This window comes from Streptomyces sp. NPDC005706 (genome assembly GCF_040631045.1).
In the GTDB taxonomy this organism is placed as follows: domain Bacteria; phylum Actinomycetota; class Actinomycetes; order Streptomycetales; family Streptomycetaceae; genus Streptomyces.
In genome coordinates, this window is sequence record NZ_JBEXYS010000009.1 from 56,257 (window position 1) to 225,995 (window position 169,739).

148 protein-coding genes, 1 tRNA gene and 2 pseudogenes (1 of these 151 running past the window's edge) are annotated in these 169,739 nt (G+C 71.9%); 94 read left to right on the plus strand and 57 right to left on the minus strand.

Annotated elements, in window-relative coordinates:
• The 11 genes from mraY to ABZ478_RS17685 form a co-directional block, all read left to right on the plus strand.
• On the plus strand, window positions 1–313 hold the end of the coding sequence (gene mraY / locus ABZ478_RS17635) for a phospho-N-acetylmuramoyl-pentapeptide-transferase (protein ID WP_359550165.1). It extends 761 nt beyond the left edge of the window; only the last 313 of its 1,074 coding nucleotides appear in the window; its start codon lies off the left edge, out of view; the stop codon is at window positions 311–313.
• Window positions 295–1,728: a UDP-N-acetylmuramoyl-L-alanine--D-glutamate ligase gene (gene murD / locus ABZ478_RS17640; RefSeq protein WP_359550166.1), complete on the plus strand. Its 1,434-nt coding sequence runs from the start codon at window positions 295–297 to the stop codon at window positions 1,726–1,728. Before mraY ends, murD begins: the two co-directional genes overlap by 19 nt.
• 67 nt (window positions 1,729–1,795) lie before the next feature.
• Window positions 1,796–3,157, plus strand: a complete 1,362-nt coding sequence (ftsW, locus tag ABZ478_RS17645) for a putative lipid II flippase FtsW (RefSeq protein ID WP_359550169.1) — start codon at window positions 1,796–1,798, stop codon at window positions 3,155–3,157.
• Window positions 3,158–3,163: 6 nt separating this feature from the next.
• Window positions 3,164–4,252 carry an undecaprenyldiphospho-muramoylpentapeptide beta-N-acetylglucosaminyltransferase gene (murG, locus tag ABZ478_RS17650; RefSeq protein WP_358931054.1) on the plus strand — a complete coding sequence of 363 codons (1,089 nt, stop codon included), beginning with the start codon at window positions 3,164–3,166 and terminating at the stop codon, window positions 4,250–4,252.
• 26 nt (window positions 4,253–4,278) lie between these two features.
• Window positions 4,279–5,073, plus strand: coding sequence for an FtsQ-type POTRA domain-containing protein (locus tag ABZ478_RS17655; protein ID WP_359550172.1), 795 nt, complete (start codon window positions 4,279–4,281; stop codon window positions 5,071–5,073).
• Between the two features lie 279 nt (window positions 5,074–5,352).
• Complete coding sequence (ftsZ, locus tag ABZ478_RS17660) at window positions 5,353–6,564, plus strand: cell division protein FtsZ (protein WP_351670518.1); 1,212 nt, start codon at window positions 5,353–5,355, stop codon at window positions 6,562–6,564.
• Window positions 6,561–7,289, plus strand: a complete 729-nt coding sequence (gene pgeF, locus ABZ478_RS17665; RefSeq protein WP_359550175.1) for a peptidoglycan editing factor PgeF — start codon at window positions 6,561–6,563, stop codon at window positions 7,287–7,289. Before ftsZ ends, pgeF begins: the two co-directional genes overlap by 4 nt.
• A gap of 6 nt (window positions 7,290–7,295) precedes the next feature.
• A complete protein-coding gene (locus tag ABZ478_RS17670) occupies window positions 7,296–8,015 on the plus strand; it encodes a YggS family pyridoxal phosphate-dependent enzyme (RefSeq protein WP_359550177.1) in 720 nt (239 codons plus the stop codon).
• A 127-nt stretch (window positions 8,016–8,142) separates the two neighbouring features.
• A complete protein-coding gene (gene sepF, locus ABZ478_RS17675) occupies window positions 8,143–8,784 on the plus strand; it encodes a cell division protein SepF (RefSeq protein WP_351670509.1) in 642 nt (213 codons plus the stop codon).
• A 50-nt stretch (window positions 8,785–8,834) separates the two neighbouring features.
• Window positions 8,835–9,122, plus strand: a complete 288-nt coding sequence (locus tag ABZ478_RS17680; protein WP_143636437.1) for a YggT family protein — start codon at window positions 8,835–8,837, stop codon at window positions 9,120–9,122.
• Window positions 9,123–9,177: 55 nt separating this feature from the next.
• Window positions 9,178–10,383 carry a DivIVA domain-containing protein gene (locus ABZ478_RS17685; RefSeq protein ID WP_359550179.1) on the plus strand — a complete coding sequence of 402 codons (1,206 nt, stop codon included), beginning with the start codon at window positions 9,178–9,180 and terminating at the stop codon, window positions 10,381–10,383.
• Window positions 10,384–10,672: 289 nt separating this feature from the next.
• Here the strand turns inward: ABZ478_RS17685 and ileS are convergent, their stop codons facing one another.
• Window positions 10,673–13,816, minus strand: coding sequence for an isoleucine--tRNA ligase (ileS, locus tag ABZ478_RS17690; RefSeq protein ID WP_359550180.1), 3,144 nt, complete (start codon window positions 13,814–13,816; stop codon window positions 10,673–10,675).
• A 943-nt stretch (window positions 13,817–14,759) separates the two neighbouring features.
• Between ileS and ABZ478_RS17695 the strand changes: the two genes are divergently transcribed.
• From ABZ478_RS17695 to ABZ478_RS17715, 5 genes are all read left to right on the plus strand, one after another.
• Window positions 14,760–16,178, plus strand: coding sequence for a TraR/DksA family transcriptional regulator (locus ABZ478_RS17695; protein WP_359550183.1), 1,419 nt, complete (start codon window positions 14,760–14,762; stop codon window positions 16,176–16,178).
• 67 nt (window positions 16,179–16,245) lie between these two features.
• Entirely contained in the window at window positions 16,246–16,881 is a 636-nt protein-coding gene (lspA, locus tag ABZ478_RS17700; protein WP_358931072.1) for a signal peptidase II, read from the plus strand.
• A gap of 73 nt (window positions 16,882–16,954) precedes the next feature.
• Window positions 16,955–17,899 carry an RluA family pseudouridine synthase gene (locus ABZ478_RS17705; protein WP_359550186.1) on the plus strand — a complete coding sequence of 315 codons (945 nt, stop codon included), beginning with the start codon at window positions 16,955–16,957 and terminating at the stop codon, window positions 17,897–17,899.
• Window positions 17,896–18,363 (plus strand): GNAT family N-acetyltransferase, encoded by a 468-nt coding sequence (locus ABZ478_RS17710; RefSeq protein ID WP_359550188.1) that lies wholly within the window; start codon window positions 17,896–17,898, stop codon window positions 18,361–18,363. The genes ABZ478_RS17705 and ABZ478_RS17710 overlap by 4 nt, the downstream gene beginning before the upstream one ends.
• Before the next feature lie 81 nt (window positions 18,364–18,444).
• Window positions 18,445–20,031, plus strand: a complete 1,587-nt coding sequence (locus ABZ478_RS17715; protein ID WP_359550190.1) for a Na+/H+ antiporter — start codon at window positions 18,445–18,447, stop codon at window positions 20,029–20,031.
• 127 nt (window positions 20,032–20,158) lie between these two features.
• Here ABZ478_RS17715 and ABZ478_RS17720 read toward each other — a convergent pair whose 3' ends face one another.
• A complete protein-coding gene (locus tag ABZ478_RS17720; RefSeq protein ID WP_359550193.1) occupies window positions 20,159–21,265 on the minus strand; it encodes a mechanosensitive ion channel domain-containing protein in 1,107 nt (368 codons plus the stop codon).
• A 105-nt stretch (window positions 21,266–21,370) separates the two neighbouring features.
• Here ABZ478_RS17720 and ABZ478_RS17725 point away from each other — a divergent pair, with 105 nt between their 5' ends.
• Window positions 21,371–21,940, plus strand: a complete 570-nt coding sequence (locus ABZ478_RS17725) for a dienelactone hydrolase family protein (protein ID WP_358931084.1) — start codon at window positions 21,371–21,373, stop codon at window positions 21,938–21,940.
• 19 nt (window positions 21,941–21,959) lie between these two features.
• On the opposite strand, the gene ABZ478_RS17730 is transcribed toward ABZ478_RS17725, so the two are convergent.
• The 4 genes from ABZ478_RS17730 to ABZ478_RS17745 form a co-directional block, all read right to left on the minus strand.
• Window positions 21,960–23,630 carry an alkaline phosphatase D family protein gene (locus tag ABZ478_RS17730; RefSeq protein WP_359550196.1) on the minus strand — a complete coding sequence of 557 codons (1,671 nt, stop codon included), beginning with the start codon at window positions 23,628–23,630 and terminating at the stop codon, window positions 21,960–21,962.
• Window positions 23,631–23,722: 92 nt separating this feature from the next.
• Window positions 23,723–24,541 (minus strand): thioredoxin domain-containing protein, encoded by an 819-nt coding sequence (locus tag ABZ478_RS17735; protein ID WP_359550198.1) that lies wholly within the window; start codon window positions 24,539–24,541, stop codon window positions 23,723–23,725.
• Between the two features lie 80 nt (window positions 24,542–24,621).
• Entirely contained in the window at window positions 24,622–25,314 is a 693-nt protein-coding gene (locus ABZ478_RS17740) for a hypothetical protein (RefSeq protein WP_359550489.1), read from the minus strand.
• A 67-nt stretch (window positions 25,315–25,381) separates the two neighbouring features.
• Window positions 25,382–26,707 (minus strand): DUF2252 domain-containing protein, encoded by a 1,326-nt coding sequence (locus tag ABZ478_RS17745; RefSeq protein ID WP_359550200.1) that lies wholly within the window; start codon window positions 26,705–26,707, stop codon window positions 25,382–25,384.
• A gap of 223 nt (window positions 26,708–26,930) precedes the next feature.
• On the opposite strand from ABZ478_RS17745, the gene dnaE reads away from it, so the two are divergent.
• The gene (dnaE, locus tag ABZ478_RS17750) at window positions 26,931–30,470 is read left to right on the plus strand and encodes a DNA polymerase III subunit alpha (RefSeq protein ID WP_359550202.1); all 3,540 of its coding nucleotides are present in this window, start codon (window positions 26,931–26,933) and stop codon (window positions 30,468–30,470) included.
• Window positions 30,471–30,571: 101 nt separating this feature from the next.
• Here dnaE and ABZ478_RS17755 read toward each other — a convergent pair whose 3' ends face one another.
• Window positions 30,572–30,751: a hypothetical protein gene (locus ABZ478_RS17755; protein WP_359550203.1), complete on the minus strand. Its 180-nt coding sequence runs from the start codon at window positions 30,749–30,751 to the stop codon at window positions 30,572–30,574.
• A 225-nt stretch (window positions 30,752–30,976) separates the two neighbouring features.
• Here ABZ478_RS17755 and ABZ478_RS17760 point away from each other — a divergent pair, with 225 nt between their 5' ends.
• The 4 genes from ABZ478_RS17760 (at window position 30,977) to ABZ478_RS17775 (ending at window position 34,820) form a co-directional block, all read left to right on the plus strand.
• The gene (locus tag ABZ478_RS17760) at window positions 30,977–32,194 is read left to right on the plus strand and encodes an NYN domain-containing protein (RefSeq protein WP_359550205.1); all 1,218 of its coding nucleotides are present in this window, start codon (window positions 30,977–30,979) and stop codon (window positions 32,192–32,194) included.
• Between the two features lie 59 nt (window positions 32,195–32,253).
• Window positions 32,254–33,267, plus strand: coding sequence for an ABC transporter ATP-binding protein (locus tag ABZ478_RS17765; protein WP_359550208.1), 1,014 nt, complete (start codon window positions 32,254–32,256; stop codon window positions 33,265–33,267).
• 64 nt (window positions 33,268–33,331) lie between these two features.
• Complete coding sequence (locus ABZ478_RS17770) at window positions 33,332–34,153, plus strand: ABC transporter permease (RefSeq protein ID WP_359550211.1); 822 nt, start codon at window positions 33,332–33,334, stop codon at window positions 34,151–34,153.
• 34 nt (window positions 34,154–34,187) lie between these two features.
• A complete protein-coding gene (locus ABZ478_RS17775) occupies window positions 34,188–34,820 on the plus strand; it encodes an AAA family ATPase (protein ID WP_359550213.1) in 633 nt (210 codons plus the stop codon).
• A gap of 167 nt (window positions 34,821–34,987) precedes the next feature.
• On the opposite strand, the gene ybaK is transcribed toward ABZ478_RS17775, so the two are convergent.
• From ybaK to ABZ478_RS17795, 4 genes are all read right to left on the minus strand, one after another.
• Entirely contained in the window at window positions 34,988–35,488 is a 501-nt protein-coding gene (ybaK, locus tag ABZ478_RS17780; RefSeq protein WP_359550215.1) for a Cys-tRNA(Pro) deacylase, read from the minus strand.
• 28 nt (window positions 35,489–35,516) lie between these two features.
• Window positions 35,517–36,254: an LON peptidase substrate-binding domain-containing protein gene (locus ABZ478_RS17785; protein WP_359550216.1), complete on the minus strand. Its 738-nt coding sequence runs from the start codon at window positions 36,252–36,254 to the stop codon at window positions 35,517–35,519.
• Window positions 36,255–36,265: 11 nt separating this feature from the next.
• Window positions 36,266–37,318, minus strand: coding sequence for a hypothetical protein (locus ABZ478_RS17790; RefSeq protein WP_359550218.1), 1,053 nt, complete (start codon window positions 37,316–37,318; stop codon window positions 36,266–36,268).
• A gap of 172 nt (window positions 37,319–37,490) precedes the next feature.
• Entirely contained in the window at window positions 37,491–39,068 is a 1,578-nt protein-coding gene (locus ABZ478_RS17795; protein WP_359550220.1) for an oxidoreductase, read from the minus strand.
• Window positions 39,069–39,246: 178 nt separating this feature from the next.
• Here ABZ478_RS17795 and hisD point away from each other — a divergent pair, with 178 nt between their 5' ends.
• The 10 genes from hisD (at window position 39,247) to ABZ478_RS17845 (ending at window position 46,951) form a co-directional block, all read left to right on the plus strand.
• On the plus strand, window positions 39,247–40,572 hold the full coding sequence (gene hisD, locus ABZ478_RS17800; RefSeq protein ID WP_359550223.1) for a histidinol dehydrogenase: 1,326 nt from the start codon (window positions 39,247–39,249) through the stop codon (window positions 40,570–40,572).
• Window positions 40,569–41,675 carry a histidinol-phosphate transaminase gene (locus ABZ478_RS17805; protein WP_359550225.1) on the plus strand — a complete coding sequence of 369 codons (1,107 nt, stop codon included), beginning with the start codon at window positions 40,569–40,571 and terminating at the stop codon, window positions 41,673–41,675. The genes hisD and ABZ478_RS17805 overlap by 4 nt, the downstream gene beginning before the upstream one ends.
• Window positions 41,672–42,265 carry an imidazoleglycerol-phosphate dehydratase HisB gene (gene hisB / locus ABZ478_RS17810; protein ID WP_356147650.1) on the plus strand — a complete coding sequence of 198 codons (594 nt, stop codon included), beginning with the start codon at window positions 41,672–41,674 and terminating at the stop codon, window positions 42,263–42,265. Before ABZ478_RS17805 ends, hisB begins: the two co-directional genes overlap by 4 nt.
• A 4-nt stretch (window positions 42,266–42,269) precedes the next feature.
• Window positions 42,270–42,434 (plus strand): hypothetical protein, encoded by a 165-nt coding sequence (locus tag ABZ478_RS17815; protein ID WP_199210187.1) that lies wholly within the window; start codon window positions 42,270–42,272, stop codon window positions 42,432–42,434.
• A complete protein-coding gene (gene hisH, locus ABZ478_RS17820; RefSeq protein WP_359550228.1) occupies window positions 42,431–43,069 on the plus strand; it encodes an imidazole glycerol phosphate synthase subunit HisH in 639 nt (212 codons plus the stop codon). The genes ABZ478_RS17815 and hisH overlap by 4 nt, the downstream gene beginning before the upstream one ends.
• A 3-nt stretch (window positions 43,070–43,072) precedes the next feature.
• Complete coding sequence (gene priA / locus ABZ478_RS17825) at window positions 43,073–43,798, plus strand: bifunctional 1-(5-phosphoribosyl)-5-((5-phosphoribosylamino)methylideneamino)imidazole-4-carboxamide isomerase/phosphoribosylanthranilate isomerase PriA (protein ID WP_359550230.1); 726 nt, start codon at window positions 43,073–43,075, stop codon at window positions 43,796–43,798.
• Complete coding sequence (locus tag ABZ478_RS17830; RefSeq protein ID WP_359550233.1) at window positions 43,795–44,199, plus strand: RidA family protein; 405 nt, start codon at window positions 43,795–43,797, stop codon at window positions 44,197–44,199. The genes priA and ABZ478_RS17830 overlap by 4 nt, the downstream gene beginning before the upstream one ends.
• Window positions 44,196–44,951 carry an imidazole glycerol phosphate synthase subunit HisF gene (hisF, locus tag ABZ478_RS17835; protein ID WP_358931124.1) on the plus strand — a complete coding sequence of 252 codons (756 nt, stop codon included), beginning with the start codon at window positions 44,196–44,198 and terminating at the stop codon, window positions 44,949–44,951. Before ABZ478_RS17830 ends, hisF begins: the two co-directional genes overlap by 4 nt.
• Before the next feature lie 144 nt (window positions 44,952–45,095).
• Complete coding sequence (locus tag ABZ478_RS17840; protein ID WP_359550236.1) at window positions 45,096–45,683, plus strand: helix-turn-helix domain-containing protein; 588 nt, start codon at window positions 45,096–45,098, stop codon at window positions 45,681–45,683.
• A gap of 14 nt (window positions 45,684–45,697) precedes the next feature.
• The gene (locus ABZ478_RS17845) at window positions 45,698–46,951 is read left to right on the plus strand and encodes an MFS transporter (RefSeq protein WP_359550237.1); all 1,254 of its coding nucleotides are present in this window, start codon (window positions 45,698–45,700) and stop codon (window positions 46,949–46,951) included.
• A gap of 3 nt (window positions 46,952–46,954) precedes the next feature.
• Here ABZ478_RS17845 and ABZ478_RS17850 read toward each other — a convergent pair whose 3' ends face one another.
• Together ABZ478_RS17850 and ABZ478_RS17855 are read right to left on the minus strand one after the other, a co-directional pair.
• Window positions 46,955–47,353, minus strand: a complete 399-nt coding sequence (locus ABZ478_RS17850; RefSeq protein WP_359550239.1) for a VOC family protein — start codon at window positions 47,351–47,353, stop codon at window positions 46,955–46,957.
• Between the two features lie 68 nt (window positions 47,354–47,421).
• Window positions 47,422–48,057, minus strand: a complete 636-nt coding sequence (locus ABZ478_RS17855) for a TIGR03085 family metal-binding protein (RefSeq protein WP_359550242.1) — start codon at window positions 48,055–48,057, stop codon at window positions 47,422–47,424.
• Window positions 48,058–48,187: 130 nt separating this feature from the next.
• On the opposite strand from ABZ478_RS17855, the gene hisI reads away from it, so the two are divergent.
• The 11 genes from hisI (at window position 48,188) to lgt (ending at window position 57,197) form a co-directional block, all read left to right on the plus strand.
• Window positions 48,188–48,592 carry a phosphoribosyl-AMP cyclohydrolase gene (gene hisI, locus ABZ478_RS17860; protein ID WP_359550245.1) on the plus strand — a complete coding sequence of 135 codons (405 nt, stop codon included), beginning with the start codon at window positions 48,188–48,190 and terminating at the stop codon, window positions 48,590–48,592.
• Window positions 48,593–48,603: 11 nt separating this feature from the next.
• A complete protein-coding gene (locus tag ABZ478_RS17865) occupies window positions 48,604–50,133 on the plus strand; it encodes an anthranilate synthase component I (protein ID WP_359550248.1) in 1,530 nt (509 codons plus the stop codon).
• The gene (locus ABZ478_RS17870) at window positions 50,133–50,771 is read left to right on the plus strand and encodes a TIGR02234 family membrane protein (protein ID WP_359550251.1); all 639 of its coding nucleotides are present in this window, start codon (window positions 50,133–50,135) and stop codon (window positions 50,769–50,771) included. Before ABZ478_RS17865 ends, ABZ478_RS17870 begins: the two co-directional genes overlap by 1 nt.
• A 166-nt stretch (window positions 50,772–50,937) precedes the next feature.
• Window positions 50,938–51,195, plus strand: a complete 258-nt coding sequence (locus ABZ478_RS17875; protein ID WP_359550254.1) for an HGxxPAAW family protein — start codon at window positions 50,938–50,940, stop codon at window positions 51,193–51,195.
• Between the two features lie 97 nt (window positions 51,196–51,292).
• Window positions 51,293–51,730 carry a DUF2752 domain-containing protein gene (locus ABZ478_RS17880; protein ID WP_359550256.1) on the plus strand — a complete coding sequence of 146 codons (438 nt, stop codon included), beginning with the start codon at window positions 51,293–51,295 and terminating at the stop codon, window positions 51,728–51,730.
• A 133-nt stretch (window positions 51,731–51,863) separates the two neighbouring features.
• Complete coding sequence (gene trpC, locus ABZ478_RS17885) at window positions 51,864–52,673, plus strand: indole-3-glycerol phosphate synthase TrpC (RefSeq protein ID WP_359550259.1); 810 nt, start codon at window positions 51,864–51,866, stop codon at window positions 52,671–52,673.
• A gap of 21 nt (window positions 52,674–52,694) precedes the next feature.
• A complete protein-coding gene (locus tag ABZ478_RS17890) occupies window positions 52,695–52,889 on the plus strand; it encodes a hypothetical protein (RefSeq protein ID WP_359550261.1) in 195 nt (64 codons plus the stop codon).
• A 196-nt stretch (window positions 52,890–53,085) separates the two neighbouring features.
• Entirely contained in the window at window positions 53,086–54,369 is a 1,284-nt protein-coding gene (gene trpB, locus ABZ478_RS17895; protein WP_359550263.1) for a tryptophan synthase subunit beta, read from the plus strand.
• Entirely contained in the window at window positions 54,366–55,184 is an 819-nt protein-coding gene (gene trpA, locus ABZ478_RS17900; protein WP_359550266.1) for a tryptophan synthase subunit alpha, read from the plus strand. Before trpB ends, trpA begins: the two co-directional genes overlap by 4 nt.
• Before the next feature lie 107 nt (window positions 55,185–55,291).
• Window positions 55,292–56,071 (plus strand): thioredoxin domain-containing protein, encoded by a 780-nt coding sequence (locus ABZ478_RS17905; protein ID WP_359550269.1) that lies wholly within the window; start codon window positions 55,292–55,294, stop codon window positions 56,069–56,071.
• Window positions 56,072–56,153: 82 nt separating this feature from the next.
• Window positions 56,154–57,197, plus strand: a complete 1,044-nt coding sequence (gene lgt / locus ABZ478_RS17910; protein WP_359550272.1) for a prolipoprotein diacylglyceryl transferase — start codon at window positions 56,154–56,156, stop codon at window positions 57,195–57,197.
• Between the two features lie 92 nt (window positions 57,198–57,289).
• Here lgt and ABZ478_RS17915 read toward each other — a convergent pair whose 3' ends face one another.
• The 7 genes from ABZ478_RS17915 to ABZ478_RS17945 form a co-directional block, all read right to left on the minus strand.
• Window positions 57,290–58,102, minus strand: coding sequence for a CoA ester lyase (locus ABZ478_RS17915; RefSeq protein WP_359550275.1), 813 nt, complete (start codon window positions 58,100–58,102; stop codon window positions 57,290–57,292).
• Entirely contained in the window at window positions 58,099–59,319 is a 1,221-nt protein-coding gene (locus ABZ478_RS17920) for a CoA transferase (RefSeq protein WP_359550278.1), read from the minus strand. The genes ABZ478_RS17915 and ABZ478_RS17920 overlap by 4 nt, the downstream gene beginning before the upstream one ends.
• Window positions 59,316–60,209, minus strand: coding sequence for a ribokinase (gene rbsK, locus ABZ478_RS17925; protein ID WP_359550280.1), 894 nt, complete (start codon window positions 60,207–60,209; stop codon window positions 59,316–59,318). Before rbsK ends, ABZ478_RS17920 begins: the two co-directional genes overlap by 4 nt.
• On the minus strand, window positions 60,206–61,567 hold the full coding sequence (locus ABZ478_RS17930) for an ADP-ribosylglycohydrolase family protein (RefSeq protein WP_359550282.1): 1,362 nt from the start codon (window positions 61,565–61,567) through the stop codon (window positions 60,206–60,208). The genes rbsK and ABZ478_RS17930 overlap by 4 nt, the downstream gene beginning before the upstream one ends.
• On the minus strand, window positions 61,555–62,748 hold the full coding sequence (locus ABZ478_RS17935; RefSeq protein WP_359550284.1) for an ADP-ribosylglycohydrolase family protein: 1,194 nt from the start codon (window positions 62,746–62,748) through the stop codon (window positions 61,555–61,557). The genes ABZ478_RS17930 and ABZ478_RS17935 overlap by 13 nt, the downstream gene beginning before the upstream one ends.
• A 7-nt stretch (window positions 62,749–62,755) precedes the next feature.
• Window positions 62,756–63,862: an ADP-ribosylglycohydrolase family protein gene (locus tag ABZ478_RS17940; RefSeq protein ID WP_359550286.1), complete on the minus strand. Its 1,107-nt coding sequence runs from the start codon at window positions 63,860–63,862 to the stop codon at window positions 62,756–62,758.
• Window positions 63,863–64,088: 226 nt separating this feature from the next.
• Window positions 64,089–65,354 (minus strand): ADP-ribosylglycohydrolase family protein, encoded by a 1,266-nt coding sequence (locus ABZ478_RS17945; protein ID WP_359550289.1) that lies wholly within the window; start codon window positions 65,352–65,354, stop codon window positions 64,089–64,091.
• Between the two features lie 296 nt (window positions 65,355–65,650).
• Between ABZ478_RS17945 and ABZ478_RS17950 the strand changes: the two genes are divergently transcribed.
• From ABZ478_RS17950 to ABZ478_RS17960, 3 genes are all read left to right on the plus strand, one after another.
• Window positions 65,651–66,382: a VIT1/CCC1 transporter family protein gene (locus ABZ478_RS17950; RefSeq protein WP_359550292.1), complete on the plus strand. Its 732-nt coding sequence runs from the start codon at window positions 65,651–65,653 to the stop codon at window positions 66,380–66,382.
• A gap of 485 nt (window positions 66,383–66,867) precedes the next feature.
• Window positions 66,868–71,382, plus strand: coding sequence for a glutamate synthase large subunit (gene gltB / locus ABZ478_RS17955; protein WP_359550295.1), 4,515 nt, complete (start codon window positions 66,868–66,870; stop codon window positions 71,380–71,382).
• Window positions 71,375–72,838 (plus strand): glutamate synthase subunit beta, encoded by a 1,464-nt coding sequence (locus ABZ478_RS17960; RefSeq protein WP_359550297.1) that lies wholly within the window; start codon window positions 71,375–71,377, stop codon window positions 72,836–72,838. The genes gltB and ABZ478_RS17960 overlap by 8 nt, the downstream gene beginning before the upstream one ends.
• 116 nt (window positions 72,839–72,954) lie before the next feature.
• Here ABZ478_RS17960 and ABZ478_RS17965 read toward each other — a convergent pair whose 3' ends face one another.
• Both ABZ478_RS17965 and ABZ478_RS17970 read right to left on the minus strand, forming a co-directional pair.
• On the minus strand, window positions 72,955–73,863 hold the full coding sequence (locus ABZ478_RS17965; protein WP_359550300.1) for a chitosanase: 909 nt from the start codon (window positions 73,861–73,863) through the stop codon (window positions 72,955–72,957).
• 43 nt (window positions 73,864–73,906) lie between these two features.
• Window positions 73,907–74,800: a rhomboid family intramembrane serine protease gene (locus ABZ478_RS17970; RefSeq protein ID WP_359550303.1), complete on the minus strand. Its 894-nt coding sequence runs from the start codon at window positions 74,798–74,800 to the stop codon at window positions 73,907–73,909.
• A 155-nt stretch (window positions 74,801–74,955) separates the two neighbouring features.
• On the opposite strand from ABZ478_RS17970, the gene ABZ478_RS17975 reads away from it, so the two are divergent.
• Window positions 74,956–75,678 carry a VWA domain-containing protein gene (locus ABZ478_RS17975; RefSeq protein ID WP_359550306.1) on the plus strand — a complete coding sequence of 241 codons (723 nt, stop codon included), beginning with the start codon at window positions 74,956–74,958 and terminating at the stop codon, window positions 75,676–75,678.
• A 34-nt stretch (window positions 75,679–75,712) separates the two neighbouring features.
• Here the strand turns inward: ABZ478_RS17975 and ABZ478_RS17980 are convergent, their stop codons facing one another.
• On the minus strand, window positions 75,713–76,603 hold the full coding sequence (locus tag ABZ478_RS17980; RefSeq protein WP_359550307.1) for a hypothetical protein: 891 nt from the start codon (window positions 76,601–76,603) through the stop codon (window positions 75,713–75,715).
• Between the two features lie 143 nt (window positions 76,604–76,746).
• Here ABZ478_RS17980 and ABZ478_RS17985 point away from each other — a divergent pair, with 143 nt between their 5' ends.
• Together ABZ478_RS17985 and pepN are read left to right on the plus strand one after the other, a co-directional pair.
• Window positions 76,747–77,097, plus strand: coding sequence for a chorismate mutase (locus tag ABZ478_RS17985; RefSeq protein WP_359550310.1), 351 nt, complete (start codon window positions 76,747–76,749; stop codon window positions 77,095–77,097).
• Window positions 77,098–77,223: 126 nt separating this feature from the next.
• Window positions 77,224–79,704 carry an aminopeptidase N gene (pepN, locus tag ABZ478_RS17990; RefSeq protein ID WP_359550312.1) on the plus strand — a complete coding sequence of 827 codons (2,481 nt, stop codon included), beginning with the start codon at window positions 77,224–77,226 and terminating at the stop codon, window positions 79,702–79,704.
• A 79-nt stretch (window positions 79,705–79,783) separates the two neighbouring features.
• On the opposite strand, the gene ABZ478_RS17995 is transcribed toward pepN, so the two are convergent.
• A complete protein-coding gene (locus tag ABZ478_RS17995) occupies window positions 79,784–80,332 on the minus strand; it encodes a GNAT family N-acetyltransferase (RefSeq protein WP_359550315.1) in 549 nt (182 codons plus the stop codon).
• Between the two features lie 157 nt (window positions 80,333–80,489).
• Between ABZ478_RS17995 and ABZ478_RS18000 the strand changes: the two genes are divergently transcribed.
• Both ABZ478_RS18000 and ABZ478_RS18005 read left to right on the plus strand, forming a co-directional pair.
• Window positions 80,490–81,851 (plus strand): aminotransferase class V-fold PLP-dependent enzyme, encoded by a 1,362-nt coding sequence (locus ABZ478_RS18000; protein WP_359550318.1) that lies wholly within the window; start codon window positions 80,490–80,492, stop codon window positions 81,849–81,851.
• Window positions 81,848–83,242 (plus strand): SidA/IucD/PvdA family monooxygenase, encoded by a 1,395-nt coding sequence (locus ABZ478_RS18005; RefSeq protein ID WP_359550321.1) that lies wholly within the window; start codon window positions 81,848–81,850, stop codon window positions 83,240–83,242. Before ABZ478_RS18000 ends, ABZ478_RS18005 begins: the two co-directional genes overlap by 4 nt.
• Before the next feature lie 71 nt (window positions 83,243–83,313).
• On the opposite strand, the gene ABZ478_RS18010 is transcribed toward ABZ478_RS18005, so the two are convergent.
• The gene (locus ABZ478_RS18010) at window positions 83,314–85,119 is read right to left on the minus strand and encodes a 5'-nucleotidase C-terminal domain-containing protein (protein ID WP_359550323.1); all 1,806 of its coding nucleotides are present in this window, start codon (window positions 85,117–85,119) and stop codon (window positions 83,314–83,316) included.
• Window positions 85,120–85,269: 150 nt separating this feature from the next.
• Here ABZ478_RS18010 and ABZ478_RS18015 point away from each other — a divergent pair, with 150 nt between their 5' ends.
• Window positions 85,270–85,965: an SIMPL domain-containing protein gene (locus tag ABZ478_RS18015; protein WP_359550326.1), complete on the plus strand. Its 696-nt coding sequence runs from the start codon at window positions 85,270–85,272 to the stop codon at window positions 85,963–85,965.
• A 147-nt stretch (window positions 85,966–86,112) separates the two neighbouring features.
• A complete protein-coding gene (gene pyk, locus ABZ478_RS18020; RefSeq protein WP_359550329.1) occupies window positions 86,113–87,549 on the plus strand; it encodes a pyruvate kinase in 1,437 nt (478 codons plus the stop codon).
• A gap of 7 nt (window positions 87,550–87,556) precedes the next feature.
• Here the strand turns inward: pyk and ABZ478_RS18025 are convergent, their stop codons facing one another.
• Window positions 87,557–88,336 (minus strand): helix-turn-helix domain-containing protein, encoded by a 780-nt coding sequence (locus ABZ478_RS18025; protein ID WP_359550332.1) that lies wholly within the window; start codon window positions 88,334–88,336, stop codon window positions 87,557–87,559.
• An 81-nt stretch (window positions 88,337–88,417) separates the two neighbouring features.
• A tRNA-Leu gene (locus ABZ478_RS18030) sits at window positions 88,418–88,500 on the minus strand.
• A 100-nt stretch (window positions 88,501–88,600) separates the two neighbouring features.
• Here ABZ478_RS18030 and ABZ478_RS18035 point away from each other — a divergent pair.
• Window positions 88,601–89,260 (plus strand): response regulator, encoded by a 660-nt coding sequence (locus tag ABZ478_RS18035; protein ID WP_358931206.1) that lies wholly within the window; start codon window positions 88,601–88,603, stop codon window positions 89,258–89,260.
• A 79-nt stretch (window positions 89,261–89,339) separates the two neighbouring features.
• Here the strand turns inward: ABZ478_RS18035 and ABZ478_RS18040 are convergent, their stop codons facing one another.
• The 7 genes from ABZ478_RS18040 to ABZ478_RS18070 form a co-directional block, all read right to left on the minus strand.
• Complete coding sequence (locus ABZ478_RS18040) at window positions 89,340–90,056, minus strand: ABC transporter ATP-binding protein (protein WP_359550335.1); 717 nt, start codon at window positions 90,054–90,056, stop codon at window positions 89,340–89,342.
• Window positions 90,053–91,057 (minus strand): ABC transporter ATP-binding protein, encoded by a 1,005-nt coding sequence (locus ABZ478_RS18045; protein WP_359550336.1) that lies wholly within the window; start codon window positions 91,055–91,057, stop codon window positions 90,053–90,055. Before ABZ478_RS18045 ends, ABZ478_RS18040 begins: the two co-directional genes overlap by 4 nt.
• A gap of 6 nt (window positions 91,058–91,063) precedes the next feature.
• Entirely contained in the window at window positions 91,064–92,845 is a 1,782-nt protein-coding gene (locus ABZ478_RS18050; RefSeq protein WP_359550492.1) for a branched-chain amino acid ABC transporter permease, read from the minus strand.
• 5 nt (window positions 92,846–92,850) lie between these two features.
• The gene (locus tag ABZ478_RS18055) at window positions 92,851–93,780 is read right to left on the minus strand and encodes a branched-chain amino acid ABC transporter permease (RefSeq protein ID WP_199210157.1); all 930 of its coding nucleotides are present in this window, start codon (window positions 93,778–93,780) and stop codon (window positions 92,851–92,853) included.
• A 110-nt stretch (window positions 93,781–93,890) separates the two neighbouring features.
• Window positions 93,891–95,099 carry a branched-chain amino acid ABC transporter substrate-binding protein gene (locus ABZ478_RS18060; RefSeq protein WP_359550495.1) on the minus strand — a complete coding sequence of 403 codons (1,209 nt, stop codon included), beginning with the start codon at window positions 95,097–95,099 and terminating at the stop codon, window positions 93,891–93,893.
• 734 nt (window positions 95,100–95,833) lie between these two features.
• Window positions 95,834–96,325 (minus strand): hotdog fold thioesterase, encoded by a 492-nt coding sequence (locus ABZ478_RS18065; protein WP_359550339.1) that lies wholly within the window; start codon window positions 96,323–96,325, stop codon window positions 95,834–95,836.
• Window positions 96,326–96,372: 47 nt separating this feature from the next.
• Entirely contained in the window at window positions 96,373–98,727 is a 2,355-nt protein-coding gene (locus tag ABZ478_RS18070; RefSeq protein WP_359550341.1) for an FdhF/YdeP family oxidoreductase, read from the minus strand.
• A gap of 235 nt (window positions 98,728–98,962) precedes the next feature.
• Here ABZ478_RS18070 and polA point away from each other — a divergent pair, with 235 nt between their 5' ends.
• Entirely contained in the window at window positions 98,963–101,686 is a 2,724-nt protein-coding gene (polA, locus tag ABZ478_RS18075; RefSeq protein ID WP_359550343.1) for a DNA polymerase I, read from the plus strand.
• Between the two features lie 230 nt (window positions 101,687–101,916).
• Window positions 101,917–102,327 (plus strand): hypothetical protein, encoded by a 411-nt coding sequence (locus ABZ478_RS18080; RefSeq protein WP_359550345.1) that lies wholly within the window; start codon window positions 101,917–101,919, stop codon window positions 102,325–102,327.
• Here the strand turns inward: ABZ478_RS18080 and ABZ478_RS18085 are convergent.
• A pseudogene (locus tag ABZ478_RS18085) lies at window positions 102,242–103,102 on the minus strand (DUF4184 family protein). The gene ABZ478_RS18080 and the pseudogene ABZ478_RS18085 overlap by 86 nt on opposite strands.
• 321 nt (window positions 103,103–103,423) lie before the next feature.
• On the opposite strand from ABZ478_RS18085, the gene ABZ478_RS18090 reads away from it, so the two are divergent.
• Window positions 103,424–105,157 (plus strand): lytic transglycosylase domain-containing protein, encoded by a 1,734-nt coding sequence (locus ABZ478_RS18090; RefSeq protein WP_359550348.1) that lies wholly within the window; start codon window positions 103,424–103,426, stop codon window positions 105,155–105,157.
• A 110-nt stretch (window positions 105,158–105,267) separates the two neighbouring features.
• On the opposite strand, the gene hrpB is transcribed toward ABZ478_RS18090, so the two are convergent.
• Window positions 105,268–107,799 carry an ATP-dependent helicase HrpB gene (hrpB, locus tag ABZ478_RS18095; protein WP_359550351.1) on the minus strand — a complete coding sequence of 844 codons (2,532 nt, stop codon included), beginning with the start codon at window positions 107,797–107,799 and terminating at the stop codon, window positions 105,268–105,270.
• A gap of 118 nt (window positions 107,800–107,917) precedes the next feature.
• Entirely contained in the window at window positions 107,918–108,745 is an 828-nt protein-coding gene (locus ABZ478_RS18100; protein WP_359550498.1) for a class I SAM-dependent methyltransferase, read from the minus strand.
• A 359-nt stretch (window positions 108,746–109,104) separates the two neighbouring features.
• Between ABZ478_RS18100 and rpsA the strand changes: the two genes are divergently transcribed.
• The 4 genes from rpsA to ABZ478_RS18120 all read left to right on the plus strand — a co-directional run bounded on the left by rpsA (window position 109,105) and on the right by ABZ478_RS18120 (window position 112,977).
• Window positions 109,105–110,598: a 30S ribosomal protein S1 gene (gene rpsA, locus ABZ478_RS18105; RefSeq protein ID WP_359550354.1), complete on the plus strand. Its 1,494-nt coding sequence runs from the start codon at window positions 109,105–109,107 to the stop codon at window positions 110,596–110,598.
• Between the two features lie 293 nt (window positions 110,599–110,891).
• Entirely contained in the window at window positions 110,892–111,830 is a 939-nt protein-coding gene (locus ABZ478_RS18110; protein WP_359550355.1) for a PAC2 family protein, read from the plus strand.
• A gap of 69 nt (window positions 111,831–111,899) precedes the next feature.
• Window positions 111,900–112,547 (plus strand): dephospho-CoA kinase, encoded by a 648-nt coding sequence (gene coaE / locus ABZ478_RS18115; protein ID WP_359550357.1) that lies wholly within the window; start codon window positions 111,900–111,902, stop codon window positions 112,545–112,547.
• A gap of 49 nt (window positions 112,548–112,596) precedes the next feature.
• Window positions 112,597–112,977 (plus strand): tetratricopeptide repeat protein, encoded by a 381-nt coding sequence (locus ABZ478_RS18120; protein WP_358931235.1) that lies wholly within the window; start codon window positions 112,597–112,599, stop codon window positions 112,975–112,977.
• Between the two features lie 25 nt (window positions 112,978–113,002).
• Here ABZ478_RS18120 and ABZ478_RS18125 read toward each other — a convergent pair whose 3' ends face one another.
• Window positions 113,003–113,293: a DUF6343 family protein gene (locus ABZ478_RS18125; protein ID WP_359550360.1), complete on the minus strand. Its 291-nt coding sequence runs from the start codon at window positions 113,291–113,293 to the stop codon at window positions 113,003–113,005.
• A gap of 63 nt (window positions 113,294–113,356) precedes the next feature.
• Here ABZ478_RS18125 and ABZ478_RS18130 point away from each other — a divergent pair, with 63 nt between their 5' ends.
• From ABZ478_RS18130 to ABZ478_RS18140, 3 genes are all read left to right on the plus strand, one after another.
• The gene (locus tag ABZ478_RS18130; RefSeq protein WP_359550362.1) at window positions 113,357–114,265 is read left to right on the plus strand and encodes an acyltransferase domain-containing protein; all 909 of its coding nucleotides are present in this window, start codon (window positions 113,357–113,359) and stop codon (window positions 114,263–114,265) included.
• A 75-nt stretch (window positions 114,266–114,340) separates the two neighbouring features.
• A complete protein-coding gene (locus ABZ478_RS18135; protein WP_359550365.1) occupies window positions 114,341–115,030 on the plus strand; it encodes a class I SAM-dependent methyltransferase in 690 nt (229 codons plus the stop codon).
• A gap of 66 nt (window positions 115,031–115,096) precedes the next feature.
• On the plus strand, window positions 115,097–115,540 hold the full coding sequence (locus tag ABZ478_RS18140; RefSeq protein ID WP_359550368.1) for a DoxX family protein: 444 nt from the start codon (window positions 115,097–115,099) through the stop codon (window positions 115,538–115,540).
• Window positions 115,541–115,600: 60 nt separating this feature from the next.
• Here the strand turns inward: ABZ478_RS18140 and ABZ478_RS18145 are convergent, their stop codons facing one another.
• Window positions 115,601–116,311, minus strand: coding sequence for an RNA-binding S4 domain-containing protein (locus ABZ478_RS18145; RefSeq protein WP_359550369.1), 711 nt, complete (start codon window positions 116,309–116,311; stop codon window positions 115,601–115,603).
• A 218-nt stretch (window positions 116,312–116,529) separates the two neighbouring features.
• Here ABZ478_RS18145 and ABZ478_RS18150 point away from each other — a divergent pair, with 218 nt between their 5' ends.
• Entirely contained in the window at window positions 116,530–117,225 is a 696-nt protein-coding gene (locus ABZ478_RS18150) for a uracil-DNA glycosylase (protein WP_359550371.1), read from the plus strand.
• 173 nt (window positions 117,226–117,398) lie between these two features.
• On the opposite strand, the gene ABZ478_RS18155 is transcribed toward ABZ478_RS18150, so the two are convergent.
• Entirely contained in the window at window positions 117,399–117,866 is a 468-nt protein-coding gene (locus ABZ478_RS18155) for a GNAT family N-acetyltransferase (RefSeq protein ID WP_359550374.1), read from the minus strand.
• A complete protein-coding gene (locus ABZ478_RS18160) occupies window positions 117,863–118,279 on the minus strand; it encodes a RidA family protein (protein WP_359550376.1) in 417 nt (138 codons plus the stop codon). The genes ABZ478_RS18155 and ABZ478_RS18160 overlap by 4 nt, the downstream gene beginning before the upstream one ends.
• Window positions 118,280–118,655: 376 nt before the next feature.
• On the opposite strand from ABZ478_RS18160, the gene ABZ478_RS18165 reads away from it, so the two are divergent.
• The 3 genes from ABZ478_RS18165 to ABZ478_RS18175 all read left to right on the plus strand — a co-directional run bounded on the left by ABZ478_RS18165 (window position 118,656) and on the right by ABZ478_RS18175 (window position 121,867).
• Window positions 118,656–120,518, plus strand: a complete 1,863-nt coding sequence (locus ABZ478_RS18165) for an FUSC family protein (protein WP_359550378.1) — start codon at window positions 118,656–118,658, stop codon at window positions 120,516–120,518.
• Window positions 120,519–120,800: 282 nt separating this feature from the next.
• Window positions 120,801–121,445 carry a DUF899 domain-containing protein gene (locus ABZ478_RS18170; RefSeq protein ID WP_359550381.1) on the plus strand — a complete coding sequence of 215 codons (645 nt, stop codon included), beginning with the start codon at window positions 120,801–120,803 and terminating at the stop codon, window positions 121,443–121,445.
• 245 nt (window positions 121,446–121,690) lie between these two features.
• Window positions 121,691–121,867 (plus strand): hypothetical protein, encoded by a 177-nt coding sequence (locus ABZ478_RS18175; protein WP_359550384.1) that lies wholly within the window; start codon window positions 121,691–121,693, stop codon window positions 121,865–121,867.
• Between the two features lie 6 nt (window positions 121,868–121,873).
• Here the strand turns inward: ABZ478_RS18175 and ABZ478_RS18180 are convergent, their stop codons facing one another.
• The 3 genes from ABZ478_RS18180 to ABZ478_RS18190 all read right to left on the minus strand — a co-directional run bounded on the left by ABZ478_RS18180 (window position 121,874) and on the right by ABZ478_RS18190 (window position 125,259).
• Entirely contained in the window at window positions 121,874–123,817 is a 1,944-nt protein-coding gene (locus tag ABZ478_RS18180) for an ABC transporter ATP-binding protein (RefSeq protein ID WP_359550387.1), read from the minus strand.
• A gap of 339 nt (window positions 123,818–124,156) precedes the next feature.
• A complete protein-coding gene (locus tag ABZ478_RS18185; RefSeq protein WP_359550390.1) occupies window positions 124,157–124,585 on the minus strand; it encodes a hypothetical protein in 429 nt (142 codons plus the stop codon).
• Window positions 124,582–125,259, minus strand: coding sequence for an ATP-binding protein (locus tag ABZ478_RS18190; protein WP_359550393.1), 678 nt, complete (start codon window positions 125,257–125,259; stop codon window positions 124,582–124,584). Before ABZ478_RS18190 ends, ABZ478_RS18185 begins: the two co-directional genes overlap by 4 nt.
• 216 nt (window positions 125,260–125,475) lie before the next feature.
• Between ABZ478_RS18190 and ABZ478_RS18195 the strand changes: the two genes are divergently transcribed.
• From ABZ478_RS18195 to ABZ478_RS18205, 3 genes are all read left to right on the plus strand, one after another.
• Window positions 125,476–126,336, plus strand: a complete 861-nt coding sequence (locus ABZ478_RS18195; RefSeq protein ID WP_359550396.1) for a helix-turn-helix transcriptional regulator — start codon at window positions 125,476–125,478, stop codon at window positions 126,334–126,336.
• Entirely contained in the window at window positions 126,337–126,591 is a 255-nt protein-coding gene (locus ABZ478_RS18200) for a DUF397 domain-containing protein (RefSeq protein ID WP_359550399.1), read from the plus strand.
• A gap of 88 nt (window positions 126,592–126,679) precedes the next feature.
• Window positions 126,680–127,489: an SAM-dependent methyltransferase gene (locus ABZ478_RS18205; protein WP_359550402.1), complete on the plus strand. Its 810-nt coding sequence runs from the start codon at window positions 126,680–126,682 to the stop codon at window positions 127,487–127,489.
• An 87-nt stretch (window positions 127,490–127,576) separates the two neighbouring features.
• Here ABZ478_RS18205 and ABZ478_RS18210 read toward each other — a convergent pair whose 3' ends face one another.
• Together ABZ478_RS18210 and ABZ478_RS18215 are read right to left on the minus strand one after the other, a co-directional pair.
• Window positions 127,577–129,064 (minus strand): glutamate synthase subunit beta, encoded by a 1,488-nt coding sequence (locus tag ABZ478_RS18210; RefSeq protein WP_359550404.1) that lies wholly within the window; start codon window positions 129,062–129,064, stop codon window positions 127,577–127,579.
• Between the two features lie 203 nt (window positions 129,065–129,267).
• Window positions 129,268–129,960, minus strand: coding sequence for a DUF2293 domain-containing protein (locus tag ABZ478_RS18215; RefSeq protein WP_359550407.1), 693 nt, complete (start codon window positions 129,958–129,960; stop codon window positions 129,268–129,270).
• A 68-nt stretch (window positions 129,961–130,028) separates the two neighbouring features.
• Here ABZ478_RS18215 and ABZ478_RS18220 point away from each other — a divergent pair, with 68 nt between their 5' ends.
• Window positions 130,029–130,661, plus strand: a complete 633-nt coding sequence (locus ABZ478_RS18220; protein ID WP_359550410.1) for a uridine kinase — start codon at window positions 130,029–130,031, stop codon at window positions 130,659–130,661.
• Between the two features lie 50 nt (window positions 130,662–130,711).
• Here ABZ478_RS18220 and corA read toward each other — a convergent pair whose 3' ends face one another.
• Window positions 130,712–131,839 (minus strand): magnesium/cobalt transporter CorA, encoded by a 1,128-nt coding sequence (gene corA, locus ABZ478_RS18225; RefSeq protein ID WP_359550411.1) that lies wholly within the window; start codon window positions 131,837–131,839, stop codon window positions 130,712–130,714.
• Between the two features lie 175 nt (window positions 131,840–132,014).
• On the opposite strand from corA, the gene ABZ478_RS18230 reads away from it, so the two are divergent.
• Window positions 132,015–132,809 (plus strand): methyltransferase domain-containing protein, encoded by a 795-nt coding sequence (locus ABZ478_RS18230; protein WP_359550414.1) that lies wholly within the window; start codon window positions 132,015–132,017, stop codon window positions 132,807–132,809.
• A gap of 149 nt (window positions 132,810–132,958) precedes the next feature.
• Here ABZ478_RS18230 and ABZ478_RS18235 read toward each other — a convergent pair whose 3' ends face one another.
• Together ABZ478_RS18235 and ABZ478_RS18240 are read right to left on the minus strand one after the other, a co-directional pair.
• Window positions 132,959–133,909, minus strand: coding sequence for a PfkB family carbohydrate kinase (locus ABZ478_RS18235; RefSeq protein ID WP_359550416.1), 951 nt, complete (start codon window positions 133,907–133,909; stop codon window positions 132,959–132,961).
• Window positions 133,894–134,802 (minus strand): pseudouridine-5'-phosphate glycosidase, encoded by a 909-nt coding sequence (locus tag ABZ478_RS18240; protein ID WP_359550419.1) that lies wholly within the window; start codon window positions 134,800–134,802, stop codon window positions 133,894–133,896. Before ABZ478_RS18240 ends, ABZ478_RS18235 begins: the two co-directional genes overlap by 16 nt.
• Window positions 134,803–134,901: 99 nt before the next feature.
• Here ABZ478_RS18240 and ABZ478_RS18245 point away from each other — a divergent pair, with 99 nt between their 5' ends.
• On the plus strand, window positions 134,902–135,330 hold the full coding sequence (locus tag ABZ478_RS18245) for a VOC family protein (RefSeq protein ID WP_359550422.1): 429 nt from the start codon (window positions 134,902–134,904) through the stop codon (window positions 135,328–135,330).
• Between the two features lie 14 nt (window positions 135,331–135,344).
• On the opposite strand, the gene ABZ478_RS18250 is transcribed toward ABZ478_RS18245, so the two are convergent.
• Window positions 135,345–135,899, minus strand: coding sequence for a methylated-DNA--[protein]-cysteine S-methyltransferase (locus tag ABZ478_RS18250; RefSeq protein WP_359550425.1), 555 nt, complete (start codon window positions 135,897–135,899; stop codon window positions 135,345–135,347).
• 52 nt (window positions 135,900–135,951) lie between these two features.
• Window positions 135,952–136,821: a glycerophosphodiester phosphodiesterase family protein gene (locus ABZ478_RS18255; protein WP_359550428.1), complete on the minus strand. Its 870-nt coding sequence runs from the start codon at window positions 136,819–136,821 to the stop codon at window positions 135,952–135,954.
• Window positions 136,822–137,102: 281 nt separating this feature from the next.
• Between ABZ478_RS18255 and ABZ478_RS18260 the strand changes: the two genes are divergently transcribed.
• The 6 genes from ABZ478_RS18260 (at window position 137,103) to ABZ478_RS18285 (ending at window position 145,338) form a co-directional block, all read left to right on the plus strand.
• The gene (locus tag ABZ478_RS18260) at window positions 137,103–137,981 is read left to right on the plus strand and encodes an MHYT domain-containing protein (RefSeq protein ID WP_359550431.1); all 879 of its coding nucleotides are present in this window, start codon (window positions 137,103–137,105) and stop codon (window positions 137,979–137,981) included.
• Between the two features lie 40 nt (window positions 137,982–138,021).
• Window positions 138,022–140,178, plus strand: a complete 2,157-nt coding sequence (gene uvrB / locus ABZ478_RS18265; RefSeq protein ID WP_359550434.1) for an excinuclease ABC subunit UvrB — start codon at window positions 138,022–138,024, stop codon at window positions 140,176–140,178.
• A 181-nt stretch (window positions 140,179–140,359) separates the two neighbouring features.
• Window positions 140,360–140,938 carry a TerD family protein gene (locus ABZ478_RS18270; protein WP_359550437.1) on the plus strand — a complete coding sequence of 193 codons (579 nt, stop codon included), beginning with the start codon at window positions 140,360–140,362 and terminating at the stop codon, window positions 140,936–140,938.
• A gap of 53 nt (window positions 140,939–140,991) precedes the next feature.
• Window positions 140,992–142,872 (plus strand): TerD family protein, encoded by a 1,881-nt coding sequence (locus ABZ478_RS18275; RefSeq protein ID WP_359550440.1) that lies wholly within the window; start codon window positions 140,992–140,994, stop codon window positions 142,870–142,872.
• A 221-nt stretch (window positions 142,873–143,093) separates the two neighbouring features.
• Window positions 143,094–144,098 (plus strand): TerC/Alx family metal homeostasis membrane protein, encoded by a 1,005-nt coding sequence (locus tag ABZ478_RS18280; protein ID WP_359550442.1) that lies wholly within the window; start codon window positions 143,094–143,096, stop codon window positions 144,096–144,098.
• A gap of 139 nt (window positions 144,099–144,237) precedes the next feature.
• On the plus strand, window positions 144,238–145,338 hold the full coding sequence (locus tag ABZ478_RS18285; RefSeq protein WP_359550445.1) for an ionic transporter y4hA: 1,101 nt from the start codon (window positions 144,238–144,240) through the stop codon (window positions 145,336–145,338).
• Window positions 145,339–145,364: 26 nt separating this feature from the next.
• Here ABZ478_RS18285 and ABZ478_RS18290 read toward each other — a convergent pair whose 3' ends face one another.
• A complete protein-coding gene (locus tag ABZ478_RS18290; protein WP_359550449.1) occupies window positions 145,365–146,636 on the minus strand; it encodes an MFS transporter in 1,272 nt (423 codons plus the stop codon).
• A gap of 223 nt (window positions 146,637–146,859) precedes the next feature.
• On the opposite strand from ABZ478_RS18290, the gene aroQ reads away from it, so the two are divergent.
• Complete coding sequence (aroQ, locus tag ABZ478_RS18295; protein WP_359550452.1) at window positions 146,860–147,333, plus strand: type II 3-dehydroquinate dehydratase; 474 nt, start codon at window positions 146,860–146,862, stop codon at window positions 147,331–147,333.
• A gap of 286 nt (window positions 147,334–147,619) precedes the next feature.
• On the opposite strand, the gene ABZ478_RS18300 is transcribed toward aroQ, so the two are convergent.
• Together ABZ478_RS18300 and ABZ478_RS18305 are read right to left on the minus strand one after the other, a co-directional pair.
• Window positions 147,620–148,276, minus strand: a complete 657-nt coding sequence (locus ABZ478_RS18300; protein ID WP_358939682.1) for an MBL fold metallo-hydrolase — start codon at window positions 148,274–148,276, stop codon at window positions 147,620–147,622.
• A gap of 45 nt (window positions 148,277–148,321) precedes the next feature.
• On the minus strand, window positions 148,322–149,008 hold the full coding sequence (locus ABZ478_RS18305) for a maleylpyruvate isomerase family mycothiol-dependent enzyme (protein ID WP_359550454.1): 687 nt from the start codon (window positions 149,006–149,008) through the stop codon (window positions 148,322–148,324).
• A 225-nt stretch (window positions 149,009–149,233) separates the two neighbouring features.
• Between ABZ478_RS18305 and uvrA the strand changes: the two genes are divergently transcribed.
• Window positions 149,234–152,278 (plus strand): excinuclease ABC subunit UvrA, encoded by a 3,045-nt coding sequence (uvrA, locus tag ABZ478_RS18310; RefSeq protein ID WP_359550456.1) that lies wholly within the window; start codon window positions 149,234–149,236, stop codon window positions 152,276–152,278.
• A 90-nt stretch (window positions 152,279–152,368) separates the two neighbouring features.
• On the opposite strand, the gene ABZ478_RS18315 is transcribed toward uvrA, so the two are convergent.
• Together ABZ478_RS18315 and ABZ478_RS18320 are read right to left on the minus strand one after the other, a co-directional pair.
• Complete coding sequence (locus ABZ478_RS18315) at window positions 152,369–153,280, minus strand: carbohydrate kinase (protein WP_359550459.1); 912 nt, start codon at window positions 153,278–153,280, stop codon at window positions 152,369–152,371.
• Window positions 153,277–154,401: a LacI family DNA-binding transcriptional regulator gene (locus ABZ478_RS18320; protein ID WP_359550462.1), complete on the minus strand. Its 1,125-nt coding sequence runs from the start codon at window positions 154,399–154,401 to the stop codon at window positions 153,277–153,279. The genes ABZ478_RS18315 and ABZ478_RS18320 overlap by 4 nt, the downstream gene beginning before the upstream one ends.
• A gap of 276 nt (window positions 154,402–154,677) precedes the next feature.
• Between ABZ478_RS18320 and ABZ478_RS18325 the strand changes: the two genes are divergently transcribed.
• The gene (locus ABZ478_RS18325) at window positions 154,678–155,103 is read left to right on the plus strand and encodes a Rieske (2Fe-2S) protein (protein ID WP_359550465.1); all 426 of its coding nucleotides are present in this window, start codon (window positions 154,678–154,680) and stop codon (window positions 155,101–155,103) included.
• A 21-nt stretch (window positions 155,104–155,124) separates the two neighbouring features.
• Here ABZ478_RS18325 and ABZ478_RS18330 read toward each other — a convergent pair whose 3' ends face one another.
• Window positions 155,125–156,072 carry a hypothetical protein gene (locus tag ABZ478_RS18330; protein WP_359550467.1) on the minus strand — a complete coding sequence of 316 codons (948 nt, stop codon included), beginning with the start codon at window positions 156,070–156,072 and terminating at the stop codon, window positions 155,125–155,127.
• A 326-nt stretch (window positions 156,073–156,398) separates the two neighbouring features.
• Here ABZ478_RS18330 and uvrC point away from each other — a divergent pair, with 326 nt between their 5' ends.
• The 11 genes and pseudogenes from uvrC to ABZ478_RS18385 all read left to right on the plus strand — a co-directional run.
• On the plus strand, window positions 156,399–158,678 hold the full coding sequence (uvrC, locus tag ABZ478_RS18335) for an excinuclease ABC subunit UvrC (protein WP_359550469.1): 2,280 nt from the start codon (window positions 156,399–156,401) through the stop codon (window positions 158,676–158,678).
• The gene (gene rapZ, locus ABZ478_RS18340; protein WP_359550471.1) at window positions 158,675–159,676 is read left to right on the plus strand and encodes an RNase adapter RapZ; all 1,002 of its coding nucleotides are present in this window, start codon (window positions 158,675–158,677) and stop codon (window positions 159,674–159,676) included. Before uvrC ends, rapZ begins: the two co-directional genes overlap by 4 nt.
• Window positions 159,673–160,767 carry a uridine diphosphate-N-acetylglucosamine-binding protein YvcK gene (gene yvcK / locus ABZ478_RS18345; protein WP_359550474.1) on the plus strand — a complete coding sequence of 365 codons (1,095 nt, stop codon included), beginning with the start codon at window positions 159,673–159,675 and terminating at the stop codon, window positions 160,765–160,767. The genes rapZ and yvcK overlap by 4 nt, the downstream gene beginning before the upstream one ends.
• Entirely contained in the window at window positions 160,758–161,747 is a 990-nt protein-coding gene (gene whiA, locus ABZ478_RS18350) for a DNA-binding protein WhiA (RefSeq protein WP_358939662.1), read from the plus strand. Before yvcK ends, whiA begins: the two co-directional genes overlap by 10 nt.
• Window positions 161,748–161,898: 151 nt before the next feature.
• Window positions 161,899–164,853, plus strand: coding sequence for a M14 family zinc carboxypeptidase (locus ABZ478_RS18355; RefSeq protein WP_359550476.1), 2,955 nt, complete (start codon window positions 161,899–161,901; stop codon window positions 164,851–164,853).
• A gap of 296 nt (window positions 164,854–165,149) precedes the next feature.
• Window positions 165,150–166,160, plus strand: a complete 1,011-nt coding sequence (gene gap / locus ABZ478_RS18360; RefSeq protein WP_358939658.1) for a type I glyceraldehyde-3-phosphate dehydrogenase — start codon at window positions 165,150–165,152, stop codon at window positions 166,158–166,160.
• A 144-nt stretch (window positions 166,161–166,304) separates the two neighbouring features.
• A complete protein-coding gene (locus ABZ478_RS18365; protein WP_359550478.1) occupies window positions 166,305–167,516 on the plus strand; it encodes a phosphoglycerate kinase in 1,212 nt (403 codons plus the stop codon).
• A gap of 5 nt (window positions 167,517–167,521) precedes the next feature.
• Window positions 167,522–168,298, plus strand: coding sequence for a triose-phosphate isomerase (gene tpiA / locus ABZ478_RS18370; protein WP_359550480.1), 777 nt, complete (start codon window positions 167,522–167,524; stop codon window positions 168,296–168,298).
• Between the two features lie 113 nt (window positions 168,299–168,411).
• On the plus strand, window positions 168,412–168,642 hold the full coding sequence (gene secG / locus ABZ478_RS18375; protein ID WP_359550500.1) for a preprotein translocase subunit SecG: 231 nt from the start codon (window positions 168,412–168,414) through the stop codon (window positions 168,640–168,642).
• Between the two features lie 211 nt (window positions 168,643–168,853).
• Window positions 168,854–169,189, plus strand: coding sequence for an RNA polymerase-binding protein RbpA (locus ABZ478_RS18380; RefSeq protein WP_003957010.1), 336 nt, complete (start codon window positions 168,854–168,856; stop codon window positions 169,187–169,189).
• 246 nt (window positions 169,190–169,435) lie between these two features.
• A pseudogene (locus ABZ478_RS18385) lies at window positions 169,436–169,739 on the plus strand (glucose-6-phosphate isomerase); the annotation flags it as partial.

Below are 169,739 nucleotides of genomic sequence, written 5' to 3' on the forward strand. Positions count from 1 at the left end.
GATCTTCATGGGGGACACCGGTTCGCTCGCCCTCGGCGGTGTCCTCACCGGCCTGGCCATCCTCTCCCGCACCGAGCTGCTGGTGGCCATCATGGGCGGCCTGTTCGTCCTCATCACCATGTCGGTCGTCATCCAGGTCGGCTCCTTCCGGCTCACCGGGAAGCGCGTCTTCCGGATGGCGCCACTTCAGCACCACTTCGAACTCAAGGGCTGGTCCGAGGTCCTGGTGGTGGTCCGCTTCTGGATCATCCAAGGCATCTGTGTGATCGTCGGACTGGGCCTCTTCTACGCGGGATGGGCAGCGGACAAGTGACCTCCTCGGTGCCTTCTGAATTCCAGGGCAAGCGCGTCACCGTCGCCGGGCTCGGCGTCTCCGGCGTCCCGGCGGCCAAGGTGCTGCACGCGCGCGGTGCGATCGTCACGGTCGTCAACGACGGCGACGACGCACGCGCGCGTGAGCAGGCCGCGGAGCTGGAGGCGCTCGGCGTCACCGTGCGCCTCGGCGACGGCGCCACCCTGCCGGAAGGCACCGAGCTGATCGTCACCGCGCCCGGCTGGAAGCCGGACAAGCCGCTGTTCGTCGCCGCCGGGAAGGCCGGAGTGCCGGTCTGGGGCGACGTGGAGCTGGCCTGGCGCCTCAGGGGGCCCGGCGCGGCACCCTGGCTGGCCGTGACGGGCACCAACGGCAAGACCACGACCGTGCAGATGCTCGCCTCCATCCTGGCGGCCGCGGGCCTGCGCACCGCCGCCGTGGGCAACATCGGCGTCTCCCTGCTGGACGCGGTCCTCGGCGAGGAGGAGTACGACGTCCTCGCCGTGGAGCTCTCCAGCTACCAGCTCCACTGGGCGCCCTCGCTGCGCGCCCACTCCGCCGCCGTCCTCAACCTGGCTCCGGACCACCTCGACTGGCACGGCTCCATGGAGGCCTACGCGGCCGACAAGGGCCGTATCTACGAGGGCAACCGGATCGCCTGCGTCTACAACGTGGCCGACAAGCTCACCGAGGACCTGGTGCGCGAGGCGGACGTCGAGGAGGGCTGCCGGGCCGTCGGCTTCACCCTCGGTACCCCCGGTCCCTCCCAACTCGGCGTCGTGGAAGGCATCCTGGTCGACCGCGCCTTCGTGGAGAACCGGCAGAAGAACGCGCAGGAGCTGGCCGAGGTCTCCGACGTCAACCCGCCGGCCCCGCACAACATCGCCAACGCCCTTGCCGCGGCCGCCCTCGCGCGCGCGTACGGCGTGCCCGCCACCGCCGTACGCGACGGTCTGCGGGCCTTCCGCCCGGACGCCCACCGCATCGCGCACGTCGCGGACATCGACGGGGTGGCGTACGTGGACGACTCCAAGGCCACGAACACCCACGCCACGGAAGCCTCGTTGGCGTCATATGAGTCGATCGTATGGATTGCGGGCGGTCTGGCGAAGGGTGCCACCTTCGACGAGCTGGTCGCCAAGTCGGCGAAGCGGCTGCGCGGGGCCGTCCTGATCGGCGCCGATCGTGCCCTGATCCGAGAGGCCCTGGCGCGACACGCCCCGGAAGTACCCGTCGTCGACCTCGAACGGACCGACACTGGGGCGATGCTCCAGGCGGTGACGGAGGCGAAGCGGCTGGCCAGGACCGGCGACACCGTGCTGCTGGCCCCGGCCTGCGCCTCCATGGACATGTTCACCAACTACAACCAGCGCGGCGACGCGTTCGCGGCCGCGGTCCGCGAGCTCGGCGCCTGACCCGGCCGCCCGCCGGGCGGATCTTGGGAGGGACGCGTGGGACGGTCGACGTTCAGTGGAGGCGCCCATGCCCGGTAGCCGTACCGGCCGCCCGCCCGTACAGCGGGCGTCCCGGCGCCCCGCGCTCCCCGGACCACCGCGCGAGAACGCCGTGCAGCGGCTCTGCACGCGCGCGCGGAAGGCCTGGGACCGGCCGCTGACCGCGTACTACGTGATCCTCGGCGGCAGCCTCCTTATCACCGTGCTGGGCCTGGTGATGGTCTACTCGGCCTCCCAGATCACCGCGCTGCAGCTGTCGCTGCCGGGCTCGTACTTCTTCCGCAAGCAGTTCCTCGCCGCGGCCATCGGCGGCGTGCTGATGTTCGTCGCCTCCCGCATGCCGGTGAAGCTGCACCGGGCACTGGCCTACCCGATTCTGGCCGGCGCCGTCTTCCTGATGGTCCTGGTGCAGGTGCCCGGGATAGGGATGGCGGTCAACGGCAACCAGAACTGGATCTCCCTCGGCGGTTCCTTCCAGATCCAGCCCAGCGAGTTCGGCAAGCTCGCCCTGGTGCTGTGGGGCGCCGACCTGATCGCGCGCAAGCAGGAACGCAAGCTGCTGACCCAGTGGAAGCACATGCTGGTGCCGCTGGTGCCGGCCTCCTTCATGCTGCTGGGCCTGATCATGCTCGGCGGCGACATGGGAACCGCGATCATTCTCACAGCGATCCTGTTCGGCCTGCTGTGGCTGGCGGGGGCGCCGACCCGGCTGTTCGCCGGAGTGCTCTCGGTCGCCGGCCTGATCGGTGTCGTGCTCATCAAGACCAGCCCCAACCGGATGGCCCGGCTGGCCTGCATCGGCGCCACCGAGCCCAAGTCGGGAGTGGCCGACTGCTGGCAGGCCGTGCACGGGATCTACGCCCTCGCCTCCGGCGGACTGTTCGGCTCCGGGCTCGGCGCGAGTGTGGAGAAATGGGGACAACTGCCCGAAGCGCACACCGACTTCATCTTCGCCGTCACCGGCGAGGAACTGGGTCTGGCGGGGACGCTGTCGGTGCTCGCCCTGTTCGCGGCTCTAGGCTATGCGGGTATCCGCGTGGCCGGACGCACGGAGGACCCCTTCGTGAGGTACGCCGCGGGAGGCGTGACCACGTGGATCACCGCTCAGGCGGTGATCAACATCGGTGCGGTGCTCGGCCTGCTGCCGATCGCCGGCGTGCCCCTCCCGCTGTTCTCCTACGGAGGGTCCGCCCTGCTGCCGACCATGTTCGCCATCGGGTTGCTGATCGCCTTCGCGCGCGAGGACCCCGCTGCGCGGGCGGCGCTTGCGATGCGGCAACCTCGCTTTGGTAGAAAGCGGGCAGGAGGCTCCGGTGCCGAGCGGGGGCCTCGGAGATGGAACACGATGCGACGGCGCGCCTCGGTGGCGCGCTCGTCCGGAGAGCGGTGAATTTCGGTGCATGTCGTACTCGCCGGCGGAGGTACCGCGGGCCACATCGAGCCCGCGCTCGCCCTCGCGGACGCCCTGCGCAGGCAGGACCCGACCGTGGGGATCACGGCCCTGGGCACGGAGCGAGGCCTGGAGACCAGGCTCGTCCCGGAGCGCGGCTACGAGCTGGCGCTGATCCCGGCGGTGCCGCTGCCCCGTAAGCCCACTCCCGAGCTGATCACCGTCCCGGGCCGGCTGCGCGGCACGATCAAGGCCGCCGAGCAGATCCTCGAGCGCACCAAGGCGGACGCCGTGGTCGGCTTCGGAGGCTATGTCGCCCTGCCCGCCTATCTGGCCGCCAAGCGCCTCGGTGTGCCCATCGTGATCCACGAGGCCAACGCCCGCCCGGGCCTGGCCAACAAGATCGGCTCCCGGTACGCCGCCCGGGTCGCCGTCTCCACCCCGGACAGCAAGCTGCGCGACGCCCGCTACATCGGCATCCCGCTGCGCCGCACCATCGCCACCCTGGACCGGGCCGCGGTCCGTCCGGAGGCGCGCGCCCGCTTCGGTCTGGACCCGAACCTGCCCACCCTGCTCGTCTCGGGCGGCTCCCAGGGTGCCCGGCGCCTCAACGAGGTGGTCCAGCAGGTCGCGCCGTGGCTGCAGCAGGCCGGCATCCAGATCCTGCACGCGGTCGGCCCGAAGAACGAACTGCCGCAGGTGCAGCAGATGCCGGGAATGCCGCCCTACATCCCGGTAAGTTACCTGGACCGGATGGACCTCGCGTACGCCGCGGCCGACTTGATGCTCTGCCGCGCGGGCGCGATGACCGTCGCCGAACTCTCCGCCGTCGGACTCCCGGCCGCCTACGTCCCGCTGCCCATCGGCAACGGCGAACAGCGGCTGAACGCCCAGCCGGTGGTGAAGGCGGGCGGCGGCCTCCTCGTCGACGACGCGGAACTCACCCCCGAGTGGGTGCAGCAGAACGTCCTGCCCGTGCTCGGGGACCCGCACCGGCTGTACGAGATGTCGCGCGCGGCAAGCGAGTTCGGCCGTCGCGACGCCGACGAGCTGCTCGTCGGCATGGTGTACGAGGCGATCGCCTCACGCCGATAGGACCATATGACGAAGGGGTAGTGAGGGTGGCCGGATCGACTACCGCCGAGCGCGGAGAACGCCAGCAGGAGTCGTCCGGCCCGCCGCCCGCGCGACGGCTGAGGCGGGCACGCCTTCGTATGATCGTCATCCTTGCCGTCGCCCTGGTGCTCCTCGGAGCGGGCTCCACCTGGGTGTTGTACGGCTCCTCGTGGCTGCGCGTGCGGCACGTCTCGGTCACCGGCACGCGGATGCTGACCCCCGCCGATGTGCGGGAGGTCGCCTCCGTGCCGGTCGGGGCACCGCTGGTCTCCGTCGACACGGACGCCGTCGAAGCGCGGCTCCGGCGGAAACTGCCCCGGATCGACACCGTTTCGGTCGTTCGCGCCTGGCCCCGTGGAATCGGCCTCAAGGTGACCGAGCGGACTCCGGTACTACTTGTCCGCAAAGCCGGGAACTTCGTCGAAGTCGACGACGAAGGCGTCCGTTTCGCCACCGTTTCGCAGGCACCGAAAGGCGTTCCGCTACTGGAATTGACCGCGTCCCGGTCGGATCCGGCCGCCGCGAGCTTCCGGCGCTTCGGCACCGACCGTCTGGTGCGCGAGGCGGTGGGGGTGGCCGGCTCCCTCCCGGCCGCCGTCGCGCGGGACGCCCGGACCGTCCAAGTCCGTTCCTACGACGACATCTCGGTGGAACTGGCCGACGGCCGCACGGTCGCCTGGGGCAGCGGTGAGAACGGTCGCGCCAAGGCACGGGCCCTCACAGCACTCATGAAAGCAGCTCACGGCGCCCGGCACTTCGACGTGAGCGTGCCCACCGCGCCTGCGTCATCGGGGAGTTGACGGGTATCAGCGCAGGCCAGCACCCTGGTTGGGCACTGCTACGGCTGATCACATAGGGTGAAAAGAAAAACGGGAGGTTCGGCGTGTTCGTTGAACGGGCGCCACTTGTCGACTTAGTGTCCTGTTCAGAAGACTTCAAGGAACAGACACACTGGTAACCCTAAACTTCAGGGTTAGGGTTCGGGTCGGCGCTACGGACCGTCCCATTCGGCATCCGTCGTCCCGGTGCGGGGAACCGCCCGGCGGCGACAACGTAATTCGAGGCGAGAGGCCTTCGACGTGGCAGCACCGCAGAACTACCTCGCAGTCATCAAGGTCATCGGTGTCGGCGGCGGTGGTGTCAATGCCATCAACCGGATGATCGAGGTCGGTCTCAAGGGCGTCGAGTTCATCGCCATCAACACCGACGCGCAGGCGCTGTTGATGAGCGACGCCGACGTGAAGCTCGACGTCGGCCGCGAACTCACCCGCGGACTCGGCGCCGGAGCCAACCCGGCCGTCGGCCGCAAGGCCGCCGAGGACCACCGCGAGGAGATCGAGGAGGTCCTCAAGGGGGCCGACATGGTCTTCGTGACGGCCGGTGAAGGCGGCGGCACCGGCACCGGCGGCGCGCCCGTCGTGGCCAACATCGCGCGCTCGCTCGGCGCCCTCACCATCGGCGTGGTCACGCGCCCGTTCACCTTCGAGGGACGGCGCCGCGCGAACCAGGCCGAGGACGGCATCGCCGAACTGCGCGAAGAGGTCGACACCCTCATCGTCATCCCCAACGACCGGCTGCTGTCCATCTCGGACCGGCAGGTCTCGGTCCTGGACGCCTTCAAGTCGGCCGACCAGGTCCTGCTCTCCGGTGTGCAGGGCATCACCGACCTCATCACCACGCCCGGCCTGATCAACCTGGACTTCGCCGACGTCAAGTCGGTCATGTCCGAGGCCGGTTCCGCCCTGATGGGCATCGGTTCGGCCCGCGGCGACGACCGCGCGGTGGCCGCGGCCGAGATGGCGATCTCCTCGCCGCTGCTGGAGGCGTCCATCGACGGCGCCCGCGGCGTGCTGCTCTCCATCTCCGGTGGCTCCGACCTCGGTCTGTTCGAGATCAACGAGGCCGCCCAGCTGGTCAGTGAGGCCGCCCACCCCGAGGCCAACATCATCTTCGGTGCGGTCATCGACGACGCCCTCGGCGACGAGGTGCGGGTCACCGTGATCGCGGCCGGCTTCGACGGCGGTCAGCCGCCGGCCCGCCGGGACAACGTCCTCGGCTCCGCCTCCGCCTCCGGCTCGTCCGCGCCCCGCCGCGAGGAGCCCGCTCCGGCGCGGCAGCCGGAGAGCCGCCCGTCCTTCGGCTCCCTCGGCAGCGTGACGCCGAAGGAGGAGCCGGAGCCGGCGCCCGAGCCGGTGGCCGAGATCCCGGTCACCCCGTCGGTCCCGCCCGCGCCGCGCACCTACGCGGACAGCGCGGCCGAGGAACTGGACGTCCCGGACTTCCTGAAGTGATAGGACAGCGCGAGAGCGTGAGCGGCGCGCACTTCGCCTTCACCGACCGGTGGGGCGGGGTGAGCGCCGCTCCGTATGAGGAGCTCAACCTCGGCGGCGCGGTCGGCGACGACCCCGGATCGGTCCGGGCGAACCGGGAGCTGGCGGCGGAGTCGCTGGGGTTCGGCGCCGACACGGTCGTCTGGATGAACCAGGTGCACGGGGCCGACGTGGCCGTCGTGGACGCGCCCTGGGGCGAGCTTCCCGTGCCGGAGGTCGACGCGATCGTCACCGCACGCCGGGGGCTCGCGCTCGCGGTCCTCACCGCCGACTGCGTACCGGTGCTGCTGGCCGACCCGGTCGCCGGGGTCGTGGCCGCCGCCCACGCGGGCCGGCCGGGAATGATCAAGGGGGTCGTCCCCGCCGCCGTACGGGCCATGGTCGAACTGGGCGCCGAGGCGGAGCGGATCACCGCCCGCACCGGACCCGCCGTCTGCGGCCGGTGCTACGAGGTGCCGGAGACGATGCGCGCCGAGGTGGCCGCGGTCGAGCCGGCGGCGCACGCCGCAACCGGCTGGGGCACTCCGGCGGTGGACGTGAGCGCCGGAGTGCACGCCCAGCTGGAGCGGCTCGGGGTGCGCGACCGCGCGCAGTCCCCGGTGTGCACCCTGGAGTCGGGCGACCACTACTCGTACCGCCGCGACCGCACCACCGGGCGGCTCGCGGGCTATGTCTGGCTGGACTGATGGGGCATGACGGACCGTAAGACCGAACTCGCCGCGAACCTGGCGAACGTGGAGCAGCGCATCACCGCCGCGTGTGCGGCGGCCGGGCGCGAGCGGGAGGAGGTGACCCTGATCGTGGTCACCAAGACCTACCCGGCGAGCGATGTGCGCATCCTGTCGGAACTCGGTGTGCGCCACGTCGCCGAGAACCGTGACCAGGACGCGGCGCCGAAGGCGGCCGCCTGTGCGGATCTGCCGCTGAAATGGCATTTCGTCGGCCAGTTGCAGACCAACAAGGTCCGTTCCGTGGTTGGTTATGCCGATTTCGTGCAGTCCATCGACCGAGCCCGGCTCGTCACCGCACTGTCGAAGGAGGCGGGGCGCGCCGGGCGCGAGGTGGGATGCCTCATCCAGGTCGCGCTGGACGCGGGGGAGAGCGGCCGGGGCGAGCGCGGTGGTGTGGCGCCGGACGGGATCGAGGAGTTGGCCGGCCTCGTGGCCGGGTCGCCGGGACTGCGGCTCGACGGTCTGATGACCGTCGCACCGCTCACCGGGGAGTACGCGGGACGCGAACAGGCGTCGTTCGAGCGGCTCATGGATTTGTCGACTGACCTGCGCCGGGCTCATCCTGCTGCAACCATGGTGTCGGCAGGGATGAGTGCGGACCTCGAGCAGGCAGTGGCGGCCGGAGCGACACATGTGCGCGTCGGCACTGCGGTACTCGGAGTCCGCCCCAGGCTCGGGTAACGTCGCCAGGAAGTCGGACCACAGCAGAAAATATGGTCAATGTCCGCGAAAGCGGGCACAACGACCACGTGGATCGCGGGCACTTGGCAGTCGCAGTCGATCCACCACAGAGCGGAGGACTCAGAGAATGGCCGGCGCGATGCGCAAGATGGCGGTCTACCTCGGCCTCGTGGAGGACGATGGGTACGACGGCCGCGGATTCGACCCCGACGACGACTTCGAGCCCGAGCTGGACCCGGAACTCGACCGGGACCACCGACGGCATGAGGTGTCACACCAGTCACACGGTGCGCATCAGTCCCAAAGGGACGAAGAGGTGCGAATCGTGCAACCGCCCGCGCCGCGCGAGCCGGTGGCCCGTTCGACTTCGCTCGCCGCGGAATCCGGGCGCCCGGCGCGAATCGCGCCCGTGGCATCCATCACACAAGAACGCCAGTCCCTGGAGAAGAACGCACCGGTGATCATGCCCAAGGTCGTGTCCGAGCGGGAGCCTTACCGGATCACCACGCTGCACCCGCGGACGTACAACGAAGCCCGTACCATCGGGGAACACTTCCGTGAGGGCACCCCGGTGATCATGAATCTGACTGAGATGGATGACACAGACGCGAAGCGACTTGTCGACTTTGCGGCCGGTTTGGTGTTTGGTCTTCACGGCAGCATCGAGCGGGTGACGCAGAAGGTGTTCCTGTTGTCTCCTGCTAACGTCGATGTCACGGCGGAGGACAAGGCCCGCATCGCAGAGGGCGGGTTCTTCAACCAGAGCTGAGACGTACCACCGGGAAAAGCACGGAAACAGGGGAGAGGGAAAGTCAGGCCATGAGCGTGTTCGCGCAGGTGATCTACATCGCGCTGATGGTGTTCCTCGTCGTGCTCATCTTCCGGCTGGTCATGGACTATGTCTTCCAGTTCGCCCGCTCGTGGCAACCCGGCAAGGCGATGGTGGTCGTCCTGGAGGCCACCTACACTGTCACCGATCCACCGCTGAAGCTTCTGCGGCGGTTCATTCCGCCGCTGCGTCTCGGGGGCGTGGCGCTCGACCTGTCCTTCTTCGTACTGATGATCATCGTCTGGATCCTCATCTCCGTCGCACAGAGATTTGTGTGATGAGGATGGACGATACGGTCTTGCCGACTGCCGATGACTACGTTGAGGTGAAGAGATGCCGTTGACCCCCGAGGACGTGCGGAACAAGCAGTTCACGACCGTCCGCCTCCGAGAAGGCTATGACGAGGACGAGGTCGATGCCTTCCTCGACGAGGTCGAAGCCGAACTGACGCGCCTGCTCCGCGAGAACGAGGACCTGCGCGCCAAACTGGCCGCGGCCACGCGCGCTGCTGCCCAGAACCAGCAGAACATGCGCAAGCCCCCGGAGCAGGACCAGCAGCAGGGCGGCATGCCTCAGCAGGGCGGAATGCCTCAGCAGGGCGGGATGCCCCAGCAGGGCGGCATGCCTCAGCAGGGGATGCGAGGTCCCGGCGCTCCGGTGCCCGCCGGCATATCGGGCCCGCCGCAGCAGCAGATGGGTGGCCCCATGGGTGGTCCGCCCCAGCTGCCGAGCGGCGCCCCGCAGCTGCCCGCCGGTCCCGGCGGTCAGGGCGGCCCGCAGGGTCCCGGCTCGATGGGCCAGGGTCCGATGGGTCAGGGTCCGATGGGCCAGGGTCCGATGGGCCAGGGCCCCATGGGCGGTCAGCCGCCCATGCAGCAGCAGATGGGTGGCCCGATGGGCGGCCCCATGGGCGGTCCGATGGGCGGCCCCGGTCAGGGCCCCGGTGGCGACAGCGCCGCCCGAGTCCTCTCACTGGCCCAGCAGACCGCCGACCAGGCGATCGCCGAGGCCCGTTCCGAGGCCAACAAGATCGTCGGCGAGGCCCGCAGCCGCGCCGAGGGTCTGGAGCGTGACGCCCGTGCCAAGGCCGACGCGCTGGAGCGGGACGCGCAGGAGAAGCACCGCGTCGCGATGGGCTCCCTGGAGTCCGCCCGCGCCACGCTGGAGCGCAAGGTCGAGGACCTGCGCGGCTTCGAGCGCGAGTACCGCACGCGTCTGAAGTCGTACCTCGAGTCCCAGCTGCGTCAGCTGGAGACCCAGGCCGACGACTCCCTGGCGCCGCCGCGCACTCCGGCCACCGCCTCGCTTCCGCCGTCCCCGGCGCCCTCCATGGCCCCGGCCGGCGCGAGTGCTCCGTCCTACGGAGGCAACCAGGGAATGGGTGGTCCCGCGCCGTCCGCCCCGTCCTACGGCGGTCAGCAGCAGATGACCCCCGCGATGACCCAGCCCATGGCTCCGGTCCGTCCGCAGGGTCCGTCCCCGATGGGCCAGGCGCCCTCGCCGATGCGCGGGTTCCTGATCGACGAGGACGACAACTGACGGGCCGCGGCCAGTAGTACGACAACGGCGTCGGCAGCGTTCAGGGCGGGCCCTCCGGACTTCGGTCCGGAGGGCCCGCCCTTTTTACGCGTGTTGACGCCCCTCGGCGGGTATCGAGAGCCGGCCTTTCCGCCCGCCGCCCCGTTCCGTCCCGTCCCGCTCTTTCGTGCCGCCCGTCCGGGCCGCCCCTTTGTCCCGGCCATCCGTGCCGCCCATCCGTCCCTGCCTTCCGGAACGCCGAAGGCCCGGCCCCCCAGCGGGGGACCGGGCCGTCGTACTCTTCCGGCGACTACGCCTTGCGGAGCCGGAACGTGAGGGACAGGCCCTCGTCCGTGAACGGCTCGCCGTAGCCGGCGTCGGCCTCGCCCTGGGCGAAGTCGGTCGCCAGGACCTCCTCGGCGATCAGGCCGGCGTGCTCCGAGAGGGCCGCGACGACCGCCGGGTCCGTGGAGGTCCAGCGCAGCGCGATGCGGTCGGCGACGTCCAGGCCGCTGTTCTTGCGGGCCTCCTGGATCAGCCGGATCGCGTCACGGGCGAGGCCCGCCTGCCGCAGCTCCTCCGTGATCTCCAGGTCCAGCGCCACCGTGGCACCGGAGTCGGAGGCCACCGACCAGCCCTCACGCGGGGTCTCCGTGATGATCACCTCGTCGGGGGCCAGCGTGACCGTCTCCCCGTCGACCTCCACCGACGCCGTGCCCGCGCGCAGGGCGAGGGAGAGCGCGGCCGCGTCCGCGTTCGCGATCGCCTTGGCCACGTCCTGCACCCGCTTGCCGAACCGCTTGCCCAGAGCACGGAAGTTGGCCTTGGCCGTCGTGTCGACCAGCGAACCGCCGACCTCGGAGAGGGACGCCAGCGAGGAGACGTTCAGCTCCTCCGTGATCTGCGCGTGCAGCTCGCGGTCCAGGGCCTCGAAGCCGGTGGCGGCGATCAGCGCCCGGGACAGCGGCTGGCGGGTCTTGACGCCCGACTCCGCGCGCGTGGCACGGCCGAGCTCCACCAGGCGGCGGACCAGGACCATCTGCCTGGACAGCTCCGGGTCGATCGCCGACAGGTCCGCCTCGGGCCAGGTCGCCAGGTGGACCGACTCGGGGGCGCCCGGGCTCACCGGCACCACCAGGTCCTGCCACACCCGCTCGGTGATGAACGGGGTGATCGGCGCCATCAGCTTCGTGACCGTCTCCAGCACTTCGTGCAGCGTGCGCAGCGCCGCCTTGTCGCCCTGCCAGAAGCGGCGGCGGGAACGGCGGACGTACCAGTTCGACAGGTCGTCCACGAACGCGGACAGCAGCTTGCCGGCGCGCTGGGTGTCGTACGCCTCCAGGGACTGCGTCACCTGGTCGGTGAGCGCGTGCAGTTCGGACAGCAGCCAGCGGTCCAGCAGCGGACGCTCGGCCGGGGCCGGGTCGGCGGCGGACGGCGCCCACTCGGACGTGCGGGCGTACAGGGCCTGGAAGGCGACCGTGTTCCAGTACGTCAGCAGCGTCTTGCGGACGACCTCCTGGATGGTGCCGTGGCCGACGCGGCGGGCCGCCCACGGGGAGCCGCCGGCCGCCATGAACCAGCGCACCGCGTCCGCGCCGTGCTGGTCCATGAGCGGGATCGGCTGCAGGATGTTGCCCAGGTGCTTGGACATCTTGCGGCCGTCCTCGGCGAGGATGTGGCCCAGGCAGACGACGTTCTCGTACGACGACTTGTCGAACACCAGCGTGCCGACGGCCATCAGCGTGTAGAACCAGCCGCGGGTCTGGTCGATGGCCTCGCAGATGAACTGCGCCGGGTAGCGGGCCTCGAACAGCTCCTTGTTCTTGTACGGGTAGCCCCACTGCGCGAACGGCATCGAACCCGAGTCGTACCAGGCGTCGATGACCTCCGGCACGCGCGTGGCCGTCAGGCCGCAGTCCTCGTGCCGGCAGACGAAGGTGACGTCGTCGATGTAGGGCCGGTGCGGGTCGAGGTTCGACTGGTCGGTGCCGGTCAGCTCGGACAGCTCCGCGCGCGAGCCGACACAGGTGAGGTGGCCCTCCTCGCAGCGCCAGATGGGCAGCGGGGTGCCCCAGTAGCGGTTGCGGGACAGCGCCCAGTCGATGTTGTTGTTCAGCCAGTCGCCGTACCGGCCGTGCTTGACCGTGTCCGGGAACCAGTTCGTCTTCTCGTTCTCCTGGAGCAGACGGTCCTTGATCGCGGTGGTGCGGATGTACCAGGACGGCTGCGCGTAGTACAGCAGCGCGGTGTGGCAGCGCCAGCAGTGCGGGTAGCTGTGCTCGTACGGCAGGTGCCGGAAGAGCAGGCCACGCTCCTTGAGGTCCTCGGTGAGCTTCTCGTCGGCCTTCTTGAAAAAGACGCCGCCGACGAGCGGGACGTCCTCCTCGAAGGTGCCGTCCGGGCGCACCGGGTTGACCACGGGCAGGCCGTAGGAGCGGCAGACCTTGAGGTCGTCCTCACCGAACGCGGGGGACTGGTGGACCAGACCCGTACCGTCCTCGGTGGTCACGTACTCGGCGTTCACCACGTAGTGCGCCGGCTCCGGGAACTCGACCAGCTCGAAGGGGCGCCGGTAGGTCCAGCGCTCCATCTCGGCGCCGGTGAAGGACTGCCCGGTGGTCTCCCAGCCCTCGCCGAGCGCCTTGCCGACGAGCGGCTCGGCGACGACGATCCTCTCCTGGCCGTCGGTGGCGACGACGTAGGTGACCTCGGGGTGCGCGGCGACCGCGGTGTTGGACACCAGGGTCCAGGGGGTCGTCGTCCACACCAGGAGCGCGGCCTCGCCGGCCAGCGGCCCGGAGGTGAGCGGGAAGCGGACGTACACGGACGGGTCCACGACCGTCTCGTAGCCCTGCGCCAGCTCGTGGTCGGACAGGCCGGTGCCGCAGCGCGGGCACCAGGGGGCGACCCGGTGATCCTGGACCAGCAGGCCCTTGTCGAAGATCTCCTTCAGCGACCACCAGACGGACTCGATGTACTCGGGGTCCATCGTGCGGTACGGGTCCTGGAGGTCGGCCCAGTAGCCCATGCGGGTCGTGAGCTCTTCGAAGGCGTCCGTGTGCCGGGTCACCGACTCGCGGCACCTGGCGTTGAACTCGGCGATGCCGTACGCCTCGATGTCCTGCTTGCCGGAGAAGCCGAGCTCCTTCTCGACGGCCAGCTCCACGGGGAGGCCGTGGCAGTCCCAGCCGGCCTTGCGGGCCACGTGGTAGCCGCGCATGGTGCGGAAGCGCGGGAAGACGTCCTTGAAGACGCGGGCCTCGATGTGGTGGGCGCCGGGCATGCCGTTCGCGGTGGGCGGGCCCTCGTAGAACACCCACTCGGGGCGTCCCTCGGACTGCTCCAGGCTCTTGGCGAAGATCTTCTGCTCGCGCCAGAAGTCGAGCACGGCGTGCTCAAGCGCGGGCAGGTCGACCTGGGCGGGCACCTGGCGGTACGTCGGCGCTGTCATCTGCGAGCATCCTCCAACGGACTTGCTGCCTTCCGTCGGAGGGACGAGAGCTCTTTCCTGTCCACGCCGTGTGCGGCGCGCTCCCGCGGTACCACCCTCCTTGGCTCTCCGCCGCGCCGTCCGCGCCGGTGAGCCCCCTCATTGGGGTCGCGAAGCCGGTTCTACTCGCCGTGGCGGCTGCCACGGCTTTCTTCCGGCGGCTCCGGGGTGATCTTCACGTCGCGCTCGCCCCCGGGCTCACACCGTCCCCGGGTCGCTCTGCGCTGCGTACGCCGCTACTCGTCCCCATCCATGCTTCTCGCTCCGCCCAGTGTACGGCGCCGCGCGGACAGCGGCCGACCGCTTTTCCCGCGCGCGTGAGGAGGCGGGGAGGGAGCGGGCGCGATGACCCGAATGGCGAGGGGGGAGGCGCTCGCGCCGTGGCGCGCTCCGCTTCGCGGATTACCCGGCGGGGAGCGGGGCACAACGGTTGCAGGTCCGCTGCTCGGGGGATGCGGGCGGGCGAATCGGGCGGTGTGCCCCGTTGCCGCGGGACTCAAGTCGATTTATCGTCCCAGCACGATTCGCGAGCAAGATCACGGCATGTGAAGGGGCCGCGGCCATGGTGGCGAAGAAGCCCGCCGTACAGCAGCAGGCGTCCGGCCGCTCCAGTGGCGCGGCCGCCTCCGGCGGCGAGGCCGGGGGAGCCGGCGGCAGAAAGACCACGCGCGCGGATGCCGTCCCGGCCGGGCGGGCGAGGCCGGTGAGGACGGCCCGGGCAACGGCGGCCGACGCGAAGAGGCACCACGCGGCGGCGTCCGCCGGGACGCCCACGTCCACGGGGACGGGAAGCGGCCCGGCGCGTGCCGGTGGCGGCACGAGGGCCGGTGCCTCCACCGGGAAACGGGCGTCGGCCGGGAAGGCTCCGGCAGAGGAGACGTCGGCTGGGAGGGCTTCCGCCGAGGTGACGCCGGCCGGGAAGGGGACGGAGAAGGCGCCGGCCGTTAAGGGGACGGAGAAGGCGTCGGCCGGGAAGGCGGCCGCGAGGGCCGCGGCCGGCCAGGGCACGGCCGCCGAGGACGGCGCCACGAAGACGGCGGTCCAGGAGACGGCGGTCAGGAAGACGGCGGTCAGGAAGACGGTGGCGAGGACAGGCGCCGCCGAGGAGGGTGCCCCCACGGAGAGGGTGGCCAAGCAAGCGGACTCCGCGGAAAAGGCCGCCAAGAAGGGGGCCGCCGGGAACGGGGCCGCCACGAAGGCCAAGGCCAGGAAACCGGCCGGCGCCGCCGAGCAGGCGGCCGGCAAGGAGGCGGCCGCGGACAAGGCGGACGCGAAGAAGACGAGCGCGAAGAAGGCGGACGCGAAGAAGACGGCCGCCGGGAGCACGAGCGTGAAGCAGCCGGCCAGGGCGGCGGCGGCCAGGGCGGCGGCCGAGCAGACGGTCGGCGGGAAGCCGGCCCACAAGCGTGCGGCGGCCAGGGAAACGGCTGCGAAGGGGAGGGGGACGAAGGACGTGACCGGTGAGGAGACGACCGGGACGGGCGCGGCCGTCGGGAAACCGGCCCGGAAGCACACGGCGGCCACAGGGAAGGCTTCGAAGGGGACGGCCGGTGAGGATGCGGCCGTGAAGAAGACGGCCGCCGGGAAAGTGGTCGCCGGGAAAGTGGTCGGAAAGGGCGCGGGAGGGAAGGGATCTGCCGTCGAGGGCACGGCCGGGAAGGACACGGCCGCCGTGAAGACGGGTGCCGGGAAGGCGGCCGCGCACGCGGCGGCCGGAAAGGCGGGCGGAGAGGAGGCCGTCACCGAGCGGACGGCCACCGAGGGCCCCTCCTCGGAGGCGGCCGGCAAGAGCACGGCCAAGAAGGCGGGCGCGGCGCGGGCCGCGAAGCAGACGGGAGCCACGACAGTGGTTGCGAAGAAGACTCCTGGCACGGCCGCGGCGAAGCAGAGCGCCGTTCCCAAGGCGCGGCTCGCCGCGGCGGAGCCCGGCGATCTGGCGGTACGCCCCGGCGAGGACCCCTGGACCCCCGAGGAGGTCGCCGAGGCCCGCGCCGAGCTGTCGTCCGAGGTGGACCGGCTGCGCACCGAGATCAGCTCGTCCGAGACCAACCTCGTCGGTCTGATGCGGGACTCCGGTGACGGCGCCGGCGACGACCAGGCCGACACCGGCACCAAGAACATCACGCGCGAGCACGAGATGGCGCTGGCCGCCAACGCGCGGGAGATGCTGACCCAGAACGAGCACGCCCTGGAACGGCTGGACGCGGGCACCTACGGACTGTGCGAGAACTGCGGCAATCCCATCGGCAAGGCGCGTATGCAGGCGTTCCCGAGGGCCACCCTGTGCGTGGAGTGCAAGCAGAAACAGGAACGCCGCTCCTGAGCGCCGGGGCCGGCCGGGGCGTGACGTACTCTCGTCCTCAGTCAGGCACCTAGGTTGAGGGACTCACGTGGCAGAGGCGGAGCGCATCATCGGTACGCCGGACACCCCGGACGACAGCGGCGAGCGGACGGCGGCGGCCGAAGCACCCGCCGGGTCCGGCGCGTCCGGTACGCCCGGGACCGGCGAGCAGACGGCGCCGGCGCGGCAGCGGAGCGGACGCGGACGCCGGATCGCCGTGCTGTTCGCGGTGGCCGTGTTCGCGTACGCCCTCGACCTCATCAGCAAGATGCTGGTGGTGGCGAAGCTGGAGCACCACGCGCCGGTCCAGGTGGTCGGGGACTGGCTGGAGCTGCACGCCATCCGCAACCCGGGCGCGGCCTTCGGCTTCGGAGCCGCCTTCACGATCATCTTCACGCTGATCGCGGCCGCGGTGATCGTGGTGATCGTCCGCCTCGCCCGCAAGCTCTACAGCCTGCCCTGGGCGATCGCGCTCGGCCTGCTGCTCGGTGGTGCGCTCGGCAACCTCACCGACCGCATCTTCCGGGCGCCCGGCGTCTTCCAGGGCGAGGTGGTGGACTTCATCGCGCCCAAGGGCTTCGCGGTGTTCAACCTGGCCGACTCGGCGATCGTGTGCGGCGGCATCCTGATCGTGCTGCTGTCGTTCCGCGGTCTGGACCCGGACGGCACCGTCCACAAGGACTGACCCCGGGTCCTGCCCGGGACCGTTGTCCACAGGCTAGTTCGGGGCCGGCCGAGCCGTCCGGCATACTCGACGGGTGAGCACGATTCCCGAGATCCGTACCCTGCCCGTGCCCGACGGCCTGGAGGGCGAGCGCGTCGACGCCGCCATCTCCCGCATGTTCGGCTTCTCCCGTACGAAGGCGGCGGAACTCGCCGCGGCCGGCAAGGTGCAGGTCGACGGCACGGTGGTCGGCAAGTCCGAGCGGGTGCGCGGCGGCGCCTGGCTCGAGGTCGAGATGCCGCAGGCCCCGGCGCCCGTGCAGGTGGTCGCCGAGCCTGTCGAGGGTATGGAGATCGTGCACGACGACGACGACGTGGTCGTGATCGTCAAGCCGGTCGGCGTGGCCGCGCACCCCTCGCCGGGCTGGAACGGCCCGACCGTCATCGGCGGCCTCGCCGCCGCCGGCTACCGGATCTCCACCTCCGGCGCCGCCGAGCGCCAGGGCATCGTGCACCGCCTGGACGTGGGCACGTCCGGCCTGATGGTGGTCGCCAAGTCGGAGCGGGCGTACACCTCGCTCAAGCGCCAGTTCAAGGAGCGCACGGTCGACAAGCGCTACCACACCCTGGTCCAGGGCCACCCGGACCCGACGAGCGGCACCATCGACGCGCCCATCGGCCGCCACCCCAACCACGACTACAAGTGGGCGGTGACGGCCGACGGCAAGGCCTCCGTGACGCACTACGACCTCATCGAGGCGTTCCGCGCCGCCTCCCTGCTCGACGTGAAGCTGGAGACCGGCCGCACCCACCAGATCCGCGTCCACATGTCCGCCCACCGCCACCCCTGCGTCGGCGACCTCACCTACGGCGCCGACCCGACGCTCGCCAAGCGGCTGCGCCTGACCCGCCAGTGGCTGCACGCCGTGCGGCTCGGCTTCGAGCACCCCGGCGACGGGCAGTGGGTGGAGTTCGGCTGCGACTACCCCGAGGACCTGCGGCAGGCCCTCGACCAGGTCCGCGAGGAGACGTACGCGTGAGCGCGCCGTACACCGTCCGCGTCGCCGAGGACCCCGCCGACCGGGAGGCCTGCTTCGCGGTGCGCAAGGAGGTGTTCGTCGTCGAGCAGGGCGTCGCCCAGGACATCGAGTACGACGCCTACGACGCTGTCGCGGTCCATGTGCTCGCCGCCCGCGAGGACGGCGTGCCGCTCGGCACCGGACGCCTGCTGTACGGCGAGGCCGCCGCCGCGAAGACCGGCGGGGACGCCACGGTCGGCTCCCTCGGCCGGCTCGCCGTCGCCCGTCCGGCGCGCGGTCTCGGCGTCGGCGCGGCCCTGGTGCGGGCCGTCGAGGAGGCGGCACGCGCGCGTGGCCTGGCCGCGGTGGACCTGCACGCGCAGACCCACGCCCTGGGTTTCTATGAGCGTCTCGGGTACGAGGCGTACGGCCCGGAGTTCCCGGACGCCGGGATCCCGCACCGGGCCATGCGGCGCGTCCTGTAGACCCGCCGGTACGGCCGGGGCGCGAGCGTCGTGGCAGGCTGGAGACCTGCCGTGTGATCGTCGACTCCCGGAGCGCTTGCCGTGGATCAGTTGGCCCTGTTGTTCGTGGTGCTGCTCGGGGCCCTGCTGAGCGTTCCCGTCGGGAACCGGTTCGGGGTGCCGGCGCCGGTGCTGATGACCCTGCTCGGCGGCGTCCTCGCGGTGGCCGACTTCGTGCCCAACGTGGAGTTCCCGCCCGAGCTGATCCTGCCCGCGCTGCTGCCGCCGCTGCTCTACGCCGCCGTACGACGCACCTCCTGGCGGCAGTTCACGGCGAACAAGCGGCCGATCTTCCTGCTGGCCGTCGCCCTGGTCTTCGTGACGACGTTCTGCGTGGCCGCGGTCGCCCACACCATCGTGCCCGGGCTGCCCGTCGCCGCCGCCGTGGTGCTGGGCGCGCTGATCGCCCCGCCGGATCCGGTCGCCGCCACCGCCGTCGCCGGGCAGCTCGGACTTCCGCGCCGCCTGGTGTCGATCCTGGAGGGCGAGGGGCTCTTCAACGACGTGACGGCCATCGTGCTTTACCACGTGGCCGTCGCCGCCGCCGTGAGCGGGGAGTTCTCCGCGTGGGACGCCGGGCTCGATCTGGTCCTGTCCGCCGTGGTCGCGGTCGCCGTCGGGCTGGCGCTGGGCTGGTTCGCGAACAAGCTGATGGACTGGCTCGGCGACCCCACGCTGCAGATCGGGCTCACCCTGCTGGTGCCCTTCGCCTCCTACGTGCTCGCCGAGGAACTGCACGGGTCCGGGGTGCTCGCCGTGCTCACCACCGCGCTCTTCCTCTCCGAGTACGCCACCGACGCCGACGACGTGCTGACCCGGCTGGCCGGGCACACCTTCTGGGACATCATCGACACGCTCGTCACCGGCGTCGCCTTCGGGCTGATCGGGCTCGAGCTGCACAACGCCATCCGGACGGCGTCCGGGCGGTGGGGCGAACTCCTCGGCTGGGCGGCGGCGATCGCGGGCGTGGTGGTGGTCGTACGGCTGCTGTGGCTGCTGCCCGCCACCTGGCTCACCAAGCGGCTGCACGCCCGGCGGGACATCGAGGAGGAGATCCCCATGAGCTGGCGGGAGACCGTCGTCATGTGGTGGTCCGGGATGCGCGGGGTGGCCTCGGTGGCGCTGGTGCTGGCCATCCCGCTCGAGACCGACGCCGGCAAGCCGTTCCCCGACCGGGACGAGCTCGTGTTCATCGCCTTCGGGGTCATCATCGTCACGCTGGTGCTGCAGGGCCTGACGCTGCCGTGGCTGGTGCGGCGGCTGGGGGTGCGGGCCGACTCCGAGCGGGAGTCGGAGTTCGAGAAGGAGCTGGCGGTGCGGGCCGCCGGGGCCGCGAAGCGCAGGCTGCGGGAGATCGAGCAGGTGGAGGAGCTGCCCGAGGAGCTCTCGGAGCAGATGCTGCGGCGGGCCTTCGACATCGGCATCCGGATCAGCCCGGACATGGGGGAGGAGGAACGCCGGGAGGCGCAGCACCAGCGGGCGCGGCGGCTGAAGCGGGTGCGGCGGATCCAGGGCGAGATGCTGAGCGCCGCGCGGCACGAGGTGCTGGCGGCGCGCAGCGAGCCGGGCGCCGATCCGGAGATCGTGGACCGGGTGCTGCGCCACCTCGACGTGCGCAGCCTGCGCTGACACCGGTGGGGGCCGGCCCCCCGACGATGTGGCCGGCACCCTCGTGCTGACGGGCGCCGGCCACCTCAACGCGCGGAGCATCCAGGCCGGCGGCGGTGCCGTGCGCGGGCGCCGGCCGGGCGCCCGGTCAGCCCCGGCCGGTGCGCGGGAACTCGTATGCCTTGCGGAGCGTCGCGCGGTCGGGCGACGGAATGCGGTTCGGGGCGAGGACCGCCTCGGAGGTGTTGACCCGGGGAAGCGCGTAGGGGTGCTCCGCCGACAGCCAGGTGATCATCTCCTCGCGCACTGCGACCCGCACCGTCCAGATGTCGTCCGCGTCCTTGGCGGTCACCAGGGCGCGCACCTGGATGGTGTTCGGTGTGGAGTCGGTCACCACCAGGTTGTAGGCGCGGCCGTCCCAGGCCGGGCACTGGCGCAGGATGTCGCGGAGCTTCTCGCGCATCGCCTCGATCGGGGCGCTGTGGTCCAGGTGCCAGTAGACGATGCCCGTCATCTGCGGGGTGCCCCGCGACCAGTTCTCGAACGGGTTGGACGTGAAGTACGACACCGGCATCGTGATCCGCCGCTCGTCCCAGGTCCGTACCGTCAGGAAGGTGAGGGTGATCTCCTCGACCGTGCCCCACTCCTCGTTCACGACGACCGTGTCGCCGATGCGCACCATGTCACCGAAGGCGATCTGCAGCCCCGCGAACAGGTTGGACAGGGTCGACTGGGCGGCGACACCGGCGACGATGCCGAGGATGCCGGCGGAGGCCAGCAGCGAGGCACCGGCCGCGCGCATCGCCGGGAACGTCAGCAGCATCGAGGCGGCGGCCACCACGATGACGATCGCCGAGACCACCCGCATGATCAGCTCCACCTGGGTGCGCACCCGGCGCACCCGGGCCACGTCCCGGTGGGCGCGTGCGTACCGGCTGTACGAGGTCTCGACGATCGCCGCCGCGATCCGGATCACCAGCCAGGCGGCGGACCCGATGAGGACCAGCGTCAGCGTCCGGCCGATGCCGGCATGATGCTGCTCCAGCAGTTCGGCCTGGTCGTAGGAGCCTCTGAGCATGGCGGCGCAGAGGACCAGTTGGTAGGGGATGCGGCCACGCCGCAGCAGCTCCCACAGCGGGGTGTCGGAATTTCGGGCGTCGGCCTTGCGCAGCAGCAGGTCCGTCACCCAGCCGATGGCCAGGGTGAGCGCGACGGAACTGCCGATCACGATCAGAGGGCGGAGTACGTTCTCCATGCCTCCGCTCCTAACCGGTGGTCGGCAGGCATGAACATGTGAGTTCGCCGCGCATCTGGGTACGGCGGTTCCGGCCTCGTCCGGCCCGGCTGGCACCATGGCCTCATGAACATCATGCTCTTTCACTCGACCTACGGGCTCAGGCCGGCGGTGCGCGAGGCCGCCGACCGGCTGCGCGCGGCGGGCCACGAGGTGTGGACGCCCGACCTCTTCGAGGGGCGCACGTTCGGGACGGTCGAGGAGGGCATGGAGTTCAACGAGCGGATCGGCAAGGAGGAGCTGCTGAAGCGGGCCGTGCTGGCGGCGGCGCCCTACTCCGAGCGCGGTCTCGTGTACGCCGGGTTCTCGCTCGGCGCTTCCGTGGCCCAGACGCTGGCCCTCGGCGACGAGCGGGCCCGGGGCCTGCTGCTCCTGCACGGCACGTCGGACATCGCCCCGAACGCGCACGTGGACGAGCTGCCGGTGCAGCTGCACGTGGCCGAGCCGGACCCGTTCGAGACCGACGACTGGCTGAGCGCCTGGTACCTGCAGATGGGCAGGGCGGGCGCGGACGTGGAGGTCTACCGGTACGCCGGAGCCGGTCACGTCTACACCGACCCCGGCCTGCCGGACTACGACGAGGAGGCCGCCGAGGCCACCTGGCGGGTGGCGCTCGGCTTCCTCGACAGTCTGTAGCCGCGCCCGGAGCGGACGGCTACACCGGGTCGTAGGTGCGCTCGACCTTCTGCGTGCCGCTGCGGGTGCGGTACGAACGCACCCAGGCGGAGGTCGCGTTCGCGTCGGTGCGGTCGGACAGGACGTAGTAGTCCATCTGCGCGCGGTCGGCGGTGATGTCCAGCACGCCGTAGCCGTGCCGGTCGGTGTCCACCCAGTGGACGTGCCGGTTGGCGGCCCTGATGACCGGCGACGCGACGGCCGAGACGGTGCCCTCGGGCACCTTCACGATGTCGTCGAGGTTGTCGGAGGTGACCGACGTGACCACGAACTCGGTGGCCGCCGACGCCGACAGCGGGTAGGTGCCCGCGTCCACCGGAACGTCGTTGGCCCACGCCATGTGGATGTCACCGGTCAGGAAGACGGTGTTGCCGATGGCGTTTGAGCGCAGATGGGCGAGGAGTTCGCGCCGGTCGTCGGTGTAGCCGTCCCACTGGTCGGTGTTGACGGCGATGCCCTCCTGCGGCAGGCCCAGCAGCTTGGCGAGCGGCTTGAGCAGGTCCGCGGAGAGGGAGCCGACGGCGAACGGCGAGATCATCACGGAGTTGCCGACCAGCCGCCACTTGGTGTCGGAGGCCCTCAGGCCCGCCTTGAGCCAGTCGAGCTGCGCGCGGCCGGTGAGCGTACGGTCCGGGTCGTCCACCGAGCCGCTGGCCGTGGAGGCCTGCTGGGAGCGGAAGGAGCGCAGGTCCAGCAGGGAGAGGTCGGCGAGCTTGCCGAAACGCAGCCGCCGGTAGGTGGTGCCCGCGATGGCGGGGCGGACCGGCATCCACTCGAAGTAGGCCTGCTTGGCCGCGGCCTGACGGGCCGACCAGGCGCCCTCGGCGCCCTCGGTGTGGTTCACCGCGCCGCCCGACCAGGCGTTGTCGGCGAACTCGTGGTCGTCCCAGATCGCGATGACCGGCGCCTTCACGTGCAGGGCCTGCAGGTCGGGGTCGGTCTTGTACTTGGCGTGCCGGATCCGGTAGTCGGCGAGGGTGAGGATCTCGTTCGCCGGCGCGTGCGGCCGTACGACCTTGCCCCGGGCCGCGTACTCACCGGACTTGTACTCGTAGATGTAGTCGCCCAGGTGGAGCCAGGCGTCCAGGTCGCCGCGGGCCGCGAGGTGGCGGTAGGCGGCGAAGTAGCCGGCCTCCCAGTTGGCGCAGGAGACCACGCCGAAGCGCAGGGAGGACACGGCGGCGTCCGCGGCCGGCGCGGTGCGGGTGCGCGCCACCGGGGAGTCGGTGCCGCCGGCGGAGAAGCGGAACCAGTAGTCGGTGGCCGGAGCCAGGCCGCGGATGTCGGCCTTGACGGTGTGGTCGGTCGCGGCCCTCGCGGTGGTCGAGCCCTTGGCGACGACGTCGGTGAGCGCCTTGTCCCGGGCGACGACCCAGCCGACCTCGGTGTCCGGGCCGAGCCCGGAACCGGGTATCGCCTCGGGCACCGGAGTCACCCGGGTCCACAGCAGGATGCCGTCGGGCAGCGGGTCGCCGGAGGCGACGCCGTGCAGGAATGCGGGGGCCTGGTCGGCCGCGCGAGCCGGAAGGGTGGCGGCGAGCGGGCCGGCCAGCACAGCCGTCGCCGCCGCGGCCTTGACGACCGTACGGCGGCGGGGCGAAAGGGAGTTGAGGCCTTGGTGTGCCTCGGATGATCTGTATCGACTGGTCACGACCGATCAGGTTACTGATCGGTATGCGCGAGAGCGGGCGAACTCCGAAAGTTCGCCCGCTCTTCACACGGTGCTCCGGTTCTGACCGGAGGTCAGCCCTTGAGAGCCGCGTCCAGCACCCGGTTGTAGTCGGCCACCGTCATGGGCGGGTTGCCCTGGCTGTCGGCGGTGAGCTTCTTGCCGTCCATGACGAAGCTCGGCGTGCCGGACACGCCGTCCTTGTTGTCGTCGAAGGTCTTGGACATCGCCATCGCCCAGGCGTCGTACGTGCCCTTCTTGACCGCGTTCTCGAACTTGGCGTTGTTCTTGAGCGCGGGAACGGTGTCGGCGACCTTGACGAGGTAGTCGTCGCTCTTGAACTTGTCCGTCTGCTCGTCCGGGTGGAACTTCGCCGAGTAGAGCGCGCTCTTGTACTCGAGGAACGCCTCCGGGCTGACGTCGAGCGCGGCGCCGAGCGCGCTCAGCGCGTTCTTGGAGCCCACGGCGTTGTCACGGTCGATGAACGTGGCACCGACGAACTGGATCTTGTACTTGCCGCCGTCGATGTCCTTCTTCACCGTCGAGCCGACCGTCTGCTCGAACTGGGCGCACACCGGGCAGCGCGGGTCCTCGTAGACCTTCAGGGTCTTCTTGGCGGTGTCCTTGCCGATGACGACCGTGGTGCCCTTGGTGCCCGTGGTGTTGGCCGGGGTGACGACGCTGGAGGCGTCCTTCAGCCCGTCCCAGTAACCCGGCTTGTTGGCCTGGACCACGGCGTAGCCGATGCCGCCCGCCGCCGCCAGCACGGCCACGACCGAGCCGGCCACGATGATCTGCCGCCTGGCCTTGTCGCGCTTTGCCTGCCGCTCGCGCTCCTGGCGCAGCCGCTCCCGGGCCGCCGTCTTCGCCGACTGGCTGTTCCGCTTGCTCATAGTGTTGATCTCCATGTGGGACGCGCACACGTCGTACGCGGGATACGTGTGGGGGACTGGTCGTGCTCAGCGGTCGCCGCTCAGACGAGGGCGAGGGCGCGGGAGCGCGGCGGTCCACGCCGTCCCAGGGAGTGCACCAGGAGCCGGTCGCGGGCGACGGCCGGCCAGGGAGCCGGGCGCGGCTGCCGGCGGACAGGCAGGAGCCGCACGGTGCCCGCTGCCGCCGCCAGCAGCAGCGGCCGGAAGGAGGTGGCCGTGACCGCGCCCAGCAGCTGGGTCAGGGCCCGCTCGCCCCGGCGCAGCCAGGCGGCGGCCAGCAGCCCCACGCCGAGGTGCGCGGCGAGCAGCAGCCAGGCGGCGGCCGGGCCGGCGTCCGCGAGCGGGACCACGGCACCACGGCCGGGCGCTCCGGTCACCTGGGCCAGCGGCGAGCCCACGCTGCCGCCCCGGCACAGCACGTCGAAGCCGAACGCGTGCAGGGGACCCGCGACCGGGCCGCCCGCCCTGCCGTAACAGGACTGCTGGCCGGTGGTGAACACCGTGTCGGCGGCCAGCTCCAGCGGGACCAGCAGGGCCGCGATCCGGCCGAAGCCACGCTCGCGGCCCGCCAGCGCGTACGCGGTGACGAACACTCCGGTGGCGACCGCGGTCACGGTCGCCACCGGCAGCGGGGCCCTGGACAGCAGAACGTGCGACGCGGTGCTGAGCGTCACGACCACTGCCGTGAACAGCGCCGCGCGTACGGCTCTGAGCTGGGTCCCGGAGATGTCCATGGTGACTACAGAGTCTGTCACGCGCGCCGGTAAGGGACTCCTAAAGGAAGCCTGTGAGTCCCGAAGGTCACAGCCCCGGGATCCGGCCGTTGCGGAACAGGTCGAGGAAGATCTGGTGGTCGGCACGCGCGCGTGCGCCGTAGCCGTGCGCGAAGTCCACCAGGAGCGGCGCGAAGCCCTCCTCGTCGGCCGCGAGGGCCGCGTCGATGGCCCGCTCGGTCGAGAACGGCACCAGCGACTCGCCGGAGGTGTCGTCCGCCGCCGCGTGCATCGTGGCCGTGGCCCGGCCCAGGTCGGCGACGACGGCCGCGATCTCCTCCGGGTCGTCGATGTCGCCCCAGTCCAGGTCGACCGCGTACGGCGAGACCTCGGCGACCAGCTGGCCCGCGCCGTCCAGCTCGGTCCAGCCCAGCCACGGGTCGGCGTGCGCCTGCAGCGCGCGCTGGGAGATCACCGTGCGGTGCCCCTCGTGCCGGAAGTACTCCGCGATCGCCGGGTCCGTGATGTGCCGGGAGACCGCCGGGGTCTGGGCCTGCTTGATGTAGATCACGACATCGTTCTCGAGGGCGTCGCTGTGCCCCTCCAGCAGGATGTTGTACGACGGCAGGCCCGCCGAACCGATGCCGATGCCCCGGCGGCCCACGACGTCCTTCACCCGGTAGGAGTCCGGGCGGGCCAGCGAGGTCTCCGGAAGCGTCTCCAGGTAGCCGTCGAAGGCGGCCAGCACCTTGTACCGGGTGGCGGCGTCGAGCTCGATGGAGCCGCCGCCGGGCGCGAACCGGCGCTCGAAGTCGCGGATCTCCGTCATCGACTCCAGCAGCCCGAAGCGGGTGAGCGAGCGGGCGTCACGCAGCGCGTCCAGCAGCGGGCCCTGCGCGGTGTCCAGTGTGAACGGCGGCACCTCGTCGCTCTTGGCGCCCGTGGCCAGGGCGTGGATGCGCTCCCGGTAGGCCTCGGCGTAGATCGTCACCAGCTCGGTGATCTGCTCGTCGCTGAGCGCCTTCGCGTAGCCGACCAGCGCGATGGAGGCGGAGAAGCGCTTCAGGTCCCAGGTGAACGGTCCGACGTAGGCCTCGTCGAAGTCGTTGACGTTGAAGACCAGGCGCCCGTTGGAGTCCATGTAGGTGCCGAAGTTCTCCGCGTGCAGATCGCCGTGGATCCACACGCGCGAGGTGCGGTCGTCGAGGTACGGGCCGCCGCGCTTCTCGGCGTCGAGGTCGTGGCAGAAGAGGCACGCCGTGCCCCGGTAGAACGCGAAGGCCGAGGCCGCCATCTTCCGGAACTTCACCCGGAACGCGGCCGGGTCGGCGGCCAGGAGCCGGCCGAAGGCGGTGTCGAAGACGGCGAGGATCTCCTCGCCGCGCTGCTCGTCGTTGAGCTCGGGGACCGACATCGCGGAGTGCCTCCTGGTGCGGGACGGTGGTGCGTGGATGTGCGTGCGGGGAGCGACAGCGTCTCCGCCGTCTTCAACGGGCGACGCCACGCGGGAGTGCCCGGTTCCCGCACGAAGGTACGTGGGGGATGCCCCGCGTGTGTCAGTGCCCGGGCATAGACTTCGACGCTGACCCCAGACTGTCCGCCAGCCCGTCGCCGAAGTTTCCGTTGGAGGCCATACCGTGTCAAAGCCGCCCTTCACGCACCTGCACGTCCACACCCAGTACTCGCTGCTGGACGGTGCCGCGCGGCTCAAGGACATGTTCGACGCCTGCAACGAGATGGGCATGACGCACATCGCCATGTCCGACCACGGCAACCTGCACGGGGCGTACGACTTCTTCCATTCCGCGAAGAAGGCCGGAATCACCCCGATCATCGGCATCGAGGCGTATGTCGCGCCCGAGTCCCGGCGCAACAAGCGCAAGATCCAGTGGGGCCAGCCGCACCAGAAGCGGGACGACGTCTCGGGTTCCGGCGGCTACACCCACAAGACGATCTGGGCGGCGAACTCGACGGGCCTGCACAACCTCTTCCGGCTCTCCTCGGACGCGTACGCGGAGGGCTGGCTCCAGAAGTGGCCCCGGATGGACAAGGAGACGATCTCCCAGTGGTCCGAGGGGCTGATCGCCTCCACCGGCTGTCCCTCCGGCGAGCTGCAGACCCGCCTGCGCCTCGGCCAGTTCGACGAGGCCCTGAAGGCGGCCGCCGACTACCAGGACATCTTCGGCAAGGACCGCTACTTCCTGGAGCTGATGGACCACGGCATCGAGATCGAGCACCGGGTCCGCGACGGCCTCCTGGAGATCGGCAAGAAGCTCGGCATCCCCCCGCTGGTCACCAACGACTCGCACTACACCTACGCGCACGAGGCGACCGCCCACGACGCGCTGCTGTGCATCCAGACCGGCAAGAACCTCTCCGACCCGGACCGCTTCAAGTTCGACGGCACCGGCTACTACCTGAAGTCCACGGACGAGATGTACGCCATCGACTCCTCGGACGCCTGGCAGGAGGGCTGCCGCAACACCCTGCTGGTCGCCGAGCAGATCGACACCACCGGCATGTTCGAGGCGAAGAACCTCATGCCGAAGTTCGACATCCCGGACGGCTACACCGAGGTCACCTGGTTCAAGGAGGAGGTCCGCCGCGGCATGGAGCGGCGCTTCCCAGGCGGCATCCCGGAGGACCGCCAGAAGCAGGTCGAGTACGAGATGGACGTCATCATCCAGATGGGGTTCCCGGGCTACTTCCTCGTCGTCGCCGACTTCATCATGTGGGCGAAGAAGAACGGCATCGCGGTCGGTCCCGGGCGTGGCTCCGCGGCCGGCTCGATCGTCGCCTACGCCATGGGCATCACCGACCTCGACCCGATCCCGCACGGCCTGATCTTCGAGCGGTTCCTCAACCCCGAGCGCGTCTCCATGCCCGACGTCGACATCGACTTCGACGAGCGCAGGCGCGTCGAGGTGATCCGGTACGTGACCGAGAAGTACGGCGCCGACAAGGTGGCCATGATCGGCACCTACGGCAAGATCAAGGCGAAGAACGCCATCAAGGACTCCGCGCGCGTGCTGGGCTACCCGTACGCCATGGGCGACCGGCTCACCAAGGCCATGCCCGCCGACGTCCTCGGCAAGGGCATCGACCTCGACGGCATCACCAATCCGTCGCACCCGCGCTACAACGAGGCGGGCGAGATCCGCTCGATGTACGAGAACGAGCCGGACGTCAAGAAGGTCATCGACACCGCCAAGGGCGTCGAGGGCCTGGTCCGGCAGATGGGCGTGCACGCGGCGGGCGTGATCATGTCCAGCGAGCCCATCGTCGACCACGCGCCCATCTGGGTGCGGCACACCGACGGCGTGACCATCACGCAGTGGGACTACCCGCAGTGCGAGTCGCTCGGCCTGCTGAAGATGGACTTCCTCGGCCTGCGCAACCTGACGATCATGGACGACGCCGTCAAGATGGTGAAGTCCAACAAGGGGATCGACCTCGACCTGCTGGCACTGCCGCTCGACGATCCGAAGACCTTCGAACTCCTCCAGCGCGGCGAGACCCTCGGCGTCTTCCAGTTCGACGGCGGCCCCATGCGCTCCCTGCTGCGCCTGATGAAGCCCGACAACTTCGAGGACATCTCCGCCGTCTCCGCGCTCTACCGGCCCGGCCCGATGGGCATGGACTCGCACACCAACTACGCGCTCCGCAAGAACGGGCTCCAGGAGATCACCCCGATCCACAAGGAGCTCGCGGAGCCGCTCGAAGAGGTCCTGGCCGTCACCTACGGCCTGATCGTCTACCAGGAGCAGGTGCAGAAGGCCGCCCAGATCATCGCCGGGTACTCGCTCGGCGAGGCCGACATCCTCCGCCGAGTGATGGGCAAGAAGAAGCCCGACGAACTGGCGAAGAACTTCACCATCTTCCAGGCCGGCGCCAAGAAGAACGGCTACAGCGACGAGGCGATCCAGGCGCTGTGGGACGTGCTGGTCCCGTTCGCCGGCTACGCCTTCAACAAGGCGCACTCCGCCGCGTACGGCCTGGTCTCGTACTGGACCGCCTACCTGAAGGCGAACCACCCCGCCGAGTACATGGCCGGACTGCTCACCTCGGTCAAGGACGACAAGGACAAGTCGGCCGTCTACCTCAACGAGTGCCGGCGCATGGGCATCAAGGTGCTCCCGCCGAACGTGAACGAGTCGGTGCACAACTTCGCCGCCCAGGGCGACGACGTGATCCTCTTCGGCCTCGAAGCCGTGCGCAACGTCGGCACGAACGTGGTGGAATCGATCATCAAGAGCCGCAAGGCCAAGGGGAAGTACGCCTCGTTCCCCGACTACCTCGACAAGGTCGAGGCGGTCGCGTGCAACAAGCGCACCACGGAGTCGCTGATCAAGGCGGGCGCGTTCGACACCCTGGGGCACACCCGCAAGGGCCTCACCGCGCACTTCGAGCCGATGATCGACAATGTGGTCGCGGTCAAGCGCAAGGAGGCCGAGGGCCAGTTCGACCTCTTCGGCGGCATGGGCGAGGAGGCCGGCGACGAGCCCGGCTTCGGACTCGACGTGCAGTTCACCGAGGACGAGTGGGACAAGACCTATCTGCTCGCCCAGGAGCGGGAGATGCTCGGTCTGTACGTCTCCGACCACCCGCTCTTCGGCCTGGAGCACGTGCTGTCCGACAAGGCCGACGCGGGCATCTCCCAGCTCACCGGCGGTGAGCACGCCGACGGCGCGGTCGTCACCATCGGCGGCATCATCTCCGGCCTGCAGCGCAAGATGACCAAGCAGGGCAACGCCTGGGCGATCGCCACGGTGGAGGACCTCGCGGGTTCCATCGAGTGCATGTTCTTCCCGGCCACCTACCAGCTCGTGTCGACCCAACTGGTCGAGGACGCCGTGGTGTTCGTCAAGGGCCGTCTCGACAAGCGCGAGGACGTGCCCCGGCTCGTCGCCATGGAGCTGATGGTCCCGGACCTGTCCAACGCGGGCACCAACGCCCCGGTGATCCTCACCATCCCGGCCACCAGGGTCACCCCGCCCATGGTCAGCCGGCTCGGCGAGATCCTCAGCCACCACAAGGGCGACAGCGAGGTCCGGATCAAACTCCAGGGCCCGCGCAAGACCACGGTGCTGCGCCTGGACCGGCACCGGGTCAAGCCCGATCCCGCGCTCTTCGGCGACCTGAAGGTGCTGCTCGGCCCGTCCTGCCTGGCCGGCTGAGCCGCGGCGCCGGGCATCCGGGCCGGAATCCCGCGCGAATGACGAAGGGGCGCACCCTCACCGGGTGCGCCCCTCCTGTGTGCCTGGGCTTCAAATGCCCTTTAGTTGTGGCCGAAGCTCTTCTGCTTCTTACGGGAAACCTCGGAGGGGCTGCCCGCGACGCCCGCCATGGAGGACTCGGGTTCCTCCGCCGCCGGGCGCTGAGCGCGTTCCGCTGTGTGCTCGGCCTGCGAAGCGCGGTTCTGCGGGCCACCCTGCTTGCGGTTCTTGTTCTTGGCCATGGTGATCTGCCTCCTGAGGGGGATCTAGGGGCCAGGGCCGGGATCAGATTCACATACGCTGACATCAGTCGCATGTCGGATAATTACCGTGTGTGACAGGGAAGGTGGGCGAGCGGGCTCGCTGAACGCCACGCCGAAGATCGAGTTCCGGCCGTTAACGCCCGTCCGTTCGGGCAGACTCGAAGGAAGTCCGAAGCAAAACCTCCCGGGAAGAGGGTGAGTCGCGTGGACCGTTGCATCGTCCTGGTGGACGCCGGGTATCTGCTGGGTGCCGCCGCCAGCCTCCTCGCCGGTGAGCCCTCGCGGTCCCGGATCACCGTCGATCACCCCGCGCTGATCCAGGCCCTGCGCGAACGTGCCGAGTCGGATACCGAACGCCCGCTGCTGCGCATCTACTGGTTCGACGGCGCCCCCGACCGGGTCCCCCAGCCTGAGCACCGCCGGCTGCGCGTGATGCCCCGGGTCACCGTCCGGCTGGGCGCGCTCACCCGCAGCGACGGACGCTGGGCACAGAAGGGCGTGGACGCCGCCATGCACGCCGAGCTGACCGAGCTGGCACGCAACCGCGCCTGTTCCGACATCGTCCTGGTCACCGGCGACGGCGACCTGCTGCCCGGCATGATGGCCGCCAAGGAGCACGGCGTCGCCGTCCACCTCTGGGCCGTCCAGGCCGCCGACGGCGACTACAACCAGTCCGAGGACCTGGTCGCCGAGGCCGACGAGCGGCGGGTGCTGGACCGGGCCTGGATCACCCAGGCGGTCCGTGCCAAGGAGCTGACCGGCGTCTGCGCCCCGCCGCCCGCGCCCCGCCCCGAGATCGCCGCGATCCTCTCCGCGCCGCTGCCGGACTCCGCGCTCACCGCGGGCGCCGAACGTCCCGCCGAGGAGGGCGCCCACGCGTCGGCCGCCGCCGAGCACAGCCCCCAGGGCCGGGCGGCCGCTTCCAAGGGAGTGCCCACCCCCAAGGACCTCGCCGCGCTGCGCGCACCCGGCGCACAGGCCGTGCAGCACCCGACGACCGCGACCCTGCGATGGTCCTCCGACAAGGGGTGGGTGGACCGGCCGGGAGCGGTCGCCGAGCCGCCCGAGGTAGCCTCCATGCCGACCCTCGCCCAGCTCACCACCGCCGAGCAGCGGTGGGCCGACCGGGAGGAGGACATCACCACCGTCGGCGGCGATCCGTACGAGGTCGGCCAGGTCTTCGCCCGCCGCTGGATCTCCCGGCTCGGCGACCCGAACCACGTACAGCGGCTGTCCACGATGTACCCGCGCATCCCGCACCGCATCGACGGCGAGCTGCTGCGCTACGCCGCGCGCTTCGGCCTGCTCGCCCACAAGGACGACCAGATCGACGAACACGACCGTTACGCCATCCGGGCGGGCTTCTGGCGCGAGGTCGACGTCCCGGCGGCCGCCGAACAGCACGCGCCCGCCGCGGACTGAACCCCGGTGGCCGCCCCCGAGGACGAGTCAAGGCCCCCGACCCCGTAGTCTCGTCACTTGTGAGTACGCGCGCGGCACAGGCACTTCGGTACGACGAGGTCGTACGCGTGCGCGGGCTCACCAAGACCTATCCCCCCGTGAAGGGGCGGCGCGGGGCGCCGGGCACGCCCGAGGTGCGGGCCACCGACGGGGTGGAGCTCGAGGTGCGGCGCGGCGAGATCTTCGGGCTGCTCGGGCCGAACGGCGCCGGCAAGTCCACCCTCGTGCGCCAGCTCACCGGGCTGCTGCGGCCGGACGCGGGCAGCGTCGGGATCCTCGGCCACGACATCGTCAGGCACCCCCGGCTGGCCGCCCGGATCCTCGCCTACCTGGGGCAGGAGTCCTCCGCCCTGGACGAGCTGACCGTGGAGCTCGCCGCCGAGACCACCGGACGCCTGCGCGGCCTGGACGTACGGCGGGCACGGGCAGAGCGGGACGCCGTGCTCGAGGAGCTCGGCCTCACGCCGATCGCCGGCCGCACGCTGAAGAAGCTGTCCGGCGGCCAGCGGCGGCTCGCCTGCTTCGCCGCCGCCCTCGTCGGGGAACGGCCGCTGCTCGTCCTCGACGAGCCGACCACCGGCATGGACCCGGTGGCCCGGCGCGCGGTGTGGGCGGCCGTGGACCGGCGGCGGGCCGAGCGCGGCACGACCGTGCTGCTGGTCACCCACAACGTCATCGAGGCGGAGACCGTGCTCGACCGGGTCGCCGTCCTGGACCAGGGCCGGGTCATCGCCTGCGACACCCCCGCGGGGCTGAAGGAACGGGTATCCGGCGAGGTCCGGGTGGAGCTGGTGTGGCGGGAGCGGGCGCCGCTGGACGTGCCCGAGGTCGCCGGCTTGCGCGAGCGGGCCACGGAGTCCGGCCGGCGCTGGACGCTCCGGCTCGCGCCCGAGGAGGCCCGGGCCGCGGTCGCCACGGTGACCGGCGGCGCCGCCTTCGCCGCCCTGGACGACTTCACGCTCGCCACACCCAGCCTGGAGGACGTGTACCTCTCGCTGGGCGGGGCGGCCCGGCAGGGGCTGGTGAAGGCGTGAGCGCGCGGGCCGCGGAATGCGTACGGGTGTGCGCCAGGGCCGTAGGGAAGAGGAGCAGCGCGTCGTGAGTGTCGTACCCGCCGAGGTTCTGCCCGGCGGCGCCCGGGCCGTTCCGGGGGCGGCCCCGGGCGCGGCCGAGCTCGGTCCGCCCGCACGGCTGTGGCCGTCGCTGGTGGCCGTCTACCGGGCGCAGCTCTCCCGGGCCCGGGTGGCCCGTATCCCGCTGCTGTTCGTGGCGACCTTCCAGTCCGTCGGCATCGCCGTGATGATGCGGGGCGTCGTGGACAGCGGCACCGAGGCCCAGTCCGTGGTGGCCGGGTCCTCGGTACTGGTCGTCGCGTACGTGGCGCTGAACCTGCTGTCGCAGTACTTCGGGCAGCTGCGGGCCAGCGGCGGACTCGACCACTACGCCACGCTGCCGGTGCCGCCGGCGGCGGTGGTGCTGGGCGCGGCGGGGGCGTACGCCTCCTTCACCGTGCCGGGGACGCTGGTGACCGCCGTCTTCGGCTGCGTGCTCTTCGGGCTGCCGCTGTCCAATCTGTGGATCCTGCTCGCCGTGATCCCGCTCGCCGGGGCCGCGCTCGCCGGGCTCGGCGCCGCCTGCGGCCTGCTCGCGCCGCGGCCCGAGCTGGCCACGCTGCTCGGCCAGCTCGGCATGTCCGCGGCCCTGCTGCTGGGCGTGCTGCCGGCCGACCGGATGCCGGAGATCATCCGTCTCGCCCGGGACCTGCTGCCCTCGACCTACGGGGTGGAGGCATACGCGCGGACCTTCGGGGCACACCCCGACTGGGCCGTCGTCCTGGTTGACCTGGGGGTGTGCGCGGGTGTCGGAGTGGTCTCGCTGGCCGCGGCGACCTGGGCGTACCGCAGGGCGGCCGTCCGGTGACGCGGCTCACGGCACGACCTGGCACGATGTCAGGGTGACCGCACCGCTGACTCCGCCTCCGCCGCCGCACGACGACTCCGCGCACCAGGTCCGGCAGACCCCGCCTGCCGGGGCTCCGTTCGCGGGCATGTACGAACAGGACGGCCCCGGTATGAAGACCGAAGTGCGGGAGGCCGCGGTGGTCGCCGTGGCGGTGACCCTGGGCGGGGTGCTGCTCGGACTGCTGTGGTGGTGGCTGGCGCCGCACGTGCCGCTGATCGCCGACCAGGTCGACAAGAGCTGGGTGGTCTACATCAAGGACACCGAGGGCGAGCAGGCGGTCGGCGTGGACGGCACCTTCACGCTGCTGGGGCTGGCCTTCGGGCTGGTCAGCGCGGTCGTGGTGTTCCTGTGGCGCCGGCGTGGCGGCGTGCCGCTCGTGGTGGCGCTGGGCCTCGGCGGACTGCTGGGGTCCCTGCTGGCCTGGCGGCTCGGTGTCTGGCTGGGGCCCGAGTCCGATGTCATAGCCCACGCCAGGGCGGTGGGCAAGGGCGTGACCTTCTCGGCCCCGCTGAGGCTCGGGGCGAAGGGCGCGCTGCTGGCCTGGCCCCTGGCCGCGCTGCTGGTCCACCTGGGGCTCATGGCACTGTTCGGCCCCCGGGACCCGGAGGAGCCGTACCCGGCGTGAGTTCCCCCGTGGCCCCGTCCCGACGTGACCAGCGGGGTCCCTGTGGAGCTTCCGCCGAGCTTCGGCCGGCCAGGTGTGGCCGGAGCGCCGTGGAGCCGGGTCCGGCCTGACGGGCCGGAGTCCCGTGAGCCGTACCCCGGACCGGCGTACCGGCGCCACCCGGCCGTTCAGTCCCGGCCGATGGGTGCCAGCACGGCTTCCGTGAGCGCGGCCAGGGCCGTCGGCGCGAGCTCGACCTCCAGGCCTCTGCGGCCCGCCGAGACGCAGATGGTGTCGTGGGCTCCGGCCGAGTCGTCCAGGACCGTGCGGAGCCTCTTGCGCTGGCCCAGCGGGGAGATGCCGCCCCGGACGTAGCCGGTGGTGCGCTCGGCGAGGGCCGGGTCCGCCATGGCCGCCCGTTTGCCGCCCACCGCCGCCGCCAGTGCCTTCAGGTTCAGCGTGCCGGAGACCGGGACCACCGCCACCGTGAGCGCGCCGTCGACGTCGGCCACCAGGGTCTTGAAGACCCGGTCCGGGGAGACGCCCATCGCCTCCGCCGCCTCCTCGCCGTAGGAGGGGTGGGCGGGGTCGTGGTCGTAGGCGTGGACGGTGTGGTCCACGCCCGCCGCGGTCAGCGCCACGGTCGCGGGCGTGCCGCCGGACTGCTGCTTCTTGGACTTCTTCGCCATCGGGGTGCCGGGCCTCGGTTCGGTTCGCTCAGTTCATGCTGGTCGGCGTCCGCGTCAGCTCGAACGCGGGCAGGGACGGCAGACTACGGATGATCGCCGCCTCCGAGCGAAGGAGTTTCAGCTCGTCCCTGAGGCGGGAGGCGGTGTCCGGGGCCTGGAGCAGCCGCTGCTTCGTCGGCGTGTCCAGCACCATGGCGGCGGCGACCAGGTAGGAGACCACCGAGGGGTCGTCGGGAAGCTCCGTGCCCGCCAGCGAGCGCTCACGGGCGCCCGCCAGGCGCTTCTGGTACTGGCGGAACGAGCGCAGGACACCCTCGGCCAGCGCGCCCGCCTCGTCGCCGGGCTCCTCCGTGAGCTCCTCCAGCTCCGCCGTCAGGAACGGGCCCGACGCCTCCACGGACAGCAGCCGCACCCGGGTCGTGCCGGTCGCCAGCACCTCGAACGTGCCGTTGTCGCGCTCCCGGATGGTCGCCGCGTCCGCCACACAGCCCACGCCGTGGAACGACTTCAGGGGGTCCGGGCCGAAACCGGCGGCCGGGCCCCGCTCGAGCTGCGCCGTCGGATCCGGCATGCCTGGAGCGCTCGGTGCCACCTCGTGGCCGTCGCGGATCGTCACCGCGGCGAACCGGCGCGGCTCGTCCTCGGGGGTCTTCAACAGTTCGCGCATCATGGCGCGATACCGCTCCTCGAAGATGTTCAGGGGCAGCACGAGCCCCGGGAACAGAACCGAGTTCAGCGGGAACAGGGGCAGACGGACGGTGGTCACGGCGACCCAGCCTAATGGTCGGTGGCAAAGGCTCGGCCGCGGTGCTCGTTCAGAGGCCGCGGCGGCGTCCTCACCAGCCCGGACAGGAAGGCGGGCGTGCTGGGCCCGAGGAGCCCCTCACGCAGCCGCAGGAACTGGCCGAGCGGGTCGTCGGAGAACCGGTCCCAGGGGAACGAGGTGGCGTACGGACCGATCAAACCGAGCTGGGCGCGCGCGTCCTCCCACCGGCCCAGCCGGACGAGCAGGTACAGCAGTTTGTTGCGCATCTGGGCGGGCCCCGGGGTGGCCCCCGGGAACCGGGCGGAGAGCGACACCGCCCGGTCGGCGGCCGCGTCCAGCCGCTCGCGCGGCACCTCGGGTCCGCAGTCGTCGGTCAGATAGCCGAACGCCGCCCGGGCCGGCAGCGCCTGCACCAGCGAGCCGGCCGGGGCGTCCTGCGCGGCGAGGTCGGCGAAGTCGAAGCACTCGCGGTGCGAGCCGTGCCAGAAGGTCGCCAGATACCGCAGGGCGGCCACGTGGCAGCCGTAGTGGTGCGGGGCGCGCCGGATCGCCGCCTCCCACAGCTCCTCGAAGTAGCGGTGGCCGGCCCGGGAGCCGCGCGCGTGGTCGAGGGCGATCCGCCAGGGCACCGGGTCGCGGTCGTCGGCGCGGGCGGCGGCCGTGATCAGCGGGCTCACCTCGCGCAGCAGCTCGGCGCGGGCCGGTGAGGGCCAGGCGCGGTCCACCGCGAGCTGGGCCCCGACCAGAGCGACGTCGGGGTCGCCGGGGGCGGCCGTACGCCAGGCCTCGAACCACTCGGGCCGGGAGCGGGCGAAGGCCGCGAGCCGCCGCGTGTAGCGGTCGCGGTCCTCCCACTGGCCGGCCGCGCGCGTGGTGGCGAGCAGGGCGGAGGCGGCGCCGTACTCGCCCCGGCCGGCCGCGACCAGCGCGGGCGAGAGGCGGTCGTCGGGCGCGTCGAGTACGGCCTCGAAGCCGCCCTGGGGCGGGGCGGCGAGGTACGAGGCGCGTCGTGTCGTCCGGGTGGGGCGGAGGAACGCCGGCAGCAGAGCCATGGTGTCGACCATTGAAAGTCCGCAGGTCGGGGGAGCGCCAGAGGGTCCGGCCAAGTCATGAAAGGTTGTACGACATAAGGTCAAGGACGGGCAAAGGGTGACGGTTCAACTATTGTAATGTACCTGTCCGTGAGCCGTGAGCCGTGAGCCGTGAGCCGTGAGCCGCAGCTCGCGACGGGAGCCGTCAGCTCCGCCGCAGCAGCCGGGTCGCCCCCGCCGCCACGGTGGTCGCGAGTATCCAGCCCATGATGATCATCACCGCGGCCAGCCACTGCCAGCCGCCGCGCAGCTGCCACTGGCCGACCTGGCCCAGGTCGATCACCGGCAGCAGCAGGTCCAGCGTGAACAGCGCGGGGCTCCAGGACGGATGCTCGCCGGAGTCCACCGGCGGATGCCCGGCGTGTGCGAAGGCGAGCGTGCCCGCCGCCCACAGCACCGCCATCCACACCGCCGCCCGCCCCGGCCGGTAGCCGTAGGCCACGGCCCAGTCCTGGACGAAGCCCCAGACCTTGCCCGCCGGCGGCAGCGTCTCGCGGCGCCGGCGCTGCTTGGCGAGCAGCACCTCGCGCGCGTCCTCGTCCTCTCCGGCCGCGCGCAGCACCGAGGCCAGCCGCTCGTACGGCTCCGGGTTGTACTCCGCGGTCGCCGCCGCCACCCAGTCGAGCCGCCGGGTCAGCGGGAACGGGCCGCGCGGGACCAGGCTCTCGTAGGTGAAGCCGCCCATGTGCAGGCTGCCCGGGCCCGGCCAGCTCCCCGCGCGGTCCACCAGGTTGACGACCCGCGCGCCGGACAGCTTCACCTGCCCGCGCTGCGGCCGGTCGCCCAGGAAACGCAGCTCCGGCGTCTGCACCCGGCGCAGCGACAGATCCTGGTCGTCGGTGAGGACGAACCGGGCCCGCTCCAGGTCCACGGCGTCCCCGAACCGGCCGTCGTCCAGCCGCACCCCGCCCTGGCACTCGAAGCGCTGGATCCGCGTTCCGCGCGCGGGAGTGGTCCCGCTCAGCAGCGGATTGCCCACGCCCGCCGGGGTCAGGTACAAGGTGCGCTCCACCGTCAGCTGGGGGGCGTTCAGGGCGAGACGCGCGTACGGATTGGCCAGTTTCGCCCCCCGCAGGCTCAGCGAGCCCCCGACCTGGGCGCCGCGCAGGCTCAGCTCGCCGTGCGACTCCAGCAGCTCCGCCTGCAGGTCCTGGCCGACGCTCATGCCGTCGGCGGCGATCGAGCGGCCGCTGCGGTCCCGGTGGGCGACCGCCTGGTTCAGCAGCAGGTCCGTCCCGATGTGCGCGTCGGTCAGCCGCACCCCGCTCTGGAAGCGGCAGCGCGGCAGGTGCAGGTCGCCCTCGGTGGTGACCCGGGCCGCCTCCAGCCGGGGCAGCGCGCAGTTCACCAGGCGCACGGTCGTGAAGCGGGCCTCGGGAAGCAGGACCTGGTCGTCGAAGCGGCAGCCGCGCATCTCCACGTACGGCGTGACCGTGCCGCCCGCCAGCTCCAGCGTGCCGGTGATCCGCACACCGGCCAGCTTCAGCGCGGACACCCGCCCCGCGAGCGCGGGCGGCCCGTCCAGCAGCAGCCAGCAGACGATGCGCGCCCTGACGCTCCGCTCCGGGCCCCAGGGATGCCCGCCGTGCGGATCGTCCACCACCGCGTCGCCGCTGCTCAGGTCGTACGCACTGCCGTTGCGGAAGGCCTGCCACATACCGGCCTCGGCCGCGGTCAGGCCCTCCGGCAGATCTCCGGCGTCGCTGCCGGCCCCGTCGGTCACCGCTCTTTCCCTCTTCCCCGCCACTCACAAGTCGTCCGCCTCGTACACCCGTTCATGCCCGCTGAGTGACGCCCGGCACACTAGACGTGAAGGTGATCTTCCGCGTTCCGGCCAGGTTCTGTATCAGCCATTGATACGCGCGGACGGCTGCGGACGCGGGTCTGAGAGAATTGAGTACGTGATCTCCCGAATCGATCTGCGCGGCGACGCCCTCCCCGAGGGCCCCGCCCTGCGCGACCTGCTGCCCCGAGCCGACTTCGACGTTCAGGCCGCCCTGGAGAAGGTGCGTCCGATCTGCGAGGCCGTGCATCATCGTGGCGACGCGGCGCTGATCGACTTCGCCGAGAAGTTCGACGGAGTACGGCTGGAATCCGTCCGCGTCCCGGCCCGGGCGCTGACCGAGGCGCTCGAGGCCCTCGACCCGGCCGTGCGCGCCGCCCTGGAGGAGTCCATCCGCCGGGCCCGCCTGGTCCACCGCGAACAGCGCCGTACGGCGCACACCACCCAGGTCGTGCCGGGCGGCTCCGTGACCGAGAAGTGGGTGCCGGTCGAGCGCGTCGGGCTGTACGCGCCCGGCGGCCGGTCCGTCTACCCCTCGTCCGTGATCATGAACGTGGTCCCGGCCCAGGAGGCCGGAGTCGAGTCGATCGCGCTCGCCTCCCCGGCGCAGGCGGAGTTCGGCGGACTGCCGCACCCGACGATCCTCGCCGCGTGCGCGCTGCTCGGCGTGGACGAGGTCTACGCGGCCGGTGGCGCCACCGCCGTCGCGATGTTCGCGTACGGCACCGAGTCCTGCGCGCCCGCCAACATGGTCACCGGCCCCGGCAACATCTGGGTGGCCGCGGCCAAGCGCTACTTCACCGGGAAGATCGGCATCGACACCGAGGCCGGTCCCACCGAGATCGCGATCCTCGCCGACGACACCGCCGACCCGGCGCACGTCGCCTCGGACCTGATCAGCCAGGCCGAGCACGACCCGCTCGCGGCGGCCGTGCTGGTCACCGACTCCACCGAGCTGGCCGACGCGGTGGAGAAGGAGCTGGAGCCGCAGGTGGCGGCCACCAAGCACATCGAGGACCGCATCCGCCCGGCCCTGGCCGGCAAGCAGTCCGCGATCGTCCTCGTGGACGGCGTCGAGGAGGGCCTGCGGGTGGTCGACGCGTACGGCGCCGAGCACCTGGAGATCCAGACCGCCGACGCCACCGCGGTCGCCGACCGGGTGAAGAACGCCGGCGCGATCTTCATCGGCCCCTGGGCGCCCGTATCGCTCGGCGACTACGCGGCCGGGTCCAACCACGTCCTGCCCACCGGCGGCTGCGCCTGCCACTCCTCCGGCCTGTCCGTCCAGTCCTTCCTGCGCGGCATCCACATCGTCGACTACACGCGGGACGCGCTGGCGGAGGTCGCGCACCACGTGGTCACGCTGGCGGAGGCGGAGGACCTGCCCGCGCACGGCGCGGCGATCAAGGCGAGGTTCGGCTGGAAGGTACCGACGAGCAAGTGACCGGCATCGACGATCTGCCCGTACGGGACGAGCTGCGCGGCAAGTCCCCCTACGGCGCGCCCCAGTTGGACGTACCCGTACGGCTGAACACCAATGAGAACCCCTACCCGCTGCCCGAGCCGCTGGTCGAGCGGATCGTGGAGCGGGTCCGGGAGGCCGCCCGCGACCTGAACCGCTACCCCGACCGGGACGCGGTCCAGCTCCGCACCGAGCTGGCCAAGTACCTGACGAACACCGGCAAGCACCCGCTCGGCATCGAGAACGTCTGGGCGGCCAACGGCTCCAACGAGGTCATCCAGCAACTGCTGCAGACCTTCGGCGGACCGGGCCGCACGGCCATGGGCTTCGAGCCGTCGTACTCGATGCACGCGCTCATCGCGCGCGGCACGGGCACCGGCTGGATCTCCGGGCCCCGCGGCGAGGACTTCGGGATCGACCTCGCCGCCGCCCGGCGCGCCATCGCCGAGCACCGGCCCGACGTCGTCTTCGTCACCACCCCCAACAACCCCACCGGCAACGCCGTGCCGCCCGAGACGGTCCTCGGGCTGTACGAGGCGGCCCAGGCGGCCAAGCCGTCCATGGTGGTCGTGGACGAGGCCTACATCGAGTTCAGCCACGGCGAGTCGCTGCTGCCGCTGCTGGCGGGCCGGCCCCACCTGGTCGTCTCGCGCACCATGTCGAAGGCGTTCGGCGCGGCCGGACTGCGCCTCGGCTACCTCGCCGCCGACCCGGCGGTCGTGGACGCCGTACAGCTCGTCCGGCTGCCGTACCACCTCTCGGCGATCACCCAGGCGACCGCCCTGGCCGCCCTGGAGCACACCGACACCCTGCTGGGCTACGTCGAGCAGCTCAAGTCCGAGCGGGACCGGCTGGTCGCCGAGCTGCGCACGATCGGCTTCGAGGTGATCGAGTCCGACGCGAACTTCGTGCAGTTCGGCCGGTTCGACAGCGCCCACGAGGCCTGGCGGCGGATCCTCGACCGGGGCGTACTGGTCCGGGACAACGGCGTACCGGGGTGGCTGCGGGTGTCCGCCGGCACCCCGGAGGAGAACGACGCGTTTCTCGACGCGGTCCGTGAGTTGAAGAAGGAGCCCCAGTCATGAGCCGCGTCGGACGCGTGGAGCGCACCACCAAGGAGACCTCGGTACTGGTCGAGATCGACCTCGACGGCACCGGCAGGACCGACATCGCCACGGGCGTCGGCTTCTACGACCACATGCTCGACCAGCTCGGCCGGCACGGTCTGTTCGACCTGACCGTGAAGACCGACGGCGACCTGCACATCGACTCCCACCACACCATCGAGGACACCGCCCTCGCGCTCGGCGCCGCCTTCAGGCAGGCGCTCGGCGACAAGGTGGGCATCTACCGCTTCGGCAACTGCACGGTCCCGCTGGACGAGTCCCTCGCCCAGGTCACCGTCGACCTCTCCGGCCGCCCCTACCTCGTGCACACCGAGCCCGAGAACATGGCGCCGATGATCGGCGAGTACGACACCACGATGACCCGGCACATCCTGGAGTCCTTCGTCGCCCAGGCGCAGATCGCCCTGCACGTGCACGTGCCCTACGGCCGCAACGCGCACCACATCGTGGAGTGCCAGTTCAAGGCGCTCGCCCGGGCGCTCCGCTACGCCTCCGAGCGCGACCCGCGCGCGGCCGGCATCCTCCCGTCGACGAAGGGCGCGCTGTAACCCCATGACCGGTCTGTCCACCGTCCTGATCGTCGTCGGCCTCTTCCTGGTCGGCGGCATCATCTCCTTCGCCAAGCAGAAGATGCCCACCAGCCTCATCGTGCTGCTCTCGATCGGCGCCGCGATGTGCCTGGTCGCCGGCGTCATGCGGCTGGAGGTCTGGAATTGAGCGCCAAGAAGGTCGTCGTCTTCGACTACGGCTTCGGCAACGTCCGCTCCGCCGAGCGGGCCCTCGCGCGCGTGGGGGCCGACGTCGAGATCACCCGCGACTTCGACAAGGCCATGAACGCCGACGGCCTGCTGGTGCCGGGCGTCGGCGCGTTCGCCGCCTGCATGCAGGGCCTGCGCGCGGCCCGCGGTGACTGGGTCGTCGACCGCCGGCTGTCCGGCGGCCGGCCGGTGATGGGCATCTGCGTCGGCATGCAGATCCTCTTCGCGCGCGGCATCGAGCACGGCGTGGAGGCCGAGGGCCTCGACGAGTGGCCCGGCACGGTCGCGCCGCTCGAGGCCGACGTCGTGCCCCACATGGGCTGGAACACCGTGGACGCCCCGGAGGACTCCGAGCTGTTCGCCGGCCTCGACAAGGACGCCCGCTTCTACTTCGTGCACTCCTACGCCGTCCACGACTGGGCGCTGGAGACGAACAACCCGCTGATCGCGGCCCCCAGGGTCACCTGGTCCACGCACGGCCGGCCCTTCGTCGCGGCCGTGGAGAACGGCGCCCTGTGGGCCACCCAGTTCCACCCCGAGAAGTCCGGCGACGCCGGTGCCCAGCTCCTCACCAACTGGATCGGAACCCTGTAGACCATGGCCAAGCTCGAACTCCTCCCCGCCGTCGACGTCCGCGACGGCCAGGCCGTACGCCTCGTGCACGGCGAGTCCGGGACCGAGACCTCCTACGGCTCCCCGCTGGAGGCCGCCCTCGCCTGGCAGCGCTCCGGCGCCGAGTGGCTGCACCTGGTCGACCTCGACGCCGCCTTCGGCACCGGCGACAACCGCGACCTGATCGCCGAGGTCGCCAGGGCGATGGACATCAAGGTGGAGCTGTCCGGCGGCATCCGCGACGACGACACGCTCGCCGCGGCCCTCGCCACCGGCTGCACCCGCGTCAACCTCGGCACGGCCGCGCTGGAGACCCCGGAGTGGGTCGCCAAGGTCATCGCCGAGCACGGCGACAAGATCGCGGTCGGTCTGGACGTGCGCGGCACGACCCTGCGCGGCCGCGGCTGGACCCGGGACGGCGGCGACCTCTACGAGACGCTGGCGCGCCTCGACAAGGAGGGCTGCGCCCGCTACGTCGTCACCGACATCGCCAAGGACGGCACCCTGCAGGGCCCCAACCTGGAGCTGCTGAGGAACGTCTGCGCCGCCACCGACCGGCCGGTCGTGGCCTCCGGCGGCGTGTCGTCCCTGGACGACCTCCGGGCCATCGCCGAGCTGGTACCCCTCGGTGTCGAGGGCTCCATCGTCGGGAAGGCCCTGTACGCGAAGGCGTTCACCCTGGAAGAGGCACTGGAGGCAGTGGCGTCATGACATCCGAGACCGTGCGGCGCGTGCAGAGCGGAAGTCCCTGGGAAGAGAGTTTCGGGTTCGCGCGCGCGGTCGCGGCGGGTGACCGGGTGCTGGTGGCCGGCACGACGTCCTTCAAGGGCACCGTGCTGTACGGGGAGGGCGACCCCTACGAACAGGCCAAGGTGGCCTTCACCAGCGCCCTCGAGGCGATCGGTGAGTTCGGCCTCGACGCCGGGTCCGTGCTGCGCACCCGGATGTACCTGACCCATGTGCGGGACGTGGACGCGGCGGGCCGCGCCCACAAGGAGATCTTCGACTCCGTCCGCCCGGCCTCGACCCTGCTGGTCGTGGAGGGCTTCGTCGACCCGCGCATCCTGGTCGAAGTGGAACTAGAGGCATTCAGAGGAGCCGTGACCTCATGACCCTGGCGGTCCGAGTCATCCCCTGCCTGGACGTGGACAACGGCCGGGTCGTCAAGGGCGTCAACTTCCAGAACCTGCGCGACGCGGGTGACCCCGTCGAGATGGCCAAGGTGTACGACGCCGAGGGCGCCGACGAGCTGACGTTCCTGGACATCACCGCGTCCTCCGGCGACCGGGAGACCACCTACGACGTGGTGCGCCGCACCGCCGAGCAGGTGTTCATCCCGCTGACCGTCGGCGGCGGTGTCCGCACCGCCGAGGACGTGGACCGGCTGCTGCGGGCCGGCGCGGACAAGGTGGGCGTGAACACCGCGGCCATCGCCCGGCCCGAGCTGATCCGGGAGATCGCCGAGCGGTTCGGCCGGCAGGTCCTGGTGCTGTCGGTGGACGCGCGCCGCACCGAGGGCGGCGCCTTCGAGGTGACGACGCACGGCGGCCGCAGGGGCACCGGCATCGACGCCGTCGAGTGGGCCCACCGCGCGGCCGAGCTGGGCGCGGGGGAGATCCTGCTCAACTCCATGGACGCGGACGGCACCAAGGACGGCTACGACCTGGAGATGATCGCGGCCGTCCGCAAGCACGTCACCGTCCCGGTGATCGCCTCCGGCGGCGCCGGGCGGCTGACGGACTTCCCGCCGGCCGTCGACGCGGGCGCGGACGCGGTTCTCGCCGCCTCCGTCTTCCACTTCGGGGACCTGCGCATCGGCGAGGTCAAGCAGACCCTGCGGGAGGCGGGCCACCCCGTGCGGTGACGCCTTCCCGAGCCCTCGGCCCCGGCCGCCCGACAAGGCGGCCGGGGCCTTCTCATGACCGGGCCCCCTCGATGAGGAAGATACGAAAGGAAAGTTGCGCAACATTCATTGCGCAACTTTTCTTTCGCATCTAGAGTCGGAGACATGACAGCCAAGGGGAGCCGTCCCATCACGGACGTGGGCACGCTGAAGGCGCTGGCGCACCCGCTGCGGATGAAGCTGTACCGAGCCCTGTGTGTGGCCGACAAGGCGACCGCCTCGCACCTCGCCGACCAGGTCGACGAGGCCGTCTCGCTGGTCAGCTACCACCTGCGCAAGCTCGCCGAGCACGGCCTCATCGAGGAGGCCCGGCCGCAGAGCGCGGACGGGCGGGAACGCTGGTGGCAGCCCTCCTCCGAGGGCCTGAGCATCCGTGACAAGGACTTCCGGGACGCCCCCGAGACCGCGGCCGCGCACCTGGCGGCGACCCGGCTCTTCCACGACCAGCGCACCGACCTCTACCGCCGCTACCTCGACGAACGGCCGACGTGGAGCGCCGAGTGGAACACGGCGGCGGGCGACAGCGAGTCCCTGCTCCGCCTCACCGCCCCCGAACTGCGCGCACTGCAGGACGAACTGCTCGCGCTGATCCGCAGGTACGACGAGTCGGGCCGGTCCGCCGAAGCCGACGGCGAGACCGAAGGGCGCGAGCACGTCGCGCTGCACGTGTACGGATTCCCGTTCCGCGTCTGAGAAGGGCCCCCGCCGTGACCGACACCCTCATACCCCCGGCCTCCGTCACCGAGGACCGCCCCGCCCACCGCGACCCCAACGTGCTGCGCTGGCTCGGCGCCTACACCGCCTCCATGCTCGGCGACAGCGTCTACTACATCGCCCTGTCCTGGGCCGCCGTCCAGGCCGGCACCCCCGCGCAGGCCGGTGTCGTCATGTCCGTCAGCGCGCTGCCGAGGGCCGTGCTGATGCTCGGCGGGGGAGTGCTCGCCGACCGGCTCGGCCCGCGCCGCGTCGTCATCGGCAGCGACGCCGTGCGCTGCGCGGCCGTCCTCGCGGTGGCCGCCCTGCTGTTCCTCACCGGCCCCGGACTGTGGCCGCTCGCCCTGCTGGCCCTGCTCTTCGGCACCGTCGACGCCGTGTTCATGCCCGCCGTCGGCGCCCTCCCGGCCCGGATCACCGGCAGGGGACAGCTCGCCCGCGTACAGGGCATGCGCGGCCTCGCCATCCGCTGCGCGGGCGTGGCCGGCGCCCCGCTCGGCGGACTCGGCGTGGCCCTGGGCGGCGCCTCGGCGGCCTTCGCCCTCGCCGGACTGCTGATCGCCGTCTCCGTACCGCTGCTGATCTCCGTGCGCCTGCGCCCCCTGCCCGGCGACGACACCCCCGCCCCCGCGCGCACCACCGCCTGGGCCGACCTGGTGGCCGGCCTGCGCTACATCCGCGGCCACCGCGTCCTCGCCCCGCTCATGCTCGCCATCGCCCTCGGCGACTTCGGCTTCGTCGGCCCGCTCAACGTCGGCCTGACCCTGCTCGCCGACCGGCGCGGCTGGGGCGCCGCCGGCATGGGCTGGGTGCTCGCCGGATTCGGCGCCGGGGCGGGCGCCGCCTCACTGCTGCTCGCCGTCCGCGGCCGGGTCCCGCGCGCCGGGCTGGTCGCCGCCTGGGCGATCCTCGCCGGCTCGGTCGCCATCGGCACCCTGGCCTACGTGCCCCAGCTCGTCGGGGCCGTCGGCGTCGCCCTGCTGATCGGGCTGCTCGCCGGGCTCAGCGGGGTGCTGTGCGGGGCCATGCTGCAGACGTTGACCGACCCCGCCTACCTCGGCCGGGTCACCGCCGTCGCCAGTGTGGTCAGCCTGGGCCTGGCCCCGCTGAGCATGCCGTTCGCGGCCGCCGCCATCGGGGCCTTCGGTCTCGGCCCGGTGTTCGTGACCAGCGCCGCCGTGTGCGGGCTCGGCGGAGTGGTCGCCCTGTGCGTCTCCGGGCTGCGCCGCGCGGAACTCCCCCGCTGACGCTCACACCCGCCGCTGGGTGAGCTGCACCAGGTTGCCGACCGAGTCGTCGAGCACCGCCGCGAGCACCGGGCCCTGCACCTGCGGCGGATGCGGGAACCGCACACCCAGCCCGCGCAGCCGCTCGTACTCCGCCGGCAGGTCGTCCACGGAGAACACGATGCACGGGATCCCCGCCTCGTACAGCGCCGTGCGGTACGGCTCCGCGATCGGGCCCTGCCCGGGCTCCAGCAGCAACTGGAGATCCGGCTGGGCCCCCTCGCGCGCCCCCACCGTGACGAACGGCGTGCCGCCGCCCGGATCCATGTGCAGCCGGGTCTCGAACCCCAGGACCTCCGTGTAGAAGGCGTGCGCCCTCGCCACGTCGTCCACGAACACACTGGTCATCGCGACCTTGATCATGCGGCGCCTCCCGGATGCCCGGTCTCGGAAATCCCGGTCTCGGATGCCCCGTCGCGGACGGCCCGGGTTCAGAAGCCCAGTTGCTTCGACTCGTGCAGGGTGGCGATCGCGTTCTCGTCGCCGTCCAGCTCCACCTTCGCCTCGTTCTGCCGGCCGAAGGCGAACATCAGCAGTTCCGAAGGCTCACCCGTCACCGTCACCACCGGAGTGCCCCGGTGCGCCACCGACGTCTGGCCGTCCGGGCGGCGCAGCACCAGACCGGTCGGCACCCCCCGGCCCAGCAGCCGGGCGGTGCGCTCCAGACGCGACCACAGCGCGTCCTGGAACACCGCGTCCAGCTCGCGCGGGCCCCAGTCCGGCTGGGCCCGGCGGACGTCCTCGGTGTGCACGTAGAACTCGACCGTGTTGGCGGCCTCGTCGATCTGCTTGAGCTGGAACGGGGAGAAGCGCGGCGGACCGGTCCTGATGAGCTGGATCAGCTCCTCGTACGGCTTCGCCGCGTACTCCGCCAGCACCTTCTCCAGACGGGAGGCCAGCGGCTTGATCAGCGCGCCCCCCGCCGCGTCCGGGCGGCGCTCGCGCACCACCACGTGCGCGGCCAGGTCACGGGTCCGCCAGCCCTCGCAGAGGGTCGGGGCGTCCGGTCCGACGGTTTCCAAGAGGTCGGCGAGCAGGAGCCGTTCACGCTTGGCGAAGGTCGACATGGAGTCAGCCTACGACTCCGTAACCGGTCCGCCCACCCGTCCCCCCGCCACCCGGGCCCGTCTCAGCCGCCGCCCGCCGACTGCCCATCCCCTGGACAGAAACCCGGAACCGTCCCGCCCACGCGGCACAATGGCACCCATGACCAGCACTCTCGACCCCGAGATCGCCGCGCGCCTGAAGCGCAGCGCCGACGGACTCCTCCCGGCCATCGCCCAGCAGTACGACACCGGCGAGGTGCTCATGCTCGGCTGGATGGACGACGAGGCGCTGCACCGCACGCTGACCACCGGCCGCTGCACCTACTGGTCGCGCAGCCGCCAGGAGTACTGGGTCAAGGGAGACACCTCCGGCCACGTCCAGCGGGTCAAGTCGGTCGCCCTGGACTGCGACGCCGACACCGTGCTGGTCAAGGTCGACCAGGTCGGCGCCGCCTGCCACACCGGCGCCCGCACCTGCTTCGACGAGGACGTCCTGCTCCAGGACGACCCCGGCGCGAGCGCCCGGCGGGCCCGCCCGGCCACCGCTGATCAGTAAGGTCTGCCGCCATGGACCTCGAGACCTTCCGCAAGCTCGCCACCGACCGGCGTGTCATCCCGGTCACCCGCAAGCTCCTCGCCGACGGCGACACCCCGGTCGCGCTCTACCGCAAACTCGCCGCCGAACGCCCCGGCACTTTCCTGCTGGAGTCCGCGGAGAACGGGCGCTCCTGGTCCCGGTACTCCTTCGTCGGCGTGCGGTCCGCCGCCACCCTCACCACCCGTGACGGCCAGGCGCACTGGCTCGGCACCCCGCCCGTCGGCGTCCCCGCCGAAGGTGACCCGCTCGCCGCCCTGCGCGCCACCGTCCAGACCCTGCACACCCCGCGCCAGGAGGGCATGCCGCCCTTCACCGGCGGCATGGTCGGCTACCTCGGCTACGACATCGTCCGCCGCCTGGAGAAGATCGGCCCCGGCGAGCGCGACGACCTCGGGCTGCCCGAGCTGACCATGCTCCTCACCAGCGACCTCGCCGTCATGGACCACTGGGAGGGCTCGGTCCTGCTGATCGCCAACGCGATCAACCACAACGACCTCGAGACCGGCGTGGACGAGGCGTACGCCGACGCCGTGGCCCGCCTCGACGCCATGGAGGCCGACCTCGGCCGCGCGGTCGCCCAGCCCCCGGCCGTGCTGCCGCCTTCCGAGCTGCCCGAGTACACCGCCCGCTGGGGCGGCCCCGACTTCAGGCGGGCCGTCGAGGACGTCAAGGAGCGCATCCGCGCGGGCGAGGCCTTCCAGGTCGTGCCCTCGCAGCGCTTCGAGACCCCGTGCACGGCGAGCGCGCTGGACGTCTACCGGGTCCTGCGGGCCACCAACCCCTCGCCGTACATGTACCTGTTCCGCTTCGACGGGTTCGACGTCGTCGGCTCGTCCCCCGAGGCGCTGGTCAAGGTCGAGGACGGGCGCGCGATGGTCCACCCCATCGCCGGCACCCGGCACCGCGGCGCCACCCCGCAGGAGGACCAGGCCCTCGCCGACGAGCTGCTCGCCGACCCCAAGGAACGCGCCGAGCACCTGATGCTGGTCGACCTCGGCCGCAACGACCTCGGCCGGGTCTGCGAGCCCGGCTCGGTGGAGGTCGTCGACTTCATGTCCATCGAGCGCTACTCGCACGTCATGCACATCGTCTCCACCGTCACCGGCCGGGTCGCCGAGGGCCGTACCGCCTTCGACGTACTGACCGCCTGCTTCCCGGCGGGCACCCTCTCCGGCGCCCCCAAACCCCGCGCCATGCAGATCATCGACGAGCTCGAACCGTCCCGGCGCGGCCTCTACGGCGGCTGCGTCGGCTATCTCGACTTCGCCGGCGACTCCGACACCGCGATCGCCATCCGCACGGCTCTGCTCCGCGACGGCACCGCCCACGTCCAGGCCGGGGCCGGCATCGTCGCCGACTCCGACCCGGCCGCCGAGGACCAGGAGTGCCGCAACAAGGCCGCCGCGGTGCTGCGGGCGGTGCACACGGCCAACCGGCTGGGCGGCTGGAACGCCCCTGCCGAACCCCGGGTGACGCTTCACCCGGGGTCCAGGCGATAGTGGAGTACGTGACTGCCGTACCTCACCCCCGTTCCGAAGCCGCCGCACCCAGCCGGTCCGGCCGGCGGAGCCTCGCCGTGGCCCTGTTGTGCGGCGCGCTCGGCGCGGCCGTGACCCTGCTCGCGACCCGGCAGCGCTGGTCGGAGGGGACCGCCACGGTGGCCGGCGGCGCCTTCCCGCTGACCGCCAGGGGCAGCGACGTCACGGGCGTCCCCGCGGCCCTCGCCATAGTGGGCCTGGCCGCGCTCGTCGCCGTCTTCGCCGTCCGCCGGGCCGGCCGCGTCGCCGTCGCCGCGCTGCTCGCGCTCAGCGGCGCCGGCATCGTCGCCGCCGCGTTCGCCGGGGCCTCCGACAGCTCCGCGCTGGACGAGGAGGCCGCCCGGACCACCGGCGACACCTCGGCCGCGGTCACCGCCCTCTCGCACACCGGCTGGCCCTACGTCGCCGCCGCCGGTGGCGTCCTGATCCTGCTCGCCGGCCTGCTCGCGCTGCGCTACGGCGCCCTGTGGCCCGCCATGTCCGGCCGCTACGAGCGCGGCTCGGACCGCCCGCGCCGCAAGGCCCGGCCGGCCGACCCGGAGCGCCCCGAGGAGATCTGGAAGGCCCTGGACCGCGGCGAGGATCCCACCGGCGCCTGAGGGCCGCCCCCGCGCCCCGCCGGATGTGGCGAACCAGACGCCACCCCCGCGTCCGGCACGCGCGTGCGTACGGGACAATGGACGAAGAGCGCCCGGCTCGGACGGTGACGCGCTCGGAACCGTACGGACACGTACTTCGACACGTACAAGCAACGAGGAGCAAGTCATGGCGGGCAGCAGCCACGGTCACACCCCGGCCGCCTGGACCGGCGTCACCATCGCCTTCATCGGTTTCTGCGTCGCGGGTGCCTTCATGGTGATGGCCCAGCCGGTCGGCTTCTGGGCGGGCATGGTGATCGTGCTCCTCGGCGGCGTCGTCGGTGTCGCCATGCGCGCCATGGGCCTCGGCCAGCAGAAGCGCGCCCAGGGCGCCTCGCACAGCGGCCACGTCCCGGCCCGGGAGCCGGCCGGCGTCGAGGGCTGAGCCCCACCGCAGCGCATCCCGCGAGGGGCGGCCCCACCACATCCGGTGGGGCCGCCCCTCGCGCGCGTGCCGCGGGCGTGCGGGGCAGAATGCCGACGTGAACCCCGACAGCGGCACCGCCCCGCGCACCACCCCCACCACCCCCTGGAACCGGCTAGCCGTCCCGGCCGGTGTCCTCGCGGCCGTCGCCGGGGCCTTCGCGTACGTCGGCACCGTCGACCCCAACGAACCCGGCCACTACCCGGTGTGCCCGCTCTACGGCCTGACCGGCCTGTACTGCCCCGGCTGCGGCGGACTGCGCAGCGCCCATGCCTTCGTCCACGGCGACCTCCTCACCGCCCTGCACGACAACGCGGCGGGGGTGGCCGCCTACCTGGGCTTCGCGGTGCTGTGGACCGTCTGGGTGGTGCGCGCGGTACGCGGCCGGGCGGTGCGGTTCGAACCGGGAGGTGCCCTGATGTGGTCCGTCGGCGCGCTGCTGCTGGTGTTCACGGTTGTCCGGAACCTGCCGTTCGGCGGCTGGCTGCATCCGTGATCGAACGGTGAACGTCCAGGTGATGGGACCGGCGTCCACCGGATGCGAGGCCTCGGCCGTCCTCCGGATACCATCGCAGTGACCGCAGGTTTCGGAACCTGAAGGAACGACCGTCTGAAAGGGGGCCGCTCGCGTGAGTGTGCTCGACGAGATCATCGACGGAGTCCGTGCCGACCTCGCGGAGCGGCAGGCGCGCGTCAGCCTCGACGAGCTCAAGGAGCGCGCGGCGAAGGCCCGCCCCGCCAAGGACGGCGTGGCCGCGCTCAAGGGCGACGGCGTCAAGGTCATCTGTGAGGTCAAGCGCTCCAGCCCCTCCAAGGGCGCGCTGGCCGCGATCGCCGACCCGGCCGGGCTCGCGGCGGACTACGAGGCGGGCGGCGCCGCCGTCATCTCGGTCCTCACCGAACAGCGCCGTTTCGGCGGCTCGCTGGCCGACCTGGAGGCGGTCCGCGCGCGCGTGGACATCCCCGTCCTGCGCAAGGACTTCATCGTCACGTCGTACCAGCTCTGGGAGGCCCGCGCGTACGGCGCCGACCTCGCGCTGCTGATCGTCGCCGCCCTGGACCAGTCGGCCCTGGAGTCGCTGATCGAGCGCGCCGTCTCCATCGGCCTCACCCCGCTCGTCGAGGTGCACGACGAGGACGAGGTCGAGCGGGCGGTGGACGCGGGTGCCCGGATCATCGGCGTCAACGCGCGCAACCTGAAGACCCTGCGGGTCGACCGCGGCACGTTCGAGCGGGTCGCCCCGGAGATCCCCGACCACCTCGTCAAGGTCGCCGAGTCCGGAGTGCGCGGGCCGCACGACCTGATCGCCTACGCCAACGCCGGCGCCGACGCGGTGCTGGTCGGCGAGTCCCTGGTCACCGGGCGCGACCCGAAGGCCGCCGTGTCCGACCTGGTCGCCGCCGGCGAACACCCCGCGCTCCGGCACGGGCGGGGCTGACCTCCGGCTAAGCTGGCCCCGATGACGCTTCCGATCACCCCGCCGACGCGGGACACCTATGCCCGCCTCGCCCGCGGCTGCCGGCCCCGAGGCTGCCGTGCCCCCGCGCGACGGGTGCACGGGCGGCGGGTCCGCTATGTGATCGGTGACGAGCCCGGTCAGGTGAACGGCATGCGATGGCGTCACTCCGCGTGCGCGTCACCCGCGGTGAGCTGAGCCCGTCTCCTTGTGAACGCCGGTCCACCCGCGACCAGGTCTCTCCCGGCCGCCCAGGGGCCCCGCCCCCGGACCCCCGGTCCTCACCCACCCACCACCCGACCCGGGTGCTGTGGGAGACACCGCTGAGGGCAGCGCACGCGTACTCGTACCCCAAGTCCAGCCACCCGGGGCACCGCCCCTGCGAGGTATCCGTATGCCCAGCGAGTTCTTCATTCCCGATCCCACCGGCCAGGTGCCCAGCGCCGAGGGCTACTTCGGGGCGTTCGGCGGCAAGTTCATCCCGGAGGCGCTCGTCGCCGCCGTGGACGAGGTCGCCGTCGAGTACGACAAGGCCAAGTCCGACCCCGAGTTCGCCCGTGAGCTCGACGACCTGCTGGTGAACTACACCGGCCGGCCCAGCGCGCTGACCGAGGTGCCGCGGTTCGCCGAACACGCCGGTGGTGCCCGTGTCTTCCTCAAGCGGGAGGACCTGAACCACACCGGCTCCCACAAGATCAACAACGTGCTCGGGCAGGCCCTGCTCACCAAGCGCATGGGCAAGACCCGCGTCATCGCCGAGACCGGCGCCGGCCAGCACGGTGTCGCCACCGCCACCGCCTGCGCCCTCTTCGGCCTCGACTGCACCATCTACATGGGCGAGGTCGACACCCAGCGGCAGGCCCTCAACGTCGCCCGCATGCGCATGCTCGGCGCCGAGGTCGTGGCCGTGAAGTCCGGCAGCCGCACCCTGAAGGACGCCATCAACGAGGCGTTCCGGGACTGGGTCGCCAACGTCGACCGCACCCACTACCTGTTCGGCACCGTGGCCGGCCCGCACCCCTTCCCGGCCATGGTCCGGGACTTCCACCGGGTCATCGGCGTGGAGGCGCGGCGGCAGCTCCTGGAGCGCGCCGGGCGGCTGCCCGACGCCGCGGTCGCCTGCGTCGGCGGCGGCTCCAACGCCATCGGCCTCTTCCACGCCTTCATCCCCGACGAGGGCGTCCGGCTCATCGGCTGCGAGCCCGCCGGACACGGCATCGAGACCGGCGAGCACGCGGCCACCCTCACCGCCGGCGAGCCCGGCATCCTGCACGGCTCCAGGTCGTACGTCCTCCAGGACGACGAGGGCCAGATCACCGAGCCGTACTCCATCTCGGCCGGTCTGGACTACCCGGGCATCGGCCCCGAGCACTCCTACCTCAAGGACTCCGGCCGCGGCGAGTACCGCGCGGTCACCGACGACGCGGCCATGCAGGCCCTGCGCCTGCTGTCGCGCACCGAGGGCATCATCCCGGCCATCGAGAGCGCCCACGCCCTCGCCGGCGCCCTGGAGGTCGGCAGGGAGCTGGGCCCGGACGGGCTGATCGTGGTCAACCTGTCCGGCCGCGGCGACAAGGACATGGACACCGCGGCGCGCTACTTCGGCCTCTACGACACCGACGCCGAGGTGGCCGCCAACGAAGCCGACACCGCCGAGATCGAGGGGGACGCCAAGTGAGCGGCAATATCCGGCTGTTGACGGACACCCTCGCCGCCGCGAAGGCGGAGGGCCGGTCCGCGCTCATCGCCTACCTCCCGGCCGGGTTCCCGACCGTGGACGGCGGCATCGAGGCGATCAGGGCCGCGTTCGACGGCGGCGCGGACGTCGTGGAGGTGGGCCTGCCGCACAGCGACCCCGTCCTCGACGGCCCCGTCATCCAGACCGCCGACGACATCGCCCTGCGCGGCGGGGTCAGGATCGCCGACGTCATGCGCACGGTCAGGGAGGCCCACGAGGCCACCGGCAAGCCCGTGCTCGTGATGACGTACTGGAACCCCATCGACCGCTACGGCGTCGAGCGCTTCACCGCCGAGCTGGCCGAGGCGGGCGGCGCGGGCTGCATCCTGCCCGACCTGCCGGTCCAGGAGTCGGCCCTGTGGCGGGAGCACGCCGAGAAGCACGGCCTCGCCACCGTCTTCGTCGTCGCCCCCAGCAGCAAGGACGAGCGGCTGGCGCGGATCACCGAGGCGGGCAGCGGCTTCGTCTACGCGGCCTCGCTGATGGGCGTCACCGGCACCCGCGCGTCCGTCGGCGCGCAGGCGCAGAACCTGGTGGAGCGCACCCGGGCCACGGGCACCGGACTGCCGGTGTGCGTGGGGCTCGGCGTCTCCGACGCGGCCCAGGCCGCCGAGGTCGCCGGGTTCGCCGACGGAGTCATCGTCGGCTCGGCGTTCGTCAAGCGGATGCTGGACGCCCCCGACCACGCCGCCGGCCTCGCGGCGGTGCGCGAGCTCGCCGGTGATCTGGCCAAGGGCGTGCGCGGGCAGGCATAAGCGCCCATAGGTGGCGTCAGTCGTTCACAACGGAAGAATCGGTCACTCGAACGAGTGGACCTCGGGTCGGGGAGGCGCGCTGCGCCTCCCCGGTTCGTTCTGGGGGTGTGAGCGAGAAGAACCGTGACGGAAAGCGCACCGCCCGTGAGCGGATTGCGGCCGAGCGTGAGAAGCAGAGGACCGCGGACCGGCGTCGGCGCACGCTGATCGTGGGAGCGAGCGTCGTCTGCGTCCTGGGACTCGCGGCGGTGATCGGCGTGATCGCCGCCAACTCGGGCAAGGGCAAGAAGAGCAGCACCGCGTCGGGCCCGGTCGTGGTGCCCTCGGGCGCGCGGGGCCAGGACAGCCTCGCGATCCCGGTCGGCAAGGACGGCGCCAAGTCGACGCTCACCGTCTGGGAGGACTTCCGCTGCCCGGCCTGCATGTCCTTCGAGGCGCGGTACCGGCCGACGCTGCACGAGCTGACCGACGCGGGCAAGCTGAGAGTCGACTACCACCTGGTCCGGCTGATCGACGGCAACCTCCGCGGCACCGGTTCCCTGCGCGCGGCGAACGCCGCGGCCTGTGCCCAGGACGCCGGGAAGTTCCGTGACTACCACGACGTGCTGTACTCGAACCAGCCCCAGGAGACGGACGACGCGTTCGGGAACAACGGCAAGCTGATCCAGCTCGCCGGAAAGGTCAGCGGTCTCGACACCCCGGCGTTCCGCAAGTGCGTCAACAACGGCACCCACGACGGCTGGGTGAACAAGTCCCACCAGGCGTTCGAGGCCGGCCGCTACGGCAGCACGCCCACCGTCCTGCTGGACGGCAAGAACATCTACCAGGACCAGACGATGACCCCGGAGAAGCTGAAGCAGATGGTGGAACAGAAGAACCAGGGGTAAGCGTTTCTCACGTCCCCGTTATGGAGCCGTAGCCCGTCCGCTTGCCGTCCGCCCGGCCCGGCACGGTAGCGTCGACCCTGCCATGGAACTTGCCTACATCCCCAGCCCGTCGCACGGGGTGCGTTATCTCGGCCCCATCCCCCTGCGCGGCTACGCCTTCTGCATCATCATCGGCGTCTTCATCGCCGTCTGGCTCGGCAACAAGCGCTGGGTCGCCCGGGGCGGGCGGTCCGGCACGGTCGCCGACATCGCCGTATGGGCCGTGCCCTTCGGCCTGGTCGGCGGCCGCCTCTACCACGTGATCACGGACTACGAGCTGTACTTCAGCGAGGGCCGTGACTGGGTGGACGCCTTCAAGGTGTGGGAAGGCGGCCTGGGCATCTGGGGCGCGATCGCACTGGGCGCGCTCGGGGCGTGGATCGGCGCGCGGCGCCGGGGCATCCCGATGCCCGCCTACGCCGACGCCGTCGCACCCGGCATCGCCCTCGCGCAGGCCATGGGCCGCTGGGGCAACTGGTTCAACCAGGAACTGTACGGACGCGAGACGCACGTTCCCTGGGCGCTGCACATCACCTCCTCAGAGGGCGGCCGGGTGCCGGGTTACTACCACCCGACCTTCCTCTACGAGTCCCTGTGGTGCATCGGCGTCGCCGTCCTGGTCATCTGGGCCGACCGCCGCTTCAGGATGGGCCACGGCCGGGCCTTCGCCCTGTACGTCGCCGCGTACTGCGTGGGCCGCGCCTGGATCGAGTACATGCGCGTCGACGACGCCCACCACATCCTGGGACTGCGCCTCAACGACTGGACCGCGCTGATCGTGTTCCTGCTGGCGGTCACCTACATCGTGGTGTCGGCCAGGAAGCGGCCCGGGCGGGAAGCCGTGGTCGAGCCGGGCGTCTCGGACGGCGGGACCGTCGACCCCGAGGCCGCGGCCGAGGACAAGGCCACCGAGGACAAGGCCGCCGAGGACAAGGCCGGGAACGGCACCGTGGGCGAGGCGGCGGACGAGACGGGCGGCGGGACCGGGAGCAAGACCGAGGACCGGACCGGGGACGAGCCCGGGGACCTCGCCGGGCCGGACGCCGTGGCGGCGAAGGACGAGGCGGAGTCGGCGAAGAAGGGCTGACGGCCGCGGACATCGCACCGAAGGGCGCTTTCGGATCTCCGGAGCGCCCTTCGGCGTGTCCGACCGCGTGTGCCGCCGGACCGGGCGCGCTGTCACTCCCGGCGCGCCAGCGACAGCGTCCGCCGCGCGGCGGCCACCACCGCCGCGTCGACGAAGCGGCCGTCGGGCAGCGCCTGGGCGCCCTGGTCCGTCGCCGCCGCCTTGATGATCGTCTCCGCGTGCTCCAGCTCCGCCGGGGTCGGGAGGTAGGCCCGCTCGATCACCGGGAGCTGCCGCGGGTGGATCGCCGCGCGGCCCAGGAAGCCCAGGGCCCGGCCCCGGGCGCAGGAGGCGGCGAGGCCGTCCAGGTCGCGGATGTCGGGATGGACGGACTGGGGCGGCGGGGGGAGCCCGGCGGCCCGGGCGGCGACCACGACCCGGGAACGCGGCCAGTCGAGGCCCGTGTCGGCCCGTACACCCAGGTCGGCCCGTAGATCGGCCTCGCCGAGCGAGATGCCCCGCAGCGACGGGTGGGCGGCGGCGATGGCGTAGGCGTGCTCGATGGCGAGGGCCGACTCCAGCAGGGCGTACAGAGGGCGGGCGGTGGTCACGGCGGCCTGTCTGACCTGCCCGGCGCAGCTCACCTTCGGCAGCCGCAGCCCGGTCACGCCCGGCAGCGTGGCCAGGGCCGCGAGATCCGCGGCGGCCCAGGGGCCGTCCAGGGCGTTGACCCGGACGTGGACCGGGACCCGCTGCGGCTCGGCCAGCCGTTCGGCCGTGGCCGCCCGGGCGTACTCCTTGCGGTCGGGGGCGACCGCGTCCTCCAGGTCGATCACCACCACGTCGGCGCCCCGGGCCAGCGCCTTGGTCACGACGTGCGGGCGGTCGCCGGGGGCGTACAGCCAGGTCAGCGGGAACGGCGTCACAGGGCGCCCTCCTCGCGCAGGGCGCGCAGCTCCTCCGGGCCGAGGCCCAGCTCGGTGAGGACCGCGTCGGTGTCGGCGCCGTGCGGCCGGCCGGCCCAGCGGATCGCCCCGGGCGTGCCGGACAGCCGGAAGAGGACGTTCTGCATGCGCAGCGGGCCCAGCTCCGGATCCTCGACGGTGGTGACGGTGTCCAGGGCCTGGTACTGGGGGTCGGCCAGGACGTCCCGCACGTCCTGCACCGGGGCCACCGCCGCCTCCGCCTTCTCGAAGGCCGCGAGCACCTCGGCGCGGCCGCGGGCCGCGATCCAGCTCCCGACCGCCTCGTCCAGCACGTCGGCGTGCGCGGCCCGCCGCGCACCCGTGGCGAACCACGGCTCCTCGGTCAGCTCCGGGCGGCCCACCAGCCGCATCACCCGTTCCGCCACCGACTGCGCGGACGTGGAGACGGCGACCCAGGCGCCGTCGGCGGTGCGGTAGGTGTTGCGCGGGGCGTTGTTCGCGGACCGGTTGCCGGTGCGCTCCTGGACGTAGCCGAGCTGGTCGTACCAGGTGGGCTGCGGACCGAGGACCGCGAGGATCGGCTCGATGATCGCCATGTCCACGACCTGGCCCTGGCCGGTGCGGTCCCGGCCCGCCAGCGCCGTCAGCACCGCGTAGGCCGTGGCCAGTGCCGCGACCGAGTCGGCGAGACCGAAGGGCGGCAGCGTCGGCGGCGCGTCCGGTTCGCCGGTGAGCGCGGCGAAGCCGCTCATCGCCTCGGCGAGCGTGCCGAAGCCGGGGCGGTGCGCGTACGGGCCGAACTGGCCGAAGGCCGTGACCCGGGTGAGGACCAGCCGTGGATTGGCGGCGGACAGCTCCGGCCAGCCCAGGTCCCACTTCTCCAGGGTGCCGGGGCGGAAGTTCTCGATCACCACGTCGGCGGTGGCCGCAAGCCGCAGCAGGGTCGCGCGGCCACCGGGCCGGGACAGGTCGAGGGTGATCGCGCGCTTGTTGCGCCCGAGCACCTTCCACCACAGGCCGACACCGTGCTTCGCCGGGCCGTGGCCCCGGGACGGGTCGGGCCGCCCCGGATGCTCCACCTTGATCACATCGGCGCCGAAGTCGCCGAGCAGGGTGGCGGCCATGGGGCCGGCGAAGAGGGTGGCCAGGTCCAGGACCCGCAGGCCGTCGAGGGGCCGGGGGTGTTCGGGGCGCGTGTTCTCGGGGTGTGTGCTCATGCGTTGTACTGGGCCTCGATCTCCGGGCGGTACGGCATCGACGCCGACGCGCCTTCCCGCTGCACGGAAAGGGCCGCCGCGGCCGCCGCCCAGGACAGCGCCTCACGCACCGGTTTCTCCTCGGCGAGGGCCACCGCGAGCGCTCCCACGAAGGTGTCGCCCGCCCCGGTGGAGTCCACCGCCTTGACCTGCGGCGCCGGCACCACCAGCGGCTCGGTGCCCCGGGCCAGGTACAGGCAGCCGGTCGCGCCCAGTGTGACGACGACCTCGGGGATCAGCTCCATCAGGGCGGCGGCCGCCGCGCGGGGGTCGGTGCGGCCGGTGAGGGTGACGGCCTCGTACTCGTTGGCGACCAGCAGGTCGGTGGCCTCCAGCAGATCGGGGGGCAGCGGCTGGGCGGGGGAGGGGGTGAGCACCGTACGGACCCCGTGCCGTCGCGCCGCCTCCGCCCCCGAGACCACTGCGGCCAGCGGGATCTCCAGTTGCAGCAGCAGGGCGTCGGCGGAGGCGATGACACCCTCGTCGCCGGCGGCGAGGTGGTCGACGGTGCCGTTCGCGCCGGGGATGACGACGATGGAGTTGCCGCCCTCGTCGTCCACCACGATGTGCGCGGTGCCGGACGGGCCCTCCACCGTGCGCAGGAAGTCGGTGTCCGCGCCCGAGTGTTCGAGGGTGTCGCGCAGGCGGACACCGAAGGCGTCGTTGCCGACCGCGCCGATCATCGAGACCGTGGCTCCGGCCCGGGCCGCGGCGATGGCCTGGTTGGCGCCCTTGCCGCCGGGGACGGTGCGGAAGTCCCGGCCCGTCACGGTCTCGCCGCGCTGCGGGGCCTTGGTGACATAGGTGACGAGGTCCATGTTCGTGCTGCCGAGGACGGCGATGTGGGTCATGGGCGGGTCGCCTCCAGGTGCGTGAGTCGGGCGAGGGTGTCGAAGCCGGTGCCGTCGAAGTCGGCGACGGTGGTGGCGAGCCGGTTCTTCAGCGGGGCCCGCCAGCGGTCGGGGAGCGCCTCCGGGGTGCCGGCCAGGAGACCGGCGACGCTGCCGGCGGCCGCCCCGTTGGAGTCCGTGTCCCAGCCGCCGGAGACCGCACGGCAGACGGAGCCGGCGAAGTCGCCGCCCGCGTGAGCGAGGGCGGCGACGGTCAGAGCGGTGTTGGGGATGGCGTGGACCCAGTGGTGGGTGGCCGCGTAGGTGGCGTGCAGTTCGTCCACGACGTCGTCGAAGTCCTCGTGCCGCGCGGCCAGTCGCAGGGCGTGGTCGATGGCCCCCGCCAGCCGTGAGCGGTCCGGGACCACCGTGCGGCCGGTGCGCAGGCAGGCGTGCACGTCCCTTTCCCCGCCGGCCGCGGCGGCGAGCGTGGCGGCGGTGAACATCGCCGCGTACACGCCGTTGGCGGTGTGGGTGAGGAGCGCGTCGCGGTGGGCCTGTCCGGCGGCGGCCGCGGGGTCGCCGGGATTGGTCCAGCCGTGGACGTCGGCGCGGATCAGGGCGCCGATCCACTCGCGGAACGGGTTGCGGTGGCGGGCGGTGTGCGGGGGTTCGATACCGCAGAGCAGGTTGCGGAAGGCGAGGCGCTCGGCGGTGAAGGCGCGGCCCGGCGGGAGTTCGTCCAGCCAGAGCGCCGCGACATCGGCGGTGCTGAAGCCCCGGCCGTGGCGGCGGAGCAGGAGGAGGCCGAGCAGCGGGTAGTTGAGGTCGTCGTCCTCGGGCATGCCGTCGATGTTCTCGGCGAGGGAGGTGGGGGCCGAGCGGCGGTTCCAGGGGTACTGGGCGAGGAGGTCCCCGGGAACGCCCCGGGCCGTGAACCAGGTGGCCAGGGGCCAGTTGCCGGTGGCCCTCGCGAGGGCCCGGATGCCGTCGAGGGGGAGTTTCTCGACGGGCTTGCCGAGGAGGCAGCCGGCGGCCCGGCCCAGCCAGGCCGCTTCCAGGGCGAGGGGTGTGGTCTCCCCGCGGGGCCGCGCGGCGGGCCAGTCGGGGCAGGCGGCCCTGATGCCGGCCAGGTCCGTCGGCTCGTCCTCGGCCAGCCTGCTCGGCAGGTCGGCCAGCTCGTCCAGCAGGTCCTCGGCGAGGAGGCGCAGATAGCGCGAGGCCCGCTGCGGTGAGGCCCCCGCCCGCTCCGGGGCCGCCGGGCCGCCGGCCGCCCGCCACCGCGCCTCGATCCGCGCCGGCTCCCGGCCGTCCAGGCGGGCCTGGACGAGTTCGTGGCCCAGCAGGTCCTCGGGCTGCACCCAGGTCAGTCGGAGCACGAGGTGCCTCCCAGCGCCGCGAACGCCCGCTCGTGCGCCCGCCTGCGGTCCACGTCCCGCCGGAAGATCTCGCGCGTGACCCCGGCGAGCGTGCGGGCCGGCTCCCACAGGTCCAGCCGGCTCGCCTCCGCCACCGTCTTCGCCCAGTCCTCCGGGACCGGCGACCCCAGGGCGCCCGCCAGCGCGCCGGCCATCGTGGCGATCGAGTCGCAGTCGCGTCCGTAGTTGACCGAGCCCAGCACCGCGTGGCGGTAGTCCCCGCCGGCGACCAGCAGCATGCCCAGGGCCACCGGGAGTTCCTCGATCGAGTGCAGCCGGGAGGGGCGCCGGGCGCCGAGGGAGGGGGAGCGGTAGTCGGGGCCGACCGTGTCGTACGGGGCCACCGCCGCCCGCAGCGGGACCAGCGCCGACTCGAAGTCCCGGTGACCGCGCGCCACTTCGCAGACCTTCTCGATCGCCGCGCGCGTGCCGTCCTTCGCCAGGCCCAGGCAGGCGGTCACCACGGAGTCCGAAGTGGCGTCCGGCGAGGCGGCGGCGGCGACCGCGGCGGCGAAGACCCCGGCGGCCTCGCGGCCGTACGACGACTGGTGCGCGCCCGCGACGTCCAGCGCCTCGGCGTACGCGGCGGCCGGGTCGGCCGCGTTGACCAGGCCGACGGGCGCCATGTACATCGCCGCGCCACAGTTGACGATGTTGCCGACGCCCGCCTCCCGCGGGTCCACGTGGCCGTACGCCAGCCGGGCCACCAGCCACTTCTCGGCGAGGAAGAGGCGGTGCAGCGGCACCGTCTCGGTCTCCAGCTCCGGGATCCAGCGCGGGTTCGCCATCAGGTCCGGCACCAGGTGGTCGGCGACCGCGTACGCGTCGAGGTGGTCCCTGACCCGGGCGTAGACCCGGACCAGCGCGTGGGTCATCAGGGTGTCGTCGGTGACGTGGCCGTCGCCCTTGTGGTACGGGGCGATGGGACGGGCGGTGCGCCAGTCCGCGCCGTGCCAGGGGCCGACGATGCCGTGGACGCGGCCGCCGTGACGGTCGGTGATCTGGTCGGGGGAGTAGCCCTCGACGGGGCCGCCGAGCGCGTCGCCGACGGCGGCTCCGACCAGGGCCCCGGTGATCCGCTCGTCGAGACCGCTCAGCCGCACCGGACCCGGGCCGCTGCTTTCTTCTCCTTTGGGCGTCATGCCCGAATCATCCTCCTGGTCGGGCTCGGTGCGCGGCTTCCAGGAGCCCGGCGAGTTCCACCAGGTCGGTGCCGGTCAGGCGGGGCAGGGCGCAGCCGGACAGGGTGCGGCACGCCTCCCGCCAGGCGGCCGGGACGGCCGCGCCGCCGCCCAGGGCTCCGGTGAGCGCGCCCGTGAGGGCCGGCGCGGAGTCGGCGACCCGGGACAGGCAGGCGGCGGTGGGGACGGCCTCGGCGATACGGCCGCGGGCGGCGGTGGCGAGGGCGAGCGCGACGGGGACGGTCTCGGCGGCGGCGATGCCATAGCTGTAGACGTGGTCGACGATCTGGTGCTCGAGGAGCGGGACGAGGGCGAAGGCGCCGTCGCTGTCCCGGGCCAGGGCGAGGGCGTGCCGGGCGTTGCGGCCGATCTCCGTCCCCTCGGGGAGCTCGGCGAGCGCGGCCGCGACACAGGCGTCCGTGTCCGCTCCGGCGAGGGCGAGCGCCAGGGCCGCCGCCATCGCGCGGGCGCCGTGCACACCGTCGCCGTCCTGGGTGTAGCGGGCGTCGAACTCGGCCAGACCGGCCGCGCGTTCGGGGTCTCCGGGATGGGCCACGGCTAGCACGCAGGCCGCGTCGTCGAAGTAGTGCGGGTTGTCGTGGCCGGTGGCGGGCGGGCGCAGTCCGGTGGCGAGGTTGCCGAGGCCGGCGCGGACGGAGATGCGGGCGCGCAGCGGGAGCACGGCGGACTCGATCTCGGGGGCGCGTTCCGCCGCCGCGGCGACCTCGGCGGCGACGGCGGTCCAGGTGAGGTCGATGGCGGCCCGCATCCGGCGCTCCCGGCCGAGGTCGCCGAGCACGTCGTCGTCACCGGCCCGCAGGACGGCCTCGGCGGCGAACGCCGCCCACTCGGCGTCGTCGGAGGGGCCGAGGCGGAGGGGCTCCGGGGGCTGGTTGAGGGCGATCGGCACGGGCAGGGTGGTGGTGGCGTTCTGCTCGGCGAAGGTGTCCAGCTCGCGGGTGAGGCGGCGGGTCCACTCGGGCATACGGGCGGCCCGGTGCCGCGCGGCGGGCCAGCCGGCGGCGTCCCCGGCGGCGAGCCCCAGCAGCAGCCCTTCGACACGGCGCCCGGTCATGCCCGGCCCTCGCCGTCCTGCTGCCCGGAGTTCCCGGCTCCCACCAGCGGACTCCGCCCCCGGCTCCCAGGCTGCGCGCCGCCCGGGAGCGCCGCGGGCGGCTCACCGGCCCGGCAGGCGGGGGGCGACGCGGCCGGCACGGGTTCCGCCGCCCCGCCCGACGACGCGTCCTCGCTCACGCCCTCACCGACGACCACCTCCCGAGCACCTCGGCTCGCCGCCGCTTCTACGGCCGCCGTCGCGGTGTCCGCGGCCCGCGCCTTCTGCGGTACGGCCACGCGCGTGGCCGCCGTACTGTCGCCGTGGGGCCGCCGGTGTCAGGGCGGGCGGCCGTTCGCACGGCCGTCGTGGTGTCCTCCGCCGGCTGTGCCGGGCCCGCCGGGAGGGGGGCGGCCGTGGTGTCACCGGCGCCCTGTGCCGCGGCCACCCGCACCACCTCCCGGACCCCCTTCGGCAGGAAGCCCGGCAGGACCACCCCCGCTCCCCACTTGCCGCCCTCCTCGGGGACCAGCAGCTCCGCCACGTCCAGGACGTGGTGGCCCGCCATGGAGGGCAGGCAGCGGCCGCGGGCCGGGCCGATCGCGGCGGCCCAGTCGGCCGGGATCGCGCAGACGCCCTGGGTGGCGCCGGAGAGGGCGCCCGCCACCGCCGCCGTCGTGTCCGCGTCGCGGCCCATGTTGACCGCCGTGAGGACCGCCGCGCGGAAGTCGCCGTCGGCCGCCGCGTACGCGCCGAAGGCGAGGGCGACCGCCTCGGGCGCCAGGTCGGTCCAGGGGTAGCCGCCGATGACCACCGCCGAGCGCACCGCCCGTTCGCCGCGGTGGGCCACCGTCACCGCGCGGCGCAGGGAACGGGCGGTCCAGGAGTCCTCGGGGACGACGGCGAGCGCCGAGGCGATCACCACCGCGGGCGTGGCCCCCGCCATCGCGGCCGCCACGCCCGCCGCGACCGCCTGGCCGCCGTAGATGCCCTCGCCGTCATGACTGACCGAGCCGTCGATCGCCACCAGCCGGGCCGCCTCGCCGGGACGCCCGGCGGCGAAGACGCCGAAGGGCGCCGCGCGCATCGCGAGGCCGTCGCTCCAGGCGTGCCGGTGCTGGGCGGAGATGGGCGCGGCCAGACCGCGGCGGAGGTTCTCCAGCGTGCCGCGCTCACTGAAGCCCGCGCCCCGGAACGGTCCCTCGGCCCGGTCGGCGATCCACTCGTGCCAGGCGCTCTCCACGTGGGCCGGGGTGAGCGCCGAGCCGTGCCGGGCCAGCAGCAGGCCCGAGAAGATGGCGTACTCCGTGTCGTCCGTGCCGCACGGCCGCTCGCTGACGTACCCGGTGATCCGGCCCCAGCGGGCGCGGATCTCGGAGGGCTTCAGGTTCTCCGCCGGCGCCCCGAGCGCGTCGCCGACGGCCAGGCCGAGCAGCGCGCCGCGGGCCCGCTCGCGTGGTCCCGGGGCGTCCCCGGGCGCCGGGGACGGGGGAGTGCAGGCGATCGACGCCATGGGCGGCCTCTCCTTCCGCAGGGCCACGGGCCGTCCGCGGGGACTCGGCCCCCTTCGCGGATGCCCTTTGCGGATGTCTCCCACGGTGACGCCGCGCGCGAGCCTGGGACGCCTCCCTGTCACCCGCTCGGCATCTGAGCGCCCATGATCACTTATGAGCGTTTTTCGGAGAAGCCGCAGGTAAGCCCAGCCTTTCCTTGCTGGCGCCCTGGAAATTACCGGCGTACCTTCAGTGTTGTCGAAAAGTAGAACTCATCCAAAGTTAGCTTTGGCTAAGCTTCCTGGGGGACCCCGCGATGGCCATCATCGAGACCGAGGCGGCGCTGCACGAGGCGCACCGCGACAACCACACGCACCGCGACGTCAACGGCGGCTGGCTGCGCCCCGCCGTCTTCGGTGCGATGGACGGCCTGGTCTCCAACCTGGCCCTGCTGACCGGCGTCGCGGGCGGCTCCGTCGGCCACCAGACAATCGTCATCACCGGCCTCGCGGGCCTCGCCGCCGGCGCCTTCTCCATGGCGGCCGGCGAGTACACCTCCGTCGCCTCCCAGCGTGAGCTGGTCGAGGCCGAGCTCGACGTCGAGCGGCGCGAGCTGCGCAAGCACCCGCAGGACGAGGAGGACGAGCTTGCGGCACTCTACGTGGCCCGCGGCGTCGAGCCCCAGCTGGCCAGGGAGGTCGCCCGGCAGCTCTCCCGGGACCCCGAGCAGGCCCTGGAGATCCATGCCCGCGAGGAACTGGGCATCGACCCCGGGGATCTGCCGTCGCCGCTGGTCGCCGCGGTCTCGTCCTTCGGTTCGTTCGCGCTGGGCGCCCTGCTCCCCGTCCTGCCGTACCTGCTCGGCGCGACCGTGCTCTGGCCCGCCGTGCTCCTCGCCCTCGCCGGACTGTTCGCCTGCGGCGCGGTCGTGGCCCGGGTGACCGCGCGCAGCTGGTGGTACAGCGGCCTGCGGCAGCTCGCGCTGGGCGGCGCGGCCGCCGGTGTGACGTACGCCCTGGGCAGCCTGTTCGGAACGGCCGTAGGATGACCCGACTGGAACTTATGCGATGGGCCGTATAAGTAGCCGTTACTCGCTGGTTTCGAACGCTTAACCAACGGGCATGAGCCGTAAGCGCTGGGGGCAATGACGCCTGCGGCGCACCCGCGGGACGAGTGAAGACGCTCGCTCCGCCCTCCCAGGGCCGATGGACGTCGATCTGACCGATCTTGTCCCGTCCGGTCCCCACACACTTCCGCCGCCCGTGCGCGGCACCCGCCGTGACCCCGCGGCACCCTCGTCGCAACCTGCGGCGTCCGCATGTTGGAACGGAGTATCCGGTTCCCGGGAACCAGCCCATCATGTAATCTGCACGAAATTTCGCACTCCGCAGAGGGCCAACGTCGTCCCTCGGCACCAGCACATGCCACATGACGACGACGGGAGAGCCGATGCGTACGCCGCGCCAGCCGTCCCAGCATTCCGCGAATGGCCAGAACTGGTCCTTCATGGATGCTCGCCCTGCTGCGCAGGGTATGTACGACCCCCGCAACGAGCGCGACGCCTGTGGCGTCGGTTTCGTGGCCACCCTCACCGGCGAGGCGAGCCACGCGCTGGTCGAGCAGGCGCTGACTGTTCTGCGCAACCTCGAACACCGTGGCGCCACCGGCTCCGAGCCCGACTCCGGCGACGGCGCGGGCATCCTCTCCCAGGTCCCCGACGCCTTCTTCCGTGAGGTGGCCGGTTTCGACCTTCCCGCGGCCGGCTCCTACGCGGTAGGCATCGCCTTCCTGCCGGAGGACGGCACAGAGGACGTCGTCTCACGGATCGAGACGATCGCTGCCGACGAGGGCCTGACCGTCCTCGGCTGGCGCGAGGTCCCGGTCGCCCCCGAACTGCTCGGCGCCACCGCCCGGTCCACCATGCCGGTCTTCCGCCAGCTCTTCGTCACCGCCGGCACCGCCGAGGGCATCGCGCTCGACCGCACGGCCTTCGTGCTGCGCAAGCGCGCCGAGCGGGAGGCCGGTGTCTACTTCCCGTCCCTCTCCGCCCGCACCATCGTCTACAAGGGCATGCTGACCACCGGCCAGCTCGAGCCCTTCTTCCCGGACCTGTCCGACCGCCGCTTCGCCTCCGCGATCGCGCTCGTGCACTCCCGGTTCTCCACCAACACCTTCCCGTCGTGGCCGCTCGCGCACCCCTACCGGTTCGTCGCGCACAACGGTGAGATCAACACCGTCAAGGGCAACCGCAACTGGATGCGCGCCCGCGAGTCCCAGCTCTTCTCCGACCTGTTCGGCGGGGACGACAAGGCCATCGAGCGCATCTTCCCGGTGTGCACCCCCGACGCCTCCGACTCGGCCTCCTTCGACGAGGTGCTGGAGCTGCTGCACCTCGGCGGCCGCTCGCTGCCGCACTCCGTGCTGATGATGATCCCGGAGGCGTGGGAGAACCACGACTCCATGGACCCGGCCCGGCGCGCCTTCTACCAGTTCCACTCCACGATGATGGAGCCCTGGGACGGCCCCGCCTGCGTCACCTTCACCGACGGCACCCAGGTCGGTGCCGTGCTCGACCGCAACGGCCTGCGCCCCGGCCGCTACTGGGTCACCGACGACGGCCTCGTCGTCCTCGGCTCCGAGGTCGGCGTCCTCGACATCGACCCGGCCAGGGTCGTCCGCAAGGGCCGCCTGCAGCCCGGCCGCATGTTCCTCGTGGACACCGCCGAGCACCGCATCGTCGAGGACGACGAGATCAAGGCCACCCTCGCGGCCGAGAAGCCGTACGCGGAGTGGCTGGAGGCCGGCGAGATCGAGCTGCGCGACCTGCCCGAGCGCGAGCACATCGTGCACACCCACGCCTCGGTCACCCGCCGCCAGCAGACCTTCGGCTACACCGAGGAGGAGCTGCGCGTCCTCGTCGCCCCGATGGCCCGCAGCGCCGCCGAGCCGATCGGCTCGATGGGCACCGACAGCCCGATCGCGGCCCTGTCCGAGCGCCCCCGGCTGCTCTTCGACTACTTCACCCAGCTCTTCGCGCAGGTCACCAACCCGCCGCTGGACGCCATCCGCGAGGAACTGGTCACCTCCCTGCGCAGCTCGCTGGGCCCGGAGGGCAACCTGCTGGAGCCCACGGCCGCCTCCTGCCGCTCGGTGACCCTGCCCTTCCCGGTCATCGACAACGACGAGCTCGCCAAGCTCATCCACATCAACGCCGACGGCGACATGCCCGGCTTCAAGGCCGCGACCCTCTCCGGCCTGTACCGGGTCTCCGGCGGCGGCGACTCGCTCGCCGCGCGCATCGAGGAGATCTGCGCCGAGGCCGACGCCGCCATCGGCAACGGCGCCCGGCTGATCGTCCTGTCGGACCGGCACTCCGACGCCGAGCACGCGCCGATCCCCTCGCTGCTGCTCACCGCGGCCGTCCACCACCACCTCATCCGCACCAAGCAGCGCACCCACGTGGGCCTGCTGGTCGAGGCCGGTGACGTCCGCGAGGTCCACCACGTCGCCCTGCTCATCGGCTACGGCGCCGCCGCCGTCAACCCGTACCTGGCGATGGAGTCGGTCGAGGACCTGGTCCGCGCGGGCACCTTCCTGTCGGACATCGAGGCCGAGCAGGCCATCCGCAACCTGATCTACGCCCTCGGCAAGGGCGTGCTGAAGGTCATGTCCAAGATGGGTATCTCCACCGTCGCCTCCTACCGCGGCGCCCAGGTCTTCGAGGCCGTCGGCCTCGACGACGCCTTCGTCGAGAAGTACTTCAACGGCACCGCCACCAAGATCGGCGGCGTCGGCATCGACGTCATCGCCAAGGAGGTCGCCGCCCGCCACGCCAAGGCCTACCCGGCCTCCGGCATTGCTCCCGCGCACCGTGCGCTGGACATCGGCGGCGAGTACCAGTGGCGTCGCGAGGGCGAGCCGCACCTGTTCGACCCGGAGACGGTCTTCCGCCTGCAGCACTCCACCCGCAGCGGCAGCTACGACATCTTCAAGAAGTACACGGACCGGGTGAACGAGCAGTCCGAGCGTCTGATGACGCTGCGTGGCCTGTTCGGCTTCACCTCCGGCCGGACCCCGATCTCCATCGACGAGGTCGAGCCGGCGAGCGAGATCGTCAAGCGCTTCTCCACCGGCGCCATGTCGTACGGCTCCATCTCCAAGGAGGCGCACGAGACCCTCGCCATCGCCATGAACCAGCTGGGCGGCAAGTCCAACACCGGTGAGGGCGGCGAGGACCCGGACCGTCTGTACGACCCGGCGCGCCGCTCGGCGATCAAGCAGGTCGCCTCCGGCCGCTTCGGCGTGACCTCCGAGTACCTGGTCAACGCCGACGACATCCAGATCAAGATGGCCCAGGGCGCCAAGCCCGGCGAGGGCGGCCAGCTGCCCGGCCACAAGGTCTACCCGTGGGTCGCCAAGACGCGTCACTCGACGCCGGGCGTGGGCCTCATCTCCCCGCCGCCGCACCACGACATCTACTCCATCGAGGACCTGGCCCAGCTGATCCACGACCTGAAGAACGCGAATCCGCAGGCGCGGATCCACGTGAAGCTGGTCTCCGAGGTCGGCGTCGGCACGGTCGCCGCGGGTGTCTCCAAGGCGCACGCGGACGTGGTGCTGATCTCCGGCCACGACGGCGGCACCGGCGCATCCCCGCTGACCTCGCTGAAGCACGCGGGCGGCCCCTGGGAACTCGGCCTCGCCGAGACCCAGCAGACCCTGCTGCTCAACGGCCTGCGCGACCGCATCGTCGTGCAGACCGACGGCCAGCTCAAGACCGGCCGCGACGTGGTCATCGCCGCGCTGCTCGGCGCCGAGGAGTTCGGTTTCGCGACCGCGCCGCTCGTCGTCTCCGGCTGCGTCATGATGCGCGTCTGCCACCTGGACACCTGCCCGGTCGGCATCGCCACCCAGAACCCGGTGCTGCGCGACCGCTTCGCCGGCAAGGCCGAGTACATCGTGAACTTCTTCCGGTTCATCGCCGAGGAGGTCCGCGAGATCCTCGCCGAGCTGGGCTTCCGCTCCATCGAGGAGGCCGTCGGCCACGCCGAGGCGCTCGACGTCACCCGCGCCGTCGACCACTGGAAGGCGCAGGGCCTGGACCTGGAGCCGCTGTTCCACGTGCCGGACCTGCCCGAGGGCGCCGTCCGCCACCAGATCGTCGGCCAGGACCACGGCCTGGAGAAGGCCCTGGACAACGAGCTGATCAAGCTCGCCGCCGACGCGCTCGCCGCCTCGGACGCCACCGAGGCACAGCCGGTGCGCGCCCAGGTCGCCATCCGCAACATCAACCGCACGGTCGGCACCATGCTCGGCCACGAGGTGACGAAGAAGTTCGGCGGCGCGGGCCTGCCCGAGGACACCGTCGACATCACCTTCACCGGCTCCGCCGGCCAGTCCTTCGGCGCGTTCCTGCCGCGCGGTGTCACGCTCCGCCTGGAGGGCGACGCCAACGACTACGTCGGCAAGGGCCTGTCCGGCGGCCGGATCGTCGTCCGCCCGGACCGCGCGGCCGACCACCTCGCCGAGTACTCGACCATCGCGGGCAACACCATCGGCTACGGCGCCACCGGCGGCGAGCTGTTCCTGCGCGGCCGCACCGGTGAGCGGTTCTGCGTCCGCAACTCCGGCGCGCTCGTCGTCTCCGAGGGCGTGGGCGACCACGGCTGCGAGTACATGACCGGCGGTCACGCGGTCGTCCTCGGCCCGACCGGCCGCAACTTCGCGGCGGGCATGTCCGGCGGCGTCGCCTACGTCATCGACCTCGACAGCGACAACGTCAACGCCGGCAACGCCGGAGCCGTCGAGGCGCTGGACGACACGGACAAGCAGTGGCTGCACGACGTGGTGCGCCGCCACGCCGAGGAGACCGGCTCGACGGTCGCCGGGAAGCTGCTCGCCGACTGGGACACGGCCGTGCAGCGGTTCAGCAAGATCATCCCCAGCACGTACAAGGCAGTGCTCGCCGCCAAGGACGCCGCCGAGCGAGCCGGTCTCTCCGAGACCGAGATCACCGAGAAGATGATGGAGGCGGCGATCAATGGCTGACCCGAAGGGCTTCCTGAACCACGGCCGCGAGGTCGCCAAGACCCGTCCCGTCGGTGAGCGCGTCAAGGACTGGAACGAGGTCTACGTCCCCGGCTCCCTGCTGCCGATCATCAGCAAGCAGGCCAGCCGGTGCATGGACTGCGGCATCCCGTTCTGCCACAACGGCTGTCCGCTGGGGAACCTGATCCCCGAGTGGAACGACTTCGCCTACCGCGAGGACTGGGCGGCCGCCTCCGACCGGCTGCACGCGACCAACAACTTCCCGGAGTTCACCGGTCGCCTCTGCCCGGCCCCCTGCGAGTCGGCGTGCGTGCTCGGCATCAACCAGCCGCCGGTCACCATCAAGAACGTCGAGGTCTCCATCATCGACAAGGCGTGGGAGACCGGGGACGTCGCCCCGCAGGCGCCTGAGCGCCTGTCCGGCAAGACCGTCGCGGTCATCGGCTCGGGCCCGGCGGGCCTCGCCGCCGCCCAGCAGCTCACCCGGGCCGGCCACACGGTCGCCGTCTACGAGCGCGCGGACCGCGTCGGCGGCCTGCTGCGGTACGGCATCCCCGAGTTCAAGATGGAGAAGCGGCACATCAACCGCCGCATCGAGCAGATGCGCGCGGAGGGCACCCGCTTCCGCACCGGCGTGGAGATCGGCCGCGACCTGGGCGCCCGCGACCTCAAGAAGCGGTACGACGCGATCGTCATCGCCGCCGGCGCCACCACCGCCCGCGACCTGCCGGTCCCCGGCCGCGAACTCAAGGGCGTCTACCAGGCGATGGAGTACCTGCCCCTGGCCAACAAGGTCCAGGAGGGCGACTACGTCACCACGCCGATCTCGGCCGAGGGCAAGCACGTCGTCGTCATCGGCGGCGGCGACACCGGCGCCGACTGCGTGGGCACCGCCCACCGCCAGGGCGCGGCCTCCGTCACCCAGCTCGAGATCATGCCCCGCCCGAACGACGAGCGGCACCCGACCAGCCAGCCCTGGCCGACCTTCCCGATCCTGTACAAGGTCACCTCGGCGCACGAGGAGGGCGGCGAGCGGATCTACTCCGCCTCCACCAGCCACTTCGAGGGCGACGAGGACGGCAACGTCCAGTGGCTGCACCTGACCGAGGTCGAGTTCGTCGACGGCAAGCTGACCAGCAAGCCGGGCACCGAGCGCAAGATCCCGGCTCAGCTGGTGACCCTCGCGATGGGCTTCACGGGCACGGACCGGGAGAACGGTCTGGTCGAGCAGTTCGGCCTGGAGCTCGACGAGCGCGGCAACATCGCCCGCGACGCCGGCTTCCAGACCAACGTGCCCGGCGTGTTCGTCGCCGGTGACGCGGGCCGCGGCCAGTCCCTGATCGTCTGGGCGATCGCGGAGGGCCGCTCGGCCGCCCGCGGCGTGGACCGCTTCCTGACCGGCGTCAGCGAGCTGCCGGCCCCGATCCGCCCGACGGACCGCTCACTGGCGGTCTGACGGGTCACCGAGAAACGTCCCGTACAAAGGCGTACGGAACACCAGATGGCGCCTGCCCGCCTGTCCCCGACCGGACGACTGGGCGGGCGCCGTCGCACGCCCGGACACCGCACCCGCTACGGCACCCGGTACGTCTCCCCGTACACCTGCCAGGTCAGCGGTGTACGCAGCCCCAGGTTGCCGTCGTCGAGGAACCGCCGCTGGGCCGTGTCGACGCGGGTGGTGTCGATGGTCTGCTTCCTGGCCTTCATCGCCTCGCGGCGGATGTCCAGGAAGACGTCGAGGTAGTCCTTCTCGCTGCCGCCCAGGGACGGGGAACCGGCCTCCTTCAGAGCGCGTTCGCGCAGGCCGTAGAAGCTGTTGCGCCCGGTGCCGGGGCCGTGGAAGACCATCGCGTCGTAGTAGACGAACTGCCCCAGCGTGCCCAGCCCGTCGAGCTTGGCGAGCCGGACGGCCGGGTCGAAGTAGACGCGGTCGCGTTCCCTCTCCTGCGCCCCGCGGAACGCCGGCAGCCTCGCCTCCGCCTTCCAGGCCGCGGTGAACCCCGGGTCCAGGCCCTGGTGGGAGCCGGTGCCGTCGACCTTCCGCAGGGCCGGCAGGTACGGCGCCAGACCGTTGCCGGGATGCGCCTTCGTGTACCGCTCGACCAGGGTCAGCAGATCGTGCGTGCCGGTGCAGAAGCCGATGATGCCGGCGGTGTAGCCCTGCCCGTCGCCGATGTCCTCGATGTAGCCGTAGGAGCTGCGCCAGTCGAGCGTGGAGTTCTCCGCGCTCGCCACGATCTTCTGCGCCAGTTCCTTCTCGGCCGGCGCCGCCAGACCCGGCGGGGCGTCGGCGATGACCTCGGCGTCCCGGGCCTGTTCGGACTCGGCCCGGGACTTGGCGTCCTGGCGCTCCCGCTGCACGGCGGAGACCCGCTTGTCCTCCGTGTCCGAGGAGCCGGCGGAGCCCGCGCCGAGGGCGTAGACCACCGCCGTGAGGGCGACCGGAGCGGCCGCGAGCAGCAGGATTCCGGTACGTCTCATGACCGGTCACGTCTCTTCATGGCAGTCACCGTACGGCCCGGGATCAGGCCGCCCCTCCCATGAGTCCCGGTTCCACCGCGAGCGACGACACCCTGACCGCGGTCAGCACCGCCAGCAGCACGAGCAGCGCCACGCACACACCCGCCTGGACCAGCGTGCGCCGGCCGTCGCGGGGCGCGTAGGCGTACGCCAGCGTCACCGTCCCGCCGGCCAGCAGACCGCCGAGGTGCCCCTGCCAGGAGGTCATCCAGGCGGAGACCACCAGCCACACCAGCAGACCCGCCATGTACTGGTTGACCGCCTGCCGGTCGTAGCCGAGGCGGCGGCCCATGATGTAGTACGCGGCGCCCAGCCCGAAGATGGCGCCGGACGCGCCGACCGTGCGGGTCTCCGGGGCGAGCAGCAGCACCAGCACCGAGCCGCCCAGCGCCGACAGCAGGTACAGCGCGAGGTAGCGGACCCGGCCGAGCTGCGCCTCGACCACCCGGCCGACGTTCCACAGCGCGAGCATGTTGAACAGGATGTGCGTGATGCCGAACGCGCCCTCGGTGGGCGTCAGATGAAGGAACGCGCCGGTCAGCAGCCGGTACCACTCGCCGTGCGCGACCCCCTCGGGCAGATAGCCCGGCGGCACCGAGCCCAGCATGTCGAACCGGCTCTCGACCGAGGGCCGGGCCAGCTCGGCGAGATAGCCGAGCACGTTGAGCCCGATCAGGACGTACGTCACGACCGGCACCGCGCTGATCCGGCCGCCGAACGCCGTCCGCGCCTGCCGGACCGAGCGCCTCCCCTCCTGCACACATTCCACGCACTGGTGGCCGACGGCCGCCTCCCGCATGCAGGACGGGCAGATGAAGCGGTCGCAGCGGGTGCAGCGGACGTGCGACTCCACCTTGGGGTGACGGAAGCACGTGGTCACGGCGGACTCGGCGGTCACGGCCGGCTCCTTGGAGGTTCACGGGGACAGGGCGAGCCGGTGGGGACGGCGGCGAACAAAATAGCGAACAGCTGTGACGCGAGCGACAGCAGGGGGCCCGTGATCACGTAGGCTCGGCCGCCTGCCGGCAGCCGTCCGGAGCCGAGGGGGGAACCATGGCCGCGATCAGCCTGCGCAAGATGGAGGAGACCGCGCCCGCGCTCGTCGCGCCGTACCGCACGGCCGGGATCTCCCTGCGCAAGCACGGCCTGGACGACCTCCGCGCCGCCGTCTACCTGGTGGTGGACCACTCGGGCTCGATGCGGCCGTACTACCAGGACGGCAGCGTCCAGGCGCTCGCCGACCGGGTACTGGGCCTGTCCGCACACCTGGACGACGACGGCCGGGTACCGGACATCTTCTTCTCCACCGACATCGACGCGGTCACCGACATCGCCCTCGACGGCCACCAGGGCCGGATCGAGGAGATCGCCGCCGGACTCGGACACATGGGCAGGACCGGCTACCACCTGGCCATGGACGCCGTCATCGACCACTACCTCGACAGCGGCACCACCGCCCCCGCCCTGGTCGTCTTCCAGACCGACGGCGGCCCCATCAGCAGGCCCGCCGCCGAACGCTACCTGTGCAAGGCCGCCCGGCTCCCGCTGTTCTGGCAGTTCGTCGGCTTCGGCGACCCCGGCAGCCGGCAGTTCGACTTCCTGCGGAAACTCGACGCCCTGGCCGTGCCCGCCGCACGCGTCGTGGACAACGCCGGCTTCTTCCACGCCGGCCAGGACCCACGCCGCGTCCCCGACGCCGAACTGTACGACCACCTCGTCGGCGAGTTCCCGCAGTGGCTGACGGCCGCACGCGCCGCCGGCATCGTGACCGGCTGACTCCCGGCCGGCCCCCCCCGGCGGGGCGCGGCGGCTACGTGTCGCACTCCAGCACCGTCCGGCACAGCCCGCACCGGGCCCGCACCCGCCCCTTGACCGGCAACCGGATCCGCTGCAGACACGTAGGACAGGGAAAGGACACCCGGAGGTCACCGCCCGGACCGGGACCGGAAGAGAAGGCGTAGCCCGCGGCTGCCGGCCCGCCCCCGGACGGATGACGGCGGTCATGGGCGTAGCGGCGCCGGCCCGCCCAGCCCGCCCCGGTCAGCGGCGGCTGCCGCCCGTCCCGCAGCGCCAGCTCCCGGCCCTTGACGTACGCCGAGTACGCCTGCGGGCTGGTGAACCACACCGAGGGATCCTCGTCGAACAGCAGAGCCCGCTTGGCCAGGACGTACCCGAACTCCTCCGGCGTGAGATAGCCCAGCTTCTGCGAGGACACCCCGTCCTCGCGGTACGCGTCCAGCAGCAGCCAGCCCGCACCCAGGTAGGCCGCCACCGTGTCCGTCAGGATCTCGTTCTCCGACGTGGCCGGGAACGCGAGATCCAGACGGTGGAGATAGACATGGGCCACCTCATGGGCGAGCGCCGCGCCGATGTCCCCGCGATGGGTACGGAACCGGTCGTTCAGCTCCACGAAGTACTCCGGGCCCGCCGCCAGTTCGACATTGGCCGCGTGCGTCATCTCCCGGAAACCCACCACCAGCCGCGCGTCCGGCAACCGGAAGTGCCGCACCATCTCACGGGCCACCCGCTGCGCGCCCAGATGCAGATCGTCCGTGTCGCAGAAGGCCACGTCGGCCGGCGGCACGCTCGCCGAGAACGTCCGTACGGTGTCGTACGACAGCCGCCGGTACAGCGCGGTGACGGCGGCCCGCACCGTCTCCAGATGCGGGTAACCGTGCTCGACCGGTCCGCCGTTCGCCACGCGCGACCCCCAAAGACGCCCGGAACCCCCTTCCACTGTAAGCGGGCACCCGCCCGGCCGCCCCGCCCGCGGCCCGCCGGGGACTGATCGCATGCTGGTCACCCAGTGATCGCGGGGCCGCGCCACCCTTAGGGTTGACCGCCATGACCATCAGCAACACCGGTACCGGTGACGTCGACCCCGCGGTCCGCCAGGAGCTGGAGCGGCTGCGCGACAGCATCGACAACATCGACGCGGCCGTCGTCCACATGCTCGCCGAGCGCTTCAAGTGCACCCAGCAGGTCGGCCGGCTCAAGGCACGGCACCAGCTCCCGCCCGCCGACCCGGCCCGCGAGGCCCGGCAGATCGAACGGCTGCGCCGCCTCGCCGAGAACGCCAAGCTCGACCCGGCCTTCGCCGAGAAGTTCCTGGGCTTCATCATCGCCGAGGTGATCCGGCACCACGAGTCCATCGCCGAGGACACCGACGGCGGACCGTCCGCCACGGCCGGCTGACACCCCCCGCACCGGCCCGCCGGCGCAGCGAGAGCGGACACGGCGGCACGGGGCGCGACATCGGACATAAGCCGTGTACCGATCCGCCCCTGTCCGCTGCGGATGCCATCAGGCAGCATGGCGTCCATGTCCGTCATCACGCGCGACGAAGCGCAGCACCGAGCACAGCTCCTCGACGTCCACCGCTACACCGTCGAACTCGACCTCACCACGGGGGACGAGACCTTCGACTCCCGTACCGTGATCAGGTTCACCGCACGGACCGCCGGAGACACGTTCGTCGAGCTGAAGCCCGCCCGCCTGCGCACCGTCACCCTCGACGGACAACCCCTCGACCCGGAGACCCTCGACGGCAACCGGCTGCCGCTGCGCGACCTCACCGCCGGCGAGCACGAACTGCGCGTCGACGCCGCCATGCGCTACTCCCGCACCGGCGAGGGCATGCACCGCTTCACCGACCCCACCGACGGCGAGACCTACGTCTACACACAGATGTTCCTGGACGACGTCCAGCGCGTCTTCGCCGCCTTCGACCAGCCCGACCTCAAGTCCGTCTTCGAACTCACCGTCACCGCCCCCGACGGCTGGAGCGTCCTCGCCAACGGCATCACCGAACACCTCGGCCAGGGCCGCTGGCAGGCCGCCCCCACCCCGCTGATCTCCACCTACCTCGTCGCCGTCGCCGCCGGCCCCTGGCACTCGCTGCGCACCGAACACCGTGGCCTGCCCTTCGGCATCCACTGCCGCCGCTCCCTCGCCCCCCACCTCGACGCCGACGCCGAGGAGATCCTCGACGTCACCCGCGCCTGCTTCGACCGCTACCACGAGAAGTTCGAGGAGCCCTACCCCTTCGACTCCTACGACCAGGCCTTCGTCCCCGAGTTCAACTCCGGCGCCATGGAGAACCCCGGCCTCGTCACCTTCCGCGACGAGTACGTCTTCCGCTCCGCCGTCACCGACACCGAACGGCAGACCCGCGCCATGGTCATCGCCCACGAGATGGCCCACATGTGGTTCGGCGACCTCGTCACCCTCAAGTGGTGGGACGACATCTGGCTCAACGAGTCCTTCGCCGAATACATGGGCTACCAGACCACCCTCGAAGCCACCCGCTTCACCCAGCCCTGGGTCGAGTTCGGCGTCGCCCGCAAGGCCTGGGGCTACGACGCCGACCAGCGTCCCTCCACCCACCCCGTCGCCCCCGAGGCCGTCGACGACACCGCCGCCGCCCTGCTCAACTTCGACGGCATCTCCTACGCCAAGGGCGCCTCCGCACTCCGCCAGCTCGTCGCCTGGCTCGGCGAGAAGAACTTCCTCGCCGGCATCAACATCCACTTCGAACGGCACCGGTTCGCCAACGCCACCCTCGCCGACTTCATCGACTCCCTCGCCGCGGCCACCGACCGCGACGTCCACGCCTGGGCCGACGCCTGGCTGCGCACCACCGGAGTCGACACCCTCAGCCCGCGCATCGCCGCCGCCGACGGCACCTGCGCCCTCACCGTCGACCGCACCGGCAGCCGCCCGCACCGCGTCACCGTCGGCCTCTACGACCACGACCTCACCGACGAGGGCCGCCTCACCCCACGCGAGCACATCAGCCTCGATGTCCCGCAGACCGCACCACAGCCCATCGGCAAACGCCCCGCACTGACCCTCATCAACGACGCCGACCTGACCTACGCCAAGATCCGCTTCGACGACGAGTCATTCGAAGCGGTCCGCACCGGCCTGTCCGGACTGCCCGACCCCCTCACCCGCGCCGTGGTGTGGAACGCGCTGCGCGACGCCGTCCGCGACGGCGAACTCCCGCCCACCGCCTACCTCGAAGCGGCCCGCACCCACCTGCCCCTCGAAACCGACCTCGCCCTCGCCCAAGGCGTCCTCGCCTTCGCCGCCCACCAGATCACCGACCGCTACCTGCGTCCCGAGGACCGCCCCGCGGCCCTCGCCACCCTCAGCTCCCTCTGCCGCGACCTGCTGCGCCGCACCGAGGACGGCGACAACCCCGGCCTGCGCCTCATCGCCGTACGCCACTTCATCGACGTCGCCGCCCACCCCGACACCATCGCCGCGTGGCTCGCCGACGACACGGTCCCCGGCGGACCCGAACTCGACCCCGAACTGCGCTGGCGCATCCTCGGCCGGCTCGCCGTCCTCGGCGCCACCGACGAGGACGCCATCGCCGCCGAACTGGAACGCGACCCGTCCGCCAGCGGCCAGGAAGGCGCCGCCACCTGCCGCGCCGCACTCCCCGACCCGCAGGCCAAACGCGCCGCCTGGGACGCGATGTTCGCCACCGACGACCTCTCCAACTACCTCTTCACCGCCACCGCCCGCGGCTTCTGGCAGCCCGAACAGGCCGACCTCGTCCGCGCCTACGTACCGCGCTACTACCAGGACGCCGTCACGACCGCCGCCCGCCGCGGCCCCGCCATCGCCGCCGCCGCCGGACACTGGGCCTTCCCCCACCACGCGGTCGACGCCGAGAACCTCGCCCTCGGCGAAGCCTGCCTGCGCGAGGCGGAACCGGTCGCCGCCCTGCGCCGCAAACTCGTCGACGAACTCGACGACCTCGCCCGCGCCCTGCGCGTCCGCGGCGAGTAACACCGGACACCCCCGGCAACGTGATGCCCCCGCTCACCGAAAGAGCGGGGGCATCACGCCGTCCAGGACAGGGGAGCACCTAACCGTTCCCCACCCGCAACTCCGCCCGCCGCACACCCCCTTGGCGCGGACCCGCCCGCCGGTTGCCCACCGTGCTGCGCGCCGGAACGGCCGCACCCAGGGAGAAACCGAGCCGCCGCAGAAAACCCTCACCGGAGCGCCAGCCCGCCGGCACCGACGCCGTCACCAGGGACACCGCACCCGCACGGGCCAGCAAGGACTCCGCCAGCGCACGGCCCAGCCCCCTGCCCCGCGCCCACGGCGCCAGCAGAAACAGGCCCACCGCCACCGCCCCCGGCTCCGGATGATCCCGCACCGCGTCCACCAGCCCCGCGACCACCCCGTCCCGCTCCAGCACCAGCAGCACCTTGTCCCGCGGACTCGCGCCCTCCGGCAGCGCGTAGAACAGGCCCTGCACATCACCCGGCCCCGACGGCAGCCCCGTCGCCGCCACGAACCAGTCCTCGCACTCCTCGAACAACGTCAGCAGCGGCACCTCGTCCCGCGGACCGGGCTCACGCACCACCACCCGCTCACCGGGCACCTCGATCATCCACGCGTCAACCATCCGAACGACGGTAGCCGCGACACCACCACCGCTCCACCGCTCCAACGCGTTTTCCCCGTACGGCAGTACCCACAACCAGGTACCGGTCGTTGAGCTCTCCGGACGGATGGGCCCTCTCCACGGCCGCCCGCCCGTCCCGCGCCCCGCAGGAGAGCCCATGAGCATGCCGCCCCTCGCCTCAGGACCCGACGGCCCCACCGCCCTGCGACCCCTCCTGGACACCGTCCTCGACGCCCTCACCACCGGCCGCCGGGCCCGCGGCGGACCACTGCCGGCCGGCGGACCCGACACCGTCACCGCACGGATCACCGCCGCCCTCGGAACCGGCATCATCCCCGACGACCCGGACCCCGACGCCCTGCGCACCCTCGTACACGCCCTCGCCGAAGGCGCCGCCGACCCCGCCGACCCACTCTGCGCCGCCCACCTGCACTGCCCGCCGCTCGCCGTCGCCACCGCCGCCGACCTCGCCGCCAGCGCCCTCAACCCCTCACTGGACTCCTGGGACCAGGCCCCCGCCGCCTCCGCCCTGGAAGCCGAGGTCACCCGCGCACTCGCCCGGCTCATCGGCCTCACCGACGCCCTCGTCACCACCGGCGGCACCGAATCCAACCAACTCGCCCTGCTCCTCGCCCGCGAGACCCACGGCAGCGGCGTCCGGCTGGTCTGCGGCACCAACGCCCACCACTCCCTGCCCCGCGCCGCCTGGCTGCTCGGCCTGCCCGACCCGGTCGTCGTCCCCACCCCACACGGCACCCTCGACCCGGCCGCCCTCCACCACACCCTCACCACCGAGCCCGGCCCCCTGCTCGTCGCCGCCACCGCCGGCACCACCGACGCCGGACTCATCGACCCACTGCCCGAGATCGCCCGCCTGTGCGCCACCCACGGCGCCCGCCTGCACATCGACGCCGCCTACGGCGCCTGCCTCACCTTCAGCGACCGGCACCGCCACAAACTCGCCGGACTCGAAGCCGCCCACACCGTCACCCTCGACCTGCACAAACTCGGCTGGCAACCAGCCGCCGCCGGACTCCTCGCCGTGGCCGCACCCCACGAACTCACCGCACTCCACCACCACGCCGACTACCTCAACGCCGACGACGACACCGAAGCAGGCCTCCCCGACCTGCTCGGCCGCTCCCTGCGCACCACCCGCCGCCCCGACATCCTCAAGATCGCCGTCACCCTGAAAACCCTCGGCCGCACCGGACTCGGCACCCTGGTCGACCAGGTCTGCGCCCACGCCCACGAGTTCGCCGGCCTCGTCCACCGGCACCCCCGCCACGAACTCTACGACCGGCCCGTCATCAGCACCGTCCTCTTCCGGCCCGCCGGCGCCCCCGACACCGCCGTCGCCGAGGTACGACGCCGCCTGCTCCACGAAGGCCGGGCCGTCCTCGGACGAGCCCGGCCCGACGGACGACTCTGGCTCAAGGCCACCTTCCTCAACCCCCACACCCGGCCCCACGAACTGGCCGCACTCCTCGAACTCACCGAAGGAGCCACCCCGGCATGACCAACCCCCCACACCACGAGCCCGGCACCCCCCGCGACCTCGTCGGCATCGGCATCGGCCCCAGCAACCTCTCCCTCGCCGCCCTCGCCCACCCCCTCGCCGAACTCGACGCCGTCTTCTACGAACAACACCCCCGCTTCGACTGGCACCCCGGCCTGCTCATCGAAGGCGCCACCATCCAGGTCCCCTTCCTCGCCGACCTCGTCACCCTCGCCGACCCCACCAGCCCCTGGAGCTTCCCCAACTACCTCAGGACCCAGGAACGGCTCTTCCCCTTCTACTTCGCCGAACGCTTCCACATCCAGCGCGCCGAATACGACGCCTACTGCCGCTGGGTCTCCCAGCACCTGCCCGGACTCCGCTTCCACCACCGCGTCGACGCCGTCCGCTGGAACCCCCGACGTGACGCCTTCGAAATCGACCACACCCACCTCGACACCCACACCCACGGCCGCACCCACACCCGCAACATCGTCCTCGGCATCGGCACCACCCCCCACGTCCCCGACACCCTGCGGCCACTCGCCGAAGCACCCGGCGTCCCCGTCATCCACGCCGCCGACTACCTCGACCACCGCGCCACCCTCCTCACCGCCGGCCACATCACCGTCGTCGGCTCCGGACAGTCCGGCGCCGAAGTCCTCCTCGACCTGCTCCGCCACCGTCCCACCGGCCACGAAAGACTCCACTGGATCGGCCGCACCGAAGCGTTCGCACCGATGGAGTACTCCAAACTCGGCCTCGAGCACTTCACCCCCGACTACACCCGCTACTTCCACGCCCTCGCCGAACCCGTCCGCGACCGGCTCACCACCGCCCAATGGCAACTCCACAAGGGCATCGACGCGAACACCCTCGCCGCCATCCACGACGAGCTGTACCGGCGCACCCTCGACGGCGGCTGGCCCGACACCGTCCTCACCCCCGGCGTCCACGTCCGCACCGCCGGCCGCATCGCCACCGGGCAGATCGAACTCCACCTCGAACACCTCCAGCAAGGCGCCCGCTCCCGGCTCACCACCGACGCCGTCGTCCTCGCCACCGGCTACCGCGAACGCCCCCTCGACCACATCCTCACCGGACTCGACCCCTACATGCGCCGCGACAACAGCGAACGCCCCCGCATCGGCGAGGACTACCGCCTCGTCCTCGACCCCGCCGTCACCGGCTCCCTCTACGTCCAGAACGCCGAACTGCACACCCACGGCGTCGGCGCCCCCGACCTCGGCCTCACCGCCTGGCGCAGCGCCACCATCCTCAACTCCCTCACCGGCAAAGAGCAGTACCCCCTGCCCACCCGCACCGCCTTCACCACCTTCGGACTCCAGGAACCCACACCCCGGATGCCGCACGCCAGACAGGCCGGACAACTCGTCCCACTCCTCGAATGAAACCGGCACACACACCGACGGCGCCGGTGCGAAAACCCGCACCGGCGCCGCCGACAAACCCCACCCGCAGATCAGAACACCGGAGTGCCGTCCCGCGTCAGCCGCCAGTCCACCGACGCGAAGTCCTTCGGATCCAGCACACCCTTCGCCGTCACCCACTCCGCGATCCGGGTACGGATCTCCGTCGACTCCGACCACAGCTCCTTCGCCGACGCCACATGCGGGAACGCACCACCACCATTGGCACGGTAGTTGTTCACCGCCATCACGAACTGCTGCGCGTCGTCCAGCGCCACACCACCGAACGCCAGGTTCCTGATCCGCGAACCCACCGGCTGCGCCACATCGATGTCGTACGACAGACCCGACACATAGTCGTAGTTGTAGTCCGGACGGCCACCCGCGTTCGTCAGCTTCTCCACGTCGACCACCGCGCCCGCCGCCGTCTGCACGTAGTACCCCGCCGAGTACTCCAGGTACGCCCGCACCTGCGCACCCGTCATCAACTTCGCGACCAGCGTGTTGTCGTACACGTACAGACCCGACAGATCCCGGATCGTCACGTCACCGGCCGGAATCTGGGACGTCCGCGAGAACGGCGACGCCTGCGCGATCACCGGCAGCGACGCGTACTCCGTGCCCGCCAGCGCCCCCTTCACCACGTCCTCCTGGACCTTGGTGATCAGATCGATGATCGGCGCGTCCTTGTAACGGGCCTCCACCGTCGTCAGGGTCTGCGTCGCCCGGCCCACCACCTGGTTGACGTACGCCACGACCTTGTCGTGCTCGTCCTTCAGCAGCTTCGTGATCCGCGGGTCGTCCGCCACCGTCTTCGAATCACGCAGCGAAGCGGAGACCGACTCCACCTCCCACCTGCCCTTGCCGAACACCAGCTCGATGTCGAAGACACTCAGCCGCTCCGCGTAACACAGCGGCTCCGACAGCACCACCGTCCGGCCCGACTTCTCATTGACGACCTTCAGCTCCGGAATCTCCAGATGCGCGTGCCCCACCAGGATCGCGTCGATCCCCGGCACCTGCCGCGCCACATTCGCCGCCGCGTCCTCCACATACGGCAACTGGTCACCGTACGAAGAGTTGCCCGACGTACCCGAATGCGCCGACACCACGACCACATCCGCGCCCATCGCCCTCAGCTTCGGCACCCACTTCGCGGCCTGCTCCTCCAGACCCGGGAACGCCAGCTTCCCCTGCACATACGCCTTGTCCCAGATCGCGATACCCGGGTTGGTCAGACCCAGCACGGCCACCTTCACCGGCGGAGCGCCCGGCACATGGAACTTCTTCATGAAGTAGGGCGGGAAGGCCGGCTTCAGCGTCTTCGCGTCGACCGCGTTGGCACCCAGCAGCGGAAAGTCGAGCTGGTCCTCGAACTTCCGCAGCGTCTCGATGCCGTAGTTGAACTCGTGGTTGCCGAGCGCCGCCGCGTCGTACCCGATCGCGTTCATCGCCTGCGCCATCGGGTGCACCGGACCACCCTTGGCGGTGATCGGGTCGACCTTCGCGTAGTAGTACGTCAGCGGGGTGCCCTGGATCGTGTCACCGGCGTCCAGCAGCAGCGTGTTGCAGCGGCCCTTCTCCTCGCGGATCCCCTCGACCAGCGTCGAGATACGCGCCAGACCCTGCGCGTTGCCCGCCTTGTCGGAGTACTCCGCGTCCTTGAAGTAGTCCCAGTTGAAGACATGACCGTGCAGGTCGGTGGTGCCCATGACGGTCAGGGAGTACCGCTTCGCGTGCTTCCCCGGCTCCTTCGCCTCCGCGGCCTCGGCCGCCGGAGCCGCCCCCGTACCGGCGATCGCCACCCCCGCCCCGGTCACGGCGGACTTCTTCAGGAACTTCCGGCGGTTCAACGGCATCTCTCGGTCTCCTCGGGGAAACGGTCAACAACGCGCGTAGATTCTGACCCGAGCATGACCGAAAGCAACAGGTCCATTCGGTTTCGATCTGGTGACCTGCAGCCCCAACTCACGCCGCAGAAGCGGAAACCCCATGACACAGTGGGACACATGACCCCACCCGCGACCCCACCCCACGGCACCCCCGACGCCCCCCTCCTCACCGTCCGCGGCGAAGCCGAGATCGACGCCGAACCCGAAACCGCCCGCATCGGCGTCACCATCACCGCCCGCGGCCGCGACCGCCGCACCACCCTCGACGACCTCACCCGCCGCAACACCACCGCCCTCGACCTCATCAAGTCCTACGGCGACGCCGTGGAACACGTGACCACCGGCAGCATCACCATCACCCCCGAGCTCACCCCCCACGGCCGCGGCGAACGCGTACGCAGCCACCACGGCCGCGTCCACCTCACCGCCGAACTCACCGACTTCACCGCACTCGCCGAACTCACCACCCGACTCGCCGACTTGGAACTCACCCAGGTCGACGGCCCCTCGTGGGCCCTGCGCCCCGACTCACCCGTGCCCGCCCAGGCCCGCCGCCAGGCGGTCCACCAAGCCCTCCAGCGAGCCCGCGAATACGCCGACGCCCTCGGCACCACCATCGCCGCACTCATCGAACTCACCGACACCGGCACCGACCCCACCCACCCCGGACACGGCCCCCTCGAACGCGGCGGACGCCGCACCGCATTCGCCCATCCGGACGAACCCGCACAGCCCCTCGACCTCGAACCCCCACGACTGCGCATCAGCGCCCAGGTCAGCGCCCAATTCACCATGCGGCCCCCACAGATCTAAAGACCGAAAACGTACGACGTGAAGATTTCGCTCAAAGGAGCGACCCGTCGCACAATTCAACACTTGTCAATATCCCTTTACCCAACGGTTGTTGAGCAGACATGAACCCCGGATTTCCTACCCGCGGGTAAGGCCTAGGCTCGACGTATGCGCCGAGCAAAGATCGTCTGCACTCTGGGCCCCGCCACCGACTCGTACGACCAGATCAAGGCACTCGTCGAAGCCGGAATGGACGTCGCCCGGTTCAACCTCAGCCACGGCACCCACGCCGAGCACGAGGTCCGATACCAGCACGTACGAAAAGCCGCCGACGAAACCGGCCGCAGCGTCGGAATCCTCGCCGACCTTCAAGGCCCGAAGATCCGCCTCGGCCGATTCAGCGAAGGCCCCGTACTCCTTGAACGCGGCGACACCTTCACCATCACCGTCGAAGAAGGCGTCGAAGGCGACCGCAACACCTGCGGCACCACCTACGCCGGCCTCGCCGCCGACGTCACCCCCGGCGAACGCATCCTCGTCGACGACGGCAAGGTCTGCCTCGAAGTCACCGCCGTCGACGGCCCCCAGGTCCACACCCGAGTCGCCGAAGGCGGCATCATCTCCGACCACAAGGGCCTCAACCTCCCCGGCGTCGCCGTCTCCGTACCCGCCCTCTCCAAGAAGGACGAGGACGACCTCCGCTGGGCCCTGCGCACCGGCTTCGACGTCGTCGCCCTCTCCTTCGTCCGCAGCGGCAAGGACGCCCACGACGTCCACCGCATCATGGACGAGGAAGGCCGCCGCCTCCCCGTCATCGCCAAGGTCGAAAAACCCCAGGCCGTCGACAACATCGACGACATCGTCGCCTCCTTCGACGGCATCATGGTCGCCCGCGGCGACCTCGGCGTCGAAATGCCCCTCGAACAGGTCCCCATCGTCCAGAAGCGCGCCATCAAACTCGCCCGGCGCAACGCCAAACCCGTCATCGTCGCCACCCAGATGCTCGACTCGATGATCGACAACTCCCGCCCCACCCGCGCCGAGGCCTCCGACGTCGCCAACGCCGTCATCGACGGCACCGACGCCGTGATGCTCTCCGGAGAGACCAGCGTCGGCAAATACCCCATCGAGACCGTGCGCACCATGGCCAAGATCGTCACGGCCGCCGAGGAGGACATCCTCGCCAAGGGCCTGCCGCCGCTCACCGAACGCAACAAACCCCGCACCCAGGGCGGAGCCGTCGCCCGCGCCGCCGCCGAGATGGGCGACTTCCTCGGCGCGAAGTTCCTCGTGGCGTTCACCCAGTCCGGCGACACCGCCCGCCGGCTCTCCCGCTACCGCTCGCCCATCCCCCTGATGGCCTTCACCCCCGAGCCGGCCACCCGCTCCCAGCTCAGCCTCACCTGGGGCGTGGAGACCTTCCTCGGCCCGGAGGCCGGCTCCACGGACGCCATGGTCGACCAGGTGGACGAACTCCTCCTGAGGTACGGCCGCTGCGAGAAGGGCGACGTCGTGGTCATCACCGCCGGCTCGCCCCCCGGCATCCCCGGCACCACCAACATGGTCCGAGTCCACCACATCGGCGAGGACGACAGCCCCAAGTAGCGGTGGCTCAGTACTTGGGGCCCACGTGGGCGTCCATGAGGGCTACGGAGGCTTTGCGGGCTACGGAGATGTTGTACGGGTTTCCGTGGCGGGTGCAGTGGGTCCATGTGATCCCGAGCCTGTCGAGTGTGTCCGTGTAGAGCCGCCGGATGTCGTCGGAGACGTTGGTGAAGAAGTAGCGGGGATACTCGTAGCGCCTGCGCTCGCCGCCGACCAGGCGAGTCGTCCAGTTGGTGACACGGCATCCGTCGGAGTGGATCAGGCCGCGGACGAACTCCCAGGGGTACTCGTCGACGATGTCCTGCTGCCAGGGCTCCAGGACGATCCGTCGCTCGTGCTTCTTGCCGGGGCCGTGCTGGGGGAAGAGGCAGGGCCAGTGCCTGCTGTAGGACTTCACCTCGACGCAGCCGGACCGGCGACGCGGCTTCACGCTGGGCAGCGGCATCACCCTGCGCATCGCCACCTCGGCCGCGGCGATCAGGCCGGTCTGAGAAGCGTTGCAGAAGACGGACAGGTGGTGCTGCTTGTGCTTCGAGATGATGTGGCCGTCGCCGAGATAGAGCCCCAGCAGGTACGCGTACGCCTCCCCGTCGACGGCGCGGCCGGTGCACCGGGGGCAGTCCGTCGGGGGCTCGTACTGCTCGCCTCGCGCCTTTCGGTCCTCGCTGCGCCACCAGCCGACGGTGCCCCGCGCCACGCCGAGACGCTCGGCGACCACCCTGTTGGGGACGCCCTGGCGCATGAGCTCGACCGCTTGGGCGCGCGTCGTGGGCGTGTGCTGGATCATGCGGACACGGTGCGTGACCGCGTGTCGCGACACGCAGCAAAAAGCGGAGGATCACGCGAATGTGATCCTCCGCTTTCACGGTGCCGGGTGCGGGATTCGAACCCGCAAGCCCTTTCAGGCAGAGGTGTTTGAGACCTCCGTGTATACCGTTCCACCAACCCGGCCAGGCACTGCGGTGAGTGTACCGGGTGCGCCGGGCTCGCCGCCGCTAGGTAGGCTGCATAGGCAGTGATACCTGCCCGCCCCGGAACGAGGAGCGCACGCGTGACCGCCCCCGAGTCGCCCCAGCCCGTAGACGTGCCCGACGACGACAAGTCGCACGTGCCTCCGCTGACGACCCGTGTCGTCATCGCCGAGGACGAGGCCCTGATCCGGCTCGACCTGAAAGAGATGCTGGAGGAGGAGGGGTACACCGTCGTCGGCGAGGCCGGGGACGGCGAGCAGGCCGTCGAACTGGCCCGCGAGCACCGCCCCGACCTGGTGATCCTCGATGTGAAGATGCCCAAGCTGGACGGCATCTCCGCGGCCGAGAAGATCGCCGAGGAGTCGATCGCCCCGGTGCTGATGCTGACCGCGTTCTCGCAGCGCGACCTGGTGGAGCGGGCCCGGGACGCCGGCGCCATGGCCTACCTGGTGAAGCCGTTCAGCAAGAGCGACGTCGTCCCGGCGATCGAGATGGCGGTGTCCCGGTTCACCGAGCTGCGGGAGCTGGAGAAGGAGGTCGCGGACCTCACCCTGCGGCTGGAGACGCGCAAGCTGGTGGACCGTGCGAAGTCCATCCTGCAGACGGAGTACGGGCTGACCGAGCCGGCCGCGTTCCGCTGGATCCAGAAGACGTCGATGGACCGGCGTCTGTCGATGCAGCAGGTCGCCGAGGCGGTCATCGCGGACAACGACGAGAAGAAGTCCGCGAAGAAGGGCTGAGCCCTCCGCGCACAGGACGAGGCCCGCGCCCCGGAGAAGGGGGCGCGGGCCTCGTCGTACGTGCGGTCCGCGGCGGGGTTCAGTCCTCGCCGAGGTACGCCTTGCGCACGGACTCGTCGTGCAGCAGGTCCTGTCCGGTGCCGGAGAGGACGATGCTGCCGACCTCCATGACGTGGCCCTGGTCGGCGAGCGAGAGCGCCGCCTGGGCGTTCTGCTCGACGAGCAGGATCGTCGTGCCGGAGGCCTTCAGTTCGACGATCGTGGCCATGATCTTCTGCATCATGATCGGCGAGAGGCCCATGGAGGGTTCGTCGAGCATCAGCAGCTTGGGCTGGGACATCAGGGCCCGGCCCATGGCGAGCATCTGCTGCTCACCGCCGGAGAGGGTACCGGCGGCCTGCTTCCTGCGTTCTCCGAGGATGGGGAAGAGGTCGTAGGCGCGCTGGATGTCCTTCTCGATGCCTTCCTTGTCCTTGCGGAGGAAGGCGCCGAGCTGGAGGTTCTCGGCGATGGTGAGGCGCGGGAAGATGTGCCGGCCCTCGGGGGAGTGGGCGAGTCCGAGGGAGACGATCTTGTGCGCGGGGACGCCGGTGAGTGGTTTGCCCTCGAAGAGGATCTTTCCGGAGCTGGGCTTGAGCAGTCCGGAGAGGGTGCGCAGGGTGGTCGTCTTGCCGGCGCCGTTGGTGCCGATGAGGGTGACGACCTGGCCGGCCTCGACGCTGAACGAGATGCCCTTGACGGCTTCGATCTTGCCGTAGGCGACCCTGAGGTCCTCGACCTCCAGCAGTGCGGTCACTGGGTGTCTCCCTTGGTGGTGCTGGTGCTCTCCGCGCTGTCGCTCCCGGCGTCGGCGCTCTCCGTGTCGCCGGTGGTGCCGGCGTCGGCGGGTGCGGCGTCGTCGGCGTCGTCCGGGCTGGTGGCGTCGGCCTGGGCGGGCTCGGGCGCGGCGTCGGTCTTCGGGGCGGTCGCCTCGGTGCCGGCGGCGACCTCGGCCGCCTCGACCTCGGCGGCCTCGGCCTGGCCGGGGTCGCCCTCGAAGGGTTCGCCGAGGTAGGCGGCGACGACGCGGTCGTCGGCCTGGACGACGTCGGAGGTGCCTTCGACGAGCTTCTCGCCCTGGACGAGGACGGCGACGCGGTCGCAGAGGTTGAAGATGAAGCGCATGTCGTGCTCGATGACGAGGACGGCGATGCCCTTGTCCCGGATGGCGAAGACGAGTTCTTCGGTGGTCCGGGTCTCCTGCGGGTTCATGCCGGCTGTCGGCTCGTCGAGGAGCAGCAGGCCGGGTTCGCTGGCGAGTGCCCGGGCGATCTCCAGCTTGCGCTGCTCGCCGTAGGGCAGGTTGCGGGCGAGGTGGTCGCGCTTGGCGGCGAGGCCGACGAACTCGAGGAGTTCCATGGCCTTGGCCTCGGACTCCTTTTCGGCCTTGCGGAAGCCGGGGCCGCGCAGGAGGGCGGACCAGAGGCCTTCCTTGGTGCGGGTGTGGCGGCCGACGAGGACGTTCTCCAGGACGGTCATGTTGGCGAAGAGCCGGATGTTCTGGAAGGTCCGGGCGATGCCGGCCTGGGTGACCAGGTGCGGTTTGGGCGGGAGGACCTTGCCCTTGAAGGCGACGGTGCCTTCGGTGGGGACGTACAGGCCGGTGAGGCAGTTGAAGAACGTGGTCTTGCCGGCGCCGTTGGGGCCGATCAGGCCGACGATCTCGCCGCTGTTGACGGTGAAGTCGACGGATCGGACGGCGGTGAGGCCGCCGAAGCGCATGGTGACGTCACGGGCTTCGAGTACGGGTGTCGTCATGGTTCTTTACGCCCCTGCCTTGGTGACGGCCGGTTCGTCGGTGAGCGTTCTCTGTTCGGGGACGTCGAGTTGGCCGATTTCGTGGAATTCGAGCTGGCGGCGGCGGTTGGCGATGATGCCTTCCGGCCGGAAGCGCATGAGCAGGACGAGCGCGATGCCGAAGGCGAGCAGTTCGTAGTTCTGGAGGAACTGGAGCTTCTCGGGGACCAGGTAGAGGACGCTGGCGCCGAGGAGCGGGCCGCTGACGGTGCCCATGCCGCCGAGGACGACGGCGGCGAGGAGGAAGGCCGAGTTGGGCGGGGCGGCGCCGGCGAACTGGTAGGGCTGGGGGTTGACGCTGTAGTTGACGTGGGCCATCACGGTGCCGGCGAGGCCGGCGAGGGAGGCGCCGAGGGCGAAGGCGATCAGCTTGACGCGGAAGCCGTTGATGCCCATGGCGGTGGCGGCGGTCTCGTCCTCGCGGATGGCGATCCAGGAGCGGCCGATGCGGGAGTCGGCGGCGCGGGTGAAGACGAGTACGACGATGGCCGTGACGATGAGCATCAGGAAGAGGTAGTTGGCGAATCGGCCGAGTGTGAACCCGGCTATCTGGTGTGCTTCGCCGAACTTGAACCCGAGGATGTCCAGGTCGGGGATCTGGGTGATGCCGTTGGGGCCGCGGGTGATGTCGGGTCCGGAGTCGCCGTCGAGGTTGTTGACGGTGATGCGGAAGATCTCTCCGAAGCCGAGGGTGACGATGGCCAGGTAGTCGCCGCGCAGTCGCAGGGTGGGGGCGCCGATGAGGACGCCGAAGACGAGCGAGGCGGCCATGCCGGTGAGGGCGGCGGCCCAGAAGGGGAAGTGCACTCCGGAGAAGCGGGAGTACTCGGAGCCGGAGACGAGGGCGGCCGCGTAGGCGCCGACGCCGAGGAAGGCGACGTAGCCGAGGTCGAGGAGGCCGGTGAGGCCGACGACGATGTTCAGGCCGAGCGCGACGGTGGCGAAGATGAGGATGTTGACGCCGACGTTGGCGTTGTGGTCGTCGCTCTGGGTGAACGGGAAGAGCACGGCGGCGAGGAAGGCCAGCGCGGAGGCGAAGCCCTTGTGGTGGGCGGCCATGGTCGCGTAGCGGTCGACGAGGCCGGTGTGCATCAGGCCCCAGGCGGCGAAGACGACGAGGAGGAGGAAGCCGATGAAGGTTTCGCTCGCGTCGTTGTCGATGCCGATGCCGTAGGTGAAGGCGATGAGGGCGACGGCGGTGCCGGCGGTGATGATGCCGCGCTCGAGGAGCGGGGACAGGGTGCCGGGGCGGGGCTGTGCGGGCTTCGTGAGGTAGCCGCGCAGGCCGGTGCCGGGGGCGGGGTGGGGCAGGGCGAGGGCGCCGATGACGGGGAGTGCGGAGGCGGCCATGGCGATGTAGGCGCCGGGGTCGAGGTTGACCAGGCCGTTGAGGTCGACGGCGATGGCGATGCCGGTGAACCAGCAGACGGTGAACGCCGACAGGGCGGTGAGGAAGACGGGGGAGGTGGCGCCGGCGGGGTTGAGCCAGCGCAGGCCCTTGGTGTTCCACAGGGTGAGGGCGAACAGCAGGGTGAGGGCGCCGGCGACGAGGGCGAGGATCTGGAGGCCCGCGGGGTAGCCGTAGACGGTGAGGTCGCCGGGGAACGCGGGGGTCCAGGTCCAGCTCATGAAGGTGCTGGCGATGGTGCCCACGGCGCCGGTGGCGATGAGCAGGCGGGCGGCGGCGGGCGGCAGCGGGACGGGCCCGTGGGTGGCCGTGGCCGGTGCTTGGGTGGTGGTGTCGGTCATGGTGCTCACGCCCTGTCCGCGACGCGCTCGCCGAGCAGGCCTTGTGGTCTGAAGAGGAGGACGAGGATGAGGAGGACGAAGGCCCAGACGGCGGCCCAGCCGCCTCCGCCGAGCTGCTGCATGCCGGGGATGTCGGCGATGTAGGCGGTGGCCATGGCTTCGGCGAGGCCGAGGACGAGGCCGCCGAGCATGGCGCCGTAGATGTTGCCGATGCCGCCGAGGACGGCCGCGGTGAATGCCTTGAGGCCGGCGATGAAGCCCATGTCGTAGGAGACGGAGCCGTACTTGAGGCCGTAGGAGAGGCCGGCGACGGCGGCGAAGAAGCCGCCGATGGCGAAGGCGATGACGATGATGCGGTTGGTGTCGATGCCCATGAGCTGTGCGGTGTCCGGGTCCTGGGCGGTGGCCTGCATGGCGCGGCCGGTGCGGGAGAGCCGGACGAAGAAGGCGAGGACGGCCATGCACAGGGGGGCGGCGATGATGAGGAAGACGTCGCCGCTCTGGACGGTCACGGAGCCGAGGTGCAGGGGGCCGAAGGGCAGCTGCGGGAAGACGCGGGCCGACTTGGCGTCGGGGTACCAGTTGAAGACGGCCTGCTGCAGGGCGAGTGAGAGACCGATGGCGGTGATGAGTGGTGCGAGGCGTGGTGCGCCGCGCAGGGGGCGGTAGGCGAAGCGCTCGGCGCCGACGGCGATGAGCACGGCGACCAGTGCGCCGCCGATGAGCATCGCCGGCAGGGCTATCCACATGGATATGCCGTCCGGCAGGGCGAGGTAGACCGTGAGTGCGCCGAAGCCTCCGGTCATGAAGATCTCGCCGTGGGCGAAGTTGATGAGCTGGACGATGCCGTACACCATCGTGTAACCGATGGCGATCAGCCCGTACATCGAGCCGAGGAACAGCCCGTTGGCCAGCTGCTGCGGCAGGGTGTTCACCGCATGGCCTCCATGTGGTGGGGAGAGTCAGGGGGGGGCGTAGAAGGCGGGCCGCGCGGTGACGGTGGTCTGCGCCGCGCGGCCCTGGTGGTGCGGTGTGTCCGGCTGAACTACTTCGGGTTGGCGACGCCGCTCTTGGCGGACTTCCACTCGCCGTTGGTGACCTTGTAGACGGTCAGCTGCTTGTTGGTGGTGTCGCCGTACTCGTCGAACGAGATCTTGCCGGAGATGCCGTCGAAGGAGCTCTTCTGGACGGCGTCGACGACCTGCTGGCGGGCGTCGGAGGGCACCTTGCCGTCCTTCACGACCTGGCCGACGGCCTTGATGATGGCGGTGGTGGCGTCGTAGGCGTAGGAGCCGTAGGTGCCGTAGTCGCCGGGGTACTTCTTGGCCTTGTAGGCGGCCACGAAGTCCTTGGCGGCGGGCAGGGTGTCGACGGGAACGCCGATGGAGGTGACGAGGTCGCCCTCGGCGGCCTTGCCGGCGGTCTTGATGTAGGTCGGGGTGAACATGCCGTCGCCGCCGAACAGCGGGATGTCGGCGCCGGCGTCCTTGAGCTGCTTGGTCAGCACCTGGGACTCGTCGTACTGGCCGCCGTAGTAGAGGATGTCGGCGCCCGAGTTCTTGATCTTGGTGGCGAGGGTGGAGAAGTCGCGGTCACCGGTGTTGACGTGGTCGGTGCCGACGACCTTGCCGCCCTGCTTGGCGAACTGGGCCTTGAAGATCTTGGAGAGGCCGGCGCCGTAGGTCTGCTTGTCGTCGACTACGAAGGCCTTCTTCTTCTTGAGGCCGTTGTAGGCGTAGTCGGCGGCGAAGGCGCCCTGGAGGGCGTCGGTGGTGGCCGTGCGGAAGTAGGACTTGAACGGGCGGGACTTGCTGGTCTGCCAGTTCTTGCCCTGGGTCAGCTCGGGCGCGGTGTTGGAGGGGGAGATCTCCACCAGGTTGGCCGAGGCGAGGGTCTGCTGCATCTGGGTGGCCACGCCGGAGTTGAGCGGGCCGACGACGCCGAGGACGTCCTTCTCGGCGACGAGCTGGGAGGCGTTCTGCTGGCCGGTGGCGGGGATCGCCTTGTCGTCCAGTGCCTTGATCTTGAAGGTGACGCCGGGGACGGTCTTGTTCTTGTTGGCGTCGTCGACGGCGATCTGGGCGCCGTACTGGATGCCGAGACCCGTCGCGGAGTTCTGACCGGTCAGCGGGGCGTCGACGCCGATCGTGACCGTCACGTTGCCGCTGTCGCCGCCCTTGCTGTCGTCGTTGCGGGAGCCGCAGGCGGTGAGGGTCAGAGCTCCGGTGGTCAGAACGGAGGTAAGAATCACCAGAGAACGCTGTCGCACAATCGATCCTTTCCGCAGGCACGTTCGCCCCGTGTGTGGGGCGTTGGGTGCCGCGCCGGTACCGAACTCCCGATGGAGCGGTGACTGGCCGTGACTCTAAGCGTGTGTGCACAACGTGGAGGAGTGCTTGTCCAAGGCTGTGACGCTCTTGTTATGACACGAGGTAATGCAGAGCGGTACTGGGTGGGGGGAACGCATGAATTCAGGTCGATTCGCCCCGTCCGCATTCTGAGAACGTGCAGGACGGCGTCGGCGTGTTCAGGCGTCTCGTCGGTTTTGGTAATTACGCAACTCTGTTGCTGCAGGCGACTTTCGGGGCTGCTGCGCGCTCCTGGGATCCGTGGGCGCGGTGGCCGAAACCGAGAATCTGGATTGCGCGCGTATTACATAGAGTTACCGCGAAGGAAAGGAGCCCGACGGGGTCGGCGCTTTTCCGCGTTCCGCCCATGGGGAGGATTGTGATGATCTTGCGGGGAAGCGTCCCTTTGTCCGGAAGAGGGGCGCGCGGCGCGGTGCGGCGGTGCCCGGACGCGCGCGGCGGCGAGGCGCGGATCCGTCCGGGACGGGGCGGGGCGGGCCCGCGGTCTGCCGGGCCGTCAACTTGGGTGCGGCGGCAGGGCGGTGACGCTGTTTCGCGTCGCGGTCACCGGGTGAGTGGGGATGGAGCGGGCGGGGCCGTGGCGGGCCGGCGGGGCCTGGGCGGCCCCGCCGGACGGCGGTCAGGCGCCGGTGTTCGGCACGTGCGCCTCGTCGCCCTTGCGGACGTCGCGCAGCAGGCACGTCAGCCGGGCGGTGCAGACCCGGCGTCCCTCCTCGTCGCTGATGACGATCTCGTACGTGGCCGTGGAGCGCCCCCGGTGCACGGGCGTGGCCACGCCGGTCACCAGGCCCGAGCGGGCGCCGCGGTGATGGGTGCAGTTCAGGTCGACGCCGACCGCGATCTTCGAGCTGCCGCCGTGCAGCATGGAGCCGACCGAGCCCAGGGTCTCCGCCAGCACCGCGGACGCGCCGCCGTGCAGCAGCCCGTACGGCTGGGTGTTGCCCTCGACCGGCATGGTGCCGACGACCCGCTCCGCCGACGCCTCCAGGATCTGCACGCCCATGCGAGTGCCGAGGTGGCCCGCGGAGAACAGTGCGGGCAGGTCGACGCCGAGCGCGGCGTACTCGTCGACGACATCCTGCGGGAATTTCACCTGCTGCTGCTCACCCATGGGCGCGGCTCCGTTCTCGTACAGCTGTCACGTGGCTGAGCAAACGCTCAGTCGGTCGCCGATTGTTCCAGACGGCCTTCCGGGCGGGACTGCGGGCGGTGGTCGCCCGGACGGCTCCCCGGTGCGTCCCCCGGGGCCGGCTCCAGCCGGACCACGACGGACTTGCTGGCCGGGGTGTTGCTGGTGTCGGCGGTGGCGTCCAGCGGCACCAGCACGTTGGTCTCCGGGTAGTAGGAGGCGGCGCAGCCCCGGGCCGTCGGGTAGTGCACGACGCGGAAGCCGGACGCCCGCCGCTCCACGCCGTCCCGCCACTCGCTCACCAGGTCGACGTACGACCCGTCGGCGACCCCCAGCGCGCGCGCGTCCTCGGGGTTCACCAGCACCACGCGGCGGCCGCCCGTGATGCCGCGGTAGCGGTCGTCCAGGCCGTAGATGGTGGTGTTGTACTGGTCGTGCGAGCGCAGCGTCTGCAACAGCAGCCGCCCGGCGGGGAGTTCCGGGTACTCCACGGGGGCCGCGGTGAAGTTCGCCTTCCCGGTCGCGGTCGGGAAGCGGCGCTCGTCGCGCGGCGCGTGCGGCAGGGCGAAGCCGCCGGGCCGGGCCACCCGCGCGTTGAAGTCCTCGAAGCCGGGGATGACGCGCGCGATGCGGTCGCGGATCGTCGCGTAGTCCTTCTCGAACTCCTCCCAGGGCACCCTGCTGTCCGCGCCCAGCACCCGGCGCGCCAGCCGGCACACGATCGCCGTTTCGGACAGCAGGTGCCGGCTCGCCGGCTCCAGGCGGCCGCGTGAGGCGTGCACCATGCCCATGGAGTCCTCGACGGTCACGAACTGCTCGCCGCCGCCCCGCACATCGCGCTCCGTGCGGCCCAGGGTCGGCAGGATCAGGGCACGCGCGCCCGTGACCACGTGCGAGCGGTTCAGCTTCGTCGACACGTGCACGGTCAGCCGCGCGCGCCGCATGGCCGCCTCGGTGACCTCCGTGTCGGGGGAGGCGGAGACGAAGTTGCCGCCCATGGCGAAGAACACCTTCGCCTCGCCGTCGCGCAGCGCGCGGATGGCCCGCACGACGTCGAAGCCGTGCTCGCGCGGCGGCGCGAACCCGAACTCCTTCTCCAGGGCGTCCAGGAAGGCCGGTGCGGGCCGTTCGAAGATGCCCATCGTGCGGTCGCCCTGCACGTTGGAGTGGCCGCGCACCGGGCACACACCCGCGCCGGGACGGCCGATGTTGCCACGCAGCAGGAGGAAGTTGACGACCTCGCGGATGGTCGGCACGGAGTGCTTGTGCTGGGTGAGGCCCATCGCCCAGCAGACGATGGTCCGCCGGGAGGCGAGGACCATGCCGAGGGCCAGCTCGATCTCCGCGCGCGTGAGACCGGTGGCCGCGAGTGTCCCGTCCCAGTCGGCGGCGCGGGCCGCCTCCGCGAATTCCTCGAATCCGTGGGTGTGTTCCGCCACGAACTCCTCGTCGACCGCGCCGTCGGTGTCGAGGATCAGCTTGTTGAGGAGGCGGAACAGGGCCTGGTCGCCGCCGATGCGGATCTGCAGGAACAGATCGGTGAGCGCGGCGCCCTTCAGCATGCCCTGCGGGGTCTGCGGGTTCTTGAACCGCTCCAGGCCGGCCTCGGGCAGCGGGTTGACGCTGATGATCCGCGCGCCGTTCGCCTTGGCCTTCTCCAGCGCGGAGAGCATGCGCGGGTGGTTCGTCCCGGGGTTCTGCCCGGCCACGATGATCAGGTCGGCCTGGTGGAGGTCCTCCAGCAGGACGCTGCCCTTGCCGATGCCGATGGTCTCCGACAGGGCCGAACCGGACGACTCGTGGCACATGTTGGAGCAGTCCGGCAGGTTGTTGGTGCCGAGCTCGCGCGCGAAGAGCTGGTAGAGGAACGCGGCCTCGTTGCTGGTGCGGCCGGAGGTGTAGAAGACGGCCTCGTCGGGGGAGGCGAGGGCGGAGATCTCCTCGGCGATGATGCCGAAGGCGCGTTCCCAGGAGACCGGCTCGTAGTGCGTGCCGTCCTCGGCGAGGTGCATGGGGTGGGTGAGCCGGCCCTGCTGGCCCAGCCAGTAGCCGCTGCGCCGGGCGAGATCGGCGACCGGGTGGGCGGCGAAGAACTCCGGGGTGACCCGGCGCAGGGTGGCCTCCTCGGCCACCGCCTTGGCGCCGTTCTCGCAGAACTCCGCCTTGTGCCGGTGCTCCGGCTCCGGCCAGGCGCAGCCCGGGCAGTCGAAGCCGTCCTTCTGGTTCACGCGCAGCAGCGTCAGCGCGGTGCGCCGCACGCCCATCTGCTGCTGGGCGATGCGCAGGGTGTGGCCGATGGCCGGCAGGCCCGCCGCCGCGTGTTTGGGCTGCGCGACCTGTGGCGCGTCCTGGACCGGATCACCCTTGGGCGGCTTCGTCGCCATCGCCCGCTCCCCTTCGACTGCGTGTGAGACGTACGCCGCCGATCCTCCCACGGGGTACCGACAGGCGGCCGGGGCGGGCGTGCCGGTACGCGCACGCCGCGCGGCCGCCGCCCGCCGTGGTGGTGCGGGCCCCTCGGCGTCCGCCGCGTCCGCCGTGGCGGTGCGGGCCGGCTTCGGGGTCCGCCGAGGAGCGGGCCGGTCCCGGCTGTCAGTGGGGCGTGGCAGGATCGGGGACGTGGCAGAGACAGCATCGAAGAAGACCGACAGCAATCCCGGCGGCCGTCCCCGGCTGATGCTCATGGACGGGCACTCGCTGGCCTACCGCGCGTTCTTCGCGCTGCCCGCGGAGAACTTCACCACCGCGACGGGCCAGCCGACGAACGCGATCTACGGCTTCGCGTCGATGCTGGCCAACACCCTGCGTGACGAGGCGCCCACGCACTTCGCGGTGGCCTTCGACGTCTCCCGCAAGACCTGGCGCTCCGAGCGGTTCACCGAGTACAAGGCGAACCGCTCCAAGACCCCCGACGAGTTCAGGGGGCAGGTCGAGCTGATCGGCGAGCTGCTCGACGCCATGCACGCGCAGCGCTTCGCCGTCGAGGGCTTCGAGGCGGACGACGTCATCGCCACCCTCGCCACCCAGGCCGAGGCCGAGGGCTTCGAGGTGCTGATCGTCACCGGCGACCGCGATTCCTTCCAGCTCGTCACCGAGCACACGACCGTGCTGTACCCGACGAAGGGCGTCTCGGAGCTGACCCGGTTCACCCCGGAGAAGGTTTTCGAGAAGTACGGACTGACGCCCGCCCAGTACCCGGACTTCGCCGCCCTGCGCGGCGACCCGTCCGACAACCTCCCCGGCATCCCCGGTGTCGGCGAGAAGACCGCCGCGAAGTGGATCAACCAGTTCGGCTCGTTCGCGGAGCTGGTCGAGCGCGTCGAGGAGGTCAAGGGCAAGGCGGGCCAGAACCTCCGCGACCACCTGGAGTCGGTCAAGCTCAACCGGCTGCTCACCGAGCTGGAGCGCCAGGTGGAGCTGCCGAAATCGGTCACCGAGCTGGAGCGGGCGCCGTACGACCGCAAGACCGTCGCGATGGTCCTGGACACCCTGGAGATCCGCAACCCGTCGCTGCGCGAGCGGCTCTTCGCCGTCGACCCGGGCGCCGAGGAGGCCGAGGCCACGCCGGTCGCGACGCAGGGCGTGGAGCTGGACGGCACCGTCCTGGGCACCGGTGAGCTGGCCGGCTGGCTCGCCGGGCACGGCACCGGGACCCTCGGCGTCACCACGGTCGGCACATGGGCGCTGGGCACCGGCTCGGTCACCGAGGTCGCCCTCGCCGCGGCCGGGGGACCGGCCGCCTGGTTCGACCCGGCCGAGCTGGACGAGGCCGACGAGCGCGCCTTCGCCGGCTGGCTCGCCGACGCCGGCCGCCCGAAGGTGTTCCACAACGCCAAGGGCGCCATGCGGGTCCTCGCCGAGCACGGCTGGCGCGTCGAGGGCGTCGTGATGGACACCGCGCTCGCCGCCTACCTGGTCAAGCCGGGCCGCCGCTCCTTCGACCTGGACGCGCTGTCCCTGGAGTACCTGCACCGCGAGCTGGCACCCGCCGCCGCGGCCGACGGCCAGCTCGCCTTCGGCACGGACGAGGGCGCCGAGGCGGAGGCCCTGATGATCCAGGCCCGCGCCGTCCTCGACCTCGGAGAGGCCTTCGAGAGCCGTCTCGAGGAGGTCGGGGCCGCCGACCTGCTGCGGGACATGGAGCTGCCCACCTCGGCCCTGCTCGCCCGCATGGAGCGCGACGGCATCGCGGCCGACCGCGCCCACCTCGAGGCGATGGAGCAGACCTTCGCGGGCGCCGTGCAGCAGGCCGTGAAGGAGGCCCACGCCGCGGCCGGCCGCGAGTTCAACCTGGGCTCGCCCAAGCAGCTCCAGGAAGTCCTCTTCGGCGAGCTGGCCCTGCCGAAGACGAAGAAGACCAAGACCGGCTACACCACCGACGCCGACGCCCTGGCCTGGCTCGCCACCCAGACCGACAACGAACTGCCGGTGATCATGCTCCGGCACCGCGAGCAGGCGAAGCTGCGCGTCACCGTCGAGGGCCTGATCAAGACCATCGCCGCCGACGGCCGTATCCACACCACGTTCAACCAGACGGTGGCAGCGACCGGCAGGCTGTCGTCCACCGACCCGAACCTGCAGAACATCCCGGTCCGCACCGACGAGGGCCGGGCGATCCGCCGCGGCTTCGTGGTCGGCGGGGGCTTCGAGTCCCTGATGACCGCCGACTACAGCCAGATCGAGCTGCGCGTCATGGCCCACCTCTCCGAGGACGAGGGCCTGATCGAGGCGTTCACCACGGGCGAGGACCTGCACACCACGGTCGCCTCCCAGGTCTTCTCCGTAGAGCGGGACGCGGTCGAGGCGGAGATGCGCCGCAAGATCAAGGCCATGTCCTACGGCCTGGCCTACGGACTGTCCGCCTTCGGCCTGTCCCAGCAGCTGAACATCGAGGCGGCCGAGGCCCGCGGCCTGATGGACACCTACTTCGAGCGCTTCGGCGGCGTACGCGACTATCTGCGCCGGGTCGTCGACGAGGCACGGGCCACGGGCTACACGGCGACGCTCTTCGGACGCCGCCGCTACCTCCCCGACCTCAACAGCGACAACCGCCAGCGCCGCGAGGCCGCCGAACGCATGGCCCTCAACGCCCCCATCCAGGGCACGGCGGCCGACATCGTCAAGATCGCCATGCTCAACGTCCACCGGGCCCTCGGCGAGGCGGACCTCAAGTCCCGCCTGCTGCTGCAGGTGCACGACGAAATCGTGCTGGAGATCGCTCCCGGCGAGCGCGCGGCCACGGAGGAGATCGTCCGCCGCGAGATGGCCGGCGCCGTCCGGCTGCGCGCCCCGCTCGACGTCTCGGTGGGCGTGGGCCGCGACTGGGAGTCGGCGGCGCACTGACACCCGGCCGGCACGCTCCGCGAGCAGGGCGAACCCCGGCCCCGGCCGGCCCCGGCCGGGCCCGGCGGCCCGGTGCCCGCACGGGGACGCGGTGACACACGCACCGCGTCCCTCCCCGGGCACCGCACCTTCCGCCGGCACCCCTGACCGGCGGAACGGCGGCGGCGTCCTTCACTCACGTGGACCCCGCCAGAACGCACCCCCATGTCCGCAGCCGCAACACTGCGGACATGGGTATACGCATGCTCCACCGCCGGACACCCGAGGTACGGGACGGCGCCAGGGCCGAGGCCGGCAGTGCCTCCGGCCCGGCCACGGCCCCCTCGCCGGTCCCGGCCCTCGCGGCCGGCGCAAGCACCGCCCGCATCCCCCTCGACCGGGCCGCCGCCGCCCGCAGCGCCGCGGCCCGCCTGCTGCGCCGGCCGGGCACCCGTCCGAGCCGCACCGCCGGCCGGCGCGCCCGGGCGGACCTCGCCCGCGCCTACCTGGCGCTGCTGCTCACCGCGATCCCCCGGACCCGCCCCAGACGCACCCTCACCGTCTTCGTGGCCGCCCTCACCGAGCCGCCGACCGGTCCCGGCCCGCGGCAGCGACCACCCCGCCAGGACCGCCCGGAACCCGGACCGGGCGCCACACCCTGACCCCGGCCGCGTACAGCAGCACTCCGAGCAGCAGCCCGGCACCGACCCCGAAACACAGCGTCGGCACCAGATCCAGCGGCCGCACGGACGGACCCCAGTACGCCCACCAGCGCACCGCCCGCTGCACAGCCCCCGCCAGGGCACAGCCCCCGATCACGGCCGCCGCTCACCACCGGTCCCCGACCGACAGCGCGGGCACCCCCGCCGGCTCCCCGGCGGGCGCCCGCCGCACCGCCCCCACCAGGAACACGGCGATCACCACGGCCGCCACCGCGGACGAGCCGTACTGCAGCCACGTGTACCTCGGCAGGCCCGCCACCACCCCGCCGAGTCCCGGGACCAGCCGCGACCCCCACCGGTCGTGGTGCGTGAACGCGTCCCACACGACGTGCGTCAGCGCGCCGAGCGCCGCCGAGACGTACCACCACAGCACGCGGCCGGCCCGTACGCGCGCGCGTGGCGCACCGCAGCGCAGCAGAGCGGCCCCACGCCCCTGGCGGGCCCGGGGGAGCAGCGCGACCAGGGGCTCCCGCACGAACAGCCACAGCCCCACGAGCGCCCAGGCGATCAGGACGTCCACGCCGGCCACCCCCGGCAGGGAGTGCGTGACCGTCCCGAACTCCATCGCGTCGCGCCGGACGCTCGCCGCGTAGTAGGTCACGTCGGGTGCGAAGGACCCCGCGACGAGTACCGAGGGCACCAGCCGGCCCCGGCCACCGCCGTCCCGGCGGACGGCGGGCAGTACGGCCGCCGCGTGGCTGAGTGTGAACGGCAACAGGGCCCCCTCGGGCGGTCGTCGGCCACGGCTTCGCGACCGGTGATCACGTCCGGTCCAGTATGCGTCGGCGCCGTTCCGGACTCCCGCGGCCCGACAGTGTCGGCCAACCGGTGAAAACCGGACTCGAACGGGTGCCCCCGGCAGGCAAGTTGTCGTAGGGTCACCTGGGTTGCCGTGCCGGGCGGCACGGTCGCACACCCGTCGCGCGGACGGAAACGCGGAACAGGGGCAACCAGAGCACCGGGTCAACCGTCACACCAGAGCGAGGCAGACAGACGGAGACGGACGCGGCACGCGTCCACGGGAGGGGTTCACTCTATGGCGGCGCATTTCGGCAGGCGGCTGCGCAAGGGAGCGGCGACCACCGCCGTGGCCGCGGCGGCGGTCGCGGCACTGTCCGCGTCCCAGGCTCCGGGAGCGGCCGGCGACGACCACGGCAGACCGGCCGCGGCCGGCTCCAGCAGCCCCGCACCCGATGCCGCCTCCGACGGCGACGCCACCGGCAACTCGCCGTACTACACGGACCTTCCGCCGCTGAAGAGCCCCAACCCCAGCCCCTCGTCGGCCGTCGGTGACCCCGTCGCCCGCGGAGAGGCGGAGGCCGGCATCCCCGCGACCGTCCTCGACGCCTACAAGAAGGCCGAGGCCGAGCTGCGCTCGTCCAAGCCCGGCTGCAACCTGCCCTGGCAACTCCTGGCCGCCATCGGCAAGGTGGAGTCCGGTCAGGCCCGCGGCGGCCGCGTCGACGCCGACGGCACCACGGTCGGCCGGATCCTCGGCCCGCAGCTCGACGGCAACGGCTTCGCGCTCATCAAGGACACCGACCACGGCGAGTACGACGGCAACAGCCACTACGACCAGGCCATCGGCCCGATGCAGTTCATCCCGTCGACCTGGGCCTGGGCCGGACGCGACGGCAACGCCGACGGCAAGGCCGACCCGAACAACGTCTACGACGCCGCCCTCGCCGCGGGCCACTACCTGTGCCGCAACGACTGGGACATGTCCACCGAGCCCGGCCTGCACAGCGCGATCCTCAGCTACAACAACTCCCAGGACTACCTGAACCTGGTCCTGAACTGGCTGCAGTACTACCGCAAGGGCACCCACTCCGTGCCCGACGGCACCGGCGGCGTGCCCAGCCACCGCAGCGACGACGGCACCCCGAGCACCCACACCCCGGCACCGTCCGACCCGCCGGCGAAGCCCGGCCACAAGCCGGACCCGAAGCCCGACCCGAAGCCGCACCAGCCGGGCGGCGGCAGCGAGAGCCCCGACCCCCAGCCGCCGAAGCCGCCGGTCCCGCCGAAGCAGCCCACCCCGTCCGACACCGTGGACCACCTCGAGGACGCGGGCACCGCGCGGCTCACCGCGATGGCCGGCCACGCGTTCGGGCAGCGGATCGCCACCCGCGCCGAGACCAAGACGGGAACGGCCGTCGCCAAGGTCAGGGTCCGGTTCACCATCACCGGCGACACCGACGCCACCTTCGCCGGCGGCGAGACCGTCGCCACCGTCGCCACCGACGCCAAGGGCGTGGCGCACGCACCGGACCTCCAGGCCGGCGAGAAGACCGGCGACTTCAAGATCACCACCGCTGTCGTCGGCCACCAGGTCAAGAGCGTCGGCTACACCGCCACCGTCACCGCCCGCGCCGCCGACACCCTCACCCGCACCGGCGACACCGCGATGACCTGCACCCCGGGCGGCGAGTTCGCCGAGCAGATCCAGGTGAAGGCGACGTACAAGGGCGCCGCCGCGGACCGCGTCGCGGCCACCGCCACCCTGATCAAGGCCGACGACGACGCCACAGAGAACGACAAGGGCCCCTACTTCAAGGACGCCGACGGCAAGACCGTCCGCACCCTCACCGGCCTCAAGACCGACGCCGAGGGCCGGCTCACGCTGCCCAAGCTGTACGCCGACGACACCACCGGCACCTTCCTGCTCCGGGTCACCACCCCCGGCGGCGGCACCGTCACCGTCGAACTGAAGGTCGCCGCCGCCGACGCCTCGGCGAGCCCCTCACCGAGCCCGTCCGCGACCTCCTGACAGCACGCACGGCCCGGCCGGTACGGCCGGCAGAAGACGGCGAGGGCGCCCCTCCGCTCCGGCGGACGGGCGCCCTCGCCGTCTCGGCGCGTGACCCGGCGCGCCCGGGATCAGCGCCCGAGCCGCGCGTTGGTGTGCCGGGTGGGCTCCGCGGCCGCCGGGTCCTCCGGCCACGGATGCTTCGGATAACGCCCGCGCAGCTCCGCGCGCACGTCCCGGTAGCCGCCCCGCCAGAACGAGGCGAGGTCGGCCGTGACGGCGGCGGGCCGCCCGGCCGGCGAGAGCAGGTGCACCAGCAGCGGCACCCCCGCCACGGCCGGCGTCTCCCGCAGCCCGAACATCTCCTGAAGCTTCACGGCGAGGACCGGCCGCTCCGGATCCCGGTAGTCGATCCGGATCCTGGACCCGCTCGGCACGGTGATCCGCTCCGGCGCCAGCTCGTCCAGCCGGGCCGCGTCCCCGCTCGCCCACGGCAGCAGCCGCGCCAGCGCCTGCCCGGCGTCGATCCGCCCGAGATCCGCCCGCCGCCGGGCCCGGCCGAGCTCCGGCTCCAGCCACTCGTCCACGCGCGCGTGCAGCGCCTCGTCCGACACCTCCGGCCAGGGCTCACCCGCATGCGCCCGCAGGAACGCCAGCCGCTGCCGCAGCGCCGTCGCCTCCGGCGACCAGCGCAGCAGACCCAGCCCCTCGTCCCGCAGCCCTGCCACCAGGGCCGCACGCACGAGCGCCGGATCGGGCTCCCTCAGCGGCCGCACGGCCAGCTCCACCGCCCCCAGACGTTCGACATGCCGGGCCACGACGTCCCCGCCGGCCCAGCGCACCTCGTCCCGCTCCCCGAGGAGCGCACCGGCGGCGGCCCGGGCCACCTCCTCGGAGACGGCCGCACCGAGCCGCACACGCGCGTGGCCCTTCCCCGCGGCCCGGTCGGCGACGGCGACGACGATCCAGGGCGCACCACCCAGCGCCGACCCCTCACCCAGCTCCGCCCGGGTCCCGGAGGCCATGAGATACGAACCGCCGTCGAGCCTCGCCACCCGCTCCGGAAACGCCAGAGCGACGGTCGGCCCGACCAGCCCGTCCGCCCCGGTCCCCGAGCCCGGCGCGGCCCCGGCACCCACCCGCGACCCGTGATCACCGGCGGCCGGCGCAGCGGACTCCGCCGAGACGGCCCGCAGCCGCCGCACCTCCGCCGCCCACCGGCGCGCGTACGCGTCACCGCCACGCCGGGCGCGCCGCAGCGCCCCGGCGAGATCGTCCCCGTACTCCCGCGGCACCTCCTCGGACAGCAGGGCGACCGCCTCCGCGCCCCTGCCCCCGGTGTCCAGCAGGGCCCGCCCCAGCCGCGGATGCACCCCCAGCCGGCCCAGCCGCACCCCGAGCCCGGTGGCCCGCCCCGCTGGATCCACCGCGCCCACGGCCGTCAGCACCTCCCGCGCCGCCGCCATCGCGCCACCCGGCGGCGGATCGAGCAACGCCAGCCCCGAGGCGTCGGGATCACCCCAGCAGGCCGCCTGAAGGGCGAACGCCGTCAGGTCGGCCACCTTGATCTCCGGCGCCGGGAAAGCCGTCAGCCGGCCGTCCTCAGCCTCCGTCCAGCACCGGTACACCACACCCGGCGCCTCACGTCCGGCCCGCCCCGCCCGCTGCCGCCCGGCGGCACGCGACGCCCGCACCGTCACCAGCCCGCTCAGCCCGCGCGCGTGATCCACCCGCGGCTCCCGCGCGAGACCCGAGTCCACCACCACCCGCACCCCGGGCACCGTCAGCGACGACTCCGCCACCGACGTCGCCAGCACGACCCGGCGCCGCTCCCCGGGCACCAGCACCGCGTCCTGCACGGCGGCCGGCGCCCTGCCGTGCACCTGGAGCACGTCCACCGCGCCCAGGCCCCCGAGCTGCCCGGCCACCCGCGCGATCTCACCCACGCCGGGCAGGAAGCACAGCACGTCCCCCTCACGCTCGGCCAGCGCCCGCCGCACCACCGAGGCCACATGGGCGAGCAGCGCCGGATCCACCCGCATCCCGTGCGGCGGCCGCACCGGCCGCGCCGAAGGCGCCCACACGACCTCGACCGGATGCGCGACGCCCGCCGCCTCGACCACCGGCGCCCCGCCCAGCAGCCGCGCCCACCCCTGGGCGTCCGTCGTCGCCGACGCGGCCACCAGGCGCAGCTCCGGGCGCAACGCCTGCCGCACGTCCCACAGGAACGCGGCCACCGTGTCGGCGTCCAGATGCCGCTCATGGCACTCGTCGAGCACCACCACGTCGACGCCCGCCAGCTCCTGGTCCCGCTGCAGCCGCTGCAGCAGCACACCCGTGGTCACGACCTCCACGCGCGTGTTCCGCCCCACGGCCCGCTCGCCGCGCACCGTGTAGCCGACGCTCTCGCCGGTCCGCTCGCCGAGCAGCCACGCCATCCGCCGGGCCGCGGCCCGCGCCGCGATCCGCCGCGGCTCGGCCACCACGACACGCCGCGCGGGCCCGCCACCGGCCAGCCCCGCCAGCACGAGCGGCACCAGCGTCGTCTTGCCGGTGCCGGGCGGCGCCACCAGGACGGCGGTGCCGTCCGCGTCCAGGGCGTCGGTCAGAGCGGGCAGGGCGGCCCGCACGGGCAGCAGGTCCAGGGCGTCGTAACGGATCACGCCCCCAGTGTCGTACGCCGGCGAAAACGCCCTCCGCACGCATGCGTGCGGGGACAACGCCTCCTCGCGCGCGTACGGGCACGCACGCGCGCGGAAACGACGGAGACGAACGCCGTCCTCAGTCCCGCTCGCACACGAAGATCGCCGTGCCCGGGATCAGGTTCCCGCGCAACGGGGACCAGCCGCCCCACTCCGAGGTGTTCCACGCCGGCCACTCCGGCTCCACCAGGTCCACCAGGCGCAGACCCGAGGCCACGACGTCCCGGACCCGGTCCCCGAGCGTCCTGTGGTGCTCGACGTACACCGCCCGGCCCTGCTCGTCCTGCTCCACATAGGGCGTGCGGTCGAAGTAGGAGGCGGACACCGACAGCCCCTCCGGTCCGGGCTCGTCCGGGAAGGCCCAGCGGATCGGGTGCGTCACCGAGAAGACGAACCGGCCGCCCGGCCGCAGCACCCGGCGCACCTCGCGCAGCACCAGCCGCGGATCGGCGACGAACGGCAGCGCCCCGTACGCGGAGCACACCAGGTCGAAGGAACCGTCCGCGAACGGCAGCGCGCCGGCGTCGGCGCAGACCAGCGGAATCGCTCCGCCGATCCGCAGCGAGTGCTGCAGCTGGCGGTGCGAGAGGTCCAGGGCCACCGGCCGGGCGCCCTGGGCGGCCAGCCAGCGCGAGCACTGGGCGGCGCCCGCACCGATCTCCAGGACCTCCTTGCCCTTCAGCTCCTGCGGCGGGCCCAGCAGCTCCGCCTCCACCTCGTCCAGGCCCTCCGGACCCCACACGAAGCGGTCGTCGCCGAGAAAGGTCCCGTGCTCGATCTGGTACTCGTCCGCGTTGCGGTCCCACCAGCCCCGGTTGGCCCGGCTGCTCTCCGCGACCCCGGCGTCACGCCGGGTGGCTTCCGCCTCGAACCCGTCGGGTTCGGGCTGTTCCGGCTCTTGGATGATCGGCTCCCTCGTCGTACTCTTCCGTCCAACCCGCCGGGCGCGACACGGGGGGACGAAGGCCCGTGCGGCCTCGCGGGACGTTTCCTGCGCCGGTTATGCGGCGATCCGCCCCGGGTGTGCGCCTTCGCGCATTGACCATGCCCGGCTGCCCCCGTATGCTACAAGTTGCGCTGCGGGCCTGCGCACCTCAGACGTAGCAGGCTGCGCTCGCATCTGTTGTATGTCCCCTCGGTTGTCGAGGCGCCATCACCAGTTCCTGGTGGGGCGCTTCCTTGGCTGTCCGGCTTCTGCAGAGCGATACGGGCTCCCGGCGTAGCAGTACCTACGACTTCAATGTCCGTACCGGAGCCCTTTCCCACATGACGAGCAGCACCGAGACCACCGCCACCACCCCGCAGGTTGCGGTCAACGACATCGGTAACGAGGAAGCCTTCCTCGCCGCGATCGACGAGACGATCAAGTACTTCAACGACGGCGACATCGTCGACGGCGTCATCGTGAAGGTCGACCGGGACGAGGTCCTGCTCGACATCGGTTACAAGACCGAAGGTGTCATTCCGAGCCGCGAGCTCTCGATCAAGCACGACGTCGACCCGAACGAGGTCGTCGCCGTCGGTGACGAGATCGAGGCCCTGGTCCTCCAGAAGGAGGACAAGGAAGGCCGCCTGATCCTCTCGAAGAAGCGCGCCCAGTACGAGCGTGCCTGGGGCACCATCGAGAAGATCAAGGAAGAGGACGGCATCGTCACCGGTACCGTCATCGAGGTCGTCAAGGGTGGTCTCATCCTCGACATCGGCCTCCGCGGCTTCCTCCCGGCCTCCCTGGTCGAGATGCGCCGTGTCCGCGACCTCCAGCCCTACGTGGGCAAGGAGCTCGAGGCCAAGATCATCGAGCTGGACAAGAACCGCAACAACGTGGTCCTGTCCCGCCGTGCCTGGCTCGAGCAGACCCAGTCCGAGGTCCGCCAGACGTTCCTCACGACCCTCCAGAAGGGTCAGGTCCGCTCCGGCGTCGTCTCCTCGATCGTCAACTTCGGTGCCTTCGTGGACCTGGGTGGCGTCGACGGTCTGGTCCACGTTTCCGAGCTGTCCTGGAAGCACATCGACCACCCGTCCGAGGTCGTCGAGGTCGGCCAGGAGGTCACCGTCGAGGTCCTCGACGTCGACATGGACCGCGAGCGCGTCTCCCTGTCGCTGAAGGCGACCCAGGAAGACCCGTGGCAGCAGTTCGCCCGCACCCACCAGATCGGCCAGGTCGTGCCCGGCAAGGTCACGAAGCTGGTTCCGTTCGGTGCGTTCGTCCGCGTGGACGAGGGCATCGAGGGTCTGGTCCACATCTCCGAGCTGGCCGAGCGCCACGTGGAGATCCCGGAGCAGGTCGTCCAGGTCAACGACGAGATCTTCGTCAAGGTCATCGACATCGACCTCGAGCGCCGTCGCATCAGCCTCTCGCTGAAGCAGGCCAACGAGGCCTTCGGTGCCGACCCGGCCTCGGTCGAGTTCGACCCGACCCTGTACGGCATGGCCGCGTCCTACGACGACCAGGGCAACTACATCTACCCCGAGGGCTTCGACCCCGAGACCAACGACTGGCTCGAGGGCTACGAGAAGCAGCGCGAGGAGTGGGAGCGCCAGTACGCCGACGCGCAGACCCGCTTCGAGCAGCACCAGCAGCAGGTCATCAAGTCCCGCGAGGCCGACGCTGCCGCTGCCGCCGAGGGTGGCGAGGCTGCCGCTCCGGCCGCGTCGGGTGGCGGTTCGTACTCCTCCGAGGGTGCGGACACCTCCGGTGCCCTCGCCTCGGACGAGGCGCTGGCCGCGCTGCGCGAGAAGCTGGCCGGAGGCCAGAGCTGATCACCAGCCGCTAGGGCTCAGCGATAGCCACTGAGGGGCCGCACCTTTCGAGGTGCGGCCCCTCAGCGTTTTCCGGGGCGCGTCCACCGCCTCCCCGCCCGGTGCCGTCACGCGCCGCCCGGCCACCACGGGCCCGGCGTGGCCGCTCGCGCCGTTTCCCACGCTCCCCACACGGGACGGGCTGACGGGGCGTCACGACGACGGACGGGAGATGCCTGATCAGAGCCGTGACCCGGGAATGCCCACGCTCCAGGGCGCGTTGTCCATGGGGAACACGAGGAGGAGCGGTCACAGTGCTTGATCCGCAGGGTTTGTACGCATGGGAGCCGAAGGGCCTCGCCGTGGTCGACATGGCGCTCGCCCAGGAGTCGGCCGGACTTGTCATGCTCTACCACTTCGACGGATACATCGACGCGGGTGAGACCGGCGACCAGATCGTCGACCGGCTCCTCGACTCTCTGCCCCACCAGCTCGTGGCACGCTTCGACCACGACCGGCTCGTGGACTACCGGGCCCGCCGGCCACTGCTGACCTTCACCCGGGACCGCTGGTCCGACTACGAGGTACCGGCCATCGAGGTCCACCTCGTCCAGGACGCCACCGGCGCCCCCTTCCTGCTGCTGTCCGGCCCCGAACCGGACATCGAGTGGGAACGGTTCGCGGCAGCCGTACGGCAGATCGTGGAACGGCTCGGCGTCCGCATGTCCGTGAACTTCCACGGCATCCCCATGGGCGTCCCGCACACCCGCCCCGTGGGCCTCACCCCCCACGGCAACCGCACCGACCTGGTCCCGGGACACCGCAGCCCCTTCGAGGAGGCCCAGGTACCCGGCAGCGCCGAAGCGCTCGTGGAGTACCGCCTCATGGAAGCCGGCCACGACGTCCTCGGTGTCGCCGCCCACGTCCCGCACTACATCGCCCGCTCCCCGTACCCGGACGCGGCGCTCACCGTCCTGGAAGCCGTCACGGCCGCCACCGGCCTGGTACTGCCCGGCGTGGCGCACGCCCTGCGCACGGAGGCCCACCGCACACAGACGGAGATCGACCGGCAGGTCCAGGAGGGCGACGAGGAACTGACAGCGCTCGTCCAGGGACTCGAGCACCAGTACGACGCCGCCGCGGGCGCCGAGACCCGGGGCAACATGCTCGCCGAACCCGTCGACATCCCCTCCGCCGACGAGATCGGACTCGAGTTCGAACGCTTCCTGGCGGAGCGCGAAGGGGAGAACTGAAGCCACCGCCTCGCCGCACGGCCCACACCGGGAGCGGCCCCGTCAGCGGCAGGGCCTAAGCTTCCGCTCATGCTGAAAGTAGGCCTGACCGGCGGGATCGGCGCCGGCAAGAGCGAGGTGTCACGGCTGCTCGTGGAGCACGGAGCGGTACTGATCGACGCCGACCGCATCGCACGCGAGGCCGTGGCACCCGGAACACCCGGGCTCGCGGCCGTCGTGGACGCCTTCGGCACGGACATCCTCGCCCCCGACGGCAGCCTGGACCGGCCCCGGCTCGGCTCCATCGTCTTCGCCGACCCCGAAAGACTGGCCGTCCTCAACGCGATCGTGCACCCCCTCGTCGGAGCCCGCTCCCGCGAACTCGAGGCGGCCGCGGCCGACGACGCCGTCGTCGTCCACGACGTCCCCCTGCTCACCGAGAACGGGCTGGCACCCCTGTACGACCTCGTGATCGTCGTCGACGCCGGCCCCGCCACCCAGCTCGACCGGCTGATGCGACTGCGCGGCATGACCGAGGACGACGCACGCGCCCGCATGGCCGCACAGGCGACCCGCGAACAGCGCCGGGAGATCGCCGACATCGTGATCGACAACGACGTACCGCTGGACGCGCTGAGAGAACGCGTCACAGAGGTCTGGGACGACCTCGTACGCCGGGCAAGCGAGCCCCGGACGGCAACCGCGGACGGCGGCCCGGAGCGGGGCGGCACGGAATAGCGGACCGCACCGGCGCGTTGAACCGCTCCAGCAAGGGAAGGACTCTGCCGTGCCCGAGACCAGTGGTTCGACCGGACGTACTCCGGAGACGCACGTCATCGACTTCCGCGCGGCCGAACAACTGCTCAACGCGCGGGACCCGCGGGGCGCGGTGAAACTCCTCGACGGCGTCGTCGCCGCACACCCCGAGAACACCGCCGCCCGGCTGCTGCGCGCACGCGCCTTCTTCGCGGCCGCGCAACTGCGCCCCGCCGAACTGGAATTCACCATCGTGCTGGAACGCGAACCGGACAACGCCTTCGCGCACTTCGCGCTCGCCCGCACCTACGAACGCCAGGGCCGCCCCGACCAGGCCAAACGCCACTTCCGGCTGGCCGCCGCACTCGACCCCAACCCCGAGTACCTCAAGGCCGCCCGTTTCGACTCCTGACCCCGGCGAAACCCCGCGGCTCCCATCACGGGTGCCGGGGCCGCCGCGGATACCGCGGGCCCCTTTCCGGCGGCCGGTACGGAGGGACGTCCGGCCCCGGCTGGTAGTGCGGACCCTGCCGCAGATGCCGGATGATCACGGCCATGTCCACCGTGGCCACCAGCCACAGCACCCCACAGGCCGCCGCCCAGCCAGGACGCCCGACCAGCGAGAACGCCGCCGTACCGAAGATCGCCCAGACGACCCCCCACAGGCTCAGCCAGAACCGCGCCCGCAGAGCACTGCGCGCGGTCACCGGCTCACTGCCCGTACGCATCCGGATCACCACTCCTGACTGCAACGTACTCTTCCGTCAGGACGCGACCAAGGGGGTCACCGCTTGCTGCCCGACGCCGACGAACTCGCCGAGGAACTGCTCGACCTGGCGGTACCCCACGAGGACATCAACGACCTCGTACGCATGGGCCGCCGCGTGCGCGACGACCCGGAACTGCGGCAGTCGCTCGAGAACGCCGTCGCGGATCTGGTACGCGACATGGGAGACATCCACGGCGGCGCCGACCTGCCCGACCTCGACTGGCCATCGGGCCCGCTGCAACGCTGCTTCCCGGTCCACGTCCTCGTCGCCGCCCTGCCGCACGTCCGCCGCCACCACCGGGAACGCGGCATCCCGGCCGACATCACCCGCCGCACCCTCGCCGACCTCGGCCGGAACATGACCACCCACCGCGCACGCCACGGCCTCGCCGGCCTCCAGGCACCGCGCTGGCTCACCCTGCACTTTCGCGGCGAGCTGTACCAACTGGGACGCCTGCAGTTCCAGCGGGCCACCCTCGGGCAGCGCACCGGCGCGGCACTCGCGGCGGCCGGGCTGGACGTCACCCCGCAAACTCCCTGCCTGAACCTCCACATACCCAGCTTCGCCGGCCCGCTGTCACCGGCCGCCTGCGACCGCTCCCTGGCCCTGGCCCGCGAGTTCTTCGCCCGCCACTACCCCGAGGAGCAGCCCCCGGCCGCCGTCTGCCACTCCTGGCTGCTCGATCCCCAGCTCAAGCGGTACCTGCCCGCGCACTCCAACATCGTCCGCTTCCAGGAACGCTTCCGCACCGCCCACCAGGACACCGAACCGGCCGACACCAAACCCGTCCGGTTCGTCTTCGGCGACCCGGACCTGCCCTACGCCGACCTGCCACGGCGCACCTCCGTCGAACGGGCCATCGGCGACCACCTGAGGGCCGGAAACCACTGGTACGTCGGACACGGATGGTTCCCGTTCCCCAGTACCTGACTCGAACGAGTGAACCGCACCCTTCCCGGGAACGCCCCCTCCCACCCCGCCCGTTGTCCCGGCATGACGGTCGAAATGCGTGAGGGATACGAGGGAACAGGACCCGGTGCGATCACCCCGGACGGCTGCGCGGTCGAGCTCTACACGCGGCTCCCGGTCGGCGGCGAACCGGACATCATCGCGAACGCCGTGCCCGCCGGGGCACACATCCTCGAACTGGGCAGCGGAGTGGGCCGGGTGACCCACGCCCTGCTCGAACGCGGCTTCACGGTCACGGCCGTGGACGAGTCCGCCGCAATGCTCGCCCGCGTCCGCGGGGCACGCACGATATGCGAACCCGTCGAAAAGCTCGATCTGGGCGAGAAGTTCGACGTGGTGATGCTCGCATCGTTCCTCGTGCACGCCGGTGACATCGAGGTCCGCCGGGGCCTGCTGCGCACCTGTGCCCGGCATGTGGCGGAGGGCGGCTGTGTGCTCATCCAGCGGGAGGGCGAGGACTACCACTCCGACATACCGAGAGAGCGGGTCGACCCGAGCGGCTTCACCGTACGGATCGCGTCGGACGAACCGGCCGGCGACGGAGTGCGTTCGGTGCGCGCCGAGTACGTGTTCCCGGACGCGGTCTGGACGCAGACGTTCCTGAGCCGGCCCCTGACCAAGGAGCAGTTCGAGCAGGCCCTCGCGGAGGCGGGACTGGAGGTGGACACCTATCTGACCCCGGACCGGATATGGGTGAGGGCGGTACCGGTGACGCGGCACCGATGAGTTCTGGGAGCGGGACCGGTCTACCTCTGTGACAGCAACCGGGACCGCTTCACCCAGGAGACCAGCATGTCCGAGACCACCGCCCCCGTCACCTCCGGTGCCTCCACGACGGCCCGCGGCCGCCTCGCCCGGGTCGCCCTGCGCTCGGTGCAGGTGCTGCTGGCCCTGTTCTACGGGATCGCGAGCGCGCTGCCCAAGCTCATCGCCCACCCGTCGGCCGTGGAGTCCTTCGACAAGATGGGCTGGGGCAGCGCGGGCATGTACGCCATTGGCGCACTCGAACTGGCCGGCGCCGTCGCGCTGTTGGTGCCGGTCCTGCAGTCGGTGGCGGCGATGGCGCTGAGCGCGCTGATGGTGGGCGCGTTCATCGTCCAGCTCACCGTCTTCGACGGTCAGTACGCGGCGACTCCGCTGATCCTGATCGTGCCGCTCGCCCTGATCGCCTGGACCCGGCGCTCCCACAACAGGGACCTGCTGGCACTGCTGCGGGGTGCGGGACGCCGGGCCTGACCCGAGCGGCGAACACGAAGGGGGGAGGGGGTGGGGGGGAGGGCCCCGAGGGAGACGAACTCACCGCCCCCGTGAACGCCCGCCCGAGCCCCCGGCTCCGCCCGCCCTGCCGCGCCCACCGGCGCCTTGCGCCCGTCCGGGGCCACCGGCCCCACTCGGACCACCGGCTCCACTCGCACCACCGGCTCCACCCGCACCACCGGCCCCGCTGAACCCGCCTGCTGCACCCGGCCCGCCGAGTCCGCCCAGTCCGCGCAGCCGTTCCAGCTCGCGGCGGTCCCGCTTGGTGGGGCGGCCGGCGCCGCGGTCGCGGAGCCCCGCCGGAGCGACGGCCTCGCGGGGCGGCGGAGGCGGGGAGTTGTCGATGTAGCACTGGACGGCCACCGGGGCGCCGACGCGCTTGCGGATCAGCCGCTTGACGATCACGACGCGTTCCCGGCCCTCGTGCCGCAGGCGCACCTCGTCGCCCACGCGCACGGAGTAGGCGGGCTTCACCCGCTCCCCGTTGACGTGCACGTGCCCGCCACGGCAGGCGGTGGCGCCCAGGGAGCGGGTCTTGATCAGACGGACGGCCCAGATCCAGCTGTCGATCCGTACGGTCTCGCCCTTCCCCGGACCGGCCGCCTCGGCGGCGGCCACCGCGGCGGCGACCTTGGGATCGAGCGGCTGGGAGTCCACGGCCCCGGAGCCCTCGGCATCCCGCACGGGGGCCGGGTCGTCCGGCCCGCCGCTGTCACGGTGCACGTTCTCGTCCGCATCCTCGGAAGCCATGCCCCGACCCTAACTCCCCGGGCAGGAAGAGCCGTGCGGGTTTTTCGACGGCGGCTCGCACCACGTACTTGCCTCCTCCCCGCCAGGAACGGTGCGCGGGTTCCCCGAAGGCCGCCCGTGGTCCGCCGGCGCGGTTCCCATGAACCGGACGGGCACACGTGGACCGGACGGGCAAACGACTGGACCGGACGGACGCACGACGGGCATACGGTGGCGGCATGGACGACAGCAGCGACCTGGCCAGGCTCGACCGGCGCGTCGCGGAGTGCCGGGCCTGCCCCAGGCTCGTCGAGTGGCGTGAGGAGGTGGCCCGGACCAAGCGGGCCGCGTTCGCCGACTGGACGTACTGGGGGCGGCCGGTGCCCGGCTTCGGACCGCCGGACGCCCGGCTCGTGATCATCGGACTCGCGCCGGCGGCACACGGGGGCAACCGCACCGGCCGCATGTTCACCGGTGACCGCTCCGGCGACGTGCTGTACCAGGCGCTGTACGACGTGGGGCTGGCCTCGCAGCCCACCTCCGTGCGGGCCGGGGACGGCCTGGAACTGTACGGAGTCCGCGTCACCGCACCCGTGCACTGCGCCCCGCCCGCCAACAAGCCCACCCCCGCCGAGCGTGACACCTGCCGCCCCTGGCTGGTCCAGGAGCTGCGGCTGCTGCGGCCGACGCTCAGGGCCGCCGTCGTGCTCGGCGCCTTCGGCTGGCAGGCCGCGTTCCCCGCGTTCGCCGAGGCGGGCTGGCCGGTGCCCCGGCCGCGCCCCGCATTCGCCCACGGCACCCGGGCCGCCCTCGGCGGCCTGGACGTCTTCGGCTGCTTCCACGTCAGCCAGCGCAACACCTTCACCGGCCGGCTCACCGCCGAGATGCTGCGCGAGGTGCTGCGCACGGCCGCGGACACGGCAGGGCTGCCGTAACCGTTCCACCCGGCTACCGGCTACCGGCTACCGGCTACCGGCTACCGGCACCCGCCACCCGCCATCTGGCGCCCCGCACCCGGCTCCCAGCCGCGCGTCACGCGCCCGCGCCCCGCGCCCGCGCCCCGCGCCCGCGCCGCCAAGGCTCTCCGGAGGCCGCCGGCAGCCAGGTCTCAGGGCCGCCACACGTACCGCACGTCCGGTTCCCGTTCCTCGTTGCCGCCGCCGTCCGTGTGCTCGACGGCGACGAAGCCGTGCCGTTCGTAGAAGCGGTGTGCGGTGGTGTTGACCTGGAAGGTCCACAGCGTCAGCCCCTGCGGACTGCGCTCCTTGGCGAGGGCGACGAACCGGTCCCCGAGACCGCGCCCCCGCCACCCGGGATCCAGATAGAGCTGGGACAGAAGGGCGTCGTCCAGGACCATCACGCCGACGATCCCGCTCCCTCCCGCCGTCTCCTCGGCGACCCAGGTCTCCCGCAGCGGTATCACCACGTCGTGGAAGTAGCCCCGTACGTCGTCGTCGGTGCGGGGCCGGACGACCGTGGGCAGGGCGGCGGCGAAGGACCGCAGCCAGACGTCGGCGGCCGCCCCCGCGTCGGCCGCCACCGCCCGCCGCAGCACGATCCCGTCCCCCGACGTCACCGGCCCGCTCCCGCTTCCGGCACCATGGCCGTCGCCGTGATCTCCACCAGCTGCCCGGTGTAACCGAGGCAGGCGACACCGAGCAGCGTCGACGAGTGCGGTCCACGGCTCAGCCCCGAGGCCTCGACGACCTCCCACACCGCGGACAGCACGGAGGGCTCGCCGCTGACGACGTACACCTCCGTCTGCAGCACGTGCTCCAGGCCGCTGCCGACGGCGCGCAGTTGTTCCGTCAGGTTGGCGATCACCTGCTCGGCCTGCCGCACCGGATCGCCGGGACCGACCACCTCACCCTTGTCGTCGAGCGGCACGGCCCCCGCCAGGAAGGCGAGCCTGGTGCCGGCCTCGACGACGGAGGCATGCGAGTAGGTGGGCGGCGGGAAGAGCGCGGGGGAGGTCACTCGCCGGATCATGGCGGCTCCTGAGGTGGTGGGCGGACAACCTCCCGATCATCCGAGGACCACCCGGCCCCGCGCACCCGAATTTCCGGCCCGACTGCCGTGGCCCGGCGAGCGGTGCCTTCCACGGCAGAGCCCCACCGGCGAACGGGTCACCCCGCATCCCGCGCGCCCGTTCACCGGAGCGAGCCCCCTCCCTCGCGCCCAGCCCCGCCCCGCCTTCCCTCGTCGGCCGGCTCCCGCCGAGTTGCGTTCATAAAGAAACCGCCTGATCCGGGCAGGTTTCACCTCGCCGAAACACCGTCGTCCCAGGCGTGCGGGCTCGGCCCTTATCCTGGAACCGCACCTCACCGCCCGGCCACTGTCGTCCGAAGGCCCGATCCGCCCTCGTATGGACAGGAGCCCCGTGTCGCGCCCCGCCGCACTGTCATTGCCGCCCTGGCTCGCGCACGCCCTGCGCACTCAGCGCGGGCCCGTCCCGTGGAGTGCGCTGACCCGGGGCGCGCTCGCCGCCGGGCCGCTGCTGCTCGCCGGGATGCTCGCGGGCCGGACTCCGCTGGGCGTCCTGGCCGCCATCGCCGCGATGCTCGCCGGCATCAACGACCGGCCCGGCAGCAGGCGGGCCTCCGTCAAGCGGCTCGGGGTGCCCGCGCTGGCCGGAACCCTCGGACTGCTCGTGGGCACGTACGCCGGGCAGCAACTGTCCGCGGTGCCGCTGACCCTGCTCCTCACCGTGCTCGGACTTGCCGCCGGAGGCATCAGCGCCGTCGGGCCGGTCGCCTCCGCCGCCGGCACGCAACTGCTCGTCACCGCCGCCGTCGGAGCCGGATCGCCGGCGGCCGGGAGCGGCTGGCAGCAGGGCCTGGCGTTCCTCGCCGGAGCGGGCTGGCTGCTTCTGCTGCGCCTCGCCCTGCCCACGCCGGGGTCGCTCGCCGGTGACTTCCGGTTCGACGGTGAGCGGACGGCGGTCGCCGACGTGTACGACGCCATCGCCGCGCTGCTGGACGCCACGGGCAGCGGGAGCGCCACGGCCCGGCGGGCCGCGCTCACCGCCGCCCTTGACCACGCCCAGGACGCGCTCGCCGGGCCCCGGCTGCGGCGTCGCGCCAGTTCCGCCGCCGAGCGCCGGCTGCACGCCCAGTTCACCGCCGCGCTGCCCCTCGCCGAGGCCGCCACCGCCCTGGCCTGGGCGGGCGAGCCGGTCTCCGCCCGGGCGGCCGAGGGCCCCCGGCGGCTCGCCGCCGCCGTCCGCGGCAACACCGGCACCGGACCGCTGCCCGCCCCCAGCCGGTCGGCGCCCGCCCTGCGTGCCCTCGACGACGCCCTGCTGCGTGCCGCCGAGGCCTTCGACCGGGCCGGGGACGCCGAGCACCGGCTGCCCGCCCGGCGGCGGGGCGTCGGGGACGCCGTCCGGGCCGTGTTCGGCACCGGCGGCCGGGAGTACGGACTGCGTGTCGCCGTCTGCTTCGGGGCGAGCGCGGCCGTCGCCCAGGCGCTCCACGACGCCCGCTGGTACGGGCAGCACCAGCACTGGTACTGGCTGCCCGCCACGACCGTCTTCCTGGTCAAGCCCGACCTCGGGCCGCTCGCCTCCCGGGTGCTGTGCCGGGCCGCCGGGACCGTGCTGGGTGCCCTGGTGTTCGCCGGGTTCGCCGCGCTGCTGCCCCGTCCCGAGGGGCTGGTCGTCCTGGTGACGGTGTGCGGGGCGCTCGTCCCGCTCTCCACCCGGAACTTCGCCGCGCTGACCGCCGTCATCACCCCGCTGGTGCTCGCCCTGGTCATGATCGGCGGTGAGCCGCAGGCCTCGCTGGGCCGCATCGCCGAGACCCTGCTGGCCTGCGCGATCGTGCTGATCGTGGGACACCTGCCGATGCCCGGGAAGCGGGGCGGCGGGGTGCGGGCCCGGCTCGACACCGCCGGGAGCGCCGCGCACGCCTACCTGGTGCACGTCCTGAGCGAGTCCGGCGACCGCGCCGAACGGTGGGCGCTGCGCCGCGAGGCCTACCGCACCCTCGCCGAGGCCCGTACCGCGATCGCGGTCTCGGCCGCCGAGCTGCCCGCCCTGGCCCGCCACACGGAGGGCACGGACACCGTCGCCGTCGTCCTGGAACGCCTCGTGGACACCACCACGGCCTGCGCGGTGCACCTCGACGAGACCGGGCGGCTCACTCCCCGGCACACCGGGCTGCTGCGCGACCTGCTCGGCGAGCTGGAGCGGCGCGAGGCGTGGGCCGCGCCGGCCGCCGCCGCATAGTCCCGGCCCGGATTGGACGGCACGGAAGGCGCGGGCCTCTCTGCCGCCGACAGGACGTGTGCCTGTCGGTCGCCGGGGGACGCCTGCCTCTGTCCCGCTGGGAGGACGCGTGCCTCCCGGCCGCGGGAAGGACGTGTGCCCTGTCGGCTGCCGGACGGCGTGGGTGTCCCGGTCGGCCGGCCGGCCGTGGGAAAAAATCTTCGCGGGCTCCGATGAGTTCCGCATCCGCCGGCGGTCACCACCCGGAACCGACTTGATACAGGCCGTAGGACAGGAGGGCCCATGTCGCTTCCGGAGATCGTCTCGCGTGAGCGGTGGCGCGCGGCACGGGAGGCGTTGCTGCTCAAGGAGGAGGCGGTCCGCAGAGCACGAGAGGTGCTGAGCACCGAGCGGCGGCGGCTGCCCATGGTGGAGGTCGACCCGGAGTACGTGTTCGAGGGCGGCGACGGCAAGGCCACCCTCCTCGACCTGTTCGAGGGCCGGACCCAACTCGTCGTCCACCACTTCATGTTCGCCCCGGAGTGGCAGGCCGGCTGCCCCTGCTGCGCCGCCTTTCTCGACCAGGTCGGCCACCTCGCCCACCTGCACGCGCGCGACACCTCGTTCACGGCCGTCTCCCGGGCACCTTTCACCCGGATCCTGCCGTTCAAGGCGCGTATGGGCTGGGCGGTGCCCTGGTACTCCTCCTGTCACGGCGAGTTCAACCGCGACTTCGAGGCGACCGTGGAGCGGGCCGGGGAACTCGTCGAACGGCCGGGGCTCAGCTGCTTCCTGCGGGACCGGGACCGGGTCTTCCACACCTACTCGGTCCACGACGACGGCCTGGACACGCTGGGCACCACCGCGGGCCTGCTCGATCTGACCGCGCTGGGCCGCAACCCGCTGGGCAGCGACCGGCTCCGGTACCACGACGAGTACGCGGACTGACTGACCCACGGGTCCCGGGACGCGACCGGCACGACGATCAGCACGACGGCCGGTGCGACGCGCGGGGCTGACACGGAAAGCGCCGGACCCGTCGCCGAACGTACGGTTCGTGTCGCAAGGTGAACGGATTCTCACGGTCCGCGCTGAACGGGTGTCAACAATGTCTCAGTCGGGTCACTGAGCGAGGCGTTCGCCCTCCTCAGAGCGTTAACTCCTACGAGTACAACGCTTTCTGGAGGTGCGAGATGGTGAACGGGCGAACCGTGCTCGAACGCTTTCCCGCCGGTGGCCCGCGGGGGTCGTGGCCCGCGGAGGAGTTCGCGCACGCGCGGCGTCTCGAAGGCCTGCCCGCCGAGGTCGTGATGGACCTGGCGACGGACACGTTCCTGGTGATCGTGCGGGCCGGCGACGGCGTCGAGTGAGGCCGCTCAGGCCGGCTTCGGAGCCGGTACCTTCGCCGTGAACTGCTCGGCCTGCAGCGCGTACAGCTCCGCGTAGACACCGCCCCTGGACAGCAGTTCCTCCGGGGTGCCGGACTCCACCAGCCGTCCGTGCTCCAGTACGTGCACCAGGTCGGCGTGGCGGACCGAGGCCAGCCGGTGGGTGATCAGTACGACGGTCTGGCCGTTGCCCGCCAGCGCCCGGATCTTCTCGAACACCTCCAGCTCGGCCCGCGCGTCCAGGGCCGCCGTCGGTTCGTCCACGATCAGGATCCGCCCGCGCCGGTACGCGGCCCGGGCGATGCCCAGACGCTGCCACTGGCCGCCGGACAGCTCGTGGCCGCCGCTGAACTCGCGGGCGAGCAGGGTGTCCAGGCCGTGCGGCAGCTCCGAGACCACGTCCTCGGCGCCTGCCTCGGCGAGCGCCGTGGCCAGACGCTCCTCGGTCAGGGAGGCGGAGGGCCGGCCGATGGCCACGTTCACCCGGGCGGTGAACGGCCAGCGCTTGAAGTCCTGCGCCACCATCGCGACGCGTTCGGCGAGCAGCCGCCGGTCGGCGTCCGCCGCGTCGACGCCGTCCCACAGGATCCGGCCCCGGTCCGGGGTGTACAGACCCGCGAGCAGCTTGACCAGGGTCGTCTTGCCCGAGCCGTTCTCACCGACGAGCGCGATGATCCGGCCGAGGGGGAACGTGAGGGACACGTCGTCAAGGGCCGGGCGGGTGGTGTCACCCGGGTAGCTGAACGTGACGTGCTCGAACCGGATCTCCTCGGGCTCCTCGGGCAGCGGCCGGCCGCCGGCCGGGATGGCCCGCTCGGCGCCCTCGGCGTAGAGCCGCTGAAGATCGCCCACGAACAGGGCCTCCTCGTGCAGCTCGTTGATCTCCAGGACCAGAGTGTCCAGGCTCGCCGCCCCGGTACGGATCGCGATCACCGCGGTGCCGGCCACGGCCAGCGCCATCGCGCCGGTCAGCAGCAGCGCGCCGAGCGTGGCGTACGTCGCGACGGTCGCGAGGCCGGTCCAGGCGGCCGCGATCAGGCCGGTCCGGGCGGCCAGCCGGGACAGCCGGGCCTGTTCGGCCTCCGCGGCCTCCGACATGGACCGGTAGTGCCGCAGCAGGAACGGACCGACGCCGTGCACCCGGATCTCCGGGGCCGCGGCCGGTTCGGTGAGCAGGTGGCCGATCAGATGGCCGGCGCGGGAGTGCTGCACCCAGATGTGGAAGGACTCGTAGCGGCGGCGGGCGTTGGTCAGGGCGCTCCAGGCGCTGGGCAGGGTCATGGTGACCAGCAGCGGGAGCAGGGCAGGGTGCAGCACGGTGAGCACACCGGCGGCTGCGATCAGGGAGATCACCGCGTTGATCACCCGGGCCCCGTACATGATCATGCGGCGGGCGGACTGGGCGCCGTAGCGGGCGGTGTCCAGCAGTTTATGGAAGGCGTGGTCCTCGATCGCGGCCAGCTCCACGTTGGCCGCCCGCTCCAGGTACCGCTCGGTCGCCACCCGTTCCACCTTGGGCTCCAGCCGCCCGGTGGCATACGTGGAGGCCGCCCGCAGCAGCGCCGCGACCAGCATCATGGCGGCCACGACGGTCAGGGCGGGGACGGCGTCGCGCAGCCGCCGCTCGATGTCCGTCCCGGCGAGCAGCCTGCCGAGCGCGCTGTTCACGGCCAGCAGGCTCACCGCCTGGGCCACGCCCCGGGCCGCCTCGGCGGCCAGCACGGTCCGCGCGGCCCGCGGATCCGCCTGCCGGGCGAGCCGGAGGCTGGAGGCCAGCATGCCGGGCAGCCGGACCAGCATGGCCCGGAAACCCAGCTCCAGGAAGGCGTCGGCATGCTTGTTCCACCCCATGTCGTAGCGCAGCGGCCCGCCGAACAGCAGCCGCTCCGACGCCGAGACCTCAGGACCGGCCGCCGTACGCCTCTTCCGCACCAGGAACCTCCCCCGGGGTCACCGTGAACCGCTCCCGGCTCACCCTGAACCTCCGGCGGGCTCGCCGTGCGGCCCGCCTGGGCCATGGCCGGACGGGCACGGCCACTATCGCGGCCGGGGCCGGCGGTGGGACAGGGCGCGGGCGGGGGTGCCGGGGGCGCGCGGGGAGCACGAGCGGGGGAGTGGCGGCTCGGTCCGGGAGGCGCGGGGGCGCGTGGATACGGGATGCGGGGGTGTGCGGGATCCCGGCGCCGGGTGGCTGCGAGCCGCGTCGGGCCAGAGGCCGTGTCACGCCCGGGTCGGGCCGGTTTCCCTGGCCGCGTCAGGGAGCCGGCCGTGTCACGCCGGGACGGCTCGGGACCAGTCCGGGGTCGCGCCGGTCACCCGGCACAGGGCCAGGTACAGGGGGATCGGCGGGGTGTAGGGGACCGTGCTCTCGGGGCGGTGGATCAGACGGGCGGTGCCGGGGACGGGGGCGCCGGGGGCGTAGTGGGCGGGGGCAGGCCAGGGGAGGGCGTAGTCGGAGTCCGACGGAACGATCCACCACCAGTGCGCTCCGTCGGCGTACACGCAGCCCACCCGGGGCAGCCGCGGCACGATCAGGGGGCCGAGGCGGTCCGGCACGGCGACGGCGTCACAGCCGAGCGGGGCCGTCATGCCCTCCGGGACCGCCGGGCGACGGACCTGGGCCGGCGGCTGCCGATGGCGTCCGAGACGGACCAGGGTGTCCAGGCCGAGCCGCCGGCCGCACTCGTCGGCGCCGCTCACAGGTGCTCCCAGGCCCGGCGCCGCTGCGCGGGCGCCCGGTGCCGGGCCTGCGCTTCCTCCTCGTCGCCGGGGCCGGGCGGCGGGCCGCCGGGCTTGGGGCGGGCGCCCCAGCCCAGGTCGTTGCGCGGTTCGGTGGTGTCGTGGGCCGCGTCGGTCTGACGGGCCAGCTCGGCCCAGACCAGCAGCCCTGGCCCGTGTTCCTGGGCACCCCAGGCCCGGCACAGCGCGTCCACCAGGAGCAGTCCCCGCCCGTGCTCCTCGTCGGGGCGCTGCGGGGAGGGGTGGGGTTCGCCGGGTGCGCAGCCCTCGTCGTGCACGGCTATGCGCACCGTGTCGTCGTGGTCGTGCAGCTCGCACGCGACACGGCTGCTCGCGGTGTGCACGATCGCGTTGGTGACCAGCTCGGATATGACCAGGGCCGCGGTGTCGCAGGTGTCCTCGCACACCGACCAGCCGGTCAGCCGGGCGCGTGCCAGACGTCTCGCCTGCGCGGCGGAACCCGGGTGCGCGGCCAGCTCGAAGCGGAACCGCCGCCCGCCGGCGCTCGCGTCACGGGTCGCCGTCTCACCCGCACTCGAACCTGCTCGAGCGGGGGAACCCCCATCGGCACCGAGACGCAGAGGGTCTGCGGCGGCGTCTGTTCCTAAGGGCGCGGACGGAATCACGCTTGCCACTATCTCCCCGGCGTGAACACTTGGCAAGTGTCACTCTGAAAAATGCAGAGTGCTGTGTGACTCGGTCGGCGGCCGTGGCACACTGCTCGCAACAGCACCTCGAGCGGCGCCAATTGGGACCATCGGCGATCCAGTGGATCTACGAACGAGTCTTCGAACGGCGCCGCAGGGCTGTCGGGAATCTTTTGCCGTAGCGGATCGTGCTGGAGGTGGAGCGTGAGCGAACCGCGGTCCGCGCCGACCGTGGGCCAGGTGGTCCTCGGCAGGCGCCTGCTGGACCTGCGGGAACGCGCCGGGCTGAAGCGCGAGGAAGCCGCCCGCGTCCTGCGCGTCGCCCCCGCCACCATCCGCCGGATGGAGATGGCCGAGGTGGCCCTCAAGATCCCGTACCTGCAACTGCTGCTGAAGGCCTACGGAGTACCCGACGACGAGGCCGAACTCTTCGTCCTGCTCGCGGAGGAGGCCAACCGGCCGGGGTGGTGGCAGCGGTTCCACGACATCCTGCCGGGCTGGTTCTCGATGTACGTCAGCCTCGAGGGCGCGGCCGGCCTCATCCGCTCCTACGAGCCGCACTTCGTCCCGGGCCTGCTGCAGACCGAGGACTACGCGCGCGGCGTGCTGAAGTCGGGCGCCATCGGCCAGACCAGCCCCGACGACATCGAGCGCCATGTCGCGCTGCGCATGCAGCGCCAGAACCTGCTCACCCGCCCCGACGCCCCCCGCTTCTGGGCGGTGATGGACGAGACCGCCCTGCGCCGCCAGGTCGGCGGTCCCGAGGTGATGCGCGCGCAGATCGACAAGTTGCTCAAGGCCACGAAGCTGCCCAATGTGACGCTCCAGGTCGCCCCGTTCGCCAACGGGCCGCACCCGGGGACCTACGGGCCCTTCGTGCTCTTCCGGTTCGCCGTGCCCGAACTCCCGGACATGGTCTACAGCGAGTACCTGACCGGCGCGGTCTACCTGGACGCGCGTTCCGAGGTGGCGACCCACCTGGAGGTCATGGACCGCATGGCGGCGCAGGCCGCCACTGCACAACGCACGAAGGAGATCCTCCGGGATCTCCGCAAGGAGCTGTGAATGGACCGCATCACGCCGCGCAGTCGCGTCTACAACGGCATGCCCGCACGGGAGTTGGGCAGCGAGGGGTGGCACAAGCCCTGGAGCGGCGGCAACGGCGGGAACTGCCTGGAGGCGATGAAGCTCGCCGACGGCCGGATCGCCGTACGCCAGTCGACCGACCCGGACGGGCCCGCGCTGATCTACACCTCGGACGAGATGACCGCCTTCATCCAGGGCGCCAAGGCGGGGGTGGCCGACTTCCTGCTCTCCTGAACCACTGATGATTATTGTTTTTCACTCAACTTCCTTATGGTGAGCTCGGATTGATCCCCCTACGCGTCAGACGCTTACGGAGTGCCGCATGACAGGGCAGGACCCGACGGCCGTCCAGATCGACACCAGCAGGCCGCATCCCGCGCGCATGTACGACTGGTATCTCGGCGGCAAGGACAACTACCCCGTCGACGAGGAGATGGGCCGGCAGATGCTGGCCCTCGACCCGCGGGTCCCGGTGATGGCCAGGGTCAACCGGGCCTTCATGCACCGTGCCACGACCTGGCTCGTCCAGCACGGCGTCCGGCAGTTCCTGGACATCGGCACCGGTATCCCCACCGAGCCGAACCTGCACCAGGTCGCCCAGCGGGTCGCGCCCGACGCCCGCGTCGTCTACTGCGACAACGACCCGATCGTGCTGGCCCACGCGGCGGCCCTGCTGCGCAGCACGCCCGAGGGTGCGACCGAGTACCTGCAGGCCGACGTGCGCGACCCGGCGGCGATCGTCGCGGGCGCCCGGCGGATCCTGGACTTCGGCCGGCCGGTGGCGCTGTCCCTCGTCGCCCTGCTGCACTTCGTCTCCGACGAGGACGGCGCGCACGAGCTGGTGGGCCGCCTGCTGGCCGAGCTGCCCCCGGGCAGCTACCTGACGATGACCCACGCCACCTCCGACTTCACCCCGGAGGAGTCGGAGGCCGCCACGGAGAAGCTCAAGGCGGCCGGGGTCACCCTGGCCCTGCGCTCCCGCGAGGAGTTCGCCCGCTTCTTCGACGGCCTCGACCTGGTCGAGCCGGGCGTCGAGATCGTGCACAAGTGGCACCCCGGACTGGGCGAGCCGGTACCCGGCCAGGACGACGGCGTGATCCCGGGATACGGGGCGGTGGCCCGCAAGCGATAGGCCCGAGAGCCGCGGGTCGAGGGCCCCAGGTCGCGGGTCGCGGCTCTCGGGTCGGCCGTCGGCGGTACGGCTACATCGGCGGTACGGCTAGGTGGTCATCGGTCGGTCGTACGCCGATATCGGCGCCGGCAGGCGTGAACCACCCGTCAGATAGTGGTCGACGGCCGCCGCCACCGCCCGCCCCTCCGCTATCGCCCACACGATGAGCGACTGTCCGCGTGCCGCGTCCCCGGCGGCGAAGACACCGGGGACGTTGGTGGCGAAGCCCTCGTCCCGGGCGATCGTGCCGCGCGGCTGCATGGCGAGTCCCAGCTGCTCGACGAGCCCGTCCTCCCGGTCGGGTCCGGAGAAGCCGAGGGCGAGCAGGACGAGATCGACGGGCAGGCTACGGTCGGTGCCCGGCACCGCCTGCCGCCGCTCGTCGACCTCGACCAGGTGCAGCGACCGGACGTGCCCGGCCTCGTCCCCGGTGAAGCGGAGCGTCGACGCCGCGAACAGCCGGGCGTCGGCGTCCGCCGCCGGCGCCGTCCGCAGCTCCCGTGCCTCCTCGTGCGCGGCGGACAGCCGGTAGATCTTCGGATACACCGGCCACGGCTCGGTGTCCTCGTCGCGCTCGGCACCCGGCTGTGCGTAGATGTCCAGCTGGCTCACGGACGCGGCACCCTCGCGCACCGCGGTGCCCAGACAGTCGGCGCCGGTGTCCCCGCCGCCCACGATCACCACGTGCCTGCCCGTCGCGGCCAGCGGCGAGACCTCCAGGTCTCCCGCGCACACCCGGTTGGACAGCGGCAGGTACTCCATCGCCTGGTGTATCCCGCGCAGATCCCGTCCCGGCACCGGGAGTTCCCGCCACGCCGTCGCACCCGTGGCGAGCACCACCGCGTCGTAACGCGTACGCAGCTCGTCCGCCGGGACGTCCCGCCCGACCGCCGTCGACGTACGGAACTTCGTCCCCTCGGCCCGCATCTGCTCCAGCCGCCGCTCCAGATGCCGCTTCTCCATCTTGAACTCAGGGATGCCGTACCGCATCAGCCCCCCGAGCCGGTCGTCCTTCTCGTACACCGCGACGGTGTGGCCGGCCCGGGTCAGCTGCTGCGCCGCGGCGAGCCCCGTCGGCCCCGACCCGATCACCGCGACGGTCCTGCCCGACAGCCGTTCCGGAGGCCGTGGCGGAGTGAAACCGTCCTCCCAGGCCCGGTCGGCGATCGCGCACTCGACGTTCTTGATGGTGACCGCCGGCTGGTTGATCGCGAGCACGCACCCCGCCTCGCAGGGCGCCGGGCACAGCCGCCCGGTGAACTCCGGGAAGTTGTTCGTCGCGTGCAGCCGGTCGCTCGCCGCCCGCCAGTCCTCCCGGGAGACCAGGTCGTTCCACTCGGGGATGAGGTTGCCCAGTGGACAGGCCTGGTGGCAGAACGGGACGCCGCAGTCCATGCAGCGGTCCGCCTGCTTGCTGATGATGGGCAGCAGCGCTCCGGGGACGTAGACCTCGTCCCAGTCCCGGACCCGTTCCTCGACGGGCCGCCGCGGCCACTCCTGCCGCGGCGTGGTCATGAACCCCTTGGGATCGGCCATGGTCATGTTCCTCGCGTACGTGTACCCGGGGTACTGGGCGTACGGCGGGCCGTGCGTCACCGGGCGGCACCCTTCCGGCCACGATACGTCCCCGCCCGTACCCGCGCAGAGTGGCGGACAGCGCTTTCTCGCCGGTCTCGCCCGGCAAAGCACCGGCCGCCTCATTCCGGCCCTCGGTGTGGGCGGAGGCCGGCCTCGGGCCCTCAGCCGACTTCGGCGGCCGCCGCCCATTCCCGCAGTACGCCGGCCACGGCCGCCGCGATGCGCCGGCGCGCCTCGTACCTCGGCACCCCGCTCATCAGCAGCTCGTCGTACGGAGTGTCCACATGCCGTACGGCGGCCACGACCGCCGAGGTCACCGCCCCTTCCGTCAGCGCACGCCCGGCCGCGCTCCGCCCGACCCGCCCGCTGCCCCGCGCCGACGCGTGCGCCGCGATCGCCCGCGCCCGCCCGGCCGGGCACCCGGGAAACAGGCGCACGATCTCCGCCCCGAACGCCGCCGCGAACCGCTCGTCCTCGGCCGCCCTGCGCCGAGCGTCCCTGGCCCGCCGCCGGCGTCGTGCCTCCGCGTCCGCCAGGCAGCGTGCCTCGGCCCGGGCCAGCGCCGGCTCCTCCACGAGCAGGCCCCGCCGGTCGTACCGGCCCCGGCGCCGGTCGAACCGCACCACCACCGCCCACAGCGAGCTCTCCTCCCGCGCCCTGCGGGTCAGCGCCGTGTCACCGCGCGGCAGGAAGACCAGGTGCCCGAGGTCGGCGCAGTCCAGACAGCGCGGCACCCTGTCCTCCATGACGACCAGCGACAGCGGACCACGCCGGCACCCGGCGCAGTGTTTGCGCCGCACGGCCTGGACCACGACAAGCCCGCCCGGGTAGAGGGGGGTTGGGGATACCGCCATGGACGGTTCCTTCCCCGTCCCGGCCCACCGCTCCCACGCGGCCGGCCCTCACCCGGCATCATGGGCCTGTGCGACTCGAAGCGATCACCTGGGACCGGCTCGCCGAGCGGCTGGCCGACCGGCTGCTCGAGGTGGAGCCGGCCGACGGCGGTGGCCGGCCGCGTGCGGGCTTCGACGGCGCACCGGCCGCCCGCCCGGGCGACCTCGCCGACCGCGTCGCCCAGGCGCTGCGCGTGCGTGGGCGGCCCTCGCTCGTCGTCGGCGCGGAGGGCTTCCTGCGCCCCGCTTCCCTCCGGCTTGAGCACGGCCGACGGGACGCCGAGTCGTACTACAGCGGCTGGTTCGACACCGGCGCCCTGTGGCGTGAGGTCTTCGGCCCGCTCGACCCCGGCGGGAGCGGCCGCGTCCTGTCCGACCTGTGGGACCCGGTGACCGACCGCGCCACTCGCAGCCCCTACGTGCAACTCCCGCCCGGTGGAGTGCTGTTGCTGCACGGCCCCCTCCTGCTGCGCCACTGGTTCCCGTTCGACCTGACCGTCCACGTCCTCCTCTCCCCGGGCGCCCTGCGCCGCCGCACCCCGGAGCCCGACCACTGGACCCTCCCCGCGTTCGAGCGCTACGCGGCCGAGGCCGCCCCAGCCGACGCCGCCGACGTCCTCGTGCGCGCCGACGACCCCCGGCACCCCGCCTGGAACGGCTGAACCGGCCGGCCCGGCGCCCGCTCAATGAAGGGTTGTGTTCGCCTGCCCGGTCAGAGCCAGCCGTTGCGCCTGAAACCGCGGTACAGAGCGAGGCAGGCCATCGCCATCACGCCCATGACGAGCGGATAGCCGAACCGCCAGTGCAGCTCCGGCATGTGGTCGAAGTTCATGCCGTAGACCCCGCACACCATCGTCGGCACGGCGACCACCGCCGCCCAGGCCGTGATCTTCCGCATGTCCTCGTTCTGCGCGACCGTCACCTGCGCGAGATGTGCCTGCAGAATCGAGTTGAGCAGTTCGTCGAACGCGGCTATCTGGTCCTTGGCCCGCATCAAGTGGTCGGACACGTCCCTGAAGTACGCCTGTATCTCCGGGGCGACCACCCTTATCGGCCGGGTTGCCAGATCCTCGACCGGACGTCCGAGCGGCACCACCGCGCGCTTCAGCTCCAGCAGTTCACGCTTGAGCTGATAGATGCGCCCCGGGTCGGCCCGCGCCCCGCTTTCCGAGAACACGTCCGTCTCCACCTGCTCGACGTCGGCCTGCACCGCGTCCGTGACGCTCAGATACTCGTCGACGACATGGTCGGCGATCGCGTGCAGCACCGCCGCCGGCCCCTTGGCGAGCTGCCGCGGGTCCGCCTCCAACTCCTCGCGCAGCGGCCCCAGCGACCCGTGCCGTCCGTGCCGGACCGTGATGACGAAGTCCTCGCCGACGAACACCATGATCTCGCCGGTGCCGACCACCTCGCTCGTCGCCGTCAGCTGCTCGTGCTCCACGTAGCAGACCGTCTTGAACACGGTGAACAGGGTTTCCTCGTACCGCTCCAGCTTCGGGCGCTGATGGGCCTCCACCGCGTCCTCCACCGCCAGCGGATGCAGGTCGAAAAGCCGGGCGACGTCAGCGAACTCGTCGTCCGTCGGCTCGTGCAGCCCCAGCCAGACGAACCCCTCGCCGCTCTTGCGCACCTTGGCCACGGCATCCACCAGGTCGGCGCACTCCGGGACCCGGACCCCGTCCTGATACGTCACGCAGTTCACCACCGACGAACCCAGCGGTGACCGGGCGGGATGGCTCAGGTCCACGCGCGGCCGCCGCCGGGCCAGCCGCGCCACCTTGCGCAGCCCGCCGGCCCTGCCCAGTCCCGTGACCTTGCGCAGATTTCCTGCCATGGACATCTGGATCTCCTCGTGTGGATCTCCTCGCACAACGCTTCCGCGTCTTGCCCGGCAAGTGTGCCAGCCCATGCGGAAAGTCCGGGCGGGCCTGTGGGAACGGACACTTCCGCTTTGTTCCCGCCTGTGGACAGCGCCCGTTCCCGCAGGCCGGCCCGCCGAGTGCGATGCTCGCGGCATGACATCATCCGACGGATATCTGCTGGACAACCAGCAGGACGAAGCGGAAGAGCGCTTCCACGCCTTCGCCTCCCTCTTCGACCCGACGACGTTCCGGCATCTCGAATCCCTCGGCGTCGAGTCCGGCGGGCGGTGCTGGGAGGTCGGCGCCGGCGGTACCTCCGTGGTGTCGTGGCTCGCCGAGCGGGTCGGGCCCACCGGCAAGGTCGTCGCCACCGACATCGACACCTCCCGGCTCGCCGCCGCGGCCCGGCCCCCGGTCGAGGTACGCGTCCACGACGTGGGTACGCAGGAGCCGCCGGGTGAGGGATTCGACCTGGTGCACGCCCGACTGGTCCTCGTCCATGTCCCGGACCGGGAAAGGGCCTTGCGGTCCATGATCGAGGCGCTGCGCCCCGGGGGCCGGCTGCTGATCGAGGACGCCGATCCGGCCCTCCAGCCGCTGCTCTGTCCCGATGAGCACGGCCCCGAGCAGCGGCTCGCCAACCGGCTGCGGCACGGCTTCCGCAGTCTGCTCGCCGAGCGTGGAGCCGATCTCTCGTACGGCCGCAGGCTGCCGCGCCTGCTCCGCGAGGCCGGACTGCACGAGGTCGAGGCCGACGCCTACTTCCCCGTCACCTCACCGGCCTGCACCGCCCTGGAGTCGGCCACGGTCCGTCAGATCCGTGGCCGGCTGGTGGCAGCGGGCCTCGCCACCGACGAGGAGATCGACCGGCACCTGGCCAACGTGCGGGCGGGCGGCATGGACCTGGCGACCGCGCCGATGATCTCCGCGTGGGGACGCAAGGGCTAGGTCCGGCGGGTGCGTCGCAGCCGGCACCCGCACCGACGCCGACACACCGGCACAGGCACAGGCACAGGCACCAGCGCCGACGCGACACGACGCGACGAGGCGCGGCGCCGGGCGCCCTGCCCCGGTGCGGTCCGGACGAGAGGACCTGGTCAGCCAGGTGAGGGCGGGCCGCCGGTGTCCCGGAGCGGTGGTCTGCCGCCCACCTGCCGCACCGCCGATGCGCCCGCCCCGCAGCCTCTCGCCGCCGCCTCCTCAGGATCCGCGCCCGTCAGCAGGGCGGCCAGGAACGCGCCGGTGAAGGCGTCGCCCGCGCCCGTCGTGTCCACCGGATCGGCCGGTACGGCCGGCACCCGGGCCACCACGCCCCCGGAACGCGCCACCAGCGCCCCGTCCACACCCGACTTGGCGGCCACCAGCGGGACCAGCCGGCTCAACTTGGCCGCCGCGTCACCCGGTTCGGACAGGCCCGTCAGCAGACACGCCTCGTCGCGGCTGGGCAGCAGCACGTCGACACCCTCCGCGAAGGCCAGGAAGCGGTCCACTCCGAAACGCACGAGGAACCCCGCCGACGCCGGATCCAGACTGACCGGCACACCTCGCGCGCGTGCCGCCGCGAGGGCCACAACGGCGAGGGCCCGGCTCCGCTCCGAGAACAGCAGATAGCCCGACAGATGCAGCCGGGCGACCCCATCGAGCAGCGCGTCGGACCAGTCGGCGGGTTCGAACCGCAGCGACGCCCCGCTGTCCGTGAGGAACGTGCGCTCGGCCGAGGCGCCGTTGTCGACGAGGCAGATCACCGTTCCGGTCGCGGCCTCCCCGTCGATCACCAGCCGGGGCCGCACCCCCGCCGCCACCAGCTCCCGCTCGTGCCACCGCGCCGCGTCCGCGCCCACCCGGCCCAGCAGCCGCACGTCCGCACAGCCCGCGTGCGCCGCCCAGCAGGCCACGTTGGCGCCGGCGCCTCCCGGCAGGGTGCGGATCGCGGCGGCCGTGTCGGTACCGGCCGCGAGCGGCCCCCGGTGCCGGGCGACGACATCGGTGACGACGTCCCCGACGACCAGCAGAGCTCCGCCCTCGCCGGAGCTCACCCCCTGGCCCAAGCCGTGGCGATGCGTGCCGCCAGCCGGACATTGCCGCGCACCGCCGCCAGATTGGCGCTCAGTGAGGCTCCCTCCGTGTGCCGCACCAGGTAGTCCAGCAGGAACGGTGTCACCCCCTGCCCGCTGACCCCCTCCTCCTCGCAGGCGTGCAGCGCGTCGGCGAGCACGCGCGTGTGCAGTTCGGGATCGAGCTGCTGGTCCCGCGGAACGGGATTCGCGACGATCAGCGCGGAGTCCGGCGCGTCGAGCGCGTCCTGCGCCCGCATGACCCGCGCGACCTCCTCCGGGCCCTCCAGCGTCCAGTCCACCGGATGCCCGGAGTCGGACAGGTAGAAGCCGGGGAACCGGCCGGTGCGGTACCCGGCGACGGCCACGCCCAGTGTCTCCAGCCGCTGCAGGGTCGCCGGCACGTCCAGGATCGACTTCACACCGGCGCACACCACCGTGATCCGGGTCCGGGCCAGCAGACCCAGGTCGGCCGACTCGTCCTGCGTCACCGTCCACTGCCGGTGCACACCACCGAGCCCGCCCGTGGCGAACACCCGGACGCCCGCCAGGGCCGCGAGCTGCGCCGTCGCCGACACCGTGGTCGCCCCGCTCGCCCCCGCGGCCACGGCCAAGGGCAGGTCACGATGGCCCAGCTTGCGGATGCCGTCCTCGTTCGCGACCCGTTCCAGCTGCCCCTTGTCCAGGCCGACGCGGGGCCGCCCGTCCAGCACGGCGACGGTCGCGGGGACGGCACCCTCCTGCCGCACCACGTCCTCCAGCTCCAGCGCCACCGCCAGATTGCGCGGACGCGGCAGCCCGTGCGCGATGATCGTGGACTCCAGGGCCACCACCGGCCGCCGGGCGTCGAGCGCGTCCCGGACTTCTTCCGACACCACCAGCACCACGTGCCCGCCTCCTGTCCGTCGGTCCCCTCTCATCCCTGGCGGGCGCCGGACCCGGATAAACGCTTGCGGTCTGTGGGGGACACCACCAGCCTGGGCCGCATGACCGACCACACCACGCGTCTCGACCATGTCGTCCTGTGGGTCGCCGACCCCGTAGCGGCCGCCGCCTTCTACGAGAACGCCGTCGGCCTCGAACCCCTGAGGCTCGCCGAGTACGCCGACGGAAAGGTGTCGTTCCCCTCCGTACGCGTCAACGATGAGACGATCCTCGACCTCGCGCCGCGGTCCCTCGCGGAGCGCATGAACATGCTCCCCGGCGCCGCCGACAGCGCCGGCCACCCCGTGAACCACGTCTGCCTGTCCCTGCCGTCCGCCGGGTTCGACGCCCTGCGTGCCCGTCTGGACGAGCGTGCCGTGCCCCTGACCGACATCGGGTACGGCTCCTACGGCGCCCGCGGAGAGGCAACGCGCAGCTTCTACTTCCGGGACCCCGACGGCAACGTCATCGAGGTCCGGCACTACGGATAGCCCACCCGGCCCCGTCAGAACAGCGGCTCGGGCAGCACACCCTCCAGCGCGAGCAGCTTCCGCTTGGTCTCCAGCCCGCCCCCGAAACCGCCGATGCCACCGTCGCTCTCCACCACGCGGTGGCACGGCACGACGACCGGCAGCGGATTGGCACCCATCGCGGCCCCCACCGCCTGCGCCCCGCCGGGCTGCCCGACCCGCCCGGCCAGGTCCCCGTAGCCGACCACCGTGCCGTACGGCACGGAGGAAGCCAGTTCGCGCAGTACCTGCCGGTTGAAACCGGAGATCAGCGACCAGTCCAGGGGCAGGTCGAAATCGTGCCGCGTACCGGCGAGATAGGCCTCGAGCTGCCGTATCGCCTCGCCCAGCAGCGGCGACCTCGGGTCCTCGACGGGCTCGGCGCCCATCCGGGCGGTCAGCCGCTCCAGGGACCGCTCGCGCACCTGGTCGGTGGCGTGGAAAACGACGTTGACCAGTCCCTCGCGGGTCGCCGCCAGCATCAGCGGGCCGATACCGGTGTCCACGACGGCCCACACGACCCGCTGCCCGTCCTGCCCATCACTGTCCATGCGGCCACCGTACGACCCCGCACTGACAACGCCCTCGCGCGACGGTCCCCGCTCAGCCCGCGTTCAGGGCCGCCCGGACCACGTCCGGCTTGTTGGTGATGACTCCGTCGACGCCGTAGCGCGCGACCTTCCGGGCGGTGGCGGCGTCGTCCACCGTCCAGGCGCACACCCCGAGCGGCCTGCCGTGCGGCCCGTCGAAGGTGCGCAGGGCAGCCACGTAGCTCCCGGAGATCGACCCGTACGAGGGATTGATCAGATCGGTGAAGCGTGCGTACCGCTGCAGCTGAGCGAGGGACGGCCTGCCGAGGTAGGCGGTCGTCAGCGCCGGCTTCAGCTCGTGCACGGCGCGCACGCTGTCCGCGCTGAAGCTCTGCACGACGAGCCGGCCGAGGTGCGCCCGGTCCAGCCAGCCCTCATCGCCGAGGAGCTTCAGCGTCTGCCGCTCGATCCCCGGGTACAGCTCCGGATTCTTGATCTCCAGGAGCAGCTTCTCGTGATTGTGTTCCACCCGGCGCATGTACTGCTTCAGGGTCGGCACGCGCGTGCGCGCGTACGCCGCGGAGAACCAGCTGCCCGCGTCCAGCCGGGCGATCTCCGCGGCGGTGAAGTCCTTCACCTTCCAGGGCGCCCGGCCGGGGAAGACTGCCTCGACGTTCGTGGTGCGCCGCAGACTGTCGTCGTGGATCACCACCAGTTGGCCGTCCTTGGTGCGCTGGACGTCGTTCTCGACCCAGGAGAAGCCCAGCCCGGCCGCCTTGTCGATGGATGCCAGGGTGTTCTCGGGGGCGTAGGCCGAGGCGCCGCGGTGGGCGATCACCACGGGACCGCCGGCCTCGCCCGCCCGGGCGTCGGACGTGGGGGCCAGCAGGGCTGCCGCCCCCAGGATCGCGGTGGCCGTGGCGGCGACTGCGCGCGCGTGCATGAGCGGACTCCTCCCGTCGAGCGGATACCGACAGCACCAGAGTGACAGCAGAGAGTCAACGGCACGCGGGCGCGGGACGGCCACACCGTGAACGCGGGCGGCCAACTCCGCTCACCGGTGCCGCACATCTGGGGCAAGGGCGTGTTTCTTTGCCGGAAAATCGTTCGACCATTCCGGTGCGGGTCATACTCTCTGCGTCACCCCTGAGCGCCAGCGCGGTCCGGGGACGGGGGCGCAGTTCGGATATTCCGGGACGCAACAGGACGGAAGGGCTGCCGCACATGCAGGGCTCGGTCGACGAATTCAGCTACGGGGTCGTCACCCCGCTGGTGGCCTATGTCATGGCCTGCCTCGGCGGCGCCCTCGGCCTGCGCTGCACCACCCGCGCCCTTCTGGTCACGCACTCGCGGCGCCCCGCCTGGCTGGCCCTCGGCTCGGCCGCGATCGGCTCCGGCATCTGGACCATGCACTTCGTCGCGATGATGGGCTTCCGCATCGAGGGGGCGCCCATCCACTACGACCAGCCCATCACCTACGCGAGCCTCGGCCTGGCCATCGCGATGGTCGGCGTCGGGCTGTTCATCGTCGGCTACCGGGGGGCCAGCGGCACCGCCCTGTTCACCGGCGGCACGATCACCGGCCTGGGGGTCGCCTCGATGCACTACCTCGGCATGGCGAGCATGCGCTTCGACGGACGGTTCGCCTACAGCACGGCCACCGTGGCCGCCTCCGTCGTCATCGCGGTCGTGGCCGCCACGGCCGCCCTGTGGGCGGCCGGACGCGTCCGGGGCCTGCTGTGGAGCGTCGGCGCGAGCCTGGTGATGGGGCTCGCCGTCACCGGCATGCACTACACCGGCATGGCCGCCCTGAACGTGCACCTGCACAGCGCCTCCACTGCCGCCGCGGGCGGCCCGCCGGCCTCGGTGCTGGTACCGATGCTGATCGGCCCGCTCGCCTTCCTGCTGCTCGCCGGTGCCGTCATGATGTTCGACCCGCTGATGGTCATGGGCCGGCCGGCCCAGGCCCCGGTCGAGGGGAAACCGGGCGTCCCGGCCGCCGCCGTAGCCTCGCGCCTGCCCCGTCACTCACAGCTCCACCCCGGCCGCCGTCCGGACCCTCACCAGCGGCACCACGCCTTCCGGACCCCGCAGAACCGCTGACCGGGACCCGTTGTCAGTGGGGGGTCGTACGGTTGATGCCATGCGGCCCGTTTCCCACATCGAACGCACGGTGGCGCCCATCGAGGTCGTCAGCCCCTACCAGCCCAGCGGTGACCAGCCGGCGGCCATCGCCGACCTGGCCAAGCGCATCGAGGCCGGTGAGAAGGACGTCGTCCTGCTCGGCGCGACCGGCACCGGCAAGTCCGCCACCACCGCGTGGATGATCGAGAAGCTCCAGCGTCCCACCCTGGTGATGGCGCCGAACAAGACGCTGGCCGCGCAGCTGGCCAACGAGTTCCGCGAGCTCCTGCCCAACAACGCCGTCGAGTACTTCGTCTCGTACTACGACTACTACCAGCCCGAGGCCTACGTCCCGCAGTCGGACACCTACATCGAGAAGGACTCCTCGATCAACGAGGAGGTGGAGCGGCTGCGCCACTCGGCGACGAACTCGCTGCTCACCCGCCGCGACGTCGTCGTGGTCGCCTCGGTGTCCTGCATCTACGGCCTCGGCACCCCGCAGGAGTACGTGGACCGCATGGTCCCCCTCAGGGTGGGCGACGAGATCGACCGCGACGATCTGCTGCGCCGTTTCGTCGACATCCAGTACACCCGCAACGACATGGCCTTCGCCCGGGGCACCTTCCGGGTCCGCGGCGACACCATCGAGATCTTCCCGGTCTACGAGGAGCTGGCCGTACGCATCGAGATGTTCGGCGACGAGATCGAGGCGCTGTCCACGCTCCACCCGCTCACCGGTGAGATCATCAGCGACGACCAGCAGCTGTACGTCTTCCCCGCCTCCCACTACGTCGCCGGACCCGAGCGCATGGAGCGGGCCGTCAACGACATCGAGAAGGAGCTGGGGGAGCGCCTGGCCGAGCTGGAGAAGCAGGGCAAGCTCCTGGAGGCGCAGCGCCTGCGTATGCGCACCACGTACGACATCGAGATGCTCCGCCAGATCGGCACCTGCTCCGGCGTGGAGAACTACTCGATGCACTTCGACGGCCGCCTGCCCGGCTCGCCGCCCAACACCCTGCTGGACTACTTCCCGGACGACTTCCTGCTCGTCATCGACGAGTCGCACGTGACGGTCCCCCAGATCGGCGCGATGTACGAGGGCGACGCGTCCCGCAAGCGCACCCTGGTCGACCACGGCTTCCGGCTGCCCTCCGCCCTGGACAACCGGCCCCTTAAGTGGGAGGAGTTCCAGCAGCGCATCGAGCAGACCGTCTATCTGTCGGCGACCCCGGGCGCCTACGAGCTGTCCCGCGGGGACGGGGTCGTGGAGCAGATCATCCGCCCGACGGGTCTGGTCGACCCGGAGGTCGTGGTCAAGCCCACCGAGGGGCAGATCGACGACCTGGTGCACGAGATCCGCAAGCGCACCGAGAAGGACGAGCGCGTCCTGGTCACCACGCTCACCAAGAAGATGGCCGAGGATCTCACCGACTACTTCCTGGAGCTCGGCATCCAGGTGCGCTACCTGCACAGCGACGTCGACACCCTGCGCCGCGTCGAGCTCCTGCGTGAACTGCGCTCCGGCGAGTTCGACGTCCTGGTCGGCATCAACCTGCTGCGCGAGGGCCTCGACCTGCCCGAGGTGTCCCTCGTGGCCATCCTCGACGCCGACAAGGAGGGCTTCCTGCGCTCCGGCACCTCGCTGATCCAGACCATCGGCCGCGCGGCGCGCAACGTCTCCGGCCAGGTCCACATGTACGCGGACAAGATCACCCCGGCGATGGAGAAGGCCATCGACGAGACCAACCGGCGCCGGGAGAAGCAGGTCGCCTACAACAAGGCCAACGGCATCGATCCGCAGCCGCTGCGCAAGAAGATCAACGACATCGTCGCGCAGATCGCCCGCGAGGAGGTCGACACCGAACAGCTGCTCGGCTCCGGCTACCGCAAGCTGAAGGACGGCAAGGGCGCCAAGGCTCCCGTCCCGGCGCTCGGCGACAAGGCGGCCAAGGGCGCGAAGGCGGGCAAGGCCGCGAAGTCCGCCAAGGGCAAGTCGGCGGCCGCGGTGCCCACGGACCGCCCGGCGGCAGAACTCGCCGAGCAGATCGAGGAGATGACGGAGCGGATGCGCGCAGCGGCTGCCGAGCTCCAGTTCGAGATCGCCGCACGGCTGCGCGACGAGGTGTCCGAGATGAAGAAGGAGTTGCGGCAGATGCGTGAGGCGGGCCTCGCCTAGGAGCCCTTCCGCGACCGCCCCTTGACACCCTCCAGTGGTGCCGGACCTCGGCATAAGTGCCAAGTGTTGCAACACCGACACAAAGCGCGGGCCGGGGTTCGGCACTGTCAGTGCCCCTGCGTAGGGTTCTGGCAACCGCGCAGTGCGCGGCAACTGGGGAACACCGAAAGGGGAATCAGCCGTGACCGTCAACTTGTCCAAGGGTCAGGCCATCAGCCTGGAGAAGAAGGACGGGGCCAGCCTGAGCGCGGTCCGTATGGGTCTCGGCTGGCAGGCGGCTCCCCGCCGCGGCCTCTTCGGCTCGCGCACGCGGGAGATCGACCTCGACGCCTCCGCGGTGCTGTTCGCGGACAGGCAGCCCGTCGACGTCGTCTTCTTCCGGCACCTGGTGAGCGACGACGGGTCCGTGCGGCACACCGGTGACAACCTCGTCGGCGGCGCGGGCCAGGGCGGCGACGACGAGGCGATCCTCGTCGACCTGCAGCGCGTCCCGGTCCACGTCGACCAGATCGTCTTCACCGTGAACTCCTTCACGGGCCAGACCTTCCACGAGGTGCAGAACGCGTTCTGCCGCCTCGTCGACGAGACCACCGGGCAGGAACTCGCGCGCTACACGCTGGCGGGCGGCGGCGAGTACACCGCGCAGATCATGGCGAAGGTGCACCGGTCGGGTTCGGGCTGGTCGATGACCGCCCTGGGGGAGCCGGCCAAGGGCCGTACCTTCCAGGACCTCATGCCGGCGATCCAGCCGCACCTGTAGGACCGCCGCCGGACGCGCCACGCACGACATTCGACACAGGGGGGGCGACGGCGATGACGGCCGAGCTGGTGCGGGGGCAGAACCACCCGCTGTCCCAGGTCCGACTGGAGATCCGGATCTCGGCCGGATCGCCGGTTCTGGCGGGTGCCACGCTCGGCGACGAGCGCGGCACAGTGCACGGCGCCGAGTGGGTGGCCCATCCCGGCGCCCCCACGCTGCCCGGGGTCGAGGTGTCCCCCCAGGCCGCCGCCGACCACCGCTTGGCCGTCGACCTGGCCGCGCTGCCGGAGGCGGTGCACCGCGTCAGTGTGCTGCTCGCCCTGCCGGAGCGGCCGGGAGGCCCGCTCAGGTTCGGCGCGCTGGCCGCCCCGAGGACGGCGGTCACCGGTCTCGACGGCACCGAGATCGCCCGCTTCGACCTGACCGGTCTGGACGCCGAGTCCGCCGTGGTCGCCCTGGAGCTGTACCGGCGGCAGGGCGTCTGGAAAGTGCGCGCGGTGGGCCAGGGCTACGCCGGCGGCCTCGCCGCCCTGCTCGCCGACCAGGGTCTGCCCTCGGCAGCCGCACTCGCCTCGGACGTCCAGGAGGCGGTGGCCCGCAGCCTGGCACGGGCGGTACCCGCGCCGCCGCCCTCGGACACCCCGGACGCCTCCGGTTCTCCGGAGTCCAGGCCGGCCCGGGCGAACGGCGGGCGGGCGCTGGGCGGCCCGATCGACTACACCCACCCCGGCCGCCGCCCCGGTACCGCCCCGCCGCCCGCCGGATCGCAGGCCGCGTCCCACGCCGCAGCGGAGGGTCAGCCGCCGCGACCCGTGGCAGGCGACGCGGTGGGATGGTCGATGGACGAACGGCTGTACAACCAGGTGTGGGGCATGTTCGAGGACCTGGCCCGCACCACGGCCGCGTACCGCAGCGCCGTCGACTTCGCCGACTCCCGCCTGGAGAAGGAACTCGACCAGGTCCTCGCCGACCCCCGCGCCCGGCTCGGCGCGGCGGGCGACGCCGCGCAAGAGGCGGCCCACGCCCGGCACACCCAGCTGGTCGACCAGGCCCGGGCCGCGCTCGACCGCGACGTCGCGCAGCTCGCCGCCGAGTCCGACGTGGTCGAGCCCGCGCTTCCCACGGCCTGCGCCCGCTGGGACAACCCGGTCTGGCACGGCTACCGGGTGCCGGCCGAACCGCCCATGGCCCTGCGGCTCGGCGACCTCCACCTTCCGGAGAGCGCCCCGCTGTGCATACCGCTGCTCGTCAGGCTCCCGCTGGAACGCGGCCTGTGGGTCGACAGCGGCCCGGCACCAGGGGCCGACGACGTCTTCCTGGACTCCGCGGAGACACGCCGACTCGCCATGGACGCCGCGGTGGCGCTCGCCGTCCGGCTGCTCGCCGTCCATCCGGTGGGGGAGTTCACCCTCCAGGTCCTGGACCCGGCCGGTACGGGGGCCCAGGCGCTCCTGCCGCTGACCCGGACGGGGGCCGTCACGATGCCGTCCTCGGCCGGTGCGGCAGGCGTGGCGGACGTCCTGGGACGGCTCACCCGACGGGTCGACCTGGTGCAGATGGCACTCCGCGGCGGCGCGGCCGAGTCACTGCCGCCCGACTTCGACGCCGCCCAGCAGCTGCTGCTCGTCAACGACTTCCCGCACGGCTTCGACGACCGGGCGGTGACCCAGCTGCGCTACCTCGCCGACGAGGGGCCGGCCGTCGGCGTCCACCTGCTGGTGGTCGCGGACCGCGAGGACGCGGCGGCCTACGGTCCGTTGCTCGACCCGCTGTGGCGTTCGCTCATGCGACTCACCCCCGTCCCCGACGACCACCTCGCCGACCCGTGGGTCGGCCACGCCTGGACGTACGAGCCCTCGCTCGTGCCGTCCGGAAGCAGGATCCTCCAGCAGGTGCTCACCGAAGTGGCAGCGGCCCGTATCAAGCGTAGGTAAAGCGCGTCTGAGCAGCTACTTTGGTATTTTCTTTACCAACTGCTTTACCTTTCCTTGGTGATTGAGGTACTGTTTTCCGTGCGGAGGGGAGTACTCCCTGACTGCGGCGCACCCGTCAGTACGGACCGTTACGGATCCCGGGGCGCCGGCCCACGCGGGCGGAAGAGACCTCCGGCAATGACAACGCGGATGTGTTTGCCATGACCTATGCCGGAGGTGCAGTGGAAGTCTCCCCGACCCTTTGGGTCCTCACCATCGTGGGCCTCGCCGTCCTCATCGCGGTCGACTTCTTCATCGGGCGCAAGCCCCATGACGTGTCGATCAAGGAGGCGGGCATCTGGACGGTCGTCTGGATCGCCCTCGCCGGGCTCTTCGGCCTCGGCCTCCTCCTCTACGGCGGCGGCGGCGGGCCGGCCGGCGAGTTCTTCGCCGGCTTCATCACCGAGAAATCACTGAGCGTCGACAACCTCTTCGTCTTCGTCCTGATCATGGCGAAGTTCGCGGTGCCCTCGCAGTACCAGCAGCGGGTGCTGCTCGTCGGTGTCCTCATAGCCCTGGTGCTGCGTGCGGTGTTCATAGCCGCCGGCGCCGCGATCATCGCCAGCTTCTCCTGGGTGTTCTACCTCTTCGGTGCCTTCCTGATCTGGACCGCCTGGAAGCTCGTCCAGGACGCGCGGGCCGACGAGGAGGAAGAGGAGTACGAGGAGAACAAGCTGCTGCGGGCCGCGGAGCGCAGGTTCGGCGTGGCGGACCGTTACCACGGCACCAAGCTGTGGATCCAGCAGAACGGCAAGCGGGTCATGACCCCGATGCTGGTCGTGATGCTGGCCATCGGCACCACGGACGTGCTGTTCGCGCTGGACTCCATCCCCGCGATCTTCGGCCTGACCCAGGACCCGTACATCGTCTTCACCGCCAACGCCTTCGCCCTGATGGGACTGCGCCAGCTGTACTTCCTCATAGGCGGCCTGCTGAGGAAGCTGGTCCACCTGTCGTACGGCCTGTCGATCATCCTCGGCTTCATCGGCGTCAAGCTGGTGCTGCACGCCCTGCACGAGTCCGGGGTCCACGTCCCCGAGATCAGCATCCCCGTGTCGCTCGGCGTGATCTGCGCGGTCCTGGCCGTCACAACCGCCACCAGCCTGATCGCCTCCCGGAAGCAGGCGGCGGCGGAAGCGGCGGGCCCCGGGAGCGACGAGACGGCCAAGCGCAGCGTCGACGCCTGACCGGCCCGGCGCCCGACGGCGGGCGACGAACCCGCAGGGCCCCGGTCGCGCAGTGGCCGGGGCCCCGCGCGGGAAGGATGACAAGGGATCCGAAAAAGAACGTAATGCGAATCCTGTACGGGTCTGCCACGATCGCAGCATGATCGTTCGGCTCAGACCGCTCACCACTCAGTGGACGTTCCTCGTGCCGGTACTCGCGGTCGTCCTGCTCGTCCTCACCTGGGGCCGCGGCCTCCCCGGCCCGCTCGTCGCGCTGGCCACCCTGGTACTCGCCGGGTCCGTCCTCGCCGCGGTGCACCACGCCGAGGTGATCGCACACCGGGTGGGCGAGCCCTTCGGCTCCCTGGTGCTGGCCATCGCCGTCACGATCATCGAGGTAGCCCTGATCGTCACCCTCATGGTCGACGGCGGCGACAAGAGCGCCACCCTGGCCCGGGACACCGTCTTCGCCGCCGTGATGATCACTTGCAACGGCATCGTCGGACTCAGTCTCCTCGTGGCCTCCCTGAGGCACGGCACCGCGGTCTTCAACCCGGAGGGCACCGGCGCCGCCCTGGCCACCGTGGCGACCCTCGCCACGCTCAGCCTGGTGCTGCCGACCTTCACCACCAGCAAACCCGGGCCCGAGTTCTCCACCGTCCAGCTCACCTTCGCCGCGCTGTCCTCACTGATCCTGTACGGACTGTTCGTGACCACCCAGACCGTGCGGCACCGGGACTACTTCTTGCCGATCAGCCGGCAGGGCGATGTGATCACGAGGGACGACCACGCCGGACCCCCGTCCGCGCGCACGGCATGGCTCAGCCTCGCTCTGCTCGGCCTCGCGCTGATCGGCGTGGTCGGACTGGCCAAGGGTGTGTCGCCGACCATCGAGTCCGGGGTGGAGGCGGCCGGCCTGCACCAGGCGGTCGTCGGCGTGATCATCGCCCTGCTCGTACTGCTGCCCGAGACCATCGCGGCGGTGCGCGCGGCCCGCCGGGACCGGGTGCAGACCAGCCTCAATCTCGCGCTCGGCTCGGCGATGGCCAGCATCGGCCTGACCATCCCCGCCGTCGCCCTGGCCTCTGTCTGGCTGTCCGGACCGCTCGTGCTCGGCCTCAGCGCGACCCACATGCTGCTGCTCGCGCTGACCGTGGTGGTCGCCTCCCTGACAGTGGTGCCGGGGCGGGCCACACCCCTGCAGGGCGGTGTGCACCTGGTGCTGTTCGCGGCCTACCTGGAGCTGGCGATCAATCCTTAGCGCCGGGGGGCGGCCGGCCCACCCGGTCAGCCCGTGGCCGGTTCCATCGCGGGCGCGGGCGCGGGCCGGGTCTCCGGCAGCAGGGCGAAGCAGACCAGGCTCACCAGGGCGATCCCGGTCAGATAGGCGCCCACACCCCACGGGACGCGTCCACCGCGGTCCGCCAGCGCCGTCGCCACGATCGGGGTGAGGGCGCCGCCCAGGACGCCGCCGAGGTTGTAGCCGACCGCGGCGCCCGTGCAGCGCACCCGCGCCTCGTACAGCTCCGGCAGGTAGGCGGCGATCACGGCGAACATGGTGATAAAGGCGATCAGCGCGCCCAGGATGCCGAGGAACATCAGCAGCGGTTCACCGGTCGCGAGCAGCGCGACCATCGGCAGCATCCACAGCGCGCACCCCGCGCAGCCCGCCAGGCACAGCGGGCGCCGGCCGTAGCGGTCGCCGAGCAGCGCCATGAGGGGCGTCAGGGCTCCCTTCACCACCACCGCCGCCATGACGCAGGTCAGCATGACGGTTCGGCTCACCCCGAGCCGTCCGGTGGCGTACGCCAGCGACCATGTCGTCACCGCGTAGAACACCGCGTACCCGACGGCCAGCGCCCCGGCCGTCAGCAGGACCAGCCGCCCGTGGTGCCGTACGACCTCCACGAGCGGCACTCGCGCGTGGTCGTCGATCTCCAGGAACCGGGGACTCTCGGTGAGGGAGGCGCGCAGCCACAGTCCGGCCAGGGCCAGTACCCCGGCCGCCCAGAACGGCACCCGCCAGCCCCACTGGGCGAACTGGTCGTCGGGCAGGGCGGCCGACAGCGCGAGCATCACCCCGTTGGCGAGCACGAACCCCACCGCGGGCCCCACTTGGGGAAAGCTCGACCACAGGGCGCGCCGTCCCGCGGGCGCGTGCTCGGCGGTCAGCAGCACCGCCCCGCCCCACTCGCCGCCGAGCCCCAGCCCCTGCAGGAAGCGCAGCAGGAGCAGCAGCACGGGGGCGGCCGCTCCGATCGTCCCGTACGTCGGCACGCAGCCGACCGCGACCGTCGAGGCACCGGTCAGCAGCAGGGAGACGACCAGCACCGGCCGCCGTCCGCGCCGGTCGCCGAGGTGCCCGAACAGCACCGAGCCGAGCGGCCGGGCCACGAATCCCACCCCGAACGTCCCGAACGCCGCGAGCGTCCCGGCCGTCGGCGAGAACGTCGGGAAGAACAGCGGCCCCAGCACCAGGGCCGCCGCGGTCCCGTAGACGAAGAAGTCGTAGAACTCGATCGCGGTCCCGGCGAGCGAGGCGGCCGCCAGCCGCGGCATGGAAGGTGCCCTCACGGGGCGTACGGGCTGCATGCCGCGTCAACCAGCCGTAGCGATCTTGGGTTACGGGGGCGCACGGAGCTGACCGGGGATCGCGGCGTGGGCCGGACCGACCGGCGCACGCCGCCCCTCGGCCGCTCCTCGCCCGCCCCTCGCGCCGTGATAGACCGGGTCCGAGCAGCGGTCGTGAACGCACGCACCGCCCGAACGGACCGGAGGAACCGTGCCCCGCACCCTGGCCAACGCCCCGATCATGATCCTCAACGGGCCCAACCTGAACCTCCTCGGCCAGCGTCAGCCCGAGATCTACGGCAAGGACACGCTCGCCGACGTGGAGGCGATGTGCGCCAAGGCCGCGGCCGCGCACGGCGGCACGGTGGACTTCCGGCAGTCGAACCACGAGGGCGAACTGGTCGACTGGATCCACGAGGCGCGGCTGAACCACTGCGGCATCGTCATCAACCCCGGCGCCTACTCCCACACGTCGGTGGCGATCCTGGACGCGCTCAACACCTGTGACGGCCTGCCGGTGTTGGAGGTGCACATCTCCAACATCCATCAGCGCGAGTCGTTCCGGCACCACAGCTACATCTCGTTGCGCGCCGACGGCGTGATCGCGGGGTGCGGGGTGCAGGGGTATGTGTTCGGCGTGGAGCGGGTCGCCGCGCTGGCGGGTGCGGCTCGGGCCGAGGCGTAGCCCACCGGGCGGCCGCGGGCGGCCGTCCGGGCACAGGGCGTGGGCGATGCCGAACGTGCTTCCGCCCGGGCCGCCGGCCGAGGGCGGGGTTGGAGACCGGCGGCCCATACCGCTCAGGAGCCGTCGTCCTGTGCGGGGCTGCTACCAGTTGACCGCGTGTCACGGGACCCGGGGAGCGCGCACGCGGACCCGGCGCGTGTGAAGAGTTCACACGGGGCGCGCGCCATTGCGCGCGCGCCGGGCGTGCATCAAGGGCGTGCGCCCGGCGTCTGTGATGCCTTCGCGGCTACCACCCGCGCGCGTGCCACTCGGGCAGGTGCGGCCGTTCCGTGCCCAGCGTGGTGTCGTTGCCGTGTCCGGGGTAGACCCAGGTCTCGTCCGGCAGTACGTCGAAGATCTTCGTCTCGACGTCGTGGATCAGGCTGGCGAACGCCTCGGGATCCTTGTGGGTGTTGCCCACACCGCCCGGGAAGAGACAGTCGCCTGTGAACACGTGCGGATGGCCGTGCGGGTCGTCGTAGACCAGCGCGATGGAGCCCGGGGTGTGCCCGACGAGGTGGCGGGCGGTGAGTTCCACGCGGCCGACCCGGATGACGTCGCCGTCGTCGACGAGGACGTCGGTGGCCACCGGGATGCCGGGCGCGTCCTCCCGGCCGGCGTACGTCACCGCGCCCGTGGCGGCCACGACCTCGGCGAGCGCCTGCCAGTGGTCGCCGTGCCGGTGGGTGGTGACGACGGACGCGATGCCGTCGTCACCGATCGAGCCCAGCAGCGCCCCGGCATCGTTGGCGGCGTCGATCAGCAGCTGCTCGTCGGTGGCCCGGCAGCGCAGCAGGTAGGCGTTGTTGTCCATCGGGCCGACCGCGATCTTGGTGATCATCAGGTCTTTCAGCTCGTGCACGTCCGCGGGTCCGCCGACCCTGACCTCTCCGCTGTACGTCATGGTGATCAGCCTATAGCGGGCCGGCGCCCGGAGAACCGTGTCGCGCTACAGCGGAGGCAGCTTCGGCAGCGGGCCTCCCGTCACCTCCAGCGCGGCCCCCTCGCGGCGCCCGGCGAGCCAGCCCAGCAGGTCCGCCGGCGCGCCGCTCACCGTGACCTCGGCCACGGCCGCCTCGCGGCCGGTGCGCCACGCGCGCGTACCGTCGGTGATGTGGGTCGCCGGGACCTCGGGGTGTCCGGCGAAGCGGTCGGCTAGGAAGCCGGTCTCGCGCTCCGTGAACTCCGCCGGAAGATCCTCCAGCTCGTAGCCGATCCCGAGGTCCACGTGGTGCAGGTCCACCTCGGCCCACCGCCGGAACGGCAGCCGGGCCGCGGAGTCGGTGACGCCGTTGCGCAGTTCCACCGTGCGCGTCCAGTCCGCCGGCACGGCCCCCGCCCGCTGGAAACGGTCGGCGCTCTCGCGCACGTCGGTGAGCTGGGCGGCCGGCGGACGCGGGGCGTCCCGCTCGATGTCGGCGTCCCGGGCCTCGGCGCTCTCGTACATGGGCCGGCCCTCGAGGACGTTCACGAGGGCGTCCGCGTTGCGGGCGAGGTGGGCGAGGACGTGTCCGCGGGTCCAGCCGGGCAGGCGTGACGGCTCGGCCGTCGCGGCGTTGTCCAGCTTGGCGACAGCGGTGAGGAGCCGCTCGGTCGCGTCCTGCACACATGCCAGGTCATGAGCGTGATCAATCATGGCCCTGACCCTAGCCGCGCCACCCCTTCGGGTGAAGGTGGTGAAGCTCGCCCGTAAATCGAAAGCACGTGCTATATCGTCGAAGGTGGCGCCGGGCATGCAGAAGGGCCCGCGATTGTTATGCATCCCGGAATCCGACCGGCGCTGTCAGTGGCTCCCCCTAGTCTCGAAGAAGCACGGGGGCCCCGGCCCCTGTCACTTCTCTCAAGAAAGGTGCGGACCGGCGTGGCCGACCGTCTCATCGTCCGTGGAGCGCGCGAGCACAACCTGAAGAATGTCTCGCTCGACCTCCCGCGCGACTCGCTCATCGTCTTCACGGGCCTGTCGGGGTCGGGCAAGTCCTCGCTGGCCTTCGACACGATCTTCGCCGAGGGACAGCGGCGGTACGTGGAGTCGCTCTCCTCGTACGCCCGGCAGTTCCTCGGCCAGATGGACAAGCCGGACGTGGACTTCATCGAGGGTCTGTCCCCGGCCGTCTCCATCGACCAGAAGTCGACCTCGCGCAACCCGCGCTCGACGGTCGGCACCATCACCGAGGTCTACGACTACCTGCGTCTGCTCTTCGCGCGCATCGGCAAGCCGCACTGTCCCGAGTGCGGCCGCCCCATCTCGCGGCAGTCGCCGCAGGCCATCGTCGACAAGGTCCTGGAGCTGCCGGAGGGCAGCCGCTTCCAGGTGCTGTCGCCGCTGGTGCGCGAGCGCAAGGGCGAGTTCGTCGACCTCTTCTCGGACCTGCAGACCAAGGGCTACTCCCGCGCGCGCGTCGACGGCCAGACCGTCCAGCTCTCCGAACCGCCCACGCTGAAGAAGCAGGAGAAGCACACCATCGAGGTGGTCGTCGACCGCCTCACGGTCAAGGACTCCGCCAAGCGCCGGCTCACCGACTCCGTCGAGACCGCGCTCGGCCTGTCCGGCGGCATGGTCGTGCTCGACTTCGTCGACCTCCCCGAGGACGACCCCGAGCGCGAGCGCATGTACTCGGAGCACCTGTACTGCCCGTACGACGACCTGTCCTTCGAGGAGCTGGAGCCGCGCTCCTTCTCCTTCAACTCGCCCTTCGGCGCCTGCCCCGAGTGCACCGGCATCGGCACGCGCATGGAGGTCGACCCCGAACTGATCGTCCCGGACGAGGACAAGTCCCTCGACGAGGGCGCCATCCACCCCTGGTCGCACGGTCACACCAAGGACTACTTCGGCCGTCTGATCGGCGCCCTCGCGGACGCCCTCGGCTTCCGTACCGACATCCCCTTCGCGGGCCTGCCCCAGCGGGCGAGGAAGGCCCTGCTGTACGGCCACAAGACCCAGATCGAGGTCCGTTACCGCAACCGGTACGGCCGCGAGCGCGTGTACACCACTCCCTTCGAGGGCGCGGTGCCCTTCGTCAAGCGCCGGCACAGCGAGGCCGAGAGCGACGCCAGCCGTGAGCGCTTCGAGGGCTACATGCGCGAGGTGCCCTGCCCCTCCTGCGAGGGCACGCGCCTGAAGCCGATCGTCCTGGCCGTGACGGTCATGGAGAAGTCCATCGCCGAGGTCTCCGCGATGTCGATCAGCGACTGCGCGGACTTCCTGGGCGAACTGAAGCTGAACGCCCGCGACAAGAAGATCGCCGAGCGGGTCCTGAAGGAGGTCAACGAACGACTGAAGTTCCTGGTCGACGTCGGCCTCGACTACCTCTCGCTCAACCGCGCGGCCGGCACCCTCTCCGGCGGCGAGGCCCAGCGCATCCGCCTCGCCACCCAGATCGGTTCCGGCCTGGTCGGCGTCCTGTACGTGCTGGACGAGCCGTCCATCGGTCTGCACCAGCGTGACAACCACCGGCTGATCGAGACCCTGGTCCGGCTGCGCGACATGGGCAACACGCTCATCGTCGTCGAGCACGACGAGGACACCATCAAGGTCGCCGACTGGATCGTGGACATCGGCCCCGGCGCCGGCGAGCACGGCGGCAAGGTCGTGCACAGCGGTTCCCTGAAGGAACTGCTCGCCAACACCGAGTCCCAGACCGGCCAGTACCTCTCGGGCCGCAAGTCGATCCCGCTGCCCGACGTACGGCGCCCCCGCGACCCGTCCCGGCAGCTCACCGTGCACGGCGCGCGGGAGAACAACCTGCAGGACATCGACGTGTCCTTCCCGCTCGGTGTGTTCACGGCCGTGACCGGCGTGTCCGGCTCCGGCAAGTCGACGCTGGTCAACGACATCCTGTACACGCACCTGGCGCGCGAGCTGAACGGCGCGCGCAACGTCCCCGGACGGCACACGCGCGTGGACGGCGACGACCTGGTCGACAAGGTCGTGCACGTCGACCAGTCGCCCATCGGCCGCACCCCGCGGTCCAACCCGGCGACCTACACCGGCGTCTTCGACCACATCCGCAAGCTGTTCGCCGAGACCACCGAGGCGAAGGTCCGCGGCTACCTGCCCGGCCGCTTCTCCTTCAACGTCAAGGGCGGCCGCTGCGAGAACTGCGCGGGCGACGGCACGATCAAGATCGAGATGAACTTCCTCCCGGACGTCTACGTCCCGTGCGAGGTCTGCCACGGCGCCCGGTACAACCGGGAGACCCTGGAGGTCCACTACAAGGGCAAGTCCATCGCCGAGGTGCTGAGCATGCCGATCGAGGAGGCGACCGACTTCTTCGAGGCCGTCCCGTCCATCTCCCGGCACCTGCGCACGCTCAAGGACGTCGGCCTCGGCTACGTCCGCCTCGGCCAGTCCGCGACCACCCTGTCCGGTGGCGAGGCGCAGCGCGTGAAGCTCGCCAGCGAGCTGCAGAAGCGCTCCACCGGCCGCACGGTCTACGTCCTGGACGAGCCGACCACCGGTCTGCACTTCGAGGACATCAGCAAGCTGCTGAAGGTCCTCTCCGGCCTGGTCGACAAGGGCAACACGGTCATCGTCATCGAGCACAACCTCGATGTGATCAAGACCGCCGACTGGCTCGTCGACATGGGACCGGAGGGCGGCGCCGGCGGCGGTCTCGTGGTCGCCGAGGGCACGCCCGAGGAGGTCGCCGGGGTCCCGGCCAGCCACACCGGTAAGTTCCTGCGCGAGGTCCTCGGCGCCGACCGCGTCAGCGACGCGGAACCGGTGAAGGCACCGCGTGGCACGGCGGCCAGGAAGACGGCCGCCGCCCGGTCCACGGCGAAGAAGACGGTGACGGCCAAGGCCAACAACACGGCCACCGGAAAGGCCACCACCGCCACGAGGAAGGCGGCAGCGGCGAAGAAGGCCGCACCGGCGAAGAAGACGACCCGGGCCCGCAAGGCCTGAGGTCAGCGGCGGCCCTCCTGACGCGCCGTCACGCAGACGGCGCCCCGCGGGAACTCCCCGCGGGGCGCCGCCTGTGTACCGGGGGAGGGGCTACAGCTCGCCTACTTCGGGCGCGAACGGCGGTTCCGCCCCCGCCCGGGAGCAGGTGACCGCGGCCGCGCGCGCCGCGAACCGCAGCAGCCGCCGCCAGCCGTCCGGTCCCAGGGCGGCGAGCCCCCGGGGCGACAGCGCGTCCTGCGCGGCCAGTCCGTGCAGCAGGGCCGCGTTCACGGTGTCCCCGGCGCCGATGGTGTCCACGACCTCGACCTTCTCGCCCGGCACGGAGTACTCCGCGCCGTCCCGGGTGTGCACGGTGAGGCCCTCGCCGCCCCGGGTGACCACGACGGCCGAAGGCCCCGCGGCCAGCCACTCCCGTGGAGTGCCGCCGAGCCACTCGGCGTCCTCCGCGGACAGCTTCAGCAGCGTCACGGAGGGCAGCCAGCCGCGAAAGCGCGCCCGGTAGGCGTCTGCGTCCGGGATCAGCCCGGTGCGGATATTGGGGTCGAGGGCGGTGAACAGGCCCTGTGCGGCCGCGTCCCGCATCAGCTTCTCGTAGGCGCTCGCCCCGGGCTCCAGCACGAGCGAACACGTGCCGAAGGACACCGCGCGCGTGCCCCCGGGAAGAGCGGCGGGGGCGGTGAAGAGGCGGTCGGCGGTGCCGTCCACGTAGAAGGAGTAGGCGGCCGAGCCATCGGCGTCGACCGTGGCGACGGCCAGGGTGGTCGGCTCGGGCCCGCGCTGTACGTCCGACACCTCCACCCCGGCCCGCCGCAGTCCGTCGAGCAGGGCCTCCCCGAAGGCGTCGTGGGAGGTGCGGGAGCAGAAGGCGGTCGGGGAGCCGAGACGGCCGAGGGCCACCGCGGTGTTGTACGGGCCGCCGCCCAGCGCCGGCTTCAGGTCGGCCAGGGCGCCCGGGGCGCGCGGTACCAGGTCGATCAGTGCCTCTCCGGCGACGACGATCACGAGGCGGTTCCCCTCTCCAGAGGCGCGGATGGTTCGGTGGTCCCGCCGGTCCCGGCCGGCGGGCGGCCAGGGGCCCCGTCCCGCCGCTCCGGGCACCCGCAGGAGGTGCGGTGGACGAACGCGCAGGGCAGCCGGACGGTCCTGGTGGGCCGGTCCGGCGCGGCCAGCCGTTCCAGGAGCACGCGGACGGCCCGTGCGCCGATCTCCCGGCTGGGCTGGGCGATGGCGGTGAGCCGGGGCGAGAACAGGTCGGCCCAGGCGAAGTCGTCGAAGCAGCACAGCGCGATGCCGTCCGGCACGGCCAGACTCCGCTCGCGCAGGGTGCGCAGGGCGCCGATCGTCATGGCGTTGTTGGCCGTGACGAGGGCGGTGGGCGGAGCGGGCAGCGAGAGCAGCGCGGCCGTCGCCCGCTCGGCGCCGGCCGACTCCGAGTGACCGGACACCACGAGATCCTCGTCATGGGCGAGTCCGGCGGCGGTCAGGGCCTGCCGGTACCCGGCGGTCCGTTCCTCGGTGGTGCTGAGGCCGGGCAGGCCCGCGACCAGGCCGATCCGGCGGTGGCCCAGGGCCGCGAGATGACCGACGAGGTCTGCCATCGGGCCGGTGTTCTCGGCGCACACCTGATCGAAGGGGGCCCGGCCGAGCGCGGGGCCGCCGCCGGCGTGGTCGCGGGCCGGGAGCACCCGGTCGAGGAACACGGCGGGCACGGCGTGGCGTCCGAGGTAGGCCACGAGGTCGCGCGGGCGGGCGGACGGGGCGACGATGACGCCGTCCACCCGGCGTTCGTGGAGGAGCTGGACGGCCTTGCGCTCGTGCGCGGGGTCGTCGTGCGGATCGGCGATGAGGAGGCTGTAGCCCGCTTCCCGGGCGGCCGCCTCGACCCCCTGGAGGATCTCCGTGAAGTACGGGTTGCTGATCGCCGACACCGCGAGACCGATGGAGCGGGTGTGGGACGTCACCAGGGAGCGGGCCAGGGTGTTGGGGGTGTAACCGAGGGCGTCGACGGCGTCCAGCACGGCCTGCCGGGTGTGGGGCAGTACCGGACGCGTGCCGTTGAGCACGTGGGAGACGGTCGCCACGGAGACTCCGGCGCTGCGGGCCACGTCCGCCATGGTGGGCATCGCGTCATCCCTTCTCCGGCCGACTGAAGTGTCCGAGCCCCCGGAGCCGTGAGCCGCTGGAGCCACGGACGGCGGGGGGCCATCGGCTGGGAAGGTATCCCATCCCACCGCCCGCGTAAACGCTTGCGCAAACGTTTACCTATCAGCGCTCGCCCCGTCGCCGCCCTCGTCCACAGGGTTCGCCGCCCGTCCGCCGCCGTGCCCGACCCGCCCCCCGGCCCCCGGACGAGCCCGGGTATCGTCGGGCTGCACGCCCCCTGAGCAGTGGAGATCCTGATGCCCGCCCGATCGTCAGCGAGCCGCCGTACCGTCCTCCGCGGAGCCGCCGTGGCCCCGGCCGCCGGCCTGGGACTCGGCGCCTGCTCGGCCCCGGGCGACGACTCGGCCGACGCCGCCCCGACCACGCCGGTCGACCTCGGCGCCGAGAGCGAGGTAGCGAAGGGCGGCGCCAAGCTCTACCGGGACCGGAACGTGGTGGTCAGCCGGGACGCGGGCGGCGCGCTCAAGGCCTACAGCACGGTCTGCACCCACGCCGGCTGCGTCATCAACAAGCTCCAGGGCACCACCCTGATCTGCCCCTGCCACGGCAGCGAGTTCGACGCGGTGACCGGCAAGGTGCTGCAGGCCCCGGCCACCGAGCCGCTCGGCGAGCTTCCGGTCCGCGCCTCGAAGGGGCGGATCATCGCCGGGCCCGGCGCCTGATCCGGTTCCTTCCCGGCGGGTTCACTCCCACTCCCACGCGATGCCCACCAGCCCCGGCCGGATCCGGGGCTCGACCACATGGACGCCGTGGTGCGGCGCGCTGATCCGCAGTTCCTGCCGGCCACCGCGCGGGGCGGCGGGGCTGTGCTGGGTGAAGCGGTGGCAGCGGGCGGGCAGCGCCTGCGCCGCGAAGCTCACCTGGAGCGCGTACTGGCCGCCCGGGAAACCGGACCGGTGGGCGTACTCGCCCGAGACTCCCGCCGTGCCGTCCTCGACGCCGAAGCGGAAGAGGAACGTGTCGCCGCAGCGCAGCCGGGTGCCGAACAGCAGCTCCGCCACCAGCACACCGGTGTCCTGGTCCCAGCGGACCCGGCCGGTGCGGCAGTTCTCCAGGGCGCGCACCGCCATCGCGCCCGGGCTGCAGCCGGGGTCGCCGTGGTGGACGGCTACGAACCGGTCGACGCCGTCGCGATGGGCCCGCACGATGTGCTGGGACTCCAGGCCGGCCAGCTCGCGCCGGGCGCCGATCCGGACGCGCTCGTGATGGCCCAGGGTGTGCAGCCCCCCGTCCAGGGACCAGCCCAGATCGGCCCGGAGCCGGTTCCCGGCGTCACAGGCGGCGGCCAGGGAGCGGTAGGAGCGGGCCGGGCGGCGCCCGGCCGGCCCCGGCCCGCCGGGCTCGGTGAGCAGCCGGATCAGGGACTCGTCCGGCAGCCGCAGGATCTCCTCCAGGGCCCGCACGGCGCGCAGCGACTCGGGGCGCTGGGGGCGCCGGGCCCCCTGCTGCCAGTAGCTCAGACTCGTGATGCCGACTCTCACCCCGTGGCGGGAGAGATGGTGCTGCACCCGCTGGAGCGGTAGTCCGCGGGCGGCGATCGCGGCGCGCAGCGCCACATGGAACGGGCCGCCCCGCAGGGCCGTGTCCAGTTCGGCGATGGGAACGTCCGCGTGCTCTGTGGCGTGCCGCATAGGCAGAGGCCTTTCTGTGAAGGTGTCACGACGGCTGGTCAGACCGCTGGCGCGGGCGCGGATCCACCCCCGTGGACGCCCGGGCACGCCCGTCTCCGCGCACGTCGCGTCCGTGCCCGGTGGGCACGGCCCCGAGTTCCCACGCATTGAAGCGTGTTGACCATGCCCCGACAACACCGCGGACCGGTCGCGGTCCGCTCTGGCCGGGTCACGGCCCCCGCACGCGCGATTTCCGGCCGACCTCGCCCGCCCCCGGGAGTGTCCGCCCCAGGTGCGCCGTCCACAGGCCCGACGCGGTGTCGGTGCTCGCCAGTAGGGTGTGAAGCATGGCCGACCCCTCCAGCTACCGCCCCAGGCCGGGTGAGATCCCGGACTCCCCAGGGGTGTACAGGTTCCGTGACGAGCACCGCCGGGTGATCTACGTCGGAAAGGCGAAGAGCCTGCGCCAGCGCCTGGCGAACTACTTCCAGGACCTGGCGGGCCTGCACCCCCGCACCCGGACGATGGTGACCACCGCCGCGTCCGTGGAGTGGACCGTGGTGTCCACGGAGGTCGAGGCCCTGCAGCTGGAGTACTCCTGGATCAAGGAGTACGACCCCCGGTTCAACGTCAAGTACCGCGACGACAAGAGCTACCCGTACCTCGCGGTGACGATGAACGAGGAGTTCCCGCGCGTACAGGTGATGCGCGGTCACAAGAAGAAGGGCGTCAGGTACTTCGGCCCGTACGCGCACGCGTGGGCCATCCGGGACACCGTCGACCTGCTGCTGCGCGTCTTCCCGGTGCGCACCTGCTCGGCCGGTGTCTTCAAGAACGCCGCCCGCACGGGCCGGCCCTGCCTGCTCGGCTACATCGGCAAGTGCTCCGCCCCCTGCGTCGGCCGGATCACCCCGGAGGACCACCGGGAGCTGGCCGAGGAGTTCAGCGACTTCATGGCCGGCCGCACCGGTACGTACCTCCGCCGGCTGGAGAGCCGGATGACGGAAGCCGCGGAGGAGATGGAGTACGAGCGGGCCGCCCGCCTGCGCGACGACATCGGGGCCCTGAAGAAGGCCATGGAGAAGAACGCGGTCGTGCTCGCCGACGCGACCGACGCCGACCTCATCGCCGTCGCCGAGGACGAGCTGGAGGCGGCGGTGCAGATCTTCCATGTGCGCGGCGGCCGGGTGCGCGGCCAGCGTGGCTGGGTGACGGACAAGGTCGAGGACGTCACCACCGGCGCCCTCGTCGAGCACGCCCTGCAGCAGCTCTACGGCGAGGAGAGCGGGGACGCCGTACCCAAGGAGGTCCTGGTCCCGGCCCTGCCGGAGCCGGTCGAGCCGGTCCAGGAGTGGCTGGCCGGCCGCCGCGGGGCGAACGTCTCGCTGCGCGTGCCGCAGCGCGGCGACAAGAAGGCCCTCATGGAGACCGTGCAGCGCAACGCCCTGCAGGCCCTCGCGCTGCACAAGACCAAGCGCGCCTCCGACCTGACCACGCGCTCGCGCGCGCTGGAGGAGATCGCCGAGGCCCTGGACCTGGACAGCGCGCCGCTGCGGATCGAGTGCTACGACATCTCGCACCTCCAGGGCGACGACGTGGTCGCCTCCATGGTCGTCTTCGAGGACGGGCTGCAGCGCAAGAGCGAGTACCGCCGCTTCCAGATCAGGGGCTTCGCCGGGCAGGACGACGTCCGCTCCATGCACGAGGTGATCAGCCGCCGCTTCCGGCGCTACCTCGCCGAGAAGGAGCGCACGGGGGAGTGGGCCGACGGCGAGGAGGCGACGACCGGCGGCGGGATCGCCCGCACCGACGAGGCGGTCACGCCCACCGGCGGCGGGATCGCGCTCGGCAACGGCGGGGCCCCGCTCAACGGCGACGAGGCTGTACCCGCTGACGGCGGGACCCCGCTCACCGGCGAAGAGGCCGCGCCCACCGAGGGCGGGACCCCGCCCACCGACGGCGGGACCCCGCCCACCGACGGCACGGCGGTCCCGCTCACCGGCACGGACGTGATCGACGGCGCCCTCAAGGAGGACGACGGCCGGCCCAGGAAGTTCGCCTACCCGCCCCAGCTCGTCGTCGTCGACGGCGGGCAGCCGCAGGTCGCCGCGGCCCGCCGGGCCCTGGACGAGCTGGGCATCGACGACATCGCCGTGTGCGGCCTCGCCAAGCGCCTGGAGGAGGTCTGGGTGCCCGGCGAGGACGACCCGGTGGTGCTGCCCCGCACCAGCGAGGGCCTGTACCTGCTCCAGCGTGTCCGCGACGAGGCCCACCGCTTCGCGATCACCTACCAGCGCACCAAGCGCGCCAAGCGTTTCCGTGCCGGCCCCCTGGACGACGTGCCCGGCCTCGGCGACACCCGCAAACAGGCGCTCATCAAGCATTTCGGCTCGGTGAAGAGGCTGCGGTCCGCCACAATCGAGCAGATCCAGGAAGTGCCCGGGATAGGCCGGAAGACGGCCGAGACCATCGCCGCGGCACTCGCCGGGGCGGTCCCGGCCGGACCCGCCGTGAACACGGCGACCGGAGAGATCATTGAGGACGAGGAACCCGAAACGACGGCGGGTTCCGCGGGGGAGCCCGTGAGCGCGGGCCTCCCGGACGAACGACGGGGGCAGGAGACATGACCGAGCACGAAGCACAGCCCACGGCACAGCGAGAACAGGCGCACGGGGAAGCGGGCGGGAACCAGCCGCCGCAGCCGGTTCAGGACAACGGAGCACAGGTGAGTACGGACGTCACACCGGCCGGCCCCGCCGAGGCGGCCATCCCCGAGCTGGTGATCATCTCCGGCATGTCCGGAGCGGGCCGGTCGACGGCGGCGAAGTGTCTGGAGGACCTCGGCTGGTTCGTCGTCGACAACCTGCCGCCCGCCCTCATCCCGACCATGGTCGAGCTGGGCGCCCGTTCCCAGGGCAACGTGGCGCGGATCGCCGTCGTCGTCGACGTGCGCGGCCGCCGCTTCTTCGACAACCTCCGCGAGTCCCTGGCGGACCTGGAGGCCAAGCACGTCACCCGGCGGATCGTCTTCCTGGAGTCCTCCGACGACGCCCTGGTGCGCCGCTTCGAGTCGGTGCGCCGCCCGCACCCGCTGCAGGGCGACGGCCGGATCGTCGACGGCATCGCCGCCGAGCGCGAACTCCTGCGCGAGCTGCGCGGCGACGCCGACCTGGTGATCGACACCTCCAGCCTCAACGTGCACGAGCTGCGCGCCAAGATGGACGCCCAGTTCGCCGGCGAGGAGGAGCCCGAGCTGCGGGCCACCGTCATGTCCTTCGGCTTCAAGTACGGCCTCCCGGTCGACGCCGACCTGGTCGCGGACATGCGCTTCCTGCCCAATCCGCACTGGGTCCCGGAGCTGCGCCCGTACACCGGCCTCAACGAGGAGGTGGCCGCGTACGTCTTCAACCAGCCCGGCGCCAAGGAGTTCCTCGACCGGTACGCCGAACTGCTGCGCCTCATCGCGGCCGGGTACCGGCGCGAGGGCAAGCGGTACGTGACCATCGCCATCGGCTGTACCGGGGGCAAGCACCGCTCGGTGGCGATGTCGGAGAAGCTCGCCGCGCGCCTCGTGGCCGAGGGCGTGGAGACGGTGGTCGTACACCGGGACATGGGACGGGAATGACGGAACGTACACGGCGGCTGAGCCGGCTGCGCCGGATGGCGCCGGACAGCCGCTCGGGCCGCGCGACGGCCGACGGCGGGGCGGTCCGCCCGGCCGGGGCACGAGGCGGCCGGCCCCGCAGGCGCGGCGCACAGCCCAAGGTCGTCGCGCTCGGCGGCGGCATGGGCCTGTCCGCCTCGCTCGCCGCGCTGCGCCGGATCACCGGTGACCTCACCGCCGTCGTCACGGTGGCCGACGACGGCGGCTCCAGCGGGCGTCTGCGCGACGAACTGGGCGTGCTGCCGCCCGGCGACCTGCGCAAGGCGCTGGCCGCGCTGTGCGGGGACGACGACTGGGGCCAGACCTGGGCCAGGGTCATCCAGCACCGCTTCCAGTCCCAGGGCGACCTGCACGACCACGCGGTCGGCAATCTGCTGATCGTGGCCCTGTGGGAACAGCTCGGCGACCACGTCCAGGCTCTGGACCTGGTCGGCAAGCTGCTCGGCGCGCACGGGCGGGTGCTGCCCATGTCCGCGGTGCCGCTGGAGCTGCAGGCCCTGGTCAAGGGGCACGACCCGGAGCGCCCCGAGGACGTGGACACCGTCCGCGGCCAGGCGACGGTGGCCCTCACCCCGGGTGAGGTGCAGTCGGTGCACCTCGTGCCGCACGACCCGCCCGCCGTCCCGGAGGCCGTCGCGGCGGTCCTGGACGCGGACTGGGTGGTGCTCGGCCCCGGCTCCTGGTTCTCCTCGGTCATCCCGCACCTGCTCGTGCCCGAGCTGCTGGACGCCCTCACCGCGACCAAGGCGCGCCGTGTACTGTCGCTGAACCTCGCCCCGCAGCCCGGAGAAACCGAGGGCTTCTCCCCGCAGCGTCATTTGGAGGTTTTGGGGCGACACGCCCCTAAACTCGCCCTGGACGTGGTGCTGGCCGACGAGGCCGCCGTGCCCGACCGCGATTCGCTCACCGAGGCCGCCAAGCGGCTCGGAGCCGCGGTCGAGCTGGCGCCGGTGGCCCGGACCGACGGAAGCCCCAGGCACGACCCGGAGCTGTTGGCCGCCGCGTACGACCGTATTTTTCGGATGCATGGAAGGATCGGCCCATGGCGATGACGGCAGCGGTGAAGGACGAGATCTCCCGGCTCCCCGTCACCCGGACCTGCTGCAGGAAGGCGGAGGTCTCCGCCATTCTGCGGTTCGCCGGCGGCCTTCACCTGGTGAGCGGGCGCATCGTGATCGAGGCGGAGCTGGACACCGCGATGGCCGCCCGCCGGCTCAAGCGGGACATCCTGGAGATCTTCGGCCACAGCTCGGAACTGATCGTGATGGCGCCCGGCGGCCTGCGCCGCGGCTCGCGCTACGTCGTGCGGGTGGTGGCGGGCGGCGACCAGCTGGCCCGCCAGACCGGCCTCGTCGACGGCCGCGGCCGTCCGATCCGCGGCCTGCCCCCGCAGGTGGTCTCGGGGGCCACCTGCGACGCGGAGGCCGCCTGGCGCGGGGCGTTCCTGGCGCACGGCTCGCTGACCGAGCCGGGCCGCTCCTCCTCTCTGGAGGTGACCTGCCCCGGACCGGAGGCCGCGCTCGCCCTGGTCGGCGCCGCCCGCCGGCTGTCGATCGCGGCCAAGGCCCGCGAGGTGCGCGGGGTGGACCGGGTGGTCGTCCGTGACGGTGACGCGATCGGCGCCCTGCTGACCCGGCTCGGCGCGCACGAGTCGGTGCTGGCCTGGGAGGAGCGCCGGATGCGGCGCGAGGTGCGGGCCACCGCCAACCGGCTCGCCAACTTCGACGACGCCAACCTGCGCCGCTCGGCCCGCGCCGCGGTGGCCGCCGGCGCCCGCGTCCAGCGGGCCCTGGAGATCCTCGGCGAGGAGGTGCCCGAGCACCTCGCCGCCGCCGGGCGCCTGCGCATGGAGCACAAGCAGGCCTCCTTGGAGGAGCTGGGCGCGCTCGCCGACCCGCCGCTCACGAAGGACGCGGTCGCGGGCCGGATCCGCCGGCTGCTGGCGATGGCCGACAAGCGCGCCTCCGACATGGGCATTCCGGGCACGGAGTCCAACCTTTCGGAGGAGCTGGCGGACAACCTGGCGGGCTGACCCGCGTCACGCCAACTCGCCGGAGCCGGTGCCCACTTGGGCCACCGGCACCGGCGTTTGCGTGTCCATGAGGCGCCCTTGACTCGATCATGGAGTGACATGAACCTGGCAGCCTGCCCGTCGCTGTGGCGGTCAGGCCCTAGGGGGGTTCATGAGACACAGAGCGAGATCGATCCTCGCTGTCGGCGCGCTCCTCGCCGGAGCCGCGAGCCTCACGCCCGTCGCCCAGGCGCAGGGCGCGGGTCCCGCCCCGTCCCACCCCGACGAGGTGAAGGTCTTCCGCGCCCAGGTCACCCGCCAGCAGGTGCCCCTGCTCCTCGCGGCCGGCCAGGACGGCCGGGAGCTGTCCGAACAGGTGGCCGCCGGCGGCCGGACCGCCGTCGAGGTCTACCTGACCGACCGTCAGGCGAGAAAGCTCGAGCAGCAGGGCGTCCGGCTCACCGAGCACACCCTGCCGGCCCGGACCGAGGCCCGCCTGAAGGGCGCCGCCCAGGGCGTGTTCCGCCCGTACAGCGGCGACGGCGGCCTGAGGGAGGAGATCCTGCGGACGGCGCGGGCCAACCCCGGCCTCACCAAGGTCGAGTCCATCGGGAGGACCGTCGGCGGCCAGGACATCCTCGCGCTCAGGCTGACCAGGGACGCCAGGAAGTCGAAGGACGGCTCCAAGCCCTCCGTGCTGTACATGTCCAACCAGCACGCGCGCGAGTGGATCACGCCGGAGACGACCCGCCGCCTGATGCACTACTACCTCGACAACTACCGCACCGACCGGCGGATCAGGAAGATCGTCGACTCGACCGAGCTGTGGTTCGTCCTCTCGGCCAACCCCGACGGCTACGACTACACCTTCAAGAGCCCCGGCAACCGCCTGTGGCGCAAGAACCTCCGCGACGTCAACGGTGACGGTGTCATCAGCACCGGCGACGGCGTCGACCTCAACCGCAACTTCGCCTACAAGTGGGGCTACGACGACGAGGGTTCGTCCCCCAGCTCCACCAGCCAGACCTACCGCGGCGCGAGCCCCGGCTCCGAGCCCGAGACCAAGGCCCTCGACGCCCTCGAGAAGCGGGTCGGGTTCAAGTACGCCGTCAACTACCACTCCGCGGCCGAACTCCTGCTGTACGGCGTCGGCTGGCAGGTGGCCACGCCCACCCCCGACGACGTCCTCTACCGGGCGCTCGCCGGCACCCCCGCCCGGCCGGCCGTTCCGGGCTACCACTCACAGCTCTCCTCGGAGCTGTACACCACCAACGGCGAGGCGGACGGCCATGCCTCGAACGTCAACGGCGTCTCGATGTTCACCCCCGAGATGTCGACCTGCCAGACCGCCTCGGACGTCGATCCGGACGACGCCTGGAAGGCCCAGGACTGCCAGTCGGTGTTCAGCTTCCCCGACGACGAGAAGCTGATCCAGCAGGAGTTCGTGAAGAACGTCCCCTTCGCGCTCTCCGTCGCCGAGACCGCAGCCCACCCGGACCGGCCGGTCTCATCGGTCGGGCTCGACGCCGCGGACATCACCCCGGCCGCGTTCACCACGTCGTACTCCCGGGGCGCCGGCCAGGAGGTCTCGGCCGTCGTCCGCAAGGCGGTCCGCGGCAAGAAGCTCAAGTACCGCGTCAACGGCGGCCGTACCCACGAGCGGCCGCTGCGGCCCTGGAAGGGCGGCCGGACCTACGGCGGGGAGGACAACCTCTACTTCGACGAGTACCGGGCCACGGTGCCCGGGGGCAGGCCGGGCGACCGGGTCGAGGTGTGGTTCACCGGCGAGGCAGGCAAGGGCGGGAAGGTGACCGGCCCGCACTTCACGTACACCGTCGCCGAGCGGTCCCGCGCGGACACCCTCGTCGTCGCCGAGGAGGGCGCGAGCGCCGCCGAGGCGGGGAAGTACGCGGACGCGCTCCGGGCCGCCGGGCACCGGGCGGTCGTGTGGGACGTGGCCGGCCGGGGCGCCCCGGACGCCCTCGGCGTGCTGAAGCACTTCCGCACCGTCGTGCACTACTCGGGCACGGGCGGCCCGGGCAACGCCACCCAGCTCCAGTTGCGCGCCTACCTCAACGAGGGCGGGAAGCTGATCGAGGCCGGCGAGCTGGCCGGCGGCAGCGTCGACCTGGGCGACGGCACCCTCTCGAACGACTTCAGCCAGTACTACCTGGGCGCCTACAGCCGTACCTCGACCAAGGGGGCCACCGGCTTCACCGGCTCGGGCGGCCTCGACGGCTACAGCGGCGCCCTCGGCGACGCGCCCGGCAACCCGCTGGACCGGGCCGGCACCTACGGCGTCACCTCCGACGAGCTGTCCCCGTCCACGTACCCGCAGTTCAGGAGCGAGGGCGCGGGCCGATTCGCCGGCACCGTCAACCCCTACGGCCCGTACAGCGGCTCCGCCATGGCCGCCGCGGTGCACACCGACGACGCCTACAAGCGCCTCACCCGCACCATCGACCTCACCGGTGTCACCGCGGCGGAGCGGCCCACCCTCTCCACCCGCCTGCTGTGGGACACCGAACCCGGCTACGACCACGCCGTGATCGAGGCGCACACCGTGGGCGCCGGCGACTGGACGACCCTGCCGGAGACGGGCGGGGCCACCACCGACTCCGTACCGGCCGAGTGCGGAGCCGGCTTCCTGATCGGTGAGCATCCGTGGCTCGGGCACTACCTGACGCTCGGCGACAACACCTGCGCCGCGACCGGCACCACCGGCTCGTGGCACAGCCTCACCGGCAGCTCCGGCGGCTGGCGGCAGGCCGGCTTCGACCTCAGCGCCTACGCCGGGCGGACGGTGGAAGTCTCTATCGCCTACGTCACCGACCCGGGCAGCGGCGGACACGGCGTCCTCGCCGACGACGCCTCCCTCGTCGTCGGGGGCACGGCGAAGGACACCGAGGGATTCGAGTCGTCCCTCGGTGCCTGGAAGGTGGCCGGACCGCCCGCGGGCAGCCCGGCGGTGCTGAAGGACTGGACGCGGACCGGAACCCTGTTCCAGACCTACGGAGCGGTCACCACCGACGACACGGTGCTGCTCGGATTCGGCCTGGAACAGGTGCCGTCGGCCGCCGACCGGGCAGCCGTCATGGGGAAGGCGCTGGCCGCACTCGACAGGTGAGCGGAACCCCCTCTCAACGGTGCGGCGAGGCTTGGTCATCAGGTGAGCCGACCCGCTCACGAACGAGTGAAAAAAGCTCCATCGGGCACTCGCATTCCGTAACAAATAGGAGTGAAACGAATGCCGATCCGGGAGGGTCCGTACCCTACTGACGGGTACGGACCGCCTGCCCGTGTATGCGGCATCTCGATGTCACCTCGGGGCCCCCGGAGGGGTAGGGTCGGGGGTGGTCGGGGACATCCCAAATACAGCTCGCCGGCACCGCATGGCCGGCGTACCAACGAGGAGATCGGTTCGTGACGATCCGCGTAGGCATCAACGGCTTCGGCCGCATCGGGCGTAACTACTTCCGCGCACTGCTGCAGCAGGGCGCGGACATCGAGGTCGTGGCCGTCAATGACCTGGGTGACACCGCGACCACCGCACACCTGCTGAAGTACGACACGATCCTGGGCCGCCTCAAGCAGGAGGTCTCCCACACCGCCGACACCATCACCGTCGACGGCCACACCATCAAGGTGCTGTCGGAGCGCAACCCGGCCGACATCCCGTGGGGCGAGCTGGGCGTCGACATCGTCATCGAGTCGACCGGCATCTTCACCAAGAAGGAAGACGCCGCGAAGCACATCGCCGGTGGCGCCAAGAAGGTCCTCATCTCGGCTCCGGCCAAGGGCGAGGACATCACCATCGTGATGGGCGTCAACCAGGACAAGTACGACCCGGCGAACCACCACGTCATCTCCAACGCCTCCTGCACCACCAACTGCGTGGCGCCGATGGCGAAGGTGCTCGACGAGAACTTCGGCATCGTCAAGGGCCTGATGACGACGGTGCACGCGTACACGAACGACCAGCGCATCCTGGACTTCCCGCACAAGGACCTGCGCCGCGCCCGTGCCGCCGCCGAGAACATCATCCCGACCACCACGGGTGCCGCCAAGGCCACCGCGCTGGTCCTGCCGCAGCTCAAGGGCAAGCTGGACGGCATCGCGATGCGCGTGCCGGTGCCCACCGGCTCCGCCACCGACCTCGTCGTGACGCTCCAGCGCGAGGTCACCAAGGACGAGGTCAACGCCGCGTTCAAGAAGGCCTCCGAGGACGGCGACCTCAAGGGCTTCCTGGCCTACACCGAGGACGAGATCGTCTCCTCGGACATCGTCGGCGACCCGGCCTCCTGCACCTTCGACTCCTCCCTGACCATGGTTCAGGAGGGCAACTCGGTGAAGATCCTCGGCTGGTACGACAACGAGTGGGGCTACTCCAACCGCCTCGTCGACCTCACGGTCTTCGTCGGCGACCAGCTCTGATCGTCCGAGATCACAGCAGCAGGACCTTGAAGTGAGAGCAGGGCTCGGGCAGCGCACCGTCGCGCTGCCCGGGCCCTGTCTCGCGTACGGACCACGCCCTCATACGATCAGGGGCATCAAGAGCCCTCCTCAGGAGTCCACCCCATGAAGACGATCGACGAACTTCTCGCCGACGGCGTGAGCGGAAAGCGGGTCTTCGTCCGCGCCGACCTCAACGTGCCGCTCGCTGACGGGACCATCACCGACGACGGCCGCATCCGCGCCGTCCTGCCCACCGTGAAGGCCCTCGCGGACGCGGGCGCCAGGGTGGTCGTCGCCTCGCACCTGGGCCGCCCCAAGGGCGCCCCGGACCCCGCCTTCTCCCTCGCCCCGGCGGCCTCCCGCCTGGGTGAACTCCTCGGCTCCGCCGTGGCCTTCGCGGCCGACACCGTGGGCCCGTCCGCCCAGGACACGGTCGCCGGTCTCGGCGACGGCCAGGTCGCCGTCCTGGAGAACCTCCGCTTCAACGCGGGCGAGACGGCCAAGGACGACGCCGAGCGCGGCGCGTTCGCAGACCGGCTCGCCGCCCTCGCCGACGTGTACGTCGGCGACGGCTTCGGCGCCGTGCACCGCAAGCACGCCTCCGTGTACGACCTCCCGGCCCGCCTGCCGCACTACGCCGGCTACCTCATCGCCACCGAGGTCGGCGTCCTGAAGAAGCTCACCGAGGACGTCAAGCGCCCCTACGTCGTCGCGCTCGGCGGCGCCAAGGTCTCCGACAAGCTCGCCGTCATCGACGAACTGCTCGGCAAGGCCGACCGCCTCCTCATCGGCGGTGGCATGGCCTACACCTTCCTCAGGGCCAAGGGCTACGAGGTCGGCATCTCCCTCCTGCAGGAGGACCAGGTCCCGGCCGTCACCGAGTACATGGAGCGCGCTCAGAAGCAGGGCGTGGAGCTGCTGCTGCCCCTCGACGTCGTGGTCTCCCGGGAGTTCCCGGACCTCAAGGCCAAGGCCCCGACCGAGCACAGCGTGGTCGACGCGGACAAGATCCCCGCCGACCAGGAGGGCCTGGACATCGGCCCGAAGACCCGGGAGCTCTACGCCTCGAAGCTCGCCGACGCGGGGACCGTCTTCTGGAACGGTCCCATGGGCGTCTTCGAGCACCCCGACTACGCCGAGGGCACCAAGGCGGTCGCCCAGGCCCTCGTGGAAACCGACGGCTTCACCGTCGTCGGCGGCGGTGACTCCGCCGCGGCCGTGCGTACGCTCGGCTTCGACGAGAACGCATTCGGCCACATCTCGACCGGTGGCGGCGCCTCCCTCGAATACCTCGAGGGCAAGACGCTCCCCGGCCTCGCCGCACTGGAGGACTGAACCCGATGAGCACGCGCACGCCGCTGATGGCGGGCAACTGGAAGATGAACCTCAACCACCTCGAGGCCATCGCGCACGTCCAGAAGCTCGCCTTCGCCCTGGCCGACAAGGACTACGAGGCCGTCGAGGTCGCCGTCCTGCCGCCCTTCACCGACCTGCGCTCCGTACAGACCCTGGTCGACGGCGACAAGCTGAAGATCAAGTACGGCGCCCAGGACCTCTCGGCGCACGACTCCGGCGCCTACACCGGCGAGATCTCCGGCTCGATGCTGGCCAAGCTGAAGTGCACGTACGTGGTGGTCGGCCACTCCGAGCGCCGGCAGTACCACCACGAGACCGACGAACTCGTCAACGCCAAGGTCAAGGCCGCCCACAGGCACGGCCTCACCCCGATCCTGTGCGTCGGCGAGGAGCTGGACGTCCGCGAGGCGGGCAACCACGTCGCGCACACCCTCGCCCAGGTCGAGGGCGGGCTGAAGGACATCCCGGCCGCGCAGGCCGAGACGATCGTGATCGCCTACGAGCCCGTCTGGGCCATCGGCACCGGCAAGGTCTGCGGCGCCACGGACGCCCAGGAGGTCTGCGCCGCGATCCGCGCCAAGCTCGCCGAGCTGTACTCCCAGGAGCTGGCCGACAAGGTCCGCATCCAGTACGGCGGCTCCGTGAAGTCGGGCAACGTCGCCGAGATCATGGCGCAGGCCGACATCGACGGCGCCCTGATCGGCGGCGCCTCGCTGGACGCCGACGAGTTCGTGAAGATCGTTCGGTTCCGCGATCAGTGATCCTGGCCGTGAGTAGGCGGTAACGACGATTCGTCGTACCCTTGCGGGGGCATGGCCAGGTGCCGTGCCCCCGTCGTCCATCCGATTCCGAGGAAGTTGGTCCAGCCGTGGTTCTGGGGTTCTCGATCGCCCTGATCGTCTTCAGCCTGCTGATGATGCTGCTGGTGCTGATGCACAAGGGAAAGGGCGGCGGCCTCTCCGACATGTTCGGTGGCGGCATGCAGTCCTCCGTCGGCGGCTCCTCGGTCGCCGAGCGCAACCTGGACCGGATCACCATCGTGATCGGGGTCCTGTGGTTCGCCTGCATCGTCGTCCTCGGCCTGCTGATGAAGTCGAACGGCTGATCCGCACCGCCCAGGTACATCCATTCCGTACGTAAGGCCCCATGTTCGGTACGCGCTCCTGTGCGCGGCCTATCATGGGGCTTGCGTCTAGGTGCGGGGCCGGTAACTCCAATCACTGGACGCGCGTTGGGCCTTACGTAGACTGAGGCGCTCGCAGCGAAGCGAAAACGCCGACTCGCTTTGCGGCACCATCACGCAGGGAGTTACGACCGTGGCAAGTGGCAACGCGATCCGAGGTAGCCGGGTCGGGGCGGGGCCGATGGGCGAGGCCGAGCGCGGCGAGTCCGCGCCGCGTCTGCGCATCTCCTTCTGGTGCTCCAACGGGCATGAGACCCAGCCCAGCTTCGCCAGCGACGCGCAGGTGCCCGATACCTGGGACTGCCCGCGCTGCGGCTTCCCGGCCGGCCAGGACCGGGACAACCCGCCGGACCCGCCGCGCACCGAGCCGTACAAGACGCACCTCGCGTACGTACGGGAGCGGCGCAGCGACGCGGACGGCGAGGCGATCCTCGCCGAAGCCCTCGCCAAACTGCGCGGCGAGATCTGAGACCTGCAACCGGCCGGGTGCCCATGGGCGCCTGGCCGCATCTGTAGCGGGGTCCCGCGCACGGCCGCCTTCCGTGTCTCCCGCCGCCGTCGTGCTGACACCTGCCCGCAAGCCGGACGTACCTGTTGTTGCCCGCGTGGACGACGCCATGAGCGCTCGTCACCGGTGCTGATCAACTAGGTTGGGACCGGCAGCGGGGCAAGGTACACAGCAGGACAGGTCGCAGGAGAGAAGGCTGACGTCGAGATGAACGCAGACGGCCGTACCAGGCTCAACCAGACGCCCGAGTGGAGCGCTCTCGCCAAGCACCGGGAGGAGCTGGCCGACACCCGTCTGCGAGACCTGTTCGCCGCCGACCCGCGGCGCGGCACCGGGTACACACTGCAGGTCGGGGACCTGCACATCGACTACAGCAAGCACCTGGTCACCGACGACACGCTGCGGCTCCTGCGCGAGCTCGCCGCCGCGACGGACGTCTTCGGTCTGCGGGACGCCATGTTCCGCGGCGAGAAGATCAACATCACCGAGGACCGGGCGGTGCTGCACACCG

What these genes read in the sequence shown, in the direction of transcription:
- ABZ478_RS18320 (WP_359550462.1), bottom strand. Translation starts at nt 154,401, where the DNA reads ATGCCCACCATGGCGGACGTGGCCCGCAGCGCCGGAGTCTCCGTGGCG.
- ABZ478_RS17875 (WP_359550254.1), top strand. Translation starts at nt 50,938, where the DNA reads ATGGCGGGCAGCAGCCACGGTCACACCCCGGCCGCCTGGACCGGCGTC.
- rapZ (WP_359550471.1), top strand. Translation starts at nt 158,675, where the DNA reads ATGACCGAGCACGAAGCACAGCCCACGGCACAGCGAGAACAGGCGCAC.
- ABZ478_RS18070 (WP_359550341.1), bottom strand. Translation starts at nt 98,727, where the DNA reads ATGGCGACGAAGCCGCCCAAGGGTGATCCGGTCCAGGACGCGCCACAG.
- hisB (WP_356147650.1), top strand. Translation starts at nt 41,672, where the DNA reads ATGAGCCGCGTCGGACGCGTGGAGCGCACCACCAAGGAGACCTCGGTA.
- ABZ478_RS18200 (WP_359550399.1), top strand. Translation starts at nt 126,337, where the DNA reads ATGGACCGCATCACGCCGCGCAGTCGCGTCTACAACGGCATGCCCGCA.
- murD (WP_359550166.1), top strand. Translation starts at nt 295, where the DNA reads ATGGGCAGCGGACAAGTGACCTCCTCGGTGCCTTCTGAATTCCAGGGC.
- ftsW (WP_359550169.1), top strand. Translation starts at nt 1,796, where the DNA reads ATGCCCGGTAGCCGTACCGGCCGCCCGCCCGTACAGCGGGCGTCCCGG.
- corA (WP_359550411.1), bottom strand. Translation starts at nt 131,839, where the DNA reads ATGTCCATGGCAGGAAATCTGCGCAAGGTCACGGGACTGGGCAGGGCC.
- ABZ478_RS17960 (WP_359550297.1), top strand. Translation starts at nt 71,375, where the DNA reads ATGGCTGACCCGAAGGGCTTCCTGAACCACGGCCGCGAGGTCGCCAAG.
- ABZ478_RS18305 (WP_359550454.1), bottom strand. Translation starts at nt 149,008, where the DNA reads ATGATTGATCACGCTCATGACCTGGCATGTGTGCAGGACGCGACCGAG.
- ABZ478_RS17855 (WP_359550242.1), bottom strand. Translation starts at nt 48,057, where the DNA reads ATGTCGACCTTCGCCAAGCGTGAACGGCTCCTGCTCGCCGACCTCTTG.
- rpsA (WP_359550354.1), top strand. Translation starts at nt 109,105, where the DNA reads ATGACGAGCAGCACCGAGACCACCGCCACCACCCCGCAGGTTGCGGTC.
- pepN (WP_359550312.1), top strand. Translation starts at nt 77,224, where the DNA reads ATGTCCGTCATCACGCGCGACGAAGCGCAGCACCGAGCACAGCTCCTC.
- ABZ478_RS18045 (WP_359550336.1), bottom strand. Translation starts at nt 91,057, where the DNA reads ATGACGACACCCGTACTCGAAGCCCGTGACGTCACCATGCGCTTCGGC.
- trpB (WP_359550263.1), top strand. Translation starts at nt 53,086, where the DNA reads ATGCCCAGCGAGTTCTTCATTCCCGATCCCACCGGCCAGGTGCCCAGC.
- ABZ478_RS18175 (WP_359550384.1), top strand. Translation starts at nt 121,691, where the DNA reads ATGGTGAACGGGCGAACCGTGCTCGAACGCTTTCCCGCCGGTGGCCCG.
- ABZ478_RS18285 (WP_359550445.1), top strand. Translation starts at nt 144,238, where the DNA reads ATGATCGTTCGGCTCAGACCGCTCACCACTCAGTGGACGTTCCTCGTG.
- ABZ478_RS18245 (WP_359550422.1), top strand. Translation starts at nt 134,902, where the DNA reads ATGACCGACCACACCACGCGTCTCGACCATGTCGTCCTGTGGGTCGCC.
- rbsK (WP_359550280.1), bottom strand. Translation starts at nt 60,209, where the DNA reads ATGACCCACATCGCCGTCCTCGGCAGCACGAACATGGACCTCGTCACC.
- uvrB (WP_359550434.1), top strand. Translation starts at nt 138,022, where the DNA reads ATGCGGCCCGTTTCCCACATCGAACGCACGGTGGCGCCCATCGAGGTC.
- ABZ478_RS17720 (WP_359550193.1), bottom strand. Translation starts at nt 21,265, where the DNA reads ATGGAGAACGTACTCCGCCCTCTGATCGTGATCGGCAGTTCCGTCGCG.
- ABZ478_RS18275 (WP_359550440.1), top strand. Translation starts at nt 140,992, where the DNA reads ATGACGGCCGAGCTGGTGCGGGGGCAGAACCACCCGCTGTCCCAGGTC.
- ABZ478_RS17920 (WP_359550278.1), bottom strand. Translation starts at nt 59,319, where the DNA reads ATGAGCACACACCCCGAGAACACGCGCCCCGAACACCCCCGGCCCCTC.
- ABZ478_RS17950 (WP_359550292.1), top strand. Translation starts at nt 65,651, where the DNA reads ATGGCCATCATCGAGACCGAGGCGGCGCTGCACGAGGCGCACCGCGAC.
- ABZ478_RS18050 (WP_359550492.1), bottom strand. Translation starts at nt 92,845, where the DNA reads ATGACCGACACCACCACCCAAGCACCGGCCACGGCCACCCACGGGCCC.
- uvrC (WP_359550469.1), top strand. Translation starts at nt 156,399, where the DNA reads ATGGCCGACCCCTCCAGCTACCGCCCCAGGCCGGGTGAGATCCCGGAC.
- ABZ478_RS17850 (WP_359550239.1), bottom strand. Translation starts at nt 47,353, where the DNA reads ATGATCAAGGTCGCGATGACCAGTGTGTTCGTGGACGACGTGGCGAGG.
- ABZ478_RS17815 (WP_199210187.1), top strand. Translation starts at nt 42,270, where the DNA reads ATGACCGGTCTGTCCACCGTCCTGATCGTCGTCGGCCTCTTCCTGGTC.
- ABZ478_RS17790 (WP_359550218.1), bottom strand. Translation starts at nt 37,318, where the DNA reads ATGGTCGACACCATGGCTCTGCTGCCGGCGTTCCTCCGCCCCACCCGG.
- ABZ478_RS18010 (WP_359550323.1), bottom strand. Translation starts at nt 85,119, where the DNA reads ATGCCGTTGAACCGCCGGAAGTTCCTGAAGAAGTCCGCCGTGACCGGG.
- ABZ478_RS17865 (WP_359550248.1), top strand. Translation starts at nt 48,604, where the DNA reads ATGGACCTCGAGACCTTCCGCAAGCTCGCCACCGACCGGCGTGTCATC.
- ABZ478_RS18365 (WP_359550478.1), top strand. Translation starts at nt 166,305, where the DNA reads ATGAAGACGATCGACGAACTTCTCGCCGACGGCGTGAGCGGAAAGCGG.
- ileS (WP_359550180.1), bottom strand. Translation starts at nt 13,816, where the DNA reads ATGACAGCGCCGACGTACCGCCAGGTGCCCGCCCAGGTCGACCTGCCC.
- whiA (WP_358939662.1), top strand. Translation starts at nt 160,758, where the DNA reads ATGGCGATGACGGCAGCGGTGAAGGACGAGATCTCCCGGCTCCCCGTC.
- ABZ478_RS18330 (WP_359550467.1), bottom strand. Translation starts at nt 156,072, where the DNA reads ATGCGGCACGCCACAGAGCACGCGGACGTTCCCATCGCCGAACTGGAC.
- ABZ478_RS18355 (WP_359550476.1), top strand. Translation starts at nt 161,899, where the DNA reads ATGAGACACAGAGCGAGATCGATCCTCGCTGTCGGCGCGCTCCTCGCC.
- ABZ478_RS18300 (WP_358939682.1), bottom strand. Translation starts at nt 148,276, where the DNA reads ATGACGTACAGCGGAGAGGTCAGGGTCGGCGGACCCGCGGACGTGCAC.
- hisF (WP_358931124.1), top strand. Translation starts at nt 44,196, where the DNA reads ATGACCCTGGCGGTCCGAGTCATCCCCTGCCTGGACGTGGACAACGGC.
- sepF (WP_351670509.1), top strand. Translation starts at nt 8,143, where the DNA reads ATGGCCGGCGCGATGCGCAAGATGGCGGTCTACCTCGGCCTCGTGGAG.
- ABZ478_RS18250 (WP_359550425.1), bottom strand. Translation starts at nt 135,899, where the DNA reads ATGGACAGTGATGGGCAGGACGGGCAGCGGGTCGTGTGGGCCGTCGTG.
- ABZ478_RS17685 (WP_359550179.1), top strand. Translation starts at nt 9,178, where the DNA reads ATGCCGTTGACCCCCGAGGACGTGCGGAACAAGCAGTTCACGACCGTC.
- ABZ478_RS18290 (WP_359550449.1), bottom strand. Translation starts at nt 146,636, where the DNA reads ATGCCGCGGCTGGCGGCCGCCTCGCTCGCCGGGACCGCGATCGAGTTC.
- ABZ478_RS17995 (WP_359550315.1), bottom strand. Translation starts at nt 80,332, where the DNA reads ATGGTTGACGCGTGGATGATCGAGGTGCCCGGTGAGCGGGTGGTGGTG.
- ABZ478_RS17945 (WP_359550289.1), bottom strand. Translation starts at nt 65,354, where the DNA reads ATGGCGTCGATCGCCTGCACTCCCCCGTCCCCGGCGCCCGGGGACGCC.
- ABZ478_RS18160 (WP_359550376.1), bottom strand. Translation starts at nt 118,279, where the DNA reads ATGATCCGGCGAGTGACCTCCCCCGCGCTCTTCCCGCCGCCCACCTAC.
- priA (WP_359550230.1), top strand. Translation starts at nt 43,073, where the DNA reads ATGGCCAAGCTCGAACTCCTCCCCGCCGTCGACGTCCGCGACGGCCAG.
- ABZ478_RS18170 (WP_359550381.1), top strand. Translation starts at nt 120,801, where the DNA reads ATGTCGCTTCCGGAGATCGTCTCGCGTGAGCGGTGGCGCGCGGCACGG.
- ABZ478_RS18000 (WP_359550318.1), top strand. Translation starts at nt 80,490, where the DNA reads ATGAGCATGCCGCCCCTCGCCTCAGGACCCGACGGCCCCACCGCCCTG.
- ABZ478_RS17670 (WP_359550177.1), top strand. Translation starts at nt 7,296, where the DNA reads ATGACGGACCGTAAGACCGAACTCGCCGCGAACCTGGCGAACGTGGAG.
- ybaK (WP_359550215.1), bottom strand. Translation starts at nt 35,488, where the DNA reads ATGGCGAAGAAGTCCAAGAAGCAGCAGTCCGGCGGCACGCCCGCGACC.
- ABZ478_RS18065 (WP_359550339.1), bottom strand. Translation starts at nt 96,325, where the DNA reads ATGGGTGAGCAGCAGCAGGTGAAATTCCCGCAGGATGTCGTCGACGAG.
- ABZ478_RS17745 (WP_359550200.1), bottom strand. Translation starts at nt 26,707, where the DNA reads ATGTCGGTCCCCGAGCTCAACGACGAGCAGCGCGGCGAGGAGATCCTC.
- ABZ478_RS17890 (WP_359550261.1), top strand. Translation starts at nt 52,695, where the DNA reads ATGACGCTTCCGATCACCCCGCCGACGCGGGACACCTATGCCCGCCTC.
- ABZ478_RS18025 (WP_359550332.1), bottom strand. Translation starts at nt 88,336, where the DNA reads ATGATCCAGCACACGCCCACGACGCGCGCCCAAGCGGTCGAGCTCATG.
- ABZ478_RS18210 (WP_359550404.1), bottom strand. Translation starts at nt 129,064, where the DNA reads ATGGCCGATCCCAAGGGGTTCATGACCACGCCGCGGCAGGAGTGGCCG.
- ABZ478_RS18015 (WP_359550326.1), top strand. Translation starts at nt 85,270, where the DNA reads ATGACCCCACCCGCGACCCCACCCCACGGCACCCCCGACGCCCCCCTC.
- coaE (WP_359550357.1), top strand. Translation starts at nt 111,900, where the DNA reads ATGCTGAAAGTAGGCCTGACCGGCGGGATCGGCGCCGGCAAGAGCGAG.
- tpiA (WP_359550480.1), top strand. Translation starts at nt 167,522, where the DNA reads ATGAGCACGCGCACGCCGCTGATGGCGGGCAACTGGAAGATGAACCTC.
- ABZ478_RS18080 (WP_359550345.1), top strand. Translation starts at nt 101,917, where the DNA reads ATGGGTATACGCATGCTCCACCGCCGGACACCCGAGGTACGGGACGGC.
- ABZ478_RS18135 (WP_359550365.1), top strand. Translation starts at nt 114,341, where the DNA reads ATGCGTGAGGGATACGAGGGAACAGGACCCGGTGCGATCACCCCGGAC.
- ABZ478_RS18140 (WP_359550368.1), top strand. Translation starts at nt 115,097, where the DNA reads ATGTCCGAGACCACCGCCCCCGTCACCTCCGGTGCCTCCACGACGGCC.
- ABZ478_RS18260 (WP_359550431.1), top strand. Translation starts at nt 137,103, where the DNA reads ATGCAGGGCTCGGTCGACGAATTCAGCTACGGGGTCGTCACCCCGCTG.
- ABZ478_RS18255 (WP_359550428.1), bottom strand. Translation starts at nt 136,821, where the DNA reads ATGCACGCGCGCGCAGTCGCCGCCACGGCCACCGCGATCCTGGGGGCG.
- lgt (WP_359550272.1), top strand. Translation starts at nt 56,154, where the DNA reads ATGGAACTTGCCTACATCCCCAGCCCGTCGCACGGGGTGCGTTATCTC.
- hisI (WP_359550245.1), top strand. Translation starts at nt 48,188, where the DNA reads ATGGCACCCATGACCAGCACTCTCGACCCCGAGATCGCCGCGCGCCTG.
- gltB (WP_359550295.1), top strand. Translation starts at nt 66,868, where the DNA reads ATGTACGACCCCCGCAACGAGCGCGACGCCTGTGGCGTCGGTTTCGTG.
- ABZ478_RS18215 (WP_359550407.1), bottom strand. Translation starts at nt 129,960, where the DNA reads ATGGCGGTATCCCCAACCCCCCTCTACCCGGGCGGGCTTGTCGTGGTC.
- ABZ478_RS17830 (WP_359550233.1), top strand. Translation starts at nt 43,795, where the DNA reads ATGACATCCGAGACCGTGCGGCGCGTGCAGAGCGGAAGTCCCTGGGAA.
- pyk (WP_359550329.1), top strand. Translation starts at nt 86,113, where the DNA reads ATGCGCCGAGCAAAGATCGTCTGCACTCTGGGCCCCGCCACCGACTCG.
- ABZ478_RS18145 (WP_359550369.1), bottom strand. Translation starts at nt 116,311, where the DNA reads ATGGCTTCCGAGGATGCGGACGAGAACGTGCACCGTGACAGCGGCGGG.
- ABZ478_RS17755 (WP_359550203.1), bottom strand. Translation starts at nt 30,751, where the DNA reads ATGGCCAAGAACAAGAACCGCAAGCAGGGTGGCCCGCAGAACCGCGCT.
- ABZ478_RS17985 (WP_359550310.1), top strand. Translation starts at nt 76,747, where the DNA reads ATGACCATCAGCAACACCGGTACCGGTGACGTCGACCCCGCGGTCCGC.
- ABZ478_RS18205 (WP_359550402.1), top strand. Translation starts at nt 126,680, where the DNA reads ATGACAGGGCAGGACCCGACGGCCGTCCAGATCGACACCAGCAGGCCG.
- yvcK (WP_359550474.1), top strand. Translation starts at nt 159,673, where the DNA reads ATGACGGAACGTACACGGCGGCTGAGCCGGCTGCGCCGGATGGCGCCG.
- ABZ478_RS17740 (WP_359550489.1), bottom strand. Translation starts at nt 25,314, where the DNA reads ATGGACATCTCCGGGACCCAGCTCAGAGCCGTACGCGCGGCGCTGTTC.
- ABZ478_RS18125 (WP_359550360.1), bottom strand. Translation starts at nt 113,293, where the DNA reads ATGCGTACGGGCAGTGAGCCGGTGACCGCGCGCAGTGCTCTGCGGGCG.
- ABZ478_RS17680 (WP_143636437.1), top strand. Translation starts at nt 8,835, where the DNA reads ATGAGCGTGTTCGCGCAGGTGATCTACATCGCGCTGATGGTGTTCCTC.
- ABZ478_RS17940 (WP_359550286.1), bottom strand. Translation starts at nt 63,862, where the DNA reads ATGACCGGGCGCCGTGTCGAAGGGCTGCTGCTGGGGCTCGCCGCCGGG.
- ABZ478_RS18325 (WP_359550465.1), top strand. Translation starts at nt 154,678, where the DNA reads ATGCCCGCCCGATCGTCAGCGAGCCGCCGTACCGTCCTCCGCGGAGCC.
- ABZ478_RS17965 (WP_359550300.1), bottom strand. Translation starts at nt 73,863, where the DNA reads ATGAGACGTACCGGAATCCTGCTGCTCGCGGCCGCTCCGGTCGCCCTC.
- ABZ478_RS18005 (WP_359550321.1), top strand. Translation starts at nt 81,848, where the DNA reads ATGACCAACCCCCCACACCACGAGCCCGGCACCCCCCGCGACCTCGTC.
- ABZ478_RS18090 (WP_359550348.1), top strand. Translation starts at nt 103,424, where the DNA reads ATGGCGGCGCATTTCGGCAGGCGGCTGCGCAAGGGAGCGGCGACCACC.
- ABZ478_RS17725 (WP_358931084.1), top strand. Translation starts at nt 21,371, where the DNA reads ATGAACATCATGCTCTTTCACTCGACCTACGGGCTCAGGCCGGCGGTG.
- ABZ478_RS17975 (WP_359550306.1), top strand. Translation starts at nt 74,956, where the DNA reads ATGGCCGCGATCAGCCTGCGCAAGATGGAGGAGACCGCGCCCGCGCTC.
- ABZ478_RS17735 (WP_359550198.1), bottom strand. Translation starts at nt 24,541, where the DNA reads ATGAGCAAGCGGAACAGCCAGTCGGCGAAGACGGCGGCCCGGGAGCGG.
- ABZ478_RS17840 (WP_359550236.1), top strand. Translation starts at nt 45,096, where the DNA reads ATGACAGCCAAGGGGAGCCGTCCCATCACGGACGTGGGCACGCTGAAG.
- ABZ478_RS18150 (WP_359550371.1), top strand. Translation starts at nt 116,530, where the DNA reads ATGGACGACAGCAGCGACCTGGCCAGGCTCGACCGGCGCGTCGCGGAG.
- ABZ478_RS18230 (WP_359550414.1), top strand. Translation starts at nt 132,015, where the DNA reads ATGACATCATCCGACGGATATCTGCTGGACAACCAGCAGGACGAAGCG.
- ABZ478_RS17935 (WP_359550284.1), bottom strand. Translation starts at nt 62,748, where the DNA reads ATGACGCCCAAAGGAGAAGAAAGCAGCGGCCCGGGTCCGGTGCGGCTG.
- ABZ478_RS18165 (WP_359550378.1), top strand. Translation starts at nt 118,656, where the DNA reads ATGGACAGGAGCCCCGTGTCGCGCCCCGCCGCACTGTCATTGCCGCCC.